Source organism: Streptomyces sp. AK010 (genome assembly GCF_014207295.1).
GTDB lineage: Bacteria > Actinomycetota > Actinomycetes > Streptomycetales > Streptomycetaceae > Streptomyces > Streptomyces massasporeus.
In genome coordinates, this window is record NZ_JACHCX010000005.1 from 55069 (window position 1) to 282564 (window position 227496).

At 71.3% G+C, this 227496-nt stretch carries 204 protein-coding genes, 1 tRNA gene, 12 pseudogenes and 1 riboswitch; of the genes and pseudogenes, 99 read left to right on the plus strand and 118 right to left on the minus strand.

From position 1 onward, the window contains the following. The first annotated feature begins 370 nt into the window (after nucleotides 1-370). The 15 genes from HDC93_RS11365 (at nucleotide 371) to cobC (ending at nucleotide 19573) form a co-directional block, all read left to right on the plus strand. Nucleotides 371-1624: an inorganic phosphate transporter gene (locus HDC93_RS11365; protein WP_185009784.1), complete on the plus strand. Its 1254-nt coding sequence runs from the start codon at nucleotides 371-373 to the stop codon at nucleotides 1622-1624. A 33-nt stretch (nucleotides 1625-1657) separates the two neighbouring features. Next, nucleotides 1658-1879 (plus strand): hypothetical protein, encoded by a 222-nt coding sequence (locus HDC93_RS11370; protein WP_185009786.1) that lies wholly within the window; start codon nucleotides 1658-1660, stop codon nucleotides 1877-1879. A gap of 117 nt (nucleotides 1880-1996) precedes the next feature. Then, nucleotides 1997-2155: riboswitch (cobalamin riboswitch) on the plus strand. A gap of 99 nt (nucleotides 2156-2254) precedes the next feature. Then, the gene (locus HDC93_RS11375) at nucleotides 2255-3250 is read left to right on the plus strand and encodes a cobalamin biosynthesis protein (RefSeq protein ID WP_185009788.1); all 996 of its coding nucleotides are present in this window, start codon (nucleotides 2255-2257) and stop codon (nucleotides 3248-3250) included. Between the two features lie 15 nt (nucleotides 3251-3265). After that, nucleotides 3266-4774 carry a cobyric acid synthase gene (locus HDC93_RS11380; protein WP_185009790.1) on the plus strand — a complete coding sequence of 503 codons (1509 nt, stop codon included), beginning with the start codon at nucleotides 3266-3268 and terminating at the stop codon, nucleotides 4772-4774. Then, complete coding sequence (gene cobN / locus HDC93_RS11385; protein ID WP_185009792.1) at nucleotides 4771-8427, plus strand: cobaltochelatase subunit CobN; 3657 nt, start codon at nucleotides 4771-4773, stop codon at nucleotides 8425-8427. Before HDC93_RS11380 ends, cobN begins: the two co-directional genes overlap by 4 nt. Further along, complete coding sequence (locus HDC93_RS11390) at nucleotides 8424-10421, plus strand: putative cobaltochelatase (RefSeq protein ID WP_185009794.1); 1998 nt, start codon at nucleotides 8424-8426, stop codon at nucleotides 10419-10421. Before cobN ends, HDC93_RS11390 begins: the two co-directional genes overlap by 4 nt. Further along, a complete protein-coding gene (gene cobO / locus HDC93_RS11395; RefSeq protein ID WP_185009796.1) occupies nucleotides 10421-11029 on the plus strand; it encodes a cob(I)yrinic acid a,c-diamide adenosyltransferase in 609 nt (202 codons plus the stop codon). Before HDC93_RS11390 ends, cobO begins: the two co-directional genes overlap by 1 nt. Further along, nucleotides 11026-12489, plus strand: coding sequence for a cobyrinate a,c-diamide synthase (locus HDC93_RS11400; RefSeq protein ID WP_185009798.1), 1464 nt, complete (start codon nucleotides 11026-11028; stop codon nucleotides 12487-12489). Before cobO ends, HDC93_RS11400 begins: the two co-directional genes overlap by 4 nt. Further along, the gene (gene cobI / locus HDC93_RS11405) at nucleotides 12486-13217 is read left to right on the plus strand and encodes a precorrin-2 C(20)-methyltransferase (protein ID WP_185009800.1); all 732 of its coding nucleotides are present in this window, start codon (nucleotides 12486-12488) and stop codon (nucleotides 13215-13217) included. Before HDC93_RS11400 ends, cobI begins: the two co-directional genes overlap by 4 nt. Before the next feature lie 59 nt (nucleotides 13218-13276). Then, nucleotides 13277-14095 (plus strand): precorrin-4 C(11)-methyltransferase, encoded by an 819-nt coding sequence (gene cobM / locus HDC93_RS11410; protein ID WP_185009802.1) that lies wholly within the window; start codon nucleotides 13277-13279, stop codon nucleotides 14093-14095. Further along, the gene (gene cbiE, locus HDC93_RS11415) at nucleotides 14092-15330 is read left to right on the plus strand and encodes a precorrin-6y C5,15-methyltransferase (decarboxylating) subunit CbiE (RefSeq protein ID WP_185009804.1); all 1239 of its coding nucleotides are present in this window, start codon (nucleotides 14092-14094) and stop codon (nucleotides 15328-15330) included. The genes cobM and cbiE overlap by 4 nt, the downstream gene beginning before the upstream one ends. Beyond that, the gene (gene cobJ, locus HDC93_RS11420; protein WP_185009806.1) at nucleotides 15327-17018 is read left to right on the plus strand and encodes a precorrin-3B C(17)-methyltransferase; all 1692 of its coding nucleotides are present in this window, start codon (nucleotides 15327-15329) and stop codon (nucleotides 17016-17018) included. Before cbiE ends, cobJ begins: the two co-directional genes overlap by 4 nt. Then, a complete protein-coding gene (locus HDC93_RS11425; RefSeq protein ID WP_185009808.1) occupies nucleotides 17015-17602 on the plus strand; it encodes a precorrin-8X methylmutase in 588 nt (195 codons plus the stop codon). Before cobJ ends, HDC93_RS11425 begins: the two co-directional genes overlap by 4 nt. Continuing rightward, complete coding sequence (locus HDC93_RS11430; RefSeq protein ID WP_142164724.1) at nucleotides 17599-18528, plus strand: sirohydrochlorin chelatase; 930 nt, start codon at nucleotides 17599-17601, stop codon at nucleotides 18526-18528. Before HDC93_RS11425 ends, HDC93_RS11430 begins: the two co-directional genes overlap by 4 nt. Then, the gene (gene cobC, locus HDC93_RS11435; protein WP_185009810.1) at nucleotides 18518-19573 is read left to right on the plus strand and encodes an Rv2231c family pyridoxal phosphate-dependent protein CobC; all 1056 of its coding nucleotides are present in this window, start codon (nucleotides 18518-18520) and stop codon (nucleotides 19571-19573) included. Before HDC93_RS11430 ends, cobC begins: the two co-directional genes overlap by 11 nt. Before the next feature lie 151 nt (nucleotides 19574-19724). Here cobC and HDC93_RS11440 read toward each other — a convergent pair whose 3' ends face one another. Both HDC93_RS11440 and HDC93_RS11445 read right to left on the minus strand, forming a co-directional pair. Beyond that, on the minus strand, nucleotides 19725-20645 hold the full coding sequence (locus tag HDC93_RS11440; RefSeq protein WP_185009812.1) for an SCO1860 family LAETG-anchored protein: 921 nt from the start codon (nucleotides 20643-20645) through the stop codon (nucleotides 19725-19727). A gap of 155 nt (nucleotides 20646-20800) precedes the next feature. Beyond that, nucleotides 20801-21892 carry an amidohydrolase family protein gene (locus tag HDC93_RS11445; protein ID WP_185009814.1) on the minus strand — a complete coding sequence of 364 codons (1092 nt, stop codon included), beginning with the start codon at nucleotides 21890-21892 and terminating at the stop codon, nucleotides 20801-20803. A gap of 134 nt (nucleotides 21893-22026) precedes the next feature. On the opposite strand from HDC93_RS11445, the gene HDC93_RS11450 reads away from it, so the two are divergent. From HDC93_RS11450 to thpD, 6 genes are all read left to right on the plus strand, one after another. Further along, nucleotides 22027-23127, plus strand: coding sequence for an aminotransferase class V-fold PLP-dependent enzyme (locus HDC93_RS11450; RefSeq protein ID WP_311774537.1), 1101 nt, complete (start codon nucleotides 22027-22029; stop codon nucleotides 23125-23127). A gap of 138 nt (nucleotides 23128-23265) precedes the next feature. Next, nucleotides 23266-23805: a DinB family protein gene (locus HDC93_RS11455; RefSeq protein ID WP_185009818.1), complete on the plus strand. Its 540-nt coding sequence runs from the start codon at nucleotides 23266-23268 to the stop codon at nucleotides 23803-23805. Nucleotides 23806-24145: 340 nt separating this feature from the next. After that, nucleotides 24146-24652 (plus strand): diaminobutyrate acetyltransferase, encoded by a 507-nt coding sequence (gene ectA / locus HDC93_RS11460; RefSeq protein WP_185009820.1) that lies wholly within the window; start codon nucleotides 24146-24148, stop codon nucleotides 24650-24652. Between the two features lie 61 nt (nucleotides 24653-24713). Next, entirely contained in the window at nucleotides 24714-25985 is a 1272-nt protein-coding gene (gene ectB, locus HDC93_RS11465; RefSeq protein WP_097215872.1) for a diaminobutyrate--2-oxoglutarate transaminase, read from the plus strand. A gap of 39 nt (nucleotides 25986-26024) precedes the next feature. Continuing rightward, a complete protein-coding gene (locus HDC93_RS11470) occupies nucleotides 26025-26423 on the plus strand; it encodes an ectoine synthase (RefSeq protein WP_053670739.1) in 399 nt (132 codons plus the stop codon). A gap of 7 nt (nucleotides 26424-26430) precedes the next feature. Next, nucleotides 26431-27339, plus strand: a complete 909-nt coding sequence (thpD, locus tag HDC93_RS11475) for an ectoine hydroxylase (protein WP_185009821.1) — start codon at nucleotides 26431-26433, stop codon at nucleotides 27337-27339. Between the two features lie 244 nt (nucleotides 27340-27583). Here thpD and HDC93_RS11480 read toward each other — a convergent pair whose 3' ends face one another. The 5 genes from HDC93_RS11480 to HDC93_RS11500 all read right to left on the minus strand — a co-directional run bounded on the left by HDC93_RS11480 (nucleotide 27584) and on the right by HDC93_RS11500 (nucleotide 32305). Beyond that, a complete protein-coding gene (locus HDC93_RS11480; protein WP_185009824.1) occupies nucleotides 27584-28636 on the minus strand; it encodes an aminotransferase class V-fold PLP-dependent enzyme in 1053 nt (350 codons plus the stop codon). Nucleotides 28637-28732: 96 nt separating this feature from the next. After that, complete coding sequence (locus tag HDC93_RS11485; protein ID WP_185009826.1) at nucleotides 28733-29449, minus strand: DsbA family oxidoreductase; 717 nt, start codon at nucleotides 29447-29449, stop codon at nucleotides 28733-28735. 74 nt (nucleotides 29450-29523) lie between these two features. After that, a complete protein-coding gene (locus HDC93_RS11490; protein ID WP_185009828.1) occupies nucleotides 29524-30018 on the minus strand; it encodes a GNAT family N-acetyltransferase in 495 nt (164 codons plus the stop codon). Between the two features lie 46 nt (nucleotides 30019-30064). Beyond that, nucleotides 30065-30673 carry a DUF1349 domain-containing protein gene (locus HDC93_RS11495; RefSeq protein ID WP_185009830.1) on the minus strand — a complete coding sequence of 203 codons (609 nt, stop codon included), beginning with the start codon at nucleotides 30671-30673 and terminating at the stop codon, nucleotides 30065-30067. Between the two features lie 99 nt (nucleotides 30674-30772). Continuing rightward, on the minus strand, nucleotides 30773-32305 hold the full coding sequence (locus HDC93_RS11500; RefSeq protein ID WP_185009832.1) for an aldehyde dehydrogenase (NADP(+)): 1533 nt from the start codon (nucleotides 32303-32305) through the stop codon (nucleotides 30773-30775). A 132-nt stretch (nucleotides 32306-32437) separates the two neighbouring features. Here HDC93_RS11500 and HDC93_RS11505 point away from each other — a divergent pair, with 132 nt between their 5' ends. The 4 genes and pseudogenes from HDC93_RS11505 to HDC93_RS11520 all read left to right on the plus strand — a co-directional run bounded on the left by HDC93_RS11505 (nucleotide 32438) and on the right by HDC93_RS11520 (nucleotide 35340). Beyond that, a complete protein-coding gene (locus HDC93_RS11505) occupies nucleotides 32438-33211 on the plus strand; it encodes an IclR family transcriptional regulator (protein WP_031109054.1) in 774 nt (257 codons plus the stop codon). A gap of 3 nt (nucleotides 33212-33214) precedes the next feature. Next, complete coding sequence (locus HDC93_RS11510; RefSeq protein WP_185009834.1) at nucleotides 33215-33688, plus strand: GNAT family N-acetyltransferase; 474 nt, start codon at nucleotides 33215-33217, stop codon at nucleotides 33686-33688. After that, a pseudogene (locus HDC93_RS11515) lies at nucleotides 33681-33806 on the plus strand (DNA-binding response regulator); the annotation flags it as partial. The gene HDC93_RS11510 and the pseudogene HDC93_RS11515, both read left to right, overlap by 8 nt. A 76-nt stretch (nucleotides 33807-33882) precedes the next feature. Next, complete coding sequence (locus HDC93_RS11520) at nucleotides 33883-35340, plus strand: penicillin-binding protein 2 (protein WP_185010380.1); 1458 nt, start codon at nucleotides 33883-33885, stop codon at nucleotides 35338-35340. Nucleotides 35341-35447: 107 nt separating this feature from the next. On the opposite strand, the gene HDC93_RS11525 is transcribed toward HDC93_RS11520, so the two are convergent. Beyond that, entirely contained in the window at nucleotides 35448-36905 is a 1458-nt protein-coding gene (locus HDC93_RS11525) for an NCS2 family permease (protein ID WP_185009836.1), read from the minus strand. 270 nt (nucleotides 36906-37175) lie between these two features. On the opposite strand from HDC93_RS11525, the gene HDC93_RS11530 reads away from it, so the two are divergent. From HDC93_RS11530 to HDC93_RS11540, 3 genes are all read left to right on the plus strand, one after another. Next, the gene (locus HDC93_RS11530) at nucleotides 37176-37775 is read left to right on the plus strand and encodes a SigE family RNA polymerase sigma factor (RefSeq protein WP_185009838.1); all 600 of its coding nucleotides are present in this window, start codon (nucleotides 37176-37178) and stop codon (nucleotides 37773-37775) included. After that, nucleotides 37772-38623 carry a hypothetical protein gene (locus HDC93_RS11535; protein ID WP_185009840.1) on the plus strand — a complete coding sequence of 284 codons (852 nt, stop codon included), beginning with the start codon at nucleotides 37772-37774 and terminating at the stop codon, nucleotides 38621-38623. Before HDC93_RS11530 ends, HDC93_RS11535 begins: the two co-directional genes overlap by 4 nt. An 85-nt stretch (nucleotides 38624-38708) precedes the next feature. Further along, complete coding sequence (locus HDC93_RS11540) at nucleotides 38709-39542, plus strand: pectate lyase (protein WP_185009842.1); 834 nt, start codon at nucleotides 38709-38711, stop codon at nucleotides 39540-39542. 279 nt (nucleotides 39543-39821) lie between these two features. Here the strand turns inward: HDC93_RS11540 and HDC93_RS11545 are convergent, their stop codons facing one another. Next, complete coding sequence (locus tag HDC93_RS11545; protein WP_185009844.1) at nucleotides 39822-40976, minus strand: right-handed parallel beta-helix repeat-containing protein; 1155 nt, start codon at nucleotides 40974-40976, stop codon at nucleotides 39822-39824. A gap of 247 nt (nucleotides 40977-41223) precedes the next feature. Between HDC93_RS11545 and HDC93_RS11550 the strand changes: the two genes are divergently transcribed. Continuing rightward, entirely contained in the window at nucleotides 41224-43440 is a 2217-nt protein-coding gene (locus tag HDC93_RS11550) for a family 43 glycosylhydrolase (protein WP_185009846.1), read from the plus strand. Between the two features lie 12 nt (nucleotides 43441-43452). Here HDC93_RS11550 and HDC93_RS11555 read toward each other — a convergent pair. The 18 genes and pseudogenes from HDC93_RS11555 to HDC93_RS11640 all read right to left on the minus strand — a co-directional run bounded on the left by HDC93_RS11555 (nucleotide 43453) and on the right by HDC93_RS11640 (nucleotide 63933). Further along, nucleotides 43453-44237, minus strand: a pseudogene (locus HDC93_RS11555) (HAD family acid phosphatase). A gap of 284 nt (nucleotides 44238-44521) precedes the next feature. After that, a pseudogene (locus HDC93_RS11560) lies at nucleotides 44522-45489 on the minus strand (pectinesterase family protein); the annotation flags it as partial. Nucleotides 45490-45586: 97 nt separating this feature from the next. Then, on the minus strand, nucleotides 45587-46897 hold the full coding sequence (locus tag HDC93_RS11565; RefSeq protein WP_185009848.1) for a polysaccharide lyase family 1 protein: 1311 nt from the start codon (nucleotides 46895-46897) through the stop codon (nucleotides 45587-45589). 42 nt (nucleotides 46898-46939) lie between these two features. Beyond that, entirely contained in the window at nucleotides 46940-47725 is a 786-nt protein-coding gene (locus HDC93_RS11570; protein WP_185009850.1) for a rhamnogalacturonan acetylesterase, read from the minus strand. A 142-nt stretch (nucleotides 47726-47867) separates the two neighbouring features. After that, nucleotides 47868-49232 (minus strand): sugar ABC transporter substrate-binding protein, encoded by a 1365-nt coding sequence (locus tag HDC93_RS11575; RefSeq protein ID WP_185009852.1) that lies wholly within the window; start codon nucleotides 49230-49232, stop codon nucleotides 47868-47870. Between the two features lie 51 nt (nucleotides 49233-49283). Continuing rightward, nucleotides 49284-51272 carry a pectinesterase family protein gene (locus tag HDC93_RS11580; RefSeq protein WP_185009854.1) on the minus strand — a complete coding sequence of 663 codons (1989 nt, stop codon included), beginning with the start codon at nucleotides 51270-51272 and terminating at the stop codon, nucleotides 49284-49286. A 33-nt stretch (nucleotides 51273-51305) separates the two neighbouring features. Continuing rightward, nucleotides 51306-52892 (minus strand): glycoside hydrolase 43 family protein, encoded by a 1587-nt coding sequence (locus tag HDC93_RS11585; protein ID WP_185009856.1) that lies wholly within the window; start codon nucleotides 52890-52892, stop codon nucleotides 51306-51308. Nucleotides 52893-52954: 62 nt separating this feature from the next. Beyond that, nucleotides 52955-53800, minus strand: a complete 846-nt coding sequence (locus HDC93_RS11590) for a PmoA family protein (RefSeq protein ID WP_185009858.1) — start codon at nucleotides 53798-53800, stop codon at nucleotides 52955-52957. Continuing rightward, on the minus strand, nucleotides 53797-55044 hold the full coding sequence (locus HDC93_RS11595) for a Gfo/Idh/MocA family protein (RefSeq protein ID WP_260419530.1): 1248 nt from the start codon (nucleotides 55042-55044) through the stop codon (nucleotides 53797-53799). The genes HDC93_RS11590 and HDC93_RS11595 overlap by 4 nt, the downstream gene beginning before the upstream one ends. After that, on the minus strand, nucleotides 55041-55943 hold the full coding sequence (locus tag HDC93_RS11600) for a hypothetical protein (RefSeq protein WP_185009860.1): 903 nt from the start codon (nucleotides 55941-55943) through the stop codon (nucleotides 55041-55043). Before HDC93_RS11600 ends, HDC93_RS11595 begins: the two co-directional genes overlap by 4 nt. Then, entirely contained in the window at nucleotides 55940-56836 is an 897-nt protein-coding gene (locus HDC93_RS11605) for a carbohydrate ABC transporter permease (protein WP_185009862.1), read from the minus strand. Before HDC93_RS11605 ends, HDC93_RS11600 begins: the two co-directional genes overlap by 4 nt. Then, a complete protein-coding gene (locus HDC93_RS11610) occupies nucleotides 56833-57768 on the minus strand; it encodes a carbohydrate ABC transporter permease (RefSeq protein ID WP_185009864.1) in 936 nt (311 codons plus the stop codon). The genes HDC93_RS11605 and HDC93_RS11610 overlap by 4 nt, the downstream gene beginning before the upstream one ends. 178 nt (nucleotides 57769-57946) lie before the next feature. Further along, complete coding sequence (gene araD, locus HDC93_RS11615; protein WP_185009866.1) at nucleotides 57947-59677, minus strand: L-arabinonate dehydratase; 1731 nt, start codon at nucleotides 59675-59677, stop codon at nucleotides 57947-57949. Further along, complete coding sequence (locus HDC93_RS11620; RefSeq protein ID WP_185009868.1) at nucleotides 59674-60585, minus strand: dihydrodipicolinate synthase family protein; 912 nt, start codon at nucleotides 60583-60585, stop codon at nucleotides 59674-59676. The genes araD and HDC93_RS11620 overlap by 4 nt, the downstream gene beginning before the upstream one ends. Continuing rightward, a complete protein-coding gene (locus HDC93_RS11625; RefSeq protein WP_185009870.1) occupies nucleotides 60582-61241 on the minus strand; it encodes a GntR family transcriptional regulator in 660 nt (219 codons plus the stop codon). Before HDC93_RS11625 ends, HDC93_RS11620 begins: the two co-directional genes overlap by 4 nt. Before the next feature lie 149 nt (nucleotides 61242-61390). Beyond that, a pseudogene (locus tag HDC93_RS11630) lies at nucleotides 61391-61768 on the minus strand (TIGR03086 family metal-binding protein); the annotation flags it as partial. Nucleotides 61769-61813: 45 nt separating this feature from the next. Continuing rightward, entirely contained in the window at nucleotides 61814-62977 is a 1164-nt protein-coding gene (locus tag HDC93_RS11635; protein WP_185009872.1) for a hypothetical protein, read from the minus strand. Further along, nucleotides 62974-63933, minus strand: a complete 960-nt coding sequence (locus HDC93_RS11640) for a 5-dehydro-4-deoxyglucarate dehydratase (RefSeq protein ID WP_185010384.1) — start codon at nucleotides 63931-63933, stop codon at nucleotides 62974-62976. The genes HDC93_RS11635 and HDC93_RS11640 overlap by 4 nt, the downstream gene beginning before the upstream one ends. 220 nt (nucleotides 63934-64153) lie before the next feature. Here HDC93_RS11640 and HDC93_RS11645 point away from each other — a divergent pair, with 220 nt between their 5' ends. The 8 genes from HDC93_RS11645 (at nucleotide 64154) to HDC93_RS11680 (ending at nucleotide 71823) form a co-directional block, all read left to right on the plus strand. Beyond that, nucleotides 64154-64963, plus strand: coding sequence for an NAD(P)-dependent oxidoreductase (locus tag HDC93_RS11645; RefSeq protein WP_185009874.1), 810 nt, complete (start codon nucleotides 64154-64156; stop codon nucleotides 64961-64963). 310 nt (nucleotides 64964-65273) lie between these two features. Then, the gene (locus HDC93_RS11650; RefSeq protein ID WP_185009876.1) at nucleotides 65274-66041 is read left to right on the plus strand and encodes a DeoR/GlpR family DNA-binding transcription regulator; all 768 of its coding nucleotides are present in this window, start codon (nucleotides 65274-65276) and stop codon (nucleotides 66039-66041) included. Between the two features lie 78 nt (nucleotides 66042-66119). Continuing rightward, nucleotides 66120-67493, plus strand: a complete 1374-nt coding sequence (locus HDC93_RS11655; protein ID WP_185009878.1) for a sugar ABC transporter substrate-binding protein — start codon at nucleotides 66120-66122, stop codon at nucleotides 67491-67493. After that, the gene (locus HDC93_RS11660; protein WP_185009880.1) at nucleotides 67490-68431 is read left to right on the plus strand and encodes a carbohydrate ABC transporter permease; all 942 of its coding nucleotides are present in this window, start codon (nucleotides 67490-67492) and stop codon (nucleotides 68429-68431) included. Before HDC93_RS11655 ends, HDC93_RS11660 begins: the two co-directional genes overlap by 4 nt. Next, nucleotides 68428-69279 (plus strand): carbohydrate ABC transporter permease, encoded by an 852-nt coding sequence (locus tag HDC93_RS11665; protein WP_185009882.1) that lies wholly within the window; start codon nucleotides 68428-68430, stop codon nucleotides 69277-69279. The genes HDC93_RS11660 and HDC93_RS11665 overlap by 4 nt, the downstream gene beginning before the upstream one ends. Then, entirely contained in the window at nucleotides 69276-70265 is a 990-nt protein-coding gene (locus HDC93_RS11670; RefSeq protein ID WP_185009883.1) for a zinc-dependent alcohol dehydrogenase family protein, read from the plus strand. Before HDC93_RS11665 ends, HDC93_RS11670 begins: the two co-directional genes overlap by 4 nt. 72 nt (nucleotides 70266-70337) lie before the next feature. Beyond that, on the plus strand, nucleotides 70338-70559 hold the full coding sequence (locus HDC93_RS11675; protein ID WP_185009885.1) for a hypothetical protein: 222 nt from the start codon (nucleotides 70338-70340) through the stop codon (nucleotides 70557-70559). Nucleotides 70560-70623: 64 nt separating this feature from the next. Then, nucleotides 70624-71823, plus strand: a complete 1200-nt coding sequence (locus HDC93_RS11680) for a TerD family protein (protein WP_185010386.1) — start codon at nucleotides 70624-70626, stop codon at nucleotides 71821-71823. Nucleotides 71824-71877: 54 nt separating this feature from the next. Here HDC93_RS11680 and HDC93_RS11685 read toward each other — a convergent pair whose 3' ends face one another. From HDC93_RS11685 to HDC93_RS11720, 8 genes and pseudogenes are all read right to left on the minus strand, one after another. Next, nucleotides 71878-72453 (minus strand): TetR/AcrR family transcriptional regulator, encoded by a 576-nt coding sequence (locus tag HDC93_RS11685; protein ID WP_185009886.1) that lies wholly within the window; start codon nucleotides 72451-72453, stop codon nucleotides 71878-71880. A gap of 149 nt (nucleotides 72454-72602) precedes the next feature. Next, nucleotides 72603-73628: a LacI family DNA-binding transcriptional regulator gene (locus HDC93_RS11690; protein ID WP_185009888.1), complete on the minus strand. Its 1026-nt coding sequence runs from the start codon at nucleotides 73626-73628 to the stop codon at nucleotides 72603-72605. Nucleotides 73629-73913: 285 nt separating this feature from the next. Beyond that, nucleotides 73914-74318, minus strand: coding sequence for a VOC family protein (locus tag HDC93_RS11695; protein WP_185009890.1), 405 nt, complete (start codon nucleotides 74316-74318; stop codon nucleotides 73914-73916). A gap of 73 nt (nucleotides 74319-74391) precedes the next feature. Continuing rightward, nucleotides 74392-75408, minus strand: a complete 1017-nt coding sequence (locus HDC93_RS11700; RefSeq protein WP_185009892.1) for a 1-aminocyclopropane-1-carboxylate deaminase — start codon at nucleotides 75406-75408, stop codon at nucleotides 74392-74394. A 48-nt stretch (nucleotides 75409-75456) separates the two neighbouring features. After that, on the minus strand, nucleotides 75457-76098 hold the full coding sequence (locus HDC93_RS11705) for a GntR family transcriptional regulator (RefSeq protein WP_185009894.1): 642 nt from the start codon (nucleotides 76096-76098) through the stop codon (nucleotides 75457-75459). A 104-nt stretch (nucleotides 76099-76202) separates the two neighbouring features. Next, a pseudogene (locus tag HDC93_RS11710) lies at nucleotides 76203-76520 on the minus strand (TROVE domain-containing protein); the annotation flags it as partial. Between the two features lie 73 nt (nucleotides 76521-76593). Continuing rightward, nucleotides 76594-78039 (minus strand): alkaline phosphatase PhoX, encoded by a 1446-nt coding sequence (locus HDC93_RS11715; protein WP_185009896.1) that lies wholly within the window; start codon nucleotides 78037-78039, stop codon nucleotides 76594-76596. A gap of 153 nt (nucleotides 78040-78192) precedes the next feature. Next, entirely contained in the window at nucleotides 78193-79611 is a 1419-nt protein-coding gene (locus HDC93_RS11720; RefSeq protein ID WP_185009899.1) for a hypothetical protein, read from the minus strand. A 312-nt stretch (nucleotides 79612-79923) separates the two neighbouring features. On the opposite strand from HDC93_RS11720, the gene HDC93_RS11725 reads away from it, so the two are divergent. Then, entirely contained in the window at nucleotides 79924-81753 is a 1830-nt protein-coding gene (locus HDC93_RS11725) for an endonuclease/exonuclease/phosphatase family protein (RefSeq protein ID WP_185009901.1), read from the plus strand. Nucleotides 81754-81799: 46 nt separating this feature from the next. On the opposite strand, the gene HDC93_RS11730 is transcribed toward HDC93_RS11725, so the two are convergent. The 3 genes from HDC93_RS11730 to HDC93_RS11740 all read right to left on the minus strand — a co-directional run bounded on the left by HDC93_RS11730 (nucleotide 81800) and on the right by HDC93_RS11740 (nucleotide 83753). Then, a complete protein-coding gene (locus HDC93_RS11730; RefSeq protein WP_185009903.1) occupies nucleotides 81800-82480 on the minus strand; it encodes an antibiotic biosynthesis monooxygenase in 681 nt (226 codons plus the stop codon). 491 nt (nucleotides 82481-82971) lie between these two features. After that, nucleotides 82972-83337, minus strand: a complete 366-nt coding sequence (locus tag HDC93_RS11735; protein ID WP_185009905.1) for a DUF3618 domain-containing protein — start codon at nucleotides 83335-83337, stop codon at nucleotides 82972-82974. Further along, nucleotides 83334-83753 (minus strand): phage holin family protein, encoded by a 420-nt coding sequence (locus HDC93_RS11740; RefSeq protein WP_185009907.1) that lies wholly within the window; start codon nucleotides 83751-83753, stop codon nucleotides 83334-83336. The genes HDC93_RS11735 and HDC93_RS11740 overlap by 4 nt, the downstream gene beginning before the upstream one ends. A gap of 168 nt (nucleotides 83754-83921) precedes the next feature. Here HDC93_RS11740 and dapA point away from each other — a divergent pair, with 168 nt between their 5' ends. Further along, nucleotides 83922-84848, plus strand: a complete 927-nt coding sequence (gene dapA / locus HDC93_RS11745) for a 4-hydroxy-tetrahydrodipicolinate synthase (RefSeq protein ID WP_185009909.1) — start codon at nucleotides 83922-83924, stop codon at nucleotides 84846-84848. Here dapA and HDC93_RS11750 read toward each other — a convergent pair whose 3' ends face one another. The 5 genes from HDC93_RS11750 to HDC93_RS11770 form a co-directional block, all read right to left on the minus strand. Continuing rightward, nucleotides 84849-85046, minus strand: coding sequence for a hypothetical protein (locus HDC93_RS11750; protein ID WP_185009911.1), 198 nt, complete (start codon nucleotides 85044-85046; stop codon nucleotides 84849-84851). It lies immediately after the preceding gene. Nucleotides 85047-85464: 418 nt separating this feature from the next. Next, nucleotides 85465-85695: a hypothetical protein gene (locus HDC93_RS11755; protein WP_185009913.1), complete on the minus strand. Its 231-nt coding sequence runs from the start codon at nucleotides 85693-85695 to the stop codon at nucleotides 85465-85467. 116 nt (nucleotides 85696-85811) lie between these two features. Next, on the minus strand, nucleotides 85812-86801 hold the full coding sequence (dapD, locus tag HDC93_RS11760; RefSeq protein WP_185009915.1) for a 2,3,4,5-tetrahydropyridine-2,6-dicarboxylate N-succinyltransferase: 990 nt from the start codon (nucleotides 86799-86801) through the stop codon (nucleotides 85812-85814). A gap of 471 nt (nucleotides 86802-87272) precedes the next feature. Then, nucleotides 87273-87821, minus strand: a complete 549-nt coding sequence (locus HDC93_RS11765; protein ID WP_185009917.1) for a TetR/AcrR family transcriptional regulator — start codon at nucleotides 87819-87821, stop codon at nucleotides 87273-87275. Then, nucleotides 87821-88141 (minus strand): multidrug efflux SMR transporter, encoded by a 321-nt coding sequence (locus HDC93_RS11770; protein WP_031105875.1) that lies wholly within the window; start codon nucleotides 88139-88141, stop codon nucleotides 87821-87823. The genes HDC93_RS11765 and HDC93_RS11770 overlap by 1 nt, the downstream gene beginning before the upstream one ends. Nucleotides 88142-88322: 181 nt before the next feature. On the opposite strand from HDC93_RS11770, the gene HDC93_RS11775 reads away from it, so the two are divergent. Next, nucleotides 88323-89156, plus strand: a complete 834-nt coding sequence (locus HDC93_RS11775) for an AbfB domain-containing protein (RefSeq protein ID WP_185009919.1) — start codon at nucleotides 88323-88325, stop codon at nucleotides 89154-89156. A gap of 58 nt (nucleotides 89157-89214) precedes the next feature. Here the strand turns inward: HDC93_RS11775 and HDC93_RS11780 are convergent, their stop codons facing one another. The 8 genes from HDC93_RS11780 to HDC93_RS39295 are packed head-to-tail and all read right to left on the minus strand — an operon-like array spanning nucleotide 89215 to nucleotide 95769. After that, nucleotides 89215-89547 (minus strand): metal-sulfur cluster assembly factor, encoded by a 333-nt coding sequence (locus tag HDC93_RS11780; protein WP_028809645.1) that lies wholly within the window; start codon nucleotides 89545-89547, stop codon nucleotides 89215-89217. Then, on the minus strand, nucleotides 89544-90014 hold the full coding sequence (gene sufU / locus HDC93_RS11785; protein WP_185009923.1) for a Fe-S cluster assembly sulfur transfer protein SufU: 471 nt from the start codon (nucleotides 90012-90014) through the stop codon (nucleotides 89544-89546). The genes HDC93_RS11780 and sufU overlap by 4 nt, the downstream gene beginning before the upstream one ends. Before the next feature lie 15 nt (nucleotides 90015-90029). Further along, complete coding sequence (locus HDC93_RS11790; RefSeq protein ID WP_185009925.1) at nucleotides 90030-91286, minus strand: cysteine desulfurase; 1257 nt, start codon at nucleotides 91284-91286, stop codon at nucleotides 90030-90032. Then, entirely contained in the window at nucleotides 91283-92068 is a 786-nt protein-coding gene (gene sufC / locus HDC93_RS11795) for a Fe-S cluster assembly ATPase SufC (RefSeq protein ID WP_185009927.1), read from the minus strand. The genes HDC93_RS11790 and sufC overlap by 4 nt, the downstream gene beginning before the upstream one ends. A 7-nt stretch (nucleotides 92069-92075) precedes the next feature. Then, nucleotides 92076-92393 carry a non-heme iron oxygenase ferredoxin subunit gene (locus HDC93_RS11800; RefSeq protein WP_185009929.1) on the minus strand — a complete coding sequence of 106 codons (318 nt, stop codon included), beginning with the start codon at nucleotides 92391-92393 and terminating at the stop codon, nucleotides 92076-92078. After that, entirely contained in the window at nucleotides 92390-93574 is a 1185-nt protein-coding gene (gene sufD, locus HDC93_RS11805; protein ID WP_185009931.1) for a Fe-S cluster assembly protein SufD, read from the minus strand. Before sufD ends, HDC93_RS11800 begins: the two co-directional genes overlap by 4 nt. Before the next feature lie 54 nt (nucleotides 93575-93628). After that, nucleotides 93629-95050: a Fe-S cluster assembly protein SufB gene (gene sufB, locus HDC93_RS11810; RefSeq protein ID WP_030852676.1), complete on the minus strand. Its 1422-nt coding sequence runs from the start codon at nucleotides 95048-95050 to the stop codon at nucleotides 93629-93631. After that, nucleotides 95047-95769, minus strand: coding sequence for an ArsR family transcriptional regulator (locus tag HDC93_RS39295; RefSeq protein WP_185009933.1), 723 nt, complete (start codon nucleotides 95767-95769; stop codon nucleotides 95047-95049). Before HDC93_RS39295 ends, sufB begins: the two co-directional genes overlap by 4 nt. Before the next feature lie 161 nt (nucleotides 95770-95930). On the opposite strand from HDC93_RS39295, the gene HDC93_RS11820 reads away from it, so the two are divergent. From HDC93_RS11820 to HDC93_RS11835, 4 genes are read left to right on the plus strand one after another with little or no spacing between them, the layout of a single operon-like run. Then, nucleotides 95931-96725 carry an aminoglycoside N(3)-acetyltransferase gene (locus HDC93_RS11820; RefSeq protein WP_185009935.1) on the plus strand — a complete coding sequence of 265 codons (795 nt, stop codon included), beginning with the start codon at nucleotides 95931-95933 and terminating at the stop codon, nucleotides 96723-96725. A 49-nt stretch (nucleotides 96726-96774) separates the two neighbouring features. Next, entirely contained in the window at nucleotides 96775-97698 is a 924-nt protein-coding gene (locus HDC93_RS11825) for an ABC transporter ATP-binding protein (protein WP_185009937.1), read from the plus strand. Next, a complete protein-coding gene (locus tag HDC93_RS11830) occupies nucleotides 97695-98471 on the plus strand; it encodes an ABC transporter permease (protein ID WP_185009939.1) in 777 nt (258 codons plus the stop codon). The genes HDC93_RS11825 and HDC93_RS11830 overlap by 4 nt, the downstream gene beginning before the upstream one ends. 54 nt (nucleotides 98472-98525) lie before the next feature. Next, on the plus strand, nucleotides 98526-99533 hold the full coding sequence (locus HDC93_RS11835) for a heme A synthase (protein ID WP_185009940.1): 1008 nt from the start codon (nucleotides 98526-98528) through the stop codon (nucleotides 99531-99533). A 121-nt stretch (nucleotides 99534-99654) separates the two neighbouring features. Here the strand turns inward: HDC93_RS11835 and HDC93_RS11840 are convergent, their stop codons facing one another. From HDC93_RS11840 to HDC93_RS11850, 3 genes are all read right to left on the minus strand, one after another. Then, nucleotides 99655-100761: an amidohydrolase family protein gene (locus tag HDC93_RS11840; RefSeq protein WP_185009942.1), complete on the minus strand. Its 1107-nt coding sequence runs from the start codon at nucleotides 100759-100761 to the stop codon at nucleotides 99655-99657. A 152-nt stretch (nucleotides 100762-100913) separates the two neighbouring features. After that, nucleotides 100914-101246: a hypothetical protein gene (locus HDC93_RS11845; RefSeq protein ID WP_185009944.1), complete on the minus strand. Its 333-nt coding sequence runs from the start codon at nucleotides 101244-101246 to the stop codon at nucleotides 100914-100916. A gap of 66 nt (nucleotides 101247-101312) precedes the next feature. Further along, nucleotides 101313-102230: a heme o synthase gene (locus HDC93_RS11850; RefSeq protein ID WP_185009946.1), complete on the minus strand. Its 918-nt coding sequence runs from the start codon at nucleotides 102228-102230 to the stop codon at nucleotides 101313-101315. Between the two features lie 383 nt (nucleotides 102231-102613). On the opposite strand from HDC93_RS11850, the gene tkt reads away from it, so the two are divergent. Genes tkt through pgl form a run of 5 tightly spaced genes read left to right on the plus strand, consistent with a single transcriptional unit; the run spans nucleotide 102614 to nucleotide 109261 of the window. Continuing rightward, the gene (gene tkt / locus HDC93_RS11855) at nucleotides 102614-104701 is read left to right on the plus strand and encodes a transketolase (protein ID WP_185009948.1); all 2088 of its coding nucleotides are present in this window, start codon (nucleotides 102614-102616) and stop codon (nucleotides 104699-104701) included. A gap of 34 nt (nucleotides 104702-104735) precedes the next feature. After that, complete coding sequence (gene tal, locus HDC93_RS11860) at nucleotides 104736-105854, plus strand: transaldolase (protein ID WP_185009950.1); 1119 nt, start codon at nucleotides 104736-104738, stop codon at nucleotides 105852-105854. Nucleotides 105855-105858: 4 nt separating this feature from the next. Beyond that, the gene (zwf, locus tag HDC93_RS11865) at nucleotides 105859-107382 is read left to right on the plus strand and encodes a glucose-6-phosphate dehydrogenase (protein WP_185009952.1); all 1524 of its coding nucleotides are present in this window, start codon (nucleotides 105859-105861) and stop codon (nucleotides 107380-107382) included. After that, nucleotides 107379-108479, plus strand: a complete 1101-nt coding sequence (gene opcA, locus HDC93_RS11870; RefSeq protein ID WP_185009954.1) for a glucose-6-phosphate dehydrogenase assembly protein OpcA — start codon at nucleotides 107379-107381, stop codon at nucleotides 108477-108479. Before zwf ends, opcA begins: the two co-directional genes overlap by 4 nt. Further along, the gene (gene pgl, locus HDC93_RS11875) at nucleotides 108476-109261 is read left to right on the plus strand and encodes a 6-phosphogluconolactonase (RefSeq protein WP_185009956.1); all 786 of its coding nucleotides are present in this window, start codon (nucleotides 108476-108478) and stop codon (nucleotides 109259-109261) included. Before opcA ends, pgl begins: the two co-directional genes overlap by 4 nt. A gap of 51 nt (nucleotides 109262-109312) precedes the next feature. Here the strand turns inward: pgl and HDC93_RS11880 are convergent, their stop codons facing one another. The 5 genes from HDC93_RS11880 to HDC93_RS11900 form a co-directional block, all read right to left on the minus strand. Further along, a complete protein-coding gene (locus HDC93_RS11880; RefSeq protein WP_185009958.1) occupies nucleotides 109313-110152 on the minus strand; it encodes a carbohydrate ABC transporter permease in 840 nt (279 codons plus the stop codon). Beyond that, nucleotides 110149-111510, minus strand: coding sequence for a carbohydrate ABC transporter permease (locus HDC93_RS11885; RefSeq protein WP_185009960.1), 1362 nt, complete (start codon nucleotides 111508-111510; stop codon nucleotides 110149-110151). Before HDC93_RS11885 ends, HDC93_RS11880 begins: the two co-directional genes overlap by 4 nt. A gap of 6 nt (nucleotides 111511-111516) precedes the next feature. Beyond that, on the minus strand, nucleotides 111517-112848 hold the full coding sequence (locus HDC93_RS11890; RefSeq protein ID WP_185009962.1) for an ABC transporter substrate-binding protein: 1332 nt from the start codon (nucleotides 112846-112848) through the stop codon (nucleotides 111517-111519). Between the two features lie 81 nt (nucleotides 112849-112929). Next, a complete protein-coding gene (locus HDC93_RS11895) occupies nucleotides 112930-114585 on the minus strand; it encodes a glycoside hydrolase family 13 protein (RefSeq protein WP_185009964.1) in 1656 nt (551 codons plus the stop codon). Between the two features lie 163 nt (nucleotides 114586-114748). Continuing rightward, a complete protein-coding gene (locus HDC93_RS11900) occupies nucleotides 114749-116020 on the minus strand; it encodes an ABC transporter substrate-binding protein (protein WP_185009966.1) in 1272 nt (423 codons plus the stop codon). A 121-nt stretch (nucleotides 116021-116141) separates the two neighbouring features. On the opposite strand from HDC93_RS11900, the gene HDC93_RS11905 reads away from it, so the two are divergent. The 3 genes from HDC93_RS11905 to HDC93_RS11915 all read left to right on the plus strand — a co-directional run bounded on the left by HDC93_RS11905 (nucleotide 116142) and on the right by HDC93_RS11915 (nucleotide 119800). Beyond that, complete coding sequence (locus HDC93_RS11905; RefSeq protein WP_185009968.1) at nucleotides 116142-116657, plus strand: PadR family transcriptional regulator; 516 nt, start codon at nucleotides 116142-116144, stop codon at nucleotides 116655-116657. Then, the gene (locus HDC93_RS11910; RefSeq protein ID WP_185009970.1) at nucleotides 116654-117412 is read left to right on the plus strand and encodes an ABC transporter ATP-binding protein; all 759 of its coding nucleotides are present in this window, start codon (nucleotides 116654-116656) and stop codon (nucleotides 117410-117412) included. The genes HDC93_RS11905 and HDC93_RS11910 overlap by 4 nt, the downstream gene beginning before the upstream one ends. Nucleotides 117413-117514: 102 nt before the next feature. Further along, nucleotides 117515-119800 (plus strand): FtsX-like permease family protein, encoded by a 2286-nt coding sequence (locus tag HDC93_RS11915; RefSeq protein ID WP_185010388.1) that lies wholly within the window; start codon nucleotides 117515-117517, stop codon nucleotides 119798-119800. A 20-nt stretch (nucleotides 119801-119820) separates the two neighbouring features. On the opposite strand, the gene HDC93_RS11920 is transcribed toward HDC93_RS11915, so the two are convergent. The 13 genes from HDC93_RS11920 to uvrC all read right to left on the minus strand — a co-directional run bounded on the left by HDC93_RS11920 (nucleotide 119821) and on the right by uvrC (nucleotide 135695). After that, complete coding sequence (locus HDC93_RS11920) at nucleotides 119821-119976, minus strand: hypothetical protein (protein WP_185010438.1); 156 nt, start codon at nucleotides 119974-119976, stop codon at nucleotides 119821-119823. Nucleotides 119977-120070: 94 nt separating this feature from the next. Beyond that, a complete protein-coding gene (gene pgi / locus HDC93_RS11925; RefSeq protein WP_185009972.1) occupies nucleotides 120071-121720 on the minus strand; it encodes a glucose-6-phosphate isomerase in 1650 nt (549 codons plus the stop codon). A 74-nt stretch (nucleotides 121721-121794) separates the two neighbouring features. Beyond that, entirely contained in the window at nucleotides 121795-123093 is a 1299-nt protein-coding gene (locus HDC93_RS11930; RefSeq protein WP_398984720.1) for an MFS transporter, read from the minus strand. Between the two features lie 112 nt (nucleotides 123094-123205). Beyond that, complete coding sequence (locus HDC93_RS11935; RefSeq protein WP_003957010.1) at nucleotides 123206-123541, minus strand: RNA polymerase-binding protein RbpA; 336 nt, start codon at nucleotides 123539-123541, stop codon at nucleotides 123206-123208. A 208-nt stretch (nucleotides 123542-123749) separates the two neighbouring features. Further along, on the minus strand, nucleotides 123750-123986 hold the full coding sequence (gene secG, locus HDC93_RS11940; protein WP_031108484.1) for a preprotein translocase subunit SecG: 237 nt from the start codon (nucleotides 123984-123986) through the stop codon (nucleotides 123750-123752). A gap of 95 nt (nucleotides 123987-124081) precedes the next feature. Then, the gene (gene tpiA / locus HDC93_RS11945; RefSeq protein WP_185009974.1) at nucleotides 124082-124873 is read right to left on the minus strand and encodes a triose-phosphate isomerase; all 792 of its coding nucleotides are present in this window, start codon (nucleotides 124871-124873) and stop codon (nucleotides 124082-124084) included. A gap of 6 nt (nucleotides 124874-124879) precedes the next feature. Beyond that, entirely contained in the window at nucleotides 124880-126091 is a 1212-nt protein-coding gene (locus HDC93_RS11950) for a phosphoglycerate kinase (RefSeq protein ID WP_185009976.1), read from the minus strand. A 142-nt stretch (nucleotides 126092-126233) separates the two neighbouring features. Further along, nucleotides 126234-127241: a type I glyceraldehyde-3-phosphate dehydrogenase gene (gap, locus tag HDC93_RS11955; protein ID WP_185009978.1), complete on the minus strand. Its 1008-nt coding sequence runs from the start codon at nucleotides 127239-127241 to the stop codon at nucleotides 126234-126236. 227 nt (nucleotides 127242-127468) lie between these two features. Then, nucleotides 127469-130423, minus strand: coding sequence for a M14 family metallopeptidase (locus HDC93_RS11960; protein ID WP_185009981.1), 2955 nt, complete (start codon nucleotides 130421-130423; stop codon nucleotides 127469-127471). A gap of 151 nt (nucleotides 130424-130574) precedes the next feature. Next, on the minus strand, nucleotides 130575-131564 hold the full coding sequence (gene whiA, locus HDC93_RS11965) for a DNA-binding protein WhiA (protein ID WP_031143855.1): 990 nt from the start codon (nucleotides 131562-131564) through the stop codon (nucleotides 130575-130577). Beyond that, complete coding sequence (gene yvcK, locus HDC93_RS11970; protein ID WP_185009983.1) at nucleotides 131555-132649, minus strand: uridine diphosphate-N-acetylglucosamine-binding protein YvcK; 1095 nt, start codon at nucleotides 132647-132649, stop codon at nucleotides 131555-131557. Before yvcK ends, whiA begins: the two co-directional genes overlap by 10 nt. After that, entirely contained in the window at nucleotides 132646-133605 is a 960-nt protein-coding gene (gene rapZ, locus HDC93_RS11975; RefSeq protein WP_185009985.1) for an RNase adapter RapZ, read from the minus strand. Before rapZ ends, yvcK begins: the two co-directional genes overlap by 4 nt. After that, nucleotides 133602-135695, minus strand: coding sequence for an excinuclease ABC subunit UvrC (gene uvrC / locus HDC93_RS11980; protein WP_185009986.1), 2094 nt, complete (start codon nucleotides 135693-135695; stop codon nucleotides 133602-133604). The genes rapZ and uvrC overlap by 4 nt, the downstream gene beginning before the upstream one ends. Before the next feature lie 253 nt (nucleotides 135696-135948). Between uvrC and HDC93_RS11985 the strand changes: the two genes are divergently transcribed. From HDC93_RS11985 to HDC93_RS12000, 4 genes are all read left to right on the plus strand, one after another. Beyond that, nucleotides 135949-136110 (plus strand): hypothetical protein, encoded by a 162-nt coding sequence (locus HDC93_RS11985; protein ID WP_185009987.1) that lies wholly within the window; start codon nucleotides 135949-135951, stop codon nucleotides 136108-136110. Nucleotides 136111-136361: 251 nt separating this feature from the next. Further along, nucleotides 136362-137309, plus strand: coding sequence for a hypothetical protein (locus HDC93_RS11990; RefSeq protein WP_185009988.1), 948 nt, complete (start codon nucleotides 136362-136364; stop codon nucleotides 137307-137309). A 297-nt stretch (nucleotides 137310-137606) separates the two neighbouring features. After that, nucleotides 137607-138650, plus strand: coding sequence for a LacI family DNA-binding transcriptional regulator (locus HDC93_RS11995; protein WP_185010393.1), 1044 nt, complete (start codon nucleotides 137607-137609; stop codon nucleotides 138648-138650). Beyond that, complete coding sequence (locus HDC93_RS12000; protein ID WP_185009989.1) at nucleotides 138647-139555, plus strand: carbohydrate kinase; 909 nt, start codon at nucleotides 138647-138649, stop codon at nucleotides 139553-139555. The genes HDC93_RS11995 and HDC93_RS12000 overlap by 4 nt, the downstream gene beginning before the upstream one ends. A gap of 34 nt (nucleotides 139556-139589) precedes the next feature. Here HDC93_RS12000 and HDC93_RS12005 read toward each other — a convergent pair whose 3' ends face one another. Continuing rightward, nucleotides 139590-140012, minus strand: coding sequence for a hypothetical protein (locus tag HDC93_RS12005; RefSeq protein WP_311774541.1), 423 nt, complete (start codon nucleotides 140010-140012; stop codon nucleotides 139590-139592). Further along, complete coding sequence (locus HDC93_RS39605; RefSeq protein WP_398984896.1) at nucleotides 140005-140115, minus strand: hypothetical protein; 111 nt, start codon at nucleotides 140113-140115, stop codon at nucleotides 140005-140007. Before HDC93_RS39605 ends, HDC93_RS12005 begins: the two co-directional genes overlap by 8 nt. A gap of 47 nt (nucleotides 140116-140162) precedes the next feature. Between HDC93_RS39605 and HDC93_RS12010 the strand changes: the two are divergent. Next, nucleotides 140163-140600: pseudogene (locus HDC93_RS12010) on the plus strand (YceI family protein); the annotation flags it as partial. A 70-nt stretch (nucleotides 140601-140670) separates the two neighbouring features. Here the strand turns inward: HDC93_RS12010 and uvrA are convergent. Beyond that, entirely contained in the window at nucleotides 140671-143712 is a 3042-nt protein-coding gene (gene uvrA, locus HDC93_RS12015) for an excinuclease ABC subunit UvrA (RefSeq protein WP_185009990.1), read from the minus strand. Between the two features lie 222 nt (nucleotides 143713-143934). On the opposite strand from uvrA, the gene HDC93_RS12020 reads away from it, so the two are divergent. The 6 genes and pseudogenes from HDC93_RS12020 (at nucleotide 143935) to HDC93_RS12040 (ending at nucleotide 147564) form a co-directional block, all read left to right on the plus strand. Beyond that, nucleotides 143935-144624, plus strand: coding sequence for a maleylpyruvate isomerase family mycothiol-dependent enzyme (locus tag HDC93_RS12020; protein WP_185009991.1), 690 nt, complete (start codon nucleotides 143935-143937; stop codon nucleotides 144622-144624). Nucleotides 144625-144679: 55 nt separating this feature from the next. Continuing rightward, nucleotides 144680-145333: an MBL fold metallo-hydrolase gene (locus HDC93_RS12025; RefSeq protein WP_185009992.1), complete on the plus strand. Its 654-nt coding sequence runs from the start codon at nucleotides 144680-144682 to the stop codon at nucleotides 145331-145333. A gap of 258 nt (nucleotides 145334-145591) precedes the next feature. Continuing rightward, a complete protein-coding gene (locus HDC93_RS12030) occupies nucleotides 145592-145891 on the plus strand; it encodes a DUF6342 family protein (protein ID WP_185009993.1) in 300 nt (99 codons plus the stop codon). Between the two features lie 206 nt (nucleotides 145892-146097). Beyond that, a pseudogene (locus tag HDC93_RS39610) lies at nucleotides 146098-146198 on the plus strand (MBL fold metallo-hydrolase); the annotation flags it as partial. A gap of 2 nt (nucleotides 146199-146200) precedes the next feature. Beyond that, nucleotides 146201-146815 (plus strand): annotated as a pseudogene (locus HDC93_RS12035) (amino acid ABC transporter permease); the annotation flags it as partial. Continuing rightward, nucleotides 146812-147564: an amino acid ABC transporter ATP-binding protein gene (locus HDC93_RS12040; protein ID WP_221516559.1), complete on the plus strand. Its 753-nt coding sequence runs from the start codon at nucleotides 146812-146814 to the stop codon at nucleotides 147562-147564. The pseudogene HDC93_RS12035 and the gene HDC93_RS12040, both read left to right, overlap by 4 nt. 55 nt (nucleotides 147565-147619) lie before the next feature. Here the strand turns inward: HDC93_RS12040 and aroQ are convergent, their stop codons facing one another. Then, on the minus strand, nucleotides 147620-148093 hold the full coding sequence (aroQ, locus tag HDC93_RS12045; protein ID WP_031143876.1) for a type II 3-dehydroquinate dehydratase: 474 nt from the start codon (nucleotides 148091-148093) through the stop codon (nucleotides 147620-147622). Between the two features lie 112 nt (nucleotides 148094-148205). Between aroQ and HDC93_RS12050 the strand changes: the two genes are divergently transcribed. Continuing rightward, entirely contained in the window at nucleotides 148206-149252 is a 1047-nt protein-coding gene (locus HDC93_RS12050; protein ID WP_185010398.1) for a S66 peptidase family protein, read from the plus strand. 94 nt (nucleotides 149253-149346) lie between these two features. Beyond that, nucleotides 149347-150621 (plus strand): MFS transporter, encoded by a 1275-nt coding sequence (locus HDC93_RS12055; protein WP_185009994.1) that lies wholly within the window; start codon nucleotides 149347-149349, stop codon nucleotides 150619-150621. A gap of 78 nt (nucleotides 150622-150699) precedes the next feature. Here the strand turns inward: HDC93_RS12055 and HDC93_RS12060 are convergent, their stop codons facing one another. The 7 genes from HDC93_RS12060 to HDC93_RS12090 all read right to left on the minus strand — a co-directional run bounded on the left by HDC93_RS12060 (nucleotide 150700) and on the right by HDC93_RS12090 (nucleotide 159384). Next, complete coding sequence (locus HDC93_RS12060; RefSeq protein ID WP_185009995.1) at nucleotides 150700-151800, minus strand: calcium:proton antiporter; 1101 nt, start codon at nucleotides 151798-151800, stop codon at nucleotides 150700-150702. Between the two features lie 72 nt (nucleotides 151801-151872). Beyond that, nucleotides 151873-152175, minus strand: a complete 303-nt coding sequence (locus HDC93_RS12065; protein WP_185009996.1) for a hypothetical protein — start codon at nucleotides 152173-152175, stop codon at nucleotides 151873-151875. 130 nt (nucleotides 152176-152305) lie between these two features. Further along, a complete protein-coding gene (locus HDC93_RS12070) occupies nucleotides 152306-153307 on the minus strand; it encodes a TerC family protein (protein WP_185009997.1) in 1002 nt (333 codons plus the stop codon). A gap of 222 nt (nucleotides 153308-153529) precedes the next feature. Then, on the minus strand, nucleotides 153530-155539 hold the full coding sequence (locus HDC93_RS12075; protein WP_185009998.1) for a TerD family protein: 2010 nt from the start codon (nucleotides 155537-155539) through the stop codon (nucleotides 153530-153532). 75 nt (nucleotides 155540-155614) lie between these two features. Then, entirely contained in the window at nucleotides 155615-156193 is a 579-nt protein-coding gene (locus tag HDC93_RS12080) for a TerD family protein (protein WP_031109141.1), read from the minus strand. 139 nt (nucleotides 156194-156332) lie between these two features. Next, nucleotides 156333-158477, minus strand: a complete 2145-nt coding sequence (uvrB, locus tag HDC93_RS12085) for an excinuclease ABC subunit UvrB (RefSeq protein WP_185009999.1) — start codon at nucleotides 158475-158477, stop codon at nucleotides 156333-156335. Between the two features lie 40 nt (nucleotides 158478-158517). Next, the gene (locus tag HDC93_RS12090) at nucleotides 158518-159384 is read right to left on the minus strand and encodes an MHYT domain-containing protein (protein WP_185010000.1); all 867 of its coding nucleotides are present in this window, start codon (nucleotides 159382-159384) and stop codon (nucleotides 158518-158520) included. 290 nt (nucleotides 159385-159674) lie between these two features. Here HDC93_RS12090 and HDC93_RS12095 point away from each other — a divergent pair, with 290 nt between their 5' ends. Together HDC93_RS12095 and HDC93_RS12100 are read left to right on the plus strand one after the other, a co-directional pair. Further along, complete coding sequence (locus tag HDC93_RS12095; RefSeq protein ID WP_185010001.1) at nucleotides 159675-160547, plus strand: glycerophosphodiester phosphodiesterase family protein; 873 nt, start codon at nucleotides 159675-159677, stop codon at nucleotides 160545-160547. Between the two features lie 52 nt (nucleotides 160548-160599). After that, nucleotides 160600-161154 (plus strand): methylated-DNA--[protein]-cysteine S-methyltransferase, encoded by a 555-nt coding sequence (locus HDC93_RS12100; RefSeq protein WP_185010002.1) that lies wholly within the window; start codon nucleotides 160600-160602, stop codon nucleotides 161152-161154. 130 nt (nucleotides 161155-161284) lie between these two features. Here the strand turns inward: HDC93_RS12100 and HDC93_RS12105 are convergent, their stop codons facing one another. Further along, nucleotides 161285-161713, minus strand: coding sequence for a VOC family protein (locus HDC93_RS12105; RefSeq protein WP_185010003.1), 429 nt, complete (start codon nucleotides 161711-161713; stop codon nucleotides 161285-161287). A gap of 106 nt (nucleotides 161714-161819) precedes the next feature. On the opposite strand from HDC93_RS12105, the gene HDC93_RS12110 reads away from it, so the two are divergent. Both HDC93_RS12110 and HDC93_RS12115 read left to right on the plus strand, forming a co-directional pair. Beyond that, nucleotides 161820-162728, plus strand: a complete 909-nt coding sequence (locus HDC93_RS12110) for a pseudouridine-5'-phosphate glycosidase (protein WP_185010004.1) — start codon at nucleotides 161820-161822, stop codon at nucleotides 162726-162728. Continuing rightward, nucleotides 162725-163690 carry a carbohydrate kinase family protein gene (locus tag HDC93_RS12115; protein WP_185010005.1) on the plus strand — a complete coding sequence of 322 codons (966 nt, stop codon included), beginning with the start codon at nucleotides 162725-162727 and terminating at the stop codon, nucleotides 163688-163690. The genes HDC93_RS12110 and HDC93_RS12115 overlap by 4 nt, the downstream gene beginning before the upstream one ends. A 23-nt stretch (nucleotides 163691-163713) precedes the next feature. Here the strand turns inward: HDC93_RS12115 and HDC93_RS12120 are convergent, their stop codons facing one another. Then, nucleotides 163714-164505 carry a methyltransferase gene (locus HDC93_RS12120; RefSeq protein WP_185010006.1) on the minus strand — a complete coding sequence of 264 codons (792 nt, stop codon included), beginning with the start codon at nucleotides 164503-164505 and terminating at the stop codon, nucleotides 163714-163716. A gap of 267 nt (nucleotides 164506-164772) precedes the next feature. Here HDC93_RS12120 and HDC93_RS12125 point away from each other — a divergent pair, with 267 nt between their 5' ends. Continuing rightward, nucleotides 164773-165900 carry a magnesium and cobalt transport protein CorA gene (locus tag HDC93_RS12125; protein WP_185010007.1) on the plus strand — a complete coding sequence of 376 codons (1128 nt, stop codon included), beginning with the start codon at nucleotides 164773-164775 and terminating at the stop codon, nucleotides 165898-165900. Nucleotides 165901-165959: 59 nt separating this feature from the next. Here HDC93_RS12125 and HDC93_RS12130 read toward each other — a convergent pair whose 3' ends face one another. Together HDC93_RS12130 and HDC93_RS12135 are read right to left on the minus strand one after the other, a co-directional pair. Next, the gene (locus tag HDC93_RS12130) at nucleotides 165960-166388 is read right to left on the minus strand and encodes a CBS domain-containing protein (protein ID WP_185010008.1); all 429 of its coding nucleotides are present in this window, start codon (nucleotides 166386-166388) and stop codon (nucleotides 165960-165962) included. A 140-nt stretch (nucleotides 166389-166528) separates the two neighbouring features. Continuing rightward, nucleotides 166529-167170 carry a uridine kinase gene (locus HDC93_RS12135; RefSeq protein ID WP_185010009.1) on the minus strand — a complete coding sequence of 214 codons (642 nt, stop codon included), beginning with the start codon at nucleotides 167168-167170 and terminating at the stop codon, nucleotides 166529-166531. 123 nt (nucleotides 167171-167293) lie between these two features. Between HDC93_RS12135 and HDC93_RS12140 the strand changes: the two genes are divergently transcribed. From HDC93_RS12140 to HDC93_RS12150, 3 genes are all read left to right on the plus strand, one after another. Beyond that, on the plus strand, nucleotides 167294-167992 hold the full coding sequence (locus tag HDC93_RS12140; RefSeq protein WP_185010010.1) for a DUF2293 domain-containing protein: 699 nt from the start codon (nucleotides 167294-167296) through the stop codon (nucleotides 167990-167992). A gap of 255 nt (nucleotides 167993-168247) precedes the next feature. After that, the gene (locus HDC93_RS12145) at nucleotides 168248-168727 is read left to right on the plus strand and encodes a DUF1772 domain-containing protein (protein ID WP_185010011.1); all 480 of its coding nucleotides are present in this window, start codon (nucleotides 168248-168250) and stop codon (nucleotides 168725-168727) included. A 377-nt stretch (nucleotides 168728-169104) separates the two neighbouring features. Next, nucleotides 169105-170595, plus strand: a complete 1491-nt coding sequence (locus HDC93_RS12150; protein ID WP_185010012.1) for a glutamate synthase subunit beta — start codon at nucleotides 169105-169107, stop codon at nucleotides 170593-170595. A gap of 25 nt (nucleotides 170596-170620) precedes the next feature. Here the strand turns inward: HDC93_RS12150 and HDC93_RS12155 are convergent, their stop codons facing one another. Beyond that, nucleotides 170621-171106, minus strand: coding sequence for a carboxymuconolactone decarboxylase family protein (locus tag HDC93_RS12155; RefSeq protein WP_185010013.1), 486 nt, complete (start codon nucleotides 171104-171106; stop codon nucleotides 170621-170623). Between the two features lie 47 nt (nucleotides 171107-171153). Between HDC93_RS12155 and HDC93_RS12160 the strand changes: the two genes are divergently transcribed. After that, nucleotides 171154-172566: a PLP-dependent aminotransferase family protein gene (locus HDC93_RS12160; RefSeq protein WP_185010014.1), complete on the plus strand. Its 1413-nt coding sequence runs from the start codon at nucleotides 171154-171156 to the stop codon at nucleotides 172564-172566. Nucleotides 172567-172602: 36 nt separating this feature from the next. On the opposite strand, the gene HDC93_RS12165 is transcribed toward HDC93_RS12160, so the two are convergent. The 3 genes from HDC93_RS12165 to HDC93_RS12175 form a co-directional block, all read right to left on the minus strand. Beyond that, the gene (locus tag HDC93_RS12165; protein WP_185010015.1) at nucleotides 172603-173415 is read right to left on the minus strand and encodes an SAM-dependent methyltransferase; all 813 of its coding nucleotides are present in this window, start codon (nucleotides 173413-173415) and stop codon (nucleotides 172603-172605) included. 78 nt (nucleotides 173416-173493) lie between these two features. Beyond that, nucleotides 173494-173748 (minus strand): DUF397 domain-containing protein, encoded by a 255-nt coding sequence (locus HDC93_RS12170; protein ID WP_030852880.1) that lies wholly within the window; start codon nucleotides 173746-173748, stop codon nucleotides 173494-173496. Then, complete coding sequence (locus tag HDC93_RS12175; protein ID WP_185010016.1) at nucleotides 173749-174609, minus strand: helix-turn-helix transcriptional regulator; 861 nt, start codon at nucleotides 174607-174609, stop codon at nucleotides 173749-173751. It abuts the gene before it with no gap. A 241-nt stretch (nucleotides 174610-174850) separates the two neighbouring features. On the opposite strand from HDC93_RS12175, the gene HDC93_RS12180 reads away from it, so the two are divergent. Both HDC93_RS12180 and HDC93_RS12185 read left to right on the plus strand, forming a co-directional pair. Continuing rightward, nucleotides 174851-175540, plus strand: coding sequence for an ATP-binding protein (locus HDC93_RS12180; RefSeq protein ID WP_185010017.1), 690 nt, complete (start codon nucleotides 174851-174853; stop codon nucleotides 175538-175540). Next, entirely contained in the window at nucleotides 175537-175971 is a 435-nt protein-coding gene (locus HDC93_RS12185; protein ID WP_185010018.1) for a hypothetical protein, read from the plus strand. Before HDC93_RS12180 ends, HDC93_RS12185 begins: the two co-directional genes overlap by 4 nt. A gap of 159 nt (nucleotides 175972-176130) precedes the next feature. Here HDC93_RS12185 and HDC93_RS12190 read toward each other — a convergent pair whose 3' ends face one another. The 3 genes and pseudogenes from HDC93_RS12190 to HDC93_RS39615 form a co-directional block, all read right to left on the minus strand. Next, nucleotides 176131-176352, minus strand: a complete 222-nt coding sequence (locus HDC93_RS12190; protein WP_185010019.1) for a hypothetical protein — start codon at nucleotides 176350-176352, stop codon at nucleotides 176131-176133. A gap of 155 nt (nucleotides 176353-176507) precedes the next feature. Beyond that, a pseudogene (locus HDC93_RS12195) lies at nucleotides 176508-177066 on the minus strand (DUF899 family protein); the annotation flags it as partial. After that, nucleotides 177048-177354, minus strand: a pseudogene (locus HDC93_RS39615) (amidohydrolase); the annotation flags it as partial. The pseudogenes HDC93_RS12195 and HDC93_RS39615, both read right to left, overlap by 19 nt. A 134-nt stretch (nucleotides 177355-177488) precedes the next feature. Between HDC93_RS39615 and HDC93_RS12200 the strand changes: the two are divergent. Further along, nucleotides 177489-178442, plus strand: coding sequence for an endonuclease/exonuclease/phosphatase family protein (locus tag HDC93_RS12200; protein ID WP_185010020.1), 954 nt, complete (start codon nucleotides 177489-177491; stop codon nucleotides 178440-178442). Nucleotides 178443-178509: 67 nt separating this feature from the next. Here HDC93_RS12200 and HDC93_RS12205 read toward each other — a convergent pair whose 3' ends face one another. Then, on the minus strand, nucleotides 178510-180402 hold the full coding sequence (locus tag HDC93_RS12205; RefSeq protein WP_185010021.1) for an FUSC family protein: 1893 nt from the start codon (nucleotides 180400-180402) through the stop codon (nucleotides 178510-178512). 272 nt (nucleotides 180403-180674) lie between these two features. Between HDC93_RS12205 and HDC93_RS12210 the strand changes: the two genes are divergently transcribed. Then, nucleotides 180675-181634: an expansin EXLX1 family cellulose-binding protein gene (locus tag HDC93_RS12210; RefSeq protein WP_185010022.1), complete on the plus strand. Its 960-nt coding sequence runs from the start codon at nucleotides 180675-180677 to the stop codon at nucleotides 181632-181634. Here HDC93_RS12210 and HDC93_RS12215 read toward each other — a convergent pair. Then, complete coding sequence (locus tag HDC93_RS12215) at nucleotides 181621-182385, minus strand: nucleotidyltransferase domain-containing protein (RefSeq protein ID WP_185010023.1); 765 nt, start codon at nucleotides 182383-182385, stop codon at nucleotides 181621-181623. The two genes, HDC93_RS12210 and HDC93_RS12215, sit on opposite strands and share 14 nt — an antisense overlap. 150 nt (nucleotides 182386-182535) lie before the next feature. Here HDC93_RS12215 and HDC93_RS12220 point away from each other — a divergent pair, with 150 nt between their 5' ends. After that, the gene (locus tag HDC93_RS12220) at nucleotides 182536-182964 is read left to right on the plus strand and encodes a RidA family protein (protein WP_185010024.1); all 429 of its coding nucleotides are present in this window, start codon (nucleotides 182536-182538) and stop codon (nucleotides 182962-182964) included. Nucleotides 182965-183257: 293 nt separating this feature from the next. Next, on the plus strand, nucleotides 183258-183578 hold the full coding sequence (locus HDC93_RS38300) for a hypothetical protein (protein ID WP_260419531.1): 321 nt from the start codon (nucleotides 183258-183260) through the stop codon (nucleotides 183576-183578). A gap of 1 nt (nucleotide 183579) precedes the next feature. On the opposite strand, the gene HDC93_RS12230 is transcribed toward HDC93_RS38300, so the two are convergent. Continuing rightward, complete coding sequence (locus HDC93_RS12230; RefSeq protein ID WP_185010025.1) at nucleotides 183580-184302, minus strand: aspartate/glutamate racemase family protein; 723 nt, start codon at nucleotides 184300-184302, stop codon at nucleotides 183580-183582. Between the two features lie 5 nt (nucleotides 184303-184307). Beyond that, nucleotides 184308-185759, minus strand: coding sequence for an NCS1 family nucleobase:cation symporter-1 (locus HDC93_RS12235; RefSeq protein ID WP_185010026.1), 1452 nt, complete (start codon nucleotides 185757-185759; stop codon nucleotides 184308-184310). 167 nt (nucleotides 185760-185926) lie between these two features. On the opposite strand from HDC93_RS12235, the gene HDC93_RS12240 reads away from it, so the two are divergent. Next, nucleotides 185927-186592, plus strand: coding sequence for a GntR family transcriptional regulator (locus HDC93_RS12240; protein WP_185010027.1), 666 nt, complete (start codon nucleotides 185927-185929; stop codon nucleotides 186590-186592). Here HDC93_RS12240 and HDC93_RS12245 read toward each other — a convergent pair. Then, entirely contained in the window at nucleotides 186589-187293 is a 705-nt protein-coding gene (locus tag HDC93_RS12245; protein WP_185010028.1) for a uracil-DNA glycosylase, read from the minus strand. The two genes, HDC93_RS12240 and HDC93_RS12245, sit on opposite strands and share 4 nt — an antisense overlap. A gap of 34 nt (nucleotides 187294-187327) precedes the next feature. Next, on the minus strand, nucleotides 187328-188020 hold the full coding sequence (locus HDC93_RS39620; RefSeq protein WP_398984759.1) for a hypothetical protein: 693 nt from the start codon (nucleotides 188018-188020) through the stop codon (nucleotides 187328-187330). 359 nt (nucleotides 188021-188379) lie between these two features. Between HDC93_RS39620 and HDC93_RS39625 the strand changes: the two genes are divergently transcribed. Beyond that, entirely contained in the window at nucleotides 188380-188643 is a 264-nt protein-coding gene (locus HDC93_RS39625) for a hypothetical protein (protein ID WP_398984761.1), read from the plus strand. Nucleotides 188644-188695: 52 nt separating this feature from the next. Here HDC93_RS39625 and HDC93_RS12255 read toward each other — a convergent pair whose 3' ends face one another. Then, a complete protein-coding gene (locus HDC93_RS12255; protein WP_185010029.1) occupies nucleotides 188696-189349 on the minus strand; it encodes a helix-turn-helix domain-containing protein in 654 nt (217 codons plus the stop codon). A 122-nt stretch (nucleotides 189350-189471) separates the two neighbouring features. Here HDC93_RS12255 and HDC93_RS12260 point away from each other — a divergent pair, with 122 nt between their 5' ends. After that, nucleotides 189472-190149 carry an RNA-binding S4 domain-containing protein gene (locus HDC93_RS12260; RefSeq protein ID WP_260419532.1) on the plus strand — a complete coding sequence of 226 codons (678 nt, stop codon included), beginning with the start codon at nucleotides 189472-189474 and terminating at the stop codon, nucleotides 190147-190149. Between the two features lie 106 nt (nucleotides 190150-190255). Here the strand turns inward: HDC93_RS12260 and HDC93_RS12265 are convergent, their stop codons facing one another. The 3 genes and pseudogenes from HDC93_RS12265 to HDC93_RS39300 form a co-directional block, all read right to left on the minus strand. Continuing rightward, the gene (locus HDC93_RS12265) at nucleotides 190256-190717 is read right to left on the minus strand and encodes a DoxX family protein (RefSeq protein ID WP_185010030.1); all 462 of its coding nucleotides are present in this window, start codon (nucleotides 190715-190717) and stop codon (nucleotides 190256-190258) included. 170 nt (nucleotides 190718-190887) lie between these two features. Then, nucleotides 190888-191358: pseudogene (locus HDC93_RS38305) on the minus strand (SAM-dependent methyltransferase); the annotation flags it as partial. Nucleotides 191359-191575: 217 nt separating this feature from the next. Beyond that, nucleotides 191576-191857, minus strand: a pseudogene (locus HDC93_RS39300) (acyltransferase domain-containing protein); the annotation flags it as partial. Nucleotides 191858-192001: 144 nt separating this feature from the next. Here HDC93_RS39300 and HDC93_RS12275 point away from each other — a divergent pair. Beyond that, entirely contained in the window at nucleotides 192002-192265 is a 264-nt protein-coding gene (locus tag HDC93_RS12275) for a DUF6343 family protein (protein WP_185010031.1), read from the plus strand. Nucleotides 192266-192284: 19 nt separating this feature from the next. Here the strand turns inward: HDC93_RS12275 and HDC93_RS12280 are convergent, their stop codons facing one another. From HDC93_RS12280 to rpsA, 4 genes are all read right to left on the minus strand, one after another. Then, on the minus strand, nucleotides 192285-192665 hold the full coding sequence (locus HDC93_RS12280) for a tetratricopeptide repeat protein (RefSeq protein WP_185010032.1): 381 nt from the start codon (nucleotides 192663-192665) through the stop codon (nucleotides 192285-192287). A 50-nt stretch (nucleotides 192666-192715) separates the two neighbouring features. Beyond that, nucleotides 192716-193336, minus strand: coding sequence for a dephospho-CoA kinase (gene coaE / locus HDC93_RS12285; protein WP_185010033.1), 621 nt, complete (start codon nucleotides 193334-193336; stop codon nucleotides 192716-192718). A 57-nt stretch (nucleotides 193337-193393) separates the two neighbouring features. Continuing rightward, nucleotides 193394-194332, minus strand: a complete 939-nt coding sequence (locus HDC93_RS12290) for a PAC2 family protein (protein ID WP_185010034.1) — start codon at nucleotides 194330-194332, stop codon at nucleotides 193394-193396. A 228-nt stretch (nucleotides 194333-194560) separates the two neighbouring features. Next, entirely contained in the window at nucleotides 194561-196057 is a 1497-nt protein-coding gene (rpsA, locus tag HDC93_RS12295; RefSeq protein WP_062926262.1) for a 30S ribosomal protein S1, read from the minus strand. Nucleotides 196058-196372: 315 nt separating this feature from the next. Between rpsA and HDC93_RS12300 the strand changes: the two genes are divergently transcribed. Further along, nucleotides 196373-197233 (plus strand): class I SAM-dependent methyltransferase, encoded by an 861-nt coding sequence (locus HDC93_RS12300; RefSeq protein ID WP_185010035.1) that lies wholly within the window; start codon nucleotides 196373-196375, stop codon nucleotides 197231-197233. 45 nt (nucleotides 197234-197278) lie between these two features. Beyond that, nucleotides 197279-199798, plus strand: a complete 2520-nt coding sequence (hrpB, locus tag HDC93_RS12305; protein ID WP_185010036.1) for an ATP-dependent helicase HrpB — start codon at nucleotides 197279-197281, stop codon at nucleotides 199796-199798. On the opposite strand, the gene HDC93_RS12310 is transcribed toward hrpB, so the two are convergent. From HDC93_RS12310 to HDC93_RS12320, 3 genes are all read right to left on the minus strand, one after another. Further along, a complete protein-coding gene (locus HDC93_RS12310) occupies nucleotides 199788-200780 on the minus strand; it encodes a DUF3068 domain-containing protein (protein WP_185010037.1) in 993 nt (330 codons plus the stop codon). The genes hrpB and HDC93_RS12310 overlap by 11 nt on opposite strands. A gap of 27 nt (nucleotides 200781-200807) precedes the next feature. After that, nucleotides 200808-200942, minus strand: coding sequence for an SPW_0924 family protein (locus HDC93_RS12315; RefSeq protein ID WP_107057886.1), 135 nt, complete (start codon nucleotides 200940-200942; stop codon nucleotides 200808-200810). Between the two features lie 314 nt (nucleotides 200943-201256). Then, complete coding sequence (locus HDC93_RS12320; RefSeq protein ID WP_185010038.1) at nucleotides 201257-203005, minus strand: lytic transglycosylase domain-containing protein; 1749 nt, start codon at nucleotides 203003-203005, stop codon at nucleotides 201257-201259. A 341-nt stretch (nucleotides 203006-203346) separates the two neighbouring features. On the opposite strand from HDC93_RS12320, the gene HDC93_RS12325 reads away from it, so the two are divergent. Next, nucleotides 203347-204204, plus strand: a complete 858-nt coding sequence (locus tag HDC93_RS12325; protein WP_185010039.1) for a DUF4184 family protein — start codon at nucleotides 203347-203349, stop codon at nucleotides 204202-204204. Here HDC93_RS12325 and HDC93_RS39305 read toward each other — a convergent pair. Both HDC93_RS39305 and polA read right to left on the minus strand, forming a co-directional pair. After that, nucleotides 204122-204850, minus strand: a complete 729-nt coding sequence (locus HDC93_RS39305; protein WP_185010040.1) for a hypothetical protein — start codon at nucleotides 204848-204850, stop codon at nucleotides 204122-204124. The two genes, HDC93_RS12325 and HDC93_RS39305, sit on opposite strands and share 83 nt — an antisense overlap. Nucleotides 204851-205575: 725 nt before the next feature. Next, entirely contained in the window at nucleotides 205576-208302 is a 2727-nt protein-coding gene (gene polA / locus HDC93_RS12335; protein WP_185010041.1) for a DNA polymerase I, read from the minus strand. A 394-nt stretch (nucleotides 208303-208696) separates the two neighbouring features. On the opposite strand from polA, the gene HDC93_RS12340 reads away from it, so the two are divergent. The 9 genes from HDC93_RS12340 (at nucleotide 208697) to HDC93_RS12380 (ending at nucleotide 218611) form a co-directional block, all read left to right on the plus strand. Then, the gene (locus HDC93_RS12340) at nucleotides 208697-210976 is read left to right on the plus strand and encodes an FdhF/YdeP family oxidoreductase (protein WP_185010042.1); all 2280 of its coding nucleotides are present in this window, start codon (nucleotides 208697-208699) and stop codon (nucleotides 210974-210976) included. A 56-nt stretch (nucleotides 210977-211032) separates the two neighbouring features. Further along, entirely contained in the window at nucleotides 211033-211521 is a 489-nt protein-coding gene (locus HDC93_RS12345) for a PaaI family thioesterase (RefSeq protein WP_185010043.1), read from the plus strand. Nucleotides 211522-211652: 131 nt separating this feature from the next. Next, on the plus strand, nucleotides 211653-211967 hold the full coding sequence (locus tag HDC93_RS38320) for a hypothetical protein (protein ID WP_260419533.1): 315 nt from the start codon (nucleotides 211653-211655) through the stop codon (nucleotides 211965-211967). Nucleotides 211968-212143: 176 nt separating this feature from the next. Beyond that, the gene (locus tag HDC93_RS12355; RefSeq protein WP_185010044.1) at nucleotides 212144-212632 is read left to right on the plus strand and encodes a hypothetical protein; all 489 of its coding nucleotides are present in this window, start codon (nucleotides 212144-212146) and stop codon (nucleotides 212630-212632) included. Nucleotides 212633-212910: 278 nt separating this feature from the next. Beyond that, nucleotides 212911-214140 carry a branched-chain amino acid ABC transporter substrate-binding protein gene (locus HDC93_RS12360; protein WP_185010402.1) on the plus strand — a complete coding sequence of 410 codons (1230 nt, stop codon included), beginning with the start codon at nucleotides 212911-212913 and terminating at the stop codon, nucleotides 214138-214140. A gap of 140 nt (nucleotides 214141-214280) precedes the next feature. After that, entirely contained in the window at nucleotides 214281-215210 is a 930-nt protein-coding gene (locus tag HDC93_RS12365) for a branched-chain amino acid ABC transporter permease (protein ID WP_185010045.1), read from the plus strand. A gap of 4 nt (nucleotides 215211-215214) precedes the next feature. After that, a complete protein-coding gene (locus tag HDC93_RS12370) occupies nucleotides 215215-217029 on the plus strand; it encodes a branched-chain amino acid ABC transporter permease (protein WP_185010046.1) in 1815 nt (604 codons plus the stop codon). Between the two features lie 5 nt (nucleotides 217030-217034). Further along, a complete protein-coding gene (locus tag HDC93_RS12375; protein WP_185010048.1) occupies nucleotides 217035-217898 on the plus strand; it encodes an ABC transporter ATP-binding protein in 864 nt (287 codons plus the stop codon). Then, entirely contained in the window at nucleotides 217895-218611 is a 717-nt protein-coding gene (locus HDC93_RS12380; protein WP_185010050.1) for an ABC transporter ATP-binding protein, read from the plus strand. The genes HDC93_RS12375 and HDC93_RS12380 overlap by 4 nt, the downstream gene beginning before the upstream one ends. 74 nt (nucleotides 218612-218685) lie before the next feature. Here the strand turns inward: HDC93_RS12380 and HDC93_RS12385 are convergent, their stop codons facing one another. Further along, nucleotides 218686-219342 carry an ANTAR domain-containing response regulator gene (locus HDC93_RS12385; protein ID WP_185010053.1) on the minus strand — a complete coding sequence of 219 codons (657 nt, stop codon included), beginning with the start codon at nucleotides 219340-219342 and terminating at the stop codon, nucleotides 218686-218688. 97 nt (nucleotides 219343-219439) lie between these two features. On the opposite strand from HDC93_RS12385, the gene HDC93_RS12390 reads away from it, so the two are divergent. Together HDC93_RS12390 and HDC93_RS12395 are read left to right on the plus strand one after the other, a co-directional pair. Next, nucleotides 219440-219523 (plus strand) — tRNA-Leu (locus tag HDC93_RS12390). Nucleotides 219524-219604: 81 nt separating this feature from the next. After that, on the plus strand, nucleotides 219605-220393 hold the full coding sequence (locus tag HDC93_RS12395) for a helix-turn-helix domain-containing protein (protein ID WP_185010055.1): 789 nt from the start codon (nucleotides 219605-219607) through the stop codon (nucleotides 220391-220393). 11 nt (nucleotides 220394-220404) lie between these two features. Here HDC93_RS12395 and pyk read toward each other — a convergent pair whose 3' ends face one another. Continuing rightward, nucleotides 220405-221826: a pyruvate kinase gene (pyk, locus tag HDC93_RS12400; protein WP_185010057.1), complete on the minus strand. Its 1422-nt coding sequence runs from the start codon at nucleotides 221824-221826 to the stop codon at nucleotides 220405-220407. A 164-nt stretch (nucleotides 221827-221990) separates the two neighbouring features. Beyond that, on the minus strand, nucleotides 221991-222707 hold the full coding sequence (locus tag HDC93_RS12405) for an SIMPL domain-containing protein (RefSeq protein WP_185010059.1): 717 nt from the start codon (nucleotides 222705-222707) through the stop codon (nucleotides 221991-221993). Nucleotides 222708-222869: 162 nt separating this feature from the next. Here HDC93_RS12405 and HDC93_RS12410 point away from each other — a divergent pair, with 162 nt between their 5' ends. Continuing rightward, the gene (locus HDC93_RS12410) at nucleotides 222870-224666 is read left to right on the plus strand and encodes a bifunctional UDP-sugar hydrolase/5'-nucleotidase (RefSeq protein ID WP_185010061.1); all 1797 of its coding nucleotides are present in this window, start codon (nucleotides 222870-222872) and stop codon (nucleotides 224664-224666) included. Between the two features lie 13 nt (nucleotides 224667-224679). On the opposite strand, the gene HDC93_RS12415 is transcribed toward HDC93_RS12410, so the two are convergent. Together HDC93_RS12415 and HDC93_RS12420 are read right to left on the minus strand one after the other, a co-directional pair. After that, nucleotides 224680-226092 carry a lysine N(6)-hydroxylase/L-ornithine N(5)-oxygenase family protein gene (locus HDC93_RS12415; protein WP_185010063.1) on the minus strand — a complete coding sequence of 471 codons (1413 nt, stop codon included), beginning with the start codon at nucleotides 226090-226092 and terminating at the stop codon, nucleotides 224680-224682. Continuing rightward, nucleotides 226089-227480 carry an aminotransferase class V-fold PLP-dependent enzyme gene (locus tag HDC93_RS12420; protein ID WP_185010065.1) on the minus strand — a complete coding sequence of 464 codons (1392 nt, stop codon included), beginning with the start codon at nucleotides 227478-227480 and terminating at the stop codon, nucleotides 226089-226091. The genes HDC93_RS12415 and HDC93_RS12420 overlap by 4 nt, the downstream gene beginning before the upstream one ends. Between the last annotated feature and the right edge of the window lie 16 nt (nucleotides 227481-227496).

Sequence of the window (227496 nt, forward strand, 5' to 3'; positions counted from 1 at the left end):
GGGTGCTACGACCTGAGCACGGCGGGGACGGTCAGCTGGATCACGTCGTTCGGCGACGAATCGAGCGGCTCACCGGCCGCCCCCGGTGATCCACACGACCACCCGCCGGTGGAACACGCGCACGGGCGGCAGCCGCGCCACGACAGCGTCAGAGGCCCTGCCGGGTGATCAGAACGTGTTCAACGGATCACTCGATCGACTGAATCGGTTCGCTCGGGGCGTCTGGTCGCGCGGGCGCGGAGGCCGCTGTTCCGGGGCGGAACGAGGACCCCCCGTTGCAGTCACCCCTGCGCCCCTCCCAGTTCACCTTCCGTTCACTCAGGTTGCCTACGTTCGCCTGGCCAATGACCTCGAACGATTGCCTGGGTAAATGGAAAGCTTCTCGCTGATCCTCGCGATTGTGGTGGTAACCGCTCTCGCGTTCGATTTCACGAACGGTTTCCACGACACCGCGAACGCGATGGCCACGACCATTTCCACGGGCGCCATGAAGCCCAAGGTTGCGGTGGCCATGTCCGCGGTCCTCAACCTGGTCGGCGCCTTCCTGTCCGTCGAAGTCGCCAACACGATCTCAAAGGGCCTCGTCGACGAGGCCGGCATCCGTCCCGAGGTCATCTTCGCCGCCTTGGTCGGCGCGATCCTCTGGAACCTGCTGACCTGGCTGGTCGGTCTGCCGTCCAGCTCCTCCCACGCCCTCATGGGCGGTCTGATCGGTGCCACGATCGCCTCGGCGGGCGTCGGCGCGGTGCACGGCGACGTGCTGGTCACCAAGGTGCTCATCCCGGCGATCGCCGCCCCGCTCGTCGCGGGCATCGCGGCGTTGCTCGCCACACGGCTGACGTACTCGCTCGGCAGCAAGGCCGACGGCAACGCGTCCAAGAAGGGCTACCGGGCCGGCCAGATCGCCTCCGCGGGCCTGGTCTCCCTGGCCCACGGCACCAACGACGCGCAGAAGACGATGGGTGTCATCACCCTCGCCCTGGTCGCCGGCGGCGCCGTCGCGCCCGACTCCGACCCGCCCATGTGGGTCATCCTCTCGGCGGGTCTCGCCATCGCGCTGGGCACGTACCTGGGTGGCTGGCGCATCATCCGCACCATGGGCAAGGGCCTGACCGACCTCCAGCCGCAGCAGGGCTTCGCCGCCCAGACCTCCGCGGCCACGGTCATCCTCGCCTCCTCGCACCTCGGCTTCTCCCTCTCCACGACGCACTCCGTGTCCGGCTCGGTGATGGGCGCCGGGCTCGGCCGCAAGGGCGGCGTGGTCCGCTGGTCCACCGCGACGCGGATGTTCGTCGCGTGGGGTCTGACGCTGCCGGCGGCGGCCCTGGTGGGCGCTCTCGCCGAGTACGTCACCGGCTTCGGCAGCTGGGGCACCGCCGTGGTGGCGGTCTTCCTCATCGCCTCCAGCGCGGCGATCTGGAAGCTGTCGCGGCGCGAGGTGGTCGACCACACCAACGTCAACGACACCGACGACGCGGAGCCCGCGGGCGTGGTCACCACGGCGATGGCCGCGGTGACGCCGCCCCCCGCGACTGGTTCGGCCAAGGCGTCGGAGGACCCGATCCCCGCGTTCCCGTCGCAGGCCACCGCCGAGCGCACGCCGACCACGACCACCACGGTCTGACCCCGCCACCGGTTACAAGGAAGAGTCTCCGATATGAAGATCGACTGGGCGGCCCTCGGTTCCGTCTTCGGTATCAGCCTCGTGGTCACCGTGGCCCTCGTCGGCCTGTTCACCCTCGGCATCACCGGCCTGTCGCGCCGCGAACGTGCGGTGGCGGAGGGCGGATCCGCGGGGCTCGCGGTCACCGGCGCGTACGCCTGTTTCGCCGCGTGTGCGGCGGCCGTGGGATACGGGATCTATCTGATCGTGGCCTGAGGGCCTGACCGCACGTCGTGTCCACCGGGCGGCACGGAACTCCGGTTCCGTGCCGCCCGGTCGTCGTGTGTACGCAAGGGGGCGATGTGGGGTTCTCCACACTCTCCCCTCGCAGGTCAACGGCAAGTTGACGGCGGTTCCCGGCCGTGGTGGACTGCCGGGGCCAATACGGCGGCAGGAGAGGAAGCCGGTGAAAGTCCGGCGCGGTCCCGCCACTGTCACCGGGGTAGCGATCCCCGGGAGCCAGGAACTCTCACCGCCGGTCTAGTCGAACCAGGGCGTGGACACCCTGAGTGAGGACACATATCGCCATGCGCGGCTGCCGATCGAGGTTCAACACCCCACCCCTGCCCGCCCTCCTGGCCGGCTGAGCCCATGGGTGCCGGTCGCGTCTTCGCGTACGGCGCCGCCGCCGGCCTGATCGGTGACCTGCTGCTCGGTGATCCTCACCGGGGGCATCCGGTCGCCGCGTTCGGGCGGGCCGCGGGTGCCGTGGAACGGGTGTTGTGGCGGGACCACCGCGGGTGGGGCGCGCTGCACACCGCCGTGTGTGCCGGAGGGGCCGTCGCCCTCGGGTCCGTCGCCGCGCGTGCCGTGCGGCCGTCCGCCGTCGCCTCCATCACGCTGACCGCAGCCGCCACCTGGGCCGTCGTCGGGGGTACGTCGCTGGCCCGGGAGGCGCGGACCATCGGGCGTGCCCTGGAGGCCGGGGACGTCGAGGCCGCCCGGGCCCGGCTGCCGCATCTGTGCGGGCGGGACCCGCAGGCCCTCGACGCCGACGGCATGGCCCGGGCCGTGGTCGAGTCGGTCGCCGAGAACACCTCCGACGCCGTGGTGGGGGCGCTGGTGTGGGGGGCCGTCGGCGGGGTGCCGGGGCTGCTCGGGTTCCGGGCCGTCAACACCCTGGACGCCATGGTCGGGCACAAGTCGGCCCGGTACCGCCGGTACGGGTGGGCCTCCGCGCGGCTGGACGACCTCGCGGGATGGCCCGGAGCGCGACTGACCGCCGTGCTCGCCGTGCTGGCCGGGCCGGATCCGCGGGGGGCCGTGCGGGCGTGGCGGGCCGACGCGGTGCGGCATCCGAGTCCCAACGCCGGTCCCGTGGAGGCCTCGTTCGCGGGGGCGCTCGGGGTGCGGCTGGGCGGGACGCTCTCGTACGGCGGGCGGGTGGAGCACCGGCCCGTGCTGAACACGCGGGGGCGGGCCGTCGGCACGCACGACGTCGAGCGGGCCGTGCGGCTGTCGAAGCGCGTGACGTGGCTCGCGCTCGGGGTGTGCGCGGGCGCGCGGTTGCTGACGAGTGCGCGGTTGTCCAGGAGCGCGTCCGGTCGCTCGGGAGTGCGCCGTCGCTCAAGGGCGCGCGGTCGCTGAAGAGGGGGAAATGACATGAGCGGTGGGCTTCTCGTCGCCGGAACCACCTCCGACGCCGGCAAGAGCGTCGTGACCGCCGGGATCTGCCGGTGGCTGGTACGGCAGGGCGTCAAGGTCGCGCCCTTCAAGGCGCAGAACATGTCCCTGAACTCCTTCGTGACGACGGAGGGGGCCGAGATCGGACGGGCGCAGGCCATGCAGGCGCAGGCCTGCCGGGTCGAGCCGACCGCACTGATGAATCCGGTGCTGCTCAAGCCCGGCGGCGAGCAGAGCAGTCAGGTCGTGCTGCTGGGCAAGCCGGTCGGGGAGATGAGTGCGCGCGGCTATCACGGCGGACGGCAGCAGCAGTTGCTCGGGACGGTGCTGGACTGCCTGGAGCAGTTGCGGGGCACGTATGACGCGGTGATCTGTGAGGGGGCCGGGTCTCCCGCCGAGATCAACCTGCGGCGGACGGACATCGTGAACATGGGGATCGCCCGGAACGCCGGGCTGCCCGTGCTCGTCGTCGGCGACATCGACCGGGGCGGTGTGTTCGCCTCGTTCTTCGGGACGGTGGCGCTGCTGTCGCCCGAGGACCAGCGTTGCGTCGCCGGGTTCCTCGTCAACAAGTTCCGCGGGGACGTCTCCCTGCTGGAGCCGGGCCTGGACATGCTGCACGGGCTCACGGGGCGGAAGACGTACGGCGTGCTGCCGTTCCGGCACGGGCTCGGAATCGACGAGGAGGACGGGCTGCGGGTCTCCCTGCGGGGAGCCGTCCGGGAGTCCGTGGTCGCCCCGCCGGTCGGCGAGGACGTGCTGCGCGTCGCGGTCTGCGCCGTGCCGCTCATGTCCAACTTCACCGATGTGGACGCGCTGGCCGCCGAACCGGGCGTCGTGGTGCGGTTCGTGGACCGGCCGGAGGAGCTGTCCGACGCCGACCTCGTCATCGTGCCCGGCACCCGCGGGACGGTCAGGGCGCTGGAGTGGCTGCGCGAGCGCGGGCTCGCCGACGCCCTGGTCCGCAGGGCCGCCGAGCAACGGCCAGTCCTCGGCGTCTGCGGCGGCTTCCAGATCCTCGGCGAGCACATCGAGGACGACGTCGAGAGCCGCCGGGGTCACGTCGACGGGCTCGGGATCCTGCCCGTGCGGGTGCGGTTCGCCCGCGAGAAGACCCTCACGCGACCGGCGGGCGAGGCCCTCGGAGAACGCGTCGAGGGGTACGAGATCCACCACGGGGTCGCCGACGTCATCGGCGGACAGCCCTTCCTGGACGGCTGCCGGGTCGGCCAGACCTGGGGCACGCACTGGCACGGCTCGCTGGAGTCGGACGGCTTCCGGCGGGCCTTTCTGCGCGAGGTGGCGGCCGCCGCGGGCCGCCGTTTCGTGCCCGCGCCGGACACCTCGTTCGCCGCGCTGCGCGAGGAGCAGCTCGACCGGCTCGGCGACCTGATCGAACAGCACGCGGACACGGACGCGCTGTGGCGGCTCATCGAGTCCGGCGCGCCGCAAGGACTGCCCTTCATTCCACCGGGAGCACCCGCATGAGCACTGTGTTGTTGTTGTCCACCGCCGACACGGACCTGCTGGCGGCCCGGGCCGCCTCCGGTGCCGACTACCGGATCGGCAACCCGACCCGCGTGGACGTCCGGGAGGAGCTTCCGGCCCTGCTGGACGGGGCGGGCATCGCCGTCGTCCGGCTGCTCGGCGGCAAGCGGGCCTGGGAGGACGGGCTCGCCGCGCTGAAGGCGTCCGGCATCCCGACCGTGCTGCTCGGCGGCGAGGCCGTGCCGGACGCGGAGCTGATGGCCGAGTCGTCCGTGCCGGCCGGTGTCGTCGCGGAGGCGCTGAGGTACCTCGTGGAGGGCGGCCCGGACAACCTCACCGAACTCGCCCGGTTCCTCTCCGACACCGTGCTGCTGACGGGCGAGGGGTTCGACGAGCCGCGGAAGATGCCCGAGTACGGCGTCCACGGCGAGCGCGCCCTCGTCGAGGGCCGTCCGACCGTCGGCGTGCTCTTCTACCGGGCGCACGAGCTGAGCGGCAACACCGGCTTCGTGGACACCCTGTGCGACGCGATCGAGGCGCGGGGCGCCAACGCGCTTGCCGTGTACTGCGGTTCACTGCGCGGGGCGGACGCCGGCCTGTACGAGATCCTCGGGCAGGCGGACACCCTGGTCGCCACCGTCCTCGCCGCTGGCGGCACCCACGCCTCGCAGGCCTCGGCGGGCGGCGACGAGGAAGCCTGGGACATCGGCGCCCTCGCCGAGCTGGACATCCCCGTGCTGCAGGGCCTGTGCCTGACGTCCTCGCGGCAGGCCTGGGCGGACTCGGACGCCGCCCTCTCCCCCATGGACGCCGCGATGCAGGTGGCCATCCCGGAGTTCGACGGGCGGCTGATCACCGTGCCGTTCTCCTTCAAGGAGCAGGGCCCGGACGACGTTCCGGTCTACGTCGCGGACCTGGAGCGTGCGGGGCGCGTCGCCGGCATCGCCGTACGGCACGCGCGGCTGAAGCACAAGGAGAACGCGGACAAGAAGCTCGCGCTGGTCTTCACCGCGTACCCGACCAAGCACTCGCGGGTCGGCAACGCGGTCGGGCTGGACACCCCGGCCTCGGCGGTGCGGGTGCTGGACGCGCTGCGGGACGCCGGGTACGTCGTCGAGGGGCATCCGGACGAGGGTGACGAGCTGATCCACCGGCTCATCAACGCCGGTGGGCACGACGTGGAGTGGCTGACGGAGGAGCAGCTGGCCGCCGCGCCCGCGCGGGTGCCGCTGGCCGACTACCGGGCGTGGTTCGACAAGCTCGACCCGGAGCTGAAGGACGCCATGACCGAGGCGTGGGGCGAGCCGCCGGGCAGCCTCTACGTCGACGGCGACGACATCGTGCTGGCGTCGCTGCAGTTCGGGAACGTCGTCGTGATGATCCAGCCGCCGCGCGGCTTCGGCGAGAACCCGATCGCGATCTACCACGACCCGGACATGCCGCCGTCCCACCACTACATGGCGGCCTACCGCTGGCTGGAGAACAGTTTCGGCGCCGACGCAATCGTGCACATGGGCAAGCACGGCACCATGGAGTGGCTGCCCGGCAAGGGCCTCGGACTCAGCGGGGGCTGCGCCCCGGACGCGGTCCTCGGGGACCTGCCGCTGATCTACCCGTTCATCGTCAACGACCCGGGCGAGGGCACCCAGGCCAAGCGGCGCGGGCACGCCACGGTCGTCGACCACCTCGTGCCGCCGATGGCCCGCGCCGACACCTACGGCGACCTGGCCAAGCTGGAGCAGCTCCTCGACGAGTACGCGCTGGTCTCCGACCTGGACCCGGCGAAGGCCCCGACCGTGCGCGCCCAGATCTGGACGCTGGTGAAGGCCGCCGAACTCCACCACGACCTGCACGTCGACGAGCAGCCGGACGACGCGGAGTTCGACGAGTTCGTCATGCACATCGACGGCTATCTGTGCGAGATCAAGGACGTGCAGATCCGCGACGGACTGCACATCCTGGGCGGCGGGCCGGTCGGCGAGCCGCGCGTCAACCTCGTGCTGGCCGTGCTGCGCGCCTCGCAGGTGTGGGGCGGACAGGCCAACGCGCTGCCGGGCCTGAGGGCGTCGCTGGCGCGGCACTTCGGGCTGGTGGAGAAGGAGCTGCTGGCCGAGCCGGGCGCTCCGGTGAAGGTGCCCGTCGAGCTGACGGAGCTGGTGGACGGCCCCTCGCGCAGTGCCGCCGACGCGATCGACCTGCTGGAGCAGCTGTGCCGGCGGATCGCGGAGGGCATGGAGGAGCGCGGCTGGGCGGTCGCCGAGAGCGCCCCGCTGGTCCGGGAGGTCCTCGGCACCGAACTGCCGGAAGCCGTCGCGGTGCTGGAGTTCGCCTGCACCGAGGTCGTGCCCCGGCTGGAGAGGACCACCGACGAGATCGGGCACATCCTGCGGGCGCTGAACGGCGGCTACGTCCCGGCGGGCCCCTCCGGTTCGCCGACCCGCGGGCTGGTCAACGTCCTGCCGACGGGCCGGAACTTCTACTCCGTCGACCCCAAGGCCATTCCGTCCCGGCTGAGCTGGGAGGTCGGGCAGTCGCTCGCGGACTCGCTGGTGCAGCGGTATCTGCAGGACACCGGTGAGTACCCGACGTCCGTCGGCCTGACGGTGTGGGGCACCTCGGCGATGCGCACCCAGGGCGACGACATCGCCGAGATCCTGGCGCTGCTGGGCTGCCGGCCGGTGTGGGACGACGCCTCGCGGCGCGTGACCGGGTTCGAGGTGGTCCCCCTGGCGGAGCTCGGCCGGCCGCGCATCGATGTGACGGTCCGCATCTCGGGCTTCTTCCGGGACGCGTTCCCGCACGTGGTGGGCCTGATCGACGACGCCGTCCGCGCCGTCGCCGAGCTGGACGAGCCCGCGGAGTCCAACTACGTCCGGGCCCACGCCGACCAGGACACCGCCGAGCACGGCGACCGCCGCCGGGCCACGGCCCGCATCTTCGGCTCCAAGCCGGGGGCGTACGGGGCCGGTCTGCTGCCGCTGATCGACGCCCGCAACTGGCGCTCCGACGCGGACCTCGCCGAGGTGTACGCGGTGTGGGGCGGCTACGCCTACGGCCGGGGGCTCGACGGCGTCTCCGCGCGCGGAGACATGGAGACGGCGTTCAAGCGGATCGCCGTCGCCGCGAAGAACGTCGACACCCGTGAGCACGACCTGGTCGACGCCGACGACTACTTCCAGTACCACGGCGGCATGGTGGCCATGGTGCGGCACCTGACGGGCGCGAGCCCCGAGGCGTACGTCGGCGACTCGGCCACCCCGGACCAGGTGAAGACCCGCACGCTCGGCGAGGAGACGCATCGTGTCTTCCGCGCCCGGGTGGTCAACCCGCGCTGGATGGCGGCCATGCGGCGGCACGGCTACAAGGGCGCCTTCGAGATGGCGGCGACCGTGGACTACCTGTTCGGGTACGACGCCACGGCCGGGGTCGTGGACGACTGGATGTACGAGAAGCTCAGCGCCGAGTACGTCTTCGACCCGGAGAACCGGGACTTCATGAAGAAGTCCAACCCCTGGGCGCTGCGCGGCATCACCGAGCGGCTGCTGGAGGCCGCCGACCGCGGACTGTGGGCCGAACCGGACGCGGAGACGCTGGAACGGCTGCGCGCCACCTATCTGGAACTCGAAGGCGACTTGGAGGGCGACGAGAAGTGAGCATCCCCTTTCCGTTCACGGCCCTCGTGGGCCAGGACGACCTGCGGCTCGCGCTGCTGCTGAACGCGGTGTCCCCGGCGGTCGGCGGTGTGCTGGTCCGCGGCGAGAAGGGCACGGCCAAGTCGACGGCGGTGCGGGCGCTGTCGGCGCTGATGCCGACGCTGGACGTCGTCTCCGGCTGCCGCTTCTCCTGCGACCCCGCCTCCCCCGGCCCTGGCTGCCCCGACGGGCCGCACGAGCCGGGGGCGTTCGAGACCCGGGCCGCGCGCATGGTCGAACTGCCCGTCGGCGCCTCCGAGGACCGGCTGGTCGGCGCACTGGACATCGAGCGGGCCCTCTCGGAGGGCGTGAAGGCCTTCGAGCCGGGCCTGCTGGCCGACGCGCACCGCGGGATCCTCTACGTCGACGAGGTCAACCTCCTCCACGACCACCTGGTCGACCTGCTGCTGGACGCGGCCGCGATGGGCGCCTCGTACGTCGAGCGCGAGGGCGTCTCCGTACGGCACGCGGCCCGTTTCCTGCTCGTCGGCACCATGAACCCCGAAGAGGGCGAGCTGCGGCCGCAGTTGCTCGACCGGTTCGGGCTGACCGTGGAGGTCGCGGCCTCGCGGGAGCCGGACCAGCGGGTGGAGGTCGTCAGGCGGCGCCTGGCCTACGACGACGACCCGGCCGCCTTCGCCGCGCGCTGGGCCGAGGAGGAGGCCGCCGTACGGGCACGGATCGTCGCCGCGCGGGAGCTGCTGCCGTCCGTGCGGCTGGGTGACGGGGCGCTGCGGCAGATCGCGGCGACCTGCGCGGCCTTCGAGGTCGACGGCATGCGCGCCGACATCGTGATGGCGCGGACCGCCACCGCGCTGGCGGCCTGGGCCGGGCGCACGGAGGTGCTCGCCGAGGACGTCCGGCAGGCGGCGCTGCTCGCGCTGCCGCACCGGCGGCGGCGCAACCCCTTCGACGCGCCGGGGATCGACGAGGACAAGCTCGACGAGGCGCTGGAGGAGTTCGGCGGCTCGGACGACGACGACCCGGATCCGGACCCCGGCCCGGACGGGCCCGGCGGGGGCGGCGGACAGCCGGAACCCGACGACGCGCCCCAGGGCGGCGACGACACCGCGGCCCGGCCCGAGGCCGGCGAGGGCGGGCGGCCGCAGCCGTCGGGCGCCGACGAGCAGTCGGCCGTACGGGCCTCGGAGCCGTTCCGCACCAAAGTGCTGAGCGTGCCCGGGATCGGCGAGGGTGCCGCCGGGCGGCGTTCGCGGGCGCGGACCGAGCACGGCAGGACGACCGGGGCCCGGCGGCCCCGGGGCGCGCTCACCAAGCTGCACCTGGCGGCGACCGTGCAGGCCGCGGCGCCGCACCAGCGGGCGCGCGGACGGTCCGGGCCGGGTCTGGTGGTGCGCCGGGACGATCTGCGGCAGGCCACCCGCGAGGGGCGCGAGGGCAATCTCGTGCTGTTCGTCGTGGACGCCTCCGGGTCGATGGCGGCGCGGCAGCGGATGAGCGCCGTGAAGGGCGCCGTGCTGTCGCTGCTGCTGGACGCCTACCAGCGGCGCGACAAGGTGGGTCTGGTGACCTTCCGCGGTACGGAGGCGGACGTCGCGCTGCCGCCGACCTCGTCGGTGGACGCGGCGGCGGCCCGGCTGGAGACGCTGCCGACGGGCGGGCGTACGCCGCTCGCGGCCGGGCTGCTGCGCGCCCATGACGTGCTGCGCGTGGAGCGGCTGCGCGATCCCGCGCGACGGCCGCTGGTCGTGCTGGTGACGGACGGGCGCGCCACCGGCGGCCCGGAGCCGGTCGCCCTGGCCGGGCGTGCGGCGCGGCTGTTCGCGGCCGACGGGGTCGCCTCGGTCGTCGTGGACTGCGAGTCGGGGCCGGTGCGGCTGGGGCTCGCCGGGCAGCTCGCGGGCGAACTGGGCGGTACGGCCGTGACATTGGACGAGCTGCGCGCGGACAGCATCGCCGGGCTCGTGAAGGACGTGCAGAGGAGGGCCGCGTAATGCCGCAGGGACAGCCGAGTGTGGTGCCGGACGACGGACTGACGACCCGCCAGCGGCGGAACCGGCCGCTGGTCGTCGTCCACACGGGCGTCGGCAAGGGCAAGTCCACCGCCGCCTTCGGGCTCGCGCTGCGGGCCTGGAACCAGGGGTGGCCGATCGGGGTGTTCCAGTTCGTCAAGTCGGCGAAGTGGAAGGTCGGCGAGGAGAACGCCCTGCGGGTGCTCGGCGCCTCCGGCGAGGGCGGGTCCGTCGACTGGCACAAGATGGGCGAGGGCTGGTCCTGGGTGCAGCGCGACATCCAGGGTGACAACGCGACCAACGAGGAGAAGGCCCGGGAGGGCTGGGAGCAGGTCAAGCGGGACCTGGCGGCCGAGACGTACAAGCTGTACGTGCTCGACGAGTTCGCCTACCCGATGCACTGGGGCTGGGTCGACACGGACGAGGTGGTCTCCGTGCTGCGGGACCGGCCCGGGACCCAGCACGTCGTCATCACCGGGCGCAACGCGCCCGGGAAGCTCGTGGACTTCGCCGACCTGGTGACCGACATGTCCAAGGTCAAGCATCCGATGGACGCGGGCCAGAAGGGCCAGAAGGGCATCGAGTGGTGAGTGCTTCCGTCCCTCGGCTGGTCATCGCCGCGCCCTCCTCGGGCAGCGGCAAGACCACCGTCGCCACAGGGTTGATGGCCGCGTTCGCCGCGCGGGGGCTCGCCGTGTCCCCGCACAAGGTCGGGCCGGACTACATCGACCCCGGGTACCACGCGCTCGCGACCGGGCGGGTGGGACGGAACCTCGACGCGTACCTGTGCGGGCCCGAGCTGATCGGGCCGCTGTTCGCGCACGGGGCGCAGGGCTGTGACATCGCCGTCGTCGAGGGCGTGATGGGGCTGTACGACGGGGCCGCGGGCGAGGCGGAACTCGCCTCCACGGCTCATGTCGCGAAGCTGCTGCGGGCGCCGGTGGTACTGGTCGTGGACGCGTCGTCGCAGTCCCGGTCGGTGGCGGCGCTGGTGCACGGGTTCGCGTCCTGGGACCCGGAGGTGCGGGTCGGGGGCGTGATCCTCAACAAGGTCGCCTCGGACCGGCACGAGGAGCTGTTGCGGGAGGCGCTGGAGCAGGCCGGGGTACCGGTGCTGGGGGTGCTGCGGCGCGCTCCGCAGGTGGACACGCCCTCGCGGCATCTGGGGCTGGTGCCGGTCGCCGAGCGGCGCGCTGCCGCGGTGGAGGCGGTGGCGGCCATGGCTGCGCAGGTCTCCGACGGTTGTGATCTGGACGCGTTGGCCGGGCTGGCGCGCAGTGCGGGTGCGTTGCCGGGGGCGGCCTGGGATGCGGCCGAGGTCGTTTCCTCGCCCCCGCCGCCCGTGCCCTTCCCGTCCTCCAGGGGCTCCGCCCCTTCGACCCCGCCGGGAGACTCCGCCCCCCGGACCCCCGGTCGGCCTGAGCGGCCTCGTCCTCAAGCGCCGGACAGGCTGGTGGTCGCTGTTGCCGGCGGGGAGGCGTTCACCTTCTCCTACGCCGAGACCACCGAACTGCTCACCGCCGCCGGGGCCGACGTCGTCACCTTCGACCCCCTGCGGGACGAGGAACTGCCCGAAGGGACCGCCGGGTTGGTGATCGGGGGCGGGTTCCCCGAGGTGTACGCCTCGGAGCTGTCCTCCAACGAACCCCTGCGCAAGGCCGTTGCCGAGCTGGCGGGAAGCGGTGCTCCCGTCGCCGCCGAGTGTGCCGGGCTGCTGTATCTGTGCCGGGAGCTGGACGGGCTGCCGATGTGCGGGGTGCTGGACACCTCGGCGCGGATGACCGAGCGGCTCACTCTGGGCTACCGGGACGCCGTGGCCGTGGGCGACAGTGTGCTCGCGGCCGCCGGGACACGGATGCGGGGGCACGAGTTCCACCGGACCGCCGTGGAGCCCGGCTCGGGGGCGGCGCCCGCCTGGGGGGTCCGCGGCCCGCGGCCGCGGGTCGAAGGTTTCGTAGAGCGCGGTGTGCACGCGAGCTATCTGCACACGCACTGGGCGTCCGAGCCCGGTGTCGCCCGTCGGTTCGTGGAGAGGTGCCGGACGTCATGAGCAACAGGCTGGTCGGAGTCGGGGTGGGCCCCGGGGATCCGGAACTGGTCACCGTGAAGGGCGTCAACGCCCTGCGGGAGGCCGATGTCGTCGTGGTCCCCGTGATGGACAGCGGGGAGCGCGGCCGGGCCGAGGCGACCGTGTTGCACTACGTGCCCGAGGAGAAGGTCGTCCGGGTCGTGTTCGCGCTGAACGAGCGCAGCGACCGGGCCCGCCGCGAGGCCGCCTGGGACGCGGCCGGGGAGCGGGTCGCCGAACTGCTGCGGCGGCACGCGTCGGTGGCCTTCGCGACCATCGGCGACCCCAACGTGTATTCGACGTTCACGTACCTCGCGCAGACCATCACCGAGCTCGTGCCGGGAACCGTCGTGTCGACCGTGCCCGGGATCACCGCCATGCAGGACCTCGCCGCCCGGTCGGGGGCCGTGCTGACCGAGGGCACCGAGCCGCTCACGCTCGTGCCCGTCACCGCCGGGGCGGCCGTGCTCAAGGACGCCCTGGCCGGGCCCGGGACCGTGGTCGCCTACAAGTTCGGGCGGCAGGCGCACGAGGTCGCCGAGGCGCTGCGCGAGACCGGGCGGCTCGCCGACGCCGTGTGGGGCTCGGCGCTGGGACTCCCGGAGGAGTCCGTGCGCCCGGCCGCCGACCTCGACGAGACGCCCCTGCCCTATCTGTCGACGCTCATCGCGCCCGCCCGGCGCGCGGGCGGACGGGGCGGCAAGCTCTGACGCACCCCGTCCACCATCGCCCCGCCCCCCTTCACCCCCTGTACGAGAGGACCCGTCCCATGGCCGACGCCCCCGCCGGCAAAGTGACCTTCGTCGGCGCCGGCCCCGGCGCCGCCGACCTGCTGACGTTCCGCGCCGCGCGCGCCATCGCCGAGGCCGACGTGGTGATCTGGGCGGCCAGCCTGGTCCAGGAGGAGGTCCTCGAACACGCCCGCGAGGACGCGGAGATCCTCGACTCGGCGACCATGTCCCTGGAGGACGTCGTCGCCGTGTACGAGCGGGCCCGCGCCGAGGGGCTGAAGGTCGCCCGTATCCACTCCGGCGACCCGGCCCTGTGGGGCGGCACCCAGGAGCAGGTCGACCGCTGTGCCGAGATCGGCATCGCGACCGAGATCGTGCCCGGGGTGTCCTCCTTCTCGGCCGTCGCGGCGCTCGCGCAGCGCGAACTGACCATCCCGGAGGTCGCGCAGTCGGTCGTGCTGACCCGGCTCGGCGGCGGCAAGACGCCCATGCCGCCCGGCGAGGAGGTCCGGGAGTTCGCCAAGCACGGCACCACCATGGCGGTGTTCCTCTCCGCCGCCCGCAGCGGGCAGCTCGTGCGGGAGCTGCTGGAGGGCGGCTACCCGACGACGACGCCGGTCGTGGTGGCGTACCAGGCGACCTGGCCGGAGGAGCTGGTCGTGAAGTGCACGATCGGCACGCTGGAGGAGACGGTCAAGGAGCACAAGCTCTGGAAGCACACCCTGTTCCTGGTCGGCCCGGCGCTCGACGCGCACGGCACCCGCTCGCACCTGTACCACCCGGGTCACTTCCACGGCTACCGCAAGGCCGACCCTGAGGCCCGCAGAGCCCTGCGCGAGCGGGGTGCCAGTACATGATCACCGTGGTCGGGACCGGCACCGGTGCGCCGGTGGGCGAGGACGTCCTGGCCGGAGCCGGGCTGGTCGTCGGCGGGCGGCGGCATCTGGACACCGTACGGCTGCCGGAGTCGGCCGAGCGGATCGTGCTCGGGCCGCTGGCGCCCGCCCTCGACGCCGTCGAGAAGCAGGTCGGCGAGGGCGGCCGGGTCGTCGTGCTGGCGTCCGGGGACCCCGGGTTCTTCGGGATCGTGCGGGTGCTGGCGGAGCGGTTCGGGCCGGAGCGGCTGGACGTGCGGCCCGGGGTGTCGTCGGTCGCCGCCGCGTTCGCCCGGATCGGGCTGCCGTGGGACGACGCCGTGGTGGTGAGCGCCCACGGGCGCCAGCTGCGGACGGCCGTCAACGTGTGCCGGGCGCAGCCGAAGACGGCCGTGCTGACCGGTCCGGGCGCGGGCCCGGCGGAGCTGGGCGCCGCGTTGCGGGACGCGGCGCGGGTGCTGGTCGTCGCGTCCGGGCTCGGCTCGGACGCGGAGCGCGTGGAGCGGGTGACGCCCGCCGAGGCCGCCGCCCGGGACTGGGGCACGGCGGTGAACGTGGTGCTGTCTCTGGACGAGTCACGGGCGCTCGGCCCGGTGCGGACGGTCGCGGGGCCCGGGGAGCGGCCCGTCGGCTGGGCCCTGGAGGAGGCGGAGTTCGCCCACCGGGACTCGATGATCACCAAGTTCGAGGTGCGGGCGCTGGCCCTGGCGCGGCTGGGGCCGCGCCCGGGCGACCTGGTGTGGGACGTGGGCGCGGGCTCGGGGTCCGTGGCCGTGGAGTGCGCGCGGCTCGGTGCGGCCGTGACCGCCGTGGAGAAGACCGCGGACGGCGTGGAGCGGGTCCGCGCCAACGCCGCCGCGCACGGTGTGGACGTGCGGGTGGTGCGGGGCGCGGCACCGGAGGCGCTGGCGGAGCTCGCCGAGACCCCGGACGCCGTGTTCGTGGGGGGCGGCGGGCGCGAACTGCCCGCGATCGTCGCCGCGTGCGCGCGGCGTGCCCGGCGGACCGTGGTCGTCGCCATGGCGGCGCTCGACCGCGTGCCGGCCGCGCGCGAGGCCCTGACGAGCGTCGGTCTCGTCTGCGACGGCGTGCTGCTGCAGTCGTCGCGGCTCGCGCCGCTGCCCGGGGACGTGACCCGGCTCGCGGCCACCAACCCCGTTTTCCTGCTGTGGGGCGTCCGGCCCCCGGCAGCTGTCGAAGAAGGAGTCGCCCAGTGATCGGCCTCATTTCCGCCACCGCGGCGGGAGCGGCTGCCCGGGACCGGCTGGCCGCCGCGTGGCCGGACCGCACCCGGGTGTACGAGGGTCCCGTCGGGGACGCCGTACGGACCGCGTTCGCGCAGTGCGAGCAGCTCGTGTGCTTCCTGGCGACGGGCGCGGTGGTGCGGCTGGTGGCACCGCTGCTGTCCGGCAAGACCGAGGACCCGGGCGTGGTGTGCGTCGACGAGGGCGGGCGGTTCGCCGTGTCCCTGCTGGGCGGGCACGCGGGCGGCGCCAACGCACTGGCCCGCGAGGTGGGTGACCTGCTGGGTGCCGAGCCGGTGGTGACGACGGCCACGGACGCGGTGGACCTGGCGGGCCTGGACACCCTCGGCCTGCCCGTGGAGGGCGATGTCGCCGGGGTGTCGCGGGCGCTGCTGGACGGCGAGGCCGTGGCGCTGCGGGCCGACGTGGCCTGGCCGCTGCCGCCGCTGCCGGTGACGGACGAGGGGGCGTACACGATCCGGCTCACCGACCGGCTCGTGGCGGCGGCCGGGCGCGAGGCCGTGCTGCGCCCGCCGACCCTGGTCGTCGGGGTCGGGGCGTCCAGGGGCGCCCCCGTGGAGGAAGTCCTCGAGCTGGTCGGGGACGCCCTGCGGGAGGCCGGGCTGTCGGTGGCGTCCGTCGCCGAACTCGCCACCGTCGACGCCAAGGCGGAGGAGGCCGGCATCGTCGAGGCCGCGCGGCGGCTCGGGGTGCCGCTGGTGACGTACTCCGCCGGGGAGCTGGCCGGGGTCGACGTGCCCAATCCGTCCGACGCGCCGCTCGCGGCCGTCGGGACCCCGTCCGTGGCGGAGGCCGCCGCGCTCGTCGGCGGCGGTGAACTGCTCGTCCCCAAGCGGAAGTCGGCCGCGAGCCCGGCGATGGCGACCTGCGCGGTCGTACGGCGTCCGGGGCGCGGGCGGCTCGCGGTGGTCGGGCTCGGGCCGGGCGCCCGGGATCTGCTCACGCCCCGCGCGAAGGCCGAACTGCGGCGCGCTTCCGTGCTCGTGGGGCTCGACCAGTACGTCGACCAGATCCGTGATCTGCTGCGGCCCGGCACCCGAATTCTGGAGTCGGGGCTCGGCGCCGAGGAGGAGCGGGCGCGCACGGCGGTCGAGGAGGCCCGCAAGGGGCAGGCCGTCGCGCTGATCGGCAGCGGGGACGCGGGCGTCTACGCCATGGCCTCCCCCGCGCTGGCCGAGGCCTCCGACGACATCGACGTGGTCGGTGTGCCCGGGGTGACGGCGGCGCTCGCGGCCGGTGCGATCCTGGGCGCCCCGCTGGGCCACGACCACGTGTCGATCAGCCTGTCCGACCTGCACACGCCGTGGGAGGTCATCGAGCGGCGGGTCCGGGCGGCGGCCGAGGCGGACATCGTGGTCACCTTCTACAACCCCCGTTCGCGCGGCCGTGACTGGCAGCTCCCCAAGGCGCTGGGCATCCTCGCCGAGCACCGGACACCGCGGACGCCGGTCGGTGTCGTGCGCAACGCCTCGCGGCCGGACGAGTCCAGCCGGCTCACCACCCTGGGCTCCCTCGACCCGGAGACGGTCGACATGATGACGGTCGTGACCGTGGGCAACACGGCGACCCGGGACATCGCGGGGCGCATGGTGACGCCGCGCGGCTACCGCTGGCAGGCAGCGCAGGAGGGGGCCGAGTGAACCGCGTCGTCCATCCGATCGAGGTGGAGTCCTACCGGCGTCTGCGGGCCCGGCTGGACACCTCGCACTTCCCGCCGCTGACCCGGGCGGTCGTGGAGCGGGTCATCCACTCCGCCGCCGACCTCGACTACGCCGGCGACCTCGTCCTGGACGAGGCCGACCTGGAGAAGGCGCACGCGGCGCTGCACGCCGGGGCGCCCGTGGTCGTGGACGTGGAGATGGTCGGCGCCGGCATCACCCGGCGCGAGACCGTCTGCCGTCTGAGGGACGCCGAGTCCGGGCCCGGTGTGACCCGGTCCGCGCACGCCATCCGGCTCGCTTACGAACAGGTCGGCCCCGGCGCCCTCTGGGTGATCGGCAACGCGCCGACCGCGCTGGAGGAGCTGCTGACGCTCGACGCCGATCCCGCGCTCGTCATCGGACTGCCCGTCGGCTTCGTCGGAGCCGTCGAATCGAAGGCCGCGCTGCGCGAGAGCGGGCTGCCCGCCGTGAGCAACGTGTCCGAGAAGGGCGGGTCGGCGGTCGCCGCCGCCGCGCTCAACGCCCTGCTGTACCACCCCACTTCCGCCGAGGAGAAACTGTGACCACCCCGCCCGCCCTGCTCATCGCCGGCCACGGCACCCGGGACGACGCCGGAGCCGAGGCGTTCCGCGACTTCGTACGGCAACTGGGGGCCCGGCACCCCGAACTGCCCGTCGCGGGCGGCTTCATCGAGCTGTCCCCGCCGCCGCTGGGCGAGGCCGTCACCGAACTGGTCGAGCAGGGCGTGCGGCGCTTCGCCGCCGTCCCGCTGATGCTGGTGTCCGCCGGGCACGCCAAGGGCGACATCCCGGCGGCCCTGGCCCGCGAGAAGGAGCGGCATCCGGGCATCTCGTACACGTACGGGCGTCCGCTCGGCCCGCACCCGGCGCTGCTGAACGTGCTGGAGCGGCGGCTGGACGAGGCCCTGGGGTCGGCGGGCCGCACGCCCGGCGACCGGGCCGACGTGACGGTGCTGCTGGTCGGGCGCGGCTCCACGGACCCGGACGCCAACGCCGAGGTGCACAAGGCGGCCAGGCTGCTGTGGGAGGGGCGAGGCTACGCGGGTGTCGAGACGGCGTTCGTGTCGCTGGCGGCGCCGGACGTGCCGAGCGGTCTCGACCGCTGTGTGCGGCTGGGCGCGCGGCGGATCGTGGTCCTGCCCTACTTCCTGTTCACGGGCATCCTGCCGGACCGGGTGCGGCACCAGACGGAGGGCTGGGCCGCCGCCCACCCGGAGGCCGAGGTGCTGTCGGCCGACGTCATCGGGCCGGAGCCGGAGCTGCTGGACCTGGTGTGGGAGCGGTACGAGGAGGCCGTCAAGGGCGATCTGCGGATGAACTGCGACTCGTGCGTGTACCGCATCGCGCTGCCGGGCTTCGAGGACAAGGTGGGCATGCCGCAGCAGCCGCACTTCCACCCGGACGACGACGACCACCACCACGGGCACGGCCACGGGCACCACCACGGCGCTCACTCGCATGCGCACTGAGAGCGGGCACGATCTGCGTCATCACGGGGACGCGGAGGTCCGGGACGGCGGCGGTTCGCTCGTCGACCTGGCCGTGAACGTCCGCGCGGACACGCCGCCGGTCTGGCTGCGGGAGCACATCGCCGCGTCGCTCGGCGGACTCGCGGCCTACCCGGACGGCCGGGCCGCGCGGGTGGCGGTGGCGGCACGGCACGGGCTGCCGGTGGAGCGGGTGCTGCTGACGGCGGGCGCGGCGGAGGCGTTCGTGCTGCTGGCGCGGGCGCTGAAGGTACGCCGGCCGGTCGTCGTGCATCCCCAGTTCACGGAGCCGGAGGCGGCGCTGCGGGACGCCGGGCACGCCGTCGGCCGGGTACTGCTGCGGGAGGAGGACGGTTTCCGGCTGGACCCGGCCGCCGTCCCCGAGGACGCGGACCTGGTGGTGATCGGCAACCCGACGAACCCGACGTCGGTGCTGCACCCGGCGGACGCGATCGCCTCACTCGCCCGGCCCGGGCGGGTGCTGGTGGTGGACGAGGCGTTCATGGACGCGGTGCCGGGCGAGAGCGAGGCCCTGGCCGGCCGCGTCGACGTGCCGGGCCTCGTGGTACTGCGCAGCCTGACCAAGACGTGGGGGCTGGCCGGTCTGCGGATCGGCTACGTGCTGGCGGCGCCGGAGACGATCGAGGACCTCCAGCGGGCGCAGCCCCTGTGGCCGGTGTCGACGCCGGCGCTGGCCGCGGCCGAGGCGTGCGTGGGGACGCGTGCGGTGGCGGAGGCGGCCCACGCGGCGCACCGCATCGCCGCGGACCGCGCCCATCTGCTGGCCGGCCTCGCCCGGTTCGCCCCGGCCGGGCTGCGGGTGGCGGGACCCGCGCAGGGCCCGTTCGTCCTGCTCCGCCTGCCGGGGGCGTCGGCCGTCCGCCGGCGCCTGCGCGACCTCGGCTACGCCGTGCGCCGCGGGGACACGTTTCCCGGGCTGGACGACAAGTGGCTCCGGCTGGCGGTGCGGGACCGCAGCACGACCGACGGTTTTCTACGAGCGCTGCAGCGAGCGCTGACGGACTGACACCTCAGCCCAGGAGGGGCCCGGCCGGGGCCTGAGGCGAGGAAGCCGGCCCGGGGGATGTGACCCAGGCTCTCGGATGCCGACCGCCACCCGGGCCGGCCGACGGGGCAGGGTGGCTGTGCCCCGGCGGCCGGCCCCGGATCGCCGGGGGTCATCCCCGACGGCGTACCCGGGACAGCACGGCCCCGCCCACGGCGAGCAGGACGATCGCGGTGCCCACGAGGTACGGCGTGGCGGAGCTGCCGCCCGTCTCGGCCAGGTTCGTCTCGGCGGGTGCTCCCTGCGGCTCGACGGCGGCGGGCGAGGCGGACGGCTCGGCCGACTCGGCCGGGGCCCGTTCGGCGACCTCGGGCCGGGGTGTCCGGCAGGTCGCCTCGGCCAGGGTGACGGTGCCGTCGACCTCCGCGACGTTCTGCTTCAACGGGTCGACGGAGACCTTGAGTTCGAGGGCGGTGGCGGCGGCGTTGCGGGCCGTGGTGCGGGTGTTGTCGAGGTCCAGGCGCACCTCGCCGACGCCCGGCACCCTGACTTCCGCCGGGCCTTGGCCGGTCAGGGCCACGCGCTTGCCGAGCACGGTCAGGAAACCGGGCAGGGCGGTCGTGGCGACCGGGTTCTCGCCGACCTCGCAGGTGGCCTTGGCGGTGACCTTCTCGACCTCGATCAGCGACAGCAGCGGCAGGCCGGGGACGTGGAGGCGGGCGTGGGCCAGGGTCGTGATCCCCTCGGCCTTCATGGGGGTCGTGGTGGCCCTCGCTTCGGCCACCTCCGCGCGCAGCACGCTGAAGGGCCGGCCGCCGTCCACCGCGTCCAAAGTGGCCGTCAGCGTGGTCTTCTCTGCGCTCTGCGGGGCCTGGACGTCGTTGAGGGAGACGGTGAGGGGGACGTCCACCGGCTTGTTCAACGGGGAGACGTCCAGGTCGGTGCGCAGGACGGCGGCGCTCGCGCGGCCGTGGTCGCCGGAGGCGTGGGCCGTGCTCACACCCGTCAGCGCCAGAGGGCCGGCGGCGAGGGCCGTGGCCGTCGCGACGGTCACCAGACGAAGTGCGGGCTTGCGGACGGAAAAGCTGTTCACGTTCAGGTCTCCCAGGAAAACCGGCTCGGGTCCCGGTGAGAATCGCCGCACCGCGCCAGTGGCTTGAGCGATCTGACGCCGCTTCACTCCAACGTGGCGAGATCACGGGCGTTTTCGAATATTCCCGGCGCAGGTGTTCCCCATCACCGTCATGACTATCCGACCACGCGTCCGTTCAGCACCACCCGGCGCGGCGAGGCCAGGACCCGTACGTCGGCCCGCGGGTCCTCGTCGTAGACGACGAGGTCGGCCGGGGCGCCCTCGTCCAGGCCCGGGCGGCCGAGCCAGGCGCGGGCCGTCCAGGTGCCCGCGGCGAGGGCCTCGACGGGCGGGATGCCGGCGGTGACGAGTTCGCCGACCTCGGCCGCGGCCAGGCCGTGGGCGAGGCCGCCGCCGGCGTCGGTGCCGACGAAGACCGGGATCCCGGCGTCGTAGGCGCCCCGGACGGTGTCGTAGCGGCGTTCGTGGAGCCGGCGCATACGGGCCGACCAGCGCGGGAACCGGGCCTCGCCGCCGTCGGCGAGCTGGGGGAAGGTGGCGATGTTGACGAGGGTCGGGACGATGGCGACGCCGCGTTCGGCGAACAGCGGGACGAGGTCCTCGGTCAGGCCCGTCGCGTGTTCGATGCAGTCGATGCCCGCCTCGACGAGGTCCCGCAGGGAGTCCTCGGAGAAGCAGTGCGCGGTCACCCGGGCGCCCAGGCGGTGGGCCTCGGCGATGGCCGCCTCGACGGCCTCGCGCGGCCAGCACGCCGACAGGTCGCCGAGGTCGCGGTCGATCCAGTCGCCGACCAGCTTGACCCATCCGTCGCCGCGCCGGGCCTCCTGGGCGACATAGGCGACCAGGTCATCCGGCTCGATCTCCCAGGCGTAGTTGCGGATGTAGCGGCGGGTGCGGGCGATGTGCCGCCCGGCGCGGATGATCTTCGGCAGGTCCTCGCGGTCGTCGATCCAGCGGGTGTCGGAGGGCGAGCCGGCGTCGCGGATGAGCAGCGTGCCCGCGTCCCGGTCGGTCAGGGCCTGCTTCTCGGCGACGTCCTCGGGGACCGGGCCGTGCCGGTCGAGTCCGACGTGACAGTGCGCGTCGACGAGGCCGGGCAGGGCCCAGCCGACGACCGTGCGGATGTCGCGGGCGCCGGCGGGACGGTCGTAGGAGATGCGGCCGTCGACCACCCACAGCTCGTCCCGGACGTCCTCGGGCCCGACGAGCACCCGTCCCTTCACGTGCAGCACCGTGCGATCGCTCATGCACCGCACCTTAGTGAGCCGCCCGGCGGGACTCGAAGGGGGCCGGTGTGCGCGGGACTCGGCGCGCAGGGGGGTGCGGGCCGCCGGTTACCCTCGATGCGATCGAACCTGCTGTGAGTGAAGAGAGCTCTGCCGTGACGCATCCGTTTCTGGACCTGGCCCCGCTCGGCGCGGACCGCTTCGCCGCGATCGAGGACCGCGCGGCGCGGCTGCTGAGCACCGGACAGGACGTCGTGATCATGCAGGGCGAGGCGCTGCTGCCGCTGGAGGGCGCGATCCGTGCCGCGGCCGGTCCGGGCACGACGGCGCTGAACGTCGTCACGGGCCCGTACGGGCAGACCTTCGGCGACTGGCTGCGGGACTGCGGTGCCACGGTGATCGACCTGTCGGTGCCCTTCCACACGGCGGTGACGGCCGAGGAGATCCGGCAGGCCTTCGCCGAGCACCCGGAGATCGACTTCGTGTCGCTGGTGCACGCGGAGGCGGCGACGGGCAACACCAACCCGGTCGCGGAGATCGGCGAGGTCGTGCGGGCGCACGGGGCGCTGTTCTACCTGGACGCGGTGGCGTCGATCGGGGCCGAGCCGGTGCTGCCGGACGCGTGGGGCGTGGACCTGTGCGTGATCGGCGCGCAGAAGGCGATGGGCGGTCCGGCCGGGGTGTCGGCGGTGTCGGTGAGCGAGCGGGCCTGGGCGCGGATGGCGGGCAACCCGAACGCGCCGCGACGGTCGTACCTGTCGCTCCTCGACTGGAAGGAGCGGTGGATCGACGGTGGCCGCAAGGCGCTGCTGCACGCGCCGGCGCAGCTGGAGATGCTGGCCCTCGAGGCCTGTGTGGAGCGGATCGAGGCGGCCGGCCTGGACGCCGTGATGGCCCGGCACGCGTCCGCCGCGGCGGCGACCCGGGCCGGTGCGGTCGCGCTCGGTGGCGGGCTGGAGCCGTACGTGTACGAGGCTCGGGACGCGGCGCCCGTCGCCACGACGCTGCGGGCACCGTCCGGGGTGGTGGCGTCGGAGCTGGTCCGGCGGGCGCTGGAGGCGGATCCGGCGGTGCCGCTGGCCGCGGGCGGGGGCCCGCTGGCCAAGGAGATGATCCGGGTCAACCACTACGGCGCGGACGCGACGCCGGGCGCGGTGCGAGCGAGCCTGGCGGCACTGGGCGTGGCGCTCTTGGAGCAGGGACTGCCGGTGGATGTGGAGGCGGCGCTGCGGGCCGTCGAGGAGGCGTGGCGGTAGTCGTCGGCTCGAGGCCCGAAGGGCCTCGCCCCGCTGCGGCCTGGACGGCCTCGTCCCCGAGCGCCGGGCGGGCTGAAGGACGCCGGTCGGCGCCGGTGGCCGGGGAGCGCTGTCAGTGGTGCGTGCCATGCTCCCCGCATGACCTCTGACACAACTGCCGGGTCCCCTCTGCGCCTTCCCGACGGCCGTCCCGTGCCGCATCTCAGCGGTGACGAGCGGGCCATGCTCGAGAGCTGGCTGGACTTCCACCGGGCCACGCTGGAGCTGAAGTGCGCCGGGCTGGACGACGCTCAGGTGCGGATCGCGGCGGCCGAGCCGTCGTCGCTGACCCTGCTCGGGCTGGTGCAGCACCTCGCCGAGGTCGAGCGCCACTGGTTCCTGCGGGTGTCCGGCGGGCTCGCCGTACCGCCCGTGTTCGAGGACGCGACCGGCTACGCGCTGGATCCGGCGCGCGGGCTCGACGAGGCACTCGGGATCTGGCGGCGGGAGATCGCAGGGGGACGGGAGCTGTGCGCCGGGCTGCCGCTGGACCACGTCGGGCGGGTCGCCGAGGGGCCGATGCCCGGCATGGAGGTCAGCCTGCGCTGGGTCTTCATCCACATGATCGAGGAGTACGCACGGCACAACGGTCACGCCGATCTCCTGCGGGAACGTATCGACGGAGTGACCGGGGCCTGAATTGCACGTGCTTTCCGAGACCCCTCACATGTAAGCTGGCACACAATTAATGAATTCCTCCAAGAGCAGCTTCCCGTATTCTTCTGCCCGCTTTTCCCGGTCCTAAACGCGCAGATTTTGAGGACACTCCGAGGGGAAATTCCGGCAGATCCCGTGGGGCTTACACGGCTGTGACGCGTTACACACCGTGACCGATTTGCCCGGTAATTACCGGGCAATATCGGGCGTTCTGCCGCCTCGATACGTCAATCTGCGCGCCCGCGCGATAACACAGACGAGGCCCATATGTAACCCCGATCGGCGATGCAATTTTGAATTTCGCTGGGTAAGTTCAATTCGTATGACTGCCGTACAAGCAGATCCGCAAATCGACCGCCCCACCGTGGCTGACGGAGTCGCACTCTGGCGGATGGCGAAGGACTCGAAGGTTCTCGACCTGAACTCGTCCTACAGCTATCTGCTGTGGTGCCGTGACTTCGCCGCCACCTCGGCCGTCGCCCGGGACGAGCAGGGCGAGCCGATGGGCTTCATCACCGGGTACGTGCGGCCGGACAGCCCGCGCACCCTGCTGGTCTGGCAGGTGGCGGTGGACGAGGCCCACCGCGGGCGCGGACTGGCCGCCGCACTGCTCGACGGCCTGGTCGCACGGACCACGGCCGAGATGGAGGTGACGACGGTGGAGACCACCATCACCCCGGGCAACACCGCCTCGGAGCGCCTGTTCACGTCGTTCGCCGAGCGTCACGGCGCCCGGCTGGAGCGCGAGGTGCTGTTCGACACGGGCCTGTTCCCCGACGGGCCGCACGACGCAGAGGTGCTGTACCGCATCGGCCCCCTGCCCCACTGACTTCCCTGACGTACCGCCCGACTCCCGCAGACTTCCCCACCGCACCGAGGAGCGATTCTTCGTGACCATCACCCAGCCCGACCTGAGTGTCTTCGAGACCGTCGAGTCCGAGGTACGCAGCTACTGCCGCGGCTGGCCCACCGTCTTCGACCGTGCGGTGGGAAGCCGCATGTACGACGAGGACGGCCATGAGTACCTCGACTTCTTCGCCGGAGCGGGGTCACTGAACTACGGGCACAACAACCCGGTCCTGAAGCGCGCGCTGATCGACTACCTGGAGCGGGACGGCGTCACCCACGGGCTCGACATGTCGACCACCGCCAAGCGCACGTTCCTGGAGGCCTTCCAGAACCTGCTGCTGCGCCCGCGCGACCTGCCGTACAAGGTCATGTTCCCGGGCCCGACCGGCACCAACGCCGTCGAGGCCGCGCTGAAGCTGGCGCGCAAGGTGAAGGGGCGCGAGTCGATCGTGTCGTTCACCAACGCCTTCCACGGCATGTCGCTGGGCTCGCTGGCCGTCACCGGCAACGCCTTCAAGCGCGCCGGCGCCGGTATCCCGCTGGTGCACGGCACCCCGATGCCGTTCGACAACTACTTCGACGGCACGGTCGAGGACTTCCTGTGGTTCGAGCGGCTGCTGGAGGACCAGGGCTCCGGCCTCAACAAGCCGGCCGCCGTGATCGTCGAGACCGTGCAGGGCGAGGGCGGCATCAACGTGGCCCGGCCCGAGTGGCTGCGCGCCCTGTCCGAGCTGTGCGAGCGGCAGGACATGCTCCTGATCGTCGACGACATCCAGATGGGCTGCGGCCGTACCGGCGCCTTCTTCTCCTTCGAGGAGGCGGGCATCGTGCCGGACATCGTCACCGTCTCGAAGTCGATCAGCGGATACGGCATGCCCATGTCGCTGTGCCTGTTCAAGCCCGAGCTGGACGTCTGGGAGCCCGGCGAGCACAACGGCACCTTCCGCGGCAACAACCCCGCGTTCGTCACGGCCACCGCGACCCTGGAGACCTACTGGGCCGACGGTTCCGCGATGGAGAAGCAGACCCGCAAGCGCGGCGAGCAGGTCGAGCAGGCGCTGATCTCCATCACCGAGGAGAACCTGGCCGACGTGAAGGAGTACCGGGGCCGCGGCCTGGTGTGGGGCCTGGAGTTCCACGACAAGGCCCGCGCGGGCAAGGTCGCCAAGCGCGCCTTCGAGCTCGGACTGCTCATCGAGACGTCCGGCCCGGAGAGCGAGGTCGTGAAGATGCTCCCGGCCCTCACCATCACGCCCGAGGAGCTGGACGAGGGCCTCAGCGTGCTGGCCCGCGCCGTCCGAGAGACCGCCTGACCAACCGAGCACCACTCATCTAGGAGGCATCGCAGCACCGTGATTGTCCGTTCGTTCAAGGAGATCGAAGGTACCGACCGGCACGTGAAGGCGGCGTCCGGTACGTGGGAGAGCAAGCGCATCGTCCTCGCCAAGGAGAAGGTCGGCTTCTCCCTGCACGAGACGGTCCTCTACGCGGGTACGGAGACGTCGATGTGGTACGCGAACCACATCGAGGCCGTCGTCTGCGTGGAGGGCGAGGCCGAGCTGACCGACCACGAGACCGGGCTGACGCACACCATCACGCCCGGCACCATGTACCTCCTGGACGGGCACGAGAGGCACACGCTGCGGGTCAAACAGGACTTCCGCTGCCTCTGCGTGTTCAACCCGCCCGTGACCGGACGGGAGGACCACGACGAGAACGGCGTCTACCCGCTGCTCACCGAGGAGGTGTGACGTTTCCATGACCGCCACCACCGACACCACCACCGCAATGCCCGACCTCTACCCCAGTCGCGGTGCCGCCGAGGCGCTGACCCCGCGCCAGGACCCGGTCGTCTGGGGCGCACCCGACGCCCCGGGCCCGGTCGCCCCGGCCGACCTGCTGTCCTTCGAGCGCGACGGCTTCCTGGCCATCGACGAGCTCATCACCGAGGACGAGGTCGCGGTCTACCGCAACGAGCTGAACCGGCTGGTGAACGACCCGGACATGCGTGCCGACGAGCGGTCGATCGTCGAGCCGAAGTCCAAGGAGATCCGCACGGTCTTCGAGGTGCACAAGATCAGCGAGGTCTTCGCCCGGCTGGTCCGCGACGAGCGGGTCGTCGGACGGGCGCGGCAGATCCTCGGCTCGGACGTGTACGTCCACCAGTCGCGGATCAACGTCAAGCCGGGGTTCGGCGCCAGTGGTTTCTACTGGCACTCGGACTTCGAGACGTGGCACGCCGAGGACGGTCTGCCGCGGATGCGCACGGTGTCGGTCTCGATCGCGCTGACCGAGAACTTCGACACCAACGGCGGACTCATGATCATGCCGGGGTCGCACAAGACGTTCCTCGGGTGTGCGGGTGAGACGCCGAAGGACAACTACAAGAAGTCGCTGCAGATGCAGGACGCGGGCACGCCGTCGGACGAGGCGCTGACCCAGATGGCCACGCAGCACGGCATCAAGTTGTTCACGGGCAAGGCCGGTTCGGCGACCTGGTTCGACTGCAACGCCATGCACGGTTCCGGCGACAACATCACGCCGTTCCCGCGCAGCAACGTGTTCATCGTGTTCAACAGTGTGGAGAACACGGCGGTCGAGCCCTTCGCGGCGCCGGTTCGGCGGCCTGAGTTCATCGGGGCGCGGGACTTCACGCCGGTACGGTGACCGCTCCTCGGCCGGGGGCCCGGGGGTTGCCCCCCGGACGGCACAGCATCGGGGCGCGGGACTTCACGCCCGTACGGTGACCGCTCCTCGGCCGGGGGCCCGGGGGTTGCCCCCCGGACGGCACAGCATCGGGGCGCGGGACTTCACGCCCGTACGGTGACCGCCGCCGACGGTGAGATGACTGTGTGAAAGAGCTGCCGGGTGGGGCCTCCTCGTGTGGGACGGGAGGCCCCACCCGGTTTTCTCATGCCGTCAAGGCGTCCAGGAGCCGGTCCACATCCGCGGGCGTGTTGTAGAGGTGGAACGCCGCCCGCAGGTTCCCGGACCGGTCGGACACCTCGATGCCGGCCCGGCTCAGCTCACCCTGCCGGTGGCCCAGCCCCGGAACCGACACGATCGCCGAGCCCGGCGCGGGCACCGGCTCGTGGCCCAGCCCGGCGAGCCCGGCACGGAACCGGTCCGCGAGGCCGACGTCGTGGGCGTGCACGACGTCGACGCCGATCTCCTCCAGCAGCTCCAGTGAGGCACGCAGCCCGGCGTAGGTGAAGAGGGCCGGACTGACGTCGAACCGCCGTGCGGAGTGGGCGAGTTCCGCGACGGGGCCGTAGCAGCTGTCCCAGGGGCGTTCCCCGGCGACCCAGCCCGCGAGCAGCGGCGTGAGCCCGCCGAAGTCCCGCGGGGCGACGAAGAACGAGGCCCCGTGCGGGCCCAGCAGCCACTTGAATCCGACGGCGGCGAGGAAGTCGTCCGCGTCGGCCTCCATCGGCAGCCAGCCGGCCGACTGCGAGGCGTCGACGTAGGTACGGGCGCCGTGGGCCCGGGCCGCGGCACGCACGGCCGGCAGGTCGGCGAGGCGGCCGTCGGCGGACTGCGCGGCGCTGACCGCGACCAGCGCGGTGTCCGGGCGGACGGACTCGGCGAGCCGCTCCAGGGGCACGGCGCGCACCTTGAGGTCGCCGCGCGTGTGAAACGGGTTCACCAGCGAGGAGAAGTCGCCCTCCGCCGTGAGGACTTCGGCCCCCGCGGGCAGCGAGGCGGCGATCAGCCCGCCGTACTCGGCGACCGAGGCACCGGTTGCGACGCGTTCGGCAGGAACGCCGGCCAGCCGGGCGAAGGACGCGCGGGCGGCCTCCACGTCCTCGTACAGGGGACCCAGGGGCGTGCCCTCGGCACGCATCCGCACCGCCGCCTGCACGGCGCCGACGGTCCGGGTGGGCAGGAGCCCGTTGCTCGCGGTGTTGAGGTAGGTGTGCTTCGGGGTGAACTCGGCACGGACGAGGTTCTCGAAGGTCTCCATGGGACCACTCTGCGTCCCCGGGATCTCCCCGTCCATTGCCGATTTCTGCGTGATGCCGCTAAGGAGCGCTTATGGGTTCGCTCCGACCTGGGCGTTTCAGTGCTGGGGCACGGCGCACCCGTCCGGGCCGCAGGCGTCCGCGTCGTCGTTGCCGTCGACGGTCTTCAGGGGCGAGGGCTCCCCGTACGCCTGGGTGAGGGCCCGGGCGAAGACCTCGGTGGGCTGGGCGCCGGAGACGCCGTACTTCCGGTCGAGGACGAAGAAGGGCACGCCGTTCGCCCCGAGCTGCGCGGCCTCGCGCTCGTCGGCGCGGACCTCGTCGGCGTACGCACCCGGGTCGGCGAGCACCGCGCGCACGGCCTCGGTGTCGAGACCGGCGGCCGAGGCGAGCTCCACCAGCCGCTCGTCGTCGTTGAAGACGGACCGCTCCTCGGCGAAGTTGGCCCGGTAGAGCAGGTCGAGCAGCTGCTCCTGGCGGCCCCGCTCCTTGGCGAAGTGCAGCAGGCGGTGCATGTCGAAGGTGCTGCCGTGGTCGCGGCCCCGGGTGCGGTAGTCGAGGCCTTCCGCCGAGGCCTGGGCTCCGAGGTTGTCCTCGCCGGCCTCGGCCTGCGCGGCGCTCATCCCGTACTTCTTGGTGAGCATCGTGATCACGGGCTGGATGTCGTCCTTGGCGCGGCCGGGGTCCAGCTCGAAGGAGCGGTGCACGACCTCGACCTCGTCGCGGTACGGGAAGTCCCGCAGCGCCTTGTCGAAGCGGGCCTTGCCCACATAGCACCAGGGGCAGGCGATGTCGCTCCAGATCTCGACGCGCATGTCTCGGCTCTCTCCAGGTCGTACGGGTACGGAGACTCCCTCCGCCAAGTGGATGAACGTTCAAGCAGCGGGCTTCATTCCCCGGGCAGGGCGAACCGCATCCGCAGATGGTGGCCGCCCGGCCCGGCCGGTTCGGGGACCCACCCCTGACGCCGGTAGAACTCCTGCGCCCGCCGGTTGCCGACGTGCACCTCCAGGAGAGCCGTCCGTCTGCCGTCGGCCCGCCACTCCTCCACACAGGCCGCGTGCAGGGCGGTGCCGACGCCCGCACGCCAGTGGTCGGGGTCGACGTGGAACTGGAACAGCTTCACCGTGTCCGTCGGCGCGTCCTGCGGGGTGCGGAAGGAGGCCAGTGCGACGATGCGCCCCGCCTCGACGAGGCACAGCACCCGCCTGTCCGGCCGCGTGAGGGCGCCGCGCCAGGCCTCGGTCCAGTCGGTGCCGTCCTGCGGCACCCCGCCGGGGCAGTACGTCGCCCGGGCCCGCGCGTGCAGCGCGACGACGTCCGCCACCTCGGCGGGCAGGACGGTACGGATCACACGGCCCGGAACCACTCGGTTGCTGATCATGGAACGGAGGACGAGGCCGGGCCGGGACGCGGTTCCCGGCCGCCCCTCAGCTGCCGTCGCGCAGGTCGTCCGGCCAGCTCTGCCTGAACTCGATGTGGTCGTACGTCACCACGCACCCCTCCCCCATCGGGGACTGCGCCATGAAGCCGACCAGGGCCGCGCCGGTCTCCTTCTCGTCGCCGAGGGTGAAGAGGCGGACGAAGGTCCAGCGTTCGCCGTCACGGGAGGCGTGGAAGGCGAAGGCCCGGCCGGTGCGGCTGATCCGGAGCCAGACGGAACTGCCGTCCACGGTGAAGGAGTTGGCGTCGTCGGAGTGCCCCCGAGTGACCACCGTGCAGACGGTGGGGACGTCCGGGGAGTACTCCAGGCAGAGCTTGGCCCAGGCCCGCTCCCCCACGTGCACGTAGAGCACCCCGGCATCGAAGGCCGCGCCGAACCCGACGGTGACCTTGGCGATCAGCTGGAAGTCCCCTTCGGGCGCCCCGAGCAGCCGGGGAGCGTCGGAAGCGGGGTCCAGCCCTTCCCCGGTGGGCGGCACGAACCGATCCTGCCGCGCCCCGGCCCACCCGGTGAGCACGCCCTCCTCATAGGACCAATGGGCTTCGGGCCCGTAGGTGCGCAGGGGGAACGGGAGTTCGGAAATCTCGAGATCCATTCGACCGAGTCTCCCAGGTCCGACCTCAAGGGGCGCGGGGAATTGCGCGATCGACCACAACGATCCGGCAGCCCGCAATCCACCGCACCCCCCGCGGCGCTAACGCTCCAAACGCCCGTTGAACCGCCGCGGCAACCCCAGCGGGTTCTCGTCCCGCAACTCCGCGGGAAGCAACGCGGACGGCGCGTTCTGGTAGGCAACAGGCCGCATCCACCGCTCGATCGCCGTCCCGCCCACCGACGTGGACGTCGACGTCGTCGCCGGGTACGGCCCGCCGTGATGCTGAGCCGGCGCGACGGCGACCCCCGTCGGCCAGCCGTTCACCAGCACGCGCCCCGCCAGCGGCGTCAGCTCCGCGAGGATCTCCGCGCCGCGGCCCTCACCGGCCGCCTCCTCCTCGGACAGCTGCACCGTCGCCGTGAGGTTGCCCGGCAGCCGCGACAGCACCGCCTTCACCTCGGTCTCGTCCTCGTAGCGGGCGACGACCGTGACCGGCCCGAAGCACTCCTCCAGCAGCAGGTCGTGCTCGCCCTCCACGGCCAGCCGGCTCGCCGGCACCGTGAGGAAGCCCGCGCTGACGGTGTGCTCGCCGCCCGCGCCGGGGGTGACCGGGGAGTCGACGTCGGGCAGCTCGGCCCGCTCGGCGACGCCGGCCACGAAGTTGTCGCGCATGCGGTGGTCGAGCAGGACCCCGGCGTCGGTGTCGCTGACGGCGTCCGTCAGCGACTTCAGCAGGGCGTCGCCCGCGGCACCGGCCGGCACGAGGACGAGGCCCGGCTTCACGCAGAACTGGCCGACGCCCAGCGTCATCGAACCGGCGAGCCCGGCGCCGATCGCCTCGGCCCGCTCGGCCGCCGCGGCCTCGGTGACGACGACCGGGTTCAGCGAGCCCAGCTCGCCGTGGAAGGGGATCGGGACCGGGCGGGCCGCCGCCGCGTCGAAGAGGGCGCGGCCACCGCGCACGGAGCCGGTGAAGCCGGCCGCCGCGACCAGCGGGTGCCTGATCAGCTCGATGCCCGCCTCGAAGCCGTGGACCAGGCCCACGACGCCCTCGGGGATGTCGTGCCGGGCGGCGGCGCGGCGCAGCACCTTGGCGACGTACTCGGACAGGGCCGGGTGGTCCGGGTGGGACTTGACGACGACCGGGCAGCCGGCCGCGAGGGCGCTCGCGGTGTCGCCGCCCGCGACCGAGAAGGCGAAGGGGAAGTTGGACGCCGAGTAGACGGCGACGACGCCCAGCGACACCTTGTAGCGGCGCAGGTCGGGGATGGGCGGGGTCGCGGTGTCGTCAGGGTGGTTGATGACGACGTCGAGGAAGGCGCCCTCGTCGACGATGTCCGCGAAGGCACGCAACTGGTAGCAGGTGCGGGCGAGCTCGCCGGTCAGCCGGACCGGGCCGAGCGCGGTCTCGGCGTCGGCGGTCTCGACGAGACCGTCCTTGGCCGCTTCCAGCTCGTCTGCGGCGGTGCGCAGGAAGGCCGCGCGGACCGTGCGGTCGGCGAGGGCGCCGCCGCGTGCCTCGTGCGCGGCGCGGACGGCGGCGTCCACCTCCTGGGCTGTGGCCTCCACCGCAACCTGTTCACGCTGCTTCCCGGTTCGGGGGTCGACACTCCAGACTGGTGCTGCTGCCACCGCGGGTCCCTCCACACATGTATTGCCGCAGTACTGGGTCACCCACCAGGGGTGTTCGATATACTGAACGCTGTCTCTGATGATGAATACGCTGTGGAGACTATTTCGCGTCCAACGAAGGGGTCAAGGGCGATGTCGGCTGGCGAGACGGGCGGCGGGGCGCAGGTCAAGTCCGCGGTACGAACGGTTGAACTGCTCGAATACTTCGCCGGACGCCCCGGCATGCACTCCCTCGCGGCGGTCCAGGAGGCCGTCGGGTATCCCAAGTCCAGCCTCTACATGCTGCTGCGCACCCTGGTCGAACTGGGCTGGGTGGAGACGGACGCGACGGGCACGCGATACGGCATCGGCGTGCGGGCCCTGCTGGTCGGCACGTCGTACATCGACGGTGACGAGGTCGTCGCGGCGGCCCGCCCGACGCTGGACCGGCTCTCGGACGACACGACCGAGACGATCCACCTCGCCCGCCTCGACGGCACGAACGTCGTCTACCTGGCCACCCGCCAGTCCCAGCACTACCTGCGTCCCTTCACCCGGGTCGGCCGCCGGCTGCCCGCGCATTCCACGTCCCTCGGCAAGGCGCTGCTGAGCACGTACTCGGACGAGCAGGTGCGCAAGATGCTCCCGGAGACGCTGCCCGCGCTGACCGAGCACACGATCACCGACCGGGAGAAGCTCATCGAGGAACTGCGCCAGGTGCGGGAGCAGGGTTTCGCGGTGGACCGCGAGGAGAACACGCTGGGGCTGCGCTGCTTCGGCGTGGCGATCCCGTACCGCACCCCGGCGCGGGACGCGATCAGCTGCTCGGTGCCGGTGGCGCGGCTGACCCCTGCGCACGAACAGCTGGTCAAGGACGCGCTCTTCGACGCGCGGGACCGGCTGACACTGGCCACCCGTAGGCTCTGATTCATGAACGTCGAGCTGCGCCAGGTCCACGACAGTGATCTGCCGGTCTTCTTCCGGCAGATGAACGACCCCGAGTCCCTGAGCATGGCGGCCTTCACTCCGGAGGATCCGGCCGACCGGGCCGCCTTCGACACCCGCTGGTCCCGGATGCGCTCCTCGCCCGACGTCGTCGTCCGTACGGTCCTGGCCGACGGGGACGTGGTCGGCAGCGCGGGGGTGTACGGGGTGCCGGGCGAGCGCGAGGTGACGTACTGGGTCGACCGCGCGTACTGGGGCAAGGGCATCGCCACGCAGGCGCTGCGGGCGCTGCTCGCCGAGGTGCCCGAGCGCCCGCTGTACGCGCGGGCGGCGTCGGACAACGCGGGGTCGCTGCGCGTGCTGGAGAAGTGCGGGTTCCGGGTGACGGCGGCGGCCCGCGGGTACGCCCCGGCCCGGGGCGCCGAGATCGACGAAGCGGTGCTCGTCCTGGAGGGCTGAGGTCGGCCCGGCCACGGTGAAGTCCCACGTCGCGGCGGACCTGGCCAAGACCGGCACCCGGGACCGCACGCAGGCGGTGATCGCCGCGTACGAGGCCGGCTTTCTGAACGGCGGATGAGAAAACCGCCCCGCCGGATGAGAAACCAGGACGGACGGGAACGATCCGCCCGGTGTGGCTCGTCCTCCAGTTCGCAATGAACAAGACGATCAGGCGCGCTTCGGTCTTCTCGCTGCTCCTGGTGCTCGCTCTGCTGGTCAGGGCGACCTGGGTGCAGTTCTACGAAGGCCAGGCGCTGGCAGACGACAAGGACAACCGGCGGAACGCGATCGAGACGTACTCGGCGCCGCTCGGGAACATCGTCGTGGGCGGCCGGTCGGTGACCGGTTCGGCGCCGACGAAGAAGAGCGACCTCAAGTACAAGCGGACGTACACCGACGGCGCGCTGTACGCGGCGGTGACGGGGTACGCGTCGCAGGCGTACGCCCCGACCCAGATGGAGGGCATCTACAGCGACCTGCTCAACGGCACGGACAGCCGGCTGAAGTCCGTGATGGACACGCTCACCAACGAGCGGGCCGAGCCGGGCAACGTGGTCACGACCATCGACCCGGACGTGCAGAAGGCCGCCTACGAGGCGCTCGGCGACAAGAAGGGCGGTGCCGTCGCCGTCGACCCGAAGACCGGGAAGATCCTCGCGGTCGTGTCGACGCCGTCGTACAACCCCTCCTCGCTGACCGACGCCAACACCGCGGGCACTGCCTGGCGGAAGCTCACCTCGGACCCGGAGAAGCCGCTGGTCAACCGTGCGCTGCGGCAGCCGCTGCCGCCCGGTTCGACGTTCAAGCTGGTCGTGGCGGCGGCCGCGCTGGAGGACGGGTTGTACTCCTCGGTGGACGAGCGGACGGACAGCCCGGACCCGTACACGCTGCCGGGCACCAGCCGGGACCTGACGAACGAGAACCCGAACGCGCCCTGCACGAACGCGACCATCCGCACGGCGCTGGAGTACTCGTGCAACAACGTCTTCGCCAAGATGGCCGTGAAGCTGGGCCAGGACAAGGTGAAGGCGATGGCCGAGAAGTTCGGCTTCAACGACGACAGGCTGGATGTGCCGGTCCGGGCCTACACGAGCGTGTACCCGTCGGACATGGACCCGTCGCAGACGGCCCTGACGGGCATCGGCCAGTTCGACGTCACGGCCACCCCGCTGCAGATGGCCATGGTGTCGGCGGCCATTGCCAACGGCGGCAAGCTGGTGTCGCCTCACATGGTCTCGCAGATCACCAACAGCGGCGGTGATGTGCTGGAGGACTACGACGACGACGCGCGCACGAAGGAGATCGTCAGTTCCTCGACCGCCGAGCAGTTGCAGTCGGCGATGGAGACGGTCGTGAACAAGGGCACGGGCACGAACGCCAAGGTCCCGGGCGCGATCGTGGGCGGCAAGACGGGCACGGCCCAGCACGGCGAGAACAACAGCCAGGTGCCGTACGCCTGGTTCACCTCGTACGGCAAGTCCGAATCGTCGGGCAAGGAGGTCGCCGTGGCGGTCATGGTCGAGCAGTCGGACGCGGCCCGCTCGGAGGTCAGCGGCAACGGCCTGGCGGCGCCGGTCGCCAAGGCCATGATGCAGGCGGCGCTGAAGGACTGAGCCTGCGCCACTGAACCTCCGCCGCCGATAAGCCGTCTGTACGGACGAGACGGGCCGCCCCCTTCCCCCCGGGGGCGGCCCGTCCTCGTGTCAGCGCGCGCTCGGCGTCACTTCGCTCCCAGCAGTTGCTCGATCGGGTCGATGGCGAAGTACACGAGGAACAGCGCCGAGGCCCCCCACAGCAGCCAGTGGACCTCCTTGGCCTTGCCGAGGACGGTCTTGATGACGACGTAGGCGAGGAAGCCTGCCCCGATGCCGTTGGTGATGGAGTAGGTGAACGGCATCACGGCGATGGTGAGGAACGCGGGGATGGCGATGTCGTAGCGGTCCCAGTCGATGTGCTTGACCTGGGTCATCATCAGGAAGCCGACGGCGACCAGGGCCGGGGCGGCCGCCTGCAGCGGGACGATGGTGAGCAGCGGGGTCAGGAACAGCGCGAGGCCGAACAGGCCGCCGGTGACGAGGTTGGAGAAGCCGGTGCGCGAGCCCTCGCCGACACCGGCCGCGGACTCGATGTAGGAGGTCGCCGAGGAGGCGGAGGCCGCGCCGCCCGCGACGGCGGCGGCACCGTCGATGAGCAGCACCCGGCCGAGGTTCGGGACCTTGCCGTCCTCGTCGAGCAGGCCGGCCTCGGCGCTGATGCCGACGACCGTGCCCATGGTGTCGAAGAAGTCGGACAGGATCAGCGTGAAGATCAGCAGGACCACGGTGATGACGCCGACGCCGGGAGCGCTGAAGGCGCCGAACAGGTCGAAGTCGCCGATGAGGCCGAAGTCGGGGGCGTCGACGAGGTTGTCCGGCCAGGAGGGCGTGGTCAGGCCCCAGGACTTGATGTCGGCGAGGGAGTTGATCACGATCGCCAGCGCGGTCATGGTGACGATGCTGATGAGGATGGCGCCCTTGACCTTGCGGGCGAGCAGTCCGATCGTCAGCAGCACGCCGAGGCAGAAGACCAGCATCGGCCAGCCGGCGAGGGTGCCGGTGCCGCCCAGCTGAACGGGGACGGTGGTGTTGGCGGCGTCCGGGATGCGGCTGACGAACCCGGCGTCGACGAAGCCGATGAAGGCGATGAACAGGCCGATGCCGACGCTGATCGCCTGCTTGAGCGGCTGGGGCATCGCGTGCATGACGGCCTCGCGCAGACCGGTCACCACCAGCACGCAGATCAGCAGGCCTTCGAGGACGATCAGGCCCATCGCGTCGTCCCAGCTCATCAGCGGGGCGATCTGGAAGGCGACGACGGCGTTCAGGCCGAGTCCGGCGGCGAGCGCCAGGGGCAGGTTGCCGCCGACGCCCATGACGATCGTCATGACCGCGGCCACCAGGGCGGTGGCGGTGGTGAGCTGGACGGCGTCCAGCTGGTGCCCGAACTTGTCCTTCGCGCTGCCCAGGATGATGGGATTCAGGACAAGGATGTAGGCCATCGTGAAGAACGTGGCGAAGCCGCCGCGTATCTCACGGCCGAAGGTGGACCCCCGCTCGGAGATCTTGAAGAACCGGTCGACGCTGTTCGCCGCCGGTGGCGCGGCGTCGGACCGGTCGGCCACCTTCTGCGATTCGGACATGGCGCGTGCTCCTCGATGCCTGGGTGATCGGTGTGCGGGTGCTGGCTGGATTTTCGTCGCGTTGAACCACGTTCAGGTGTTCTTCGTGTTACGAAATCGATGTCCGGCCTGCCATACGACGTTCGAAGCCCCGTACGAACCATCCGACGATCGCTGCTACGCTTCCCGATCTCGTCCGGGCCTCCCCCGGATGATCACATGTCATCTACATGCCAGCCACAGGGTGCCCCGGCCGGGAGTACCCGTAGCCGCTGCGAGGAGAGGTCGCCCGTGGGCACAGTCGTCGACGACGCCGCCTCCGCGGAGTTCCACGCCTTCTTCGAGCGTCACTACGCCGAACTGTCCCGTCTCGCCTATCTGTTGACGGGCGAGGCGGACACGGCCGACGACCTGGCGGCGGACGCGTTGCTGGCGCTGTGGCACCGCTGGGACCGGGTGCGCGCGGCCGACCATCCGGCCGCGTACGCGCGCGGTGTGGTCGCCAACCTGGCCCGGACCCGCATCCGCAGCGCGGTGCGCGAGCGGCGGCGCATCGCCCTGTTCTGGTCGCAGCGCGAGGAGAACACCGAGAACCCGGACGTCGCGGGTGTGGTCGACGTGCAGGAGGCGTTGCGCGGGCTGCCGTTCCGCAAGCGGGCCTGTGTGGTGCTGCGGCACGCGTTCGACCTCTCGGAGAAGGACACCGCGCTGGCGCTGGGTGTGTCGGTCGGTACGGTGAAGAGCCAGACCTCCAAGGGGATGGCCGAACTCCAGCGGTTGCTGGGGACGCCGGGGGTGCCGCAGCGGATGCACGCGGCGCTGGGCGCTCCCCGCTGCTCGCCCGCCGTGGAGGGCGTGCGCACCGGCCAGGGCGGAGGGAGGGACCGATGAGCATGCGGCGGGACGTGCACGAGGAGGTGCGCTCCCGGCTGCACGAGGCGGCCGGGGCACACGAGCCCGACCGGGAGCGCATGCTGGCCCGGGTCGAGCGCGGCATGGCCGGTCCGGCCGGCTCCCGCCACCGGGAGACGCGTCCGCCGGTGCTCGGCTGGATGCGGGTGGCCGGTGCGACGGCCGCGGTCGCCGGCGTTCTGGCCGTGGGCGGTTACGCGGTGGCGTCCGCGGTGAAGGACGAGGCCGCCCCGCGGCGGCAGGAGGTCGCGACGTCGCCGACCCCCACCCCGTCCCCGGAGGCGACGAGCCGGCCCCCCGCGCCACCGGCTCCGGTGGAGCCGACGCCGAGCCGGTCGGCCGAGCGCCGCGAGTCCGGCCCGGCGCCGTCGAGGACGCCGAGCGCCCCGGCCACCGAGCGGCCGCCCGCCGCCACCGAGGACGGTCCGCTCTGGTCGGACGGATCGGTCGACCCGCACAGCAACGACTTCTGGGCGCAGAGCAACATCACCCTCAAAACCGGCGGGCAACTGACCGCGCTGACCGTGCGGTTGAAGGTCGCCCAGACCGGCGGGGTCTCGAACGCGGGCGCCTGGCGCTCCCTGCCCGAGAACGACTTCACCCTCGCGGTCGCCGAGCGGGACGGCTTCCTCGTCTACACCTGGACCCTCAAGGAGGGCCGTACGGTGCCGGCGGGCGAGTGGGTGTTCGCCGGGCAGTTCGACCACGCCCGCGGCGGCCGTGACGCGGGGAAGGACGCCTACACGGTGACGGCCACCGCCGCTTCGAGGCAGCTGTCGGTGGGCGGCGGCTTCGCGGCGGTCGACGACGGCGACGGCGACTCCTGAAAAACTTCTGGAGAGGCGGCAACCCTCCCTTCACCGGTGGCGACCACTCCGCGCAAGCGTCACCACCCATCTGAGGAATCGGTACATGACTGCACCAGCAGAACAGCGCGTCCGCCATCGCCGCAGTGCCACCAAACGGCGGGCCGTGATCGCCGCGGTGTCCGCGTTCGGCATCACGGGTGCGGCGATCGTCACCACGTCGATGCTGTCGACGGCGGGCGCCGCGTCCTCCTGGCCCACGGACAAGGGCAAGACCCCTGTGTCCAGGACGATCCCGGTCTCCGGTGTGCGCGACGGCGGGATGACGATGTTCTACGGCACCGGCGCGCTCGGCGGCGGCAGCCAGGACGAGGGTCAGGCCCCGCTCTTCGAGCTGGCGGACGGCGCGGTCCTCAAGAACGTCATCATCGGCACCCCGGCGGCGGACGGTGTGCACTGCAAGGGCAGTTGCACGCTGCAGAACGTGTGGTGGACGGACGTCGGCGAGGACGCGGCCAGCTTCAAGGGCAAGTCCTCCTCCGCGGTGTACAGGGTGATCGGCGGCGGCGCGAAGAACGCCGACGACAAGGTGCTGCAGTTCAACGGCGCCGGGACGCTGAACGTGTCCGGCTTCCAGGTGCAGAACGCCGGCAAGCTGGTCCGCTCCTGCGGCAACTGCAAGACGCAGTACAAGCGCACGATCGTGCTCAGCGACATCGACGTGACGGCGCCGGTGAACTCCATCGTCGGGGTGAACGCCAACTACGGCGACACGGCGACGCTGTCGAAGATCCGCATCCACGGCGACGGCAAGAAGAAGATCAAGACGTGTGTGCGCTTCGAGGGCAACAACACCGGCAAGGAGCCCAAGGAGCTGACACCGCCCGGTCCGGACGGCAAGAGCTGCACGTTCAAGACGTCCGACATCAGCTACCAGTAGGACCCGCCCCCCTGTGACTCCGGTCGGCCCTCGTCCCCCCTTGGGCCGACCGGAACGCCGGGTGCCCGGCCCCCAGCCGGACGTCCCGGCACCTCGGCCCTCCGGAGCCCCCCTCCGGACGGCCGGACAGTACCGGCCGAGCCCCCCTCGGCCGGTCGGCAGGACGCCCCCGCCGTTTCGCACCGGCGGGGGCGTCGTCGTCCCGACGGAAGCGCGGCCTCAGTCCATCGCCCCGACGGAAGCGCGGCCTCAGTCCATCGCCCCGACGGAAGCGCGGCCTCAGTCCATCGTCGAGCCGATGGTCGTGGAGCCGGTCGTCAGGAACGTCGTCGCGGGCAGGGAGCCGTCCGCCCGGCGCGCTCCGTACGCACCGGTCGCGTCGGTCGACCTGAAGGGCGGCGTGGCGATGCCGCTGTCCCAGGTGTTGCCCGCCGAGACCGTCGAGGAGCCGAGCTTCGCCGCTCCGCCCGTGTCGCCGGCGGCGAGGTTCCTGCCGAGGCGGGCCGTGCCGGTCGCGAAGTAGAAGCCGCTCTCGGCGTTGGCGTACGCGGTGTTGCGGTTCAGGGCGATGGCACCGGTGTTGGAGTTCTCGGTGAAGCCGTGCAGCGTGTTGTCCCAGGCCGCGTTGTCGTCGACGACATGGGCGACGGAGGCGCCCCCGCCGCCCAGCTTGAAGCCGTTGCCGTTGCCCTCGAAGGCCGCGTCGTTCCAGCGGTTCTCGCCGTTGCCGAAGGCCCAGGAGTGCTCGATGATGACCGGTGAGGAGAACTGCCACAGGTCGAGGCCGTCGTCGGAGTTGTCGTAGAGCCGGGCTCCGGTGATCCGGTTCCCGGTCCCGGAGCCGAACTTGACGGCGATGCCGTCGGCGTTCTGGCCGTGGCCGGCCGGGTCGTAGTTGCCGTGGCTGTCGAGGTTCTGCACGAGGTTGCCGGTGGTGCCGTCGCCGCGCAGGGTGAAGCCGGAGTCGCCGTTGTCCGCGGTGACCAGGTTCCTGAAGACGCCGCCGGCCGAGGACGTGGCGACGAATCCCTGGGCCGGGGAGTTGACGAAGGCCAGGTCCTGGACGGTCCAGTGGTGGCCGTGGATCCCCGCCAGCCAGGAGCCGGCGGGGAGCTCGGACCCGTCGATCCGCACCTTCTCGGCTCCGTGGGCCCGCAGGGTGATGGGTGCGGAACTGGTGCCGTTCGCCGTGGACTTGAGGGTGGCGGTCGGGTAGTAGGTGCCGCCGCGGACCTGGATCACGGTGCCGGCGGTGGCGTTCTTCACGGCCTGTTCGAGCTGGGCGGTGGTGGACACGGTGACCGTCGTCGAAGCGGCCCGCGCGCCGCCGGTCGACAGCCCGAGGTAGACGCCGCCGGCCCCCGCGGCACAGGCGACGGCCGCGGCGATGGAGAGCGTGCGCATCCTGCGATGACGTCCGGTGCTCGGCAGCAAGGAGCCTTCCTTTCCTGGGGGATCGGGACGGAAACGGCTCGGAGGGGCCCGCTCCGGCCCGTTTCCGTCCACCAGTCGCCACCGCGCCGGAAAGGGTTGCCGCCGTCACGTGCGCCCATGACCACGACGTTCCGAAAGTTTCGGACCGACCGGCCTCACACGCACCCGTTGACGCCCTGCGTCCCTCCGGTGAGACTCCGAAGGCCGCTCATCCAACAGAATCCCCCATACTCCGACAGGAAGTGTCATGCGCCCCCGCATCGCCCGCACGCTCCTGCTCCCCTTCCTGGCCCTGACCGGCCTCCTGCTGACCCTCCTCAGCGCACCGCCCAGCACCGCAGACCCCGGAGCCCCACCCGTGAAGCACAGCAAGTACGCCGGTTACCTCTTCGCCTACTTCACCGGTGAGGGCACCGCCGACGGCGAGCAGATCCGCTACGCCCTCAGCCGCGGCAACGACCCGCTGCACTGGCGTGAGCTGAACGCCGGGAAGCCGGTGCTGACGTCCACGACCGGCGAGAAGGGTCTGCGCGACCCGTTCGTCATCCGCTCCCCCAAGGGCGACACGTTCTATCTGATCGCCACCGACCTGCGGATGTACCAGAACTCCAGCGGCAGCTGGGACCAGGTCCAGCGGCACGGCAGCAAGTCGGTCATGGTCTGGGAGTCCACCGACCTGGTCCACTGGACCGACCAGCGCCTGGTGAAGGTCTCCCCGGACACCGCGGGCAACACCTGGGCCCCGGAGGCCTACTGGGACGACGAGCTCGACTCGTACGTCGTCTTCTGGGCGTCGAAGCTGTACGCCGACGACGACCCGGACCACAAGGGCGACACGTACAACAAGATGCTGTACGCGACCACGAAGGACTTCCGCACCTTCAGCGAGCCGAAGGTCTGGAACGACCCGGGCTACTCGGTGATCGACTCCACGGTCGTGAAGGACAAGGACGAGTACTACCGCTACACCAAGGACGAGCGGGACCCCGGCTCCGCCGGCCCCTGCTCGAAGTTCATCACCGGGGAGAGGTCCACCTCCCTGACCTCGACGACGTACGACTTCGTGGCCGACTGCATCGGCAAGGGCGCGATGGACCGCGGCGAGGGCCCGACGGTGTTCAGGTCGAACACCGAGAAGAAGTGGTACCTGTTCATCGACGAGTACGGCGGCCGCGGCTACGTGCCCTTCGAGACGACCGACCTCGCCTCGGGCAAGTGGACCCCGTCGACGAACTACCAGCTCCCGGCGAGCCCCCGGCACGGCACGGTCCTGCCGGTGACGCAGCAGGAGTACGACCGCCTGCTGGCCGCCTACCCGGCGACCTCCACCTCGGTCGTGGACGCGACGGCGAAGCACCAGAAGGGCTACGCGATCGTCACGGACAGCGCCTCCAGGGTCGTCCTGCCCATGAAGCCGGACGCCGGCCTGCGGGACCTCGCCCCGAAGCTGTGGGTCGGTGAGGGCGCGAAGATCAGCCCGAAGTCCGGCACCCGCCGCGACTTCCGCACACCGCAGAAGTACACCGTCACGGCCGCCGACGGCACCAAGCGCACCTGGACGGTCGAAGCGGTGCGCACCCGCAGCCCGATCCTGCCGGGCCTGAACGCCGACCCCGACGTGCACTACCTGAACGGCCGGTACTGGATCTACCCGACCACGGACGGCTTCCAGGGCTGGAGCGGCACCAGGTTCAAGGCGTACTCGTCGAAGGACCTGGTGAACTGGAAGGACCACGGCGTCATCCTCGACCTCGGGCCGGACGTGAGCTGGGCCGACAAGAACGCCTGGGCACCCGCGATCGCCGAGCGCGACGGCACGTACTACTTCTACTTCTGCGCCGAGCAGCAGATCGGCGTGGCGGTCGCCGACTCCCCCGCCGGCCCGTTCAAGGACGCGCTCGGCAAGCCGCTGGTGGCCAAGGGCGGTTCGCTCAAGGGCCAGATGATCGACCCGGCGGTCTTCACGGACGACGACGGCCAGGCCTACCTGTACTGGGGCAACGGCCACGGCTACGTGGTGCCGCTCGACGACGACATGGTGTCCTTCGACGCGTCCGAGGTGAAGGACATCACCCCGGACGACTTCCGCGAGGGCTCCTTCGTGATCAAGCGGAAGGGCACGTACTACTTCATGTGGTCCGAGGACGACACCCGCAGCGAGAACTACCACGTGGCGTACGCGACGGGACCGTCCCCGCTCGGCCCGTGGACCAAGCGCGGGACGATCCTCGAGAAGCGGCCCGGGTACGGCATCCTCGCCACCGGACACCACTCGGTGGTGAACACCCCCGGCACCGACGACTGGTACATGGTCTACCACCGCTTCGCCCTCAACGGCCCCGGCCTGCCGGGCGGTGACGGCATGCACCGCGAGACCACCGTCGACCGCATGGAGTTCGCGGCCGACGGCACCATCGAGCCCGTGGTGCCGACGCTGGAGGGGATCGAGCCGGTCCGGCGGTGACGCCGCCCGGCCTCAGCTGACGAAGTACGCCGGGTTCGGGAGCTTGTACGTCCGGTCGGCGTGACCGCCCTGGAGGTCCGAGTACTGGTCGCCGAAGTTGGCGATGATCTCGTACCCGAGGTCCTTCTCGATGTGCTTGCGGGTACCGGACTTGTACTGCGCGGTCGTGCAGGTCCAGGTGCCCGGGGTGGCGCATCCGCTCAGGTAGGACGGCGGGTTGGCCTTGTCCTTGAGGAACATGTGGCCGGCGTCGAGGTTCACCTCGGAGCCGGCCTTCTTCAGGTTCTCGACGGCGGCGGAGCGCTGCGCCTCGCTCAGGCCCGAGTTGTAGAAGCCTCGACGCCCTTGCGGTCCGCGTAGCGGACGAGCTCGGGGCTGCCGAAGACGGCGGGCCGGTCGGCCCGGTCGACGTAGGCGGCCCAGGTGGCGCTGTTGTAGCCGTAGTTGTTCTTCTTCTCGTAGTCGAGGCTGAGCAGCAGGGTGTCGTCGATGTCGAAGACGACGGCCGGCTTCTCGCCCTTGTGCAGCGCCTTGCGGGCCGCCTTGCCGATGTACGCCCGGGCGGACGCGTCGAGGCGGGCGAGGTCCTTGGCGTAGGGGCTGTCCGGGGAGGACTGGTAGACGCCGTTCGCGTCGAGGGTGGTGCCGTAGTAGGTGTCGATGTCCTTGGCCAGCAGTCCGATGTTGTAGGGCTCGCGGGTGGAGTTCGCCGTCGACTGGCCGGCCGTGGCGGCGCCGGTCCCGTACAGGGTGACACCGGCGACGGCACAGGCCGCGGTGACCGCGGCGATACGCAGTGGCTTAGGGGTCCTTTCACTATGAGCGTCCGATCAGGGCGCGTGGTCTGGTGCCGTGCGTCGCAAGGCGCCGGGAAGCCCTCGTAGCGGAGCTACTAGGGCTTTTCGGCAACGCGGCGAGGTGCGGTGCCAGACCACGCGACCCGGACGGGCATAGTGAAAGGACCCCTTATGCATGACAGGGTTTCTACGCGCGTCACCCCCGTGGGCGCGAGACCCGCCGGGCAAAAACCGGTCAAGCGCCCCGGGCGTGGCGGACCGGACGTCAGTCCGGTACTCGGCGAACGCATGCTCTGCCACGGGTGGGCGTCCCGCATGTTCGTGTACGGGGCCACCGCGTCGATGCCGGGCCCGATCCGGGTCTCCCGCACGACCAGCGACGGCCATGCCGTGGTCCCGTACGACGGCACCCAGGGCCGGGCCAGTTTGTACGCCGCGTCCTCGGCGCCGGAGGTGATCCGGCAGCGCACGGCGAGGATGCCGTTGCGGATTGGCCCGGGCCGTGGAGGGGGCGAAGACCATGCCCTTGGGCGTGAAGTCCACGTCCCGTGCCAGCGTGCGGAAGTGGCAGTGCTCGAACACCGCCGTGGCCCGCCCGAAGACGAAGTCGACGTCGCCCTCGGCGTAGCAGTGGCTGAAGTACTGGCGGGCGAAGGTGCCGAGGGCCGTGGAGTCGGCGTACAGGGTGTCCTGGTGGCCGAGGAACCGGCAGTGGTGGAAGGCCGAGCGGTCGCCCTGGACCTTGAGGGCGACGGCCTGGGTGCCGGTGATGTCGGGGTGGTCGGCGCGCAGCCAGTCGTTGGCGAAGGTGATCCAGCGGGCGCTGAAGCCGTCGGCCTGGACGGTGGTGGTGGCGGAGCCGGTCGTGCCGTGGGTGCCGCCGCCCGGCTTGGGCGTCCCGGCCGCGTTGTCGTACACGACCACGACGTCACGGGGTCTTCGCTCGCCCCCGATCCAGGTCATGGCGGTGCGGGTGCGGTCGACGGCCACCGTCTCCCGGTAGGTGCCGGGGGCGATGACGAGGGTGTGCCCGGTTCCGTTCGCCGCGGCCACCGCCTCCCGGACGGTGGTGACGTCACCGGCGCCGCCCGGATGGACGTACAGCGTCCCGGGCGTCAGGCGCGCGGACGGTGAGCCGTACCGGCCGAACGGGCGGGGGCGGGCGGCGGCCCGCACGGGGGGCCGGGGCCGCGCCGAGCGCGGCGCCCGCTCCGGCGCTCACCGTCAGGAATCGTCTTCTGGACAGGGGCATGCGGGTGCTCCTTCGATGTCACTGCGGGAGGAGCCGGGGCGGGCGCACCCCAGGAGTGGGGTGCGGTGCGGGCCGCCCCGGCCGGTGTCCGGGAGCGTCAGCAGATCCGGCCCGCGCCGGCCTGCCGGTCGACGGTCTGCGGCACGGCCTTCGGCGAGTCCACCTTCGTGCGCAGGGTCGGCTTCCAGCCCGCGCCGGGCCGGAGGATCTCGCCGGGGACCTCCACGTTGTGCACGGCGATGAGATCGGTCCGCTTGCCGTTGACGTAGTTGTTCTCGGCGGTGAGCGGCGCCTCGCTCCACTTCTTCAGGGTCTTGCCGGCGCCGACCCCGGCGGGCAGCGAGAAGGCGTTGTCCGTGGCGTGGAGCTGCGAGGAGGCGCCGATGCCGAAGGTGTAGGCGTACGGCTGGTCCTCGGTGACCACGAAGTGGTTGTTGTACGCGTCGACCTGCCCGAACCGCACGCGCGGGGCCCGCTCGACGATGCCCTCGAAGCGGTTGTGGTGCAGGGTGACCTTGAGCTTGCCGGTGTCCGTGGATCCGGCGCTGTCGCTGTTGCCGATCAGCATGGTCTTGTCGTGGTCCTCGAAGGAGTTCCAGGACACCGTCACGTGGTCGGCGCCGCGCACGATGTCGACCAGGCCGTCGTGCTGCTGGTAGACCTTGCCGAAGTAGGTCGGCAGGCTGCTGTCGGGGTAGCGGCCGTCGGTGAGGGTGTTGTGGTCGATCCACACATGGGTGGAGCCGTACACCACCACGCCGTCGTACTCGGAGTTCCAGGCGCCGGTCTTGTTGTCGTCGGTCGGGTCCCACTGCGGGAAGCAGTCGACCGGGGCCTCGAGGGCGAGGTTGCGGACGATGACGTTGTCCACGCCCTTGATCTGCAGGCTGCCGCCGCGGATCCCGGCGTCCTTCCCCACGCCGATGATGGTGGTGTTGGCGGGCACGTTCGCCTTGATGGTCTTGTCCTGCGCGGCGGCCGACGCGGCCCGCAGGTCCTCCTGTTCGCCGCTGACCGGCTTGTCGTGGCCCCAGACGGCGGGGTCGTAGGCGGCGAGGTACTTCTGGAGGTCGTACCCGGCGGCCGCGAACGCGTCGCAGCCCTCGGACACGGCGTCGATCACGCCCTTGACCTTGATGATCTTGGGTGCGGACCCGCCGTCCTTCAGGGCGGCGCGGAACTGCTCCCAGGTGGTGACGGTGTAGACGTGCGCGGCGTCCGCCTGGGAGCCGCCCGTGGTCCCGGAGCCGTGGGAGGCCCATCCGTCGTTCGCCGCGAGAATCTGGCGGGCGACGTCCCGGGGCTGGGCCTGCGCGCCGGTGCCGCTCAGGGACAGCACGAGCGCGGTGCAGCCGATGAGCACGGCCACTCGCGCAATGGCATGATCATGACACTTCCGAACGTTCATGGTGCGGCTCTCTTCCTTCTTCGTCAGGGGTGGCACGCCGGACTACGGCCAGGTGATCCAGGACTCGGGAATCCGCTCGTCCAGCCGCCGCACATCACGCGGCCCGAGCACCCGCGTCCGCAGCAGCTCCCGCGCCACGAGCCGGGCCACCTCGATGGCCCCCGGCGGATTGAAGTGCGTGTTGTCCTGCTCGGTGGCGGTCCAGTTGAAGTACTTCTTGGTCTCCTCGACCCCGAGCCGCTGCCACAGGGCGAGCGACAGCGCCTGGACGTCGAGCAGCGGGACCCGCTCCTCGGCGGCGAGCGCCCGCATGGCCGCCGGGTACTCCCCGTGCGTCGGCAGGGCCTGCCCGGCGGCGTCGAAGCGCCGCCGCTCCACGGAGGTCGCCAGCACCGGCCGCGTCCCACGCGCCCGGGCCCCGTCCAGGTACATCCGCAGATACTGCTGGTAGGTCGACCAGGGCTCGGTGTGCCGGGTGGGATCCTCCGCCTTCTCGTCGTTGTGCGCGAACTGGACGAGCAGGAAGTCCCCGGGCCGGACGGCGGACAGAATCACCTTCAACCGCCCCTCGTCGACGAAGCTCTTGGAGCTCCGCCCGTTCACGGCATGATTGGAGACCGCGAGCCGGGATCCCTGCAGAAAGAACGGAATCGCCATCCCCCACCCGGTCTCGGGAGCGGCGTCCTTGTACTTCTGCGCGGCGGTGGAATCACCGGCGATGTAGAGGGTGGGAAGACGCCGGGTGCCGGCGTGAGCGGTACCGGCAGCGGCAAACGTCAGTGGAACAGAGGCTGCGGCAACAGCAACCTGTCTACGGCTCAGAGACACGCGGAGTCCCTTTCAATAGGGGTGGGGATACGCCCTGGGGGCGCGGGGCTGTATCAATGTGCGGCTCCGCCACGTGGGCGCGATCAACCACGGGCGGCCCGCAGCCTGCACACCGCAGGCCGCCCGACGGCGAAATCCAGCATCAACCCTTCTGCTGGTTCCATTCCTCCTGCGCGGCATTCAGCTGCTCGGCCATCGTGTCCAGGAATTCCTTCGCGCTCATCTTCCCGAGCAGCACCTTCTGGAAGTTCGGCTCGTTGTCGGCCTTGGAGATCGTGTTCCAGTCCGGCAGGTAGTACGGCAGCTGCACGATCGTCGTCGACCCGTCCGACAACGCGTCAGCGGCCAGCTTCGTCGGCTCGGCCTTCGAGATCCACGCGTCCTTCGCCGCGTCCGTGTTCGACGGCACCTGCCCCGCCGCCTCGTTGAACTTCGAGTTCTCCGCCCTGGACGTGGCGAACTCGATGAACTTCCAGGCCGCGTCCTTGTTCTTGCCGCTCTTGAACAGCCCCAGCCCGTCCACCGGGTTGGACACCTGCACCCGCTTGCCACCGGCGCCGACCGGCTGCGGAACGCCCCGGAACTTCTCGACCCCGAGCGCCTTCACATGGTCCTGGTACGACCCCAGGTTGTGGTTCAGCATCCCGATCGTGCCGGAGTCCCACTGCGCGACCATCTTCGTGAAGTCGTTGTTGAGGTCGGCGGCCGGAGTGACCTTCTTGTACAGCGCCGCGTACTTCTCCAGTGCCGCCACGTTCTTGGGATCGTTGACCGTGGTCTTCTCACCACTGGAATCCCAGAACGACGTGATGCCGGACTGCCCGTACATGGCGTCCAGCGCCTGGGCGATGGAACCCGCACCACCGCGAATGGTGTAGCCGAACTCGTTCTTGCCCGAGTTCGTCAGCTTCTTCGCGGCCTCGTAGAACCGCTCCCACGTCGTCGGCTCCTCGAGCCCCGCCTTCTTGAACAGATCCGTGCGGTAGTACAGCACACCGTTGTTCGCGGAGGTCGGGACCGAGTACAGCTTGTCGTCCCCGCCGCCGGCCGCCTTCAGCGACTCGACCATGTCCTTGTTGAGCTTGCCGCTCAGCGACGACGAGCCGAGCCGCTCGTCCAGCGGTTCCAGCGCGCCCTGCGCGGCGAACCCGGCGAGCATCGCCGCGCCCACGCCGCCGACGTCCGGCAGGCCGCCGCCCTGGAGGGCGGTGTCGACCTTGGACTGGTACTCGGTCGAGGCGATCCCGACGTACTCGACCTTGATGTCGGGGCTGGCCTTCTCGAAGTCGGCGATGATCTCCTTCCAGGTCTCGGTGCGGACACCGCCGTTGTTGTCCCAGAAGACGATCTTTCCCTTGCCGCTTCCGTCGGCGCCCTTGTCGCCGCCCGTCCCGCTGCCGTCGTCGCCGCATGCGGTCGCGGTCAGCGCGAGCACGGCCCCGAGGGCCACGGCGACCGAGGTGCGGCGGAGCCCGCCTCTGCTGCCGGTGTGATTGCTGATCTTCATTGGTCGGCTCTCTTCTTCTGTATCCAGCGGAACTTGAGGGTGTGGGGGTGGTCAGCGACGGGTGTGCGGCGCCCAGCCGTCGGCGCCCGCCAGATAGGCGGTGACGGTGTGGGAGCGCGCCTCCCGGTCGCTCATCTGCGGGCGGTCCGGGGTGACCGACGCGCCGGGGCCGTGGGTGCGGTACTCGGTGAACCGCGCGTCCTTCCACGAGAACCCGCCCATGTCGGTCCACGGCGAGGACTTGATCGCGGCGGGCAGCCGGGTGTCGCGGATCAGCACCTGGGCGACCGCGTCCGGCTCGCCGCCGGGGTGCCAGGGCCGCCCCAGGTGGTAGGTCCCGGCGGGGGCGTCACTGACGATCTCCGACCTGGTGATCAGGAACCCGTACGGGTTGCCCTTCCACGTCGAAGCCGCGGTGATGTAACCGTTGTTGGAGTCCGAGCCGCGGCTCAGGGCCCGGATGACCGACCGCTCGATCACCGTCGTGGCCCGTCCGTAGACGAAGTCGACGTCGCCCTCGATATAGGAGTCGCGGACGTAGACCCGGCTGACGGTGGTCAGTTCGGGGCTGTCGGTCATCAGGGTGTCCTGGTTGCCCAGGAACGCGGTGTCCTCGAAGACGATCCGGTCGCCGGTCGTCTTCATGGCCAGGGCCTGCTCGCCCTTCAGCTCGTGCGCGGCCTCGTCGAAGTCGTTGCTGAAGGTGAGGTTGCGCGCGGTGACGTCGTTCGCGGCGATCCGGACGGTGGCGCTGCCCGTCGAACCCCCGTACTCGGCGGGCGTGTCGAAGACGATGACGGTGTCGGAGCGGTCCCGTCCGGTGCCGCGCAGCACGAGGTCCGGCTTGCTCGCGGGGATGAACACCTTCTCGCGGTAGACGCCCGGCGCGACGGCGATCGTCAGCGGGGTGTCGTTGCCGTCCGGCACCGCGTCCACGGCGGCCTGCACGGTCGGGTAGTCGGCCGGTACGTGCAGCTCGACCGGGCCGCCGATGCGCTTCTGCGGCCCGGAGAACCGCTTCACCAGCGCGGGGACCGCTGCGGCCGGGTCGAGCCGGTAGGCGTAGAACTCCCGTGGGTCGAACGCCGTGCCCCAGGCGTCGTGCCGGCCCGTCGTGTTGCGCAGCACCGACCCGCGCTGCACCAGCTCGGCCGTCGCGTCGGCCTGGTAGGGGTGCTGGACACCGTCGTAGAAACTGTTCTCGATGACCATCTTCGTCCGGCCGCGCGACCAGTTGCCGTACGTCCAGACCGGGTCGCCGTCGGACAGCTGCGCGGACAGGTAGTTGTTGTAGAGGTGCGCGTAGGCGCAGTTGTCGGCGGACGGGTTGCGCTGCTTGGTGCCCCGGAACCAGTTGTGGTCGACGGTGATCTGCGTCCTGACGTTCGGGGTCCATCCGATGCCGAAGGTCTTGTTGTTGTCCGTGAACCGGTTGTAGGAGACGGTGACGTACTCGCTGTCCTTGCGGATGTCGAGCTGCCCGTCGCAGATCCGCGAGAACCGAATGTGGTCGATCCACACGTGGTGGGCGGTGTCCAGGCGAATGCCGTCGTAGTCGGTGTCCTTGCAGTCCCAGTTGCCCTCGATGGCGGTGTCGCGGATGGTGAGGTTGCGGATGACGACGTTGTGCGTGCCGGGGTCGAGGGTGAAGCCGCCGTGCACGATCTCGGCCGTGTCGCTCACGCCGATGATCGTCTTGTCGGAGGCGACGGGTATCTCCGTGCCGAAGGGCTCCATCTCCACGGCGCCCTTGACGCGGATGACGTACGGCTCCTCGGCCGCCGCGTACTTCGCCAGGGCGGCCTGGTCGGTGACGGTGACGACCTTGCCGCCCGCCCCGCCGGTGGTGCCGCCGGCGAGTGAGGCGAAGCCGTGCGGCCGGTCGGTCCAGCGGTCCGCGGCCGGGCCGGACCGCGGTGCCGGAGCGGCCTGGGCGTCCCCGATCGCGCCGAGGCCCAGCGCGGCGACCAGGGCGAGCACGGCGGCCGTGGTCCTGCCGTGCCCCGGTCTCGACAAGCGCTTGCTACGGAAGTGCGTCATTGCGGCTCCCCACAGGCGTACGACGAAGGTGCGTTACGAGGCGCTGATCCGGAACCGGGTGAAGGCCGCCGTACCGGCGTGCCCCTGACCGGCGGGCGCGAGGGCGAAGAGGCCGAGCAGAGCGCCGACCCAGCGCCACGGGGTGGCGGCGAAGACGGGGCCGGACGGACGGAATCCGTCGCCGTCGCCGACGTCCGCGGAGAAGCGGCACCGTGCCCCCGCGCCGATCTCGATCCGCAGCCGGGCCCGGCCCTCGGGAGCGACGCGGGGGCGAGCGGCGTCGCGCTCCCTCTCCGCTCCGCCCTCGGCGAACCGGTGCACGAGGCGGGCGGTGCCGTCCGTGCCCCGCTGGAGACCGATCCAGCCGAACGCGTCCCCGAGGACCGCGAGCCCGGCGCGGGCCCCGGGCTCGGCGCTGTCCAGGCGCAGCCCCACCTCGGCGGCGCAGGGTGTGCCGGGCAGCCGTTGGGTCAGCACGTGAGGCAGTTTGCGCAGGTCGTGGGCGTCTGCCGAGCGGACGCAGGTGAGCCGCAGCCCGTCCCCACAGTGCTGGGTGGCCCAGCCGTCGCCCGGGTTGGCCGTCCACTGCCACTGGCGGCCGTACCGTCCGCCGGGGAAGTCGTCGTCGGTGGCGGGGGCGGCGGGCGGCTGCGGCGGCAGGGCGGGGCGCCGGTGTTCGGTGACGGGGGCGCCGTCGTCCCCGAGCACCGGCCAGCCTCCCCCGCTCTCGGCTTCTCCCCCACTCTCGGCTTCGCTCGAGCGGGGGGACCCCCATGAGCGGGAGGTGCCCCCAGGGCCCCAGCGCATGGGCTGGAGGTGGACGACCCGGCCGTAGGCGCCGCGCTGCTGGAAGTGCAGGAACCAGTCCTCGCCGGACGGGGTGCGCACCCAGCCGCCCTGATGGGGGCCGTTGACGTCGGTGTCCTTCTGCTCCAGGACGATCCTCTCCTCGTACGGCCCGAAGAACCCGCGCGAGCGGAAGGCGCCCTGCCAGCCGGTCTCCACGCCGCCGGCCGGGGCGAAGATCCAGAACCAGCCGCCGTGGCGGTAGAGCTTGGGGCCTTCGAGGGTGAACCAGCCGGGTATGCGGTCCCCGTCGACGATGACCTTGCCCTCGTCGAGGAGACCGGTGCCGTCGGGGCGCATCCGGTGGCCGGTGAGGCGGTTCTTGACGCCGGAGCGGGACTTGGCCCAGGCGTGGACCAGGTAGGCCTCTCCGGTCTCCTCGTCCCACAGGGGGCAGGGGTCGATCAGGCCCTTGCCGGCCTTCAGCAGGTGCGGCCGGGTCCAGGGCCCCCTGATCTGCGGGGCGTTGATCTGGAAGACGCCCTGGTCGGGGTCGCCCCAGAAGATCCAGAAGCGTTCGTCGTGATACCTGAGGGACGGGGCCCAGACGCCGCAGTCGTGCCGGGGTCTGCCGAACTCGGCGGCCGGTTCGAGGCGTTCGAGGGCGTGGCCGACCAGGGTCCAGTTGACCAGGTCCCGGGAGTGCAGCAGCGGCAGTCCGGGGGCCCGGCCGAAGCTGGAGGCGGTCAGGTAGAAGTCGTCGCCGACGCGGACGACGTCGGGGTCGGACCAGTCGGCGTCGAGGATCGGATTGCGGTAGGTCTCGGAGGTCACGGGCTCACCGCCTCGCGAAATCTCGGAGGTCACGGGCTCACCGCCTCGCGAAATCTCGGAGGTCACGGGCTCACCGCCTTGCGGACGAGGGCGGCCGTGGCGTCCCGGTCGAGTCGGCCGTCGGCGACGACGGTCACCACCCGGCGCACGACCGTCTCGCCCGGCGGCAGCGGCAGGCGCTCCTCGTGTGCCAGGGAGGATCCGACGCCCGGGTACTCCCCGGTGCGCACGAACCACGGGTCGCGGCGGGTCCGTTCGGTCGCGCCGGCGAAGACCAGCGTCCAGGTGCCGCCCCGCAGGGCGAGCCAGTCGGCGGGCCGACCGTGGACCTCGTCCTCGCCGTCGGCCCCGGCCGTGAAGACCTCCGGCGCCGAGGCCTCCTTGCGGGCCCGCCAGAAGAAGCCCCCGTAGGCCGCGCCCGGGCGCCCGTTGGTCGCGGGGCTGCCGATCGACAGGGGGCCCTTGGTGACGTTGGTGAGGGAGAAGGTGAGGTCCAGCGCCCAGGCCTGGTCGGTGAGTTCGGTGGCGGCGACCGTACGGCGCTCGCGCAGCAGCTCGCCGCCCGAGGCCACCCAGCGCAGCTCCTCCACGAAGCCGTCCGGGTCGCGCAGCTGGAAGGCGATGTGGCGCTGCGAGCCGTGGTTGCCGAGCTCGGTCGGGCCCTGGTCGCGGACGTAGGTGCGCCCGCCCCAGAAGTTGAACCCCTCGACGTCGGGAACGGCGACACCGACGCCGAGGTGGTGTGCGTGGTCGGCCGGGGCGAGTTCGGTCACGGCCGTGCCGGCCAGGGTGGTGACGGGGTGCAGGTAGGGGCGCGGGGAGAGCCGGGCGGGCAGTTCGGGCCGGGTGACGTACCGGCCGACCGGCCGGCCCGCGACGCGCAGGACCGTGGTGTCGTTGCTGGTCATCGGGTGCTCACCTCGTTCGACAGGTGCTCCGCGGACAGGGCCCAGGGGGCGCCGAGCTCGGAGTAGAGGGAGAGGGTGTCGGCGGCGGCCGCGACGAGTCCGTCGATGCCGGGCACCACCCGGCGCCTCTCGCCGGGGATCCGGTGCCAGGCGGTGTCCGGCAGCGGCGCCGGGTCGGGGGCGGTGCGGATGGCCTCCACGACCTTCATGAAGGCGCCGGTCTCCTCCGGCGGGACCAGCAGGTCCGCGCCGGTGGTGAGGTGGTCGACGAGGTTCTCCAGCAGGTCGGTGCGGCCGTGCTCGGACTCCTGCGGGCCGTGCCCCGCGCGCTGCAGCAGCACCCGGTCCTGCTTGTACCAGAAGGTGATCCGGCCGCTGTCGCCGTGGACGAGGACGTACGGCTCGTCCGCCTCCTCGGCGCACAGCGTCGCGGCGACGGTCACCGGGTGGCCCTGCGTGGTGGTGACGCGGACACAGGAGGTGTCGTCGGACTCGATGGCGTTGGCGCGCAGCAGCTCGGTCTCGATGCCGGTGACGTGTTCGGCGCGGGTGCTGCCGCCCAGGGCGAGGGCGGTGGCGACGGCGTGGGCGAGGGGGTTGGTCAGGGCCCCGTCGATCACGTCGACGCCGTTCAGCCGCCGCTTGCCCGCCCAGGGCGCCCGCCGGAAGTAGTCCTCGTCGCGGACCCAGGCACCGGCGCCGCCGAGCCCGACCAGCTTCCCGATCGCCCCCTGCTCGATCAGCTCGCGGACGGCGGGCAGGGCGTGCGAGCCCAGTGACTGGAAGCCGATCTGGCAGACGACTCCGGCCGCGGCGACCCCGTCGGCCATCCGGCGGAACTCGGCGTAGGAGGGGGCGGGCGGCTTCTCCAGGAGGAGGTGCACACCCCGCTCGGCCGCCGTGAGGGCGAGGTCGGTGTGGGTCGGGATCGGGGTGCAGATCACCGCGACCCGGGCGCCGGTGGCGTCCAGCAGGGCGCCGAAGTCGGCGGACTGCTCCAGAGCGCCCAGGTCGCCCAGTTCCTCCTCGGTCAGCGGTGTCAGCTCGCAGATCCCGACGAGGTGGACGATGCCCTTGTGCTGCAGGCGGCGGATGTTCTCGACGTGCCAGCGGCCGTGACCGCGGGCCCCGGCGAGGACGACGGGCAGGGGCGTGCGCAGGGGTTCGCTCGTGGCTTCGCTCAGAGGTTGGCTCAAGGCTTCGCTCAGGGGTTCGCTCATGGAGTCGATCATGCGAGCGGTCATGGGATCCTCCCCGCATCCGCGCCGCGGGCCACCGCCCGGTCGGCCGCGCGGGCGCTGTCGATCGGACCGTGCAGGGCGGGCGTCCAGCCGACGTCGGCCGTCAGATCGCGCTCGCTGCCCGAGTTGTAGGCGTTGTGGATCGCGAGCAGGTCGACCGGGAAGTCGTCGAAAAGCGTGCCGCTCTGGTGCAGGGCGCTGCCGTTCCGGCTCTTGACCAGGTCGGCGACCTCCACGTGGCCGGGTGCGTGGAAGGCGTTGTTCTCGGCGTGGTTCCTCGACTCGGTGGGGACGCCGAGGGAGTAGCGGTAGTCGTCGCCGGTGACGTCGTAGCGGTTGTTGTGGACGTGGACCTGGCCGAAGCGGACGCGTGGGGCGCGCTGGACGACGGACTCGAAGGCGTTGTGGTGCAGGGTGACGCGGAGCTCGCCGCGGTCGCCGGTGGCCGTGTCGCCGTTGCCGTTGCCGATGAGCATCGCCTTGTCGTGGCCGGTGAAACGGCTCCAGGAGACGGTGACGAGGTCGGAGCCGTTCGTGATGTCCGGCGGGCCGTAGTGGCGCAGGTAGTTGCGGGCGATGTGGGTGGGTTCCTTCGCGTCGGGGTGGCCCTTGTCGCTCAGGGTCACGTGGTCCACCCACACATGGGTGGCCGCGGTCAGCCAGATGTTGTTCTTCGGGGTGTCGCTGCCGCCGTCGAGGGCGCGGACGAGGCCGGCCCGGTCGGTCACGGTGAAGACGTGGGCGTCGTCTGCGGCGGCACCTCCGGTGGTCCCGGCGCCCTCCGCCGCCCAGCCGTCGTTCGCCGGGAGGGTGTCGCGGCCGATGTCCCGGGCCTCGGCGTGCGCGGGCACACAGAGCACGACCGACAGGGAGCAGGAGACAGTCGGCTGCCGGAGTCTCATCCCTTCACCGCCCCCGCGCTGAACCCGGTGATCAGCCACTTCTGGATGAAGGCGAACACGATCACGACCGGGACGGCCGCGATGATGCCGCCCGCGGCGAGCGCGCCCAGGTCGACGCTGTCGGCGCTCATCAGGGAGTTGAGGCCGACGGGGATCGTCTGCTTGTCCTGGTTGTTCAGGAACATCAGGGCGAACAGGAAGTGGTTCCAGGAGTGGACGAAGGCGAACGAGCCGACGGCGATCAGACCGGGCCGCAGCAACGGCAGCACCACGATACGAAAGGCCGTCATGCGATTGCAGCCGTCGACCCAGGCCGCCTCCTCCAGGGAGTACGGCACGTTCTTGATGAAGTTGCTGATCAGGATCATCGACAGCGGCAGCTGGAAGACCGTCTCGGCGAGGATGACACTGCCGAGCGAGTTGATCATCTGGAGCTCGGCGAAGATCTCGAACAGCGGCACCAGCAGCAGCGCGCCCGGGACGAACTGGGAGCACAGCAGGGCCAGCATGAACGCCCGCTTGACCTTGAAGTCGAACCGGGCGAGGGCGTAGCCGCCGGCCAGCGCGACGAGCGTCGTCATGAGCAGGGTGGCGACGCCGACGAGCACGCTGTTGGTGAAGTAGGTGCCGAAGCTGCGGTCCGTCCAGACCTTCTCGAAGTGGTCGAAGGTCATAGGCCAGGGCACGAGCGAGGTCGAGCCGGCCGGGCGCAGCGAGAAGAGCAGGATCCAGTAGAAGGGGATGAGGGTGAAGACCAGGTAGATGCCCAGGGGCAGGTAGATCTGCCAGCGGGGTGCCTCGTCCCAGGCCCGCCGGCCCTTGGCGGGGCGCGGCGGTCCGGGGGTGGCGGGCACGGGGGCGGACACCGTCTTGGTGGCTTCCTTGACGCTCACTTGCTCTCGCCTCCGAACTTGCTCAGGCGCAGGTAGACCATCGAGCAGAAGAGCAGGATCACGAACGCCACCGTGGTCAGGGCCGACGCGTAGCCGAAGTTGTGGGCGTCGACGGATGTGTTGGCGATGTACAGCGGCAGGGTGGTCGTCTCGCCCGCGGGGCCGCCGCCGGTCAGGGTGTAGAGCAGGTCGACGTTGTTGAACTCCCAGACCGCGCGCAGCAGCGTGGACAGGATGATGGCGTCCTTCAGGTGCGGCAGCGTGATGTGCCAGAACTGCTTGACGCGGCTCGCGCCGTCGACCTCGGCGGCCTCGTACAGGTCCTTCGAGACGGACTGGAGGTCGGCGAGGATGAGGATCGCGAAGAACGGCACCCCGCGCCACAGGTCCGCCACGACCGCCGCCGGGAACACGGTCGAGGTGTCCGACAGCCAGCTCGTCCCGTAGGAGCCGATGCCCATGTCGGCCAGGTAACGGGTGATGCCCGTCTGGGAGTTGTAGAGCAGCACCCAGATCGCGGAGGTCAGCACGCCGGAGACGGCCCACGGGGAGAACACCAGGGCGCGTCCCAGGCCCCGGCCCACGAAGGTCTGGTTGACGATGAGGGCGAGCGCGAGGCCGAACAGCAGCTGGAGGCCGACCTCGACGACGACCCACTTGGCGCTGAAGACCAGCGTGTCCCAGAAGACGGGGTCCTCGGTGAAGGCGTGGACGAAGTTGTCGAAGCCCGCGTAGCCGTTCCGCCACGGCTTGGTGGGGTTGTAGTTCTGCAGGCTGTAGTAGAAGACGCTGATGACCGGGTAGGCGATGAACCCCAGCATCAGCAGGGCGGCCGGCGCGATCAGCAGGTACGGGAGCCTGCGCGGGGTGGCGGAGGCCCGGCGCCGCCGGGGTGGCGCGGGCGGTTTCGCCACGGCTGCGGCTTGGGCCATGACAGGGTCTCCGATCTGGGTACGGGTCGTACGGGAAGCGCTTTCTCGATGTGCGGGAGTCCGCCTGGAAGCGTGGTACGGGTGCCTCTTGCGGCGATGGTGCCTCTTGCGGCGGTATGGCGCGTGCGGACTCGTTGTGCTCTGTCGCGCCGTTCCCCGCGCCCCTGAGTGGGGCCGGTCAACCGGCGTAGGGATCCGGGGCCTTGCCCGGCCTTGCCAGGAACTCGAAGTCGCAGCCGGTGTCGGCCTGGGTGATCTGGTCGTTGTACAGGGCGCCGTAGCCGCGTTCGTAGCGGGTGGGCGGCGGCGTCCAGTCCTTGCGGCGGACCTCCAACTCCTCCTCTCTCACGTTGAGTTGGAGGGTGCGGGCCTCGACATCCAGGGTGATCGAGTCACCGCTGCGGACCAGGGCCAGCGGGCCTCCGACGTACGACTCGGGCGCGATGTGCAGGGCACACGCGCCGTAGCTCGTGCCGCTCATCCGGGCGTCGGAGATGCGGACCATGTCCCGGACGCCCTGCTTGAGCAGGTGGTCGGGGATGGGGAGCATGCCGTACTCGGGCATGCCCGGGCCACCCTTGGGTCCGGAGTTGCGCAGCACCAGGACGCTGTCCGCGGTGATCCCCGACTCCGGGTCGTTGATGGTGCGTTGCATGGTCTTGTAGTCGTCGAAGACGACGGCGGGGCCGGTGTGCTTGAGCAGGTGCTGCTCGGCGGCGATGTGCTTGATGACCGCGCCGTCCGGGCAGAGGTTGCCGCGCAGTACGGCGACGCCGCCCTCGGCGGCGACCGGGTTCTCGCGGGTGCGGATGACGTCGTCGTCGTGGACGACGGCGCTCTCGATCTGCTCCCCCAGGGTGCCGTTGACGGTGGGCCGGTCCAGGTGCAGCAGGTCGGTGATCCGCGAGAGGAAGGCGGGCAGACCACCGGCGAAGTGGAAGTCCTCCATGAGGTACGTCTGTCCGCCGGGCCGGACGTTGGCGAGCACGGGCACGGTGCGCGCGATGCGGTCGAAGTCGTCGAGGGTGAGCTCGACCTGGCAGCGCCCGGCCATCGCGATCAGGTGGATGACGGCGTTGGTGGAGCCGCCGAGCCCGAGCACCGTGGTGACGGCGTCCTCGAAGGCCTCACGGGTGAGGATCCGTGACGGCTTGAGCCCGGTCCAGGCGAGCTCCACGGCACGGCGCCCGGAGGCGGCGGCCATCCGCTCGTGCCCGGAGTCGACGGCCGGGATGGAGGAGGCGCCCGGCAGTGTCATACCGAGGGCCTCGGCCGCGGCGGTCATCGTCGACGCGGTCCCCATGGTCATGCAGTGACCGGGCGACCGCGCCAACCCGCCCTGCAGCTCCCGCAGTTCGCAGTCGGTCAGATTGCCGGCGCGGTGCTCGGCCCAGTACTTCCACATGTCGGTGCCGGACCCGAGGGTCTCGCCGCGCCAGTGGCCCGGCAGCATCGGCCCCGCGGGCACGAAGAGGGAGGGTACGTCGGCCGAGGCCGCGCCCATGAGCAGCGCGGGCGTCGACTTGTCGCAGCCGCCGAGCAGCACCGCCGCGTCGACGGGGTACGACCGCAGCAGCTCCTCCGTCTCCATGGAGAGGAGGTTGCGGTAGAGCATCGGGGTGGGCTTCTGGTACGTCTCGGAGAGCGTGGCGACCGGGAACTCCAGCGGGAAGCCGCCGGCCTGCCACACCCCCCGCTTGACCGCCTCGGCGCGCTCGCGCAGATGGACGTGGCAGGGGTTGATGTCGGACCAGGTGTTCAGGACGGCGATCACCGGGCGGCCCCGGTACTCCTCCGCCTCGTAACCGAGCTGGCGCATCCGGGCGTTGTGCGACCAGGTGCGCAGCTGGCCCTCGGCGCCGTACCACTGGTGACTCCTGAGCTCCTCGGGGCGCAGTCTGCCGGTCATATCGACCACCCCGCGGCGATCGCGGCTACCTCGGCGCGCTGTTCCTCCCGGAGGGTGCGGCTCGGCGGGCGGACCTCGCGGCGGCACAGGCCGAGGGAGGCGAGCGCCTCCTTGACGACGGTGACGTTGTCGGCGGAGCCGTTCGCGGCGCGCAGCTCCTCGAAGCGGCGGATCTGCTCCCAGACCTTCATGGCGGCCCGGTAGTCGCCGGAGCGCAGCGCCTCGATCATGTTCAGGGAGACCGCCGGGGCGACGTTCACCAGCCCCGAGGTGAAGCCGGTGGCACCGGCGGAGAAGTAGGAGGGGGCGTACGGCTCGGCGAGCCCCGCGACCCACACGAACCGTTCCAGACCCGCGTCCCGGGCGAACGCGGCGAACCTGGCCGCGTCGGGGACTGCGTACTTCACGCCGATGACGTTGGGGCAGGTGTCGGCGAGTTCGGCGAGGCGGGCGCCGGTGAGCTGCGCGTTGCGGATGTACGGCACGACACCCAGCTCGGGCACGGCCTCGGCGACGGCGCGGTGGTAGTCGACCCAGCCGGCCTGCGACACATAGGGGTGGACGGGCTGGTGGACCATCACCATCCCGGCGCCGAGCTCCCGGGCGTGCCGGGCGGAGGCGACGGCGGTCGGGACGTCGTGTCCCACTCCGACCAGGACGACGGCCCGCTCCCCGGCTTCGTCGATCGTCAGCTCCGTGACGAGCCGGCGCTCTTCGGGGGTCAGGGCGTAGAACTCGCCGGTGTTGCCGTTCGGGGTGAGGGTCGTGATGCCGCCGTCCAGCAGGCGGCGCAGCAGGGCCCGGTGGGTGTCCTCGGCGACGGAGCCGTCCTCGGCGAACGGGGTCACCGGGATCGCCACCACGTCGGCCAGGGCCGCCCGCTGGGTCTCGAACGCCACGCTGCTCATTCCTGACCTTCCTGTTCCAGTGCCGCCTCGGGGAAAGCGCGCTGCACGAAGGACGCGATGTGGGCGTGCAGGGCACGCGCCGCGCCGTCGGCGTCGCCGTCGAGCGCGAGCCGCAGGATCTCCCGGTGCTCGCCGGCCTCCCGCTCCCAGGAGGGCGAGGCGGCCCAGGCCACGGCGGAGACCAGGGCGGCCTGGTCGCGGACCTCGTCGAGCATCCGGCCGAGCAGCGGGTTGCCGCACGGCAGGTACAGGGCGCGGTGGAACTCCCGGTTGGCGAGGGAGCGTTCGGCGGTGTCGGTGGCGGCGTCGGCCCGGGTCAGCGCCTCGCGGGCGGCGTCCAGGGAGGCCCCGCGCTGCACGGCCCGCTTCAGCGCCTCGGGCTCCAGCAGCAGCCGTACGTCGTAGACCTCGCGCGCCATGTCCGCGTCCACCAGGCGCACGGTGACGCCCTTGTACTGGCTCATCACGACCAGCCCGGTACCGGCGAGGGTCTTGAGCGCCTCGCGCACCGGGGTCTTCGACACCCCGAACTGCGCGGCGAGCTCGGTCTCGACCAGCGCCTGTCCCGGTGTCAACTGCCCGGTGAGGATGCGGTGTTTGATCCCCTCCAGCACGTACTGCGTGCGGGAGGGGATCGGCGTGGGCACAGAGGTCATGCGCGCCTCTCGGATCTCGCGTCTCGGTGGATCGCGTATCGGATCTCGCGTATCGCGTCTCATATATGACGTACGAAGTACGACGCGATGACGGTAGGAGGGCGCGTGGGCTTCGTCAATGCTTTCGGCGAAGAAACAGCAATCGCTTTCTACGGCTGGGGCGCCCACTCCGGGTCCCGCCCGCTGAGCCCCACGGCCCGGGCCAGCAGGGATGTCTCCGGCCCGACGGGGACGACGGGTCCGGAGATGGCGCCGCGGCCGAGGTCGTCGACGGACGCCGCGAGGAAGTCGTGGCAGACCCGGAGCGCGGCCGGGTCGGGGTCGTAGCGCTGACCGGTGGCGCGGGCCAGCTCCCAGCCGTGGATCACCAGTTCGCCGGTGGCGACGAGGCCCGCGACCTCGCCGGGCAGGTCCACGCCCCCGGCCCGGGTCATACCGGTCCACGCGGCCCGGTCGCGCCAGGCCTCGGCCATGTCGGCGAGCCCCCTGGGCAGTTCCTCGCGCCAGTCGGGCCCTAGCTCCGGCAGCCGGGGCCGAAGCCGTCCCGCACCGGTGACGGCCGACCCGCCGCCTCAGAGCCCGGCGAGCGCGGAGCGGACCCTCTCCAGGTCGTCGTCGGACGCCAGCCCGGCGTGATACAGCCGCAGTTCGGTGGCGCCGAGCCGCCGTGCCTCGGCGGCGTCGGCGGCGAGGGTGCCCGGGCCGCCGCCCATCCCCGAGACCACGGTGAAGTTGGCCGCGATGACGGCGCCCTCGCGCTCCTGCCGTGCGAACGGCGTCAGCGTGCCCGTGCCACCCGCGCAGGGCACGACCACACCGTCCGCGACGGACAGGATGTGCGCAGGGTCGACCCCGGGGTTGGCGCCGACGTGGTACGACACCGGGTCCGCGTGCAGCAGCACCTGGAAGCCGTCGGGAGCGGCCGCCCGGACCGCCGCGACGGCCTGCTCCTGGAGCGTGCGGGCGGTGTCGTCGCGGTACGCGCGCGTGGTGTGCGCGAGCGTCTCGCCGAGTAGCTTCTCGATGTCCGCCCAGCCTCCGTCGGAGGGCGCCCCCTGCCACACCGGCTCCAGCGCGGTCCGTACGGCGGCCGCCAGTTGGCCGGCGTCGAGGCCGTGCCGGCCGTACCCCTCCCGGCAGGACGGGCAGAAGCACAGCGCCATCAGGTACTGCCCGGCGTCCCCGAGGCCGATGCCGCCGGTCTTGTCGTGGGCGTGCAGATGCTGCAGGCCGTACCAGCCGAGGGACTCCAGCTCGGTGCCGCGCGCCCCGGGCCGGACGGCCGCCTCGGCCGCCAGGTCGGTCAGGTACGCGCGCGTGGCGGGCTGCGCGATGCACGGCGCCCAGGGGTAGCGGTCGCCGTAGGCGTTGACGACCGAGGTGTCCGGGTGTTCGGCGCCCAGGCGGGAGTTGTGCGCGAGGACGACCCAGGTGTGCACCTCCAGACCGGCCTCGGTGAGCACGCCCGCGGCCTCACCGAAGGCGTCCCCGGGGGCCCAGTCGCCGGCCGCGTAGGGGCACAGCTCGCGTCCGGTCCAGCGGTCGTCCGCCGGGTACAGCACCGCGGCGTGCTCGGCGGTGACGATGCGGTGGCGCGGGTGGCGGGGCGTGAGGGCGCGGGTGGAGTGGTAGGCGGCGGCGAGCGTCACCTGTGCCACGCCCAGCGCGGCGATGCGCGCGGGTGCCTCCGGGTCGCCGTTGACGTCCCAGGGGTAGACGAATGCCGACGCCTTCACTTGGCCTCCTGCAGCAGCGCGTAGCCCCGCTCGATCACTTCGGCGAGCCGCTTCACATGATCCCCCGGCGGCTCGTGCAGCGGGGGCCGCACCTCGCCGACATCGAGGCCGCGCAGCCGTACACCGGCCTTGACCAGGGCGACCGCGTAGCCGCGGCCCTGGGCGCGCAGTTCGACGAACGGGCGGTAGAAGCCGTCCAGGAACTTGTCCACGGTGGCGTCGTCGCCGGTCCGCAGGGCCTGGTGGAAGGCGAGGGCGATCTCCGGCGCGAAGCAGAACACGGCGGACGAGTAGAGCGTCACGCCGAGGGCGCGGTAGGCGAGCTGGGTCTGCTCGGCGGTCGGCAGGCCGTTGAAGTAGAGGAAGTCGCCCGGGGCCTCGGTGCGCACGGCGCTGATGATGCGCTGCATGAGGTCGAGGTCGCCGAGCCCGTCCTTCAGGCCGATGATCCCGTCCGTGCGGGCGAGTGCGACCACCGTCTCCGGGGTGAACGCGGCGTTGTCGCGCTGGTAGACGATGACCGGCAGGGCGGTGGCGGCGGCCACTTCGCGGTAGTGCCGCAGCAGCCCCTCCTGGCCGGCGACGACGAGGTAGGGCGGCATGGCGAGCAGCCCGTCCGCCCCGGCGGCCTCGGCGAGGCGGGCGTAGCGCACGGCGAGCGCGGTGCCGTACCCGGCGCCGGCGACGACCGGGACGCGCCCGTCGGCGGCCTCGGCGGCGGCCCGTACGCAGGCTTCGAACTCCTCGGGCGTCAGCGCGTGGAACTCGCCGGTGCCGCAGCAGGCGAACACCGCGGCGGCTCCGGCCTCCACCCCGCGGCGGACGTGTGTGCGGTAGGTGTCGAGGTCCACGGAGCCGTCGGGTCCGTAGGCGGTGACCGGGAAGAACAGCGGCCCGCTGGGGATGTCGAGTCGAGCGGCGAGAGGGGCTGACGTCACAAGCTCTCCCGGTTCCATATTCATGATTGGCGTCTATATTTCTGAACAGCTCCACGCTAAGGTGCCGCCGTGGCGCCGGTCAAGCGCGCACACCCGCGACGCACCTGCGGATTCATCCCCTCCGCGACATACTTGACGGGCTCCGCCCCGGATCCTTAGCGTGTCCACGCATATGAATGCCGTGCGCTCATGTGCACGCTTGGCGATCAGCACGGTTGGCGATCAAGGAGACCCGAGGATGCCCGCTCCCCGCACCGTCCTGCTCACCGGCGCCGCCGGCGGCCTCGGCACCCTGATGCGGGACCTGCTCCCGGCCTACGGCTACGACCTGCGCCTGCTGGACCTGCGTCCGATCGAGGGCGAGCCCGACGCGATCGCCGCCGACCTGGCCGACCGGGACGCCGTGCGCGAGGCGGTCCGGGGCGTCGACGCGATCATCCACCTCGCGGGCATCTCCCTGGAAGCGCCCTTCGAGAAGATCCTCAAGGCGAACATCGAGGGCACCTACCACCTGTACGAGGCCGCCCGCGAGGAGGGCGTCGGCAGGATCGTCTTCGCCTCCTCCAACCACGCCGTCGGCTACACCCCGCGCCCCCGGGGCGACGACCCGCTGATCCCGGTCGACACCCCGCGCCGCCCGGACACCTTCTACGGCCTGTCCAAGTGCTTCGGCGAGGACCTCGCGCAGCTCTACTGGGACCGGCACGGCCTGGAGACGGTCTCGGTGCGCATCGGTTCCTGTTTCCCCGAACCGACCAGCGTGCGCATGCTCTCCGTGTGGATGAGCCCCGCCGACGGCGCCCGCCTCTTCCACGCGGCCCTGACCGCCGAGCACGTCGGCCACACCGTCGTCCACGGCTCCTCCGCCAACACCCGGCTGTGGTGGGACCTCACCAGCGCACGGGCGCTCGGCTACGAGCCGCAGGACGACTCCGAGCCGTACGCCGAGAAGCTCATCGCCGAGCAGGGCGAGTTGCAGGACGGCAACGAGGCGCACGCCTGTCTGGGCGGCCAGTTCGTGACGGACCCGCCGATCTGGCCGTACTGACCGGACACGGTCGTCACCAGGGCGGGCGGGCAGACAACGGGCCCGCCCGCTCGGGCATTCGGGCACGGCCCGCAAGCAGAGGGGCAACGCCTCCAGGGGCGCGGGGAACTGCGCGACCAGCCACGACGCGGCCGCATACGACCACGGCCGCCCTGCGGCACTGCCCGCATCCGCACGACCGAACGGGCACATCCGGGCAGGATCACGCCCCCAACAGACCTGGCCACCGCGGAACACCCGCTGTAGAACTTCCCCCAAGGCCCCACCGAGGGCCCGAACGGGCAGCACAGCAGGAAGGCGGGTGACGGCCGTGAACAGGACCGCGGAAGAACGCCGGCGCGACATCGTGCTGGCCGCGCGGCGCGACGGCTCGGTCGACGTCACCGCCCTCGCCGCGGAACTGGGCGTGGCCAAGGAGACCGTACGAAGGGACCTGCGCGTCCTGGAGGACCACGGCCTGCTCCGCCGCACCCACGGCGGCGCCTACCCCGTGGAGAGCGCCGGCTTCGAGACGACGCTCGCCTTCCGGGCCACCAGCCACGTCCCCGAGAAGCGCAGGGTCGCGGCCGCCGCGGCCGAGCTGCTCGGCGACGCCGAGACCGTGTTCGTCGACGAGGGCTACACCCCGCAGCTCATCGCCGAGGCACTCCCCCGGGACCGGCCGCTGACCGTGGTCACCGCGTCCCTGCCCGTCGCGGGCGCCCTCGCCGAGGCCGAGCACGTCTCCGTGCTGCTGCTCGGTGGCCGGGTGCGGCGCGGCACCCTCGCCACGGTCGACCACTGGACGACGAAGATGCTGGCCGGCTTCGTCGTCGACCTGGCGTTCATCGGTGCCAACGGCATCTCCCGCGAACACGGCCTCACCACCCCCGACCCGGCCGTCAGCGAGGTCAAGACCCAGGCGATCCGGGCCGCCCGGCGCGTGGTCTTCGCGGGCGTGCACACCAAGTTCGGAGCGGTCAGCTTCTGCCGGTTCGCCGAGGTGGGCGCGCTGGAGACGATCGTGACGAGCACTCTGCTGCCGGCTGCCGAAGCCCACCGCTACTCACTGCTCGGGCCCCAGGTCATCCGGGTCTGACACCACATCGACGTCCCCCACCGGGCGCAGCCACGCCCTGTGCTGCCCCTTATCTCCCCATACATCCAGGAGCGATCCATGCGAACCCAGAGCCGACGACGGCCACCGCGAGCCCCGCTCGCCCTGGCCGCCGCAGGGACGCTGCTCGCCCCGCTGCTCTCCGGCTGCTGGGCCGGCGCGGGCGGGGCCGGTTCCGGCGGCGACGCCATCAACGTCCTGATGGTCAACAACCCGCAGATGGTCGAGCTGCAGAAGCTGACCCGCGCCCACTTCACCGAGGAGACGGGCATCAAGGTCAACTTCACGGTGCTGCCCGAGAACGACGTCCGCGACAAGATCAGCCAGGACTTCGCCAACCAGGCCGGCCAGTACGACGTGGCCACCCTGTCCAACTACGAGATACCGATCTACGCCCGCAACGGCTGGCTGCGGCAGATGAACGGCTACGTCGCCGAGGACCCGGCCTACGACGAGCAGGACGTCCTGAAGCCGATGCGCCAGTCCCTCACCGCGGACGACGGCAAGCTCTACGGCCAGCCCTTCTACGGCGAGTCGTCGTTCCTGATGTACCGCAAGGACGTGTTCGACAAGAAGGGCCTGACGATGCCCGAGCGCCCCACCTGGCGGCAGGTGGCGGACCTCGCGGCGAAGGCCGACGGCGCCGAGGCGGGCATGAAGGGCATCTGTCTGCGCGGCCTGCCCGGCTGGGGCGAGGTGATGGCTCCCCTCACCACGGTCGTCAACACCTTCGGCGGCACCTGGTTCGACAAGGACTGGAAGGCGCGGCTCGACTCCGCCGCCTTCGAAGAGGCGACGAAGTTCTATGTCGGCCTGGTGCGCGAGCACGGCGAGTCCGGCGCCGCCCAGGCCGGCTTCGCCGAGTGCCTGAACAACATGACCCAGGGCAAGGTCGCCATGTGGTACGACGCCACCTCCGCGGCCGGCTCCCTGGAGGCGGCCAATTCCCCGGTGAAGGGCAAGGTGGGCTACGCACCCGCGCCCGTCGAGAAGACCGAGTCCTCCGGCTGGCTCTACACCTGGGCCTGGGGCATCCAGAAGGCCTCCCGCAATCCGGACAACGCCTGGAAGTTCGTCTCCTGGGCGTCCGGCAAGGGCTACGAGGAGCTGGTGGGCGACCAGGTCGGCTGGTCCGACGTCCCGGCCGGCAAGCGGGCGTCGACGTACGCCAACGCCGACTACCGCAAGGAGGCCGGGGCCTTCCAGGAGATGACCAAGGAGGCCATCGAACAGGCCCGCCCGACCGACCCCGGCGTACAGCCGCGGCCCGCGCCCGGCATCCAGTTCGTCGGCATCCCCGAGTTCACCGACCTCGGCACGAAGGTCTCCCAGGAGATCAGCGCGGCCATCGCCGGACGCCAGTCCGTCGAGTCGGCCCTGAAGAAGTCCCAGGCGCTCGCCGAGAAGATCTCCGAGGAGTACGAGGGACGATGACCGCCACGACAACGGCCCCCGCGGCTTCCCCCGAGCTCCGCACCCCGGTCCGCCGGCCCTCCGCCCGGCTGCGCGCCTGGGCCACCCGGGCTCCGCTGCTGCCCGCCCTGATCTTCATGATCGTCGTCACCCAGCTGCCCTTCGTGGCCACGCTGGTGATCTCCTTCTTCGACTGGAACTCCCTCTATCCCGACGCCCGGCACTTCACCGGCGTCGACAACTACCAGGAGGTCCTCACCGACCCGGACCTGCGCCACTCGGTGTGGACGACCGTGCTGCTGACGGTGGCGGTGGTGCTGGCCAGCCTGGTCCTGGGACTCGTCCTCGCCCTGCTGCTGGACCGGAGGTTCCGGGGGCGCGGCATCGTCCGCACCCTGCTGATCGCGCCGTTCCTGGTGGTGCCGGTCGCGGCCGCCCTGCTCTGGAAGCATGTGCTCTACAACCCTGAATACGGCCTGTTCAATGGGTTGTTGCACTATGTGGGCGGCCCACAGCCCGACTGGATCTCCAACACCCCGCTGCTCGCGGTCGAGGCGTCCCTCGTCTGGCAGTGGACACCGTTCATGATGCTGATCCTGCTGGCCGGACTGCAGAGCCGCGACCACGAGCAGATCGAGGCGGCCCGGGTCGACGGCGCGAGCGACTGGCAGATCTTCGTCCATCTGACGCTGCCGCACCTGCGCCGCTACCTCGAACTGGGCGCTCTGCTGGGCTCGATCTACATCGTCCAGAACTTCGACGCGGTCTTCACGATCACGTCCGGGGGCCTCGGCACCGCCAACCTCCCCTACACCGTCTACCAGAGCTTCTACCAGGCCCACGAGAACGGCCTCGCCTCGGCCGCGGGCGTCCTGGTGGTCATCGGCTCGATCATCATCGCGACCTTCGCCCTGCGTGTGGTGTCGTCCCTGTTCCGCGAGGAGGTGTCCCGCGCATGAGCACGACCGCACTGCGTGCCCGCCGTGTCCGTGGCAAGGGTGCGGGCCTGGGCCTGCTGGCCTGGCTGCTCGGCATCGCGTTCTTCCTGCCCATCGCGTGGATGGCACTGACGTCCTTCCACTCGGAGACGGACGCGGCGACCAACCCGCCGTCCTTCGCGGCGGCGCTCACCCTGGACGGCTACCGCGAGTTCTTCGGCGCGGGCGGCGGCGCGAGCCCCTGGCCGGCCCTGATCAACTCCACCGTCGCGTCCGTGGCCTCGACTCTGCTGGTTCTGCTGCTGGCCTTCCCGGCGGCGTACGCGCTGTCCATCAACCGCGTCCGCAGGTGGACGGACGTGCTGTTCTTCTTCCTCTCCACGAAGATGCTGCCGGCCGTGGCGGGCCTGCTGCCGATCTACCTGTTCGCCAAGAACGCCGGGATGCTCGACAACATCTGGCTGCTGGTCATCCTCTACACGTCCATGAACCTGCCGATCGCGGTGTGGATGATGCAGTCCTTCCTCGCCGAGATCCCGGTCGCGGTGATCGAGGCCGCGAAGGTGGACGGGGCCCGGCTGCCCACGGTCCTCGCGCGCGTGGTCGCCCCGATCTCCCTCCCCGGTATCGCCGCCACCGCCCTGATCTGCTTCATCTTCAGCTGGAACGAGTTGCTGTTCGCCCGGGTGCTCACGGGTGTGGTCGCCGAGACCGCCCCCGTCTTCCTGACCGGTTTCATCACCAGCCAGGGCCTGTTCCTGGCGAAGGTGTGCGCCGCGTCGCTCGTCATCTCCCTGCCGGTGCTCGCCGCGGGGTTCGCCGCCCAGGACAAGCTGGTCCAGGGCCTGTCGTTGGGAGCCGTCAAATGAAGGCCGCCGTCATCGAGTCCCTGGGCAAGGCCGTCGTCGCCGAGGTCCCCGACCCGACGCCCGGCCCGCGCGAGGTCGTGGTCGAGGTCGCGGCCTGCGGCCTGTGCGGAACCGATCTCCACATCCTCCAGGGCGAGTTCGCCCCGAAGCTGCCGATCGTGCCCGGGCACGAGTTCGCGGGCGAGGTGGTCGGGGTCGGCACCCGGGTCACGGAGGTGTCGGTGGGCGACCGGGTCGCCGTCGACCCGTCTCTGTACTGCTACGAGTGCCGCTACTGCCGTACCGGCCACAACAACCTCTGCGAACGCTGGGCGGCGATCGGTGTGACGACGGCCGGAGGCGCGGCACAGTACGCCGTCGCCCCGGTGGCGAACTGCGTGAAGCTCCCGGAACACGTCCGCACCGAGGACGCCGCCCTGGTGGAACCGCTGTCCTGCGCGGTACGCGGCTACGACGTGCTCCAGTCCCGCCTCGGCGCGCACGTCCTGATCTACGGCTCCGGCACCATGGGCCTGATGATGCTGGAGCTGGCCAAGCGCACCGGTGCGGCGAGCGTGGACGTCGTCGACGTGAACCCGGCCCGCCTGGAGACCGCCCGCGGCCTCGGCGTCTCGGCGGCGGCGGCGAACCCCGACGAACTGGACCGTCCGCAGGGCTGGGACCTGGTCGTCGACGCCACGGGCAACGCGGCGGCGATCCAGGACGGCCTGGACCGGGTGGCGAAGGCGGGCACGTTCCTGCAGTTCGGCGTGGCCGACTACGCGACGCGCGTGACGATCGACCCGTACCGCATCTACAACCAGGAGATCACCATCACGGGCTCGATGGCGGTGCTGCACAGCTTCGAGCGGGCGGCGGAGCTCTTCGCGAGCGGCGTCCTCGACCCGGACGTCTTCATCAGCGACCGCATCCCGCTGGAGCGCTACCCCCAGGCGCTGGACCAGTTCGCGGCGGGAGTCGGCCGCAAGATCGTGGTCGTGCCGTAGGGAAGGGACCACCGCGGGCGGGGCAGGCGAAATTCGCTGGGGCGCCTGCTCCCCGCCTCGTACCCTCACCGCATGCCGAGACCTCATGGATTCACCTACGAGCAGCACGCGGGCGGCACCGTCCGCATCAGCCACCACGGCCGCCCCGTCACCACCCTGAACGGCCCCCGCGCCGCGCAGTTCCTCGCCGAGGTCGAGACCTCCGACGCCCAGCTCGCCATGGCCCGCTGGACGGGCAACTACAAGCGCGGCAACGAGCGCACCGCCCGGGATCACCCCCGCAATCGCCGGTGACCCGATTGGCCCCAAGGTAAGGGAACGGCAAAACCGCTTCGCTCGTTCACCCGGCATGACAGCTATGACCCCCGGCTCGAACATCCCCCTGTCCGCCGCCCGCGTGACGGTGGACGTCGCCGCTCCGGTGCGGCTCGACGTATCGGGCCTGCTGCTCACCGCCGACGGCAAGGTGCGCTCCGACGACGACTTCATCTTCTACAACCAGCCGTCGGGCCCGGGCGTGACGTACCGCTCGGGCGGTGGCAGCGCGCCCGACGCGATCGTGATCGACACCACGGCCCTTCCCCCCGGCATCGAGAAGATCGTCGTCACGGCGAGCCCGGACGCCGCGGGCCAGACCTTCCGCGGCATCGAGCCGACGGCCACGATCCGCAGCGCGGACGACAGTTCCGTCCTGGCCTCCTTCACGCCCCCGCAGCTCGGCGACGAGACGGCCCTGGTCATCGTGGAGGTCTATCAGCGAGGCGGGCAGTGGAAGGCCCGCGCCGTCGGCCAGGGATACGCCAACGGCCTGGCGGGCATCGCCACGGACTTCGGGGTCACGGTGGAGGAACCGGCCGCCGCCCCGCCGCAGCCGGTGACCCCGCCGCCGGCCCCGGTGCAGCCGCCCGCCCCGCCCGTCTCCACCCCCGCCGCGCCCCCGGCCGCCCCGGCCACGCCTCCCCCGCCCGCGCCCGGCGCCGGGAAGATCAACCTCGACAAGGGCCGCGTCAGCCTCCAGAAGAACCAGACGGTCTCCCTGATCAAGGGCGGCCAGCCCCTGCTCGCCCAGGTCCGGATGGGTCTCGGCTGGGAGCCGGCCTACCGCGGCAAGGACATCGACCTGGACGCCTCGGTCATCGCCTACGGGCCGCAGCGCAACCACATCGACAGCTGCTACTTCGGCAAGCTCCAGATCGTCGGCGGCGCCATCCGGCACTCCGGCGACAACCTCACGGGTGAGGGCGGCGGGGACGACGAGACCATCATGGTCGACCTCGGCCGCCTCCCCCAGGAGGTCACGGGCCTGGTCTTCACGGTGAACTCCTTCTCCGGCCAGAAGTTCACCGAGGTCGCCAAGGCCTACTGCCGCCTCCTGGACGGCACGACCGGCGAGGAACTGGTCCGCTTCGACCTCACCGGCGCCGAACCTCAGACCGGCGTCCTGATGGCCAAGCTCATCCGCCAGTACTCCGGCGAGTGGGAGATGACGGCCATGGGCGACTTCGTGAAGTCCCGCACGGTGAGGGGCATGGTGAAGCCGGCGGCGCAAGCGCTGTAACCCGCGACCGGACTCCGGGGACGCCCCCGCGCAGGGGGCGTCCGGCTCACCGCGTCAGCGGCGCCCCGCGCCCAGCCCCTCCATCAGCAGCGTCAGATACCGCCGGAGGTGCCGGTCCTCCCCGGCGGCCAGTTCCGACGCGGTCGCCATCCCGTGAGCCAGCCGCAGCACGTCGCTCGGCTCGACGTCCGCCCGCAGTGTGCCCTCCTCCTGCGCCGCCCGGACCAGCCGCCCCGCCGCGGCCCTGACCGAGTCGCCGCAGGCCGTGTTCACGAGGGAGCCGGAGTCCGTGACGGCCGGGCCCAGCAGCGCCTTCAGCCCTCGCATCCGGATCATCCCGGCGCCCAGTTCGTACAGCCACTCCCCAAGCGCTGCGCCCGGCGGCAGTTCCTCCGCCAGCACACCGGCCCGGGCCGCGATCGCCTCGACACGGTCCAGATACGCGGCCTCCAGCAGCGCCTGCCGGGTCGGGAAATGCCGGTACAGCGTGCCGGAGCCGACCCCGGCACGCTTGGCGATGTCGTCGAGCGAGGCGCCCTCCCCGTGCTCGGCGAAGGCCTCCGCGGCGACCGTCAGCAACCGCTCGTGGTTGCGCCGGGCATCCGCCCGCATGGGCCTGACCTGCGCCACGCGACCACTCCTCCACGAACCGGGGACTTTCTCCGCACTCTACCGAGACGGCGAGCCGGCACCCCGCCCTGCGTCTTCATCGCCCAGCCACCGGGTACGGCCGCGTTGCGGAGGCCGTACCCAGCCGGACTCGGGCGGCGATCACCTGGTCAGGCGGAGTCGCGCACCACGAGTTCGGGTGTCACCCACGCGGCCGCGCCCCGCAGCGGCTCCTCGCCCGCGCGCAGTCGGGCCACCTGCTCCACGGCCAGCCGCCCCAGCTGCCGCTTGTCGATGTGCAGGGTGGTCAGGGCGGGTTCGACGAGCTCGCCCAGCGAGAGTCCGTCGAAGCCGAGCACGGCCAGGTCGCCCGGAACGCTCCGGCCACGCCGTCGCGCGACACGCATCGCCCCGACCGCGATCAGGTCGTTGAACCCGAAGACCGCGGTGACGTCGGGCCGCTGGGCCAGCAGCCGCTCCATGCCGGCCTCACCACCGGCGACGCTGTGCTCGGGGCACACCACGACCCAGTCCTCGTCGACCGGCAGTCCGAGCCGCCGTGTCTGCTGCACGAAGGCCTGTCTGCGGGGACCGGGGCCGTGCACACCGTCCAGCATGCCGATCCTGCGGTGCCCGGCGCGGAACAGGTGGCCCATGCCCTGCTCGACACCGGAGGCGGCGTCGATGCCCACGGCCGCGAACCGGGTCTGCTGCGGGCCGCGCTCCAGCAGCACCAGCGGCACGCCCCCGAGGTGCCGGGTGAGCACGTCGTCCGGGTCCTTGAAGTAGCCGACGACCGCGTCCGCCTGGTGGGAGAGCACGTCGAGCGCCTCACGCTCCCTGACCTCGTCGATCCGGGAGTCCCACACGACGACCTGCCAGCCACGCTGCTCGGCCGCCTCCAGCACCCCGGCGGCCACCTCGGGGAAGAACGGATTGCGCAGATCCGGGATGACCAGACCGGCCGTCACCGCGCCCTTCTGGACGAGTCCGCGCGCGAACCGGCTGGGCCGGTAGTCCAGGAGCCGCGCCGCCTCGAGGACCCGCTCCTTGGTGCCGGGGTCGATCTCACCCTTGTCGTTGACCGCCCGCGAGACCGTCTGACGCGACACCCCGGCGAGCCGTGCGACGTCGTGGATCGTGGCCCGGCGCCGGGCACCGTCGGACCGCTCTGCACGCTGATTGTCCGTCCACACGTCCAGCACTGTAGCCGCCCCCGAACCCTGCCCGGCAGGAGAAGCCGGACGGACGCCCTCCGCCACGGACGCCACCGCGCGCCCGCACCCGCGTACGGCGGGAAGGGGCCGTGTCGGGGGGTGTCCGCCCGCAGCGGTTGGCGCGTCAACGCCAGTCAGTCGGTAGGAAGGCCCATCGCGCCGTTCCGAGGACGGACACCCCCGTCGCGGCCCCGACCCACACCCAACGGTCAGGCGGAGCGCCCGCAGCCGGCGGATCACCCGGACCCGGCATCCACCGCCCCCTCACTCATCGAGCTCGGTGAACAGCGTCAGCTGAAGCGCACCCGGTGCTTCGAGCCGGGAGTTCAGGGAGTTCCACGGAGTGCGTGTCGGCTCGGCCACGATTTGGGCCCCCGCGGCGGCCAGTTTCGCCGTCGTGGCGACGGAGTCGTCCACCTGGAAGGCGACCCGGACGTGCCCGGCCACCCGCCGCCCCACCTCGACCTCGTCGATGAACGCGGCGTGGTTCGGGTCGGTCAGCTCCAGAGAGGCCCGCCCGGCGTCGAGGATCGTGACCCGTCCGTCCTCCGAGGCGAACGCGCCCTGCTCGGCCAGGCCGAGCACGTCCCGGTAGAAGTGCAGCGCGGCGTCGTAGTCCTCGGCGGTCACGACCAGGCGGAGTTCGCGGACGGCGGGCTGATCGGACATGGCGGCTCCTCCAGGACGTCGGCTGACCGGCACAACCCGAGGACCCGCCGGATGATTCCCCGCCCCCGGCAGGTCAGAACAACGCGCTGTACGCGTTCAGCGCCGGCTGCCCACCCAGATGGGCGTAGAGCACCGTGGCGTCGGAGCCGATCTCGCCCTTCGACACCAAATCGATCATCCCGGCCATGGACTTGCCCTCGTAGACGGGGTCGGTGACCATCCCCTCCGTCCGGGCGGCGAGCCGCATCGCCGCCAGGGTGGTCTCGTCGGGGACGCCGTAGACGCCCGCGTGGTACCGCTCGTCGAGTTCGACGTCGGACTCGGTCAGCTCGCGCTTCAAGCCGATGAGCTGTCCCGTGCGGTCGGCGATACGGGCGATCTGGCCGCGGGTCGCGGCCGGCTTCGCCGAGGCGTCGATGCCGAGCACGCGCCGGGCCCGCCCACCCGCCTCCTCCAGCGCGGCGAACCCGGCGACCATGCCGGCCTGGGTCGATCCGGTCACCGAGCACACCACGACGGTGTCGAAGAAGACGCCCAGCTCCCGCTCCTGCTCGGCGACCTCGTACGCCCACCCGGCGAAGCCGAGTCCGCCGAGCCGATGGTCGGAGGCCCCGGCCGGGATGGCGTACGGCTTCCCGCCGCCCTCCTCGACCTCCCTGAGCGCCCGCTCCCAGCTTTCCTTGAAGCCGATGCCGAACCCGGCCTTCACCAGCCGCACATCGGCCCCGGCGAGCCGGCTGATCAGGATGTTGCCGACCTTGTCGTACACGGCGTCGGGCCAGTCCACCCAGCTTTCCTGCACGAGAACGCACTTGAGCCCGGCCCGGGCGGCGACGGCCGCGACCTGGCGGGTGTGGTTGGACTGCACGCCGCCGATCGACACGAGGGTGTCGCAGCCCTGGGCGAGCGCGTCGGCGACGAGGTACTCCAGCTTGCGGGTCTTGTTGCCACCGTACGCCACACCGGAGTTGCAGTCCTCGCGCTTGGCCCAGAGAAAGGCGCCGCCGAGATGCGCGGTGAGCCGTTCCAGGGGGTGCACGGGCGAGGGCCCGAAGAGCAGGGGGTAACGCTCGTACGAGGAAAGGGACATGGTTCCTCCGGGTCGGTCTCGATCGATGCCGGCCAGCAGGGGCCGGCGTCAGTCGGCGAGCTCCTCCAGGCCTCGCCAGATCTCCGCCGTGACGAGGACCGCCCCGTCCACGTCACCGGCGGCACAGGTCTCGATCAGCCGCTCGTGCAACCCGGCCGAACGGCAGCTGCCGCCCTCACCGAAGCGCTGTCGCTCCAGGCGGCGGATGAGCGGGGTGTAGCGGGCGACGGTCGCGGCGGCGGCGCGGTTGCCGCTCACCCGGACGAGGACGTCGTGCAGTTCGTCGTCGGCCCGCAGCGCCGCGTCCACGTCTCCGGCGGACACGGTGGCGGCGAACCGCTCGTTGGCGGCGCGCATCGCCTCGATGTCCGCGGCCTCCAGCCGGGGCACGGCGACCCGTGTCACCAACTCGTGCATGGCGCCGACCACCGCGGCGGCGTCCCGGACGTCGGAAGCCACGAGCGGGGTCACCCGGGTGTGGCTCTGCGGCTTGCTCTCCAGCAGCCCCTCGCCCACCAGCCGGGAGAACGCGTCGCGCACCGGCGCCCGGGACAGCCCGAGCCGCTCGGCGAGCTCGGCGTCCCGCACCACCGCGCCGGGTTCGATCTCCCCGGCGACGATGGCGTCCCTGATCGCCTCGTACGCACGGTCCCTGAGCAGGGTCCGGGGCACGGGCCGGATGGCTTCCATGAACTGACATGTTAGATGTCAGTACGCCCTTCAACAAGGCCCGCGCACAGGACCACACACACAACCGCACGCAGAACGGCGCACAGAACCGTGGCCCGCACTCCCTACGCGGTGCGGGCCACGGTCTGTCCCTTCCCTCGGGCCACCCAGGGCCAGTCTGCGTCCCGGGAGGCCTCGATCAGCGGAACCATCCGGAAAGCGGCGTCCGGGAGGCCTCCGAACGTGTGCCGGTTACCCGGGCCCGACGGACCGTGGCCCGCCCGGTACCCGGCGGGGTTCCAGCTGTAGACCGGCACGTCGGCCGGGATCTGCTCGGCCGGGTCGCCCCGGTGGTGGTGCGTGCACTGCTCGTCGGTGACGATCAGCACCCGGTCGTGCTTCTTGTAGTGCCGGCGCACCGCCTCCGTGGTGTCGGTGCCGCCCTGAACCGTATGTCCAGCAGCAGGGGTCGTCCGCCGAACAGGACACCCCCACTCGTACGGGTGACTCGGTGTTCTACCGCTTCTGGCGCTTCCAGGGGCCGGTGATGGCGAGCATGATGCCGGGCGTCTGGATGTTGGCGTAGAGGGTCCGGCCGTCGGGAGAGAAGGTGACGCCCGTGAACTCGCTGTATTCCGGCGCCTCTTCGGTGCCGATGTTCAGCTCGTTGCGGGCGATCGGGTAGGTGCGTCCGCTGTCGGTGGCGCCGAACAGGTGCTGCACGCCTTCCCCGTCCTCGGCGATGACGAGGCCGCCGTACGGGGAGACGGTGATGTTGTCCGGACCGTCGAACGCACCGTCCTTCGACGGGTCGGGGTTCACTCCGAGCAGGACTTTGAGCGTCAGCGTGCGGCGCTTGGGGTCGTAGAACCAGACCTGGCCGTCGTGCCGGACCGGGCTCTCCTCACGGGCGTAGGAGGAGACGATGTAGGCACCGCCGTCGCCCCACCACATGCCCTCCAGCTTGCGGGCGCGGGTGACCTCGCCGTCCTTGAACTGCTTGCGCACGGGCGTGGTGCGGGCGTCGCGGTCGGGGACGTCCACCCAGTCGACGCCGTACACGGTGCCGATCTTCGTGGCGCGGGACAGGTCGTCGACGAACGTGCCGCCGGAGTCGAAGCACTTGGGCGCCTGGAGCACGCCGGCGTCGTCGGCGAGCCCCCGGAACTTCCCGGGGCCGTACTCGAAGCCGCGGGGCGGGGTCCAGCGGAAGAAGAGTCCGTTGGGGCCCGCGGCGTCCTCGGTGAGGTAGGCGTGGCCGCGCTTGGGATCGATGACGACGGCCTCGTGGTCGTAGCGGCCGAAGAACTTCAGCGGCTTGGGGCCGCGATTGGCGCGCCGGTCGCACGGATCGACCTCGAACACGTAACCGTGGTCCTTGGTCATGCCGTTGACGCCGGCCTTGTCGGAGTTCTCCTCGCAGGTGAGCCAGGTGCCCCAGGGGGTGGCGCCGCCCGCGCAGTTGGTGGAGGTGCCGGCGATGCCCACCCACTCGGCGACGCGTCCGTCGGGGCGCACCTCGACGACGGTGCAGCCGCCGGCGGCCGCGGGGTCGTAGACGAGGCCCTCGGTGAGCGGCACCGGGTGCTCCCACTTGGCGCGCGGGCCCTTCAGCTCGTGGTTGTTGACGAGCAGGGTGGTGCCGCGGGGGCCGTCGAAGGCGGCGGTGCCGTCGTGGTTGGACGGCGTGGTCTCGCCGGACTCCAGCTTGGTCTTGCCGCTGTACGTGATGACCCGGTACGCGAAGCCGGCGGGCAGGGCGAGGATGCCCTCGGGGTCCGGGACGAGCGGCCCGTAGCCGACTCCGTGCCGGGCGTCCGACGCCTGGTCCCCCGCGCTGCCGGTGTCGTCGGAGGCGAGGGCGTTCGGCGCGGTGGCGAGGGCGCCGACACTGCCCGCCAGCGCGACACCGGCACCGGTGATCGCGGAGTTTCTGGCGAAGTCCCTACGGGTGAGCGACATGGTGTCTCCTGTGACGGTGGATATGCCGTGGAGGGTGGCGGACCTCGTTCGGCGAAACCGTCCCGCTCATCCGTGAACACCAGTTGAACAACGCCCTGGGGGCGCGGGGAACTGCGCGAGAAGCCACAACACACCCGCACCCGCGATACGAGGTCAGCGCCCCTGCTGCGACCGAGCCTTGAACGCCGCCTTCCGCGCTTCCTTCGCCACCTTCTTGTCGGGATGCAACCGCCCCATGGCCTCCAGCACATCGGCGGTCGCGGGATGATCGACCCGCCACACAGCCTCGAAGAACCCACCGTGCTGCTGCGCAAGCCCCTGCACCAAGGCCCGCAGCTCCTCGGAATTCCCTTCCGCGGCGAGCTGAGCGGCCACCGTGTCGATGGTCAGCCAGTACACCATCGCCTCGGACGGCGCGGGCACATCCACCGCGCCGTTCTCGGTCAGCCACACCCGCGCGAGCCCGCCCAGTTCGGCGTCGTCGAGCACCTCCCGCAGTGCGGGCTCGGCCGTGGACCCCACCAGCGACAGGGCCTGCTGGCACCGCAGCCGCCGCAGCGGCGCCCCGGCGTCGGAGCCCCGGGCCGCGGCGAGCAACTCCCGCGCCGCGCCGAGCGGCTCCCGCCGCCGGAGCCACTGCTCGGTCTCGGCCTGCGCGGCACCGGGCGGGAACTCCGCAGTGCCGTCCAGCAGCACGTCGGCGCCCTTGTCGGTGAGGTCCCCGACGGCCGGCGCCTCGAACCCGGCCTCCATCAGCCGTGCGCGCATGCCGTACAGCCCGAGCGGGGTGAGCCGGACCAGGCCGTACCGGGAGACGTCGGTGTCGTCGACGGGCGCCGCGGGCTCCTCGTCGGCGTCGGCCATGAGCGCCTCGTCGACCGGCTGGTACGCGACGAACCCCACCGGCTCCAGCATCCGGAACTGGTCGTCCAGCCGCATCATGGCGTCGGACACCTGCTCCAGGACGTCGTCGGTGGGCTCTCCCATGTCGCTGGGCACGATCACCGAGGCGGCCAGGGCCGGCAGCGGCACCGGGGCGCCGTCGGGCGTGTCGTCGCCGGCGGTCAGCAGATAGAGGTTACCGAGGACGCCGTCGAGGAATTCGGCCTCGGCCTCGGGGTCCCAGTCGAGGGAGGAAAGGTCGACCTCGCCGTCCTCGTGCACGAGCCCGTCCAGGTCGGGCACGCTCGCGTCGGCGAGCACGGTCTCCACGGCGGCGAGCCACACGGCGAGCACGTCGCGCGGGGAGCCACCGGTGAGCAGGGCCAGGTCCTCACCGGCCGTCACGGTGCCTTCCTCCTCGTCGACGACCTCGACGAGTCCGGCGTCCACGGCCACCCGCCACGCCTCGCTCGCGTCGGCGGCGGCGTCGTCCCCGCTCAGTCCGAGCGCCTCGACGGCCGCGGGCAGCTGCTCGTCGACGAGCCCGCCCCCGGCGTCGACACGGGTGTCCGGCCCGGCCCAGCGGGCGAGCCGGGCAGCCCGGGACAGCAACGGCGTGGACAGGGCGTAGCGCGCCAGCTCCGCTTCGGGGTGCAGCCGCACCGGCGGCAGGGGGGAGCTGTCTGACATCGGCTGTTTCTCCTAGGGCGCCTCATACGACTCAGCCGCTCAGCCTAGACGGATTTCCACCCATGCCGCCCACTTCATCTCCCCGTCAGACGCCGTACATGGCCGAAACCTTGACAAGTGACATGAACAGGCTGGAGATTGACGCGCGTAGAAGTCGGCGGACACTTGTTCACCGGGCCGGCCCCACCCGGTCCGCCCGTCCCCTCCCTCTACGCGCGTCATCGCATCCGCCCCACAGGTAGCGACAGCCAGCCATTCCACACGTGTCCGCCCTCGTCCCGGCGCCCTGTCACGTCCCCGGAGGGAATTCCGTTGCCGAGCAAGTCGTCCGCGCGTCTCGCCGCGCTCACCGTCGCCGCCGCGTGTTCCGCGGCATCCACGATCGTCCTCACCAGCCCCGCGCACGCGGAGTCGGTCCGCATCCACGACATCCAGGGCAGCACCCGGATGTCCCCGTACGCCGGCCGGCAGGTGACGGACGTGGCCGGAATCGTCACCGGCATCCGGACCTACGGCTCCTCCCGCGGCTTCTGGATCCAGGACCCGAACCCGGACGCCGACCCCGCGACCAGCGAGGGCGTCTTCGTCTTCACCGGCTCGGGCCCGAAGGGGGTCGCCGTCGGTGACTCCGTCACGGTCGCCGGCACGGTCGCGGAGTACGTCCCCGGCGGCGCGACCTCCGGCAACCAGTCGCTGACGGAGATCACCAAGCCGACGACCACGGTCGTCTCCAGCGGCAACGCGCTCCCGGCCGCCACGGCGATCACCTCGCGCTCGGTCCCTGCCGCCTACGCGCCGGCCGGCGACACCGCCGCGAACGGCTCGGTCAACGCGCTCCCGCTGAAGCCCTCGAAGTACGCCCTGGACTACTACGAGGCGCTGGAGGGCATGTCCGTACGGGTGACCGACACCCGCGTCGTCGGCGCCACCGACCCGTACACCGAGCTCTGGGTGACGGTGAAGCCGCACGAGAACCGCAACCGCCACGGCGGCACGGTCTACGGCTCCTACGACGACCAGAACTCGGGCCGCCTCCAGATCCAGTCCCTCGGCGCGACGGCGGAGTTCCCCAAGGCGAACGTGGGCGACACCCTCGCCGGCACCACCGCGGGCCCCCTGGACTACAACCAGTTCGGCGGCTACACCCTGGTCGCGAGCGAGCTCGGCACCCTGAAGAGCGCGGGACTTGAGCGCGAGACGACCCGCAAGCAGCGCTCCTCCGAACTCGCGGTCGCCACCTACAACGTCGAGAACCTCGACCCGACCGACGACACGTTCGCCGCCCACGCCTCGGCGATCGTGCACAACCTGAAGTCGCCCGACATCGTGTCCCTGGAGGAGATCCAGGACAACAACGGCGCGAAGAACGACGGCACGGTCGCCGCCGACCAGACGCTGACCAAGCTGATCGACGCGATCGTCGCGGCCGGCGGCCCGAAGTACGACTGGCGCTCGATCGACCCGGCGGACAACACCGACGGCGGCGAGCCGGGCGGCAACATCCGCCAGGCCTTCCTGTTCAACCCGGAGCGGGTCTCCTTCGCGGATCGCCCCGGCGGCGACGCCACCACGGCCACCGCCGTGACGAAGATCCGCGGCAAGGCGCACCTCACTCTCAGCCCCGGCCGCATCGCCCCCGCCGACGAGGCCTGGAAGAGGAGCCGCAAGCCGCTGGCCGGCGAGTTCGTCTTCCGCGGCCGCACGGTCTTCGTGATCGCCAACCACTTCAACTCCAAGGGCGGCGACCAGGGTCTGACGTCCCAGTACCAGCCGCCGTCCCGCAGCTCCGAGACGCAGCGCCACCAGCAGGCCACCCTGGTGAACGCCTTCGTCAAGGACATCCTCGACACCCAGAAGAACGCGGACGTCATCGCGCTGGGCGACATCAACGACTTCGAGTTCTCGAAGACCGCTCAGCTCCTCGAGGGCCGCGGCGAACTCTGGTCGGCGGTCAAGTCGCTCCCCCGCAGCGAGCGTTACTCGTACGTCTACCAGGGCAACAGCCAGGTGCTCGACCAGATCCTGGTCAGCCCGTCGATCCGCCGCGACTGCGACTTCGAGTACGACAGCGTGCACGTCAACGCGGAGTTCAACGACCAGATCAGCGACCACGACCCGCAGGTCCTGCGCTTCCGTCCGTGACACCCCGTGGGGCCGGCCGGGCTTTCCCGGCCGGCCCCACGCATGCTCAACCCGGAATCAGCCCCAGAGCGTGCTGGTACCGGCTGCCGGTCCTCCCCTTCACCCCCGGATACGTGCGCACCCGCTCCCACGCCTCGCTCGACGGGGCGGCCAGCACCCGGTCGTAGGCTTCGGCACTCTCCCACTCCGCGTAGTTCAGTACGTGCGCGCCATCCGTACTCACGTGGAAGTGCGCGGAGACCAGCCCGGCATGCCCCTCCGGGTCGTCGCCCAGGGCCTTCACCACGAGATCGACCCACTCCTCCCGGCGCTCCTCAGCCTCGAAGTCGACCCGCACGGTGACGATCAGCCCCGGCACCCTGGCATCTCCCACGGCGCGCTCCCGGCTCCGGTACCTCCGGTACCGCCCGAGCCCGACCCGCTCGATGCCCGGTACGGCGGTGTCGATCTCGTCGACGCGCTCCTGCCGGTGGACCTTCACGAACGACTCGTAGGCGTGCTCGCCGGTCCACTGCGAGTAGTGCATCAGGGTGGACCCGTCATGCCCCGCGTACACGTGATACCCCAGCAGATCCCTGGCGGGCCAGGGCCGCCGCTCCCAGGTACGCCCGACGGCCTCCACCGTCAGCCGCTGCCGCTCGGGGGTGCCCACCCGCCATGTGCTGAAGAAGGGAGCACCGACGCGGGGGTCGGCGAGGCCGGGGTGCTGCTCGGTTCGACGGCTCATGAACACTCCAGTCGTAGCGCCGGTCACGAACACACCCCACCTTCCAACCTCGACCAAGCTTGAGGTCAAGAGGCGACCGAACGACTCGGCGCAACAGCTGGGGCGGGGCGGGTCCGCAGCCCGGCATAGCGGGGTGCCGCTGCGCCCACCCATGCCGCCCCCAGCGGCACGCATGCCCGCAGCTGGGCGGCAGCGCGTGCCCACAGCTGGGCGGGAGCGCGTGCCCGCAGCTGAGACCTCCCGCACCCGCGTACGGCGAGAAGGGGCCGTGTCGGGGGGTGTCCGCCCGCAGCGGTTGGCGCGTCAACGAACAGTCAGTCGGTGTGGCACCCCATCGCGCCGTTCCGAGGACGGACACCCCCCGGCGCGGCCCCGACCCACACCCCACGCGAAGGCGAAACGCACGCGCACCCCCACCCGGAGGTCAGGCGAAACGCACGCGCACCCCCACCCGGAGGTCAGGCGAAACGCACACCCACCCCCACCCGGCGTCAGCGATGCCCGTGCGCATGCCTCCACCGCAACACCCCGACAGCCACCACGGCCCCCGCCGCCCCGGCCACCAGCACCGGCTTGCGATGTCGCAGCCCGGCCTGGACCACGGTCTGCACCGGCCGGGGCCCCGTATGCGTCGCCCTGTCGTGCACGGAGTGCCCCGCCTGCGCGGCGCTGCTCCGCAACTGCACCGTCATCGCCCCGGCCTTGTCCCGCAGATCAGCCGCCCGCGCCCACGCACGGCCCTTCACGTCCACTTTCCCCGCCAACTCCTCCACCGTGTTGCCCAGTTCACTACGGGTCCGCTCGATCTGCCGCCGCAGCTCATCGGGCCCCTTCGCCCCACCCGTCGCGTCCGTCATCGATGCACCCTCTCCTTGATCGCCTCCACGTCCGCCCTGACACTCCCGAGAGCCTGCTCGGGCGTAGGCGGCGTGGCCCGCCGCAGCTGCGTCCGCCCGGTCGCCGCCAGCACGGCCGCGATCACGAACAGCACCCCCGTCACGATCAGCGCCGCGGCCCACACCGAAAGCACCAGCGAGAGCGCCGCGACACCCGCGCCGGACAGAACGAGCAGCCCGGCGTACGCGACGGCGCCCGCCGCCCCGAGCAGCCCGCCGCCGCGCCCCGCACGCCGCCCCTTCTCGGCCAGCTCCTCCTTGGCGAGGGCCACTTCCTGCCGCATGAGCGTGGAGAGCTGCTCCGTGGCCTGCCCGACGAGCTCACCCACGGAGCGGCGCTCGTCGTGCACGGCCCGATGATCGATGGTCCCGGTCACGGTTCCGCCTCCTCCCGAAGTCAGGACCACCCGAGTACCCGAACGGCCCCGCGGCTACCCCGGCGAAGACGACTACACGCACCGTGAGTCAATCATGAAGCGTTGCTTACCAACGCTCGGTAGTAAAATTAAGTGGAGCTACACATATCTCGGGCCGAGACTACCCCCATGACCACACCGCCATCACCGCCATCACCGCAACAACCGCCACCCACACCCCTCCTCGGCCGCACCCTCTGCGCCATGATCACCCCCTTCACCCCGTCCGGAACCCTGGACCTCGACGGCGCCCAGCACCTCGCCACCCACCTCGTGGCGAACGGCTGCGACGGCCTGGTCCTCTCCGGCACGACGGGCGAGTCCCCCACCACCACGGACGCCGAGAAGTCGGCCCTCGTGGCCGCCGTGAAGGAGGCGGTGGGCGACCGGGCGCAGGTCGTCACCGGCGTCGGCACCCCCGACACCCGGCACACCACAGAACTGGCCCGGGAGGCCGAGAAGGCGGGCGCGGACGGCCTGCTGGTGGTGCCGCCGTACTACAGCAGACCCCCGCAGGACGCGATCGAGGCCCACTTCCGGGAGATCGCGGACGCCTGCGAACTCCCGCTCATGCTCTACGACATCCCGGTCCGCACCGGCATCCGCATCGAACCGGAGACGATCCTCCGCCTCGCCGACCACCCCAGGATCGTCGCGGTCAAGGACTGCTCCCAGGACTTCCTGGGCGCCCAGAAGGTACTGGCCCGCACCGCCCTGGCTTACTACGCGGGCTGCGACGAACACAACCTCGCGCTGTACGCCGTCGGCGGCACGGGCTACGTCAGCACGGTCGCCAACGTGATCCCCACCCACCTGCGAGCGGTCCTGGACGCGTTCGACGCGGGCGACACGGCCCGGGCGGCCCGCCTGCAGCAGCAGGCGATCCCCCTCATCGAGGCGATCATGTCGGCGGGCCTGCCGGGCACCGTCACGGTCAAGGCGCTCCTCGACGAACTGGCCCTCCCCGCGGGCCCGGTCCGCAGCCCCCTTCGGCCCGCCGACCGCGGCACGACCGACGAACTGCTCGCGCTCCACGCACACCTGGCCGACGGATGATCACCGCTCCGCGAAGACCGGCTCCCACCGCCCCTTGGTGTTGTCCTTGGGCGACCGGAAGTCGCTGAGCGGGATCGTCTTCTCATCACCGATGGTCACCAGGACCAGCCGCTGGTGGAACTCGTTCCCGTCCCGGCCGATGTCCCAGGCGACGAGCGAGTGCCCGTCGGCCCAGGCGAGCAGTTGCTGCCCGCGCACCTCCCGCTGCTTCCCGGTGCGGGCGTCGAGGACGAAGGACGACGTCTTCCACTTCCGCCCCGCGAACTGAGCCGCCCGTCGGGCGACACCCCCGCGTCCACGGTCCAGTCCCGGTACCGTTCCAGCGCGGGCGGGGCCACTTCCCTGCCGGTGAAGTCGTAGAACTTCTCGCCGGGTTCGGTGGGCATTGCGGACCAGGCGAGACGCCCGTCGCGGGTGAACGCGAAGTCCCGGCGGGAGTTGAGGAACGCGCCGGGGTTGTGCGCGCCCCCGCCGACCTCCACCCCGGCCCAAGACGCGGGAAAGAAGGACGGGATACAAGAACGGGAAACGGAGTCCGGAGAACACAAGCGGGACGGCCCGCACCGCAGTCCCCTGCGGCACGGGCCGTCCCGTCCGGCCTGTCTGCTCCGCCCGTTCAGTTCCAGGCGTACCCGTCACCGAACAGCAGCGTGTGCTCCAGCACGTCCTCCGCCGGGTCGTCGATCTGACCGACGTTGACGTTGATCAGACCGACCCGGTGGCCGTTGTGCGAGCCGGTGTTGGTCTCGTCGGCGTGCGCGGCTCCCGCGGGGAGCCAACACACCGCCAGCGCCGCGACCACCCCGGCCAGCCGGGCCGCCCCGGCCCGTCCCCGCTTGTTCCTCATACCCCGGTCCTCGTCTCGTCGGTTCGGCGTCTGATCGGACACTGCGTCCACCCGTTCATCTGCCAAAACCATCGCGAGGTCACGCCGGGTCACCCGTACGGGAAGGCCCGGGGCCGTCAGTTGTGGCTGTGGAGGATCTCGTTCAGGCCGCCCCACACCGCGTTGTTCGGCCGGGCCTCAACGGTGCCGGTGACCGAGTTGCGGCGGAAGAGGATGTTGGAGGCTCCGGACAGCTCGCGGGCCTTGACGATCTGGCCGTCGGGCATGGTGACGCGGGTGCCGGCGGTGACATAGAGGCCGGCCTCGACGACGCACTCGTCGCCGAGGGCGATGCCCACGCCCGCCTCGGCGCCGATCAGGCAGCGCTCGCCGATGGAGATGATGACGTTGCCGCCGCCGGAGAGGGTGCCCATCGTGGAGGCGCCGCCGCCGATGTCCGAGCCGTCGCCGATCACGACACCGGCGGAGATGCGGCCCTCGACCATCGAGGTGCCGAGCGTGCCGGCGTTGAAGTTGACGAAGCCCTCGTGCATCACGGTGGTGCCCTCGGCGAGGTGGGCGCCGAGGCGGACCCGGTCGGCGTCGGCGATCCGGACGCCCTTGGGGGCCACGTAGTCCGTCATGCGCGGGAACTTGTCGACGGAGGTCACCTGAAGGTGCAGGCCCTCGGCGCGGGCGTTGAGCCGCACCTTCTCGAGGTCGTCGACGGCGACCGGGCCGAGCGAGGTCCAGGCGACGTTGGCGAGGAAGCCGAAGATGCCGTCCAGGCTCTGCCCGTGCGGCTTGACCAGGCGGTGGGAGAGCAGGTGCAGGCGCAGGTAGGCGTCGTGCGCGTCGATCGGCTTCTCGTCGAGCGAGGCGATGACCGTGCGGACCGCGACCACCTCGACGCCCCGGCGGGCGTCCGGGCCGATCGCCGCGGTCGCGCCACCGCCGAGCAGCTCCGCGGCACGTTCGGCGGACAGCCGCTCGGTGCCGGACGGGCCGGGCTGGCCGGCCAGCTCGGGCGCGGGGAACCAGGTGTCGAGAACGGTGCCGTCGGCGGCGATCGTGGCGAGGCCGGCGGCCACCGCGCCGGTGGTGCGAGGAGCAGTCGTGTCGGTCATGAGGGCAACCTAACCGGCGGACGCCGATGGATGCGAACCGGTGCGGGGGCGTCTCACGGGACGGGCGGTATCCACCCCGGCGAAGACCCCCTCAACAGCACGGACATCCATCCGGGGGCGCCCCGCTCGCGGACGCCCCGGCCGGACCGGTCCCGCCTCGAAGCGCCCCCTGCGGATGCCCCCCGGCCATGGCCTCCGGGGCACGACTCACTCACGAACGCCCGACCGTACGGGCCCCGCCCGGGTACGCCTCGCCCCCAGCCCGACCCCTGCGCGCCCCGCCCCAGCCCGACCCGTGCACGCCCCGCCCCAGCCCGACCCGTGCACGCCCCGCCCCAGCCCGACCCGTGCACGCCCCGCCCCAGCCCGACCCGTGCACGCCCCGCCCCCAGCCCGACCCGTGCACGCCCCGCTCACGGACGGCCCCACCGGACGGGCGCTCACCCCGGAACGCCCGAACGCACCCCGCCCTCACCCGCCCGCCCCCGCGAGCACCCGCCCGAGCACCCCCCGCGCGTACTCCTCGTCATACGGCACCCCCGTCAGCAGCACCTGCAGGCAGATGCCGTCGACGACCGCCACCAGCGCCCGCGCGGTCACCGGATCCGTGTGCCGGGACAGCAGCTCGGCGACGCCCTCGGCCCACTCGGCGGCGACGGGCCGCAGGGCGGGCCGGCGCAGCGCGGCCAGGTACAGCTCGTACTCCAGCTCCACCCCCGTCCGGTCGCCCGCGAGCCACTCCCCCATCCACGCGGCGAGTTCGGCGGCCAGATCGGTGCCCGGGGCCTCCAGGCCGCCGCGCGAGGCGACCACCTTGGCGAAGCCCTCGTTGGCCTGCCGCAGCGCGGCGACCAGCAGCTCGTCGAGGGTCTTGAAGTGGTACGTCGTCGAGCCGAGCGGCACATCGGCCTCGGCGGCCGCACTGCGGTGGCTCAGCCCGGCGATCCCCTTCGCTCCGACGACCCGGATCGCCGCGTCGATGATCCGCTGGCGCCGCTCGGGGTCGTAGCGCCGGGCCATCAGTGGGCTCCGCCCAGGTTCAGCACCACGACCCCGACGATGATCAGCGCGATGCCGGCGGCCTTGGCGACGGTCATGCCCTCGCCCATGAACGCGATCCCGATCGTGGCGATGGCGGCGGTGCCGACTCCGGCCCAGATGGCGTAGGCCGTGCCGACCGAGACGGTCTTCAGGGTCTGCGCGAGCAGCGCGAAGGAGACGACGTAGCCGAGGACCGTGAGCAGCGACGGTCCGAGCCTGCTGAAGCCGTCGCTGTACTTCATGGCGGTGGTCGCACCGACTTCGGCGGCTATGGCCCCGGCCAGCAGCAGATATCCCATATGTACGAGCGTACACACTACGTGTACACCCGTACACAACGGCGCCTTGGATATCGGAGAGAAACCGCTCTCACCAAATGAGTCACAGGCGCCCCACCAGTCCACTACGGTGTCCACCGATCACACACCGGGCCACCACAACTGCGCCGCCGTCAAGGGCGCCCCGCCGGAGGAACAGCGCATGTCAGAACAGAAGTCCCGGCCGCCGCAGGACCGCCCCTGGGAGAGCGGCTGGGCCCCGGACACCACCCGGGCACCGGGCACGCGACGGCTCTGGCTCGCGGGCACGCTGGCTCTGGCCACGATCACCGCGTGCGTCACGGCCATCGCCGTGATGGACCGGGAGTCCGGTGAGCAGGACAACCGGGCGGCGGAGCCGACCACCCTGAGCAGTTCGGCACCGGGAGGCCTGATCTCCTTCGCGACCCCGTCCAAGGGCGGCGCCGAGAAGGCCGGCGCCGACCGCGCCGAGCCGTCCCCCACCCTCAGCACCAGCGCTTCGAGCGCCTCCCCGAGTCCGAAGCCCGGGAAGAAGGTCCCGAAGCCACCGCAGACGTCCCCGACCCCCTCGAAGCAGCCGAAGCCCCCGTCCACGCACGGCATATCCATACGCTCGGTCAACTTCTCCGACCGCTACTGGCGGGTGCGCGACGGCTATGTGCGCCTCGACCAGATCGGATCGGACCCCGAGCAGCGCGAGGACGCCACCTTCCAGCGCGTCGCCGGCCTCTCCGACTCCTCCTGCTACTCCTTCACCACCGCGGACGGCCGCTACCTCCGCCACCGCAGCTTCGTCCTGGTCGCCAACACCGACGACGGCTCGTCCCTCTTCCGCCAGGACGCCACCTTCTGCCCCCGCGTCTGGTCCCGGTCGGGAACGCTCACGCTGGAGTCGGTCAACTACCCGGGCCGCTACCTGCGCCACCGCAACTTCCAGCTCCGCCTGGACCCCTTCGACAACGGTCACCAGTTCTACGCGGACGCGTCCTTCCAGATCGTGTCCGGGCTGGACTGAGCACATGCGTGAGGGCGGCACCAGGTCCGGGTGCCGCCCTCACGTGCGTCGGTGGATCTCAGACGTTGAAGCCGAGAGCCCGCAGCTGCTCGCGCCCGTCGTCCGTGATCTTGTCGGGGCCCCACGGGGGCATCCAGACCCAGTTGATCCGCAGCTCGCTCACGAGGCCGTCCGTGGCGGACTTCGCCTGGTCCTCGATGACGTCCGTCAGCGGGCAGGCCGCCGACGTCAGGGTCATGTCGAGCGTCGCGATGTTCGCGTCGTCGATGTGAATGCCGTAGATCAGGCCGAGGTTGACGACGTCGATGCCCAGCTCGGGGTCGACCACGTCGTACAGCGCCTCACGGACCTCTTCCTCCGAGGCCGGCTTCATCTCAACGGTCTCGCTCATGCCGTCGTCTCCTTCTCGGCGTCGGCTCCGCCCAGTACCTGGGCCGTCGCGTCCTTCCAGGCCATCCAGCTCAGCAGGGCGCACTTCACCCGGGCCGGGTACTTGGACACCCCGGCGAACGCGACCGCGTCCTCCAGGATCTCCTCCATCGCGTCGTCGGGTTCGAGCTTCCCCTTGGACTGCATCAGCTCCAGGAAGGTCTCCTGGATCTGCCGCGCGTCGGAGAGGTCCTTGCCGACGAGGAGGTCGTTCAGTACGGACGCGCTCGCCTGGCTGATCGAACAGCCCTGGCCCTCGTACGAGACGTCCTCGATCGTGGTGCCGTCGTACTTCACGCGCAGCGTGATCTCGTCACCGCACGTCGGGTTGACGTGGTGCACCTCGGCGTCGCCATCCCGCAAGCCCCGCCCGTGCGGGTTCTTGTAGTGGTCCAGGATGACTTCCTGGTACATGGAGTCCAGTTTCACCGTTCAGCACGCCCCTCAGCCGAAGAAGTTCCGTACGTGCTCCAAGCCGTCGACCAGTGCGTCGATCTCGGCCGGCGTGGAGTACAGATAGAACGACGCTCGCGTGGTCGCAGGAATTCCGTACCGCAGGCAGACCGGCCGTGCGCAGTGGTGGCCGACCCGGACCGCGATGCCCTGCTCGTCGAGGACCTGGCCCACGTCGTGCGGGTGGATGTCCCCGAGGGTGAAGCTGATCGCCGCGCCGCGGTCCTCTGCCGTGGTCGGGCCGATGATGCGCAGGTCGGGGACCTCCGCGAACCGCTTCACCGCGTACTCGGTGAGGGCGTGCTCGTGGGCGAGGATCTTGTCCATGCCGATCGAGTTGAGGTAGTCGATCGCCGCGCCGAGACCGACCGCCTGGGCGATCGGGGGCGTGCCCGCCTCGAACTTGTGGGGCGCCGGGGCGTAGGTCGAGGAGTGCATGGACACCGTCTCGATCATCTCGCCGCCGCCGAGGAAGGGAGGCAGGTCCTCCAGCAGCTCCTGGCGGCCCCAGAGGACACCGATGCCGGTCGGGCCGCACATCTTGTGGCCGGTGAAGGCCACGAAGTCGGCCTGCAGGGCCTGTACGTCCAGCGGCATGTGCGGCGCGGCCTGGGAGGCGTCGATGCACACCAGCGCACCGACCTCCTGGGCGCGGCGCACGATCGCCTCGACCGGGTTCTGCGTGCCGAGGATGTTGGAGACCAGCACGAAGGACACGATCTTCGTCTTCTCCGTGATGACCTGGTCGATGTTCGACAGGTCGAGACGGCCGTCGTCGGTCAGGCCGAACCACTTCAGCTTCGCGCCCGTGCGCTGCGCGAGCAGCTGCCACGGCACGATGTTGGAGTGGTGCTCCATCTCCGTGATGACGATCTCGGTCTCGGAGTCCACGCGGTAGGGCTCGTCGGCCCAGCCCAGCATGTTCGCCACGAGGTTGAGCGACTCCGAGGCGTTCTTGGTGAAGATCACCTCGTCACGGCTCGGCGCGTTGATGAACTCCGCGACCTTGTCGCGCGCACCTTCGTACAGCGCCGTGGCCTCCTCGGCGAGCACATGCACACCGCGGTGGACGTTGGCGTTGTAGCGCTCGTAGTACTCGCTCAAAGCGTCCAGCACCTGGCGCGGCTTCTGGCTGGTCGCCGCGTTGTCCAGGTACACGAGCTTCCGGCCTTCGTGGACCTGACGGTCCAGGATGGGGAAGTCCTTGCGGATCGCCTCTGTGTCGAGGAGGCCCGGCAGCAATGTCACGCGGATGCGCCACCCTTCGTGTCGACTCCGTCGTGCTTCGCGTAGGCCTCGTAGCCCTCGTTCTCCAGCTTGTCGGCGAGCTCGGCGCCGCCGGACTCGACGATCCGGCCGCCGGAGAACACGTGCACGTGGTCGGGCTTGATGTAGCGGAGGATGCGCGTGTAGTGCGTGATCAGCAGCGTGCCGACCTCGCCCGTCTCGCGGACGCGGTTCACGCCCTCCGACACGACGCGCAGGGCGTCGACGTCCAGACCGGAGTCGGTCTCGTCGAGGATCGCCATCTTCGGCTTGAGGAGCTCCAGCTGGAGGATCTCGTGGCGCTTCTTCTCACCGCCGGAGAAGCCCTCGTTGACGTTGCGCTCGGCGAAGGCGGGGTCCATGTTGAGGCGCTCCATGGCCTCCTTGACCTCCTTGACCCAGGTGCGCAGCTTGGGGGCCTCGCCGCGGACGGCGGTGGCGGAGGTGCGCAGGAAGTTCGACACGGAGACACCCGGGACCTCGACCGGGTACTGCATCGCGAGGAACAGGCCGGCGCGGGCACGCTCGTCGACGGACATCTCCAGGACGTCCTCGCCGTCGAGGGTGACGGTGCCGCTGGTGATCGTGTACTTCGGGTGACCCGCGAGGGAGTAGGCGAGAGTCGACTTGCCGGAGCCGTTGGGGCCCATGATGGCGTGCGTCTCGCCCTGCTTCACGGTGAGGTCGACGCCCTTGAGGATCTCCTTCGTGGCGTTGTCGGCCTCGACGGTGACGTGCAGGTCTCGGATTTCAAGCGTTGCCATGGATGCCTCAGGACTCCTGGGTGAGGGAGACGAGCACGTCGTCCCCATCGATCTGTACGGGGTAAACGGGGACGGGGCGCGTCGCCGGAAGGGCGTCGGGCTTGCCGGAACGGAGGTCGAAGCGCGAGCCGTGCAGCCAGCACTCGATGTGACAGTCGTCGACCTCGCCCTCCGACAGGGAGACGTTGGCGTGCGAGCAGATGTCGTGGATCGCGAACACCTCGCCCTCGGTCTGCACGATGGACAGGGGCGTGCCGTCGAGTTCCACCCGTTTCGGGGTGTCCTCCTCCAGCTCGCTCAGTCCACAGGCGCGTACGAAGGTCATGCGACCGCCGCCTCCAGCTCCTCCTCGATCTTGGCGATCAGGCGCTCCTCGATGTCGGGGAGGCCGATCTGCTGGACCAGCTCGGCGAAGAAGCCGCGGACCACCAGCCGGCGGGCGTCCTGCTCCTGGATGCCGCGGGCCATGAGGTAGAAGAGCTGCTCGTCGTCGAAGCGGCCGGTCGCCGAGGCGTGGCCGGCGCCGACGATCTCGCCGGTCTCGATCTCGAGGTTCGGTACGGAGTCCACGCGCGCCCCGTCCGTGAGGACCAGGTTGCGGTTCATCTCGTACGTGTCCGTGCCCTCGGCCTTGGCCTCGATGAGCACGTCGCCGATCCACACCGCGTGCGCGTCCTCGCCCTGGAGCGCGCCCTTGTAGACGACGTTGGACTTGCAGTGCGGGACGTTGTGGTCGACCAGGAGGCGGTGCTCCTGGTGCTGGCCCTGGTCGGTGAAGTACAGGCCGAACAGCTCGGCCTCGCCGCCGGGACCGGCGTACTGCACGCGCGGGTGCAGTCGGACGACGTCGCCGCCGAAGGTGACGACGACCGACTTGAAGGAGGCGTCGCGGCCCACGAGCGCGTTGTGCTGCGCGACGTGGACGGCCTTGCCGTCCCAGTCCTGGACGGAGACGACGGTGAGCTTGGCGCCGTCGCCCAGGAGGTATTCGACGTTCGCGGCGAGCACCGCGTCGCCGGTGTGGTCGATGACCACGACGGCCTCGGCGAACGCGCCCAGTTCGATCACCTGGTGGCCGAAGGCGGTGCCGCCCTCGCCGTGCACCGAGATGCGGATGGGCTCGGTGAGGACGGTCTCCTTGGGGACGCTCACGACTCCGGCCTTCTCGAACGCCGAGTAGGCCTGGGCGGCGACGCGGTCGACCGGGGTGCCGGCCTTGCCGAGTCGCGCGTCGTCGCGGCCGACGGCCTCGACGGTGACGCCCTCGGGGGCCTGGACGTCGACCTTCACACCGTTGCCGTTCGCGACGGCGGTGCCGTCGTGCAGGCCGCGCAGGCGCTCCAGCGGGGTGAACCGCCACTCCTCCTCACGGCCGTGGGGGACGGGGAAGTCCGCCACGTCGAAGGAGGGGGGCGCGCTCATGCGCGTGGCGACGGTCGACTCCGCGGCGACCGCGATCGAGCCCGCGGTGGTGGATCCCACGGGGATGTTCTGGGCCTCAGCCATGGCTGTCGTAGTGCTCTCTTTCCTGAGGGGGACGTCTGCTGTCGAGGGGGCGGGTCAGCCGACCGCGCCCTCCATCTGCAGCTCGATCAGCCGGTTGAGCTCCAGCGCGTACTCCATGGGGAGCTCCTTGGCGATGGGCTCGACGAAGCCGCGCACGATCATCGCCATGGCCTCGAACTCGGTCATGCCGCGGCTCATCAGGTAGAAGAGCTGGTCCTCGGAGACCTTGGAGACGGTCGCCTCGTGGCCCATGGACACGTCGTCCTCGCGGACGTCCACGTAGGGGTAGGTGTCCGAACGGGAGATGGTGTCGACGAGCAGCGCGTCGCACAGCACGTTCGACTTGGAGCCCGGGGCGCCCTCGCCGATCTCGATCAGACCGCGGTAGGAGGTGCGGCCGCCGCCGCGCGCGACGGACTTCGAGACGATGTTGGACGACGTGTTCGGCGCCATGTGGACCATCTTGGCGCCCGCGTCCTGGTGCTGGCCCTCGCCGGCGAAGGCGATGGACAGGGTCTCGCCCTTGGCGTGCTCGCCCATCAGGTAGACGGCCGGGTACTTCATCGTCACCTTGGAGCCGATGTTGCCGTCGACCCACTCCATGGTCGCGCCCTCGTAGGCGACGGCGCGCTTGGTGACCAGGTTGTAGACGTTGTTCGACCAGTTCTGGATGGTCGTGTAGCGGCAGCGGGCGTTCTTCTTGACGATGATCTCGACGACCGCGGAGTGCAGCGAGTCCGACTTGTAGATCGGGGCGGTGCAGCCCTCGACGTAGTGCACGTAGGCACCCTCGTCGACGATGATCAGGGTCCGCTCGAACTGGCCCATGTTCTCCGTGTTGATACGGAAGTAGGCCTGCAGCGGGATCTCCACGTGGACGCCCGGCGGCACGTAGATGAAGGAGCCGCCCGACCACACGGCGGAGTTCAGCGACGCGAACTTGTTGTCGCCGACGGGGATGACCGTCCCGAAGTACTCCTTGAAGAGCTCCGGGTGCTCCTTCAGCGCGGTGTCGGTGTCGAGGAAGATGACGCCCTGCTCCTCCAGGTCCTCACGGATCTGGTGGTAGACGACCTCCGACTCGTACTGAGCGGCGACACCGGCGACGAGGCGCTGCTTCTCCGCCTCGGGGATGCCGAGCTTGTCGTACGTGTTCTTGATGTCCTCGGGCAGGTCCTCCCAGGACTCCGCCTGCTTCTCCGTGGAACGCACGAAGTACTTGATGTTGTCGAAGTCGATGCCGCTGAGGTCGGAGCCCCAGTTCGGCATGGGCTTCTTCTCGAACAGGCGCAGGCCCTTGAGGCGGAGCTTGGTCATCCACTCCGGCTCGCTCTTCTTGGCGGAGATGTCCCGGACGACGTCCTCGTCGATGCCGCGCTTGGCAGAGGCGCCGGCCGTGTCGGAGTCGGCCCAGCCGTACTCGTACTTGCCCAGGCCCTCCAGCTCGGGGTGGGCAGTCTCCGTGGGGAGAGTCATGCGGGGTTCCTCCCGGCCGTGCTTGCAGATGCGTTGTGGGAAATCTTGGGGATGAACGTCGTGCAGACGCCGTCGCCGTGCGCGATGGTGGCGAGCCGCTGTACGTGCGTACCGAGCAGCTCGGCGAAGAATTCCGTCTCCGCCTCGCACAATTGCGGGAACTGCTCGGCGACGTGGGCGACCGGGCAGTGGTGCTGGCAGAGCTGCTCACCCTTCTGCGGGTGAGGCGCACTGCGCGCCGTAGCAGCGTACCCGTCGGCACTCAGAGCCTTGGCCAGCGCTTCGGCCCGCTTCTCGGGCGGGACGCCCTCGACCGCGCGGCGGTAGGTGCCCGCCTGTGCGGCGATCCTGGCGCGGGCGAAGGCGGCGATCGCCTCGTCGCCTCCCTCGCGGTCGGCGATCCAGCGCAGGGCGTCCGCCGCGAGCGCGTCGTACGACTGGTCGAAGGCGTCCCGGCCGTAGTCCGTCAGGGCGAACACCTTGGCCGGCCGGCCGCGGGTCCGCGCGCCGTACACCCGCTGCTCGCGCGCCTCCACGACACCGTCGCCCGTGAGGGCGTCGAGATGCCGGCGCACGGCCGCCTGGGTGAGGCCCAGCCGCTCGGCGAGCTCGGCGACGGTCGAGGGGCCGTGGTCCAGGACGGACCGCGCGACCCGGTTGCGGGTGGACCGCTCCCCGGTCGCCAGCTCCTCGTGAGGTGCCTCGCCGACGTTTTTCACAACGCCATTGTTGCGTAATTCCTCCGGACCGGGCAAGCCACGTGTGCCGCGCACCACGGTGCCCTGCGTCACTTAGGTGAACCTAATCTGACCTGCGGAAACGATCTCTGATCGATCAAACCGGTGGCATGGGGCAGCCGCATCGGGGACACTCCGGAACCATGCCCACACCCCCTCCGACCGGCCCTCTTGTCACCCGCGAGACGCTCCGGACGCAGCTCGGCGAACTCGGGGTGAGCCCCGGCGAGACCCTCCTCGTGCACTCCTCCCTCAGCGTCCTCGGCTGGGTCAACGGCGGAGCCGTGGCGGTGGAGCAGGGACTGCTCGACGCGCTCGGCCCCGAGGGCACGCTCGTGGTCCCCACCCAGACCGGCGACCTGTCCGACCCGGCCCTGTGGAGCAACCCGCCCGTGCCCCCGGAATGGTGGGCGGCCATTCGCGCCACGATGCCCGCCTACGACCCGCGCACCACGCCCTCCCGAGGGGTCGGCGTCGTCCCGGAGACGGTGCGGACCTGGCCCGGCGCCCTGCGCAGCGCGCACCCACAGACCTCGTTCGCGGCGCTCGGCCCGCGCGCGGCTCAGGTGCTCGACGGGCACGCGCCCGACTGCCGGCTCGGCGAGCGCAGCCCGCTGGCGAAACTGGAGGCGATGGGCGCCCGGGTGCTGCTGCTCGGCGCCGGCTACGCCTCCTGCACGAGCTTCCACCTGGCCGAGTACCGGATCCCGTCCCCGATCGTCGCGGTGGGCCGCCCGGGCCCGGAAGGCTGGGAGACCGTGACCGAGGTGTCGATCAGCTCGGACCGTTTCGACGAGCTGGGCTACGACTTCAAACGGGACCGTCCCGTCGTACGCGGCAAGGTCGGGGCCGCCGAGGCGCGGCTGTTCCCGGTGAAGGACGCGGTGGACTACGCCGGACGGTGGCTCGCGGTGCACCGGCCGCGCGAGGAGGAGTAGCCGCACCCCCCGGTCCGGGCCCCCGCGCGCCTACCTAGACTCTGGACCCATGCGAAGTGAGCCCGTGGTCCAGGTCCAGGCCCTGGTGAAGCGGTACGGCACGAAGACCGCGGTGGACGGGCTCGACCTGGTGGCCCGGGCGGGTGTGACCGCCGTGCTCGGTCCCAACGGGGCGGGCAAGACGACCACGGTCGAGACCTGCGAGGGGTACCGGAAGCCGGATTCCGGCACGGTGCGCGTCCTGGGCCTCGACCCGGTGAGACAGTCCGCCGACCTGCGGCCCCGCATCGGCGTGATGCTCCAGTCCGGCGGCGTCTACTCGGGCTCCCGGGCCGACGAGATGCTCCGCCACGTCGCCAGGCTGCACGCGCACCCGCTGGACGTGGACGCGCTGATCGAGCGGCTGGGTCTCGGCTCCTGCGGCCGTACGACGTACCGGCGGCTGTCCGGCGGGCAGCAGCAGCGGCTCGCCCTGGCCATGGCCGTGGTCGGGCGACCGGAACTGGTCTTCCTCGACGAGCCCACCGCCGGGCTCGACCCCCAGGCCCGCCACGCCACCTGGGACCTCGTCCGGGACCTGCGCGCGGACGGCGTCTCGGTGATCCTCACCACCCACTCCATGGACGAGGCCGAGCAGCTCGCCGACGACGTGGCGATCATCGACGCCGGCCGGGTCATCGCCCACGGTTCCCCGGAGGAGCTGTGCCGGGGCGGCGCCGAGAACACGCTCCGCTTCACGGGCCGGCCCGGCCTCGACGTGGGCTCGCTGCTGAAGGCCCTGCCCGCCGACTGCTCGGCCGCCGAGCTGACGCCGGGTTCCTACCGGGTCGTCGGCAAGATCGACCCGCAACTGCTCGCCACGGTCACCTCCTGGTGCGCCCAGCACGGCGTGATGCCGGAGAGGATCTCGGTGGAGCGCCACACCCTTGAGGACGTCTTCCTGGAGCTCACCGGCAAGGAGCTGCGCTCATGACCGCCACCGGCACCGGGATGTACACGCCGAGGCCCGGCGCGGCCCCGCTCTCCCGCATGATCGCGTCCCAGGCCGCGCTCGAGACGAAGATGCTGCTGCGCAACGGCGAGCAGCTGCTGCTGACCGTCGTCATCCCGACCCTGCTCCTGGTGCTCTTCAGCACCGTGGACATCGTCGACACCGGCGCCGGCGAGGCGGTCGACTTCCTCGCGCCCGGCATCCTCGCGCTCGCGGTGATGTCGACGGCGTTCACCGGCCAGGCCATCGCCACCGGCTTCGAGCGCCGCTACGGCGTGCTGAAGCGGCTCGCGTCCTCGCCCCTGCCCCGCTGGGGCCTGATGACGGCGAAGACGCTGTCCGTCCTGGTCACCGAGATCCTCCAGGTGATCCTGCTGACGGTGATCGCCTTCGCCCTCGGCTGGTCGCCGCAGGGCAACCCGGTCGCGGTCCTGCTGCTCCTGGTCCTCGGCACGGCGGCCTTCTCGGGCCTGGGCCTGCTGATGGCAGGGACGCTGAAGGCCGAGGCGACGCTGGCCGCGGCCAACCTGGTGTTCCTGCTGCTGCTCGTCGGCGGCGGGGTCATCGTGCCGCTGGACAAGTTCCCCGCCGGCGCGCAGGACGTGCTGGGCCTGCTGCCGATCGCGGCCCTGTCCGACGGGCTGCGGGACGTGCTCCGGCATGGCGCCGGGATGCCCTGGGGCGACCTCGGGATCCTGGCCGTGTGGGCGGTCGTGGGGCTGGCGGCGGCCGGGAAGTTCTTCCGCTGGGAGTAGGGCAGGTGTCCTGTGACGGACCCTCGTGAAAGCGTGCACAAGCGGCGGCTTACGATGGTTCGCGTGCCAAACGTGACCCGCGCCGACGCCAAGGCCGCCCTGCGCAACCCGCTCGCCTTCATCGCCGAGCGCTGGACCCCGGAACCCCGGACGGTCCGGCGCGCGGCCCTCACCGCGCTGCTGATGTCGGTGATCATCGTCGTCACCGGTGGCGCGGTGCGGCTGACCGGCTCGGGCCTGGGCTGCCCGACCTGGCCCAAGTGCACCGACGACTCGCTCACCGCCACCAGCGAGATGGGCTTCCACGGCGCCATCGAGTTCGGCAACCGCATGCTGACGTACGTGCTGTGCGCCGCGGTCGGCTGGGCGATCATCGCCGCGCGCTCGCAGAAGCCGTACCGGCGCGGCCCGGTCCGGCTGGGCTGGGCGCAGTTCTGGATCGTGATGAGCAACGCGATCCTCGGCGGCATCGTGGTGCTGGTCGGCCTCAACCCGTACACGGTCGCGGCGCACTTCGTGGCGACGTCCGCGCTCATCGCGGTGGCCGCGGTGATGTGGCAGCGCACCCGGGAGGGCGACGCGGCGCCGCGCCCGCTGGTCGGCAAGGCCGTGCAGCAGCTGGTGTGGTTCCTGGTCGCGGCGGCCGTCCTGCTCATCCTGGTCGGCACCGTCGTCACCGGCGCGGGCCCGCACGCGGGCGACTCCAGCGAGGTCGAGCGGATGCCGGTCGACTGGGAGACGGTGAGCAAGCTGCACGCCGTGCTGGCGTGGATCGTGGTGACGCTGACGTTCGCCCTGTGGTTCGTCCTCAAGGCGGTCGACGCGCCCAGGAACCCGCTGAACCGCACCCGCGAGCTGTTCCTGATCCTGCTCGCGCAGGGCGTCATCGGCTACGTCCAGTACTTCACGGACCTGCCCGAGGTGCTGGTCGGCCTGCACATGCTCGGCTCGGCCGTGATGTGGATCTGGGTGCTGCGGGTGGTGCTGTCGCTCCGGGAGCGGCCCGAGCTCACGGCCGACGTGCCCGGACCCGCGGCCGAGGCGTCCCTGACCAAGGCGTAGGGCCCACCGTGACCGAGGCCTTGGCCGACCATGACCAAGGCCTTGGTGCCGACTCTGACCAGGGCTTGGTGCCGCCCCTGACCGAGGCCGCGAAATCCCGCCCGCCCCGTGGCGACGCCTACTAGTCGAGCCCGTACACCCGCCGCGCGTTCCCCGACGCCAGCATGCCCGCCACCCGCTGTGCGTCGGCGAGTGACCAGGCGCCCTCGGCCACCCAGGTGCCGAGCACGCAGCCGAGGGCCTCACGGAACAGGCGGGCGCCCACCACGTGCAGTTCGGGCAGGCCCTGAGCCCCGGTGGAGAAGAGGATCTTGCCGAACGGGGCCAGCTCCAGGGTCTCCGCGAGGACGGTCGCGGCCCGGGCGCCCGTGCGGGCCAGGGCGGCGCCGCAGTCGACGTGGAGGTGCGGGAAGACACCGGCGAGATGGGCGGCGTGCCGGTGGTACGGGTAGCCGTGCAGCAGCACGAGGTCCGTGCCCAGGCCGGCCGTGGCCCGCACGAAGTCCGTCAGCAGCACCGGGTCCGTGCGGTCGATCCGCAGCCCCGGCGCGCCCAGCCCCGCGTGCAGTTGGAGCGGCAGGCCGGAGGCGACGGCGCTCCACAGCAGATGCCGCAGCAGCACCGGGTCGCTCAGCTCCCCGCCGACCCCGCGCCCGGCGAGCCAGCGGCCGGCCGCCCCGCGCACCTCCCCCGGCCCGGGCGGCTCCGGCGCGAGCGCGAGGCCGTGCCGTACGCCCGCGACCGAGGTGAAGGCGACGGCGCCGGCGGCGGCCGCGTGCACCGACTCGGCGAGGTTGGCGAGGAAGGACTCGACGGTCCCGGAGGTGTCGGCGACCTGCTCCGCGAGGAGTTCCAGACGCACGATCTCGCGGGCCTCGGCGGCTCCGGCGGAGGCCAGCTCGCCGGGTTCCGTCAGATCGCCGGGGAGGCCGGTGTCGACCAGGTACGTGGTGATGCCGCTGCCGCGCAGGAGCCGGCGGCCGGACTCCAGGACGCCCAGTTCCCGGCGTCGGCCCAGGTAGCGGGCGGGCGTGCAGTGCGGTTCCAGGCCGAGCAGGGGCGGGCACCAGCGCCGCACGGCGAAGCCGGTCTGGGTGTCGAAGAGAGTGGTGCCGGGGGCGGGTGGGCCCTCGGTGCGGCTGAGGTGGGCCTCGAAGGTGCCGAGGCCCAGCTCGGTGCGGAGCACTCCGTGACAGTACTGGTCCACCAGTGACGGCGTTTCGATCATCCGGGCCTCCCGGTCGGACCCTGTTGCTCTCAAGGGTCCTAACGGGTGAACCGGGTTCGAGGTCGCGGTCCCCATGGAGGGTGCGGGTGTTCTGGCGGCCACGGGCCGCCCGTGGCTGATCGCGCAGTTCCCCGCGTCCCCAAAAGAACGGGTCAGTCGTTCTTGGGGCCGCCTACCTGGATCCCGGCCATCCGGCTCCACTCGTAGCGGCCCGTCTTCACCTTCGCCGCGAATTCGCCGTCGAAGGCCTCGTGGGTCGTGATGCCCGACTTCTCCACGGCCTGCACGGCGATCTCGTGGGAGGGAGCGACCAGGTCGCCCCAGTTGCCGTCCTCGCCGACCAGGACGATGCGGGCGCCGCGCTCGCCGATGTAGGCGACCTGGCCCTCGGCGCCGCCGTGGGCCTTGGAGAAGGAGGAGATCTGCTTGGCCAGCCGGGCCACCTTGCGCTCGGCCTTCGGGTCAACCTGCTGCGTGTCTGCCATGGCCAGGATGCTACTCACGAGTAGATCGACTGGCGAGGGCAGGGGCCTGTGACGTACGTCAGTGCGTCAGCTCAGGAACGGGTCGACCGCGACCGCCACGAACAGCAGCGAGACGTAGGTGATCGACCAGTGGAACAGGCGCATCTCCTTCAACTTCGCGCCCGTCACCTCCGCTTTCGCGCGGTTCTGCAGGCCGTGCGCCTCCCAGAGCCAGAAGCCGCCCGCCAGCAGCGCGACCGAGGTGTAGAACCAGCCGGTGTAGCCGAGCGGGGTCAGCAGGAGCGAGACGGCGACCATGACCCAGCTGTAGATCACGATCTGCTTGGCGACCACCTTGTTGGAGGCGACCACCGGCAGCATGGGCACACCCACGCGCGCGTAGTCCTCCTTGACCTTCATGGACAGCGGCCAGTAGTGCGGCGGCGTCCAGAAGAACATGACCATGAAGAGGATGACCGGCGCCCACGACATCGAGTTCGTGACCGAGGACCAGCCGATCAGCACCGGCAGGCAGCCGGCGATGCCGCCCCACACGATGTTCTGCGAGGTACGGCGCTTGAGGATCATCGTGTAGACGACCACGTAGAAGAGGAGCGCGCCGAGGGCGAGCCAGGCGCTCAGCCAGTTCACCGTGAGGCCGAAGAGCAGGGTGGACGTGATGGCCAGGGTGATGCCGAAGGCCAGGCACTCGCGCGGGCTGACCATGCCGGTGACCAGCGGGCGCTGCGAGGTGCGGTCCATCAGCGCGTCGATGTCGCGGTCGATGTACATGTTGAGCGCGTTGGCGCCGCCCGCGGACAGGTAGCCGCCGACGCACGTCAGCAGCACCAGCGTCAGGTCGGGCACGCCCTGCTGCGCCAGGAACATCACCGGTACCGTCGTGATCAGCAGCAGTTCGATGATCCGCGGCTTGGTGAGAGCCACGAATGCCATGACACGGGCCCCGAGCGGCCGGTGGGCCGGGCTCTGGTCCGTCCCGGTCATCCCCGCTGGACGGGATTCAACGGCCGTCACGCACACCCCTACAGAGACATCCCAGCAAGCCTCACCGCTGTGAAGTCCCGGTAAAGGCTCGCGCGTACCACGCCACTTTAGACGTTGCCCAGACTCGGACATTCGCGGGGGTCGGGTCGTGTTGGCGGACACCTTCCGAAGGGCGCGTCGAAGCTCGATTGAGCACCCGGATGAGCGGCTCCGTATTCACCTGTCGAATGCGGTACGGCCCAGTCAGGAGGCGGATCGGGATCCGTCCCGGCACTCTGGAGTGACTCGAAAAAACGCACGTCCCACGGGGGTAGGCTCGACTGCGGCCGGTGGGCGCCCCGATACACCGGCATCCGACATGTGGAGAGGAGCCCTGACCCAGGGTGAGCACCAAGCCGACCACCACAGACCTCGAGTGGACCGAGTTGGACCAGCGGTCCGTCGACACCGCGCGTGTCCTGGCCGCCGATGCCGTACAGAAGGTCGGTAACGGCCATCCGGGTACGGCGATGAGCCTGGCGCCTGCCGCCTACACCCTCTTCCAGAAGGTGATGCGGCACGACCCGGCGGACGCCGACTGGGTCGGGCGGGACCGCTTCGTGCTGTCCGCCGGCCACTCGTCCCTGACCCTCTACACCCAGCTGTACCTGGCCGGCTTCGGCCTGGAGCTGGACGACCTGAAGTCCTTCCGCACCTGGGGCTCGAAGACCCCCGGCCACCCCGAGTACGGGCACACGACCGGTGTGGAGACGACGACCGGGCCGCTCGGCCAGGGTGTCGCCAACGCGGTGGGCATGGCGATGGCCGCCCGCTACGAGCGCGGCCTGTTCGACCCGGAGGCCGCCGAGGGCGAGTCGCCGTTCGACCACTTCATCTACTGCATCGCCGGTGACGGCTGCCTCCAGGAGGGCATCTCCTCCGAGGCCTCGTCCCTCGCGGGCCACCAGAAGCTCGGCAACCTGATCCTGCTGTGGGACGACAACCACATCTCGATCGAGGGCGACACCGAGACGGCCGTCTCCGAGGACACGGTGAAGCGGTACGAGGCCTACGGCTGGCACGTGCAGCGTGTGGAGCCGAAGCCCGACGGCGACCTGGACCCGGCCGCGATCTTCGAGGCGATCCAGAAGGCCAAGGCCGTCACGGACCGGCCGTCGTTCATCGCGATGCGCTCGATCATCGCCTGGCCGGCCCCGAACGCGCAGAACACCGAGGCCGCGCACGGCTCGGCGCTCGGCGACGACGAGGTCGCGGCGACCAAGCGGGTCCTGGGCTTCGACCCGGAGCAGTCCTTCGAGGTCTCCGACGAGGTCATCACGCACACCCGCAAGGCACTGGAGCGGGGCCAGGCGGCCCGCGCGGTGTGGGAGAAGGCCTACCAGCAGTGGCGGGACAACAACCCCGAGCGCGCCGCGGAGTACGACCGCATCGCCAAGGGTGAGCTGCCCACCGGCTGGGAGGAGAAGATCCCGGTCTTCGAGGTCGGCAAGGGCGTGGCCACGCGTGCCGCCTCCGGCAAGGTGCTGCAGGCCCTCGGCGGGGTCATCCCGGAGCTGTGGGGCGGCTCGGCCGACCTGGCCGGCTCCAACAACACCACGATCGACAAGACCAGCTCCTTCCTCCCGGCGGACAACCCGCTGCCGGAGGCGGACCCGTACGGCCGCACGATCCACTTCGGTATCCGCGAGCACGCGATGGCCGCGGAGATGAACGGCATCGCGCTGCACGGCAACACCCGCATCTACGGCGGCACCTTCCTGGTGTTCTCCGACTACATGCGCAACGCGGTGCGGCTGTCGGCGCTGATGCACCTTCCGGTGACGTACGTGTGGACGCACGACTCCATCGGCCTCGGCGAGGACGGGCCGACGCACCAGCCGGTCGAGCACCTGGCCGCGCTGCGCGCGATCCCGGGCCTGAACCTCGTGCGTCCGGCCGACGCCAACGAGACCGCCATCGCCTGGCGCGAGATCCTGGCTCGCTGGACGAAGGAGTTCGGCAAGGGGCAGCCGCACGGTCTGGCGCTGACCCGTCAGGGCGTTCCGACGTACGAACCCAACGAGGATGCGGCCAAGGGTGGTTACGTCCTGTTCGAGGCCGACGGCGGCGAGCCCGAGGTCATCCTGATCGCCACCGGCTCGGAGGTGCACGTCGCCGTCGAGGCCCGTGAGCAGCTCCAGGGCGCCGGCGTGCCCACGCGTGTGGTGTCCATGCCGTCGGTCGAGTGGTTCGAGCAGCAGGACCAGGGGTACCGGGACAGCGTCCTGCCGCCGTCCGTCCGGGCCCGTGTCGCGGTGGAGGCCGGTATCGGTCTCACGTGGCACAAGTACGTGGGGGACGCCGGCCGCATCGTTTCCCTGGAGCACTTCGGTGCTTCGGCCGACGGCAAGGTCCTTTTCCGCGAGTTCGGCTTCACTCCCGAGAACGTGGCTGCCGCCGCGCGGGAATCGATCGCCGCAGCTCAGCGCTGACGCTTATACACGACACGTAGGAGATGGAATTTCCATGACAGACGCACTCAAGCGCCTCTCCGAGGAAGGCGTGGCGATCTGGCTGGACGACCTGTCGCGCAAGCGGATCACGTCCGGCAACCTCGCCGAGCTGATCGACCAGCAGCACGTCGTGGGCGTCACCACCAACCCGTCGATCTTCCAGAAGGCGATCTCGCAGGGCGACGGCTACGACACGCAGCTGACCGACCTCGCCGCCCGCAGGGTCACCGTCGAAGAGGCCATCCGCATGATCACGACGGCGGACGTGCGTGACGCCGCCGACATCCTGCGCCCGGTCTACGACGCCACCGGCGGCAAGGACGGCCGGGTCTCGATCGAGGTCGACCCGCGCCTGGCGCACAACACGCGGGCGACGGTCGCCGAGGCCAAGCAGCTAGCCTGGCTGGTGGACCGGCCCAACACGCTCATCAAGATCCCGGCGACCGAGGCGGGCATCCCGGCCATCGCCGAGACCATCGGCCTGGGCATCAGCGTCAACGTCACGCTGATCTTCTCGCTGGAGCGCTACCGCCTGGTCATGGACGCGTTCCTGACCGGTCTGGAGAAGGCCAAGGAGCGCGGCCTGGACCTGTCGCAGATCCACTCCGTGGCGTCGTTCTTCGTGTCCCGCGTGGACACCGAGATCGACAAGCGGATCGACGCGCTGGGCACCGACGAGGCCAAGGCCGCGCGCGGCAAGGCCGGAGTCGCCAACGCCCGGCTGGCCTACCAGGCGTACGAGGAGGTCTTCTCCTCGGACCGCTGGAGCGCTCTGGAGAAGGCGGGCGCCAACAAGCAGCGTCCGCTGTGGGCGTCCACCGGCGTCAAGGACAAGGCGTACAAGCCCACCCTGTACGTCGACGAGCTGGTCGCTCCCAACACGGTGAACACCATGCCGGAGGCGACCCTGTTCGCCACCGAGGAGCAGGGCGAGATCCGCGGCAACGCCGTCGCCGGCACCTACGAGCAGGCCCGCGCCGACCTCGACGCGGTCGAGAAGCTCGGGATCAAGTACGACGACGTGGTCCAGCTGCTGGAGGAGGAGGGCGTCGAGAAGTTCGAGGCGTCCTGGACCGACCTGCTGAAGTCGACCGAGGCCGAGCTCAAGCGCCTCGCCCCCTCGGAGGGCTGAACAGGTGTCGAGCAGCAACCCGCTGCGTGACCCCGCGGACCGGCGGCTCCCGCGTATCGCGGGGCCGTCGGGCCTGGTCATCTTCGGCGTCACGGGGGACCTGTCCCGCAAGAAGCTCATGCCCGCCGTGTACGACCTCGCCAACCGGGGTCTGTTGCCGCCGGGCTTCTCGCTGGTGGGCTTCGCCCGCCGCGAGTGGGCGCACGAGGACTTCGCGCAGGAAGTGCACGACGCGGTCAAGGAGCACGCCCGCACGCCCTTCCGCGAGGAGGTCTGGCAGCAGCTCATCCAGGGCATGCGCTTCGTGCAGGGCACGTTCGACGACGACGACGCGTTCGAGCGGCTGCGCTCCACGATCGACGAGCTCGACAAGGCACAGGGCACGGGCGGCAACTTCGCCTTCTACCTGTCCGTGCCGCCGTCGGCCTTCCCGGTGGTCATCCAGCAGCTGAAGAAGCACCAGCTGGCCGACCAGACCGGCGGCTCCTGGCGGCGTGCGGTCATCGAGAAGCCGTTCGGCCACGACCTCGCCTCGGCGGAGGAGCTCAACAAGGTCGTCCACGAGGTCTTCGCCCCCGACCAGGTCTTCCGCATCGACCACTACCTGGGCAAGGAGACCGTCCAGAACATCCTGGCGCTGCGCTTCGCCAACACGATGTTCGAGCCGATCTGGAACCGGTCCTTCGTGGACCATGTGCAGATCACCATGGCCGAGGACATCGGCATCGGCGGCCGGGCCGGCTACTACGACGGAATCGGCGCCGCCCGTGACGTCATCCAGAACCACCTGCTCCAGCTCATGGCGCTGACGGCCATGGAGGAGCCGGCCTCCTTCGACGCGGACGCGCTGGCGGCCGAGAAGACCAAGGTCCTCGGCGCCGTGCGGCTGCCGAAGGACATGGGCCGGGACACCGTGCGCGGTCAGTACGCCGCGGGCTGGCAGGGCGGCACCAAGGTGCGCGGCTACCTCGAGGAGGACGGCATCAACGCCTCCTCGAAGACCGACACCTACGCCGCGATCAAGCTGGAGATCGACAACCGCCGCTGGGCGGGGGTCCCCTTCTATCTGCGCACCGGCAAGCGGCTGGGCCGGCGCGTGACGGAGATCGCCGTCGTCTTCCAGCGGGCCCCGCACTCCCCCTTCGACTCCACGGCCACCGAGGAACTCGGCTCCAACGCGATCGTCATCCGCGTCCAGCCGGACGAGGGCGTCACGGTCCGCTTCGGCTCGAAGGTGCCGGGCACCTCGATGGAGATCCGGGACGTGTCGATGGACTTCGCGTACGGCGAGTCCTTCACGGAGTCCAGCCCGGAGGCGTACGAGCGTCTGATCCTGGACGTTCTGCTCGGTGACTCCAACCTCTTCCCGCGTACCGAGGAGGTCGAGCTGTCCTGGGAGATCCTCGACCCGATCGAGCGGTACTGGGACAAGCACGGCAAGCCCGCCCAGTACCAGGCCGGTACCTGGGGGCCCGTCGAGGCGGACGAAATGCTCGAGCGACACGGACGGAGCTGGCGCCGGCCATGAAGATAGACCTCACGGACACCACGGCCAGCAAGGTCAACAAGGCGCTGGTCCAGGGCCGCCGGGCGATCGGCACCCCGGCGGTCGGCATGGTGCTCACGCTGGTCATCGTGACGGACGAGGAGAACGCCTACGACGCGCTGAAGGCCGCGAGCGACGCCTCGCACGAGCATCCCGCCCGCACGCTCGTGGTCATCAAGCGTGTCTCCCGCTCACCGCGTGACCGTACGCAGTCCCGCCTCGACGCGGAGGTCCGGGTCGGCGCGGACGCCGGCTCCGGCGAGACGGTGGTGCTCCGGCTGTACGGCGAGGTCGTCGACCACGCCCAGTCGGTGGTGCTGCCGCTGCTGCTGCCGGACGCCCCGGTGGTGGTGTGGTGGCCGGTGAACGCGCCGCTCGACCCGGCGAAGGACCCCCTGGGTGCCCTCGCGCAGCGCCGCGTCACCGACACGTACGCCTCCGAGCAGCCGGTACGGGATCTGGCCACCCGCTCCCGGGCCTACACCCCCGGCGACACGGACCTGTCCTGGACCCGCATCACGCCCTGGCGTTCCATGCTGGCGGCGGCCCTCGACCAGGTCACCTGCGAGGTGCGGGCCGTCGAGGTGGAGGGCGAGGAGTTCAACCCGAGCTGTGAGCTGCTGGCGATGTGGCTCGCGGACCGGCTGGACGTCCCCGTGAAGCGGTCGCTGTCCAGTGGGCCCGGTCTGACGGCGGTCCGGATGGACACCAACTGCGGCCCGATCAAGCTGGACCGGGCCGACGGCTCCCTGGCGACACTCTCCATCGAGGGCCAGCCGGACCGGGCGGTGGCGCTCAAGCGCCGGGAGACCGCCGAGCTGATGGCGGAGGAGCTGCGCCGCCTGGACCCGGACGACACCTACGCCTCCGCGCTGCGGTACGGGGTGGACCGGCTGAAGTCCTCGTCGTCGGTGCCGTCGGTGTCGTCGGTGCCCAAAAGTGAGGGGCGAGCAGGACTCGCCCTCCCCGCTCCCGTTGAAAGGGCTGCGAAAGCACCCGCTTCGGCAGCGACGGCGCAGGCACCGGTGAGGCGGGAACCGCCCGAGCTGGAACCGGTACGGAAGGCGACGAAGAAGTGAGTACGGCACCGCAGCTGGTCGTGCACCGCGACAAGGAGCTGATGGCGCAGGCCGCGGCGGCGCGGCTGATCACCAGGATCGTGGACGCGCAGGCCTCCCGGGGCTCGGCGTCCGTGGTCCTGACGGGCGGCCGCAACGGCAACGGCCTGCTGGCCGCGCTGGCCGCGGCGCCCGCCCGGGACGCGATCGACTGGAGCCGGATCGACCTCTGGTGGGGCGACGAGCGGTTCCTGCCCGAGGGTGACCCCGAGCGCAACGTCACCCAGGCGAGGGAGGCTCTCCTCGACTCGGTGCCGCTCGATCCGAAGCGGGTGCACGCGATGCCCGCGTCGGACGGGCCGCACGGCACCGACGTGGACGCGGCGGCCGCCGCGTACGCGGAGGAACTGGCAGCGGCGGCGGGCCCGGAGAACCACGGGCCCGTGCCCACGTTCGACGTGCTGATGCTGGGCGTCGGACCGGACACGCATGTCGCGTCGCTGTTCCCGGAGCTGCCGGCGGTCAGGGAGACCGACCGCACGGTGGTCGGCGTCCACGGCGCGCCCAAGCCGCCGCCGACCCGGGTGACGCTGACGCTGCCGGCGATCCGGGCGGCCCGGGAGGTATGGCTGCTTGCCGCCGGTGAGGACAAGGCCCAGGCCGCGGCGATCGCCCTGTCGGGAGCCGGAGAGATCCAGGCTCCGGCGGCGGGGGCGTACGGCAGGAGCCGGACCCTGTGGCTCCTGGACGGGGCGGCGGCTTCCCGGCTGCCGCGTTCGCTGTATCCACCGGCATCACCGTGAACGTTTTCGGGCCCCCACTTCACAGCGAAGTGGGGGCCCGAAACGTAGGCGCTATTTGACCGAACCGGCCATCACGCCCTGCACGAAGTGCCGTTGGAAGGCGAAGAACACGACCACCGGAACGACCAGGGACACGAACGCCCCCGGCGCCAGGACGTCGATGTTGCTTCCGAACTGGCGTATCTGGGACTGGAGTTCCACGGTCAGCGGCTGGGACGCGCTGTCGGCGAACAGCAGCGCCACCAGCATGTCGTTCCACACCCACAGGAACTGGAAGATGGCCAGTGAGGCGATCGCGGGCCGTCCCACGGGCAGGACGAGCCGCGTGAAGATGCGCCACTCGCTGCCGCCGTCCATGCGCGCGGCCTCCAGCATCTCCTTCGGCATCTCGGCGAAGTAGTTGCGGAGCAGGAACACCGCGAACGGCAGGCCGTAGGCCACGTGGAAGAGGACCACACCGGGGATCGTGCCGAACAGGCCGAGCTGCCCGAAGAGTTTGGCGACCGGCAGCAGACCGATCTGCACGGGCACCACCAGCAGCGCGACCACGACCAGGAAGATCGACTCCCGGCCTGGGAAGTCCAGCCACGCGAAGGCGTACCCCGCGAGCGCCGCGACGACCACGACCAGCACGGTCGTCGGCACCGATATCAGCACCGTGTTCCAGAACGCCTGCGTGATCCCGGCGCTCCCCAGCAGCGACGAGTAGTTGTCGAAGGACAGCTGCCCGGGGCTGGAGAACACCGTCCACCAGCCGCCCTTGGCCGTGTCCTCGGCGGACCGCAGCGAGGACAGGAACAGTCCGGCCAGGGGCGTCATCCAGACCAGCCCGACCACCACGAGGAAGGCCTGGACGACCCCGTTGCCCAGCCCGCGCCGAACCGCGTTCATCGCTGGCTCCTTCGGAAACGGCGGACGTTGAACACCATGGCCGGGACGACCAGCAGCAGCAGGAGTACGCCGAGCGCGCTGCCGAGCCCCTGGTTGTTGCCGCCGCCGAACGACACCAGCCACATCTGCGTCGCGAGGACGGTCGCGTCCTCCTGCACGGGACCGGGCGCGATGATGTAGACGAGGTCGAAGACCTTCATCACGTTGATGACGAGGGTGATGAAGACGACCGACAGCACCGGTGCCAGCAGCGGCACGGTGATCCGCCGGAAGATCTGCCACTCGTTCGCGCCGTCCATCCGCGCCGCCTCCAGGGCGTCCCGCGGCAGCGTCGACAGACCCGCCCCGATCAGCACCATGGCGAAGCCGGTCCAGATCCACAGGTACGCGCCGATGATCGCCGGGGTGACCAGCGCCGGCCCGAGCCAGGAGACGCCCTCGTAGGGCTGGGCGAAGTTGGACGACGGCAGTCTCACCTCGTAGGAGCCCGAGGCGAGGCCCTCGAAGCGGAAGGAACCGTCGGCGGCCGTGGTGGTCGTGGCGATGGCCTCGCCGTCGCGGACCGCCTCGACCTTCATCTTCGGCAGTCCGCTCTCCCGCCGGTCGACCTTGCCCTGCTCTCCACCCCCGCCGGGTGTGAAGTCCAGGTAGACGACACCGCGCAGTTCGTCGGCGGCGGCCTCGCGCCCCGCCGCCGCGTACGCCGGCTCGGCCCCGCCGGGCAGGTCGCCGGGCTGCACGCCGACCAGGCCCAGCGCCACCGCGTCCCCGGGCGCCACGCTCGTACTCGTGCGGTACGAGCCGTCCTTGTCCTTCGTCAGGCCCTGGGCGTCACGCGCCCGGGCCGTCGGGTAGGAGGACTCTCCCGTGAAGGCGTCGTGGACGGAGACCACGGCGGCGTTGAGCACGCCCTTGTCGGGGTCCTCGTCGTAGGCGAGCCGGAAGATGATGCCCGCGGCGAGGAAGGAGACCGCCATCGGCATGAAGAGGAGCAGCTTGAAGGCCGTGGCCCAGCGGACCTTCTCCACCAGTACGGCGAGGATCAGCCCGAGGCCGGTGAGCAGGGCCGGGGCGATGACGACCCAGATGGCCGTGTTGCGGACGGCCTTGAGGGTCGCCGGGTCGCGGAACATCTCGGCGTAGTTGTCGCCGCCGACGAAGCTGGTGCCGGAGGCGTCGAAGAAACTGCGGCCGATGCTGAACAGCACGGGGTAGACGACGAGCGCGCCGAGCAGCAGCAGTGCGGGGAGCACGAACAGCAGGCCGATGATCTTCCCGCGCCGGCGCAGTCGACGGGTGTGGTCGACGACCGGGCCGGGCGGTGGGGAGCTCGTGTCCTGCACGAGGGTCGCTGTCATGGCGTATCAGTCCTGGTACGCCTTGGCCGCCGCGGCCTCCAGCTTCGCCGCGGTGCCCTTCGGGTCGGACGGGTCGCGCAGGAAGTCCTGGAGGAGCTTCCACTCACCGGTGCCCTTCGTGCCGCCGAAGGCCGCCGGGGCCTGGTCGGACATGTCGAAGCGGACCGAGTCCCCGGCCCCGACGAGGGACTTGGCGGTGGCGCGGGTGACATCGTCGCCGTAGGAGGCGAGGTCGAGCTTCTTGTTCGGGGAGAGGAAGCCGCCGGCCTCGGCCCACACCGCGGAGGCCTCGGGGGTCGACAGGTACTCCAGGAGGGCCTGGGCGGCCTTCTGGTTCTTGCCGTCCTTGAGGACGACGGCGGCGTCACCGCCGCTGACGACCGGTGCCTCACCGCCGCCGACCGCCGGGAACGGGAAGAAGTTCGCGTCCTGGCCGACCTTCTTGCCGAACTGGTCCTTGGCGACACCGGCGACGAAGTCGCCCTCGTAGACCATGCCTGCCTCGGGCTCGGGGCCGAAGACCTTCTCCACCGAGCCGGGGAAGTCGGTGTTCAGGGCGCCCTTCTGGCCGCCGGCGATGAGCTGCTTGTCCTTGAAGAGCTTGCCGAGGGTGGTGAGGGCGTCGACGACGGACGCGTCGGTCCACTTCAGCTTGTGGGCGGCGAGGGCGTCGTACTTCTCGGGGCCGGCCTGGGAGAGGTAGACGTTCTCGAACCAGTCGGTGAGGGTCCAGCCGTCCTGTCCGGCGACGGAGAACGCGGCGAGGCCGGAGTCGGACACGGTCTGCCCGGCCTTGAGCATGTCGTCGTAGGACGTCGGGGGCTTCACGCCGGCCTGCTCGAGGGCGTCGGGGCTGTACCAGACGGTCGACTTGTGGGCGGCCTTGAAGTACAGGCCGTAGAGGGTGCCGTCGACGCTGCCGTACGTCTTCCACACGGGGGCGTACCCGGCGTCCACGGCCTCCTCGGTCTTCTTCGACAGCGGCTTCAGCCAGCCCTTCTGCGCGAACTGCTTGAGCACACCGACCTGCGGGACCATCACGACGTCGGGGGCGTTGCCGCCCTCGATCTTGCTGCCGACGACGGTGGAGACGTTGTCGCCGGTGGACGTGAACTGCGTCTTGGCGCCGGTCTTCTCGGTGAAGGCGTCGAGCACCTTCTGGAAGTTCTTCTGCTCGGTGCCGGACCAGACACCGGCCACGGTGACCGACTGGCCGCTGAGCGCCTTGTCGCCGCCGCCGGCCGAGACGGGTCCGCCGCCGCAGGCGGTCGCGCCGAGCGCCAGTCCGCCAAGGATGCCGGTGCAGCCGGTGAGCAGGGTGGTACGTCGTCGCATCATCGTTGATGTCCCTTCGGAGGGTTCGCTTGCGGAGGTTCGCTTGCGCGGATGTCGCTTACGCGGAGGTCGCTTTCGGGGTGTTCAGGAACGGATCCACCAGGCGGCCGTCGAGCCGGAGAGCACTCCGGACGGGCAGGGGCCGCTGGCGAGCAGGGGGGCGCCGGGGACCGGCGCGGGGGTGGGGGCCGTGCCGAAGTTGACGGCGCACACCAGGTCGCCGCGTTCGAAGGCCAGGACGCCGGGCGAGGCGTCCAGCCAGCGCAGGGTTCCCTCGCCCAGCTGGGGCAGGGTGCCGCGCAGTTGGAGGCCGTCGCGGTACAGGTGCCAGAAGGAGCGGGTGTCGGCGAGGGCGCGGTCGGTGGCGTACTCGGCGAAGTACTCCGGCTGCGGCAGCCACGGCTTGGCGCTCTCCACGCCCGGGGTGAAGCCGAACGGCGAGGCCTGGCCCGACCAGGGCAGCGGGACCCGGCAGCCGTCGCGGATGCGGGCCCTGCTGCCGGTGCGGCGGAAGATCGGGTCGGTGAGCACGTCGTCGGGCAGGTCCACGACCTCCGGCAGCCCCAGCTCCTCGCCCTGGTAGATGTAGGCGGCACCGGGCAGGGCCAGCATGAGCAGCGCGGCGGCGCGGGCCCGGGCGGCGCCGAGGCCGCTGCCCTCGGTGGCGGATTCGCCGTAGCGGGTGACGGTGCGGACCTGGTCGTGGTTGTTGAGGACCCAGGTGACGGTCGAGCCGGTCCCGGCGATGTCCTGCATGGCCTCCGAGATGACCTTCCGGAAGGCGTCGGCGTCCCAGGAGGCGCTCAGCAGGTCGAAGAAGAAGGCCTGGTGCAGTTCGTCGGAGCGGACGTACTGCGCGTGCTCGCGGGCGGTCGGCACGGAGACCTCGCCGACGAGGAGGCGTTCGCCGCCGTCGCGCTCGGTGTACTCCTCGCATATGGAGCGCCAGCGGCGCCACACGTCGTGCACCTCGGGCTGGTTCCAGGCGAGTGGGTTGACCGAGTCGCGGGTGCGGGCGTCGGCCTCCGGGTCGTCGGAGTCGGGCAGCTCGGGGTGCTTGTAGAGGCCGGCGGCGACGTCGATGCGGAAGCCGTCGACACCCCGGTCCAGCCAGAAGCGCAGTACCCGGTCGAACTCGGCTGCGACCTCCGGGCTGCGCCAGTTCCAGTCGGGCTGCTCGGGCGTGAACATGTGCAGGTACCACTGGCCGGGCCGCCCGTCCGCCTCGGTCACCCGGCTCCACGCCGGGCCGCCGAACATCGCGTGCCAGTTGTTGGGCGGCTCGTCGCCGCCGGGGCCGCGGCCGTCGGCGAAGTGGAAGCGGGCCCGGGCCGGGCTGCCGGGAGCCGCCGCGAGCGCCTCGCGGAACCAGGGGTGCTCGCTGGAGCAGTGGTTCGGGACGATGTCGAGCAGCACCTTGACGCCGAGCCGCCGCGCTGCCCCCACCAGTTGGTCGAACTCGTCGAGGTCGCCGAAGAGCGGGTCGACGTCGCAGTAGTCGGCCACGTCGTAGCCGTGGTCGTGCTGCGGCGAGGGATAGAAGGGGCTCAGCCAGATCCCGTCGACGCCGAGCTTCTTGAGGTACGGCAGTCCGGCCCGGACGCCGGCGAGGTCGCCGATGCCGTCGCCGGTGCTGTCGAGGAAGCTGCGGACGTACACCTGGTAGATCACTGCGTCACGCCACCAGTGGTGCCTGTTCAACCCATCGACCTGTCTCTGAGGAGGGCAGCGGTTATGCATTCATGTTAAGTAGGCATGTCGAGAAGGTGTCAATGAAAAGGCAGAAGCTACCGAGTGGTTGAGGTGGCTGAATCCGGACAGAACAGGCGAAGTTCAGCACTTCGAGATGTCCGCGTTACCTAACAAGCAACTAGAGAGGTGGTGAGCGAGCGGCTCGGGGCGGCTAGCGGCGCGAGATGGCGGCGAGCTCGCGCGCCAGACGGCGCATGGCTGCGGCGGGCGCCTGGTGCCCGGCCATCGCGTCGTGCACGACCGCCTGCACGACGAGGCTGACCTGGTCGTAGCGCGGGCTCTTGGGGCGCGGCTCGGCCGCGAGGACGCTCGTCCGCAGCGTCGGCAGGTACGGGAACCTGCGGATGAGCGCGGGGTCCTGGTAGAGATCGGCCCGCACGGGCGGCAGCGCGCCGCGGGTGAGGACCTGGCGCTGGACGCGCTCACTGGTGAGGTACGCGATCAGACGGGCCGCCGAGTCGGGGTACCGCGCGTGCGCGCTGACGGCCAGGTTGGATCCGCCGAGGACGCTGGTTCCCGGACCGTCGGGCCCGGGCAGGGGGACCGCGCCGACCATCCCGGCGATCTTCGAACCGGGGGCGGAGGCGCCTACGTAGGCGTACGGCCAGTTCCGCAGGAAGAGCAGCCGGCCGTCCTGGAAGGCCTGTTTGGACTCTTCTTCCTTGTAGGTCAGCGCTTCCCTGGGGATCCAGCCGTCGCGCACCCCGCGCGCCAGGAACCCGATGCCCTCGCGGGCCGCCGCCGAGTCGACGGTGACGCGTTCGCCCTCGTCGCCGAGGATCGAGCCGCCCGCCGAGTAGACGGCCTCGGCGGCGTTCACCGTGAGGCCCTCGTAGGGCAGGAACTGTCCGGCGTAGCCGTCGAGGCCGTGCTTCGGGGCGATGGTCTTGGCGTACCGCTCCAGCTCCGCCCAGGTGCGCGGCGGCGCGGCACCCTCCTCGGCCAGGACGTCCTTGCGGTACAGGAGCAGGCCGGCGTTGGTGACGTACGGGACGGCGTAGAGCTGCCCGTCGTAGGTCGCCGTGTCCACGACCGGCTGGAGGAAGGTCCTCAGGGGGAAGCGGTCCCGGGGCAGCGGTCTGATCCAGCCCGCCGCCGCGAACTCCGAGGTCCAGTTGACGTCGATGTTGAGCACGTCGAACCGGCTGCGGTCGCCGTCGCGCAGGTCGGTGATCATCTGGGCCTGGGTCTCGTCGGCCGAGTCCGGCAGCTCGACGAGGGTGACCTTCTCGCCGGGATGGGTACGATTCCAGCCTTCGAGCAGGGGGCCGAGGTAGCCGGTGAGGTCTCCCGCGGTGGCCAGGGTGAGGGGGCCGCGGCCGCTCCATGAGGGCTCTACCGCCCGGGCTCCGGCGGCGACGTAGCCGGTCAGGACCACGACGAGAACGAGGAGGCCCCTACCCGCGGCATGGATCCACCGCATAGGTTCCTCCCTGTACACCGGCGCTGGGCACCCTTGCCCGGAACAGAGGCCATGTATACCTGTTAGGTATGGGCGATACTAGGGCCTGGAGCACATTGGACCAGACAGGAGGACTGCACGCGTGCGCCTGCCCCTCCTGGCACTCCTCGCCCGCGGACCCGCCCACGGCTACGAGCTCAAGCAGGACCTTGAGCAACTGCTGGGCTCCGCGTACCCTCAGCCGAACGTCGGGCAGATCTATGTGACCCTCGGCCGCCTCGAGAAGTCGGGACTGATCGAGGGCGAGGACGTGGCGCAGTCCAGCCGGCCCAACAAGAAGGTCTACCACCTCACCGACGCCGGGCGGGAGGCGCTGCGCGCCTGGTTCGAGGAGCCCGAGGACGAGCCGCGGGTACGGGACGATTTCTTCATGAAGCTGGCGCTCGCTCCGCAGACCGGCCTCGCCGAACAGATCACGCTGATCAACCAGCAGCGGCGCCAGTACCTGAACACCATGCGGCAGATGTCGAAGCTGGCCGCCGCCGAGAACCGCGACAACCGCATCGCCCATCTGCTGATCGAGGGTGCGATGCTGCACCTGCAGGCCGACCTCGACTGGCTGGAACGGTGCCAGGAAGAGCTGGAGGAGCTGGAGTGAGCGACAACCGTCCCGCTCCTGTGCTGTGCGCCGAGGGGCTGGTGAAGACCCACCACGGCGAGGGTGCTCCGGCGCATGCCGTGCGTGGGGTCGACCTGTGCGTACGGCAGGGCGAGTTCGTGGCGATCACCGGCCCGTCCGGCGCCGGCAAGTCGACGCTGCTGCATCTGCTCGGCGGGCTCCAGCGTCCGGACGCGGGCCACATCCTGCTCGACGGCGAGTCCACCGGCACCTACAGCGAGGCCCGCTGGGCGGTGGAGCGCAGGAAGCGGATCGGGATCGTCTTCCAGTTCTTCAACCTCGTCTCGAACCTGTCCGTCGCCGACAACGTGGAGCTGCCCGCCCTGCTCGCCGGGACCCCGCCGAAGCAGGCGCGCGCCGAGCGCGAGGCGCTGCTGGCCGAGCTGGGCCTGACGGGCAAGGAGCGCAGCATGCCGGGCGAGCTGTCCGGCGGTGAGCAGCAGCGCGTCGCGCTGGCCCGGGCCCTGGTCAACCATCCGCCGCTGCTGCTGGCCGACGAGCCGGCCGGCAGCCTCGACAGCAAGGGCACCCGCGAGGTGATGCGGCTGCTGTCCCGCTTCCACCAGCGCGGCCAGACGATCGTGCTGGTCACGCACGACGCCCGGCTGGCGAGCGCCGCGGACCGGGTGATCAGCTTCTTCGACGGCCGGATCGCCGACGACGCGGAACTCGACGGCGGCACCACCCCGCCGCGCCGCTCCGGCATATCCGGCGTGCTGGAACTCAAGGACTGACATGCGCGTCCACGACGGCTGCACCGGCCTGTACGTCCGCGACCGTGCCGACAGACGCGTCCACGACGACCGCGTGACCCGCGGGCCGAGGGGCTGATGCCCGTGCGAGCCACCCTGCGCTGGGTGCACTCCGATCTGCGCTCGCACCGCGGCGAGGCCCTGTTCCTCGTCCTCGCCACCGCGGGCATCGTCGCCTCCCTGCTGCTGGCCACGGCCCTGTTCGGTTACGCGACCAACCCCTGGCAGCGTGTGTTCACGCAGTCGCACGGCGCCCATGTGTGGCTGCACACCGACAAGGCGGCAGACACCGGGAAGCTGGCCGATCTGGCCGGCGTGGACTCCGTCACCGGCCCCTACCCGACCGCCGCCACCACCGTCTCCTCGCGCGGCAGCCGCGCCGCCGTAGAGCTGCGCGGCACCCCGGAACGGCCCTCCGCCGACCGTCCGCCGATCGTCTCCGGTCACTGGCTGGACCCCTCGAACCCGAACGGCGTGGTCCTGGAGAGCCGCCTCGCCCGCGCCCTGCTGACCGAGCCCGGCGACACCCTCACCGTGCCCGGCACCGCCCGCGAGCTGACCGTCGTGGGCCTGGCCGACAGCGCCGAGCCGCGCTACCGGCCCGGTGAGCAGCCGGGCCTGGTGTGGGCACTGCCGTCGGCGGTGCCGGACCCCGGTGGCCAGGTGATCGGGCTGCGGCTGACGGATCCGGGCGACACGTCCTACGTCGTCCAGCGCGCGGTGACCGTGCTGGGCTCCGGGGCGATCGGCGAGGTCTCCACCTGGCAGCAGGCACGGGCCGAGGCGCAGGGCGACAACCGGCTGCTCGGGCAGGTGCTGGGCCTGTTCGGGCTGGGCGCGCTGGTCGCGGCCGGGTTCGCCGTGCACGGGGCGATCGGCACCCGCGTCCGCGGCCACCTGCGGGACCTCTCCGTCCTGAAGGCCATCGGCTTCACCCCCGGCCAGGTGGTCCGGATCTTCCTGCTCCAGCACCTCGCCTACGCCCTGCTCGGTGCCCTGGCCGCCGCCGGTCTCGCCGAGGCCCTGGGCAGCCGGATCCCGGGGCGGCTCGGGGACGCGGTCGGGGTGTGGCAGGGACTGCCCGGTCACACCGTGGCGCTGCTCGTGATCCCGGCCGCCGCGGTGCTGTTCATCGGCGCGACCACCGGGCTGGCCGCCTGGCGGGCCGGACGCGTGCCGCCGGTGCCGGTGCCGCGCCCCGCCGCACCCTCGGGCGCACGGCTGTCCGGCGTGGCGCGCCGGGCCCTCGGCGTGCGGATTCCGCCCGCGCTCGTGCTGGGCTGGCACAAGGCGTTCACCCGCCGCCCCCGGTCCTTGACCACGGTCGCCCGCCTCACGCTGCCGCTGCTGCTGATCGTCGTGGCGATGAGCGCCTGGACCACGCTCGACCGCTTCCACAGCGAGCCCGAGCGGATCGGCCTGCCCACCACGCTCAGTGTCCGCGCCGACGACTTTGGCCTGAGCGAGCAGCAGACCCGTTCCCTCCTGGAACGCGACCCCGACGTCGCCGCCGCCTACCCGGGCGTCGAGACGGCCGCCCTGGGTGCGAGTCAGACGGCGACGATCGCGCTGCGCGGCCTCGGCACCCACCAGGACCCCTACCCGTACACCCTCGCCGAGGGCCGCCCCGCCCGCGGCGCCGACGAGGCCGTGGCAGGGCAGGGGTTCCTCGACCTGCTGAACGTGCGCGTCGGCGACTGGGTCCGGATGACCGTCGGGGACCAGCCGCAGATCCTGCACATCGTGGGCCGCAGCATCGAGCCGGAGAACGCCGGCCGGGTCATCTCGACGTCCCTCGACACCCTCCGCGAGAACGACCCGGATCTCCGCCCGACCCTCTACGAACTCCGCCTGGCCCCCGGCGCCGACCCACGCGAGGTCGCCGCCCGGCTCGCCGAGGCCGGGAGCGGCCACCTGGACGTGCACACGGTGACCAACCCGGCCGACGGGCTCTCGCCACTGCGCGCCGTCGTCGCCTGGCTGATCGCCGTGCTCGCCCTCATCGGGCTCATCGAGCTGCTGACCGCGATCGGCGGCACCGTCCGCGAGAGCGAACGGGACCTGCTGGCCCTGAAGGCCATCGGGCTGTCCCCCCGGCAGATCACGGCGATCACGGTCACGGCCACCGGCCTCACGGCTTTGGCGGCCGTCCTCGCCGCCACCGCCCTGGGTCTGCCGCTCGCCCGGTGGCTGATCGACGCCCAGGGCCGGTCCAGCGGCATCGGGGCGGGCATCGCGCAGGGCCCCTCCGCGGCCTTGATGGTGCTGCTCGGAGTGGCAGCGGTGCTCTGCGCGGCCGCGCTGGCCGCCGTCCCCGCGGCCCGGGCGGCCCGGCGGCGCCTTGCGGACACGCTGAGCGCGGTGGCCTGACGCCGGGTACGGCCCGGGGATCAGCCTCCGTAGGGGTACTGCGGGTGGTACGGGGACGGGTCGAGCGGCTGCGGGATCCAGGCGGGGTGGAACACCGCCCGCGCCACGTCCTGTGGTTTGAGCAGAGACCGGGCCGTCAGCGTGTCACCGGTCCAACTTCCGCGTGTGCGTGCCACTTCGCGCTCCCCCGAGCACTCGCCGCGATGATCGCCCGGAGTCTACGGGAAGCGGACGGCGCGCTGCCGCCCGCCTCCCGTCCGGCGCCCGTGGCTACCGGCCGCGCAGCTCCCGGTACACGGCGACCAGCGCCTTGGTGGAGGCGTCCAGGCCCTCGACCTCGGCGCCCTCGGTCAGCGCGGGCTCGACGCGCTTGGCGAGGACCTTGCCCAGCTCGACGCCCCACTGGTCGAAGGAATCGATGTTCCAGACGGCGCCCTGCACGAACACCTTGTGCTCGTAGAGGGCGACCAGCTGACCGAGGACGGACGGCGTCAGCTCGGGCGCGAGGATCGTGGTCGTCGGGTGGTTGCCCTGGAACGTCTTGTGCGGCACCAGCTCCTCGGGCGCGCCCTCGGCCCGCACCTCCTCGGGCGTCTTGCCGAAGGCGAGTGCCTGCGTCTGCGCGAAGAAGTTGGCCATCAGCAGGTCGTGCTGCGCCTTCAGCTGCTCGCTCAACTCGCCGACCGGCCGGGCGAAGCCGATGAAGTCCGCCGGGATGAGCTTGGTGCCCTGGTGGATCAACTGGTAGTAGGCGTGCTGCCCGTTGGTGCCGGGCGTGCCCCACACCACCGGCCCGGTCTGCCACTCCACCGGCTTCCCGCCGCGGTCCACCGACTTGCCGTTGGACTCCATGTCGAGCTGCTGGAGGTAGGCGGTGAACTTGGACAGGTAGTGGCTGTAGGGCAGCACCGCGTGCGACTGGGCGTCGTGGAAGTTGCCGTACCAGATGCCCAGCAGGCCCAGCAGCAGCGGGGCGTTGGCCTCGGCGGGCGCGGTCCGGAAGTGCTCGTCGACGATGCGGAAGCCGTCGAGCATCTCCCGGAAACGGTCCGGGCCGATCGCGATCATCAGGGACAGGCCGATCGCCGAGTCGTACGAGTAGCGGCCGCCGACCCAGTCCCAGAACTCGAACATGTTGGCCGTGTCGATGCCGAACTCGGCGACCTTCTCGGCGTTCGTCGACAACGCGACGAAGTGCTTGGCGACAGCGGATTCGTCGGCGAGGGCGTCCAGCAGCCAGGAACGCGCGGACGTGGCGTTGGTGACCGTCTCGATGGTGGTGAAGGTCTTGGAGGCGATGACGAACAGCGTCTCCGCGGGGTCCAGGTCCCGTACCGCCTCGTGCAGGTCGGCGCCGTCCACGTTCGACACGAAACGCACCGTCAGCGAGCGGTCGGTGAAGGCCCGCAGCACTTCGTACGCCATCGCGGGGCCGAGGTCGGAGCCGCCGATGCCGACGTTGACGATGTTCCGGATCCGCTTTCCGGTGTGGCCGGTCCACTCGCCCGAACGCACCCGGTCGGCGAAGGCGGCCATCTTGTCGAGCACGGCGTGCACATCCGGCACCACGTTCTCACCGTTGACCTCGATCACCGCGTCCCGCGGGGCGCGCAGCGCCGTGTGCAGCACGGCCCGGTCCTCGGTGGTGTTGATCTTCTCGCCTCGGAACATGGCGTCCCGGAGCCCGAAGACGTCGGTGGCGGCGGCCAGTTCACGCAGCAGCCGCAGGGTGTCGTCGGTGACGAGGTGCTTGGAGTAGTCGACGTACAGGTCGCCGACCCGGAGGGTGTACGCGGCGCCGCGGCCGGAGTCGGCGGCGAACAGCTCGCGCAGCCGGACTTCACCCAGCTCCTCACGGTGCTTGGCCAGTGCCGTCCACTCGGGCGTCTGGTTGATCCTGGTACGGCCGTCTGCGTTCATCTGGGACTTCAGCCTTCTTCCTTGCCTGCCTGTGCTGCTGCGTACCTGCCCCGCTGCCGGTCCAACCTAATTGATCAGCGGTTGCCGTGGCCTGTCGTCGCGCCGTCGACCGGCGCAACAACAGGTACGTCCGACCGGCGCGCGGGTATCAGCGCGGTGACGGACAGGACGGAGAAGGCGGCCGCGAGCAGCGCGGGGGTGTTCTCCCCCCAGGCCCCGGCGACGGCTCCGCCCAGCAGCGCTCCCAGGGGGGCGCCCGCGACCGCGAGCGTCCGGAAGGCGGAGCTCACGCGGCCCAGCAGCTCGACGGGGCTGCGCTGCTGCATCAGCGTCGTGGTGTTGACGTTCCACACCATCCCCATGAACCCGAAGACGGCCAGGGCGGCCACCAGCGCGACGATGCTGCGCACCGAGCCCATGACGAGGAGGGCGGCGGTCTGCGCCGTCCCGGCGGCGAGCACCAGGCGCATCCGTCCGAAACGGGTGACGAGTCGGCCGCCCGCCGCTCCCCCGGCCAGGCTGCCGACCGTGTACGCGGTCATCCCCGCCGCGTATCCGGCGTTGCCCGCGTCGAGCCAGCCGGTCACCAGGATCACGAGCGTGGCGACGAGGGCGCCCATGCCGATGTTGCACAGGGCGGTGGCGGTGCACAGTCCGCGCAGGGCCTTGTCGCGGGTCAGGACGCGCAGCCCCTCGGCGATCTCCCGCCGCAGGGTGCTGCCCGCCGGCCGCGGTTCACGGTCCGGCTCGGCAGCCGGGAGCGTGGCGATGAGCGCGGCGGCCACCAGGAAGGTCACCGCGTCCGCCGCGAACGGCACCGCCACCCCGGCGGCCAGCAGCAGCGGCACGACCGGTCCGCCCAACAGGCCACCCGCGATGCGCTGGCCGGTCAGCAGCCGGGCGTTGGCACTGCCCAGCGCGTCCCGGTCGACCAGGGCGGGCAGCAGCGCGGTGGCTGCGTTGTCGAAGAGGGTCTGGAGGGTCGTCAGCGCGAAGGCCAGCACGATCAGCAGGGCGATCGAGGCATGGCCGAGGGCGACGGCCACCGCGAAGGCGGCGACCAGCAGCCCGCGCAACGCGTCCACCATCCACATGGCCCGCCGCTGGTCCACCCGGTCGGCGACGGCCCCGCCGAGCAGGCCGAAGACGATCCAGGGCAGATAGCCGCAGGCCGTGACGGAGGCGATGAGCAGCGGATCGTCGGTCAGCGTGACGGCCAGCAGGGGCAGTGCCGCCGTTCGCAGGGCGTCACCGAAGCTGGACAGGACGGCGGCGCTCCACAGCCGCCCGAACTCCCCGCGCCACGCGGGCGCGCGGACTCCCCCCAGCTTTTCGAGCAGGGAGGTTCCCCCGCCCACCTCGCCCGTCGCCACAGCTCCCCCTCATGGTTCGTCCGATGCACAAACCGTAGAGGGCACCACTGACAATCGGTCCGCGAGAGCAGCTCCGGCCGGGCACCTGCTGGTGCCCGGCCGGTCTCGACTTCTAGATCTCGCCCCGCAGTTTGGCGAGCGCCTCGGCGAGGATCGCCTCGCCGTCGGCGTCGCTGCGCCGCTCCCGCACATACGCCAGGTGCGTCTTGTAGGGCTCGGTGCGCGGCGGATCCGGGGGGTTGTCCCGGTCCTGGCCTGCCGGAAAGCCGCAGCGGGGACAGTCCCAGGTATCGGGCACCTGCGCGTCGCTGGCGAAGCTCGGCTGGGTCTCGTGTCCGTTGGAGCACCAGAAGGAGATGCGCAGCCGCGGCGCGGACTCGCCGCGCTCGGCCTCGCCCATCGGCCCCGCCCCGACCCGGCTTCCCCGGATCGCGTTGCCACTTGCCACGGTCGTAACTCCCTGCGTGATGGTGCCGCGAAGCGAGTCGGCGTTCCGCTTCGCTGCGAGCGCCTCAGTCTACGTAAGGCCCAACGCGCGTCCAGTGATTGGAGTTACAACCCTCACACCTAGACGCATGCCCCATGATAGGCCGCGCTCAGCTGCGCGTACCGAACATGGGGCCCTACGTACGAGTTCCGGGCGGATTGCGGCTCGGTCAGTTGTTCACCTTCATCAGGATGCCGAGCACGACAATGCACGCGAACCATCCCAGACCGATCACGACGGTGATCCGGTCGAGGTTGCGCTCGGCGACCGAGGAGCCGCCGACGGAGGACTGCATGCCGCCACCGAACATGTCGGAGAGACCGCCGCCCTTCCCCTTGTGCATCAGCACCAGCAGCATCAGCAGCAGGCTGAAGACGATCAGGGCGATCGAGAACCCCAAAACCACGGCTGGACCAACTTCCTCGGATTCGGATGGACGACGCGGGGCCCAGCACAGAGCTGGACCCCGCAAGGGTACGACGGATCGCCGCTAGCGCATACTCACTGGTCGCGGAAGCGCACGATCTTGACGAACTCGTCGGCGTCCAGCGAGGCGCCGCCGACCAGGGCGCCGTCGATGTCGGCCTGGGCCATGATCTCCGCGACGTTGCCGGCCTTGACCGAGCCGCCGTACTGGATGCGGACCTTGTCGGCCAGGTCCTGCGAGTACAGCTCGGCGATCTTGCCGCGGATCGCCGCGCAGACCTCCTGGGCGTCCTCGGCGCCGCAGACCTTGCCGGTGCCGATGGCCCAGACGGGCTCGTAGGCGATCACGACGGTCTCGGCCTGCTCGGCGGGGAGGTCCTTCAGACCGCCCTCGACCTGCGCGAGGGTGTGGGAGACGTGGTTGCCCGCCTCGCGGACCTCCAGTTCCTCGCCGACGCACAGGATCGGGGTCAGGCCGTGCTTGTAGGCGGCCTTGACCTTGGCGTTCACCAGCTCGTCGGTCTCGGCGTGGTACTGCCGGCGCTCGCTGTGGCCGATGGCGACGTACGTGCACTTCAGCTTGGCCAGCATGGGGCCGGAGATCTCGCCGGTGAAGGCACCGCTGTCGTGCGCCGAGATGTCCTGGGCGCCGTACTTGATCTTGAGCTTGTCGCCGTCGACCAGGGTCTGCACGGAGCGCAGGTCGGTGAAGGGCGGCAGGACGGCGACCTCGACGGCCTCATAGTCCTTGTCGGCCAGGGCGAAGGCGAGCTTCTGGACGTGCGCGATGGCCTCGAGGTGGTTGAGGTTCATCTTCCAGTTGCCCGCCATCAGCGGCGTGCGCCCAGAAAGATTAGATGGAGCCATAAAGGGTCAGTCCTCCAGTGCGGCGAGGCCGGGGAGCGTCTTGCCCTCGAGGTATTCGAGGGAGGCGCCGCCACCGGTCGAGATGTGGCCGAATGCGTTCTCGTCGAAGCCCAGGATGCGGACGGCCGCGGCGGAGTCGCCACCGCCGACCACCGTGAAGGCCTGGGAGTCGAGTAGGGCCTGGGCGACCGCCTTGGTGCCCTCGGCGAAATCGGGGTGCTCGAAGACGCCCATGGGGCCGTTCCAGAAGACGGTGGCGGCGTCGACGATCTTCGATGCGTACAGCTTGCGGGACTCCGGGCCGATGTCCAGGCCCATCTGCCCGGCCGGCATGGCGTCCGCGGCCACGGTGCTGGGCCGGCCCGGGGCCTTGGTCTTGAGGTCCGGGAACTCCGGCGCGACCACGACGTCCACCGGCAGGACCAGCTCGACGCCGTTCTTCTCGGCGCGCTCGATGTACTCCAGGACGACCGGGAGCTGGTCCTCCTGGACCAGGGACGAGCCGATCTCGTGGCCCTTGGCCTTGAGGAAGGTGAAGACCATGCCGCCGCCGATGAGCAGCCGGTCGGCCTTGCCGAGCAGCTGGTCGATGACGGCGAGCTTGTCGGACACCTTGGCGCCGCCGAGGACGACGGCGTAGGGCCGCTTGACGTCGTCGGTGAGCTTCCTCAGGACGCCGACCTCGGTGGCGATGAGGTAGCCGGCGTAGTGCGGCAGGCGGGCCGGGAGGTCGAAGACCGAGGCGTGCTTGCGGTGCACCGCGCCGAAGCCGTCGCCGACGTAGACGTCCGCGAGGGCGGCGAGCTGGTCGGCGAAGGCGCTGCGCTCGGCGTCGTCCTTGCTCGTCTCACCGGCGTTGAAGCGCAGGTTCTCCACGACCGCGACCTGGCCGTCGGCGAGGCCGGCGACGGTGGTCCGGGCGGAGTCGCCGACCGTGTCGGTCGCGAAGGCCACGTCCGACCCGAGGAGTTCACCGAGGCGCGCGGCGGCCGGGGCGAGGGAGAAGGCCGGGTCCGGGGCGCCCTTGGGGCGGCCCAGGTGGGAGGCGACGACGACCCGGGCGCCCGCGTCGGCGAGGGCCTTGACCGTGGGCAGCACGGCGCGGATACGGCCGTCGTCGGTGATGCGCGTGCCGTCCAGCGGCACGTTCAGATCGGCGCGGACGAAGACCCGCTTGCCCGTGACCCCTTCGGTGAGGAGTTCGTCGATCGTCTTCATGAGGGGACTCCTGAAAGAGCTCGTGATCGGTCGTAAGCGCTCGTGATCGAACAGCTCTGATCTGTACGTGAGTCAGGGCTCGGACGGCGCGCCCTCGCGCCGCCCGAGCCCTGCTCTCACATGGACGTGCCTACTGGGTTGATCAGAGCTGGTTGCCGACGAAGACCGTAAGGTCCACGAGGCGGTTGGAGTAGCCCCACTCGTTGTCGTACCAGCCGATGACCTTCACGCTCTTGCCTTCCTGGACCATGGTCAGGGAGGAGTCGAAGGTGCAGGACGCCGGGGCGTTCACGATGTCGGAGGAGACGATCGGGTCCTCGGTGTACTCGAGGATACCCTTGAGCTCGCCCTCCGCGGCCTTCTGGAAGGCGGCGTTGACCTCTTCCTTGGTGACCTCGCGGGACAGCTCGAGAACCAGGTCGGTGACCGAGCCGGTCGGGACCGGGACGCGCATGGCGATGCCGTCCAGCTTGCCCTTGAGCTGCGGCAGGACCAGCGCGGTGGCCTTGGCGGCACCCGTGGTGGTCGGAATGATGTTCTCGGCGGCGGCACGCGCGCGACGCAGGTCCTTGTGCGGGAAGTCCAGGATGCGCTGGTCGTTGGTGTACGCGTGCACCGTCGTCATCAGGCCCTTGACGATGCCGAAGTTCTCGTCGAGGACCTTGGCCATCGGCGCCACACAGTTGGTGGTGCAGGAGGCGTTGGAGATGACGTGGTGCTTCGCCGGGTCGTACTTGTCCTGGTTGACGCCCATCACGATGGTGACGTCCTCGTCCTTGGCCGGAGCCGAGATGAGGACCTTCTTCGCGCCACCGGCGATGTGCTTCTCGGCGTCGGCCTTCTTGGTGAAGATGCCGGTCGACTCGATGACGATGTCGACGCCCAGCTCGCCCCACGGGATGTCGGCGGGGTTGCGCTCGGCCAGGACCTTGATCGTCTTGCCGCCGACGGTGATCGTGTCGGCGGTGTGGGTGACCTCCTGCTTGAGGCGGCCCAGGATCGTGTCGTACTTCAGCAGGTGAGCGGTGGTCGCGGTGTCACCCAGGTCGTTGACAGCCACGATCTCGATGTCTGCACCCTGCTCCAGGAGCGCGCGGAAGTAGTTACGACCGATGCGGCCGAAGCCGTTGATGCCTACGCGGATCGTCACGAACCGATCTCCTCGTTGGTACGCCGGCCATGAAGTGCCGGCGAGCTCTGTTTGGGATGTCCCCGACCGCCTACGACCCTACCTCCCTGGAGCTCCGGTGGTGACATCCAGATGCCCCATACACGGCAGGGCGGTCCGTACCCGCCAGTAGGGGTACGGACCGCCCACCGCAGAGAGCAGGATCACTTGAACTGGCTACCCATGGTGTGTCCCGTTGACCTGGGACGTCACCCGTCGAGGGAAGCGAGCGCCTTCCTCATCAGCGCTGTCCGGGCGGCCGGTGCGGTGACGTGCTCCAGGCCGAAGCCCAGCAGCACGGTGTCGTCCGTGGTGACCGCGCCGTATGTCTGGAACAGGGCGCCGGTGCGGGCCCAGTCCTTGAGCACGGCCGGGCTCCCCTCGGGCGGTCCGGCGACCTTCCAGGCGCCGAGCGAGGTCTCGAAGCCCTCGGTCTCCCTGGCCGTGCCGCCGACGACGAGCGAGGCGTCGTCGGCGAGGACGCCGTGCCCGCCGCTGCCCGGGTCGGTGACGTAGCTGATCGAGATCTCGACCGTCTTGCCGGCGTAGGCGCTCAGGTCGAAGTTCACCTGCTGCCAGCCGTTGGAGGCGCCGGTGAGGCTGTTCCAGGTGCCAGTGGTGCCGGTCGCGGTGCAGCCGTCGTCCGCCACGGTCAGGTAGTGCTTCAGCCAGGGGTGCTCGTTGACGTAGAAGCCGCCCTCGCACTCCGTCGGCACCGCGCTCTTGGTGGCGCCTCCCGCCTCGGGGAGGGTCGTCCAGTCGTCGGCGCCCGGGGTGCGGGCCTCGACGATGGCGTGGTCGTAACCGGACTCGGTGTCCCAGAGCAGCTGGGTGCGTAGGGTCGGCTGCTCGGCCGCGGTGGTGCCGGTGAGGTCCACGGTGCGGGTGAGGCGCTTGTAGGCGTCGTCGGTGTGGACGGCGGCGGCCATCGCGGAGCCCGCGAACGGGCCGTACGGGTTGACCGTGCCGGCGAACTGCCCGGCGCCCTTGCTCGCGAACTGCGGGAAGTCGTCGGTCCCCAGTTCGTCCGAGGTGACGCTGTAGGTGCCGGCCTTGTCCAGCGGGTTGCCGGGGGCCGCGCCCAGCGGGCCGGTGACGCCGCCGAGCTCGCCGGAGCCGGTGAAGCCGGTGGCCCCGGTGGTGGCGGTGCGGGTGTAGGCGCCCAGGTAGTACTGGCTGAAGTCGTTCGACAGCGCGCCGCCGCCGAGGTCGACGTTGCCCCCGGCCTGCTCACCGGCCTCGATCAGCCGGCCGCCCTCGTTGAGGAAGGCCCGCAGCTGGAGCTGGGTGGCGACGCCCGGGACGCTCGCGCCCGTGTAGTGGACGACGGTGTCGAAGTGGCTCAGCACGCCGAGCGCGTCCGGCGCGCCCTGCTGGGCGACGTCCCAGACGATCGCCTTGCGTCCGCTCGCCATGAGGGCGTCCACGTACGTCTGCGCCTGCGTGGTGGTCGCGCCCTCCTCGGCGACGACGAGGGTGTTCGCCCGGGGCCGCTCGGCGACGGTGTAGGTGAAGCGCTGGCTGGAGAGCTTCTTGCCGTTCTTCGCCTCGCCGGTGAACCACACCTCGACCTTGTCGCCCGGCTCGCCGTCCTTGACCTTCGCCCGGTACTCGTCGAAGTAGAGGTTGTCCTCACCGCCGTAGGTCTCGCCGCCCTTCCAGGGCTTGAGCGCCATGTCGAGGGTGCGGCCGCCGTTGACGCGGTACTTGAGCTCCTTGTCGCGCACCGACTTGCGGACGACGACGGAGACCTCCTGGTCGGCGCCGCGGGAGTACGACGTGCCGAACGCGGCCGGAGTGAAGTCGGCGGCGCTCAGGCCGACCGACGAGGACGGCCGGTCGGGGTGGGCGGCGGACTCGGCGACGGAGAGCGCGAACGGGACGTTCTTGGCGAACTCCTGCTGGATCAGCTTCTCGTCGTCCGGGAAGGTGAAGACCGACTGGCAGTCGGACGCCTTCCACGCGTCGTTCGGGTCCAGGTCCGAGGCGGTCTGGCACGTCGACATCTCTGGGGTGAACATCGCCAGGCCGTTGACGTTCGCCGCGTGGCCGTCGGCCTCACCGTTGGTGGTGTACAGCTCGGAGGAGAGCTGCGGGTGGTAGCCCGGGATCGCGGGGTTGTCGGGCGTGCCGGCGAGCGCCTCGTACAGGACGTCGTCGGGAGTGTGCGTGGCCACCTGCCAGCCGACTCCGTAAAGGATGAGTTCGGCGGCGGAGTGGTAGTTGATGCCGTACGTGAAGCCGATGCGCTTCTGGAAGGCGTCCAGGGCCTGGGTCTCCGGCTCGGAGTTCGGGCCAGCGCCGCGGTAGGTCTGGCTGGTGGGGTTGGGGGACGAGCCCTCGTCGTCGTAGCCCCACTTGTAGGCGAAGTTGCGGTTGAGGTCGACGCCGTCGCCGGTGGTGATGGTGCCGTCGCCGTTGACGTCCCGCAGGTTCTTGCGCCACTGGCGGTTGGCCGGATCCGCGAAGGTGTAGTCGTAGCCGTCGGGGTTGGCCGACAGCAGGAACCACAGTTCGGTGGAGTCGACGATCTTCTTGACGCGCCGGTCCTTCTTGTAGTTGTCGAGGTAGTGGTGCATCAGGCGCCGGGTCATCTCCGGCGTGATCCACTCGCGCGCGTGCTGGTTGGACATGTAGAGGACGGAGGGCTTGGAGCCGTCCTTCGCTCTCTTCGCGCCCTTGGTGAGCTTCAGCGCGAGGATGTCCTGGCCCTTGACGGTCTTGCCGATGGAGACGACCTTGGTGAGGTCCGGGTTCTCCTGGGCGGTGCGCAGGAGTTCCTCCCGCAGGCCCCCCTTGCCGCTGTACGGGCGGAACACGCCCTCGGCGGCGTCCTCGACGCGGGCCTCGGCCCGGGTGGAGAGTTCGTGCTCGGTGAGGCCGACGCCCTGCTTCTCCAGCTTCTTCGCCTGCTGGTCCGTCAGGTAGACCTCGACGGTCGCGGTGCCCCTCTCGGGCACCCGCTCACTCAGTTCGTGGCCGTCCTGGCCGGCCGCCAGCAGCAGGGGTACCTGTTTCTGGGTGACCTCGGCGCGGAAGACCTTGACTTCGTCCGGGTCGGACGGGGTCGAACTGACCGGTTGCGCCTGGGCGATGGGCGCGAGGCTCGCTCCGCCGATCAGGAGCGCGCCGACAGCGAGGATCGATCTCGCTCTTCGTCTCATGAACCCCCCTTGCGTGGGTCCGCCACAGCAGCGAACAGATGCCAGGCTCATGACAGACCATGATCGAGTCAAGGGTGCCTCTGCGACACGCAAAAGCCGGTGCCGGTCACCCAAGTGGGCTCCGGCACGGGCTTTCTGACGTCGTGTGGGATCAGCCAACCAGGTTGTCGGCCAGCTCGTCGCTGAGGTTGGCCTCCGTGCCCGGGATGCCGAGGTCGGAGGCGCGCTTGTCGGCCATGGCCAGCAGGCGACGGATCCGGCCGGCGACGGCGTCCTTGGTCAGCGGCGGGTCGGCGAGCGCGCCCAGCTCCTCCAGGGAGGCCTGCTTGTGCTCCATGCGCAGCCGGCCGGCCGCGGCGAGGTGCTCGGGCACGTCGTCGGCGAGGATCTCCAGGGCTCGCTGCACCCGGGCACCGGCGGCGACGGCCGCGCGGGCCGAGCGGCGCAGGTTGGCATCGTCGAAGTTGGCCAGCCGGTTCGCTGTGGCGCGCACCTCACGGCGCATCCGGCGCTCCTCCCAGGCCAGCACCGACTCGTGCGCGCCGAGGCGCGTCAGCAGCGCGCCGATCGCGTCACCGTCCCGGACGACGACCCGGTCCACGCCACGCACCTCGCGGGCCTTCGCGGCGATCGACAGCCGGCGGGCGGCACCGACCAGGGCGAGCGCCGCCTCGGGGCCCGGGCAGGTCACCTCCAGGGAGGAGGAGCGGCCGGGCTCGGTGAGCGAGCCGTGCGCCAGGAACGCGCCACGCCAGGCGGCCTCGGCGTCGCAGGTGGCCCCCGAGACCACCTGCGGGGGCAGGCCGCGGATCGGGCGGCCCCGCCCGTCGACCAGGCCGGTCTGGCGGGCGAGCTGGTCGCCGCCCGCCACCACGCGCACCACGTAGCGCGAGCCTCGCCGCAGCCCGCCCGGAGCCATCACGATCAGCTCGGAGCTGTGGCCGAAGATCTCCAGGATGTCCCGCTTGAGACGGCGGGCCGCCATCGCGGTGTCCAGCTCCGCCTCGATCACGATCCGACCGCTCACCAGGTGAAGGCCGCCGGCGAACCGCAGAATGGCGGAGACCTCCGCCTTTCTGCAGCAGGTCCGGGTGACGGGGAGCCGGGAGATCTCATCCTTCACCGCTGCCGTCATCGCCATGGGCCGATCCTTCCATGCATCCGAAAAATACGGTCGTACGCGGCGGCCAACAGCTCCGGGTCGTGCCTCGGGGTTCCGTCGGGTCTGGCCACCGGCGCCAGCTCGACCGCGGCCCCGAACCGCTTGGCGGCATCGGTCAGGGAGTCACGGTCGGGCACGGCGGCCTCGTCGGCCAGCACCACGTCCAGGGCGAGTTTAGGGGCGTGTCGTCCCAAAACCTCCAAATGACGCTGCGGGGAGAAGCCCTCGGTTTCTCCGGGCTGCGGCGCGAGGTTCAGGGAGAGTACCCGGCGGGCCCTCGTCTGCGTGAGCGCGTCCAGCAGCTCGGGCACCAGCAGGTGCGGGATGACCGAGGAGAACCAGGAGCCGGGGCCGAGCACCACCCAGTCCGCGTCCAGGACGGCCTCGACCGCCTCGGGCACGGCCGGCGGGTCGTTCGGCACGACATGTACGGACTGCACCTCACCCGGGGTGAGGGCGACGGTCGCCTGGCCGCGGACCGTGTCGACCTCCTCCGGGCGCTCCGGGTCGTGCCCCTTGACCAGGGCCTGCAGCTCCAGCGGCACGGCGGACATGGGCAGCACGCGACCCTGGGCGCCGAGCAGGCGTCCGACCAGGTCGAGGGCCTGCACGTGGTCGCCGAGCTGCTCCCAGAGGGCGACGATCAGCAGGTTGCCGACCGCGTGTTCGTGCAGGTCGCCCTGGGACTGGAAGCGGTGCTGGATGACCCGGGCCCAGGTCTGGCCCCAGTCGTCGTCACCGCACAGGGCGGCCAGCGCCTTGCGCAGGTCGCCGGGCGGCAGCACGCCCAGCTCGTCGCGCAGCCGGCCGCTGGAGCCGCCGTCGTCGGCCACGGTGACGACGGCGGTGAGGTCGCCGGTGATCCGGCGCAGCGCGGCGAGCGAGGCGGACAGGCCCATGCCGCCGCCGAGGGCGACGACCTTGGGCTGGGTGCCCCGGCGGCGCGGTTTGCCGCCCCGGGCCTCGGCGGGCCGGCCGCCCTTGCCGCCGGGGGCGCCCTTCCCGCCGTTGCCGTCGGGCACCACCCGGCGCAGCCGGCTCAGCCGCGGTGTACGTCGTGTCATTCGCGTCCCATGTCCCGGTGTACGACCACCGTCTCCACGCCCTCGGCGGCGAGCCGGGCGGCGAGCTTCTCCGACATGGCGACGGAGCGGTGCTTGCCGCCCGTGCAGCCCACGGCGATGGTCACGTAGCGCTTGCCCTCGCGGCGGTAGCCGGTGGCGACGAGCTGGAGGAGCTCCGTATAGCGGTCCAGGAACTCCTTGGCGCCGGGCTGGTTGAAGACGTACCCGGAGACCTCGTCGTTGAGGCCGGTGAACGGGCGCAGCTCCGGGACCCAGTGCGGGTTCGGCAGGAAGCGGCAGTCGACGACGAGGTCGGCGTCGACCGGCAGGCCGTACTTGTAGCCGAACGACATGACCGTGGCCCGCAGCTCCGGCTCCTCCTCGCCTGCGAACTGGGCGTCCATCTTGGCGCGCAGCTCGTGCACGTTCAGGCTGGAGGTGTCGATCACCAGGTCGGCGTCGCCGCGCAGCTCGCGCAGCAGCTCGCGCTCGGCGGCGATGCCGTCGACGATGCGGCCGTCGCCCTGGAGGGGGTGCGGGCGGCGCACCGACTCGAAGCGGCGGACCAGGGCCTCGTCGGAGGACTCCAGGAAGACGATCCGCCGTGTGACGTTCTTCGCCTCCAGGTCGGCGAGGGACTCGCGGAGGTTGTCGAAGAAGCGGCGGCCGCGGACGTCGACGACGACGGCGATCCTCGCCACGTTGCCCTGGGAGCGGGCGCCGAGCTCCACCATGGTGGGGATCAGCGCGGGTGGCAGGTTGTCCACGACGAACCAGCCGAGGTCCTCCAGGCACTTCGCGGCCGTCGAGCGGCCCGCCCCGGACATGCCGGAGATGATCACCAGCTCGGGGATGGCCGCGTCCGGGACCTGGGCCTTGTCGTTGGGCGTGCCCGTACTCACGTGTGCTCCGTCTCCGGCTTGCTCTTGTTGCCCGTGGTGCTCGTTCACATTCATGTCTCCTGCCCCCGTCGTTCGTCCGGGGCGCCCGCTGCCACGGGCTCCCCACTGGAACCCATGGTGCCCGGTTCCTCTTCCATGATCTCTCCAGTCGCCGTGTTGACGGCGGGTGCGGCCGGGGCCGAGCGGGCGAGGGCCACGGCGATCGTCTCGGCCGTCTTGCGGCCTATGCCGGGGACCTCGCAGATCTGGTCGATCGTGGCGGATCGCAGTTTCTTCAACGAACCGAAGTGCTTCAGAAGTGCCTGCTTGCGCGTGTCCCCGAGGCCGGGGACGTCGTCCAGGGGGCTGGAGCGGAAGCGCTTGGACCGCTTCGCGCGCTGGTAGGTGATCGCGAACCTGTGGGCCTCGTCACGGACGCGCTGGAGCAGGTACAGGCCCTCGCTGGTGCGGGGCAGGACCACCGGGTCGTCGTCGCCGGGCAGCCAGACCTCCTCGAGGCGCTTGGCGAGGCCGCACACGGCGATGTCGTCGATGCCGAGCTCGTCCAGGGCGCGCCGGGCGGCCGCGACCTGCGGGGCGCCGCCGTCGACGACCACGAGCTGGGGCGGGTAGGCGAACTTCTTGGGGCGGCCGTCGTCCTCGGTGGGGCCGGTCCCGACGATGTCACCGTTCCTGTCGATCTCGGGTGTCTCGGCGCTCTCAGGGGTCTCGGCGCTCTCGCCGTCGGTCCACTCCCCCGTCTTCTCCTTCTCCGCGAGATAGCGACGGAAGCGGCGGGTGATCACCTCGTGCATGGAGCGGACGTCGTCCTGGCCGGCGAAGCCCTTGATCTGGAAGCGGCGGTACTCGCTCTTGCGGGCGAGCCCGTCCTCGAAGACGACCATGGAGGCCACGACGTCGTCGCCCTGGAGGTGGGAGATGTCGTAGCACTCGATCCTGAGCGGGGCGCTGTCCAGGTCGAGGGCGTCGGCGATCTCCTCCAGGGCGCGCGAGCGCGTGGTCAGGTCGGAGGCGCGCTTGGTCTTGTGCAGCACGAGCGCCTGCTGGGCGTTGCGCTCCACGGTCTCCATGAGGGCCTTCTTGTCGCCGCGCTGCGGGATACGCAGGGAGACACCGGAGCCGCGCCGCCCGGCGAGCCACTCCTGGACCGGCTCGACGGGGTCGGGCAGCGCCGGGACCAGGACCTCCTTGGGGACGGCGTCGCCCGTCTCCTCCCCGTACAGCTGCTGCAGGGCGTGCTCGACGAGGGCGCCGGTGGTGATCTCCTCCACCTTGTCGGTGACCCAGCCGCGCTGGCCGCGCACGCGTCCGCCGCGTACGTGGAAGATCTGGACGGCCGCCTCCAGCTCGTCCTCGGCGACCGCGATCAGGTCGGCGTCGGTCGCATCGGCGAGCACGACCGCGTTCTTCTCCATGGCCTTCTTCAGGGCGCCGATGTCGTCGCGCAGCCGGGCCGCGCGCTCGTACTCCATCTCGTCGGCCGCTTCCGCCATCTGCTTCTCCAGCCGGCGGATGTAGGTGTTGGTCCGGCCGGTCATGAAGTCGCAGAACTCGTCGGCCAGTTCGCGGTGCTCCTCGGCGGAGACGCGGTCCACGCAGGGGGCCGAGCACTTGCCGATGTAGCCGAGGAGGCAGGGGCGGCCGGTGCGGGCCGCGTTCTTGAACACGCCGGCCGAGCAGGTGCGTACAGGGAAGACGCGCAGCAGCAGGTCGACGGTGTCGCGGATCGCCCACGCGTGCGCGTACGGCCCGAAGTACCGGACGCCCTTCTTCTTGTGACCGCGCATCACCTGCACGCGCGGGTACTCCTCGTTCATCGTCACCGCGAGGTACGGGTAGCTCTTGTCGTCGCGGTACTTGACGTTGAACCGGGGGTCGTACTCCTTGATCCACGAGTACTCCAGCTGGAGCGCCTCGACCTCCGTGGACACCACCGTCCACTCCACGGACGCCGCCGTGGTCACCATGGAGCGGGTGCGCGGGTGCAGGCCCGCCAGGTCCTGGAAGTAGTTCGCCAGGCGCTGGCGCAGGCTTTTCGCCTTTCCGACGTAGATCACCCGGCGGTGCTCGTCACGGAACCTGTAGACCCCCGGCGAGTCGGGGATCTCACCCGGTTTGGGGCGGTAGCTGGAGGGGTCGGCCATGTCTCACACCCTACTGGCGAGCACCGACACTCCGGCGCGGCCGCGGGCCGCGATCACGGCCCCGCCGGGAGGCAGTTTCCAACGGCATGTCCCGCCCAGGGGTTACGGCCCCCCGGGAGCGGGAATGTGGCTCACCCACGGGACACGGCGACGTCCGGCGGGCGGGGCCCGTCCCGGGTGCAGGCACAGGTTGTCGGTGCGGACCGTCGTTCCCCCTGGGGGCGGGCGGGCCACGGGTCGGAGGGCTGCGCACATGAAGCAGATGCGGATCGAGAAAACCCGGCGGGCGGTCCGTGCCCGCAGGTACACGGACGAGCCGTTGGCGCTGCGCGACGCCCTGGACCCGCGCGATCCCGACATCGCGCGGGCCAAGCGCCTGGCCCTGAAGGAACAGGGTGGAAGCGACCGCTCCTAGAAGCACAGGTCGACTGCGAACGCCCGGGGCGCACGCCCCGGGCGTTCGCATGTCCGGACGGAACCGGCCGGGAGTGTGTACGTCACTGTCCGGCATCAGGTGTTGTCGGGACCAGGTCAACACGCTTCAATGCGGGGGAACTCGGGGCCCTGAACGACGGCGTACGGATGTGAAGAGCTGCCCTGCGCCTCTGTGACGGCCCCGCGCGAACGGTCTGACCAGCCGTTGCCGACTCAGAGAGAGGCCCCTGCATGCCGCACGCCACACAGCACGCGGACGTCGCCACCGCGGAACTGGACTCGGCCCTGCGAGGCGGCCCCTTCCACGTCGCCCTGCGGGCCGCGATCGCCGCCCGCGGACTGCCCCTGCAGCGCGTGCAGCACCATCTGTCCCGCCACGGTGTGAAGGTCGGCGTCACGAGCCTGAGTTACTGGCAGCAGGGGGCCCGGCGCCCGCAGCGCCCCGAGTCGCTGCGGGCCGTGCGCGCGCTGGAGGAGATCCTGGAGCTTCCCGAGGAGTCGCTGATCCGGCTGCTCGCCGAGTCCGGGGAGAGCCCGTCCGGGCTGCGGTCCGCCGCCCGCTCCTACCGCTCCCTCGTCGAGGCCTCCGGGGTCCTGGACCAGTTGCTGGCCGAGCTGGACTGCCCGCCGGACGGGGGCCTGCACACCCTCGGCCACCACGAACGGCTGCGGATCGGCGCGCGGCGCGAGCTGGCCGAGCGCGAGTCGCACCACATCGTGCGCGCCCACCGGGACGGCATCGACCGCTTCGTGGCCGTCCACCACGGCGACCGGGGAGCCACGCCGGAGCTGATGCGGGTGCACGCCCTGGAGAACTGCCGTACCGGACGCGTCCGTTGGCACCGTGACACGGGCGTGCTCGCTGCCGAGCTGCTCTTCGACACCCGGCTGCGGGCCGGGGACACCTTCCTGTTCCGCTACGGCGTCGAGGACGGCACGGCGGGTGTGTCACGCGAGTACGTGCGCGGCTTCGACTCCCCCGGCGGTCAGTACGCCCTCCAGGTGTGCTTCGACGCGGTGGCCGTGCCGGTGCGCTGCCACCGCTTCACCCAGCACTCGGCGGCGGCGCCGCGCAGCGGCTGCCAGGACCTGGCGCTGAGCGGACGGCACCGGTCGGTGCATCTGGTCGAGCCGCGGCTCCGGGCGGGGTTCCTGGGGATCGGCTGGGACTGGGAGTAGGGGCTCGCCGGGCGGCGGCCGGCTGTTCGTGCCGCTGCCCGGGGTGTCCGGCCTGCTGCCCGGCGTCCGGCCTGCTGCCCGGCGTCCGGCCTGCTGCCCGGCGTCCGTCCTACCGCCCGGCGTCCGTCCTGCTGCCCGGTGTCTGGACAGCTGCCCGGTGTCCGTCCTGCTGCCCGGTGTCCGGACGGCTGCCCAGTGTCTGGACGCGCGGACGTAAACGTTTGCGCAATCGTTTACGTCCGTCGCAGGATGCGGTACGTTCCCCGCCTGGACCTGATGGAGGAGGCGGGGAACGGCATGGCGACCATGGCCGACGTCGCGCGGAGCGCCGGTGTCTCCGTGGCGACGGTCTCGCATGTGCTGAACGGCACCCGGCCGGTGCTGCCGCACACCCGCCAGGCGGTCCTGGACGCCGTGGAGGAGCTCGGCTACACGACGAACACGCTGGCCCGTTCCCTGGTGACGGCCCGCACCCGTTCCATCGGGCTGGCGGTGTCGGCGATCAGCAACCCGTACTTCACGGAGATCCTCCAGGGCGTGGAGGCCGCCGCGCTGGCGGCGGGCTACAGCCTGCTGATCGCCGATCCGCACGACGACCCGGGGCACGAGCGCAAGGTCGTCCAGCTGCTGCACGAGCGCCGCGTGGACGGCATGATCGTCGCCCCCTCCGCCGATCCGCGTGACCTGCTCGCCTACCTCGAGCGGCACGACGTGCCGGCCGTGTTCCTGGACCGGCTGGTGGACGAGCCGGAGGCGGACTGCGGTCCGCGGTTCGACCAGGTGTGCGCCGACAACGCCGAACCGATGTCCCGGCTGGTCACCCATCTCGCCGGGCTCGGTCACCGGCGGATCGGGCTGGTGGCCGGGCGGCCGGGGCTCAGTACCACCAGCGAGCGGATCACCGGCTACCGCAGCGGTCTGGCCTTCGCGGGGCTGGCGTACGACGAGCGGCTGCTGGTGCACGGCGACTCGGAATCGACCGGCGCCGAGCAGGCCACCGAGGCCCTGCTGTCCCTGGGCGTGCCGCCCACCGCACTCGTCACCGGCAACAACGCCATGACCATCGGGGTGCTGCGCGCCCTGAGCGCGCACGGCCTGTCCGTGCCGGGCGACATCGCACTGTGCTGCTTCGACGACTTCGCGTGGGCGGATCTGTTCTCGCCCCGGCTCACCGCGATCGCCCAGCCCGGCAGGGACATCGGCGCGCGGGCCGTTGGCGTGCTCCTGGAGCGTCTCGCCGAGCCGGACCGGGCCGCTCGGACCGTGCGTCTGCCCTGCACCTTCGTCCACCGCACGTCGTGCGGCTGTACCAGCCCGTCCGAGGAAGGAACCCCGTCATGATCGTCGTCGCCGGTGAGGCACTGATCGACCTGGTGCCGCAGGGCACGGGTGCCCTCGCGGCGCTGCAGCCGGCGCTCGGCGGCGGCCCGTTCAACACGGCCGTGGCGCTGGGCCGCCTCGGCTCCCCCGCCGCCTTCTGCTCCCGGGTGTCGGTGGACGCCTTCGGGGAGGCCCTGCTGGACCGGTTGCGGGAGACCGGGGTCGACGTGGCCTCGGTGCAGCGCGGCTCCGAGCCCACGACCCTCGCCGTCGCCACGGTCGGCGCGGACGGCTCGGCGGCGTACTCCTTCTACGTCGACGGGACGGCGGACCGGCTGTTCGCGGCGCCCTCCACGCTGCCGCCCGATACCCGGGCGATCTCCTTCGGTACCTGCTCGCTGGTGCTGGAGCCCGGGGCGAGCGCGTACGAGGAGCTGATGCGCCGGGCGGCCGCGCAGGGCGTGTTCACCGCGCTGGACCCGAACATCAGGGCCGGCCTGATCCCGGACGCGGACGCCTACCGGGCGCGGTTCAAGAGCTGGCTGCCGTCGGTGACGCTGCTGAAGCTGTCCGAGGAGGACGCCGCGTGGCTGGGCGGCACGCCCAAGGAGTGGCTGTCGGCCGGTCCGGCGGCGGTCGTGATCACCCGGGGCGGCGACGGGCTGACCGCTTTCACCGCCGACGGCGGCGAGTACGCGGTGCCGGGCGAGGGCGTGGAGGTCGTGGACACGATCGGCGCGGGCGACACCGTCAACGCGGCCCTGCTGCACGGGCTCGCGGAGCGCGACGCCCTCAGCGCCCGCGCACTCACCGGACTGGGATCCGCGGGCTGGACGGAACTGCTGGGCTTCGCGGCCCGTGCGGCGGCGGTGACCTGCTCTCGGGCCGGGGCGGAGCCGCCGTACGCGCACGAGCTGCAGGGCTGACTCCGGCAGGGTCCCGTGGTGTGCCGGGGATGCTTCAGCCGGTCTCCCCCATCGCGACCGCCCGCAGTGCGCCCGGGCGGCGGCCGTGGAGGCGGTCCAGGGCGACGGCCGTGGCCTCGTCCGCGGGCAGGTGGACGACGAGCTGCTGCCCCTCGTCGGGGAGCGCGAGCGTCTCGTGCAGCAGCCGCAGGGAACCGGCCTCGGGGTGCTCGATGTGCTGGGACCCCGTCGGCCGGGGTGTCCTGGCCAGGTCGGCGAACCGGTCGGCGAAGTCCGCGCCCGCCGTCACCGTCAGTTCGTCGGCAAGCTCGGCGAGGCAGGGGTCTCTGAGGGGGACCCCGTGCCGGAGCCGGGCGACGAGGTCGTCGGCCACCCGGTCCCAGTCGCGGTGTGCGCTGCGTGCCCGCTCGTCGGTGAACAGGTACCGGAGCAGGTTGGGGCGCTCGTCGTCAAGCAGGCCGGGGGGGGCGGACCAGCCGCTCGTACCCGGCTGTGTGGGCGAGGACGTCGCCGATCCAGTTGACCACCAGTGCGGGAGCCGGCTCCAGGTGGTCCAGCACGGCCCGTACGGTGGGGCGCGCCGAGCGGCTGAGCGACGGGGCCGCGGCGCAGACCATTCGAGCGGCTGGAGGCCGGACTGTTCGTCGGGGAGCGGCTCGAGGACGTGCACGTCTCCGCGACCGTCGACCTGGCCTCGGTCGACACCGGCAACGCCGACCGGGACGCGCACGCCCGCGCCTCCGACCTGCTCGATGTGGAGAAGCGCCCGACGATGACGTACCGCTCGACGCGGGTGTCGGGCGAGGGTGAGGGCGGGTCCATGGAGGGCGAGCTGACGATCGGCGACGTGACCCGCCCGGTGACGTTCGCCGTGGAGTTCGGCGGTCTGGTCGACGTGCCCATGGACGGCAGCCGGCACGCCGGGTTCGAGGCGACGGGCGAGATCCGGCGCAGCGACTTCGGGCTGGACTTCACCCCCGGTCTGCTCGGCGACGTGGTCAAGATCCAGCTCGACATGCAGTTCGTGGAGCCGAAGGCCGCCTGACCGCGCACGAAACGCGCCGTGCCCCACAGGTCGTGGCCTGTGGGGCACGGCGCGTTCGGCAGGGAGGACCTCAGCCCTTGCTGGTCCGGGTCGTCTTCTTCGCGGCGGCCTTGGTGGTCTTGGTCGCCGTCTTCTTGGCGGCCGTGCTGTCGACCGTCTTGATGGCGGTCTTGCGGGCCGACGCCGTCTTGGCGGCGACCGTCTTGCGAGCCGCCGTCTTGCGCGCGGCCGTCTTGCGGGGCGCCTTCACCGAGGACGCGTCGCTGACGCGGTCGGCGCCGAGGATCTCCCGCAGGAACTTGCCGGTGTGGCTGGCCGGGACCCCGGCCACCTGCTCGGGCGTGCCCTCGGCGACGACCAGACCACCGCCGGCGCCTCCTTCGGGGCCCATGTCGACGATCCAGTCGGCCGTCTTGATCACGTCGAGGTTGTGCTCGATGACGATGACCGTGTTGCCCTTGTCGACCAGCCCGGACAGGACCGTCAGCAGCTTGCTGATGTCCTCGAAGTGCAGACCGGTGGTCGGCTCGTCCAGGACGTAGACCGTGCGGCCGGTGGAGCGCTTCTGCAGCTCGCTGGCGAGCTTCACGCGCTGCGCCTCACCGCCGGACAGGGTGGTCGCGGCCTGGCCGAGGCGGACGTAGCCGAGGCCGACGTCCTTCAGCGTGTTGAGGTGCCGGGCGATCGCGGGGACCGCCTCGAAGAACGCCGTGGCCTCCTCGATCGGCATGTTCAGGACCTCGGCGATGGACTTGCCCTTGTAGTGGACCTCCAGGGTCTCCCGGTTGTACCGGGCGCCGTGGCAGACCTCGCACGGGACGTAGACGTCCGGGAGGAAGTTCATCTCGATCTTGATGGTGCCGTCGCCCGCGCAGTTCTCGCAGCGGCCGCCCTTGACGTTGAAGGAGAAGCGGCCGGGCAGGTAGCCGCGGACCTTCGCCTCGGTGGTCTCGGCGAACAGCTTGCGGATGTGGTCGAAGACGCCGGTGTACGTGGCCGGGTTGGAGCGCGGGGTGCGGCCGATGGGCGACTGGTCCACGTGCACGACCTTGTCGACGAGGTCGTCGCCGTCCACGCGCGTGTGCCGCCCGGGCACGCTCCGGGCGCCGTTCAGCTCGCGGGCCAGGTGCGTGTAGAGGATGTCGTTGACCAGCGTCGACTTGCCGGAGCCGGACACGCCGGTGACGGCGGTGAACACGCCCAGGGGGAACGACACGTCGATGTCCTGGAGGTTGTTCTCCCGGGCGCCGTGCACCGTGAGCTGCCGGGAGGGGTCCAGCGGCCGGCGGATGTCGGGCAGCGGGATGGCCTTCTTGCCGGACAGGTACTGACCGGTCTGCGATTCGGCGTTGGCGAGGAGCTCCTTCAGGGAGCCGCTGTGCACGACCTTGCCGCCGTGCTCACCGGCGCCGGGGCCGATGTCGACGACCCAGTCGGCCATCTTGATCGTGTCCTCGTCGTGCTCGACGACGATGAGCGTGTTGCCCATGTCGCGCAGACGGACCAGGGTCTCGATCAGCCGGTGGTTGTCGCGCTGGTGCAGACCGATGGACGGCTCGTCGAGGACGTACAGGACGCCGACGAGGCCGGAGCCGATCTGGGTGGCCAGACGGATGCGCTGGGCCTCGCCGCCGGACAGGGTGCCGGCCGCGCGGTTCAGCGAGAGGTAGTCGAGGCCGACGTCGACCAGGAACCGCAGCCGCTCGTTGACCTCCTTCAGCACGCGCTCGGCGATCTTCTTGTCGCGGGCGGTGAGCTTCAGCTCGCCCAGGAAGTCCGCGCAGTCGCTGATCGACATCGCGGAGACCTCGGCGATGGACTTGTCCATGACCGTGACCGCGAGGACGATCGGCTTCAGGCGCGTGCCCGAACAGGTCGGGCAGGGCACCTCGCGCATGTAGCCCTCGAAGCGCTCGCGGCTGGAATCGCTCTCGGCCTCGCTGTGCCGGCGCTTGACGAACGGGACGGCGCCCTCGAAGGCCGTGGTGTACCGGCGCTCACGGCCGTAGCGGTTGCGGTAGCGGACCTCGACCTGGGTCTTGTGGCCGTGGAGAAGGGCCTTCTTGGCGCGCTGCGGCAGGCCGCCGAAGGGGATGTCCGTGCGGAAGCCCAGCGCCTCGGCGAGGGCGCCGATGAGGCGGCCGAAGTAGTCCTTGGTGTGGCCGTGCGACCAGGGGTGGATGGCGCCCTCGTCGAGGCTCTTGTCCGGGTCCGGGACGATCAGCTCCGGGTCGACCTCCATGCGCGTGCCGATGCCGGTGCAGTCCGGGCAGGCGCCGAAGGGCGAGTTGAAGGAGAAGGAGCGGGGCTCGAGCTCCTCGAAGGACAGGTCGTCGTACGGGCAGTACAGGTGCTCCGAGAACATGCGCTCGCGCTCGGGGTCGTCCTCGGGGAGGTCGACGAAGTCGAGCACGACCATGCCGCCGGACAGACCGAGGGCGGTCTCGACGGAGTCGGTGAGGCGGCGCTTGGCGCCGTCCTTGACGGTGAGGCGGTCGACGACCACCTCGATGGTGTGCTTCTCCTGCTTCTTCAGCGTGGGCGGGTTCGACAGCTGGATCGTCTCGCCGTCCACCCGCGCGCGGGAGTAGCCCTTGGTCTGGAGATCACCGAAGAGGTCGACGAACTCGCCCTTGCGCTCGCGCACCAGCGGCGACAGTACCTGGAAACGGCTGCCCTCGGGCAGCTCGAGGACCCGGTCGACGATGGCCTGGGGCGACTGGCGCGCGATCGGGCGGGAGCACTCGGGGCAGTGCGGCTTGCCGATGCGCGCGAAGAGCAGACGCAGGTAGTCGTAGACCTCGGTGATGGTGCCGACCGTGGAGCGCGGGTTGCGCGAGGTCGACTTCTGGTCGATGGAGACGGCCGGGGAGAGGCCCTCGATGAAGTCGACGTCCGGCTTGTCCATCTGGCCGAGGAACTGCCGGGCGTACGAGGAGAGGGACTCCACGTAGCGCCGCTGTCCCTCCGCGAAGATGGTGTCGAAGGCCAGCGAGGACTTGCCCGACCCCGACAGGCCCGTGAAGACGATGAGCGAGTCGCGCGGGAGGTCGAGCGAGACGTTCTTGAGGTTGTGCTCGCGCGCTCCACGAACGATGAGACGGTCGGCCACGCCGGTCCGCACCTTTCTTGAGAGAAGTGACAGGGGCGGGGCCCCCGTCTTTCCCAGACTAGGGGGAGCCACTGACAACGCCGGTCGGGTGCACGGGTTGTCAACAAACCCCGGCTCTCCAGCATGCCCGACGCCACGTCCGACCATATAGCACGTGCTTTCGAATTACGGCACTGCTTCACCACCTTCACCCGAAGGAGTGGCGGAGCTAGTGTCAGCACCATGATTGATCACGCTCATGACCTGGCGTCTGTACGTGACGCGACGGATCGACTGCTGACCGCAGTCGGCGCACTGGACAACACCTCTGTGACCCACCCGTCACGGCTGCCCGGCTGGAGCCGCGGTCACGTCCTGGCTCACCTCGCCCGCAACGCGGACGCCCTCGTGAACGTGCTCCAGGGGCGCCCCATGTACGTGTCCGGCGAGGCCCGGGACGCGGACATCGAGCGGGACGCCCCGCGCGGCCTCGAGGTCCAGCTCGCCGACCTGCGGGAGAGCGCGGCCCGCTTCCAGGAGGCCGGGGACGCTCCCGCGGACTGGGCACGCACGGTGGTGCTGCGCAACGGGGTCACGGACTCCGCGTCCCGGGTGCCGTTCCGGCGGTGGGTCGAGGTGGAGCTGCATCACGTGGACCTGGGGATCGGATACGAGCTGGAGGATCTTCCGGCGGATTTCACCGAGCGGGAGATCGACTTCCTCGCCGACCGGTTCGCCGGACACCCTGACGTGCCGCCCACACGCCTCACCGACGGCACGCGCGCGTGGCGGACGGGACGGGACGCGGAGGGCGGGCCGGAGGCGACCGTCACGGGCTCCCCGGCGGACCTGTTGGGCTGGCTCGCCGGCCGCCGCACCGGCGCCGCACTGACGGTGGACGGAGGCCCGCTGCCGGCCCTGCCCCCGCTGTAGGACAGCCGCCCCGGCCGCCGCACCGGCGCCGCTCCCCCGCTATAGGCTGGCGGACATGACGTACAGCGGAGAGGTGACGGTCGGCGGACCGGCCGATGTGCACGAGCTCAAGGACCTGATGATCACCAAGATCGCGGTGGGTCCGATGAACAACAACGCCTATCTGCTGCGCTGCAGGGCCACGGACGAGCAGTTGCTGATCGACGCCGCGAACGAGGCGGAGACGCTGCTCGGCATGATCGGTGGCGACGGCATCGCGTCCGTCGTCACCACCCACCGGCACGGCGACCACTGGCAGGCGCTCGCCGAGGTCGTGGCGGCCACCGGCGCCCGCACCTACGCGGGCCGGGAGGACGCCGAGGGCATTCCCGTACGGACCGACGTGCCGGTCGACGACGGCGACACCATCCGCGTGGGGCGCGTGGAACTCACCGCGCGCCACCTGGTCGGGCACACGCCCGGTTCGATCGCCCTCGTCTACGACGACCCGCACGGGCATCCCCATGTGTTCACCGGGGACTGCTTGTTCCCCGGAGGCCCTGGCCGGACAACACAGCCGGAGGAGTTCAACTCCCTCATGGACGGCCTGGAGGCCAAGGTGTTCGGCGTCCTCCCGGACGAGACCTGGGTCTACCCCGGCCACGGCAACGACACCACCCTCGGCACGGAGCGGCCCCACCTGGCGCAATGGCGCGCGCGAGGCTGGTAGCCACGACGCATACCGCACAGCCGACGGCACCCGTGCGCGTGGGCGCAACCGACAGACCTCGGCTGTCTCTACGAATTCCGGACGTTTCTCTCTTTGATGGCCTGAACGCTGATTCGAGACCGTTCAGGCAGAAATCCGGCCATACGCAGAACTCCCAGCGACGGTGCACTCCCTGTCCGTCTAGATTCAGCCGTGGTTCGGGCGCTCCACAACGGCCCGAAGCGAAGGCCCATTCACCGAATTTGAAGGGGGAGTCGCATGCCTGACATCGATCTCGGAGTAGCGACGGACTGGAACGAGGGGGACACCCACGGCCGCGTGAAGCTGCGACAGAACCAGGTCTACCCGAACTCGCCCAAGAAGGACGTGCTCATCAGCTCCCCCGTGAGCATCGAGCTTTCGGTGAACTCGAACTACTCCACCTCCCAGGAGGCGGACAAGATCTACTTCACGACCCATCACGGCTCGACGAAGAAGATCATCGCGGTGCTCGACTCCGACGGGAACCTGCACATCGCCGGACGTCTGATCACAGAGCAGAAGGACCTCCGCTACTAGCGGCTGACCGCTCTGCGCCGGGCGACGTGCCGCGCTCCCGACTGAGCCGGCATCTGTCTCCCACCCGCACAGCGCAAGGGCCCGCGCGACCCGATACCGGTCGCGCGGGCCCGTCTCGCGTCCGGGGGTTCGTCGCGGCCCACGGATCGGCCCGGGCAGGACTGGCGGAGTCCCAGCCAGTCCTTACCGCCCTCAGGTGATGGCTGACAGGGAAGCGCTCGTTCCCCGGCGGTGTGACAACACCCACAAGGACCCGAAGGCGTTCGCCAGCCTCATCCACGACGTCGGGACCAAGATCTTCGGCACCCGCTGCTGATCTGCGGGGTCGCGGTGCTCGTCCTCGGCATGCTGATCGCCGTCGCCCGCACGCTGCGCGGACCGGTGTTCTTCCCACTGCGCTTCCTGGCCGCCGCGTACACGGACTTCTTCCGGGGGCTGCCGCTCATCATCAACCTGATGATCGTGGTCCTCGGCGTCCCGGCGCTGCGGCTCCAAGGGGTGACCGTCGACCCGGTGCTGCTCGGCGGCACCGCGCTCACCCTGACGTACTCGGCGTACGTCGCCGAGGTGTTCCGCGCCGGAATCGAGTCCGTGCACCCCTCGCAGCGTGCCGCGGCCCGCTCGCTGGGGCTGAACAACCGGCAGGCGCTGCGGTACGTGGTGCTGCCCCAGGCGGTGCGCCGTCAGGTGCCACCGCTCCTGAACGACCTGGTGTCGCTGCAGAAGGACACCGGGCTGGTCTCTATCGGCGGTGCGGTGGACGCCGTACGGGCCGCCGACATCATCGTGGGCCGCAGCCTCAACTACACGCCGTACATCGTCGCCGGGCTGGTCTTCGTCGCGCTGACCATCCCCATGACCCGCTTCACGGACTGGGTGACGGCCCGGATGGATCGCCGGCGGGCCCATGGAGGAGCCGTATGAGCCAGACGCCCGTGCTGCGCATGGAGTCCGTCCGCAAGACCTTCGGCGGCTCGGTCGTCCTGCGGGACGTCGACCTGGAGGTCGCCCCGCACACGGTCACCGCGTTGATCGGCGCCTCCGGCTCCGGCAAGTCCACGCTGCTGCGGTGTGCCAACCTGCTGGAGGAGATCGACGACGGGGCGATCTGGCTGGACGACGAGGAGATCACCGACCCGCGCGCCGACCAGGACGCCGTGCGCCGCCGGATCGGCGTGGTCTTCCAGGCGTACAACCTGTTCCCGCACATGACCGTTCTGGAGAACATCACGCTCGCCCCGCGGCGCGTGCACGGTGTCGCCCGCGCCGAGGCCGAGGCACGCGCGCGTGAGCTGCTGGAGTGGCTGGGGCTCGGCGGGAAGGCGGGCGCGTACCCGGACCGGCTGAGCGGCGGACAGCAGCAACGGGTCGCGATCGTCCGCGCCCTGGCCGTACGGCCCCGGCTGCTGCTGCTCGACGAGATCACCGCGGCCCTCGACCCCGAGCTGGTGGGCGAGGTTCTCACCGTCGTCCGCGACCTGAAGGACGAGGGCATGACCATGGTGCTGGCCACGCACGAGATGGGTTTCGCCCGCGAGGTCGCCGACCAGGTGTGCTTCCTGGAGGGCGGCGTGGTGCTGGAACGCGGCACCGCCGAGCAGGTCTTCGGGGATCCGCGACAGGAGCGCACACGGCGCTTCCTGCGGCGGATCGTGGAGGCGGGGCGGCTGTAGGGAGCCGGGCGGTAAGGGGCGCCCGCCATGGCCGGCGGAGCTTACCGGCGCCTGCTCACGTGTCGGCCTTGCCCGCCCCCGCCAGCGCCGCGACGCGCTCCACGCCGAACACGTACCCCTGCACCCCGCAGCCCGCGATGACCCCGTCGGCGCGCAGCGAGACGTAGGAGTGGTGCCGGAACGACTCGCGCTGATGGATGTTGGAGATGTGGACCTCCAGCACCGGCAGGCCGTCACACGTGTTGAGGGCGTCCAGGATGGCGACGGAGGTGTGCGAGTACGCACCGGGGTTGATCACGATGCCGCAGTGGTTCAGCCGCGCCTCGTGGATCCAGTCGACCAGTTCCCCCTCGTGGTTGGACTGGCGGAAGTCGACCGTGCCCCCGTGTGCGGCCGCCGCCTTGGCACACAGGGCCTCGACGTCGGCGAGGGTGTCGGAGCCGTAGATCTCCGGCTGGCGCTGGCCGAGCAGGTTCAGGTTGGGGCCGTTGAGGATCATGATCGGGGCGTGGGCCAGGGTGCGGGGCACGGTTCCTCCGGTCCGTTCGGGGTCGGGCGGCCCGGGGCGGACCGCTGCTCCCTGCCGGTTTATCACGGTGCGACGGCGGCCTGTCGGGCCGTAGCCTCCCGGCATGACGAGCCTGACCAGCCCGACCTATCCGCCGAAGCCGTCCTCCGGTGACCGCATCGCCGTGATCTCGCCCTCCTCCGGTCTGCCGGGGCTCTTCCCGCTCCCCTACGAGCTGGGCCTGGAGCGGCTGCGCAAGGAGTACGGGCTGGAGCCGGTCGAGTATCCGGCGACCCGCACGATGGGCTCCACGCCCCGGGAACGGGCCGCCGACGTCCACTCCGCCTTCGCCGACCCGGGGATCAAGGCCGTCATAGCCTCGATCGGCGGGGACGACCAGATCACCGTGCTGCCGTACCTGGACCGGGAGTTGATCCGGGCCAACCCGAAGCCCTTCTTCGGGATGAGCGACAACACGAACCTGCTCGCCTTCCTGCGCACCTGCGGCATCGTCGGCTTCCACGGCGGGAGCGTGATGAGCGAACTGGGCCGCCCCGGCGCCATGCACCCGCAGACCGCCGAGTCCCTGCGCGCGGCCCTGTTCACCCCGGGACCGTACGAGTTGAGGCCCGCCGAGCGGTGGCGTGACATCGACCGGGACTGGGCGGACCCGGCGACCTTCGACGCGGAGCCGGAGACCCGGCCCGGGTCCGGCTGGACCTGGGTGAACCCCGGCCGGGTGGTCGAGGGCCGCAGTTGGGGCGGCTGCCTGGAGATCGTCGCCTGGCTGTTGATGGCCGACCGGGAGATCGCGCGCGACCTGTCCGAGTACGACGGCGGCGTCCTGCTCCTGGAGACCTCCGAGGACATGCCGAGCGCCACGGAGGTCTTCCACACCCTGCGGAGCATGGGCGAGCGGGGGCTGCTGGGGCGCTTCCCGGCCCTGCTGACGGGGAGGCCGAAGACGTGGTTCTTCGAGCGGCCCAACACCCCAGAGCAGGCGGCCCGTTACGCCGCCGACCAGCGCGAGGCCGTACTGCGCGCCATGCGGACCTACGCGCCCGACACCACGATCGTCTTCGACGTGGACTTCGGGCACACCGATCCGCAACTGGTGATCCCGTACGGGGGAACCGTGCGCGTGGACGGGCCCGCCCGGCGCATCACGGTCACGTACTGAGGGCCCCCAACCCCTCCGCGCGCCCCCGTAACCGCCGATCACGGTGGGTAGTTGACGCGGCATGCACGACGTACGCACCGTAAGGGCACCCTCCATGCCGCGCCTCGCGGCCGCCTCACTGGCCGGCACGGCCATCGAGTTCTACGACTTCTTCGTCTACGGCACCGCGGCGGCGCTGATCCTGGGGCCGTTGTTCTTTCCGACCTTCTCCCCGGTGGCGGGGACGCTGGCCGCCTTCGCCACCTTCGGTGTGGGCTTCGTGGCCCGGCCGCTCGGATCGGTGCTGTTCGGGCACATCGGGGACCGGCGCGGGCGGCGGCCGGTCCTCGTCGCCTCCCTGCTGCTGACCGGGGCGTCCACGGTCGCGGTCGGCTGTGTGCCGACGTACGAGTCGATCGGCGTGGCCGCTCCCCTGCTGCTCCTGGTGCTGCGCTTCCTCCAGGGGCTGGGGCTCGGCGGGGAGTGGGGCGGGGCGGTGCTGCTGGCCGTGGAGCACGCGCCGCCCGAACGGCGCGTGCTGTGGTCGAGCTTCCCTCAGGTCGGGCCGGCGCTGGGGTTCCTGCTCGCCAACGGTGTGGTGCTGGGGCTGTCCTCGGCGCTCACGGAGGCGCAGTTCGCCGCGTGGGGGTGGCGGGTGCCGTTCTGGGCTGCGGGGGTGCTGGCCGTCGCGGGGCTGTGGCTGCGGTCGTCGCTCGCCGAGAGCCCCAGCTTCCTCCAGATCGACGACCACGCGCGCGTGCCGCTCGCCGATGTCGTCCGCGACCACTGGCGGCTCCTCCTGCTGACCGGCGGCGGCCTCGCGATCGGCTATGCGATCTTCTACGCCGTGACGACCTGGTCCCTCGCCTACGGGACGGAGCGGCTCGGGGTGAGCCGCACCGTCATGCTGACCTGCATCATGGGCGCGGTGCTCGTGAAGGGGGCTCTCACCCCGGTGGTGGCGCTGCTCGGAGACCGTTTCGGCCGGCGGCCCCTGTGCCTGATCGGGTGCGCGGCCGCGGCCCTGTGGATGTTCCCGATGGTCGCGCTCCTCTCCACCGGGGCCCCGCTGCCGATGTTCCTCGGCTTCCTGGGGGCGATGCTCGCGTTCATCACGATGTTCGCCGTGATCGCCGCGTACTTGCCGGAGCTGTACGAGCCGCGGGTGCGCTGCACCGGCGCCGCCGTCGGCTACAACCTCGGCGGGGTCGTCGGAGGCGCGCTCACACCGCTCGTGGCGACCGCCCTGGCCGAGCAGGGCGGCCGGGTGCCGTGGGGCGTGGCCGCGTATCTCACGGCGATCGCACTGTTCAGCCTGGGGTGCTTCGCGTTGCTGCCGGAGACACGTCCGGTGCGGGTGGGTGTGGCCGCGGAGACAGCTGCGGGATGAACCGGGGTGGCGGTGCCGGGCCGCGGCCGGTGGCGCGTAAAGGCTTGCGTGAGCGCTTGCGTGAGCGTTTAAGCGCGCCTACGGGTTGATCGCCAGCTCCAGATACGCCGCGAACAGCACCAGGTGGACCCCGCCCTGGAGCGGCGTGGCCCGGCCCGGCACCACGGTCAGCGAGGCGACCACCACCGTCAGGGCGAGCAGCACCATGTGGGTGGCGCCGAGACCGAGGACGAGCGGGCCGGAGAGCCACAGGGAGGCGAGTGCGACGGCGGGGATGGTCAGGCCGATGCTGGCCATGGCCGAACCGAGGGCCAGGTTCAGACTGGTCTGCACACGGTCGCGGCGGGCGGAGCGCAGCGCGGCGATGGTCTCCGGGAGCAGCACCAGCAGCGCGATGATCACGCCGACGACCGCTTGATGGAGCCCGGCGGCATCCACCCCGGACTCGATCGTGGGTGAGACCCCCTTGGCCAGGCCGACCACGCCGACCAGGGCCAGACCCAGCAGGGCCAGGCTGATCCGGGCGGTGGCGGCGGACGGAGCCTCGGCGTGCTCCTCTGCGGTGATCACCTCGCCGTGGCGGGTGATCGGCAGGAAGTAGTCACGGTGCCGCACGGTCTGCGTGGCGACGAACAGGCCGTACAGGACCAGCGAGGACAGCGCCGCGAAGGTCAGCTGGACGGTGGAGAACTCCGGCCCCGGCTTGCTGGTGGTGAACGTCGGCAGGACCAGGCTGAGGGTGGCCAGGGTCGCTACGGTGGCGAGTGCGGCGCCGGTGCCCTCGGGGTTGAAGACGGCCGTGCCGTGCCGCAGTGAGGCGACGAGGAGGCACAGGCCGACGATGCCGTTGCAGGTGATCATCACCGCCGCGAAGACCGTGTCCCGCGCCAGGGTCGCGCTCTTGTCCCCGCCGTCGGCCATCAGGGTGACGATGAGGGCGACCTCGATGATCGTGACGGCGACGGCGAGCACGAGTGAGCCGAACGGTTCTCCGACCCGATGGGCCACCACTTCGGCGTGGTGCACAGCGGCCAGGACCGCTCCCGCGAGGACCAGGGTCACCAGGGCGACGACGGCGACCGGAAGATCCCGTCCCCAGGTCAGGACCAGCAGCACGGCCGCGAGCAGGGGCACCAGCGTCGTCCACTGTGCCGCGAGCCGCCTGCGCCGAGCGATCATGCAGGGATGGTCGCAGACCCGCACGGGCCCCGCACTCCGGTCGGGCCGGGCCCCCAGGGATCCTTTGTCGGGCTACTTGAGGTCACGCATGTCCAGGACGTCGCAGTTGGTGTACGCCCGCTCGCCGATGCTGAGCGCGTTGAGCCGCTCGGCCAGCCTGGTCGTCTCGGGGTCGTCGCTGTTGCGCATGGCCTCGTCGAACGATTCGAACTCGATCAGCGCCAGATAGCGGTGGGGCTTGTCCCGGTCCTTCAGCAGCGTGCTGTGGGTGGGGCCGCCCGCGCGGCCGGCGTTGCGCTGCCCCGCCTCGTCGAGCACCTGCTGCATCTCTTCCAGACGCTCGGTCTCGAACTCGATGATCTGCACGAACTTCATGGCACCTCCAGCCGGCCGCGGCGCCCCCGGGCCGGGAAACGCGCTCAGGAAACAAGCAAGCCCCGGGACCGGTGGTCGGCAATTCGCCGAGCACCGATCCCGGTGATGGTTGTTCCTACGCCTGACGCCGTCAGACGTCGATGCTGTCCTTCGGAGCGCCTCCGCTCTCGCTATGCGCCGCCTCGGCCGACGCCTGCTTCCTGGAAGCGCGCAGGCTGGTGATCGTGGTGACGATCAGCACGGCACAGATCACGCCGAGCGAGACCGGAATGCTGATCTCGGGGACGTGCACCCCGGACTCGTGCAGGGCGTGCAGCACCAGCTTCACGCCGATGAAGCCCAGGATGATCGACAGGCCGTAGGAGAGGTGGACCAGCTTCTTCAGCAGACCGCCGATGAGGAAGTACAGCTGGCGCAGGCCCATCAGGGCGAACGCGTTGGCCGTGAAGACGATGTACGGGTCCTGCGTCAGGCCGAAGATCGCCGGGATGGAGTCGAGGGCGAACAGCACGTCGGTGGAGCCGATCGCGAGCATCACGACCAGCATCGGGGTCATGACCCGCTTGCCGTTCTCCTCGATCCACAGCTTGGTGCCGTGGTACCGGTCCGCCACGCCGAAGCGGCGCTCGGCGGCCTTGAGCAGCTTGTTCTCCTCGAACTCCTCGTCCTCCTCGTCGGCCCGGGCCTCCTGGATGAGCTTCCAGGCCGTGTAGATGAGGAACGCGCCGAAGATGTAGAACACCCAGGCGAAGCTGGCGAGGATCGCCGCGCCGGCAGCGATGAAGATCGCTCGCAGGACCAGGGCGATGAGGACACCGATCAGCAGCACACGCTGCTGGTACTGCGACGGCACCGCGAACTTGGCCATGATCAGGACGAAGACGAAGAGGTTGTCGACGCTGAGTGACTTCTCGGTGATGAAGCCCGCGAAGAACTCACCGGCGGGCTGGCCACCGGCGAACAGGAGCAGACCGATCCCGAAGAGCGCGGCCAGCACGATCCAGACGACCGTCCAGATTCCGGCTTCCTTGATCGACACGTCGTGCGGCTTGCGGCCGATGAAGAAGTCGACCGCGATGAGGGCGGCAAGGCCCACGATCGTCAGGACCCATAGGGTCACGGAAACATCCACTGCGCCTCCGGCAGTCGTAACGGCAAATGTCAGCGTCGTCGCTGCCGGAGGTCTCTTCCACCCAATGATGGGCCGACGCCCCGGGATCTGGCCTGATCCGTATTGACGGGTACGTCGCAGCAGACAGGGAGTACTCCCCTCCGTGCGGTCAACAGTACCCAATCCCCAAGAGCAGGTAAAGCACTCGGTAAAGGAAGGACCAAAATCCCTGATCAGAGGGCCTTACATGAACTTGGTACGGGCTGCTGCGACCTGGGCGAGCACCCGCTGGAGGAGCCGGCTGCCGGGCGGCACGAGCGACGGCTCGTACGTCCAGGCATGACCGACCCACGGGTCGGCGAGGTGATCGTCGGCCACCGGCGTCAGTCGCAGCAGCGAACGCCACAGCGGGTCGAGCAGGGGCCCGTAGCCGGAGGACTCCTCCCGGTCGGCCACCATCATCAGGTGGACGCCGAAGGCGGGACCCTCGTCGGCCAGGTAGCGCAGCTGATTCACGGCCCGGTCGTCGAAACCGTGCGGGAAGTCGTTGACGATCAGGAGCTGCTGCGAGGTGTCGAACCCGGGCGGGAGGGAGTCGGCGGCGCCGCCCCGGACCGCCATCTGCACCAGGTCGACCCGCTGGGTGAGCCGGCCCAGCACGTCCGCCACCCCGGCGGCGCCGAGCGCGGGCGGGGCCGCGAGCACCCCCGTCTGCACCAGGGGCCCCAACGCCTGCGCCCCGGACCCTGCCGGGTCGATGACATGGACAGTGAACTCGCCCGCCGGGTAGACGGCCAGCAGCCGGGCCGCGTGCGCGACCGCCGTCTCCATGGCGAGACCACTCATGGTGTGCGAGTCGGTGAACGAACCGTCGGACGCCCCGGCCGCTCCGCTGTCGATCCACAGGCCCCGCTCCAACGGCAGCCGGACCAGCATCGGGATGCGGATCCGGTCGGCCTCGGCAAGGTGGAGGTCACCCAGCCGCAGGGCCATGGGGATCTCCACCGGCACCCGGTAGGCGTGCCACGCCGGGTTGTCCCAGCGGGCGTACGCCGGCGGCAGGGCCGGTTCGACGACGTCGGCCTCGGCCGCGAGCTGGGTGAGGTCCCGGTCGAGGGCCTCGCGGGCCTGGGTGACGAGCTGGGTGTGCCGGGCCCGGGCCGCCTCGCGGGCGGCGTCGCCCTGTCCGCCGATCCGGCTGCGCGGGTCGGAGAGGACCTGCTCCAGCTCCTTGTCCATGCGCGACTCGGCGAAGTCGACGGCGCTGCGGTAGGCGGCGATGGTGCGGGCCAGGTCCTCGAACATGCCCCACACCTGGTTGTAGAGGCGCTCCTCCATGGACCAGCCGGTCGCGTCGCCCGCGACGGGCTGGGCGGGCTGCCCGGGTTCGGCCGGGGGCGCGGTGGGCGCAGGCGGGGGCGGGGCGGCGTTCTGACGGCGCGGGTGGCTGTAGTCGATCGGGCCGCCTGCCGTGGGCGCGGACGGCTGAGTGACGACGCTCGGGTCCGGCGCGGCGTACGGCTGCTGTGGGGCGGGCTGTCCGGGGCCGCCGGGCGTCTGGCCGCCGTACGGGGACACCGGTGGCACGGGACCGGGCTGGGGCGCGGTGCCGCCCTGGTCCGGGCCGAGGGCGGGAGCCGCTGTCTGCCGGGAGCGGTCGCCGTCAGCCGTGCGCGGCGGGAGCGCCTGCACCGAGCGGGCGAGTCCCTGGGCCACCGCGTCGTTGACGGTGCCGGCGAGCTGGTGGGCCTGCGGAAGGCCCTGGTCGGCGAGGAGGTCGGCGAGGCCGCCCGCGTAGCCCTGGCCGACGGCGCGCACCTTCCAGGCGTCGTGGCGGCGGTAGAGCTCCAGGGCGACGACGGCCGACTCGGCCTCCAGGCCGGTGATGGTGTAGCTGGCGACCTCGTCGCCGTCGAGGCCGGTGACCGCGACGAACGGGGCGGCCACGGCGCCGAAACGGACCGGGCCCGTCCAGCCGACGGGAAGGGCGAGCAGCACGCTGACACGGTGGACGGCCTCCGGCACGGCGTCCAGGTCCACCGCGAGGCGGTGGTCGGCGGCGGCCTGCCGGGAGACCTCGAGACCCGGCCGGGTGGGCGCGCCCGGGTGGGCCACCCACTCCACTCCGCGGATCCGGCCGTTCTCGTCACCGAGCGCGGCCACGGCCACGATCGGCGTACCGGCCGAGATCCGGATCTCGAGACGGGCCTGGGAGAGCGGGTGGTTCTGCCCCCGCACCAGCTCGGCCGTCATCGCCTTCGTCCCCCTGTGTCGTTGTGTGAAGTCGTGCGCTGCTCGCCGGGCCCGCCGGGCCGGGCCCGGGGTGCGTCAGAGCACCGGCAGGATCGCCGGCATCAGGTCCTGGAAGGTGCGGCCGTTGGCCGGGTTGCCCAGGGCCGTCATCGACCAGCCCTGACCCGCGCGGTGGACCTTGGCCATGATCTGGGCGGTGTACTGGCCGCCGCCGGCGAGCGTGTAGCGGGCGAGCTCCTGGCCGTTGGTTTCGTCGACCAGACGGCAGAACGCGTTCTGCACCTCCTGGAATGTCTGGCCCGTGAAGGAGTTCACCGTGAAGACGATCTGGTCGATGTGGACCGGGACGCGCGCGAGGTCGACGAGGATCGCCTCGTCGTCGCCGCCCTGGCCGACACCGCCGACGAGGTTGTCACCGGTGTGGCGCACCGAGCCGTCGTCGCTCACCAGGTGGCGGAAGAAGACGACGTCGACCGGCTGCTTGTCCGCGAACAGGACAGCGGAGGCGTCGAGGTCGATCTCTCGCGTGCGCGAGCCGAACAGGCCGCGCCGGGGAGCCGCCTGCCAGCCGAGACCCATACGAACCGCAGTCAGGCTGCCGCCGTCGTTCTTCTGCAGACTGATGGCCTGACCCTTGGTCATGTTGACGGTCACGCGCTGATTCCCCTCTCGAACGTCCCCTGTTGCCGCGTAGTCGCGGTTGACCAGAACCCTACGCAGGGGCACTGACAGCGACGTACCCCGGTCCGCACTTTGTGTCGGTCTTGCAACACTGCGCGTACGCGGCACCCTGTCAGGCCAGACCCGCCTCCTTCATCTGACGCAGTTCCTTCTTCATCTCGGAGACCTCGTCGCGCAGTCGGGCCGCGATCTCGAACTGGAGCTCCGCGGCGGCGGCCCGCATCCGCGCGGTGAGCTCCTCGATCTGCCCGGCCAGTTCGGCGGCGGGGCGGTCGGTCGGCACCGTCTCCTCGGCCTTGCCCTTGCCCTTCGCGGACTTGGCCGCCCCGGCCGCCTTGCCGAGTGAGGGCACGGGCGCCTTGGTGCCCCCGCCGTCCTTCTTCGCCTTGCGGTAGCCCGAGCCGAGCAGCTGCTCGGTGTCGATGTCCTCGCGGGCGATCTGGGCGACGATGTCGTTGATCTTCTTGCGCAACGGCTGGGGGTCGATGCCCCGCTCCGTGTTGTACGCGATCTGCTTCTCACGGCGCCTGTTGGTCTCCTCGATGGCCTTCTCCATCGCCGGAGTGATCTTGTCGGCGTACATGTGGACCTGACCGGACACGTTGCGCGCGGCGCGGCCGATGGTCTGGATCAGGGACGTGCCGGAGCGCAGGAAACCCTCCTTGTCGGCGTCCAGGATCGCCACCAGGGACACCTCGGGCAGGTCGAGGCCCTCGCGCAGGAGATTGATGCCGACCAGCACGTCGTACTCGCCGGCGCGCAGTTCCCGCAGCAGTTCGACGCGGCGCAGGGTGTCGACGTCGCTGTGCAGATAGCGCACCTGGATGCCCAGCTCCAGGAAGTAGTCCGTGAGGTCCTCGGCCATTTTCTTGGTGAGCGTGGTGACCAGGACGCGCTCGTCCTTCTCCGTGCGCAGCCGGATCTCGTGCACCAGGTCGTCGATCTGACCCTCGGTGGGCTTGACGACGACTTCCGGGTCGACGAGGCCGGTGGGTCGGATGATCTGCTCGACGAAGCCGTCCGAGCGGGACATCTCGTAGTTGCCCGGGGTGGCCGACAGATAGACCGTCTGCCCGGTGCGCTCCTGGAACTCCTCCCATTTGAGGGGGCGGTTGTCCAGGGCCGAGGGCAGCCGGAAGCCGTGGTCGACGAGGGTGCGCTTGCGGGAGGCGTCGCCCTCGTACATGGCGCCGATCTGCGGGACGGTCACGTGCGACTCGTCGATGACGAGGAGGAAGTCGTCCGGGAAGTAGTCCAGCAGGGTGTTCGGCGGGGAGCCGGGCGAACGGCCGTCGAAGTGCATCGAGTAGTTCTCCACGCCGGAGCAACTGCCGATCTGGCGCAGCATCTCGATGTCGTACGTGGTCCGCATCCGCAGGCGCTGGGCCTCCAGAAGCTTGCCCTGCTTCTCCAACTCCGTCAGGCGTTCGGCCAGCTCCTTCTCGATGTCGTCGACGGCCCGCTGCAGGCGCTCGGGTCCCGCGACGTAGTGGGAGGCCGGGAAGACGTAGAGGTGCTCGTCGTCGCTGATGATCTCGCCGGTGAGCGGGTGCAGGGTGGACAGCGCCTCGATCTCGTCGCCGAACATCTCGATGCGGACGGCCAGCTCCTCGTAGACCGGGAAGATCTCGATGGTGTCGCCGCGGACGCGGAAGGTGCCGCGGGTGAAGGCCAGGTCGTTGCGCGTGTACTGGATGTCCACGAAGCGGCGCAGCAGCTCGTCGCGGTCGATCTCCTCGCCGACCTTGAGGGGGACCATGCGGTCCACGTACTCCTGCGGGGTGCCGAGGCCGTAGATGCAGGAGACCGAGGCGACCACGACGACGTCGCGGCGGGTGAGCAGCGAGTTGGTCGCGGAGTGGCGCAGGCGCTCGACCTCCTCGTTGACCGAGGAGTCCTTCTCGATGTAGGTGTCCGACTGCGGGACGTACGCCTCGGGCTGGTAGTAGTCGTAGTACGACACGAAGTACTCGACGGCGTTGTTCGGGAGGAGCTCGCGGAACTCGTTGGCCAGCTGGGCGGCCAGCGTCTTGTTCGGCGCCATCACCAAGGTGGGGCGCTGGAGCTTCTCGATCATCCACGCGGTGGTGGCGGACTTGCCGGTGCCGGTCGCGCCGAGCAGTACGACGTCCTTCTCGCCTGCCTCGATGCGCCGGGCGAGGTCGGCGATGGCCGTCGGCTGGTCGCCGTTCGGCTGGTAGGGGCTGACGACCTCGAAGGGCGCCACCGTGCGTTCGATCTTTGAAACGGGCCGCATGGGATCCACCGTACGACCCCGCACTGACAACGGGCTCTGATCAGCGGTTCTGCGGGGTGCGGGAGACCCTGTGCTCCACGGTGCGGCGGGGGCGGAACCGCAGATGGCGGGCGGAGTGCCGGACGTGGGTGTGGGCGGGGATGCCGGGCTTGTGCTCGACGGGGACGACGGCGGGCTTCCCCATGACCATCAGCGGGTCGAACATCACCACGACGCCCGCGAGGAGCAGGAAGGCGAGCGGCCCGATCAGCATGGGTGCGAGCAGGCTCGCGGGCGAGTCTCCCGTGGCGGGCTCGGACGTGCCGTGCAGGTGGACGCTGAGGGCGGCCATGCCGGTGTAGTGCATGCCGCTGACGGCCAGTCCCATGACGAGGCTCGCGCCCACGCTCCACAGGAAGCCCCTGACCTGGCCGGCGGCCCAGAGGGCGGCGGTCGCGGCGGCCATGGCGATGGCGACGGAGATGCCGACGGTGACGGTGTTGTACTCCAGCTTTCCGTCCAGGCTCATGCTGGCCATGCCGAGGTAGTGCATCGACGCGATGCCCAGGCCGGTGATGGTGCCGCCGGTGAACAGGGCCGTCCCGCGGGCTCCCCGGTAGCCGACGATGAAGATCCCGACGCCCACCATGACGATGGCGACGGCCAGGCTCGCGAAGGTCATCGCCTTGTCGTAGTGGATCGGGGTGCCGCGGACCGTGAACCCCATCATCGCGACGAAGTGCATGGTCCATATGCCGGAGCCGATGGCGGCGGAGCCGAGGGCGAGCCAGCCGGGGCGCCAGGACTGGGCGACGAGCATCGATCTGGTGGTGCAGCGCAGGCCCAGCGCGCCGCCGAGGCAGGCCATGAAGTAGGCCACCAGGGGTGTGACCAGGCCATAGCTGAATCCGTCGACCGTGCCCTGCATGCGCGGCTGCCCTTCCCGCCCTTGTACGTCCCGGAATTCCCGATGTACGCCCCCTCCCAGGACCGCCACGAGCGGTCAGGGTTGACGCAGAGAGTATGACCCCCACCGGAATGGTCGAACGACTTTCAGGCAAAGAAACACGGCTTTGCCGCAGTTGTGCGGTACCAGTGAGCGGAGTTGGGTCATCTCCGTTCAACGTGTGGCCATCCTGTACCCCTCTCGCGTTGACCCTCTGCTGTCACAGTTGTGCTGTCTGTGATGTCGCCGTTCGCTCGTCGCGAGGAGTACGCATGCACGCGCGCGCTGTTGCCGCCTCGACCACCGCACTCCTGGGGACCGCCGCCCTGCTGTTCCCCGTCTCCCCCGCCCGTGCCGCGCAGGGCGTCACGTCGCCGCTGGTCATCGCCCACCGGGGTGCCTCCGCGTACGCACCCGAGAACACCCTGGCCGCCGTGGACAGAGCGGCGGAGCTGGGCATCCGCTGGGTGGAGAACGATGTGCAGCGCACGAGGGACGGCGAGCTGGTCGTCATCCACGACGACAACCTGCGCCGCACCACCGACGCCGAGGAGGTCTTCCCCGGCCGGGCCCCCTGGAAGGTGAAGGACTTCACCGCCGCGGAGATCGCCCGGCTGGACGCGGGCAGCTGGTTCGGGCCCGGGTACGCGGGCGCGCGCGTGCCGACGCTGGAGCAGTTCGTGCACCGCTTGGAGCGTCATCGCCAGAAGCTGCTCCTTGAGATCAAGAACCCCGAGCTGTACCCGGGCATCGAACGGCAGACGCTGAAGGCCCTCAGCAACGAGGGCTGGCTCGACCGGTCGCATCTGGCAGGCCGGCTGATCGTGCAGAGCTTCAGCGCGGACAGCGTGCGGACGGTGCACGAGCTGAAGCCCGGTGTGAAGACGGGCCTCCTGGGGACGCCATCGGTGTCGGACCTGCTCGACTGCGCCGAGTTCGCCGACCAGATCAACCCCTCGTACAGCTCGCTGTCCCGGGCGTACGTGTCCTCCGTGCAGGCCTTCGACGGGCCGCACGGCAGGCCGATGGAGGTCTTCGCCTGGACGGTCGACGACGCGAGGACGGCCCAGCGGGTCGCCGGGTACGGGGTCGACGGGATCATCACGAACAAGCCGGACGTGGTACGCAAGGCCGTGGGCGGCTGATCCGGCGTTCGGCCCGGGCGGCGTTGTCAGTGGCGGGTCCTACTGTGGGCGCATGGACAGCCGAGAGCAGGTCGAACCGCGGGTCGTGTGGGCGGTCGTCGAGAGCGGGATCGGGCCCTTGCTGCTGGCCGCGAGCCGGGACGGCCTGGTCAACGTCGTGTTCCACGCCACGGACGCGGTGCGGGACAAGGCCGCCGAGCGGCTGGCGTCGCGGCTGGGCACCGAGCCCGTCGAGGCGCCCGGCTCCCCACTGCTGGCCGAGGCGATACGCCAGGTCAAGGCGTACTTCGCGGGTGAGCGACGCGACTTCGCCCTGCCGCTGGACTGGTCGCTGATCTCCGGCTTCAACCGGGAGGTCCTGCGCGAGCTGGCCTCGGGCGTGCCGTACGGCCAGGTGGTCGGATACGGCGACCTGGCCGGGCGGGTCGGCCAGCCGGGCGCCGCCCAGGCCGTGGGCATGGCGATGGGCGCCAACCCGCTGCCGGTGGTGGTGCCCTGTCACCGGGTCGTCGAGAGCGGCGGCGGCATCGGCGGCTTCGGGGGCGGGCTGGAGACCAAGCGGAGGCTGCTCGCCCTGGAGGGCGTGCTTCCGGAGCCGCTCTTCTAGGAGTGTCCTGAAGATCTTGGAATTGCGCCCGGCTTGCACCGGTTCGGGGCGATTGAAATTTACCGGCAATACGGGGCGATCCCGGCGGCCGGAGCAAGATCTTCATCGGTCTTCCAGGCAGCGCGCCTGGTCAGTCGTAGTGCCGGGCCTCGAAGACATTGCCGTCCGGGTCGCGGAAGTAGAAGCTGCGGGTGGCCTTGCCCCGGGCTCCGAAGGAGTCGTGCGCGAGGTCGGACATGGGTATGGAGCGCTCCTCGAGGCGGCTGAGTAGGGCGTCGAAGTCGCGGCGTGGCAGCGACAGGCAGACGTGGTTGACCGGATGTCCCGCGCTCTCGGCGGAGCCGGGCAGCATGGTCATGCGCTCCACGAAGCTCAGCGGCATGAGGTCGAGGATGGTCTCGTCGTTGACGCGCACGGAGGGGAACGGCGCCTCACCCGCCGCGAACTCCGCGAGCCGTACCGCCTCCAAGCCGACGGCCTTCTCGTAGAAGTCGGCGGCGGCGAGCGGGTCGCGCACCCAGAGGACGACATGGTCGAGGCGTGGTGTGTGGTCCGTCATGCACCCCAGGCTCGTGACGACTCCGGCGGCCCGCAAGGGTTTGGCCCGGCTCGCCGGTCGCCAGAGATGAGGGAAGACGACTGACCGACTGACAGGAGGCAGGCGCGTGGTGCTGGTGGTGTCCGAGGAAGTGCGGGAGGCGATCGACGCGGGCCGGCCCGTCGTCGCCCTGGAGTCCACGATCATCGCGCACGGGCTGCCCCGGCCGCGCAACCTCCAGGTGGCGCTGGAGCTGGAGACGGCCGTACGGCAGGAGGGCGCGGTCCCCGCCACGATCGCCGTGCTGGACGGGCGCCCTCACGTCGGCCTGGACAAGGAGCAGCTGGAACGGGTCGCGAACGAGGACGGGATCCGCAAGCTCGGCCACCGTGATCTGCCGCTCGCGGTGGCGTCCGGGGCGAGCGGGGCGACCACGGTGTCGGCCACCGCGCTGCTGGCGGCGCAGGCGGGCGTGCGGGTCTTCGCGACGGGCGGGCTCGGCGGGGTGCACCGGGAGTGGACGGTGACGCAGGACGAGTCGGCCGACCTGGGGCTGCTGGCGCGCACGCGCATCACGGTGGTGTGTGCCGGGGTGAAGTCGATCCTGGACGTACCGGCGACCCTGCAGCGGCTGGAGACACTGGGAGTCGCCGTGGCGGGTTACGGCAGCGGCCGGTTCCCCGGCTTCTACCTCTCCGACTCGGGGCATCCGGTGGACTGGACGCTAAAGACGCCGGAGCAGGTGGCGGGCGTCATGCGGGCGCAGGACGCGCTCGGCGGGCCGGAGTCGGCGCTGATCGTCGCCAACCCCGTCCCCGAGGAGGAGCAGCTCGATCCGGACCTGCACGCGCGCGTGCTCGCGGCCGCGCTGCACGCGTGCCAGGAGGAAGGGGTCACCGGACAGGCGGTCACACCGTTCCTGCTCGACTATCTGGTGCGGCACACGGACGGCGCCTCCCTGAGCGCCAATCTGGCCGCGGTCCGCGGCAACGTACGCCTCGCGGCACGGATCGCGGCGGCCCGGGCCCGGGGATGACGGCGGGCGGCGGGGCGGGGCCGGGAGGGGGATCCGCTTCCCGGGGCACGGGTTCGGCGGCGGGCGGGGGGCTGCTGGTCGTCGGGGACGTCATCACCGACGTCGTCGCGCGGCATCGAGGACCGCTCGCGGCCGGCACGGACACGGCTGCCTCGATCCGGACGGTGGCGGGCGGGGCGGGCGCCAATGTGGCGTGCTGGGCGGCGCACCGGGGCGCGGCGGACGTACGACTGCTCGGGTGCGTCGGGGCGGACGCGGCAGCCTGGCACGAGCGGGAACTGGTCGCCCAGGGAGTACGTCCACAGCTCGTCGTCGACCCGCTCGCGCCGACCGGCACGGTGATCTGCATGGTCGACGGGGGCGCTTTCGCGGAGCGGACGTTCCTCACCGACAGCGGCGCGGCTTTGCGGCTCGGGCCCGCCGACTGGTCGGACCCGCTGCTCGACGGCGTGGCCCGGCTGCATCTGTCGGGCTACCTCTTGTTCTCCGGGCCGAGCCGGGCCCTGGTGGCGGTGGCGCTGAAAGCCGCACGCGCGCGGGGAGTGCCGGTGAGTCTGGACCCGGCATCGGCCGGTTTCCTCGCGAAGCTGGGCGCGAAGCGGTTCCTGTCCCTCGTCGAGGGCGTGGACGTCCTGCTGCCCAGCCGGGACGAGGCGTGCTTGCTGACGGGGCTGGCGGACGCGGCCGAGGCGGCGGCCGAGCTGAGCCGGCGTGTGCCGTTGGTCGTCGCCAAGCAGGGCCACGAGGGGGCGCTCGTGGCCCGCTCGGGGAAGGTGCGTGCCCGTGTCCCGGCCGTACCGGCGACTCCGCGGGACACCACCGGCGCCGGTGACGCCTTCACCGGCGCGTTCCTCGCCGCGCTGCTGGCGGGCGCCGGGCCGCAGGACGCCGCGGCGGAGGGGTGCCGGGCGGGTGCGCGAGCGGTGGAACGGGTGGGCGGCAGACCGCCCGCGCCGGATTGACCGGGCCGGCCCCGAAGCACCGGCTACTGCTTGCGCCCCCACGCCGAGATCATCGGTGCCGTCGTCAGGTCGAGCGCGCCGGACGTGACGTTCTCGAGGTGCCGGTCGATGTCCTGGTCCGTGGCCAGCCCTGCGGTGACGAGCTGGTCGCGGAACTGGCGGATCGTGACCGACTCCAGGGCCGCGCAGGCCGGCGAGGCGAGCGGGAAATAGGCGTCGGCGTGGACCCGGGTCAGCCCGGCGTCCCGGAGCAGGCGCGGCAGGGTGCGGCCGCACGGCAGGTCGGTCCCGCGATCGGCGAGCAGTCTGCGGAAGCCGTGCCGCAGCCGGTTCGCGAGCTGCTGCTCGGGGCCGTGCTCGTCGGGGCAGAGGAGCGGCTGGAGCGCGGGGTCGGCGTCCTCGACGAGCAGCCGGCCTCCGGGGCGCAGGGCCTTGACCATGGACCGCAACGCCCGTTCGCGGTCGGTGACGTGGACGAGAGCGAGGCGGGCGTGCACCAGGTCGAAGCCCTCCACCGGCGGCTCCTGCCCGCCGAGGTCGTGGACCCGCACCTCGACGGGTGGCCGGGCGGCGGAGGCGAGCCGTGCGGTGTCGGTGTCGGTCGCGACGACGCGGCCGGTCGGGCCGACCTTCTTGGCCAGCCAGGACACCACGGTGGTGCCGGCGCCGACCTCCCAGCATCGCCAGCCGGATCCGACGCCGAGCTCTTCGAGGTGCCGGAACGTCGTGGGGTCGAAGAGAGCGGCGCAGGCGCTGAAGTGCTCTGCCGCCTCGGTCTGCCGGTTGTCCAGGAGGTACCCGTCGGTTCGCGTCATGCCACGATCATCCCAGTTGTCCGACTTATCCATACCGGTCGACGCTCCGGCACGCAGAAGCGCGTCGGACCCGTCCGTACGGACAACCGTCCGGCGCGTGCGTGCGTCGATGTGGCAGGGCACGGCGTCGGCACCCTGGTTCGTCCACAGCCGGGAACCAAGCGGAATGGGCCGTACCCACAGGCTTACCCGCAGCTCACGCAGGCCTGGCAGACTGGCGCGCCACAGCACAGGAACGGCGCGATGGTTCCACGCAAGGAGATCCGGATGTCCATGGCAGGGAATCTGCGGAAGGTCACGAGCCTCGGCGGGGTCGGCGGTCTTCGCAAGGTGGCTCGGCTGGCCCGGCGGCGCCCGCGCGTCGACCTGAGTCACCCGGCCCGCTCCCCGCTGGGCTCCTCGGTGGTGAACTGCGTAACGTACCGGGACGGCGTCCGCGCCCCCGAGCACGGCGATCTGGTGGACACCGTGGAGCGGGTGCGCAAGAGCCGGGAGGGCTTCGTCTGGCTCGGTCTGCACGAGCCCACCGACCAGGAGTTCGCCGGCATCGCCGAGCTCTTCGACCTGCACCCGCTGGCCGTCGAGGACGCGATCGAGGCCCATCAGCGTCCCAAGCTGGAGCGCTACGGCGAGACGCTCTTCGCGGTCTTCAAGACGGTCTGCTACGTCGAGCACGAGGAGCTGACGGCCACCAGCGAGGTGGTGAACACCGGCGAGATCATGGTGTTCGTCGGTGCGGACTTCGTGATCACGGTGCGGCACGGCCGGCACGGCTCGCTGGGCCCGCTTCGCGAGGAGCTGGAGTCCGATCCCGGTCAGCTCGCCAAGGGCCCGTCGGCGGTGCTGCACGCGCTCGCGGACCACGTGGTCGACGACTACCTCACGGTCACGGACGCGGTACAGGCGGACATCGACCAGGTCGAGACCGACGTGTTCTCGGAGACCGGCGCGCGGGCCGACCCGGGGCGCATCTACCAGCTCAAGCGTGAACTGCTCGAGCTGAAGCGGGCGGTGGTGCCGCTCAGCCGGCCGCTCGAGGATCTCGCCACCCGGCCGATCCGGGCCGTCGACCCGGAGATACAGGCGTACTTCCGCGACGTCTCGGACCATCTTCTGCGGGCGAAGGAGCAGATCGCCGCCTTCGACGAACTGCTCAACTCCATCCTCCAGGCACACCTCGCCCAGGTCACGGTCGCGCAGAACGAGGACATGCGGAAGATCACGGCGTGGGCCGCGATCGTCGCCGTGCCGACGATGGTCTGCGGGGTCTACGGCATGAACTTCGACCACATGCCGGAGCTGCACTGGCGGTACGGCTACGGCATGGTCATCGGCGTGATATCCGTGGCGTGTCTCGCGCTGTACCGGGGATTCCGGCGCAGCGGCTGGCTCTGACACGGGCGGCGCCCCGCACAGAGCCCTGCTGTGGGGCGCCGGCGAAGTGACCCGCGGCGTCAGTGCATCGCGGTCGTGGCGTAGACGCTCTCCGCCCAGGAGGCGATCTGGTCCTTCGCGAGATGCCGGGCCAGGTCGGCTTCGCTGATCATGCCGACGAGACGCTTGTCCTTGATCACGGGCAGCCGGCGGATCTGGTACTCCCGCATCTCGTGGAGCACCTCGCCGACATCGGCGTCGGCGTCGATCCAGCGGGGCGTGCCCTTGGCCATCTCGCCCGCGGTGATCCTGGCGGGGTCGTGGCCCATGGCGACGCAGCCGACGACGATGTCACGGTCGGTGAGGATGCCGCAGAGCCGCTCGTTCTCATCGCTGATGGGCAGGGCGCCGACGTTCAGCTCGCGCATGAGCTGGGCGGCGCGGTCGAGGGTTTCGTGGGCGGGGATCCACTGGGCGCCGCGGTGCATGATGTCTCCGGCGGTGGTCATGGAGTACCTCCCGGTGCCGGACGGCCGGCGCGGAGCGGGACGCACCGCGAGTCCCGGCGCCCTTCATTCTCGCCGTGCCGCCGGATGCCCGCACACGGAAGCCGGGCGCCCGCCGGCCGGGCAGCGGACTCGGGCCCGCTTCAGCCGCCCCACGCCGGATGGCGCGGATCGTCGGCCCGCACCAGGACGTCCGCCGTCGCCACCGGGTCCGACTCCTGCGCGTAGCGCTCGAAGGCCGGGAGGGTCCAGTGCTCGGCCTCGGGGGTGCGGCGGCGCAGGGCGCCCCGGGAGAGGAGGACGTGGACGCTCAGATCGAAGGGGAACCAGTGCTTCAGGAGGAAGGGCCCGTGCAGCAACAGCACGCCACCGGGCGGGAGTTCGACGTAGGGGCTACGGGTGGCACGGTCGGCGGCCGGGTCCCACAGGTCGGGCAGGACGCGACCGGTGCCGCCGGCTTCGAGGGGGCCGAACACCTCGCGCCACAGGGCGCCGGTGTCGTACCAGCCGCTGTAGTAGGACTCGACGTCCTGGTGGCCGTACTCCAGCCGTACGGAGGCGGGGCGCCAGAAGCCGTCCGTGCCGACGACGAGCGAGGAGCGGCCGCGTACGCGCAGCGCTTCGGAGATCCGGTGGGCGAGGTCTCCCGGGCGGGCTGCCGGGGCGCCGTCGAAGGCGATGCGCGGCCAGGGACTGCCGTCGGCCGGCTTCAGATCGAGCAGGCGTTCGGCGAGCAGGTCGCCGAGCCGTTCCCAGGTGATCGCTTCGAGTCGCACACGGCCCATGATGCGTCAGGCCGGGGCGGTGGAGGGGTCCACCCGCGGACGCCTTCCCGGAGCGGCGAAAGGGTCGCCAGGTCCGTCGTGAAGTGCGCAGTTCGCGCCGCTGTCAGGGGGAATGAACCCTGTATGGCCCCCCGTGTGACGCTCCCGCCCCTCACCGGACTTCTCGTCTTCCAGCCCCTCAAGCGGCGGTACTGCGCCGAGTGCCGGCGAGGGCCGCTGCCGCTGCTGATCCTCGAGGACGGCGCCCCGCGCTGCCTCGGCTGCGCCGACCTCGGGCACCTGGTGTTCCTGCCGAGCGGCGACACCGCGCTGACCCGCAGGGCCAGGGAGGAGAGCACGCTGTCGGCGGTGGTCGTGCGGTTCAACCGGCGCAAGAGCCGGTACGAGCGGCAGGGCGTGCTGGTCGAGGAGGAGGCGCTCGCGCGGGCCGAGCTGCGGTGTCTGGCGGACGCCGAGGCGAGACGGCGGCGCCGGGTGCGGGACGCGCGGCGGCGGGCGGCTCAGGACGCCCTGTTCGCTCAGGCGTTCGCGACGGAGATACTCCGGTTGTTTCCCGGGTGCCCGGCCGACCGGGCGCGGGCCGTCGCCCTGCACGCCTCGGAGCGGGGCAGCGGGCGGGTGGGCCGCAGCGCGGCGGGGCGTGCGCTGTCCGAGGGCGCGGTGACCGCGGCGGTCGTGGCGTCCGTACGGCATCTGGACACGCCGTACGACCGGCTGCTGATGAGCGGCGTGCCCAGACACGAGGCGCGGCGGCGGATTGCGGCGGCGGTGTCGACGGTGCTGCGGGGCTGGACCGAGGCGGGTCTCGGGTCGGCGGGGTGAAGCGGGGGCCCGGGGCCTTGAGCCGCCGGGTGCCGCATGGGCATCGAAGGTCCCGCCAGGTACTGCCAGGTGCACCGGGGTGCCGCCGGTCGTTTCCGGGGCAGGACGCCTCCCGGAGAGAGCCGTTCGGTGGACCGTGGACGCCTGCTTATGGCTCCGCGCCCCTCGGCCATGGTCACTGTGCCCGTACGGGAATTCACTTGTGGTGAGGAAGGGTGCCGGGCAGGATCCCGGCTCGACGGGCGGGAGAGGGACATGATCGACGGACCGTACTTCGTGCTGACGGTGCTGGGTGTGCTCGGGACCGGACTGGTGGCCGGGGTGTTCTGCGGGTTCTCGACCTTCGTGATGCGGGGCCTCGGCATGCTGCCGCCGGCACAGGGGGTGGCCGCGATGAAAGCGATCAACGTGGCCGCGGTCACGCTGCCGTTCATGATCGTGTTCCTGGGGTCGGCAGTGCTGTGCGCGGTGATCGCCGTGGTGACGTTCGTGCTGTGGCCGGACGAGGGGACCGTGGCGCTGCTGGTGGGCAGCGCGCTGTATCTGTTCGGGTCGTTCGGGCTGACCATGGTCGCGAACGTGCCGCGCAACGACGCGCTGGCCGAGCTGGAGCCGGGCACCCCGGAGGCGGCGGCGTACTGGCCGGCGTATGTGCGCGAGTGGACGCTGTGGAACCACGTCCGCACGGCGGCCTCGACCGGGGCGGCGCTGTCGTACGTGCTGGCGCTGACCTGACGGCCGTCGCACGTGCCGGCACTGACGTGACGGCCGCCCTGTCGCACGTGCCGGCGCTCACCCGACGGCCGCCCTGTCCCACGTGCCGGCGCTCACCCGACGGCCGCCCTGTCCCACGTACCGGCGCTCACCCGACGGCCGCCCTGTCCCACGTACCGGCGCTCACCCGACGGCCGCCCTGTCGCACGTGCCGGCGCTCACCCGACGGCCGCGCCACGCGGCGACAGGCACCGGCCCGGAGGCGGACGTATCGTGGCGAAAAGACCGCCGCACCACGAGTAAGAGGACGCGGCCCCGCACGAGAGCCGCACCACGACCGACAAGAGCGCCGCCCGACGACGCACGGCCTGTCACACGCGCACGCAAGGAAGACGGCCATGGCCGATCCCAAGGGTTTCATGACCACGCCCCGCCAGGACTGGCCGCGCCGGCCGGTGGAGGAACGGGCGCGGGACTGGGACGAGGTCTATGTCCCCGGGGCGCTGCTGCCGATCATCAGCAAGCAGGCCGACCGTTGCATGGACTGCGGCATCCCCTTCTGCCACGACGCCTGCCCGCTGGGCAACCTGATCCCCGAGTGGAACGACCTGGTGTCCAGGGAGGACTGGCGGGCGGCCGCCGACCGGCTGCACGCCACGAACAACTTCCCGGAGTTCACCGGCCGGTTGTGTCCGGCGCCGTGCGAGGCGGGGTGTGTGCTGGCGATCAACCAGCCGGCCGTCACCATCAAGAACGTCGAGTGCGCGATCGCCGACCGGGCCTGGGAGGAGGGCTTCGCACCTCCGAGGCCTCCGGAGCGGCTCTCCGGCAGGACGGTGGCGGTTGTCGGTTCGGGTCCCGCCGGACTGGCCGCGGCCCAGCAGCTGACGCGGGCCGGGCACACGGTCGCCGTGTACGAACGGGACGACCGGCCCGGGGGGCTGATGCGGTACGGCATCCCCGAGTTCAAGATGGAGAAGCGCCATCTGGAGCGGCGGCTGGAGCAGATGCGGGCCGAGGGGACGAAGTTCCGGACGTCGACGGCGGTCGGGCGGGACATCGGGGCCGACGAGCTGCGCACCCGCTACGACGCCGTGGTGCTCGCCACCGGGGCGACGGCGTGGCGTGAACTTCCGATTCCGGGACGGGAGTTGACGGGCATTCACCAGGCGATGGAGTACCTCCCGCTGTCCAACCGGGTGCGTGAAGGTGATCTGGAGAGCTCTCCGCTGTCGGCCGCAGGGAAGCACGTCGTCATCGTCGGCGGCGGCGACACCGGGGCGGACTGCCTGGGCACGGCCGTCCGGGAGGGCGCCGCGTCCGTGACCCAGCTGGACATCTACGCGCTGCCGGACGCGGTGCGCGACGAGGACACCGAGCCCTGGCCGACGTACCCGATGCGGGTCTACCGGCTGTCCGCCGCCCATGAAGAGGCCCGTGACCTGCGGACCGCCCCGGTCGCCGACGCGGACGCGCGGCTGTTCGCGGCGTCCACGCTGCGCTTCGACGGTGACGAGCAGGGGCAGGTGCGGTCGCTGCACCTGACCGAGGTGGACGCACGGCGCAGCCCGGTGGAGGGCACCGGGCGGACGCTCCCCGCCGACCTCGTGCTGCTCGCCCTCGGCTTCTCCGGACCCGACCGGGAGGACGGGCTCGTCGACCAGCTGGGACTGGAGATGGAGCCCCGCGGGACGATCGCGCGGGACGCCGGTTTCGCCACGAACGTGCCCGGGGTGTTCGCCGCGGGGGACGCGGCCCGGGGGCAGTCGCTCATCGTGTGGGCGATCGCCGAGGGGCGGGCGGTGGCGGCTGCCGTCGACCGTCATCTGACGGGCAGTTCGAGGCTGCCGGCCCCGATCGGGCCGCACGACCGGCCCATGGCGGTGTAGCGCCCTGAGGCCGCCCCCACGGACGTCACCGCTCGTCCGTCCCCGCCACCTTCGCCGTGGACAGCGCCACCCGGTTCCACGTGTTGATCGTGCAGATCAGGGCGAGGACCTGGGCCAGTTCCCGCTCGTCGAACTGCGCGGCGGCCCGCGCGTAGACGTCGTCCGGAACGCCGGCGTCGGCGATGAGGGTCATGGCGTCGGTGAGGGCGAGGGCCGCCTGCTCCCGCTCGGTGAAGAAGTGGCGGGCCTCGCGCCACACCGCGACCATGTGCAGCCGGTCCTCGCTCTCGCCGGCCTTGCGGGCGTCGTTGGTGTGCATGTGGAGGCAGTACGCGCAGTGGTTGAGGTGCGAGGAGCGGATCTGGATCAGTTCGACCAGGGCCGGGTCGATGCCCTCGCGGGCGGCGGCGTCGAAGGCGATGAGAGCCCGGAAGGCCTTCGGGGCGGACCTGCCGAAATCCAGCCGGGTCGCCGTCACATGGGTGCTGTCGGTGTTCGTGTTCGTCGTCATGCCCTTCAACCTACAAGCCGGAAAGACCCACTGTAGGGTGCATTTCCATGGCCGATTCCTGGGTCAATGCGGCGGAGCGGATCGGTTCCGACCTGCATCTGGAGCTGACCGGGCCGGGCGGCAGACGGGCGGCGCTGATCCGGGCGCTGCGCGAGGCCGTGCGCAGCGGGCGGCTCGCTCCGGGCACGCGGCTGCCGCCGTACCGCTCGCTCGCGGCGGACCTCGGCGTCGCCCGCAACACGGTGGCGGACGCGTACGCGGAGCTGGTCGCCGAGGGCTGGCTCACGGCCCGGCAGGGCTCGGGGACCAGGGTCGCGGAGCGGGCCGAGCCGCTGCGGCCCGCCGCCCGCCTGCCCAAGAAGGCGCCCCCACGCGCGCGTGGCCCCCGGCACGACCTGTCGCAGGGCACGCCGGACGTCTCGGCGTTCCCGCGCACCGCCTGGCTGGCCTCCTACCGGCGGGCCCTCCAGCAGGCGCCCAACGAGGTGTTCGGGCCGGGCGACCCCGCCGGGCGGCGGGAACTGCGGGAGGCGCTCACCGAGTACCTGGCACGCGCGCGTGGCGTGCGGACCGCACCGGACCGGATCGTGATCTGCTCCGGTTTCGCGCACGCGCTGCGGCTGCTGTTCGGGGGCGGCGTCCTGCGCGGGCCCCTGGCGGTGGAGGCGTACGGACTCGGGTTCCACCGGGAGGTCCTGGCCGCCGCCGGGGTGCGGACCGTGCCGCTCCCGCTCGACGAACACGGGGCGCGGGTCGAACGGTTGGGGCGCGAGCGGGCGGTGCTGCTCACGCCGGCGCACCAGTTCCCCACCGGCGGACCGCTGCACCCCGGGCGCCGGGCCGCCCTGATCGACTGGGCGGGCACGCGGGACGGGCTGGTCCTGGAGGACGACTACGACGGGGAGTTCCGTTACGACCGCAAGCCGGTCGGCGCCGTCCAGGGGCTCGACCCCGAGCGCGTGATCCACATCGGCTCGGTCAGCAAGAGCCTGTCACCGGCGGTGCGGCTGGGCTGGATGGTGCTCCCCGAGCGGTACGTCGACGCCGTCCTGGCCGCCAAGGGGGAGCGCGAGGCGTGGGCGAGTGTCCTCGACCAGCTGAGCCTGGCGGACTTCATCGTCTCGGGATCGTACGACCGGCACGTGCGCCGGATGCGCCAGCGGTACCGCGGCCGCCGGGACCGGCTCGTCGCGGCACTGGCCGCGCACGCGCCGCACATCGAGGTGACCGGCGTGGCGGCCGGGCTGCACGCGGTACTGCGGCTGCCGCCCGGCACCGAGGCGTCCGCGGTCAAGGCCGCCGCCTGGCAGGGCATCGCCCTCGACGGCCTCGCCGCGTTCCGGCACCCGGAGACGGACATGCCGGCGGACGACGGTCTCGTGGTCGGGTACGCGACCCCCTCCGAGCACGCCTACGGGCCGGCCCTGGAGGCGCTGTGCGGTGCACTGCCGCCGCCGTGACCGGCCCGAGGCGGAACCTGGAGGTCCCCGAGGGGCCTAGGTCTTGCGCCCGACCGCCCCGTAGCCCGGGATCACCCCGTCGTCCTGGCCGGGCACGGGCTCGCCCAGCTCGGGGTGCCAGTGGTGCGGCACCTCGACGCCGGGCTCGACGAGGTCGAGGCCGTCGAAGAAGCGGGTGAACTCCCCGCGGGAGCGCAGGGCCAGGGTGACGCCCGCGGCGCGCAGCTTCTCGGTGGCCGCCTTCGACTCCTCCGGGGTGAAGTCGGCGGTCGCGTGGGTCATCACCAGGTAACTGCCGGAGGGCAGTTCGGCGAGCAGCCGGCGGACCAGGTCGTGGGCGCCGTCCTCGTCGGAGACGAAGTGCAGCAGCGCGATGAGCGAGAGCGCGACGGGCCGGGTGAAGTCCAGGACCTTCCTCGCGCCCTCCAGGATGGCCTCCGGGTCGCGCACGTCGGCCTGGAGGTACTCGGTCGCGCCCTCGTCCGTGCCGCGCAGCAGCGCCGCGGCGTGCGCCAGAACGATGGGGTCGTTGTCGCAGTAGACGACCCGGGCGCCGGGCGCCGTCTCCTGCGCGACCTGGTGGAGGTTGGGCTCGGTCGGTATGCCGGTGCCGACGTCCAGGAACTGCCGTACGCCGCTGCCGGCCAGCCAGCGCGTGGCCCGGTGCATGAACGCGCGGTTGACCCGTGCCATCACCGGCACCCGGGGGTCGAGGGTGAGCATCTGCCGGCCCATCTCCTCGTCGACCGGGTAGTTGTCCTTTCCGCCGAGGTACCAGTCGTACATCCGCGCGGGATGGGGTCTGGTCGTGTCGATCTGGACGGCCGACATGGGGTCCTGCCCGGTCATGAGGCTCTCCGTAAGGCACAGGGGGTGGTCAATTCAGCACCGAATCAAGGAAGTCGAACAACAGAAACGGCAATCACGTCAGGACAGCAGGAAGTCCGCCTCCCCCGCCTTGGCCCCTTCGATGAAGGCGGTCATCTCGTCGGTGGTGTAGATCAGCGCCGGCCCGTCCGGGTCGGTGGACTGCCTGAGGGCGATCCGGCCGTCGGCGAGTTTCATCGCCTCCAGACAGTTGCCCCCGTTTCCACCGCTCCACGGCTTGTGCCAGCCTTCGCTGCCCAAGTCGCGCGCGGGCATGCCGTTGTAGACGTGTTTGCGCGGCTTGATGCGATCCATTCACAGCTCCTTGCGGAGATCCCGGAGGATCTCCTTCGTGCGATGTGCCGTAGCGGCCTGCGCCGCCATGCGGTCCATGACCTCGAGGTGGGTAGCCACCTCGGTGCGCGCGTCGAGATAGACCGCGCCGGTCAGGTACTCGCTGTAGACCATGTCCGGCAGTTCGGACATGGCGAATCGGAACAGCACGAACGGCCCGTACGTGCCCGGGTGCGGCCCGCCTGCGAACGGGGCGATCTGCAACGTCACGTTGGGCAGCTTCGTCGCGTCGAGCAGTTTGTCGATCTGCGCCCGCATCACCGCCGGGCCGCCGGCCGGGCGCCGCAGCGCGGTCTCGTCCATCACGACCCAGAGCCGGGGGGCGTCCTCACGGGTGAGCAGGTCCTGGCGCTGCATGCGCAGGGCGACATGGCGCTCGATGTCCTCGGGCCGGGTCTGGCCGATGGCGCCCGACCGGAGCACTCCGCGCGCGTAGTCCTCGGTCTGCAGCAGCCCGGGGACGAAATGGGGCTCGTAACTCCGGATGACACTGGCCGCGCCCTCGAGGCTCACGTACATCGAGAACCAGCCGGGCAGGATGTCGTGGAAACGCTGCCACCAGCCGGGCCTGTTGGCGTCCTCGGCCAACTGGACGAAGGCTTCGGCTTCCTCGTCGGGGATTCCGTAGGCCTTGAGGAGCAGTTGCAGATAGGGGATTTTGAGCGCGACCTCGGCCATCTCCATACGCCGGACCGTGGCGGGGGCGACGCGCAGGATGCGCGCGGCCTCCTCGCGCCTCATCCCCGCGCGTTCCCTCAGGTCCAACAGGCGTCGGCCGAGCACGACCTGACCGACCGTCGGCGCGGACCGCGGTTCACTCACGCTCCACCTCCACGAAGAGTTCTGACGAGCCGGCCGGAAAGAACGCTGACAGCCCGGCGGCGCCATTCGAGGACCTTTCGAAGAACTGATCCGAACAAGCTTTTCGAACGAATCTTCGATGATCTCAACTGGCGCCGCGCGGGGTGCTGTTGCGAGCAGTGTGCCACGGCCTTCCAGACCGTCACACAGCACTCTGCAATTTTCAGAGTGACACTTGCCAAGTGTTCGCGCCGGGGCGATAGTGGCAAGCGTGATTCCGTCCGCGCCCTTAGGAACAGACGCCGCCGCAAGCCTTCCCGGGCTTGGCGCCGCTGCGGGAGAGACCCCCCTCGGGGCCGCTGCCGAGCGCCGGTTCCGTTTCGAGCTGGCCGCGCATCCGGGTTCTCCCGCCCAGGCCAGACGCCTGACGCGGGCCCGGCTGACGGGCTGGTCGGTGTGCGAGGACACGTGCGACAGCGCGGCCCTGGTGGTCTCCGAGCTGGTCACCAACGCCATCGTGCACACGGCGAGCACCCACATAGTGTGCGAGCTGCTCGACGGCGACGACCTGGTGCGGATAGCCGTGCGCGACGAGGGCTGCGCCCCCGGCCAGCCCCACGCCGCCGGCCGGACACGGCCCGAGGAGGAGCACGGGAGGGGACTGCTCCTCGTCGACGCCCTCTGTCATTCCTGGGGTGCCCATGAGAACGGCCCCGGGCTGCTGGTCTGGGCCGAGCTGCCCCGCACGGCGGACACCCCGGACGCCTCCGACGCCCCCGGCGCCGCGGAGTGTCCGGCCGGGCCCCGGAGCGACCTGGGCTGGGGCGCCCGCCCCAAGCGGGGTCCGTCCGGCGACTCGGACGACCGGGACGAAACCCATCAGGCGCGCCATCTGCGCGGCGCCCCGGAAGTTCCCCCGCAGGGACACCACCGAGAGCGGAGGCACGTATGAGCCCGGTGCGGGGAGGCCGCGTGCTGAACCTGGACACGCTGGTGCGCGTCCGGCGCGGACTGCACACGCCGGGCCCCGCCCTGCGACTGCCCGTGCCCGACGGCATGACCGCCCCGCTCGGCTGCGACGCGATCGCCGTCCCCGTCCGCGTCGGCCCGCTGGTCATGCCGCGGCTGCCCCGGGTGGGCTGCGTCTACGCCGACGAGGCGCACTGGTGGTGGCTGGTGCCGGCCGACTCGGATCACGCCCTGGAATGGCCCTCCCCGGCGCGGTACGTCACCGGCGCGGTCGTCCCGGACCTGCCGGAGATCCCCGAACTGATCCACCGCCCGGACGGCACGCTTCCGTACACCCCGCCGATCCCCCTCTATCTGGCGCTGTGCCGAGTGACGGGAACGGCCCCGTCCTGGTCACGCCCGGTCAGCGCGTAGGCGGCACCCGCCCCTCGTGCCACCGGCACACGGCCCTCGCGCCACCCGCCTTGGCACACCCGGGCCCTCGTCACCCCGCCCCGAACGCCGTATCCAGCGCGGCGCGGCCCTCCGCTCCCGCACCACCCCACACCTTCGCGCCGCCCCGCCCCTCCCCGGTCAGGTCGTGCGCCCGCGCGCGTCCGGCGCCCCGGTCCGCGCCCTGCCCGGGCGGACGCCCGCCCCGCTGCGAACGATCACCAGGAACATGTCCGTGGCGAGGTCCATGACGACCTCGGCGGGCAGGCCTTCGCTTCGCCGCGCCTGCGCGAACTCCTCCGCAGGCCAGGAGCCACGCGGCCCACCGGCGGGAAAGCGCTCGAGCACCGTTCGCCCGTTCACCCTGCACCTCCATGTTGCGCTGTACTCGTAGAGTTAAACGCCAACGATGGGGTGAACGGCTCGCGAAGTGACGGTTCTGAGACGTAGTTGACACGCGTTCACCGCCAAGTGTGACCAACCTCTCAGCCTCTTGGTGGATATGTTCACTTTGCGTATCAGTCGTCGTACTCGTCGTGATACCGGATGCGCTCACTTTCCGCAGGCGCCCCATACGCCGACGCGCACCCTCTTGGGCTCCTCCCACTCCTCCTGCCGGCCGAGTGCGGTGAGGTCCGGCAGGCTGGTCGTCGAGCCCAGGCCGTCGAGGCCGCGCTCGTACGTCGTGTACGTGTGGAAGACCCGGTCGCGGTCCCGCAGGAAGCAGCTGAGGCCGGGCCGCTCGACGAGCTCACCCTCCCGCTCCGGGGTCATCTCGACGTCACGGTTGAAGTCACCGCCGTACGACGAGTACCAGGGAAACGTCAAGCCCATCCGCGCCTTGAACGGCAGGATCTTCGGATAGGGCGCGCGGGACACGGCGGCGAACGACGCGTCACGGGCGTGAAGATGGGCGAGATGCCCCACTTGGTCCAGGAATCCGGAGCAGCTGCGGCAGCCCGCGTCCCACTCGGGCGCGAACATGAAGTGGTGGACGACGAGCCGGCGCCGGCCCTCGAACAGGTCGAGCGAGGTGACCTTGCCGTCCCCGCCCTCGACCACATAACGTCGTTGAACCACTCGTCGGTGGGAAGGTCCTCGGCGAGGCCGCGCAGCGCGACCATCGGCGCGTGCCGTGTGACAGTTGATCAGGCCGGGCAGGGCGACCTGGCCGCAGGCGTCGATCCGCTCGGCGGCGGTCAGGTCAGCGGCCTCCGCGGTGGTCGTGACGGCCTCGACGATCCCGCCCCGTACGACGATCGCGGCGTCCTCCGCGAACCCGATCCGCTCTTGATCGTCGTGCACGAGGACGGTACATGCGCTGATGATGAGGTCGACGGGCCTGTCCGCGGCAGAGGGCGTCATCACGCCAACGTACGACGGCGTCGTAGGGCGGCATGAGCCGAACCGCACTTCCCGTCACCGCTCTGTCGCGGGGCGGGCCGGGCGCGCACCCTGGCCTCACCACCCCGACTGTCGGCTTCTGAAAGGAGCCCGGCATGCTCCTCGGCACCTGGAATCTGGAGAATCTCTACCGGCCCGGAGGCCCGTACGGCCCGCACGACGAGGCCGGGTACGAGGCGAAGCTCGCCGCGCTCGCCGCCGCGATCACCGAACTCGATCCGACCCTGCTCGGCGTGCAGGAGGTGGGCGACCCGGAGGCCCTGAAGGACCTGGCCGGGATGCTCGACGACGACTGGCACGTCGCCCTGTCGGAGCACGCGGACAGCCGGGGCATACGGGTCGGGTTCCTGAGCCGTACGGCCATGACGGTGGTGGCCGACACGCGGGCGTTCCCGGCGGAGCTGCGTCCCGTCCAGGCGGACGACTCGGGGCTGACGGCGGGACAGGCGGGGCGGGGCGTCCTGGCCGTGGAGGTCGAGGGCGGGGACGGGCCGCTGCGGGTGGCGGTCTGTCATCTGAAGTCGAAGCTGCTGTCGTTTCCGAACGGCCGGTTCCAGCCGCGCGACGAAGGCGAACGGGCCCGCTACGCCGCATACGCCCTGTACCGCCGGGCGGCCGAGGCGACAGGGCTGCGCGCGCTCGCGGACGAACTGCTGGCCAGTGACGGGAGGGCGCGGGACGTCGCCGTCCTGGGCGACCTGAACGACGAGGTGCAGGCGGCGACCACGCAGATCCTGCTCGGCCCGCCCGGCTCGGAGATCGGCACCCCGGGTTACGACCGGCCCGACCGGGGCGATGCGACGCGACTGTGGGACGTGGCCCCGCTCATCCCGCCCGGGCAGCGCTGGTCCCGGGTGAACTCCGGGCGGCGCGAGCTGATCGACCACGTGCTGCTGAGCCACCGCCTGGTGCACCGGGCGACGCAGGCGGGCACCGGCCTGCCCGGCGAGGGCCCGCCCGGCCTGCCGTCGGTCGGCCCGGACCCCTCGGAGCGCCGGGGCGAACCCGGCTCGGACCACGCCCCGGTGTGGGTGCGGGTCGACGGCTGAGGCCCGGCGGCCTCGCCGGATCTGTCGCGACCGTGCGGGCGGCAGACCGGCGGCCGCACCGGGCGCGCTAGCCGGCGAGGGGTGTCCGGGGCGGCCGTAGCCCCACGCGTTCTCCGCGTCCGGCGAGTTCGGCGAGGACGGCCGTGAGGCGTTCCTTGTGGCGGGGCCCGATCCGGCCGGTGTCGTCGAGGTGCACGGCGCAGGCGGTCGTGGTGTCGACGAGGCGTTCGAGGAGGTCGGCCACTTCGTCCGCGCCCTCGGTGTGCCGGGCGAGGGCGGGCAGTTCGTGCGCGGCGAGGGAGATGGCCGAACGGGCCTCGGCCAGGGTGCGGTAGGCCTCGCGGCGCAGGGTCCAGCGGGTGGCGCGGTGGTCGGAGGGGGTGCCGGAGTTCCCGATGCGCGGGGCGTCGGCCTCGTCGAGCACGTGCGTGAGGTAGGCGTACGCGGCGTCGCCCGCCGCCGCGAGCCGGGCGCGCACGGTCCCGCCGCGCTGTCCGGGCATCGGCAGGTGTCCGGTGATCAGCACGATCGCGCAGGCCAGCAGCGTCTCGCCGATCCGTCCCGCGGAGGCCTGGGGTTCGCCGCCGACCATGACGAGTGCGAGGACGAGGACGGTGACGACGGCCGTCTGGGCGGCGAAGTGCCGGGTGGCGACGGGTATGAGCGCCCCGCTGAGGGCGACGAGCGCGACGAGGCCTTCCGGGTGGGGCAGGACGGCGGCGAGCCCGGCGAAGAGCAGCGCCCCGAGGACGGTCCCGGCGGCCCGGTTCAGCACGCGCGAGACGAGCGGCCCGAGGTCGGGCTTGACGAGGAACACGGCGGTGGCGGGCAGCCAGTACCAGTGCTCGTGCTGCCCGTACCACTGGCTCTGGTGCAGGGCCTGGGCGACCGCGGAGGCGGCGCCGAAGCAGAGGGCGACGCGGAGCCCGTACTCGCGTCCGGCGGTGCCGAAGGCGGCACGCAGCCGGTCCCGGGCGCCGCGCGGCCGGGTGTGCAGATCCCCGCCCCGGCCCTGGTCGAACACCTCGGCGGCGTGCAGGAGGGCGTCGTCGAGGGCGCGCAGGGCCGGCGCCGAACGGGACGGCGCGGGCAGCGGCCCGGTGTGGGTGTTGCCCCGTACGGCCGCGGCGAGCCGCCGGGGCCCTTCGGAGGCCCGCTCGGGGACGGCCTCCTCGGCCCAGGCGAGGGCGGTGGCCGCCTCGGCGAGGGGCAGGGCCGCGGCGTACTGCGCGTGCAGCCGCCGCTCGGCGGAGGAGGAGGCGTACCTGCGCAGCCGGGGCCCGGCGAGGGCGTCCTGGGCGTGGTCGAGGGCGGCGGTCAGCGCGGCCCGGCGGCGGATGGCGTCCGGCCCGCCTGCGGCGTCGAGCAGCTCGGCGACGGCCTGGTACACGCCGGCCACGGCATCCCGCTCCCCGTCGAACCGGAAGTCACCGGCGAGGGACCCGGGCGTGGGCAGGGCGAGCCGCAGCACGAGCAGCCACCCCGCCCCGGCGAGAAAGGCGAGCGCCCGCTCCCACCCCGGTTCCGGCAGGGGCATCCCGGCGCCGATCGCCGCGCCGACCAGCAACTGCGTCCCGACGGCGGACGCGACGGGCCCGATGGCGCTCATCCCCCCGGCGACGAGCCCGACGGCCGTGAGCACCAGGGTCAGCGCGACCGCCCCGGTGCCCTGCCCGGTGTACGTCCCGACCACGAGGCCGACCGCACCGCCCAGGGCGGGCACGCCGATCCGCTTGACGGAGACGCGCCGGCTCCCGGGCCGGTCGTTGATCCCCGCGAGCATGGCGGCGATGGCGGCGACGACGCCGAGGGAGGTGAGTCCGGTCTGTACGGCCACGAGCAGCAGGGGCCCGGCGGACAGGGCCCCCCGCGTCACCGCGCTCCAGGGCACCGGCCCCCGCTGGGCGTGCAGGGCGTGCGCGAGCCAGGGCGGAAGGTGGGGGGCGATGCGGCGGGACACGGGGCTCCTGTCGTCTCGACGAGGGCAGGGGTGCGCCTTCGGGCGACGGTGGCCGGGGCGGGGCGGGGCGTGGCTGCCCACGGTAGGCGGGGTTCCTGGAGGACAGGTTTCCGGAACGTGTCGGACGGGTCGGAACCGGCGTTCTTTATGTACGCAATCAGGAACCGGGGCGATCGAGAGCCGGGCCGCGGCAACCTTTCCCGGCCCGGCGACCACTGGTGGGTGTGAGCGCGCGTTCTCCTGAACCACGCAAGGACCCGAAGGACTCATCCGTGGCATCCGCATCCCACCGTCGTCCCCTCCGCAAGCGGCGCACGGCCCTCGTCTGGGCCGTCGCCGTGACAGCGGTGGGACTGCTCGTCTCCCTCGTGATCGCCCTGCGCCCCGGCGGCGAACCGGACACAGTACGGACGGCGGCCGGGACGGCGGCCGGCGCCGGCCCGAGCGCCTCGCCGACGACACGCAGGCCGAAGCCGGCACCGAAGCCCTCCACGGCGTCCCCGACTCCGAGGCGCACCCCGGCCACCGCGGTCTCCGCGACCACCCCGCCGGCGCGGCCCTCGCCCGCCGCCCCCCGGTCGTCCGCACCGCGTCCGGCGTCCGGCGCGGCGCCCCTGGCGGGCCGGATCAAGCCCGGGACCACCTACGACGGCGTCGCCACCCACTACGACGCCAAGGACGGTGACGGCGCCTGCCTGTACGGCCCGAGCCCCGATCTCATGGTCGCGGCCATGAACCACACCGACTACGAGACGTCCCAGGCGTGCGGGGCGTACATCCTGGTCCGCGCGGCGAGCGGCGCCTCTGTCACCGTCCGGATCACCAACGAGTGCCCGCTGCCCTGCGCCCCGGGGCAACTCGACCTCAGCAAGGAGGCCTTCGCCAAGCTCGCGGGCCTCCCCGCGGGGCGGATACCGATCACCTGGAGCCTGCTGAGCCCCAGCACGTCCGACACGGTCTCGGTCCGCTACAAGACCGGCTCCAGCCGCCACTGGTGCGCCATCCAGGCCCTCGGCCACCGCAACCCGCTGGCCCGGCTGGAGGTCAGGACGGGCAGCGGCTGGAGCCGGCTGACGCGTACCGAGTACAACTACTTCCTCTCCCCCGACGGCACCGGCTGCGGCGGTTCCCTCAGGCTCACCGACATCTACGGCGAACAGCTCACCGTCGACGGCGTCACGATCCGTCCGGACACCGTCCAGCCGACCCGCGTCCAGTTCACCCGGCGGTGACGGCCGCCACGGCCCGCGCGAGGAGCGTCTCCACGTCGGTGACGGCCCGGGCGAGCGCGGCCGGACCGTCCGTCAGCTCGCGTACGACCGCGTCCACTTCCGCCAGACCCGCCCGCGCCACCAGCCCCTTCTCGTTGGTGACCCACTCCCCGCGCGCCGCCAGCACCGCGTGCGCGGTCTGGGTCGCGGCGAGGGCGATCGCACCGGCGACCTGGGTGACGGCGTTCTTCGGGGCGTGGCCGGCCCTGGCGTAGGCGAGGGTGGCCGCGGCCATGCCGTGCCAGTGCGCCGGGGCGCTCTCGCGCAGGGCCGGTGGATAGGCGTCCGGGCGCGGCAGTTCGCCCCGCAACACCTTGTTGATCGCGAGTTCGGCGAGGAGCAGGTAGGTCGGGATGCCCGCCAGGTGGAACATGAGGGGCTCGACACGGAAGCGGCCCGCCTCCGCTTCCGCCAGTTCGTGCGCGACGACGTCCAGATCGCGGTAGTGGACGTCCACGCGGCGGCCCTCGATCGTCAGCCAGGCCCCTCCGTTGAAGACGCCGCCGCCCCACGCGCCGATCTCGCAGACCTCGCCCTCCCAGCCGACCGCGCGGAGATCGGCCGGGTCGAAGGCGCCTCGGTAGTAGACGGCCAGGTCCCAGTCGCTGTCCGGCCGTTCGGTGCCCTGGGCCCGGGAGCCGCCGAGGGTGACGGCCTCGACGGCGGGGAGCAGGGCGAGACGGTCTGCGACGGTGTCGAGGAAGGCGGGCACGGCGCGGCTCCCGGGCGGACGGACGGTGAGGGCTCGGGCAGCGTAAAGGGACGGCTCGACCGCCGTGAAACGAAATACGGGTGCGTCCGTGCGCCGGGCCTCGCATGATCGGTGGGTTGCCCTGTCGCCGCCCGCAGATCGGAGACCCACGTGATTCGCCGCGTCACCGTCCCGAGCCTCTTCCCGCCGCCCACCTACGCGCACGCCTCCGTCGTCGAGGCGGGCACCAGGCTGGCCTTCCTCGCCGGGTCCGTGCCACTGGACGCCGGTGGTGAACTGGTCGGCCCCGGGGATCCGGTGCGGCAGGCCGAGCAGGTGATCACCAACCTGGAGGAACAACTGAGGGCCGTGGGAAGCGGTCTGGCCCACGTCGTGGCGACCGAGGTGTACGTCGTGAGCGGCGAACCCGCCGTGCTGTCCGCCGTCTGGAGTGTGGTGGAGGCGTCCGGTCTCAGCGCGGGTCCGCACTCGTCGACGCTGATCGGCGTGGCGTGTCTCGGGTACACAGGACAACTGGTGGAGATTACGGCGACAGCCGTCGTGCCCGAGGGGGCCTCCGCCGAGGGGTCGTCCGCCTGAGGAGAGTCCCTGCTGATCGAGCACCGCGGACGGCGTCCCGTCGTCCCCGAGTCCGCGTACGTCGCCCCTACGGCCGTCCTGTGCGGGGCCGTCGTCCTCGGTGAGCGCAGCCGGGTGCTGCACGGCGCCGTGCTCATGGCGGAGGACGGGGAGGCGCGGGTCGGGTCGGAGGTCGTCGTCATGGAGAACTCGCTGGTGCGGGGGCGGTCCGCGCACCCCGCCGTGATCGGGGACGCGGTGCTCGTCGGCCCGCACGCCCATGTCAACGGGGCGACCTGGAGGACGAGGTCTTCGTGGCCACCGGTGCCTGTGTCTTCCCGGGGGCCGTCGCGGGCGCCGGCTCGGAGCTGCGGATCCACAGCGTGCTGCACGTCAACTCGGTGCTGCCGCCAGGCACCGTCCTGCCCATCGGCTGGATCGCGGCGGGCGCGCCCCGGGCCCGGCTCTTCGCTCCCGGGGAGCACGACGAACTCTGGCAGATCCAGGAGGCGCTGGACTTCCCGGGGACGGTGTACGGCATCCCGCGCGGCACGTCGATGCGGGAGGTGATGGCCCGGCAGACGAGGTTCTACGGAGCCCATCAGGACGACGTCACCCTCGACGGCCCGGCCTGAGTCACCCCCGTTCGGGCCGGCCCCACACCCGCCGTTTGGGCAGCGGCTCGGCGTAGGTCCCCACCCGGCTCGTGGTCAGCCCCAGCGCCACCAGCGACTCCGCCAGTCTGACGGCCGCGGCGACCCCGTCGACGACCGGCAGGCCCAGCTTCTCCCCGACGACCCGTTGCAGGCCGGTCATGCCGGCGCAGCCCAGGACCAGGACCTCCGCACCGGCGGCGCAGGCGCGTTCGGCGGCGGCCAGGAACGCCGTCTCGGTCCGTTCCTCGTCGCCGAGGTCGAGGACGTTCAGGCCCGTGCCGACGATCGCGGCGCAGTTCCGGGCCACGCCCGCCGTCTCCAGGCTGTCCTCGATCTGGCCGCGCGAGCGCTCCAGCGTGGTCACCACGCCGTAGCGGCGGCCCAGGAGGCAGGCCAGATGCGCCGCGGCCTCGGTGATGTCGACGACCGGCACGTCGACCAGTTCCCGTACGCCCTCCCTCCCGTGCTCCCCGAATCCGGCCATGACCACGGCGTCGTACGGCGGTCCGTCGTAGGTCCGCAGCGTGTCCAGGACGGCCGCGGCGGACAGGTAGCTGTCGAGCCAGCCCTCCGCGGACGCCGGCCCCCAGCCCGGAGTCAGTCCTTCGACGGTGGTGCCCGGGCCTGCGACGGCCCGGGCACCTCGCACGATCTCCTCGGTCATCTCCTGCGTGGTGTTGCAGTTGGTGACGACGATCCGCACGTCTCTCAGACCTCCGCGGTGGCACGCTCGGGACGGCACAGGGCGGCGTAGAGGCCGGCGGCGAGCGCCGTGCCGATGAACCAGGAGTACGGGGCGACGTCGCCGAAGGTCGTCACCAGCGCGAGCACCGCCGCGACACAGGCCGCCGGCAGGAACGCCCACAGCGCCTTGGGGTTGAAGCCCTTGCGGTAGTGGTAGCGGGCGTCGGGAGAGGCGTCGAACAGTTCGTCCACGTTCACCCGGCCGCGCTTGACCCAGTAGTAGTCGACCATGATCACGCCGAACAGCGGGCCGAGGAAGGCGCCGAGACCGCCGAGGAAGTAGTTGACGACGGTCGGGCTGGAGAAGAGGTTCCAGGGGGTGACGAGGAGCGCCGCGACGGTGCTGATCATGCCGCCGACCTTGAAGGTGATCTTCTGCGGCCAGACGTTGGCCAGGTCGTACGCCGGCGAGACGAAGTTGGCGACGATGTTGACGCCCATGGTGGCGATGGCGAAGGTCAGCGCGCCCACCACCAGCACCCAGGTGTTGCCGATCTCGGCGACCAGGTAGGCGGGGTCGGTGATCTCCTTGCCGAAGACCTCGAAGGCGCCCGCGGTGACGATGACCGAGACGATCACGAAGGCCGTGGAGTTGACGGGCAAACCCCAGAAATTGCCGCGCCTGACCGACGTGTAGTCGGGGGCGAAGCGGGAGAAGTCGCAGAAGTTGAGCATCAGGGTGCCGTACGTGGCGAGGACCAGGCCGATCGCGCCGAACCACTGACGCCACTGCTCGCCGACCGGGACCGGGTGCGGGGTGGAGGTGAGGGAGATCGTCCAGCCGGCCTTGGAGAGGATCCACACGGCCAGCGCGATCATCACGAGCCAGATCGCCGGGCCGCAGAAGTCCTGGAACTTGCGGACCGATTCCATGCCCCGGCTGATGATCGCCGCCTGGACCAGCCACAGGGCGATGAAGGAGGCCCAGCCGAGCGCGTCCAGGCCCAGGAACGAGTTGTGCGTCCACGACTCCAGTCCGGGCCAGGCCGCCAGCAGCATCACGTTGACGGCGACGGAGGCGAGGTAGGTCTGGATGCCGTACCACATGATGGCGATCACGGCCCTGATCAGCGCCGGGATGTTGGCGCCCCAGATGCCGAAGGCGATGCGGCTGACCACCGGGAAGGGCACGCCGTGGCGCTGGCCGATCTTCCCCATCCAGTTCATGCCGATGTAGATGATCACGAACCCGACGAGCAGGGACGTGAAGATCTGCCAGACGTTCATGCCGAGGAAGAGCAGTCCGGCGGCGAACGTGTAGTTGCCGAGGTTGTGGACGTCGGACATCCACATGGCGAAGAGGTCGAAGACCTTCCAGTTGCGCTTCTTGGCGGGCGCGAGGTCTTCGTTGGTGAGCCTGGGATCGGGGACGAACGCTGGGGTGCCGGTGGTCGCGGCACGGTCGGCGAGGGACACGGGGCCTCCAGAGCAAGGGGACGACGGAGGACTGCTCGGCAGGACTGCGGACGGCCGCCCCGCGAGGTGTTTGGTATACCAAACTGCGGTCATGGTCTCGCCGTCAACCGTTCTGACCGATGTCGCTCCTGTTAACGCTCCGTAAAAGACACCTCGCGTCGACGAAGATGGGCAGCATGACGAAGATCGAACCCCTCGGAGCGGTCCGCGAACGCGTCACGGCCGATCTGCGCCAGGAGATCATCGCGGGCAGCCTCCGCCCTGGAGACCGCCTGGTCGAACGCGAACTGGCGGAGCGTTTCGGCGTGTCGCGCGTGCCGGTCCGGGAGGCGATCCGGGCTCTCGTGACGGAGGGTTTCGTCCATTTCGAGACACCCCGTCGGACGGTGGTACGCCGCCTCACCCCGACCGACGTCAAGGAACTGTTCGAACTGCGAGAAGCCCTCGAGGTCTACGCCGCCGGCCTCGCCGCGTCCCGCGCGACACCGGAGGGCCTGGCGGAGGTCCAGGAACTCATCGACCGCGCGGCCACCGCGACCGAGGCCGGGGACGCCGAGGCGATCACCGACGTCAACAGCCGCCTGCACGACAGGATCATCGCGATGGCGGGCAACAGCCTGCTGACCGAGGCCCTGGAACCGGTCGCCGGCCGGCTGCGCTGGATGACCCGGCGCAACGAGGAGTGGTCCCAGCTCCTCGTGGAGCACCGCGAGCTGTACGAGGCGATCGCCTCGGGCGACCCGGACCGGGCCCGCGCGCACGCGCTGACGCATGTGCGGACCAACTACCGCTCCACGGTCCGCCACCTGTTCGGCGAGGACGCGGCCCCCTAGCCGCTTGCGGTGACCAGGCCCGCCGCCCGCCCGGCCGTCCGCAGGACGTCACGCAGCATGGTGGGCGTGAGCCGGCCGGTGAAGGTGTTGCGCTGGCTGACGTGGTAGCAGCCGTAGAGCTCCAGGCCGTCGAGGCGGACGCGGGCGCCGTGCGAGAAGGCGGGGCGCGGCCGGGGCACGGGCCAGCCGGCCTCGGCGAACGCGGGCAGCGCGGCCTGCCACCCGAAGGCGCCGAGCACGACCACGGCCTTCAGGGTCGGGCGCAGCAGCCGCAGTTCCTGCACGAGCCAGGGACGGCAGGTGTCCCGCTCCTCGGGGGTGGGCTTGTTGGCGGGCGGGGCGCAGTGCACGGGCGAGGTGACGCGCACGCCGTACAGCTCCAGGCCGTCGTGCGCGTGCTCGGCGGTCGGCCGGGAGGCGAGGCCCACGTCGTACAGCGCCTCGTAGAGGAAGTCCCCGGAGCGGTCGCCGGTGAACATCCGGCCGGTGCGGTTGCCCCCGTGGGCGGCGGGGGCCAGCCCCACGATCAGCAGGCGGGCGTCCGCCGGCCCGAATCCGGGGACCGGCCGGGCCCAGTACGTCCAGTCCGCGAAGGCCGCTCGCTTGGCGCGGGCCGTCTCCTCGCGCCAGGAGACCAGCCGCGGGCAGGCCCGGCAGTCCGTGATGCGCCGGTCGAGGAGGGGAAGACCGCTGGCGTCCATCACTCCACCGTAGGCGCAGGTGAGGTCGCCGTCGTCACGGGGGCGAGATCCGCGGGGACCGGTCCGGACCGCCCCTCCCGTGGGATCGGACGCCGGTGACCCGCACGGCCCGCGCATCGCCCCGGCGCCGCCAGAGCAGAGCTCCGGACAGCAGTACGGCGCACGTCAGCAGCCAGGGCAGGGGGCCCGGGCGCAGCGTCCCGACGGCCAGACCCGTGAGCGCGCCGACCAGTTGCTGGGCGAGGGACTGGACGGACAGGGCCGTGGCGCGGCCCGCGCCGGCGACCCTGCGGTGCAGCAGGTCGTTCTCGTTCGGGGCCGCCGCGCCGAGACCGAGGTAGACCAGGCCGAAGCCGACGACCGCGAGGGCCGTGGCCGCCGGGTGGGCGCAGGACGCGGTGATCCCGAGCAGCAGCAGGCCACCCGCACCGGCCGCGAGGCTGACCAGCACCGCCCGTTCGCCACTGCCCGTCGCCCGGGCGGTGAGCGGAGCGAGGTGGCTGCCGACGCCGGAGCAGACGAAGCCCGCGCAGGACAGGGCGGCGTAGACCATCGCTCCGGAGCCGGTCGCGCCGGTCAGTGCGGCGGTGCGGCCCGGTACGAGCAGTTCGATCGCGGCCAGGGCGCTCCCGGCCGCCGCGGCGCCGAGGAGGACCCGGCGCACGACCGTGTCCCGGCCGCCCAGCCGGAGTCCGTCGAGCACGGTGACGGGGACGCCGCGCAGCACGGAACGCAGGGTCGCCGGTGGGTCGCGGGGGCTCCCGCAGGGCGGCCAGCACATAGGCGACGAAGACGATCCGCAGCGCGGCCCCCAGCAGCAGCGGGACGGACAGGGGCAGCACCGCCCCGGAGGTCGCCTCGCTCAGCCGGGTACCGAGGTCGGGGCCCAGACCGAGCAGCCACGGCAGGGCGCCGCCGAGCAGAATGCCGGCCGCGAGCGCGGCGGAGGTCGCGGTTCCGCCCCGGGCCAGGCCCGTGCGCAGCTCGGCGTCCGGGCCGGAGCACGCCTGGACGGTGTCGACGTACCAGGCCTCCGCGGTACCGCTGGCCAGGGCACGGGCCGCACCCATGAGGACCATGCCCGCGGTGAGCAGCCAGGCGGTGGTGCCGACGCCGATCAGCGTGAAGGCGACCACGTTGAGCGCACCGGCCGCGGCCAGGACCGGCCGGCGCCCGAGGACGTCGGAGAGCCCTCCTGTGGGCAGTTCCAGCGCGGCCACGGTCAGCGAGTGCGCGGCGAACAGTCCGGCGATCGCGGCGAGGGACATGCCGCGCTCGCTGAACAGCAGGACCATCGTGGCCAGGCCCAGGCCCGGCGGCAGCCAGAGGAGCGCGCAGACGGTGACGTAGCGGCGCCGAGCGGTCCGCTCCCACTCCCCGGGCGGACCGGTCATGAGTCGCGTCACGGGGTGAGGTCTTCGCGATCGACGGCGTGGGCGTCGGGGGCGGGGTCGGGGCCGGGGTCGGCGGGTTCATACGGGGCGAGCGGCAGCCCGGCGGCGAGGAACACGACGTGCTCGGCGCGCGGATCCTCCGCGTCCCGGACGGTCAGCTCCTCCAGCTTGGCGGCGACCGTGTCGAAGAGATCGGTGAGCGACTCGGCCGTCAGCCGGGGCATGAGATCGCTGATGCCCGACGGCTCCACCCACTCCTCGCCGAGCCGACCGGCGGCCATGTCCGCCTCGTGCCGGGCCAGGGACCTCTCCAGGTGCTCGATCTGACGTCGCCGCGCCAGGCTGACGAAGGCCCGGCCCGCCGCGGTGGACTCCATCGTCTCGTTGCTCCAGGACGTGACGGTGTGCAGCGCCCGCCAGCGCCGCTCCCGCCCGTCGCGGTGCTCGGCCTCGGCGATGAACGCGTACTTCGCCAGCACCCGCAGGTGGTAGCTGGCCGACGCCGACGACTCCCCCGTCCGTGCGGCCAGCTCACTCGCGGTGGCGGGCCCGTCCTGCCGCAGCAGCCCGAGCAGTTGGATGCGCAGGGGGTGGGTGAGTGCCTTCAGGGCGGCGGTGTCGTGCTCGGGATCGAGTACGCGCTTGTGCTCGTCGCTGTCCATGCCGGGAGGTTAGGCCGCCCCACCCCATTGGCAAAAGAGTTTTTGCAAAACTACTTTGGCAGAGTTGGCCGCGAGGCCGATACTCCGCCCGGCGGGGCGACTCGGAGGACTAAGGTCGGGACATGGCTTCTCACGGTGCGCAGTACGAGGGGACGGACGGAACCACGGTCGGAACCACAGACGGGATCGCCGACGCGGCAGCCGAGTCCCCCGACGCCGCGCCCGAGTCCCCCGAGGCCACGGGCGGCTCCGGGAACGGCGACGCCAAGTCCTCGGATTCGAGGTCCTCGGATCCGAAGTCCCTGGATCCGAAGGTCGCCGCAGCGATCGCCGCCGCCGAGGTCGCGGGTCCGCAGGGCGCCTCGACCGTGCGCGTCGACAGCTGGATCTGGTCCGTGCGCCTCGTCAAGACCCGCTCCATGGGCGCCACCGCCTGCCGGGGCGGCCATGTGCGCATCAACGGCGAGCGCGTGAAGCCCGCCCACGGCGTCCGCGTCGGTGACGAGGTGCGTCTGCGGCACGAGGGCCGGGAGCGGGTCGTCGTCGTCACAAGGCTGATTCGCAAGCGGGTCGGGCCTCCCGTGGCCACCCAGTGCTACATCGACAACTCCCCGCCGCCCCCGCCCCGCGAGGCCGTCGCCCCCGCCGGCATCCGCGACCGCGGCGCGGGCCGTCCGACGAAGCGCGACCGCCGCGAGATGGAACGCCTGCGCGGAGTGACCGGGCCGGGCAGCGTGTCCGGCCCCGGCCCCGTTCCCGGCAAGGGCTTCGGCGGCGCCCCGGGCAAACCGAGGCCGTGAGCAGGGCGAGAAGCCCACATCACCCCTCGGCCCGGCGCCCGGGGACCGGCCCTCGCCTCCGCTCCGGACGGGGCCGGAGTCCCGGAGGCGCCCCCGTCGCACCCGGTCACGCCTGTCGCCGCAGCAACCGCAGCAGTTCCGCGTTGTGCCCCCGCCGCGCCCAGGCTATGAGGACGAGCGGCACGATCAGGATCAGCGGCGTCGCAGCGTACTGCCCGTCGAAGACGGCTGTCTGCACGACGAACGCTCCCACCATCAACGCGCTCAGCGCCATCGCCGCCACCGACTGGAGCACCGGGATCAACAGGGCGATCGCCCCGGCCAGTTCGAGCGCGCCGATGGTGTACATCCCCGCGCTGCCCCAGCCGAGCCGCTCGAACGACTCGGCGGCCGACGGGTGCCCGATCAGCTTGGGCAGGGCGCTCGGAATGGCGTAGAAGACGGCGAGCAGCACCTGCAGCGTGCGCAGCGCGACCCGGGCACGCCGGCCGCGAGCGGTAGCGGACTCGGCGATGACGACGCCGGCCGGGGTGCGGTCGGCGGTGACGGTGGGGGTGGTCTCGGACATGAAGGTCTCCTGGGGGAAGCGGTCCGTGCTGGTATCGGAGAGGTAGACCGGCCCGCGTCCCTGAACTCATCGCTGTCGGGGAAAACGTCGAGCGGAATGCCACCCGGCTCCCCACCTCATCGCCCCTCGGGGCAGTAGCCGTTGGAGCCTCTCCCCCCGGCCCGGCCCGCCTAGACCGCCACCGCCCGCACCCATATCCGGTCCTCCGTCAGATAGCGGTCCACCCTCAGGCCCGCCTCCGCCAGGGCCTCCTCGAACTACTCCTCGGTCAGGGGTCGTGCCCGGAACGTATGGGTCCAGACCGCGTCCGGGAACTCGTACTCCGCGCGGACCGAGTTGACCCCGTCGCCGAGCGGCTCCGCGGACGCGATCCGCACGGTGAAGCCGCTGGGATCCTTGCGCTCGCGCGGCACGTTGTCGTGGTAGTCCTCGCCCTCCCGCTGGATCAGCACGCAGCCGCCCTCCGCGACATGGCGCACGCAGGTGCGCAGCAGGCCCCGCCGCACCTCGACGTCCCCCGCGTGGACGGGGAACGACGCGAGCAGCAGCACGTCGAACGTCTCCCCCAGGTCGAGGTCCTCGATCGGGCTGCAGATCGTCCGCGCGCCGCGCACGCGCTCCAGCAGTGCGTGGGTCATGCGGCACGCCGGTGACAGCGCCCCGTGGAAGTCCGGGATGTGCACGCTGAGACAGGGCCTCCCCCGGTGCCGCGTCCAGCCCGGCCGCCGCCACCGCCCGCCCCGTCCGCTGCCCGAGGCGGGCCCGCTCGGACTGGAGCCGTCCCAGTGGGTACAGCTCACCGCGGAAGTGGTACGTGAGCCACTGCGGGACCTCCACCCCTCCGCTGCCACGCCGCCGTCGGTGGAACGCCATGTTCCGCCCCAGGTCGGCGAGGGTCCGGCGGCTGACATCGGCCGTGACACCCCGCTCGCGGTGATACGCGCGCGTATGGGGCAACGCCGCGACGAACACGAACACGGCGAAGTACCGGCCCAGCGCGGCCGGGGCTTCGGCGACGCGCTCGGCGAGCGGCACCTCGACGCCGACCTCGCCGATGTCCCGTACCAGGTCCTCGACACACTCCTCCAGGAGCCCCATCGCCCGGACATCCGCGGTGAGTGTCCGCCGCAGGGCGACCATGTCGTTGATGTCCTCGTGCGGCACCGCCAGATGGGCAGGATCTCGGGCAGTGCGTCGGCGTCCGGCAGCATGCGCGGCTCCCCGGTCGACCTTGGTGATCCCCCGCCACGAAGAGTACGTTGCAAGCAGGAGCGGCGATCGACGATGCGTACCGGCAGTGAACCGCGGACCGCGCGCAGTGCCCTGCGGGCGCGCTTCTGGCTGAGCCTGTGGGGGCTGGTCTGGGCGCTCTTCGGGACGGTGGCGTTCGCGATCGCCGGGAGGAACGGCTGGGCCATCGCCTGCGGCGTGCTGCTGCTGATCGTCACGATCGATCTGGCCGTCGTCCTGCGGCACATCCGCCAGGGCCCCCGCTACCAGCCCGGCCGCGACATCCCGCCCTACCGGCCGCCGGACGAACGCCCCTGATTCGGGCGGGAGCGACTGGTCACGAGTCGAAGCGCGCGGCCTTCAGGAATTCCGGGTTCGGATCCAGCGCGGCCGCCAGGCGGAAGTGGCGCCGCGCCTGCTCGGGACGGCCCTGGCGCTCGTAGGTGCGGGCGAGCGCGAAGTGCGCGAACGCGTTGTCCGGCTCCCGCTCCAGGACGATCTGGAACTCGAGCTCCGCCGGCCTCAGCTGCGCCGCCGCGAAGAAGGCCCGCGCCCGCAGCAGCCGGGCCGCGGTGTTCTCCGGGTGCGTGCCTATGACGCCGTCGAGCAGCTTCACCGCGCCCCGCGGGTCCCGGGCCGCGAGCAGTTGCTCGGCGGCACGGAAGTCGATGACGTGCGTCTCCGGGGTACGTCCGGTGGAACCGCTGGTCTCGGGCACGGCAGAGTCCTTCCCTCACTGCAGGGGTTCAATGCCCCCGCACAGTGCAGCTATTCCGCGGGAGAGGGCCGGGACGCCCGCGACCTGCGCACCAGCTCGGCCCACACGTCCTTCACGCGCTGCTCCAGCTCCTCCAGCGGGACGTCGTTGTCGATCACGATGTCCGCGATCTTGCGGCGCTGCTCGCGCGTCGCCTGGGCGGCCATCCGTGCCCGGGCGTCCTCCTCGGTCATGCCGCGCAGCCGTACGAGCCGGTCGAGCTGGGTCTCGGGGGCGGCGTCGACGACGATCACCAGGTCGTACAGCGGCGCCAGGCCGTTCTCCGTGAGGAGCGGGACGTCGTGGAGCACGACCGCGTCCTCGGCGGCGGCCTCCTCCAGTTCGCGGGAGCGGGCGCCCACCAGGGGGTGCACGATCGAGTTGAGGGTGGAGAGCTGCTCCGCGTCGGAGAAGACGATGGCGCCGAGGCGGGGCCGGTCCAGGCTGCCGTCGGCGGCGAGGATCTCCTCCCCGAAGGCCTCGACGACCGAGGCGAGCCCCGGCGTCCCCGGTGCGACGACCTCCCGCGCGATGCGGTCCGCGTCGATCAGCACGGCCCCGCACGCGACGAGCAGCCGTGACACCTCACTCTTGCCGGCACCGATGCCGCCGGTCAGGCCCACCTTCAGCATGTCCCGCAGCTTAGGCCCTGTCACTGACAGGGCCCTCGCCCGGGCCGCGTGACGGGATCAGTTGTCGCCTTCGCGTTCCGCCAGGAACTTCTCGAACTCCTGGCCGATCTCGTCCGCCGACGGGATGTCCACCGGCTCGGCGAGCATGTTGCCCCGGGTCTCGGCGCCCGCGACGGCGTCGTACTGGTGCTCCAGGCCCTCGATCAGGGCGCTGAGGTCCTCGTCGCCCTCGCGGATCTGCCGGTCGATCTCCGTCTGGGTGCGGTGGGCGTCCGAGCGCAGGGCGTGGGCGATGCCGGGCAGAACCAGTCCGGTCGCCGCCGTGATGGCTTCCAGGACCGTCAGGGCCGCGTCCGGGTACGGGGAGCGGGCGATGTAGTGCGGGACGTGGGCGGCCACGCCCAGCACGTCGTGCCCCGCCTGGAGCAGGCGGTACTCGACCAGGGACTCGGCGCTGCCGGGCACCTGCGCCTCCTCGAACGGGCTGGGGTGGCCCGGGACGAGGTCGGTGCGGTTGCCGTGCGGGGTGAGGCCCACGGGCCGGGTGTGCGGTACGCCCATGGGGATGCCGTGGAAGTTCACGGAGAGCCGGACGCCGAGCCGCTGCACGATCTGCTTCACGGCGGCGGCGAAGCGCTCCCACTCCACGTCCGGCTCGGGGCCGGACAGCAGCAGGAAGGGCGCGCCGGTGGCGTCCTGCACGAGCCGCACCTCGAGGGCGGGGTCCTCGTAGTCGGTCCAGCGGTCGCGCTTGAAGGTCAGCAGCGGGCGGCGGGCACGGTAGTCCACGAGCCGGTCGTGGTCGAAGCGGGCGACGACCTGGTGGGGCAGTGAGTCGAGCACCCGGTCGACGATCTGGTCGCCCGTCTCGCCGGCGTCGATGTATCCGTCGAAGTGGTAGAGCATGACAAGTCCGGCCGACTCCTGGGCGAGCGCCATGTCGACGACAGCCAGCCCCTTCGGCTCCCAGGCGTACAAACCCTGCGGATCAAGCACAGTGACCGCTCCTCCTCGTGTTCACCGTCCACAACGCCGTTGCGGGCGTGGGCATTCCCGTGGGAGGAGATTCATGATCTTGGGGGCGGGGGCAAGGCCCTTTCAGGGGCGCGGGGAACTGCGCGACAAACCCCCACGGCCCACGGCCGAACGACGGCCCGAAAACGCCAAAGGGCCGTACCTCGAAAGGTACGGCCCCTTGATCAGGAGCTACAGCTCAGTGGGCGTTCAGCTCTGCCCACCGGCCAGCTTCTCGCGCAGGGCGGCCAGCGCCTCGTCCGAGGCCAGCGCACCGGAGTTGTCCGGGCCCTCGGAGGAGTACGAGCCGCCACCACCGGACGCGGCCGGAGCGGCAGCCTCGCCACCCTCGGCAGCGGCCTTCTCGTCCGCCTCGCGGGACTTGATGACCTGCGCCTGGTGCTGCTCGAAGCGCTGCTGCGCCTCGGCGTACTGGGTCTCCCACGCCTCGCGCTGGGTCTCGTAGCCCTCGAGCCAGTCGTTGGTCTCGGGGTCGAAGCCCTCGGGGTAGATGTAGTTGCCCTGGTCGTCGTACGACGCGGCCATGCCGTAGAGCGTCGGGTCGAACTCGACCGAGGCCGGGTCCGAACCGAAGGACTCGTTGGCCTGCTTCAGCGAGAGGCTGATGCGACGGCGCTCGAGGTCGATGTCGATGACCTTGACGAAGATCTCGTCGTTGACCTGGACGACCTGCTCCGGGATCTCCACGTGGCGCTCGGCCAGCTCGGAGATGTGGACCAGACCCTCGATGCCCTCGTCCACGCGGACGAACGCACCGAACGGAACCAGCTTCGTGACCTTGCCGGGCACGACCTGGCCGATCTGGTGGGTGCGGGCGAACTGCTGCCACGGGTCTTCCTGGGTCGCCTTCAGCGACAGGGAGACACGCTCGCGGTCCATGTCGACGTCGAGGACCTCGACGGTGACTTCCTGGCCGACCTCGACAACCTCGGACGGGTGGTCGATGTGCTTCCAGGAGAGCTCGGAGACGTGGACCAGACCGTCGACGCCACCCAGGTCCACGAAGGCACCGAAGTTGACGATCGAGGAGACGACGCCGGAACGGACCTGACCCTTCTGGAGGGTCGTGAGGAACGTCTGGCGGACCTCGGACTGGGTCTGCTCCAGCCAGGCACGGCGGGACAGGACCACGTTGTTGCGGTTCTTGTCCAGCTCGATGATCTTGGCCTCGAGCTCCTTGCCCACGTAGGGCTGGAGGTCGCGAACGCGGCGCATCTCGACCAGGGAGGCCGGGAGGAAGCCACGGAGGCCGATGTCGAGGATGAGACCACCCTTGACGACCTCGATGACGGTACCGGTGACGATCCCGTCCTCTTCCTTGATCTTCTCGATGGTGCCCCAGGCACGCTCGTACTGGGCGCGCTTCTTCGAGAGGATCAGGCGGCCTTCCTTGTCCTCCTTCTGGAGAACAAGGGCCTCGATCTCGTCACCGACGGCGACGACCTCGTTCGGGTCGACGTCGTGCTTGATCGAGAGCTCGCGGCTCGGGATCACACCTTCGGTCTTGTAACCGATGTCGAGCAGGACCTCGTCCCGGTCGACCTTCACGATGACGCCGTCGACGATGTCGCCGTCGTTGAAGTACTTGATCGTCTCGTCGATCGCGGCGAGGAAGGCTTCCTCGTTACCGATGTCGTTGACCGCTACCTGCGGGGTGGTGGCGGTGGTCTCGGTGCTGCTCGTCATGTGGGAAAGGGCTCCGGTACGGACATTGAAGTCGTAGGTACTGCTACGCCGGGAGCCCGTTTCGCTCTGCAGAAGCCGGACAGCCAAGGAAGCGCCACTCAAAAACGGTGACGCCTCGACAACCGAGGGGACATACATACAGATGCGAGCGCAGCCTGCTACGTCTGAGGTGCGCAGGCCCGCAGCGCAACTTGTAGCATACGGGGGCAGCCGGGCAGGGTCAATGCGCGAAGCCGCCCACGCGGGGCGGATCGCCGCATACCCGGCACAAGTCATGTCGTTCGAGGCCACACAGGCCGAGCGACGCCCCCTTTTGTGCCACCGCCGGGGCCGGCTGGACGGAAGAGTACGACGAGGGAGCCGATCATCCAAGAGTCCGAAGCGTCCGAACCCGAGGCCACCCGGCGCGATGCCGATGTCACGGAAAGCTCCCGGGCCAATCGTGGCTGGTGGGACCGCAACGCGGACGAGTACCAGGTCGAGCACGGCACGTTCCTCGGCGACGACCGCTTCGTGTGGGGTCCCGAGGGTCTGGACGAGGTGGAGGCCGAACTGCTCGGCCCGCCGGAGGGGCTGAAGGGCCGGGACGTCCTGGAGATCGGCGCCGGCGCCGCCCAGTGCTCACGCTGGCTTACCGCCCAGGGTGCGCGCCCGGTCGCCCTGGACATCTCGCACCGGCAGCTGCAGCACGCGCTGCGCATCGGCGGTTCCTTCCCTCTGGTGTGCGCCGACGCCGGCGCGCTCCCCTTCGCGGACGGCTCCTTCGACCTGGCCTGCTCGGCGTACGGGGCGCTGCCCTTCGTCGCCGATCCGCGCCTGGTCCTGCGCGAGGTGCGCCGGGTGCTGCGGCCCGGGGGCCGTCTCGTCTTCTCGGTGACGCATCCGATCCGCTGGGCCTTCCCGGACGAGCCGGGGCCGGAGGGGCTCGCCGTGTCGGGCTCGTACTTCGACCGCACTCCTTATGTCGAGCAGGACGACGAGGGCCGGGCGGTCTACGTCGAGCACCACCGCACGCTGGGCGACCGCGTCCGCGACGTCGTCGCGTCGGGCTTCCGACTCGTCGACCTGGTGGAGCCGGAGTGGCCCGCGTGGAACACCTCCGAGTGGGGCGGCTGGTCACCGCTGCGCGGGAACCTGATCCCGGGTACGGCGATCTTCGTGTGCGAGCGCGACTGAGCACGCGCGCGTGGGACCTCGTCCCGGGCGTACGACACTGAGGGCGTGATCCGTTACGACGCCCTGGAGTCCCTGCCCGTACGCGGCGCCCTGCCCGCCCTGGACGACGCCCTGGAGGGGCACGGCACCGCCGTCCTCGTGGCGCCGCCCGGCACCGGCAAGACGACCCTGGTGCCGCTCGCGCTGGCGGGACTGCTCGGGGAGGGGCCCGGGCGGCGGGTGGTCGTGGCCGAGCCGCGGCGGATCGCGGCCCGGGCCGCGGCGCGGCGGATGGCGTGGCTGCTGGGCGAGAGGCCCGGTGAGAGCGTCGGCCACACCGTGCGCGGGGAGCGGGTCGTCGGGCGGCACACGCGCGTGGAGGTCGTCACGACCGGTGTGCTGGTGCAGCGGCTGCAACGCGACCAGGAGCTCTCCGGTGTCGACGTGGTGGTGCTCGACGAGTGCCACGAGCGGCACCTGGACGCGGACACGGCGGCGGCGTTCCTGTGGGACGTGCGGCAGACCCTGCGCCCGGAGCTGCGGCTGGTGGCCGCCTCGGCGACGACCGACGCGCAGGGGTGGGCGCGGCTGCTGGGCGGGGCGCCGGTGGTCGAGGCGCGCGGCACGGCCCATCCGGTGGAGGCCGTGTGGGCGCCACCGGTGCGGCCCGTGCGCCCGCCGCACGGGATGCGGGTCGACCCGGCCCTCCTGACCCATGTGGCGTCCGTGGTGCGGCGGGCGCTGGCCGAGCGGGACGGGGACGTGCTGTGTTTCCTGCCGGGCGTGGGCGAGATCGCCCGGGTCGCCGGGCGGCTCGGCGGACTCGGTGACGTCGAGGTGCTCCAGGTGCACGGGCGGGCGCCGGCGGCGGTGCAGGACGCGGTGCTGGCGCCCGGGGAGCGGCGGCGGGTCGTGCTGGCCACGTCCGTCGCGGAGTCGTCGCTGACCGTGCCCGGGGTGCGGGTGGTCGTGGACGCGGGGCTGGCGCGTGAGCCGCGGGTGGACCACGCGCGCGGGCTGAGCGCGCTGACGACGGTACGGGCCTCCCAGGCGGCCGGGCGGCAGCGGGCGGGGCGGGCCGGGCGTGAGGCGCCGGGGGCGGTGTACCGCTGCTGGGCGGAGGCCGAGGACACGCGGCTGCCGCGGTATCCGTCGCCGGAGATCAAGGTGGCCGACCTGACGGCGTTCGCGTTGCAGGTGGCGTGCTGGGGGGATCCGGACGCGTCCGGTCTGGCGCTGCTGGACGGCCCGCCGAGCGGAGCCATGGCGGCGGCGCGGGAGGTCCTGACGGCGGTGGGGGCGGTGGACTCCGCCGGGCGGGCCACGGAGCGGGGTGTCGCCCTGTCCCGGCTGGGACTGCATCCACGGCTGGGCCGGGCGCTGCTGGACGGGTCCGGCCTGGTCGGGGCGGAACGGGCCGCCGAGGTCATCGCGCTGCTCAGCGAGGAGGCTCCGCGGGAGTACGGGGACGACCTGGCGGGCGCGTTGCGCCGTGCTCGGCGTGGGGGTGACGCCTACGCGTCGCGGTGGCGGAGTGAGGTCCGGCGGCTGAGGGCCGTCGTTTCCGGTGTGCCGTACCAGGCGGCGGACGCGCAGACGCGGGCGGGTCTCTCCGAGGAGCAGCAGGCCGGGCTCGTGGCCGCTCTCGCCTTTCCCGAGCGGGTCGCCAAGGCCGACGGCGGGTCCTGTCTCATGGCATCCGGGACCCGCGCCGAGGTCGGCGCCGGCAGCGCGCTGCACGGTTCCCCCTGGATCGCCGTCGCCATGGCCGACCGGCCCGTCGGCAGGGGGCACGCGCGGGTGCAGCTCGGGGCGGTCGTCGACGAGGAGACGGCCCGCGTCGCGGCGGGGGCTCTGCTGGAGGAGCGGGACGAGGTCCGCTGGGACGGCGGGGACGTCGTGGCGCGGCGGGTGGAGCGGCTGGGGGCCATCGAGGTGACGGTGCGGGCACTGAAGGACGCCGGTCCCGGGCTCGTGCGCGACGCGTTGCTCGACGGGCTGCGTCGGGAGGGGTTCGGGCTGTTGCGGTGGTCCGCGGAGGCCGATGCGCTGCGGCAGCGGCTCCGCTTCCTGCGGCTGCACCTCGGTGCGCCCTGGCCGGACGTGTCCGATGACGCGCTGCACGCGCGCGTGGAGGAGTGGCTGGAGCCGGAGCTCGGCCGGGCGCGGCGGCGGGCCGATCTGGCGCGGATCGATGCCGGGGAGGCGCTCGCCCGGCTGCTGCCCTGGGCTTGTGGGGAGGCGGGGCGGCTCGACGAGCTGGCTCCGGAGCGGATGACCGTGCCGAGCGGGTCGAGGATCCGGATCGACTACTCCCGGCCCGAGCAGCCCGTGCTGGCGGTGAAGCTGCAGGAGATGTTCGGGCTGCACGAGTCGCCCCGGGTCGCCGGGGTGCCGCTGCTCGTGCACCTGCTGTCCCCGGCCGGGCGGCCGGCCGCCGTCACCGCCGACCTCGCCTCGTTCTGGCGGGACGGCTACAAGGGCGTGCGGGCGGAACTGCGGGGGCGGTATCCCAAGCATCCGTGGCCCGAGGACCCGGCCTCCGCCGAGCCGACCCGGCACACCAACGCGCGGCTCAGGCGCTGACCGACGGTACTTCCTCGGCCTCCGAGGGGGCCGAGGCCGCGGGGCGGCGGTCGCGGGCCTCCACGTACAGCGCGAGGGCGAGCAGGAGGACGCCGAGGGTCAGGAAGCCCCACGGCAGGTAGGACGTCAGCAGCGCGATGAGCAGGCGCTGGGACTTCACCAGATCGACGGTGTGCGTGATGTAGTCCTCGCGCATCTTCACGTGGCCGGCGAACGCGGTCACCTTCTCGCGGTCGCCGAGGAGGGTGCCGCCGCGCAGTTCCTCCTTGTGGATCTCCTCGCCGTACACGGGGGCTCCGGTGAGGGGTTCGACCCAGAACCTGCGGACCGTGGTGTACCAGCGTGTCGTGCCGGTCCGTTCCACCGCCTCGGGGGTGAGGCCCTCGACGGGCAGGGTCTTCGGGATCTTCACCTCGGTCCAGGGGATGGTCTGCTCGAAGTAGTAGACCTCCAGGCCGCGGAAGTCCTGGGTGCCCCTGTACGTGATGGGCGCGGTGACGCGGGCCTGGGCGTCGAAGTACTCGTAGTCCCGCTTCCCGGTCAGGAAGGGCCATTTGAACTCGATGCCCTGGCGGCGCACCGGGTCTCCGTCGACCATCTCGCCGGTGGCGTGGACGGGTTCCTGGGTGTGGGCGTCGAAGATGTAGCGCTCGGGGATCCTGGAGACCATCGTGCCGTCGGGGCCGACGACGTAGGACAGGCCGTCCCAGACGACGACGTCCCGGCCGGCCGACTCCTCGATCCGCTCGGATGCCTCCACGTCGCCCTTGAGCGTCTGGACGATGGTGACCTTCGAGACCTTCTTCGCCTTCATCGTGCCGTAGTCGAGGAGGGTGGCGTCCTTCGCCTCCAGCACCATGTCCTGGTACTGGTTCGCGGGGACCTTGGCGAGACGGGGGAAGGCGTACCAGCGCAGCAGCGGGGACAGGGCCGCGAAGAACACGGCGAAGGCTAGCAGGACCAGGCCGGCCTTGCGGCGCATCTCGGCCTCCCTCCCGGGCGGGGGCGGTCAGGGGTGTGCGGGCACGGTCGTCAGCAGCGGCTTCGGAGATGTCCCGCCCGAGGGGGAGCCGAGGGCGGTCAGCGTCAGGACCACGGCGAACGCGAGGGCGAGACCGGCGGCGGCGGCGATGAGGGCGCGCATACGGAGCCTCCCCACGGGTCTGGACGGCCAGAACTGATGCACCGTCAGGTTGTTCGGCACCGTAGCAACGCGCGGCGGAGATGAGAACACGTTGCACACACAACGACGCCCCTCCTTATAAGGGGTCCTTTCACTATGAGCGTCCGATCAGGGCGCGTGGTCTGGTGCCGTGCGTCGCAAGGCGCCGGGAAGCCCTAGTAGCTCCGCTACGAGGGCTTTTCGGCAACGCGGCGAGGTGCGGTGCCAGGCCGCGCGACCCGGACGGGCATAGTGAAAGGACCCCTAAGAGGGGCGTCGCCTGTCGTACCTGAGAGCTACGCGCTCGGGCTGGCCGACGGGCTCGGCGAGGACGTCTCGGCCGCCGCGACGGTCAGTTCGACGGTGAGTGTCGCGCCGCCTGCCGTGGTGACACGGAGCAGGAAGGTGCCGGTCGTGTCGTCCGCGTACAGCTTGGGCAGCTTCAGCAGGCCCTCGGTGTCCGTCTTGAGGCCCGTGAGGGTCCGGACGGTCTTGCCGTCGGTGTCCTTGAAGTAGGGGCCCTTGTCGGTGACGGTCGGGTCGTCCGCCGACTTGATCAGCGTGGCTGTGGCGGCGACACCGCCGGCGACGGCGCCCTTGTACGTGGCCTTCACCTCGACCTGGTTCACGAACGTGCCGCCCGGGGCGCAGGTCAGCGCGGCGTCACCGGTGCGGGCGAGGGCGTCGGCGGCGCGCTCGGTGACGGTGGCCTTGTAGTCGAGGCCCGGGACGGCACGGCCCACCACAGTGGCGCGGACGGTGACGGTCCCGGTCTTCTCCCCCGCCTGCAGGGCGGGCGCCACGGCCACGCCGGAGCTGTTGGTGGCGACCGTGGCCACGTCCTCGCCGCCAGTGAAGGTGGTGTCCGTGTCGCCGACGATCGTGAAGCGGACCCTGACCTTGGCGACGGCCTTGCCGGCCTCCGTCTCGGCGCGGGTGCTGATCCGCCGGCCGAACGCGTCGCCGGCCATGGCGGTGAGCTTCGCGGTTCCGGCGTCCTCCAGGTGGTCCACCGTGTCGGTGGGGGTGGGAGGCGTGGTGGGCGGCGCGGACGGGGTGCCGGGCGGTGTGGTGGGCGGCTTCGGGGTCGTCGTGCCGCCACCGCCGGGCTTCTGGGGCGTGTCGGGCTTCTCGGGCTTGGGGCCGGGCTTGGGCGTCGAGCCGGCCGGGTTCGTCGCACCCGGGACGGTGGGTGTCGGGCTCGCGCCCGCGCCGTCGTCGCTGCGGTTGTCGGGGAGCGTGCCGGTGCCGTCCGGGACCTCGTGCGTGCCCTTGCGGTAGTACTCCAGCCACCTCATGACGAGGTTCAGGTAGTCCCGCGAGTTGTTGTAGCTGAGGATCGCCCGGTCGAGGTCGCCCTGCTGGGACAGGTCCCAGTTGTTGCGGCACAGGTAGTGGCCGGCGGCGAGCGCGGCGTCGTAGATGTTGTTGGGGTCCTTCTTGCCGTCGTCGTTGCCGTCGCGGCCGGCCCAGGCCCAGGTGGAGGGGATGAACTGCATGGGGCCGACGGCCTGGTCGTACGAGCTGTTGCCGTCGTACGCCCCGTCGTCGGTGTCCTTGATGAGGGCGAAGCCGTTGCCGTCGAGCTGCGGGCCCAGGATCTTCTTGATGGTGGTGCCGTCGGCGTCGACGCGGCCGCCACGGGCCTGTCCCGACTCCACCCGGCCGATGGCCGCGAGGAGTTGCCAGGGCAGGTTGCAGCCGGGCTTGGCCTCGCGCAGCGCGGTCTCGGCCTTCTTGTAGGCGTCGAGGACGGTCGCGGGGATGCCGGACTCCGTGGTGCCCGTGCCGCCGGGGGCGGGGCCCGTGGGCGGCGACGGGTTCGGGCTCTTGAGCGGGGGCAGGTCCGTGTAGTACGGCGAATTGCCGGTGGCGCTGCCGTCGGAGGCACTCGCTTCGGGGGACGGGGTGGCGTCGGCAGCGGTCTGTCTGCCGTGGTCGTTCACGCCCGGAGCCTGGGAGGCGGACAGGGCCGCGACCGCTACCGCGGCCACGGCGGTGGTCGCCGCCCCCTTGCGCAGCCTCCTGCCGAATTGCGCCGCCATAGAGTGAACCCCTCCCGTGGACGCCCGAGCGTCCGGTCTACGTCTGCAGTGTTCGCCCTGTTGTGACGATCCAACCGCCCGAGGGGTTGCCCTCCGACGGTCACAACTCTGTTCACTTGCGCGCTCTGCTCTTTACCGCGGTCACGTGTTCGACGCGCTCCCCGCGCGGCGACTCTGGCGACCCTACGACAACTTCCTTTGCACGGGCACCCGTTCGTGACCGTTTTTCACCAGTTGGTCATGTCCGCTGGTGACGCCGTCGACCTGGTGGCATCCCGCATACTGGGCGACTGACCGCCGGGCCTCCCCGCCCGGCGCAACGACCGTCGCGAGGAGTCGAGTTGCCGTTCACGCTGAGCCATGCGGCAGCCGTACTGCCCGCCGTCCGCACCGACGGCACCGCCCGGGGCACGCTGGTGCCCGCGGTGCTCGTGGCGGGGTCCTTCGCGCCCGACATGACCTACTACGCGGCGAGTGCGCTGTCCGGGGCGATGGAGTTCGGCGACATCACGCACTCGGTGCCGGGCGTCTTCACGGTCGATGTGCTCATCGCCTGGACGCTGGTGGGGTTGTGGCTGCTGATGCGTGAGCCGCTCGTCGCGTTGCTGCCGCGGGCCCGGCAGGGGCGGGTGGCGGTCCTGCTGCGGTGCGGGGCGCCCCGCGCGCGGGTGCGGCCGTCGCTGGTGGCGCGGTGGTACGCGTCCGCGGCACTCGGGGCGCTGACCCATGTGGTGTGGGACGCGTTCACGCATCTCGACCGGTGGGGCATGCGGGTGTTTCCGGTGCTGGGCCGGGAGGTGGCCGGCTCACCGCTGTACTGGTACCTGCAGTACGGGGGTTCGGCGGTGGCCGCTGTCGTGATCGCCGTGTTCGTGGCGCGCGCGCTGCGGCGGGCGCCGGTGTGCGAGCCGGTGGGTGTTCCCGTGCTGGCGGCACGGGACCGCTGGGCGGCCGCTGCCGTCGTCGGCGGCTTCGCGCTGGCGGGCGTGGTGCAGCGGGCGTGGCGGTGGTGGGCGTACTGGGGCTCGGCCGCGAAGCCCTGGGAGATCATTCCGACGGTGTGCTTCGGTGCGGGCGCGGGACTCGGCCCGGCGCTGCTGCTGTACGCCGTGGGGGTCAGGGTGCTGCGTCCGGTTCCGGTCCCCGCCGGTCCTGCCCCTGTCGCCGAGACGGAGCCGAGCCGCCCGGCCGCTCGCTGAGGACGCTGTCGGTCGTCGTGATGTACACGGTGATGGTGGTGTGCGCGGGGCGGGGGCGCGGGAGCAGGGTGAGGACGAGGGCCAGGTAGCCGCGGGCCAGTCGGGCCCAGGGGCGGGAGGGTTTGCCCGGGGGTTCGGGGCTGCAGGGGGGCCGGGCCCCGGCGGGGACGTTGCCGGTGACGGCGGCCAGATCGGCAACGGTCAGCGTGCCGTCCTCGCCGATGACACCGGCGAGGACGGCCAGAGCGTCGGTGCCGGTGAGGCCGGTGAGGCCGGTGAGGCCGGTGAGGCCGGTGAGGGCAGCGAGAGCTTCCGTGTCGGCGAGACCCGTCAGCGCGGACAGGGCATCGGTGTCCGCGAGACCGGTGAGGGCGGCCAGCGCTTCGGTGCCGGCGAGGGCAGAAGCGGTGCTCAGGTCGTCCGCGCCCGGAAGAGCCGTCGCGGCGGTCAGGGCGCCGGTGTCGGCGGAGCCGGTGGGGCGCCGTCCGCGGGTGACCAGGTGTTGCCGGAGGTCCGCCGTCGCGTGGCGCAGAGCCGAGGTGAAAGTGACGGGGACGCGAACCGTACTCGCGGCGGCCTCGAACGCCGGTCCCGGCGGCAATGCCACGCCTGATGCCGTGCGGCTGAGGAGCGTGCGTATACCCATGCCCCGCATCTTTGCGAGCGCGGGGGGCGGAGGCGCCTTCTCGGGGTCCACGCGAGTGACGGATCAGTGAGGGCGGCGGCCCGGTGGCCGGGACCAGGCCGCAAGCGCCCGGGCCCTTGGAGGGCCGGCCGGGGCGGGGCGGGTGACCGGAGCGGCGCAAGTGACCGGGGCGAACCGGGGCCCGGCTCAGGCAAGACTCCCACGCCCCATCTCAGGCGGGCCGACGCCCCCGGGCCCGGGCGCAACCTCGGCACCCCAGGCCAAGGCGGGGACCCCCGACACCTCCGGCTCAGGCGAACCGGGGCCCGGCTCAGGCAAGACTCCCACGCCCCATCTCAGGCGAGCCGACGCCCCCGGGCCCGGGCGCAACCTCGGCACCCCAGGCCAAGGCGGGGACCCCCGACACCTCCGGCTCAGGCGAGCCGGGGCCCGGCTCAGGCAAGACTCCCGCGCCCCATCTCAGGCGGGCCGACGCCCCCGGGCCCGGGCGCAACCTCGGCACCCCAGGCCAAGGCGGGGACCCCCGACACCTCCGGCTCGGGCGAGCCGCAGGGTCCGGCCGAAGCGGAACCCCGGCGGCCTGGCAGAGCCGGAACCCGGGCTGCAACGGTCTCCCCAGGTCGGCCCTGCGGACCCTGGCGCCCCCCTGTTGGCACGGGACCCGGGCCACGGGCCCCCGCCCACCCGGGCCACCGCACCCGATCCGCCCGGCGGCCCCCGGCGGGCTAGTGCGCCGCCGACTCCCAGTCCGGGCCCGCGCCCACCGAGACGCCCAGCGGGACGCGGAGGTGGACGGCGTTCGCCATCTCGCGGCGGACCAGTTCCTCGGCGGCGGACCGCTCCCCGGGGGCGATCTCCAGCACGATCTCGTCATGGACCTGGAGGAGCATGCGGGAGGCGAGGCCCGCCTCCTTCAGAGCGTCGTCGACCTTGAGCATGGCGATCTTGACGATGTCGGCCGCGGTGCCCTGGATGGGCGCGTTGAGGGCCATCCGCTCGGCGGCCTCGCGGCGCTGGCGGTTGTCGCTGTTGAGGTCGGGGAGGTAGCGGCGGCGTCCGAAGAGCGTCGCCGTGTAGCCCGTGGCCCGGGCCTCGTCGACCGCCCGGCGCAGATAGTCCCGTACGCCGCCGAACCGCTCGAAGTACGCGTCCATCAGGGCGCGGGCCTCCGCCGCCTCGATGTTCAGCTGCTGGGAGAGGCCGAAGGCGGACAGGCCGTAGGCCAGGCCGTACGACATGGCCTTGATCTTGCGGCGCATCTCGGCGTCCACCGCGGTCGGCTCGACCGCGAAGACCTGGGAGGCGGCCGTGGTGTGCAGGTCCTCGCCCGAGGTGAAGGCCTCGATCAGGCCCTCGTCCTCGGAGAGGTGCGCCATCACGCGCAGCTCGATCTGGCTGTAGTCGGCTGTCATCAGCGACTCGAAGCCCTCGCCGACGACGAAGCCGCGGCGGATGGCGCGGCCCTCGTCGGTGCGAACCGGGATGTTCTGCAGATTCGGGTCGGTCGAGGACAAGCGGCCGGTGGCGGCGACCGTCTGGTTGAAGGTGGTGTGGATGCGGCCGTCCGCGGCGATGGTCTTGATCAGGCCCTCGACGGTGACGCGGAGCTTGGCCTGCTCGCGGTGACGGAGCATGATCACCGGAAGCTCGTTGTCCGTCTGGCCGGCGAGCCAGGCCAGGGCGTCGGCGTCGGTGGTGTAGCCGGTCTTGGTCCGCTTGGTCTTGGGCAGGGCCAGCTCGCCGAAGAGGACCTCCTGGAGCTGCTTGGGCGAGCCCAGGTTGAACTCGTGCCCGGCCGCCGCATGGGCCTCCTTGACCGCCTGCTGGACCGCGCCGGCGAACATCTGCTCCATGGCCTCCAGGTGGGACCGGTCCGCCGCGATGCCGTGCCGCTCCATGCGGGCGAGCAGCGCGGACGTGGGCAGCTCCATGTCACGCAGCAGGTCGGCGGCGCCGACCTCCTCCAGGCGGCCCTCGAAGGCCTGGCCCAGGTCGAGGACGGCACGGGCCTGGATCATCAGGGCCTCGGCCTCGGCTCCGTCGTCCGCCCCGAAGGCGAGCTGGCCGTCGGCCGCGGCGGCAGGCGTCAGCTCGCGGTGCAGGTACTCCAGGGACAGCGCGTCCAGGTCGAAGGAGCGGCGGCCCGGCTTGACCAGGTAGGCGGCGAGCGCGGTGTCCATGCGCACGCCCTCGACGCTCCAGCCGTGCTCGGCGAGGACGCGCATGGCGCCCTTGGCGTTGTGGAGGACCTTGGGCCGTTCGGCGTCGGCGAGCCAGGCCGCGAAGGCCCGCTCGTCGGCCTCGTCGAGCTCGGAGGGGTCGAACCAGGCGGCGGGGCCCTCGGGCGCGGCGAGGGCGACCTCGGCGACCGAGCCGGTGCCGAGCGCCCAGGTGCCGACCGTGGCGATGCCGAGGGGCTGCGTGCCGTGCTCGGTGAGCCATGCGGACAGCTCGCCGGTGCCGAGCACCGTGCCGTCCAGCTCCACGCCCTCGGAGCTGACCGGGGTGGTCTCGGCCTCCTCGGCGCCCGGGTCGACGGCGAAGAGCCGCTCGCGCAGCGACGGGTTACGGATCTCCAGGGTGTCCAGGATCATCGCGACGGCCTTGCGGTCGTAGGCCGCGCGCTCCAGCTCCGTGACGCCCTTGGGCAGCTCGACGCGGCGCTCCAGCTCGGTGAGCCGGCGGTTGAGCTTGACGGACTCCAGGTGGTCGCGGAGGTTCTGGCCGGCCTTGCCCTTGACCTCCTCGACCCGCTCGACGAGCTCGGCGAACGAGCCGAACTGGTTGATCCACTTCGCGGCGGTCTTCTCGCCGACGCCGGGGATGCCGGGGAGGTTGTCGGAGGGGTCGCCGCGCAGGGCCGCGAAGTCGGGGTACTGCGCGGGCGTCAACCCGTACTTCTCGAATACCTTCTCCGGGGTGAAGCGGGTGAGCTCGGAGACGCCCTTGGTCGGGTACAGCACCGTCGTGTGCTCGCTGACCAGCTGGAAGGAGTCGCGGTCGCCGGTGACGATCAGCACCTCGAAGCCCTCGGCCTCGGCCTGGGTGGCGAGCGTGGCGATGACGTCGTCCGCCTCGAAGCCGTCCACCGCGAAGCGCTGGGCTCCCATCGCGTCCAGGAGCTCGCCGATCAGCTCGACCTGGCCCTTGAACTCGTCCGGGGTCTTGGAGCGGTTCGCCTTGTACTCCGTGAACTCCTGGGACCGCCAGGTCTTGCGGGAGACGTCGAACGCGACCGCGAAGTGCGTGGGCGCCTCGTCGCGCAGCGTGTTGGCGAGCATCGACGCGAAGCCGTAGATCGCGTTCGTCGGCTGGCCCGTCGCGGTGGTGAAGTTCTCCGCGGGCAGCGCGAAGAACGCGCGGTAGGCCAGCGAGTGCCCGTCCATGAGCATCAGTCGCGGCCGGCTGCCGCCGGAGGTCTGGTCGGTCGTCTTCGATGCTGTCTCTGCCACGCCCCCGATCCTGCCACGCCCCACTGACACGCGGCCCCGCCCCCGCGGGTGCCGGGCCCGGGCGCACCCCACGGGGACCCCGCTCACACCGCCGTCGGCGCCTCCCAGCCCGACCGAGGCCCCGCCGAGACCCCGCTCACCCACCGTCGCCGCCTCCCAGCCCGACCACGGCCCCGCCGAGACCCCGCTCACCCACCGTCGGCGCCTCCCAGCCCGACCACGGCCCCGCCGAGACCCCGCTCACACCGCCGTCGCCGCCTCCCAGCCCGACCACGGCCCCGCCGAGACCCCGCTCACCCGCCGTCGCCGCCTCCCAGCCCGACCGCAACCGCTGTCAGCGCCGCGTGCGAGGATCGGACTCCTACCTCACAGCGCAGTCGAAGGGGAGTGTGCGATGGCGTCGAAGCCGCCCAAGAGCGATCCGGTCCAGGACGCGCCGCAGGTCGCCGGGCCGAAGCACGCGGCCGCGGGACTCCCGGCCATCGGACACACTCTGCGGATCGCCCATCAGCAGATGGGCGTGAAGCGCACCGCGCTGACGCTGCTCAGCGTGAACCAGAAGGACGGCTTCGACTGCCCGGGCTGCGCCTGGCCCGAGCCGGAGCACCGGCACAAGGCGGAGTTCTGCGAGAACGGCGCGAAGGCCGTGGCCGAGGAGGCCACCCTGCGCCGGGTCACGCCCGGGTTCTTCGCCGCGCACCCGGTCACCGACCTGGCCGGCCGCAGCGGCTACTGGCTGGGGCAGCAGGGCCGGCTCACCCACCCCATGTACCTGCCCGAGGGCGGCTCGCACTACGAGCCGGTCACCTGGGAGCGCGCCTTCGACATCATCGCCGAGGAGATCGCCGCGCTCGCGTCCCCGGACGAGGCGCTGTTCTACACCTCCGGCCGCACGAGCAACGAGGCCGCGTTCCTCTACCAGCTGTTCGCCCGCGAGCTCGGCACGAACAACCTGCCGGACTGCTCGAACATGTGTCACGAGTCGTCCGGATCGGCCCTGTCGGAGACGATCGGCATCGGCAAGGGCAGTGTCCTGCTGGAGGACCTCCACAAGGCCGACCTGATCATCGTCGCCGGGCAGAACCCGGGGACGAACCACCCGCGCATGCTGTCCGCGCTGGAGAAGGCCAAGGCCAACGGCGCGAAGATCATCAGTGTCAACCCGCTGCCGGAGGCGGGTCTGGAGCGTTTCAAGAACCCGCAGACCGCGCAGGGCATGGTCAAGGGCGCCGCGCTCACCGACCTGTTCCTGCAGATCCGCATCGGCGGCGACCAGGCCCTGTTCCGCCTGTTGAACAAGCTGATCCTGGAGACGGACGGCGCGGTCGACGAGGCGTTCGTGCGGGAGCACACGCACGGCTACGAGGAGTTCACCGAGGCCGCCCGCGCCGCCGACCGGGACGAGACGCTCACGGCGACCGGCCTGACCGAGGAGGACATCGACAAGGCCCTCCGTATGGTCCTGGCCTCGAAGCGCACCATCGTGTGCTGGGCGATGGGCCTCACGCAGCACAAGCACTCGGTCCCCACGATCCGGGAGGTCGTCAACTTCCTCCTGCTGCGCGGCAACATCGGCCGTCCGGGCGCGGGCGTGTGCCCGGTGCGCGGGCACTCGAACGTGCAGGGCGACCGCACGATGGGCATCTTCGAGCGGCCCGCCCCGGCGTTCCTGGACGCCCTGGAGAGGGAGTTCGGCTTCGCACCCCCGCGCGAGCACGGCTATGACGTCGTACGCGCCATCCGCGCCCTGCGCGACGGCGAGGCGAAGGTCTTCTTCGCCATGGGCGGCAACTTCGTGGCGGCGTCCCCCGACACGGACGTCACCGAGGCGGCCATGCGGCGGGCCCGGCTGACCGTGCACGTGTCGACGAAGCTGAACCGCTCGCACGCGGTCACCGGCGCGCGTGCCCTGATCCTTCCGACCCTCGGGCGCACCGAACGCGATCTGCAGAGCAGCGGCGAGCAGTTCGTGACCGTCGAGGACTCGATGGGCATGGTGCACGCCTCCCGGGGCCGCCTGGAGCCCGCGAGCCGGCACCTGCTGTCGGAACCGGCCATCGTCAGCCGGCTCGCCCGCCGCGTGCTCGGCGAGGACAGCCGCACGCCGTGGGAGGAGTTCGAGAAGGACTACGCGACGATCCGGGACCGCATCGCGCGCGTGATCCCCGGCTTCGAGGACTTCAACGCGCGCGTGGCCCGCCCCGGCGGCTTCGCCCTCCCTCACGCCCCGCGCGACGAGCGCCGCTTCCCCACGGCCACCGGCAAGGCCAACTTCACGGCCGCGCCCGTGGAGTACCCGGAGCTGCCCGAGGGCCGCCTGCTGCTGCAGACGCTGCGCTCGCACGACCAGTACAACACCACGATCTACGGCCTCGACGACCGCTACCGGGGCATCAGGAACGGCCGCCGGGTGGTGCTGGTCCACCCCGAGGACGCGCGGGCCCTGAAGCTGGCGGACGGCGCGTACGTCGACCTGGTCGGCGAGTGGAAGGACGGCGTGGAGCGCCGGGCCCCCGGTTTCCGCGTCGTGCACTACCCGACGGCCCGGGGCTGCGCCGCCGCGTACTACCCGGAGACCAACGTGCTGGTGCCGCTGGACGCCACGGCGGACACCAGCAACACCCCGGCCAGCAAGTCCGTGGTGGTGCGTCTGGAACAATCGGCGACCGACTGAGCGTTTGCTCAGCGACACAGGCAGCCGAGTGACGAGGACGAACGGAGCCGGGCCCGATGGGTGAGCAGCAGCATGTGAAGTTCCCGCAAGAGGTCATCGACGAGTACGCCGCGCTCGGCGTCGACCTCCTGGCCCTGTTCTCCGCGGGCCACCTCGGGAACCGGATGGGCGTCCAGATCTCCGAGGCGTCGGCGGACCGGGTCGTCGGCACGATGCCGGTGGAGGGCAACACCCAGCCCTACGGGCTGCTGCACGGCGGGGCCTCCGCGGTACTGGCCGAGACCCTCGGCTCGATCGGGTCGATGCTGCACGGTGGCAGCTCCAAGATCGCCGTGGGTGTCGACCTGAACTGCACCCACCACCGAGGGGCGCGCTCCGGACTGGTCACGGGCGTGGCCACGCCCGTGCACCGGGGGCGGTCGACCGCCACATACGAAATCGTCATCACGGATGAAAACGACAAAAGGGTCTGCACGGCCCGGCTGACCTGCCTCCTGCGGGACGTGAAGCCGGGCGACGAGGAACTCATCCGCGGCGCGAACTGACCCCGGTGGTCAAGCCGACGTAGGGAAAACCCTGGAGGGGCGGGCGCGCTCTGGTCGCGACCGCCCCCCTGGCCTTTCACTTGCGCCACCCCCACAGGAGAAGACCCGTCCCACCCGCAGAAGGGTTTCTCTTGACCTCCCCACGCGCCTTCTCCGTCACCGCGGCGGCCTGCGCCACCGTGCTCGCCACCGCGCTGCCGTCCTCCGCCATCAACTCCTACAACGCCGCGCCCGCCCCCGAACGCACCGAGGTCGGCGCGCTGGTGGCCACCTGGGACGACGACGGCGACCCCGCGACCCCCGACCGGGTCGACTGGGTCTGCTCCGGCACCACGCCCGGCTCACCCCTCAGCACACCCCGACATCCCGCCCCACCCCGGCACCCGGCACCCCGCACCCCGCCCCGCCGCCTTCCCCACCCCCCCTCCCCTGCCGTGCCCCCATGAGGCTGCGCCCATGAGAGGCATCGCCCCGTCGAACCGACCGACGAACCGGCCAACTCGACGGATGAGAAACGCAGTTACACGTCGTCGGCACCGACGCGTCGCGTCCTGGCGACCGGCTCGCCGGCCGTTGGAACGGGCTCCCGCCCGGGCGGAGGAGGGCGGTCGTCGCGGCGGCGGTGATCGCCGTCGCCGCAGCCTCGACCCTCACACTTCCCCAGGCCCTCGCGCCCGACCGGCACCCCCCGCCGTACGACCCGGCGGCCGCCCCCACCCCCTGGCCCGCGACCGTCACCGCCTGGCACCACCTCGGCCGCGCCGGATCCCTCAACTCACCTGGAAGGACAGGCCGGTTCCGGATCGCCGTCGCTGCCGAACACGGCCCCGCCGTCACCCTTCGGGTCGCCGGCACCTCCTACCCGGGGCTCACGGCCCGCGCCGTCCCCGGCCCGGCCTTCACCGTGCCCGCGGGCACACCCCGCGGCATCACCGTGGAAATCACCGTTTCCGACTGCTCGGCGCTCTCCGCGGAAGTCGATCACCCATTTCTCGACGTAACGCTCCGTAACACGCGCGCAATACAACGCCACAGTTTCATCTTCGGCCGCGCCTACGCCCGGGACCTTTCCGGTCTCTTCCGGGCCGCATGCGGCCCGAGGACCGCATGATCTCAGCCATGGCCAACCGGAAGTGCGGGTTCTCAGAATGCGGACCTCGGCGAAACTCCACCAAACCCACCGAGAGGGCCCTCGGCCGAGACCGGACATCCACCCCGTCATAACAAGAAAGTCACAAGCGAGCCCGCGCCGCTGACCCTGCCCTTACCCCGGGCTTAGAGTCACGGCCAGTCACCGCTCCACATCGGGAGTTCGGTACCAGCGCGGCACTCACCCCCCGACCAGGGCGGGGCCTGCCTGTGAAAGGACTGATTGTGCGACAGCGTTCCTTGGTGATTCTTACCTCCGTTCTCACGACCGGAGCTCTGACTCTCACCGCCTGCGGTTCCCGAGACGACAGCGGTGACAAGGGCGGAGACAACGGGAGCGGTACGACGCTGACCATCGGCGTCGACGCCCCGCTCTCCGGTGAGAACTCGACCACCGGCCTCGGCATCCAGTACGGCGCCCAGATAGCCATCGACGACGCCAACAAGAACAACTGGGTCCCGGGCGTGAAGTTCAAGCTCAAGGCCCTGGACGACAAGGCGCAGCCCGCCACCGGCCAGTCCAACGCCACCAGCATCGTCGGCGACAAGACCTCCGTCGGCGCCGTCGGCCCGCTGAACTCCGGCGTCGCCCAGACGATGCAGCAGGTCTTCGCCTCGGCCAACATGGTCCAGATCTCCCCGGCGAACACCAACCCCGAGCTGACCCAGGGCAAGAACTGGCAGACGGACAAGAAGCGTCCCTACAAGACGTACTTCCGCACCGCCACCACCGACGAGCTGCAGGGCAGCTTCGCCGCCGGCTACGCGTACAACGGCCTCAAGAAGAAGAAGGCCTTCGTCGTCGACGACAAGCAGACCTACGGCGCCGGCCTGGCGAAGATCTTCGCCGAGCAGTACAAGAAGCTCGGCGGCAAGATCGCCGGCACCGACCACGTCAACACCGGCGACAAGGACTTCGGCTCCCTCGTCACCAAGATCAAGAACTCCGGCGCCGACCTGCTCTACTACGGCGGCCAGTACGACGAGTCCGCGCTGATCACCAAGCAGCTCAAGGACGCCGGCGTCAAGATCCCGCTGTTCGGCGGCGACGGCATGTTCGCCTCCACCTACATCGAGGCCGCCGGCAAGTCCTCCGAGGGCGACCTCGCCACCGCCATCGGCGTCCCCGCCGACACCCTGCCCGCGGCCAAGACGTTCATCCAGACGTACAAGGACAAGGGTTACAAGGGCGACTACGGCGCCTACGGCGCCTACGCCTACGACGCCACCACCGCCATCATCAAGGCCGTCAAGGCCGCGGCCGACGCCAACGGCGGCAAGGTGCCCACCGACATCAACGACCTGCGCTCCAAGGTCGTCGACGGTGTCCAGAAGTCCGACTTCGAAGGCCTCACCGGCAAGATCTCCTTCGACCAGTACGGCGACACCACCAACAAGCAGCTGACGGTCTACCAGGTCGAGAAGGGTGCCTGGAAGGACGTGGAGACCGGCACCGCCGACCTGCAGTAGTCCGGCCCGCCACAACACGCCGCACCCCGGGCCGCGCGGAAGGGGACCCCGACCGCGCGGCCCGTTTCCACACCCCCACACAGCACACGACCACGCACACATCCAGTGCACACGACCACCAGCGACATGGAGGCCATGCGGTGAACACCCTGCCGCAGCAGCTGGCCAACGGGCTGCTCCTAGGCTCGATGTACGGGCTGATCGCCATCGGCTACACGATGGTGTACGGCATCGTCCAGCTCATCAACTTCGCGCACGGCGAGATCTTCATGACCGGGGCCTTCGGCGCCCTCACGGTCTACTTCTACATCCTGCCCGACGGCACCTCGATGGCCCTCGCCGTACCCCTCATGCTCCTCGGCGGCGCCATCGTGGCCATCCTCATCGCCGTCGGAGCGGAACGGTTCGCCTACCGACCACTGCGCGGAGCACCACGCCTGGCACCGCTCATCACGGCCATCGGTCTCTCCCTGGCCCTCCAGGAGGTCGTGCGCAACTTCTACCCCGGCGCCGACCGCGCCCGTGCCTTCCCCGGCCTCGACGCCACCCACGACATCGGCTCCGTCACCATCAAGGACGCCGACATCTTCCTCATCCTCGCCGCCGTCCTCTGCATGGCCGCCCTCGCGATCTTCGTCCGCCGCAGCCGCACCGGCCGCGCCATGCAGGCCACCGCGCAGGACCCCGACACCGCGCAGCTGATGGGCATCGACACCAACCGCATCATCGTCATCGCCTTCGCCATCGGCGGCTTCTTCGCCGCCGTCGCGGCCGTCGCCTACGGACTCAAGTACGGCAACGTCGACTACCGCATGGGCTTCCTCATGGGCCTCAAGGCCTTCACGGCGGCCGTCCTCGGCGGCATCGGCAACATCTACGGCGCCATGCTCGGCGGCGTCGTCCTCGGCATCGCCGAAACCCTCGCCTCCGCCTACATCGACGAGATCCCGGGCATGCAGCAGCTCGGCGGTCAGAGCTGGGCCAACGTCTGGGCCTTCTGCCTCCTCATCCTCGTGCTCCTCTTCAGGCCACAGGGCCTGCTCGGCGAGCGCGTCGCGGACAGGGCGTGATGACATGACCGAGACGACCAAAACCCCCGTGCCGGACGCCGTCCCCACCCCGACGCCCGCACTGCGCGGTCTCATACCGCTGCCCGCAGCGGCCGCCCGCGCCCTGCTGCTCGCCGGCGGCATCGCCACCGCCGCCTCCGCGTTCCTCGCCTGGACCTGGACCGCCGAATTCCCCGGCGACCTCACCTACTACGGCTACCCCGGTGGCCTGCAGTGGCTGACCTTCACCGCCGGCGTCCTCACCGCCCTCTTCGCGCTCGCCTCCTACGGCGTCCGCGGCCTCGGCTGGCTGCTGCCCGCCCGCAACACCGCACCCCTCGTGCTCACCGCACTCGGCGGCTTCACCGTCACCTGGTTCACCGTCATCGCCATCAGCGCCAACCTCGGCGGCGTGGTCAACCTCGAGCCCGGCGGCTGGGTCGCGGCCATCGCCTCCCTGCTGCCCCTCCTCGGCGCCTTCGCCCTCCCCCAGGAGCGCACCGGCACCCACGGCATCAAGGAAGCCCTCAAGGCCTCCATCGCCAAGCCCGACCGCATCCCCACCGCCCAGGCCATCGCACCCTGGATCCAGCGGGCCGTCATCACCGTGGTCACCATCATCGGCCTCGGCGTCTTCACCTACGGCATCGACACCGAGTACGGCGAACTCTTCATCGGCTACCTGTTCGTCGTCACCTTCGCCATGTGGGCAGTGCACACCGCCGGCCTCATGGACCGCTTCTCGGCCCTCGTCGCCGCCAACCGCAGCTTCACCCTCGCCATGGGCTTCGCCGCGGCCATCGCCTTCCCCTTCACCCAGACCGACGACCACTACGCCAACATCGGCGTCAACATCCTGATCTTCGGGACCGTCGCCCTCGGCCTCAACATCGTCGTCGGCCTCGCCGGACTCCTCGACCTCGGATACGTCGCCTTCCTCGGCGTCGGCGCCTACACCGCCGCCCTCGTCTCCGGCTCCGAGTTCTCCACCATCTCCGGCGTCCACCTGCCCTTCTGGGCCTCCGCCCTGGCCGGCGCCGCCGCATCCCTCGTCTTCGGCGTCCTCATCGGCGCCCCGACCCTGCGACTGCGCGGCGACTACCTCGCCATCGTCACCCTCGGCTTCGGAGAGATCTTCCGCATCGCCGTCAACAACATGGACGGCGACTCCGGACCCGACGTCACCAACGGCCCGAACGGCATCCCCTCCATCCCGGACCTGAACCTCTTCGGCTTCAACCTCGGTCAGGCCCACGACATCGGCGGCTTCACCCTCGGCCGCTTCGCCAACTACTACCTGCTGATGGTCCTCATCATGGCCATCGTGGTCCTTGTCTACACGCGCGCGGCGGACTCCCGCATCGGCCGCTCCTGGATCGCCATCCGCGAGGACGAGACCGCCGCCACCGCCATGGGCATCAACGGCTTCCGCGTCAAGCTCGTCGCCTTCGCCCTCGGCGCCGCCCTCGCCGGCCTCGCCGGCACCGTCAGCGCCCACGTCACCTACAGCGTCGTCCCCACGCCGTACCAGTTCGCCGGCTCCACCCCGCCCAACTCCGCGTTCCTCCTGGCCGCGGTCGTCCTCGGCGGCATGGGCACCGTGGCCGGACCGCTCCTCGGCGCGGCCCTGCTCTACCTGCTCCCCGAGAAGCTGGTCTTCCTCCAGGACAAGTCGCTCCTCGCCTTCGGCATCGCGCTCATCCTCCTGATGCGCTTCCGCCCCGAAGGCATCATCGCCAACCGCCGGCGCCAGCTCGAATTCCACGAGACCGGCCAACTCGACGTACCCAAACAGACCACGCTGACCGACGAACCGGCCGTCACCAAGGCGGGGGCGTGAGAAACATGACCACACCCGTACTCGAAGCACGCGACGTCACGATGCGATTCGGCGGCCTCACCGCCGTACGCTCCGTCGACCTCACGGTCAACGCCGGCGAGATCGTCGGCCTCATCGGCCCCAACGGCGCCGGCAAGACCACCTTCTTCAACTGCCTGACCGGCCTGTACGTACCCACCGAGGGCACCGTCTCCTACAAGGGCACCGTCCTCCCGCCGAAACCCCACCTGGTCACCCAGGCCGGCATCGCCCGCACCTTCCAGAACATCCGTCTGTTCGCCAACATGACGGTCCTGGAAAACGTCCTCGTCGGCCGCCACACCCGCACCAAGGAAGGCCTCTGGTCCGCCCTCCTGCGCGGCCCCGGCTTCAAGAAGGCCGAACGCGCCAGCGAGGAACGCGCCATGGAACTCCTCGAGTTCATCGGCCTCGCCCACAAGCGCGACCACCTCGCCCGCAACCTCCCCTACGGCGAACAGCGCAAGCTCGAGATCGCCCGCGCCATGGCCTCCGAGCCCGGCCTGCTGCTCCTCGACGAGCCCACCGCCGGCATGAACCCCCAGGAGACGCGCGCCACCGAGGAACTCGTCTTCGCCATCCGCGACAAGGGCATCGCCGTCCTCCTCATCGAGCACGACATGCGCTTCGTGTTCAACCTCTCCGACCGCGTCGCCGTCCTCGTCCAGGGCGAAAAGCTCGTCGAAGGCACCTCCGACGTCGTCCAGGCCGACGAGCGCGTCGTCGCCGCCTACCTCGGCGAGCCCTTCGAAGGCGACCCCGGCCAGGCCGAGGCCGCCGAGGTCGAAGCCGCCGAAGCCGCCGCCGACGCGACGGGCACCACCAGCACCACCAAGGGAGAGGCCAAGTGACCGCACTGCTCGAGGTCGAAGACCTCCGGGTCTCCTACGGCAAGATCGAAGCCGTCAAGGGCATCTCCTTCAGCGTCGAAGCCGGCCAGGTCGTCACCCTCATCGGCACCAACGGCGCCGGCAAGACCACCACCCTGCGCACCCTCTCGGGCCTGCTGAAGCCCACCTCCGGGAAGATCCTCTTCGACGGGAAGCCGTTGAGCGGGGTCCCCGCCCACAAGATCGTCGCCCTCGGCCTCGCCCACTCCCCCGAGGGCCGGCACATCTTCCCCCGCCTCACCATCGCCGAGAACCTCCAGCTCGGAGCCTTCCTCCGCAAGGACAAGGACGGCATCGAAAAGGACATCCAGCGCGCCTACGACCTCTTCCCCATCCTCGGGGAACGCCGCAAGCAGGCCGCCGGAACCCTCTCGGGCGGCGAACAGCAGATGCTCGCCATGGGACGCGCCCTCATGTCCCAGCCCAAGCTGCTCATGCTCGACGAGCCCTCCATGGGCCTCTCCCCGATCATGATGCAGAAGATCATGGCGACCATCTCCGAGCTCAAGTCCCAGGGCACGACGATCCTCCTCGTCGAACAGAACGCCCAGGCCGCGCTCTCCCTCGCCGACCAGGGCCACGTCATGGAGGTCGGCAACGTCGTCCTCTCCGGAACCGGGCAGGACCTGCTGCACGACGAGTCCGTGCGCAAGGCGTACCTGGGCGAGGACTGAGGTCCCGGCCCGTACGCCGAGTGGCCCGCTTCCCCTCCGGTCCGGAGGGGAAGCGGGCCACTCGCGTCGTATCCTCAGCCCTTGTTGGCCTTCTTCTCGTCGGCGTCCTGAATGACCGCCTCCGCGACCTGCTGCATCGACATCCGACGGTCCATCGACGTCTTCTGGATCCACCGGAAAGCCGCCGGCTCCGACAGCCCGTACTCCGTCTGCAGAATCGACTTCGCCCGGTCCACCAGCTTGCGCGTCTCCAGCCGGAGCGTGAGGTCGGCGACCTCCTTCTCCAGCTCCTTCAGCTCCGTGAACCGCGAGACGGCCATCTCGATCGCCGGCACGACGTCGGTCTTGCTGAAGGGCTTCACCAGATAGGCCATGGCACCGGCGTCCCGGGCCCGCTCCACCAGATCCCGCTGCGAGAACGCGGTCAGCATCAGCACCGGCGCGATGCTCTCCTCCGCGATCTTCTCCGCCGCGGAGATGCCGTCCATCTTCGGCATCTTCACGTCCAGGATCACCAGATCGGGCCGGTGCTCACGGGCCAGCTCCACCGCCTGCTCACCGTCCCCGGCCTCACCGACGACGCTGTACCCCTCCTCCTCCAGCATCTCTTTGAGATCGAGCCGGATCAGCGCCTCGTCCTCGGCGATGACGACCCGCGTCGTCATCGGAGGCACGTGCGACTTGTCCTCATCAGGCACGTCAACAGGCTGGGGCGACTCGGGGGCACTCACGTGGGCTCCTTGGTAGGGGCAGGCCGGTACTGCTCCCAAGAGCGTACCTAGCTGCGACCGACTCAGTGGAACCGGTACACTCCCTGAGGGTTACCTGGCCGGGTTGGCGGAACAGGCAGACGCTGATGTCTCAAACACATCTGTCCGAGAGGACGTGCGGGTTCGAGTCCCGCACCCGGCACTGAGTAGGCGGAGGATCACGTTCGCGTGATCCTCCGCCTTTTGCTACCCCTGGTCACTGTCCGTAGCGCACAGTGGTCGCATGAACGTCCATGGCACTGACGTGCGACAGAAAGCCGTCACCCTTCTGCGCGGGGGCGCGAAAAACGCGGAAATGGCCCGCAGCCTCAATGTGCCACTGGGGACGGTCGGCTACTGGAAACACCTGGACCGGGCGAAGCGCGGCGAGTGTCCCGGCCGCCACGATCCGAAGTGCCCCCGGTGCGACGGGCGGGATCTGAACGAGCCCGCCTATTCCTGCCTGCTGGGCTTGTATCTCGGGGACGGTCACATCAGCCATTACTCCGAGCACCGCGTACCCAACCTCATGATCGCCTGCACGGAGTCATGGCCCGGACTCATGGACGACTGCGAACAGGCTATGCGTGCGGTCTTCCCCGACAATTCCGTCTGCCGGGTCCGCAGGACAGGCTGCCGCAACGTGAAGGTCTGCTCCAAGCACCTGCACTGTCTTTTCCCGCAGCACGGCCCCGGCAAGAAGCACGAACGCCGTATCGTGCTCGAACCCTGGCAGCAGGGCATCGTCGACGTACACCCCTGGCAATTCATCCGCGGACTCATCCACTCCGACGGGTGCCGGATCACCAACTGGACAATCCGCACGGTCGCCGGTGAGCGGAAGCGCTACGAATACCCCCGGTACTTCTTCACCAACGTCTCCGAAGACATCCGGCGGCTCTACACCGACACCCTGGACAAGCTCGGCGTCGAATGGACGCTCTGCACCCGGAACGGAAACCCCTTCAACATCTCCGTCGCCCGCAAAGCCTCCGTCGCCCTCATGGACGCCCACGTAGGCCCCAAGTACTGACACCGAGGTCGCTACTCCGCGATGTGGTGGACCCGGACCATGTTCGTCGAGCCGGAGACTCCGGGTGGGGAGCCCGCTGTGATGACGACCGTGTCGCCCGGGCGGCAGCGGCCATAGCGCAACAGCAGTTCGTCGACCTGGTCGACCATCGCGTCCGTGGAGTCGACGCACGGGCCGAGGAACGTCTCGACGCCCCAGGTCAGGCTGAGTTGTGAGCGGGTCGCCTGGTCGGGGGTGAAGGCGAGGAGGGGGATCGGGGAGCGGTAGCGGGAGAGGCGGCGGGCGGTGTCGCCCGACTGGGTGAAGGCGACCAGGAAGCGAGCGCCCAGGAAGTCGCCGATCTCCGCCGCCGCGCGGGCGACCGCGCCGCCCTGGGTGCGGGGCTTGTTGCGTTCGGTCAGCGGCGGGAGGCCTTTCGCCAGGATGTCCTCCTCCGCCGCTTCGACGATGCGGGCCATCGTGCGGACCGTCTCGATGGGGTGCTTGCCGACGCTCGTCTCGCCGGACAGCATCACGGCGTCCGTGCCGTCGATGACGGCGTTGGCGACGTCCGAGGCTTCCGCCCGGGTCGGGCGGGCGTTGTCGATCATCGAGTCGAGCATCTGGGTGGCGACGATGACCGGCTTGGCATTGCGCTTGGCGAGTTTGATGGCGCGCTTCTGGACGATCGGGACGTGTTCCAGTGGCATTTCGACGCCGAGGTCTCCGCGGGCGACCATGATGCCGTCGAATGCGGCGACGATGTCGTCGATGGTGTCGACGGCCTGGGGCTTTTCGATTTTGGCGATGACGGGGAGGCGGCGGCCTTCCTCGTCCATGATGCGGTGGACGTCCTGGATGTCGCGGCCGGAGCGGACGAAGGAGAGGGCGATGACGTCGAATCCGGTGCGCAGGGCCCAGCGGAGGTCGTCCTCGTCCTTTTTGGAGAGGGCGGGGACGGAGACGGCGACGCCGGGGAGGTTGAGGCCTTTGTGGTCGGAGATCACCCCGCCTTCGAGGACGGTGGTGTGGACGCGGGGGCCGTCGACCGCGGTGACTTCGAGGCAGACCTTGCCGTCGTCGATGAGGATGCGTTCGCCGGGGGTGACGTCGGTGGCGAGGCCGGCGTAGGTGGTGCCGCAGATGCGGCCGTCGCCTCCGACGCCTTCTTCGACGGTGATGGTGAAGGTGTCGCCGCGCTCGAGGAGTACGGGTCCTTCGGTGAACTGGCCGAGTCTGATTTTCGGGCCTTGGAGGTCGGCGAGGAGGCCGACGCTGCGGCCGGTCTCGTCGGCGGCTTTGCGGACCCGGTGGTAGCGCTCCTCGTGTTCGGCGTGGCCGCCGTGGCTGAGGTTGAAGCGGGCTACGTCCATTCCGGCGTCGACGAGGTGTTTGATTTGGTCGTACGAGTCGGTGGCGGGTCCCAGGGTGCAGACAATTTTCGCTCGGCGCATGAATGGAGCCTACGAGTTACCGACTGGTAGCGAATTCGTCGAGGGTGACCACTCAACAGACTCTGCGTGAAGCGTTATTGGCACGCGTTGAATTGTGCGGCGGGGTGCTCCGATGAGCACCCGAGGAATTCGGTCCGATTTTCGAAGGAATGCCGTGGGTGTGCCTACAGCTGCGGCGGCACCATGGTGAAGCGGGCGTTGATCTGCGCGTGGACGCGTTGGCGCTGGGGTTCGAGGTCGAGGGGGGCCGGGGTGTCCTCGGCGGCTCCGGCGAAGGCCGCGGAGCGCATGCGGCCGGGGGCCTGGGGGTAGGCCGGCGGGGCGCTCTCGGCGCCGATGTCGGCGAGTTCGACGAGGGCGGAGAGGCTGGTGCCGAGGGCCTCGGCGTACTCGCGGGCGCGCTGGACGGCTTCGCGCACGGCCTTCTTCCTGGCCTCGCGGTGGGCGGGTGAGTCGGGGCGCAGGGCCCACCAGGGGCCGTCGACGCGGGTGAGTTCGAGGTCGGCGAGGCGGGTGGTGAGTTCGCCGACGGCGGTGAAGTCGGTGAGCTCGGCGGTGACGCGGACGCTGCCGTGGTAGGTGCGGACGCGTTCGCCGCGGCCGTGTTTGGTGAGTTCGGGCGTGATGGAGAAGGCGCCGGTCTCCAGGCGTTCGACGGCGTCGCCGTAGGACTTGACGAGGTCGAGGATGCCGGCGTTGCGGCGGGTGAGGTCGTCGAGGGCGGAGCGGCGGTCGCGGCCGCGGGCGGCGACGGTGATGCCGATGCGGGCGATCTCTGGGTCGACTTCGAGGCGGGCTTCGCCGCGGACGGCGATGCGGGGGGCCTCGGGTGTGCCGTAGGGGACGGCGGGCTGGGAGGCGTCTGGGGTGGCCGCGGTCATACGCCCCACTCTGTCATGTCTGGGCTGGTTGGCGGCCGGGAGTCGGGGGGCCGAGTCATCAGATCGCAACCTGTTGGGTCTGTTGCGGCCGGTCATGGACGGGTCAGAATCTACGCGCGTTATCTACGCGCGTCGTTCACAGATTCCGCAGGGGAGCCAGACATGCCGTTGAACCGCCGGAAGTTCCTGGAGAAGTCCGCCGTGACCGGGGCGGGGGTGGCGCTGGCCGGTGCGGTCTCGGCGCCGGGTGCGCAGGCGGCGGAGGCGAAGCGGGGTGCCAAGCGGTACGCGTTCACCGTGCTGGGGACGACGGACCTGCATGGCAACGTCTTCAACTGGGACTACTTCACGGACAAGGAGTTCGACGACAAGGACCACAACGACGTGGGCCTGGCGAAGGTCTCGACGCTGGTGAACCGGGTCCGTGCGGAGAAGGGCCGCCGCAACACGCTGCTGATCGACGCGGGCGACACCATTCAGGGCACGCAGCTGTCGTACTACTACGCCAAGGTCGACCCGATCACGGCCGAGGGCGGCCCGGTGCACCCGATGGCGCAGGCGATGAACGCCATGGGCTACGACGCTGCGGCGCTCGGCAACCACGAGTTCAACTACGGCATCCCGGTACTGCGGAAGTTCGAGCAGCAGTGCGATTTCCCGCTGCTGGGGGCGAACGCGCTGGATGCGAAGACGCTGCGGCCGGCGTTCGCGCCGTACAGCATGCACCGGCTGCGCACGCCGCACGGGCGGGACGTGAAGGTGGCGGTGCTGGGGCTGACCAACCCGGGCATCGCGATCTGGGACAAGGCGAACGTGCAGGGGAAGATGACGTTCCCGGGTCTGGAGGAACAGGCGGCGAAGTGGGTGCCGAAGCTGCGGTCGATGGGCGCCGACGTGGTCATCGTGTCGGCGCACAGCGGTTCGTCGGGGACGTCGTCCTACGGTGACCAGCTGCCGTACATCGAGAACGCGGCGGCTCTGGTGGCGGAGCAGGTGCCGGGGATCGACGCGATCCTGGTCGGGCACGCGCACACGGAGATCCCGCAGTACTTCGTCACGAACAAGAAGACGGGCAAGCAGGTCGTGCTGTCGGAGCCGCTGAAGTGGGGGCAGCGGCTGACGCTGTTCGACTTCGAGCTGACCTTCGAGAAGGGCTGCTGGAAGGTCGAGAAGGTGGGCGCGAAGGTCCTGAACTCCAACACGGTGGAGGAGGACTCCAAGATCACGAAACTGCTCTCGGACGAGCACGAGAAGGTCGTGGCGTACGTCAACCAGGTCATCGGCACCAACGCGGCGGAGATGACGTCGGCCGAGGCGCCGTACAGGGACGTGCCGATCATCGATCTGATCAACCACATCCAGGCCGACACGGTGAAGCAGGCGCTGGCGGGCACGGAGCACGCCGCACTGCCGGTGCTGTCGCAGGCGGCGTGCTTCTCGCGCAGTGCCCGGATCCCGGCGGGCGAGGTGACGATCCGGGACGTGGCGGGTCTGTACGTGTTCGAGAACACGCTGGAGGCGCGTCTGATGACGGGTGCGCAGATGAAGGCGTACCTGGAGTTCTCGGCGAACTACTTCGTGCAGACGGCGCCGGACGCGGCGGTGGATCCGGCGAAGCTGACGAACGCGAACGGCACGCCGGACTACAACTACGACGTCGTGAGCGGTCTGGCGTACGAGATCGACATCGCGAGGCCGGCCGGGTCACGGGTGACGAACGTGCGCTTCGAGGGGCAGCCGCTCGCGGACGACGCGAAGTTCGTGTTCGCGGTGAACAACTACCGGGCCAACGGCGGCGGCAACTTCCCGCACGTCGCCGCGGCCCAGGTGCTGTGGTCGAACTCGGAAGAGATCCGCAACACCATGATCGCCTGGGTGAAGGCGAAGGGGTCGATCGACCCGGCCGCCTTCGCGGGGGTCGACTGGGAGCTCACCCGTAACGGCACGCCCGTTTTCTGATCCGCGTGCTTCGTCACCTTCGGTCGTCGACCAGCGGGGTCAGTGCCGGTGCCTCACGGGGCGGCGGGACGTGCCGGCGCTGGGTGAGGCCGAAGGTGGTGAAGGCGGTGCGGCCCGGGAGGGCGTAGGCCTCGCCGCCCGTCAGGGAGTTGAGGATGATCGCGCTGCGCCAGGCGGCGAGGCCGAGGTCGGGGGCGCCGACGCCGTGGGTGTGGGTCTCGGCGTTCTGGACGTACACGGTGCCGGTGACGGACGGGTCGAGGACGAGCCGGTGGTCCTCGTCGATGCGGGGCCGTTCCTGGTTGTCGCGGCGCATGTAGGGGTCGAGGCCGGCGAGGATCCGGTCGAGGGGGCGCTCGCGGTAGCCGGTGGCGAGGACGACGGCGTCGGTGGTGAGGCGGGAGCGGCTGTCCTGGAGGGTGTGCTCCAGGTGCAGTTCGACCTTGGTCGTCGCGACACGGCCGGCGGTGCGGACGCGGACGCCGGGGGTGAGGACGGCGTCGGGCCAGCCGCCGTGCAGGGAGCGGCGGTACAGCTCGTCGTGCACGGCGGCGATGGTGGCGGCGTCGATGCCCTTGTGCAGCTGCCACTGGCCCCCGACGAGCCGGTCGCGGGTGGATTCGGGCAGGGCGTGGAAGTAGCGGGTGTGGTCGGGGGTGAAGTGCTCCAGGCCGAGCTTGGAGTACTCCATGGGGGCGAAGGCCTCCGTGCGGCCCAGCCAGTGCAGCTTCTCGTGTCCGGCGGGCCTGTTGCGGAGCAGGTCGAGGAAGATCTCGGCGCCGGACTGTCCGATGCCCACGACGGTGACGTGCTCGGCGGCGAGCAGGGCGGCGCGGTGGTCGAGGTAGTCGGCGGCGTGCACGACGGGTACGCCGGGTGCCTCGACGAGGGGCTTGAGGGGGTCGGGGACGTAGGGCTCGGTGCCGATGCCGAGGACGACGTTGCGGGTGTAGGTGCGGCAGAGGGCCTCGGCTTCTCCGTCGGTGTCGAGCTGGGTGTAGTCGACTTCGAAGACGTCGCGTTCGGGGTTCCAGCGGACGGCGTCGACCTGGTGGCCGAAGTGCAGGCCGGGGAGGTTCTCGCAGACCCAGCGGCAGTAGGCGTCGTATTCGGCGCGCTGGATGTGGAAGCGCTCGGCGAAGTAGAAGGGGAACAGCCGCTCGCGGGACCGGAGGTAGCTGAGGAAGGTCCAGGGGCTGGTGGGGTCGGCGAGGGACACCAGGTCGGCGAGGAACGGGACCTGGATGGTGGCGCCTTCGATGAGCAGGCCGGGGTGCCAGCCGAAGGCGGGGCGCTGGTCGTAGAAGACGGTGTCGAGGCCGCCGAGCGGGTGGGCGAGCGCGGCGAGGGAGAGGTTGGCGGGGCCGACGCCGACGCCGACGAGGTCGCGGGGGGCGTCGGGTTCGGGGGTCGGGGCGGGGTTCATCGGGGGGTGTGTCCTTCCACGAGGGTGGCTCGGCTCGTTGCCGCGAGGTGCAGCAGCGCGGCCAGGTCGTCGGGCCCGGTGGCGGGGTTGAGGAGGGTGGCCTTGAGCCAGAGCCGGCCGTCGAGGCGGGCCCGGCCGAGGACGGCGGAGCCGTCGGTGAGCAGCGCGCGGCGTACGGCGGCGACGGTGGTGTCGGTGACGCCGGTGGGGCGGAACAGCACGGTGCTGATGACGGGCGGGGCGTGCAGTTCGAAGTCGGGGTGCGCGTCGACGAGGGCGGCGAACTGCCGGGCGTGGGCGCAGACCTGGTCGACGAGCGCGCCGAGGCCGCTGCGTCCGAGGGTTTTGAGGGTGACGGCGAGTTTGAGGACGTCGGGGCGGCGGGTGGTGCGCAGGGACCGGCCGAGGAGGTCGGGCAGTCCGGCTTCGGTGTCGTCGTCGGCGTTGAGGTAGTCGGCGCGTTGCCGCAGGGCGGTGAGGTCGTGGGCGTCGCGAACGGCGAGGAGGCCTGCGGCGACGGGCTGCCAGCCGAGTTTGTGCAGGTCGAGGGTGACGGTGTGGGCGGCGTCGAGGCCGGTGAGCCCGGCGCGGTGCCGCTCGCTGAAGAGGAGGCCTCCGCCGTAGGCGGCGTCGACGTGCAGCCGGGCGCCGTGGGCCGCGCAGTGGGCGGCGATCTCGGGCAGCGGGTCGATGAGTCCGGCGTCGGTGGTGCCGGCGGTGGCGGCGACGAGCAGCGGGCCGCTGAGGCGGGTGAGGGTCGCGTCGAGCGCGTCGGGGTCGAGCGTTCCGCCCGGGGCGGGTACGACGGCGGGTTCGGGCAGTCCGAGCAGCCAGGCGGCGCGGGGCAGTGAGTGGTGGGCGTTGGCCCCGTGCACGAGCCGGACTGATCCGCCGTGGGCCTCCCGGGCGAGGAGCAGGGCGAGGTGGTTGGACTCGGTGCCGCCGGTGGTGACAAGGGAGTCGGGGGTGCCGGCCGGGTGGACCTCCTGGGCCAGTGCTGTGGCGACCAGCCTTTCCAGTTCGGACGCGCCCGGTGCCTGGTCCCAGGAGTCCATCGACGGGTTGAGGGCGGAGGCGGCGAGGTCGGCTGCCGCGGCGACGGCGAGCGGGGGGCAGTGGAGGTGGGCGGCGCACAGGGGGTGGGCGGGGTCGGCGGCGGTCGCGGCGAAGGCGTGGACGAGGGTGCGGACGGCGTGCGGGTCGCCGCGGTCGGGGAGGACGTCTCCGGCCGCTTCCCGGATCCGGCCCGCGACGGCTTCCGGGCCGCCCGCCGGCAGGGGTCCGCCCCGTGCCCGGGCGCCGGTGTCCAGCGCTTCGAGGACGGTGTCGAGCAACGGCCGCAGGGCGTGGGGGCCTTCGTGGCCTGAGGCGAGGGGCGGCGTGCTCATGGGGCTGACCTCCGGG

What these genes read in the sequence shown, in the direction of transcription:
- HDC93_RS11365 (WP_185009784.1), top strand. Translation starts at nt 371, where the DNA reads ATGGAAAGCTTCTCGCTGATCCTCGCGATTGTGGTGGTAACCGCTCTC.
- HDC93_RS11370 (WP_185009786.1), top strand. Translation starts at nt 1,658, where the DNA reads ATGAAGATCGACTGGGCGGCCCTCGGTTCCGTCTTCGGTATCAGCCTC.
- HDC93_RS11375 (WP_185009788.1), top strand. Translation starts at nt 2,255, where the DNA reads ATGGGTGCCGGTCGCGTCTTCGCGTACGGCGCCGCCGCCGGCCTGATC.
- HDC93_RS11380 (WP_185009790.1), top strand. Translation starts at nt 3,266, where the DNA reads ATGAGCGGTGGGCTTCTCGTCGCCGGAACCACCTCCGACGCCGGCAAG.
- cobN (WP_185009792.1), top strand. Translation starts at nt 4,771, where the DNA reads ATGAGCACTGTGTTGTTGTTGTCCACCGCCGACACGGACCTGCTGGCG.
- cobO (WP_185009796.1), top strand. Translation starts at nt 10,421, where the DNA reads ATGCCGCAGGGACAGCCGAGTGTGGTGCCGGACGACGGACTGACGACC.
- cobI (WP_185009800.1), top strand. Translation starts at nt 12,486, where the DNA reads ATGAGCAACAGGCTGGTCGGAGTCGGGGTGGGCCCCGGGGATCCGGAA.
- cobM (WP_185009802.1), top strand. Translation starts at nt 13,277, where the DNA reads ATGGCCGACGCCCCCGCCGGCAAAGTGACCTTCGTCGGCGCCGGCCCC.
- cbiE (WP_185009804.1), top strand. Translation starts at nt 14,092, where the DNA reads ATGATCACCGTGGTCGGGACCGGCACCGGTGCGCCGGTGGGCGAGGAC.
- cobC (WP_185009810.1), top strand. Translation starts at nt 18,518, where the DNA reads ATGCGCACTGAGAGCGGGCACGATCTGCGTCATCACGGGGACGCGGAG.
- HDC93_RS11445 (WP_185009814.1), bottom strand. Translation starts at nt 21,892, where the DNA reads ATGAGCGATCGCACGGTGCTGCACGTGAAGGGACGGGTGCTCGTCGGG.
- HDC93_RS11455 (WP_185009818.1), top strand. Translation starts at nt 23,266, where the DNA reads ATGACCTCTGACACAACTGCCGGGTCCCCTCTGCGCCTTCCCGACGGC.
- ectA (WP_185009820.1), top strand. Translation starts at nt 24,146, where the DNA reads ATGACTGCCGTACAAGCAGATCCGCAAATCGACCGCCCCACCGTGGCT.
- thpD (WP_185009821.1), top strand. Translation starts at nt 26,431, where the DNA reads ATGACCGCCACCACCGACACCACCACCGCAATGCCCGACCTCTACCCC.
- HDC93_RS11480 (WP_185009824.1), bottom strand. Translation starts at nt 28,636, where the DNA reads ATGGAGACCTTCGAGAACCTCGTCCGTGCCGAGTTCACCCCGAAGCAC.
- HDC93_RS11485 (WP_185009826.1), bottom strand. Translation starts at nt 29,449, where the DNA reads ATGCGCGTCGAGATCTGGAGCGACATCGCCTGCCCCTGGTGCTATGTG.
- HDC93_RS11490 (WP_185009828.1), bottom strand. Translation starts at nt 30,018, where the DNA reads ATGATCAGCAACCGAGTGGTTCCGGGCCGTGTGATCCGTACCGTCCTG.
- HDC93_RS11495 (WP_185009830.1), bottom strand. Translation starts at nt 30,673, where the DNA reads ATGGATCTCGAGATTTCCGAACTCCCGTTCCCCCTGCGCACCTACGGG.
- HDC93_RS11505 (WP_031109054.1), top strand. Translation starts at nt 32,438, where the DNA reads ATGTCGGCTGGCGAGACGGGCGGCGGGGCGCAGGTCAAGTCCGCGGTA.
- HDC93_RS11510 (WP_185009834.1), top strand. Translation starts at nt 33,215, where the DNA reads ATGAACGTCGAGCTGCGCCAGGTCCACGACAGTGATCTGCCGGTCTTC.
- HDC93_RS11520 (WP_185010380.1), top strand. Translation starts at nt 33,883, where the DNA reads ATGAACAAGACGATCAGGCGCGCTTCGGTCTTCTCGCTGCTCCTGGTG.
- HDC93_RS11525 (WP_185009836.1), bottom strand. Translation starts at nt 36,905, where the DNA reads ATGTCCGAATCGCAGAAGGTGGCCGACCGGTCCGACGCCGCGCCACCG.
- HDC93_RS11535 (WP_185009840.1), top strand. Translation starts at nt 37,772, where the DNA reads ATGAGCATGCGGCGGGACGTGCACGAGGAGGTGCGCTCCCGGCTGCAC.
- HDC93_RS11540 (WP_185009842.1), top strand. Translation starts at nt 38,709, where the DNA reads ATGACTGCACCAGCAGAACAGCGCGTCCGCCATCGCCGCAGTGCCACC.
- HDC93_RS11550 (WP_185009846.1), top strand. Translation starts at nt 41,224, where the DNA reads ATGCGCCCCCGCATCGCCCGCACGCTCCTGCTCCCCTTCCTGGCCCTG.
- HDC93_RS11565 (WP_185009848.1), bottom strand. Translation starts at nt 46,897, where the DNA reads ATGAACGTTCGGAAGTGTCATGATCATGCCATTGCGCGAGTGGCCGTG.
- HDC93_RS11575 (WP_185009852.1), bottom strand. Translation starts at nt 49,232, where the DNA reads ATGAAGATCAGCAATCACACCGGCAGCAGAGGCGGGCTCCGCCGCACC.
- HDC93_RS11580 (WP_185009854.1), bottom strand. Translation starts at nt 51,272, where the DNA reads ATGACGCACTTCCGTAGCAAGCGCTTGTCGAGACCGGGGCACGGCAGG.
- HDC93_RS11590 (WP_185009858.1), bottom strand. Translation starts at nt 53,800, where the DNA reads ATGACCAGCAACGACACCACGGTCCTGCGCGTCGCGGGCCGGCCGGTC.
- HDC93_RS11595 (WP_260419530.1), bottom strand. Translation starts at nt 55,044, where the DNA reads ATGACCGCTCGCATGATCGACTCCATGAGCGAACCCCTGAGCGAAGCC.
- HDC93_RS11600 (WP_185009860.1), bottom strand. Translation starts at nt 55,943, where the DNA reads ATGAGACTCCGGCAGCCGACTGTCTCCTGCTCCCTGTCGGTCGTGCTC.
- HDC93_RS11610 (WP_185009864.1), bottom strand. Translation starts at nt 57,768, where the DNA reads ATGGCCCAAGCCGCAGCCGTGGCGAAACCGCCCGCGCCACCCCGGCGG.
- araD (WP_185009866.1), bottom strand. Translation starts at nt 59,677, where the DNA reads ATGACCGGCAGACTGCGCCCCGAGGAGCTCAGGAGTCACCAGTGGTAC.
- HDC93_RS11620 (WP_185009868.1), bottom strand. Translation starts at nt 60,585, where the DNA reads ATGAGCAGCGTGGCGTTCGAGACCCAGCGGGCGGCCCTGGCCGACGTG.
- HDC93_RS11625 (WP_185009870.1), bottom strand. Translation starts at nt 61,241, where the DNA reads ATGACCTCTGTGCCCACGCCGATCCCCTCCCGCACGCAGTACGTGCTG.
- HDC93_RS11640 (WP_185010384.1), bottom strand. Translation starts at nt 63,933, where the DNA reads ATGGAACCGGGAGAGCTTGTGACGTCAGCCCCTCTCGCCGCTCGACTC.
- HDC93_RS11645 (WP_185009874.1), top strand. Translation starts at nt 64,154, where the DNA reads ATGCCCGCTCCCCGCACCGTCCTGCTCACCGGCGCCGCCGGCGGCCTC.
- HDC93_RS11655 (WP_185009878.1), top strand. Translation starts at nt 66,120, where the DNA reads ATGCGAACCCAGAGCCGACGACGGCCACCGCGAGCCCCGCTCGCCCTG.
- HDC93_RS11660 (WP_185009880.1), top strand. Translation starts at nt 67,490, where the DNA reads ATGACCGCCACGACAACGGCCCCCGCGGCTTCCCCCGAGCTCCGCACC.
- HDC93_RS11665 (WP_185009882.1), top strand. Translation starts at nt 68,428, where the DNA reads ATGAGCACGACCGCACTGCGTGCCCGCCGTGTCCGTGGCAAGGGTGCG.
- HDC93_RS11670 (WP_185009883.1), top strand. Translation starts at nt 69,276, where the DNA reads ATGAAGGCCGCCGTCATCGAGTCCCTGGGCAAGGCCGTCGTCGCCGAG.
- HDC93_RS11675 (WP_185009885.1), top strand. Translation starts at nt 70,338, where the DNA reads ATGCCGAGACCTCATGGATTCACCTACGAGCAGCACGCGGGCGGCACC.
- HDC93_RS11680 (WP_185010386.1), top strand. Translation starts at nt 70,624, where the DNA reads ATGACCCCCGGCTCGAACATCCCCCTGTCCGCCGCCCGCGTGACGGTG.
- HDC93_RS11695 (WP_185009890.1), bottom strand. Translation starts at nt 74,318, where the DNA reads ATGTCCGATCAGCCCGCCGTCCGCGAACTCCGCCTGGTCGTGACCGCC.
- HDC93_RS11700 (WP_185009892.1), bottom strand. Translation starts at nt 75,408, where the DNA reads ATGTCCCTTTCCTCGTACGAGCGTTACCCCCTGCTCTTCGGGCCCTCG.
- HDC93_RS11705 (WP_185009894.1), bottom strand. Translation starts at nt 76,098, where the DNA reads ATGGAAGCCATCCGGCCCGTGCCCCGGACCCTGCTCAGGGACCGTGCG.
- HDC93_RS11715 (WP_185009896.1), bottom strand. Translation starts at nt 78,039, where the DNA reads ATGTCGCTCACCCGTAGGGACTTCGCCAGAAACTCCGCGATCACCGGT.
- HDC93_RS11720 (WP_185009899.1), bottom strand. Translation starts at nt 79,611, where the DNA reads ATGTCAGACAGCTCCCCCCTGCCGCCGGTGCGGCTGCACCCCGAAGCG.
- HDC93_RS11730 (WP_185009903.1), bottom strand. Translation starts at nt 82,480, where the DNA reads ATGAGCCGTCGAACCGAGCAGCACCCCGGCCTCGCCGACCCCCGCGTC.
- HDC93_RS11735 (WP_185009905.1), bottom strand. Translation starts at nt 83,337, where the DNA reads ATGACGGACGCGACGGGTGGGGCGAAGGGGCCCGATGAGCTGCGGCGG.
- dapA (WP_185009909.1), top strand. Translation starts at nt 83,922, where the DNA reads ATGACCACACCGCCATCACCGCCATCACCGCAACAACCGCCACCCACA.
- HDC93_RS11755 (WP_185009913.1), bottom strand. Translation starts at nt 85,695, where the DNA reads ATGAGGAACAAGCGGGGACGGGCCGGGGCGGCCCGGCTGGCCGGGGTG.
- dapD (WP_185009915.1), bottom strand. Translation starts at nt 86,801, where the DNA reads ATGACCGACACGACTGCTCCTCGCACCACCGGCGCGGTGGCCGCCGGC.
- HDC93_RS11765 (WP_185009917.1), bottom strand. Translation starts at nt 87,821, where the DNA reads ATGGCCCGGCGCTACGACCCCGAGCGGCGCCAGCGGATCATCGACGCG.
- HDC93_RS11770 (WP_031105875.1), bottom strand. Translation starts at nt 88,141, where the DNA reads ATGGGATATCTGCTGCTGGCCGGGGCCATAGCCGCCGAAGTCGGTGCG.
- HDC93_RS11775 (WP_185009919.1), top strand. Translation starts at nt 88,323, where the DNA reads ATGTCAGAACAGAAGTCCCGGCCGCCGCAGGACCGCCCCTGGGAGAGC.
- HDC93_RS11780 (WP_028809645.1), bottom strand. Translation starts at nt 89,547, where the DNA reads ATGAGCGAGACCGTTGAGATGAAGCCGGCCTCGGAGGAAGAGGTCCGT.
- sufC (WP_185009927.1), bottom strand. Translation starts at nt 92,068, where the DNA reads ATGGCAACGCTTGAAATCCGAGACCTGCACGTCACCGTCGAGGCCGAC.
- HDC93_RS11800 (WP_185009929.1), bottom strand. Translation starts at nt 92,393, where the DNA reads ATGACCTTCGTACGCGCCTGTGGACTGAGCGAGCTGGAGGAGGACACC.
- sufD (WP_185009931.1), bottom strand. Translation starts at nt 93,574, where the DNA reads ATGGCTGAGGCCCAGAACATCCCCGTGGGATCCACCACCGCGGGCTCG.
- sufB (WP_030852676.1), bottom strand. Translation starts at nt 95,050, where the DNA reads ATGACTCTCCCCACGGAGACTGCCCACCCCGAGCTGGAGGGCCTGGGC.
- HDC93_RS11820 (WP_185009935.1), top strand. Translation starts at nt 95,931, where the DNA reads ATGCCCACACCCCCTCCGACCGGCCCTCTTGTCACCCGCGAGACGCTC.
- HDC93_RS11825 (WP_185009937.1), top strand. Translation starts at nt 96,775, where the DNA reads ATGCGAAGTGAGCCCGTGGTCCAGGTCCAGGCCCTGGTGAAGCGGTAC.
- HDC93_RS11830 (WP_185009939.1), top strand. Translation starts at nt 97,695, where the DNA reads ATGACCGCCACCGGCACCGGGATGTACACGCCGAGGCCCGGCGCGGCC.
- HDC93_RS11835 (WP_185009940.1), top strand. Translation starts at nt 98,526, where the DNA reads ATGGTTCGCGTGCCAAACGTGACCCGCGCCGACGCCAAGGCCGCCCTG.
- HDC93_RS11840 (WP_185009942.1), bottom strand. Translation starts at nt 100,761, where the DNA reads ATGATCGAAACGCCGTCACTGGTGGACCAGTACTGTCACGGAGTGCTC.
- HDC93_RS11845 (WP_185009944.1), bottom strand. Translation starts at nt 101,246, where the DNA reads ATGGCAGACACGCAGCAGGTTGACCCGAAGGCCGAGCGCAAGGTGGCC.
- HDC93_RS11850 (WP_185009946.1), bottom strand. Translation starts at nt 102,230, where the DNA reads ATGACCGGGACGGACCAGAGCCCGGCCCACCGGCCGCTCGGGGCCCGT.
- tal (WP_185009950.1), top strand. Translation starts at nt 104,736, where the DNA reads ATGACAGACGCACTCAAGCGCCTCTCCGAGGAAGGCGTGGCGATCTGG.
- opcA (WP_185009954.1), top strand. Translation starts at nt 107,379, where the DNA reads ATGAAGATAGACCTCACGGACACCACGGCCAGCAAGGTCAACAAGGCG.
- HDC93_RS11880 (WP_185009958.1), bottom strand. Translation starts at nt 110,152, where the DNA reads ATGAACGCGGTTCGGCGCGGGCTGGGCAACGGGGTCGTCCAGGCCTTC.
- HDC93_RS11885 (WP_185009960.1), bottom strand. Translation starts at nt 111,510, where the DNA reads ATGACAGCGACCCTCGTGCAGGACACGAGCTCCCCACCGCCCGGCCCG.
- HDC93_RS11890 (WP_185009962.1), bottom strand. Translation starts at nt 112,848, where the DNA reads ATGATGCGACGACGTACCACCCTGCTCACCGGCTGCACCGGCATCCTT.
- HDC93_RS11895 (WP_185009964.1), bottom strand. Translation starts at nt 114,585, where the DNA reads ATGCATAACCGCTGCCCTCCTCAGAGACAGGTCGATGGGTTGAACAGG.
- HDC93_RS11900 (WP_185009966.1), bottom strand. Translation starts at nt 116,020, where the DNA reads ATGCGGTGGATCCATGCCGCGGGTAGGGGCCTCCTCGTTCTCGTCGTG.
- pgi (WP_185009972.1), bottom strand. Translation starts at nt 121,720, where the DNA reads ATGAACGCAGACGGCCGTACCAGGATCAACCAGACGCCCGAGTGGACG.
- tpiA (WP_185009974.1), bottom strand. Translation starts at nt 124,873, where the DNA reads ATGGCTCCATCTAATCTTTCTGGGCGCACGCCGCTGATGGCGGGCAAC.
- HDC93_RS11950 (WP_185009976.1), bottom strand. Translation starts at nt 126,091, where the DNA reads ATGAAGACGATCGACGAACTCCTCACCGAAGGGGTCACGGGCAAGCGG.
- HDC93_RS11960 (WP_185009981.1), bottom strand. Translation starts at nt 130,423, where the DNA reads ATGAGACGAAGAGCGAGATCGATCCTCGCTGTCGGCGCGCTCCTGATC.
- whiA (WP_031143855.1), bottom strand. Translation starts at nt 131,564, where the DNA reads ATGGCGATGACGGCAGCGGTGAAGGATGAGATCTCCCGGCTCCCCGTC.
- yvcK (WP_185009983.1), bottom strand. Translation starts at nt 132,649, where the DNA reads ATGACACGACGTACACCGCGGCTGAGCCGGCTGCGCCGGGTGGTGCCC.
- rapZ (WP_185009985.1), bottom strand. Translation starts at nt 133,605, where the DNA reads ATGAATGTGAACGAGCACCACGGGCAACAAGAGCAAGCCGGAGACGGA.
- uvrC (WP_185009986.1), bottom strand. Translation starts at nt 135,695, where the DNA reads ATGGCCGACCCCTCCAGCTACCGCCCCAAACCGGGTGAGATCCCCGAC.
- HDC93_RS11985 (WP_185009987.1), top strand. Translation starts at nt 135,949, where the DNA reads ATGAAGCAGATGCGGATCGAGAAAACCCGGCGGGCGGTCCGTGCCCGC.
- HDC93_RS11990 (WP_185009988.1), top strand. Translation starts at nt 136,362, where the DNA reads ATGCCGCACGCCACACAGCACGCGGACGTCGCCACCGCGGAACTGGAC.
- HDC93_RS11995 (WP_185010393.1), top strand. Translation starts at nt 137,607, where the DNA reads ATGGCGACCATGGCCGACGTCGCGCGGAGCGCCGGTGTCTCCGTGGCG.
- HDC93_RS12000 (WP_185009989.1), top strand. Translation starts at nt 138,647, where the DNA reads ATGATCGTCGTCGCCGGTGAGGCACTGATCGACCTGGTGCCGCAGGGC.
- HDC93_RS12020 (WP_185009991.1), top strand. Translation starts at nt 143,935, where the DNA reads ATGATTGATCACGCTCATGACCTGGCGTCTGTACGTGACGCGACGGAT.
- HDC93_RS12025 (WP_185009992.1), top strand. Translation starts at nt 144,680, where the DNA reads ATGACGTACAGCGGAGAGGTGACGGTCGGCGGACCGGCCGATGTGCAC.
- HDC93_RS12030 (WP_185009993.1), top strand. Translation starts at nt 145,592, where the DNA reads ATGCCTGACATCGATCTCGGAGTAGCGACGGACTGGAACGAGGGGGAC.
- HDC93_RS12040 (WP_221516559.1), top strand. Translation starts at nt 146,812, where the DNA reads ATGAGCCAGACGCCCGTGCTGCGCATGGAGTCCGTCCGCAAGACCTTC.
- HDC93_RS12055 (WP_185009994.1), top strand. Translation starts at nt 149,347, where the DNA reads ATGCCGCGCCTCGCGGCCGCCTCACTGGCCGGCACGGCCATCGAGTTC.
- HDC93_RS12060 (WP_185009995.1), bottom strand. Translation starts at nt 151,800, where the DNA reads ATGATCGCTCGGCGCAGGCGGCTCGCGGCACAGTGGACGACGCTGGTG.
- HDC93_RS12065 (WP_185009996.1), bottom strand. Translation starts at nt 152,175, where the DNA reads ATGAAGTTCGTGCAGATCATCGAGTTCGAGACCGAGCGTCTGGAAGAG.
- HDC93_RS12075 (WP_185009998.1), bottom strand. Translation starts at nt 155,539, where the DNA reads ATGACGGCCGAGCTGGTGCGGGGGCAGAACCACCCGCTCTCCCAGGCC.
- uvrB (WP_185009999.1), bottom strand. Translation starts at nt 158,477, where the DNA reads ATGCGGCCCGTTTCAAAGATCGAACGCACGGTGGCGCCCTTCGAGGTC.
- HDC93_RS12090 (WP_185010000.1), bottom strand. Translation starts at nt 159,384, where the DNA reads ATGCAGGGCACGGTCGACGGATTCAGCTATGGCCTGGTCACACCCCTG.
- HDC93_RS12095 (WP_185010001.1), top strand. Translation starts at nt 159,675, where the DNA reads ATGCACGCGCGCGCTGTTGCCGCCTCGACCACCGCACTCCTGGGGACC.
- HDC93_RS12100 (WP_185010002.1), top strand. Translation starts at nt 160,600, where the DNA reads ATGGACAGCCGAGAGCAGGTCGAACCGCGGGTCGTGTGGGCGGTCGTC.
- HDC93_RS12105 (WP_185010003.1), bottom strand. Translation starts at nt 161,713, where the DNA reads ATGACGGACCACACACCACGCCTCGACCATGTCGTCCTCTGGGTGCGC.
- HDC93_RS12115 (WP_185010005.1), top strand. Translation starts at nt 162,725, where the DNA reads ATGACGGCGGGCGGCGGGGCGGGGCCGGGAGGGGGATCCGCTTCCCGG.
- HDC93_RS12120 (WP_185010006.1), bottom strand. Translation starts at nt 164,505, where the DNA reads ATGACGCGAACCGACGGGTACCTCCTGGACAACCGGCAGACCGAGGCG.
- HDC93_RS12125 (WP_185010007.1), top strand. Translation starts at nt 164,773, where the DNA reads ATGTCCATGGCAGGGAATCTGCGGAAGGTCACGAGCCTCGGCGGGGTC.
- HDC93_RS12130 (WP_185010008.1), bottom strand. Translation starts at nt 166,388, where the DNA reads ATGACCACCGCCGGAGACATCATGCACCGCGGCGCCCAGTGGATCCCC.
- HDC93_RS12135 (WP_185010009.1), bottom strand. Translation starts at nt 167,170, where the DNA reads ATGGGCCGTGTGCGACTCGAAGCGATCACCTGGGAACGGCTCGGCGAC.
- HDC93_RS12140 (WP_185010010.1), top strand. Translation starts at nt 167,294, where the DNA reads ATGGCCCCCCGTGTGACGCTCCCGCCCCTCACCGGACTTCTCGTCTTC.
- HDC93_RS12145 (WP_185010011.1), top strand. Translation starts at nt 168,248, where the DNA reads ATGATCGACGGACCGTACTTCGTGCTGACGGTGCTGGGTGTGCTCGGG.
- HDC93_RS12150 (WP_185010012.1), top strand. Translation starts at nt 169,105, where the DNA reads ATGGCCGATCCCAAGGGTTTCATGACCACGCCCCGCCAGGACTGGCCG.
- HDC93_RS12155 (WP_185010013.1), bottom strand. Translation starts at nt 171,106, where the DNA reads ATGACGACGAACACGAACACCGACAGCACCCATGTGACGGCGACCCGG.
- HDC93_RS12160 (WP_185010014.1), top strand. Translation starts at nt 171,154, where the DNA reads ATGGCCGATTCCTGGGTCAATGCGGCGGAGCGGATCGGTTCCGACCTG.
- HDC93_RS12165 (WP_185010015.1), bottom strand. Translation starts at nt 173,415, where the DNA reads ATGACCGGGCAGGACCCCATGTCGGCCGTCCAGATCGACACGACCAGA.
- HDC93_RS12170 (WP_030852880.1), bottom strand. Translation starts at nt 173,748, where the DNA reads ATGGATCGCATCAAGCCGCGCAAACACGTCTACAACGGCATGCCCGCG.
- HDC93_RS12185 (WP_185010018.1), top strand. Translation starts at nt 175,537, where the DNA reads ATGAGCCCGGTGCGGGGAGGCCGCGTGCTGAACCTGGACACGCTGGTG.
- HDC93_RS12200 (WP_185010020.1), top strand. Translation starts at nt 177,489, where the DNA reads ATGCTCCTCGGCACCTGGAATCTGGAGAATCTCTACCGGCCCGGAGGC.
- HDC93_RS12240 (WP_185010027.1), top strand. Translation starts at nt 185,927, where the DNA reads ATGGGCAGCATGACGAAGATCGAACCCCTCGGAGCGGTCCGCGAACGC.
- HDC93_RS12245 (WP_185010028.1), bottom strand. Translation starts at nt 187,293, where the DNA reads ATGGACGCCAGCGGTCTTCCCCTCCTCGACCGGCGCATCACGGACTGC.
- HDC93_RS12255 (WP_185010029.1), bottom strand. Translation starts at nt 189,349, where the DNA reads ATGGACAGCGACGAGCACAAGCGCGTACTCGATCCCGAGCACGACACC.
- HDC93_RS12260 (WP_260419532.1), top strand. Translation starts at nt 189,472, where the DNA reads ATGGCTTCTCACGGTGCGCAGTACGAGGGGACGGACGGAACCACGGTC.
- HDC93_RS12265 (WP_185010030.1), bottom strand. Translation starts at nt 190,717, where the DNA reads ATGTCCGAGACCACCCCCACCGTCACCGCCGACCGCACCCCGGCCGGC.
- HDC93_RS12275 (WP_185010031.1), top strand. Translation starts at nt 192,002, where the DNA reads ATGCGTACCGGCAGTGAACCGCGGACCGCGCGCAGTGCCCTGCGGGCG.
- coaE (WP_185010033.1), bottom strand. Translation starts at nt 193,336, where the DNA reads ATGCTGAAGGTGGGCCTGACCGGCGGCATCGGTGCCGGCAAGAGTGAG.
- rpsA (WP_062926262.1), bottom strand. Translation starts at nt 196,057, where the DNA reads ATGACGAGCAGCACCGAGACCACCGCCACCACCCCGCAGGTAGCGGTC.
- HDC93_RS12310 (WP_185010037.1), bottom strand. Translation starts at nt 200,780, where the DNA reads ATGCGCCGCAAGGCCGGCCTGGTCCTGCTAGCCTTCGCCGTGTTCTTC.
- HDC93_RS12315 (WP_107057886.1), bottom strand. Translation starts at nt 200,942, where the DNA reads ATGCGCGCCCTCATCGCCGCCGCCGCCGGTCTCGCCCTCGCGTTCGCC.
- HDC93_RS12320 (WP_185010038.1), bottom strand. Translation starts at nt 203,005, where the DNA reads ATGGCGGCGCAATTCGGCAGGAGGCTGCGCAAGGGGGCGGCGACCACC.
- HDC93_RS39305 (WP_185010040.1), bottom strand. Translation starts at nt 204,850, where the DNA reads ATGGGTATACGCACGCTCCTCAGCCGCACGGCATCAGGCGTGGCATTG.
- HDC93_RS12340 (WP_185010042.1), top strand. Translation starts at nt 208,697, where the DNA reads ATGGCGTCGAAGCCGCCCAAGAGCGATCCGGTCCAGGACGCGCCGCAG.
- HDC93_RS12345 (WP_185010043.1), top strand. Translation starts at nt 211,033, where the DNA reads ATGGGTGAGCAGCAGCATGTGAAGTTCCCGCAAGAGGTCATCGACGAG.
- HDC93_RS12370 (WP_185010046.1), top strand. Translation starts at nt 215,215, where the DNA reads ATGACCGAGACGACCAAAACCCCCGTGCCGGACGCCGTCCCCACCCCG.
- HDC93_RS12375 (WP_185010048.1), top strand. Translation starts at nt 217,035, where the DNA reads ATGACCACACCCGTACTCGAAGCACGCGACGTCACGATGCGATTCGGC.
- HDC93_RS12395 (WP_185010055.1), top strand. Translation starts at nt 219,605, where the DNA reads ATGAACGTCCATGGCACTGACGTGCGACAGAAAGCCGTCACCCTTCTG.
- pyk (WP_185010057.1), bottom strand. Translation starts at nt 221,826, where the DNA reads ATGCGCCGAGCGAAAATTGTCTGCACCCTGGGACCCGCCACCGACTCG.
- HDC93_RS12405 (WP_185010059.1), bottom strand. Translation starts at nt 222,707, where the DNA reads ATGACCGCGGCCACCCCAGACGCCTCCCAGCCCGCCGTCCCCTACGGC.
- HDC93_RS12410 (WP_185010061.1), top strand. Translation starts at nt 222,870, where the DNA reads ATGCCGTTGAACCGCCGGAAGTTCCTGGAGAAGTCCGCCGTGACCGGG.
- HDC93_RS12415 (WP_185010063.1), bottom strand. Translation starts at nt 226,092, where the DNA reads ATGAACCCCGCCCCGACCCCCGAACCCGACGCCCCCCGCGACCTCGTC.
- HDC93_RS12420 (WP_185010065.1), bottom strand. Translation starts at nt 227,480, where the DNA reads ATGAGCACGCCGCCCCTCGCCTCAGGCCACGAAGGCCCCCACGCCCTG.